The 214,325-nt window shown below is 42.7% G+C and carries 177 protein-coding genes and 1 other RNA gene; 114 read left to right on the top strand and 64 right to left on the bottom strand.

Annotated features, from left to right (window positions below; all coding sequences use genetic code 11):
• Positions 1–182: 182 nt before the first annotated feature.
• The gene (gene ansA, locus DZ860_RS09490; RefSeq protein ID WP_120030689.1) at positions 183–1,199 is read right to left on the bottom strand and encodes an asparaginase; all 1,017 of its coding nucleotides are present in this window, start codon (positions 1,197–1,199) and stop codon (positions 183–185) included.
• 131 nt (positions 1,200–1,330) lie between these two features.
• On the bottom strand, positions 1,331–3,181 hold the full coding sequence (sppA, locus tag DZ860_RS09485) for a signal peptide peptidase SppA (protein WP_120030688.1): 1,851 nt from the start codon (positions 3,179–3,181) through the stop codon (positions 1,331–1,333).
• Between the two features lie 296 nt (positions 3,182–3,477).
• Here sppA and DZ860_RS09480 point away from each other — a divergent pair, with 296 nt between their 5' ends.
• Positions 3,478–5,490 carry an NADPH-dependent 2,4-dienoyl-CoA reductase gene (locus tag DZ860_RS09480; protein ID WP_120030687.1) on the top strand — a complete coding sequence of 671 codons (2,013 nt, stop codon included), beginning with the start codon at positions 3,478–3,480 and terminating at the stop codon, positions 5,488–5,490.
• A gap of 76 nt (positions 5,491–5,566) precedes the next feature.
• Here the strand turns inward: DZ860_RS09480 and purU are convergent, their stop codons facing one another.
• Positions 5,567–6,400, bottom strand: a complete 834-nt coding sequence (purU, locus tag DZ860_RS09475) for a formyltetrahydrofolate deformylase (RefSeq protein ID WP_120030686.1) — start codon at positions 6,398–6,400, stop codon at positions 5,567–5,569.
• Positions 6,401–6,723: 323 nt separating this feature from the next.
• On the opposite strand from purU, the gene yoaA reads away from it, so the two are divergent.
• From yoaA to rnd, 7 genes are all read left to right on the top strand, one after another.
• Positions 6,724–8,649 carry a DNA repair helicase YoaA gene (yoaA, locus tag DZ860_RS09470; protein ID WP_120030685.1) on the top strand — a complete coding sequence of 642 codons (1,926 nt, stop codon included), beginning with the start codon at positions 6,724–6,726 and terminating at the stop codon, positions 8,647–8,649.
• A 12-nt stretch (positions 8,650–8,661) separates the two neighbouring features.
• Positions 8,662–9,360: a tRNA (adenosine(37)-N6)-threonylcarbamoyltransferase complex dimerization subunit type 1 TsaB gene (gene tsaB, locus DZ860_RS09465; RefSeq protein ID WP_120030684.1), complete on the top strand. Its 699-nt coding sequence runs from the start codon at positions 8,662–8,664 to the stop codon at positions 9,358–9,360.
• A gap of 115 nt (positions 9,361–9,475) precedes the next feature.
• The gene (locus tag DZ860_RS09460) at positions 9,476–9,778 is read left to right on the top strand and encodes a chromosome partitioning protein ParA (RefSeq protein WP_120030683.1); all 303 of its coding nucleotides are present in this window, start codon (positions 9,476–9,478) and stop codon (positions 9,776–9,778) included.
• Positions 9,779–9,847: 69 nt separating this feature from the next.
• Positions 9,848–10,390 carry a Slp family lipoprotein gene (locus DZ860_RS09455; RefSeq protein WP_120030682.1) on the top strand — a complete coding sequence of 181 codons (543 nt, stop codon included), beginning with the start codon at positions 9,848–9,850 and terminating at the stop codon, positions 10,388–10,390.
• Positions 10,390–11,244, top strand: coding sequence for an alpha/beta hydrolase (locus DZ860_RS09450; protein ID WP_120030681.1), 855 nt, complete (start codon positions 10,390–10,392; stop codon positions 11,242–11,244). The genes DZ860_RS09455 and DZ860_RS09450 overlap by 1 nt, the downstream gene beginning before the upstream one ends.
• Before the next feature lie 136 nt (positions 11,245–11,380).
• Positions 11,381–13,075, top strand: coding sequence for a long-chain-fatty-acid--CoA ligase FadD (fadD, locus tag DZ860_RS09445; RefSeq protein WP_120030680.1), 1,695 nt, complete (start codon positions 11,381–11,383; stop codon positions 13,073–13,075).
• Positions 13,076–13,175: 100 nt separating this feature from the next.
• Positions 13,176–14,294 (top strand): ribonuclease D, encoded by a 1,119-nt coding sequence (gene rnd / locus DZ860_RS09440; RefSeq protein WP_120030679.1) that lies wholly within the window; start codon positions 13,176–13,178, stop codon positions 14,292–14,294.
• Positions 14,295–14,465: 171 nt separating this feature from the next.
• On the opposite strand, the gene DZ860_RS09435 is transcribed toward rnd, so the two are convergent.
• Positions 14,466–16,025 (bottom strand): SulP family inorganic anion transporter, encoded by a 1,560-nt coding sequence (locus DZ860_RS09435; RefSeq protein ID WP_120030678.1) that lies wholly within the window; start codon positions 16,023–16,025, stop codon positions 14,466–14,468.
• Positions 16,026–16,348: 323 nt separating this feature from the next.
• The gene (gene rne / locus DZ860_RS09430; protein ID WP_120030677.1) at positions 16,349–19,519 is read right to left on the bottom strand and encodes a ribonuclease E; all 3,171 of its coding nucleotides are present in this window, start codon (positions 19,517–19,519) and stop codon (positions 16,349–16,351) included.
• Between the two features lie 571 nt (positions 19,520–20,090).
• Here rne and rluC point away from each other — a divergent pair.
• Positions 20,091–21,038 carry a 23S rRNA pseudouridine(955/2504/2580) synthase RluC gene (gene rluC, locus DZ860_RS09425; protein ID WP_120030676.1) on the top strand — a complete coding sequence of 316 codons (948 nt, stop codon included), beginning with the start codon at positions 20,091–20,093 and terminating at the stop codon, positions 21,036–21,038.
• A 106-nt stretch (positions 21,039–21,144) separates the two neighbouring features.
• Here rluC and DZ860_RS09420 read toward each other — a convergent pair whose 3' ends face one another.
• A complete protein-coding gene (locus DZ860_RS09420; protein ID WP_120030702.1) occupies positions 21,145–21,726 on the bottom strand; it encodes a Maf family protein in 582 nt (193 codons plus the stop codon).
• A gap of 148 nt (positions 21,727–21,874) precedes the next feature.
• Between DZ860_RS09420 and yceD the strand changes: the two genes are divergently transcribed.
• The 17 genes from yceD to DZ860_RS09335 all read left to right on the top strand — a co-directional run bounded on the left by yceD (position 21,875) and on the right by DZ860_RS09335 (position 36,415).
• Entirely contained in the window at positions 21,875–22,396 is a 522-nt protein-coding gene (gene yceD, locus DZ860_RS09415; RefSeq protein WP_120030675.1) for a 23S rRNA accumulation protein YceD, read from the top strand.
• 33 nt (positions 22,397–22,429) lie between these two features.
• Complete coding sequence (gene rpmF, locus DZ860_RS09410) at positions 22,430–22,600, top strand: 50S ribosomal protein L32 (protein WP_004737376.1); 171 nt, start codon at positions 22,430–22,432, stop codon at positions 22,598–22,600.
• A gap of 9 nt (positions 22,601–22,609) precedes the next feature.
• Positions 22,610–23,635: a phosphate acyltransferase PlsX gene (plsX, locus tag DZ860_RS09405; RefSeq protein ID WP_120030674.1), complete on the top strand. Its 1,026-nt coding sequence runs from the start codon at positions 22,610–22,612 to the stop codon at positions 23,633–23,635.
• A 5-nt stretch (positions 23,636–23,640) separates the two neighbouring features.
• A complete protein-coding gene (locus DZ860_RS09400; protein WP_120030673.1) occupies positions 23,641–24,597 on the top strand; it encodes a beta-ketoacyl-ACP synthase III in 957 nt (318 codons plus the stop codon).
• Between the two features lie 79 nt (positions 24,598–24,676).
• Positions 24,677–25,600, top strand: coding sequence for an ACP S-malonyltransferase (fabD, locus tag DZ860_RS09395; RefSeq protein WP_120030672.1), 924 nt, complete (start codon positions 24,677–24,679; stop codon positions 25,598–25,600).
• Positions 25,601–25,621: 21 nt separating this feature from the next.
• Complete coding sequence (gene fabG / locus DZ860_RS09390; protein ID WP_165862881.1) at positions 25,622–26,356, top strand: 3-oxoacyl-ACP reductase FabG; 735 nt, start codon at positions 25,622–25,624, stop codon at positions 26,354–26,356.
• Between the two features lie 246 nt (positions 26,357–26,602).
• Positions 26,603–26,836, top strand: a complete 234-nt coding sequence (gene acpP / locus DZ860_RS09385; protein WP_004406112.1) for an acyl carrier protein — start codon at positions 26,603–26,605, stop codon at positions 26,834–26,836.
• A gap of 90 nt (positions 26,837–26,926) precedes the next feature.
• Positions 26,927–28,171, top strand: a complete 1,245-nt coding sequence (gene fabF, locus DZ860_RS09380) for a beta-ketoacyl-ACP synthase II (RefSeq protein WP_120030670.1) — start codon at positions 26,927–26,929, stop codon at positions 28,169–28,171.
• A gap of 78 nt (positions 28,172–28,249) precedes the next feature.
• Positions 28,250–29,053, top strand: coding sequence for an aminodeoxychorismate lyase (gene pabC, locus DZ860_RS09375; RefSeq protein ID WP_120030669.1), 804 nt, complete (start codon positions 28,250–28,252; stop codon positions 29,051–29,053).
• Positions 29,050–30,066, top strand: a complete 1,017-nt coding sequence (gene mltG / locus DZ860_RS09370) for an endolytic transglycosylase MltG (protein ID WP_120030668.1) — start codon at positions 29,050–29,052, stop codon at positions 30,064–30,066. The genes pabC and mltG overlap by 4 nt, the downstream gene beginning before the upstream one ends.
• A gap of 3 nt (positions 30,067–30,069) precedes the next feature.
• Positions 30,070–30,702: a dTMP kinase gene (gene tmk / locus DZ860_RS09365; protein WP_120030667.1), complete on the top strand. Its 633-nt coding sequence runs from the start codon at positions 30,070–30,072 to the stop codon at positions 30,700–30,702.
• Complete coding sequence (locus DZ860_RS09360) at positions 30,703–31,665, top strand: DNA polymerase III subunit delta' (RefSeq protein WP_120030666.1); 963 nt, start codon at positions 30,703–30,705, stop codon at positions 31,663–31,665.
• Positions 31,656–32,423, top strand: coding sequence for a TatD family hydrolase (locus tag DZ860_RS09355; RefSeq protein WP_120030665.1), 768 nt, complete (start codon positions 31,656–31,658; stop codon positions 32,421–32,423). The genes DZ860_RS09360 and DZ860_RS09355 overlap by 10 nt, the downstream gene beginning before the upstream one ends.
• Before the next feature lie 453 nt (positions 32,424–32,876).
• Positions 32,877–34,310 (top strand): PTS glucose transporter subunit IIBC, encoded by a 1,434-nt coding sequence (gene ptsG, locus DZ860_RS09350; RefSeq protein ID WP_120030664.1) that lies wholly within the window; start codon positions 32,877–32,879, stop codon positions 34,308–34,310.
• Between the two features lie 272 nt (positions 34,311–34,582).
• Positions 34,583–34,972, top strand: a complete 390-nt coding sequence (locus DZ860_RS09345) for a hypothetical protein (protein ID WP_341537392.1) — start codon at positions 34,583–34,585, stop codon at positions 34,970–34,972.
• A 177-nt stretch (positions 34,973–35,149) separates the two neighbouring features.
• Positions 35,150–35,239 (top strand): cytochrome bd-I oxidase subunit CydH, encoded by a 90-nt coding sequence (gene cydH / locus DZ860_RS24910; protein WP_120030662.1) that lies wholly within the window; start codon positions 35,150–35,152, stop codon positions 35,237–35,239.
• Positions 35,240–35,254: 15 nt separating this feature from the next.
• Complete coding sequence (locus DZ860_RS09335) at positions 35,255–36,415, top strand: patatin-like phospholipase family protein (protein ID WP_120030661.1); 1,161 nt, start codon at positions 35,255–35,257, stop codon at positions 36,413–36,415.
• Positions 36,416–36,484: 69 nt separating this feature from the next.
• Here DZ860_RS09335 and pyk read toward each other — a convergent pair whose 3' ends face one another.
• Positions 36,485–37,927, bottom strand: a complete 1,443-nt coding sequence (gene pyk, locus DZ860_RS09330) for a pyruvate kinase (protein ID WP_120030660.1) — start codon at positions 37,925–37,927, stop codon at positions 36,485–36,487.
• Positions 37,928–38,378: 451 nt separating this feature from the next.
• Here pyk and mlc point away from each other — a divergent pair, with 451 nt between their 5' ends.
• Both mlc and DZ860_RS09320 read left to right on the top strand, forming a co-directional pair.
• On the top strand, positions 38,379–39,596 hold the full coding sequence (mlc, locus tag DZ860_RS09325) for a sugar metabolism global transcriptional regulator Mlc (protein WP_120030701.1): 1,218 nt from the start codon (positions 38,379–38,381) through the stop codon (positions 39,594–39,596).
• Positions 39,597–40,051: 455 nt separating this feature from the next.
• A complete protein-coding gene (locus tag DZ860_RS09320) occupies positions 40,052–40,999 on the top strand; it encodes a chemotaxis protein CheV (RefSeq protein ID WP_120030659.1) in 948 nt (315 codons plus the stop codon).
• Between the two features lie 127 nt (positions 41,000–41,126).
• On the opposite strand, the gene DZ860_RS09315 is transcribed toward DZ860_RS09320, so the two are convergent.
• From DZ860_RS09315 to DZ860_RS09300, 4 genes are all read right to left on the bottom strand, one after another.
• Positions 41,127–44,198, bottom strand: a complete 3,072-nt coding sequence (locus DZ860_RS09315) for an error-prone DNA polymerase (RefSeq protein WP_120030658.1) — start codon at positions 44,196–44,198, stop codon at positions 41,127–41,129.
• An 82-nt stretch (positions 44,199–44,280) separates the two neighbouring features.
• A complete protein-coding gene (locus tag DZ860_RS09310; RefSeq protein ID WP_120030657.1) occupies positions 44,281–45,681 on the bottom strand; it encodes a Y-family DNA polymerase in 1,401 nt (466 codons plus the stop codon).
• A gap of 2 nt (positions 45,682–45,683) precedes the next feature.
• Positions 45,684–46,361, bottom strand: coding sequence for a translesion DNA synthesis-associated protein ImuA (gene imuA, locus DZ860_RS09305; RefSeq protein ID WP_120030656.1), 678 nt, complete (start codon positions 46,359–46,361; stop codon positions 45,684–45,686).
• Positions 46,362–46,493: 132 nt separating this feature from the next.
• On the bottom strand, positions 46,494–47,234 hold the full coding sequence (locus DZ860_RS09300; protein ID WP_120030655.1) for a YciK family oxidoreductase: 741 nt from the start codon (positions 47,232–47,234) through the stop codon (positions 46,494–46,496).
• Between the two features lie 252 nt (positions 47,235–47,486).
• On the opposite strand from DZ860_RS09300, the gene sohB reads away from it, so the two are divergent.
• Positions 47,487–48,548, top strand: coding sequence for a protease SohB (gene sohB, locus DZ860_RS09295; RefSeq protein ID WP_120030654.1), 1,062 nt, complete (start codon positions 47,487–47,489; stop codon positions 48,546–48,548).
• A 236-nt stretch (positions 48,549–48,784) separates the two neighbouring features.
• Here sohB and rrtA read toward each other — a convergent pair whose 3' ends face one another.
• Positions 48,785–49,327 (bottom strand): rhombosortase, encoded by a 543-nt coding sequence (rrtA, locus tag DZ860_RS09290; protein ID WP_120030653.1) that lies wholly within the window; start codon positions 49,325–49,327, stop codon positions 48,785–48,787.
• A gap of 3 nt (positions 49,328–49,330) precedes the next feature.
• Here rrtA and DZ860_RS09285 point away from each other — a divergent pair, with 3 nt between their 5' ends.
• Complete coding sequence (locus tag DZ860_RS09285) at positions 49,331–49,954, top strand: tRNA-uridine aminocarboxypropyltransferase (RefSeq protein WP_120030652.1); 624 nt, start codon at positions 49,331–49,333, stop codon at positions 49,952–49,954.
• Between the two features lie 94 nt (positions 49,955–50,048).
• On the opposite strand, the gene DZ860_RS09280 is transcribed toward DZ860_RS09285, so the two are convergent.
• The 4 genes from DZ860_RS09280 to DZ860_RS09265 all read right to left on the bottom strand — a co-directional run bounded on the left by DZ860_RS09280 (position 50,049) and on the right by DZ860_RS09265 (position 54,172).
• The gene (locus tag DZ860_RS09280) at positions 50,049–50,618 is read right to left on the bottom strand and encodes a C40 family peptidase (RefSeq protein WP_243641837.1); all 570 of its coding nucleotides are present in this window, start codon (positions 50,616–50,618) and stop codon (positions 50,049–50,051) included.
• Positions 50,619–50,889: 271 nt separating this feature from the next.
• On the bottom strand, positions 50,890–52,209 hold the full coding sequence (locus tag DZ860_RS09275; RefSeq protein ID WP_120030651.1) for an anti-phage deoxyguanosine triphosphatase: 1,320 nt from the start codon (positions 52,207–52,209) through the stop codon (positions 50,890–50,892).
• A 44-nt stretch (positions 52,210–52,253) separates the two neighbouring features.
• Positions 52,254–52,838, bottom strand: a complete 585-nt coding sequence (gene yfbR / locus DZ860_RS09270) for a 5'-deoxynucleotidase (protein WP_120030650.1) — start codon at positions 52,836–52,838, stop codon at positions 52,254–52,256.
• Positions 52,839–52,957: 119 nt separating this feature from the next.
• On the bottom strand, positions 52,958–54,172 hold the full coding sequence (locus tag DZ860_RS09265) for a pyridoxal phosphate-dependent aminotransferase (protein WP_120030649.1): 1,215 nt from the start codon (positions 54,170–54,172) through the stop codon (positions 52,958–52,960).
• Between the two features lie 218 nt (positions 54,173–54,390).
• On the opposite strand from DZ860_RS09265, the gene DZ860_RS09260 reads away from it, so the two are divergent.
• From DZ860_RS09260 to DZ860_RS24405, 7 genes are all read left to right on the top strand, one after another.
• A complete protein-coding gene (locus tag DZ860_RS09260; protein ID WP_120030648.1) occupies positions 54,391–55,698 on the top strand; it encodes an isochorismate synthase in 1,308 nt (435 codons plus the stop codon).
• A gap of 2 nt (positions 55,699–55,700) precedes the next feature.
• Positions 55,701–57,410 carry a 2-succinyl-5-enolpyruvyl-6-hydroxy-3-cyclohexene-1-carboxylic-acid synthase gene (gene menD / locus DZ860_RS09255; protein WP_120030647.1) on the top strand — a complete coding sequence of 570 codons (1,710 nt, stop codon included), beginning with the start codon at positions 55,701–55,703 and terminating at the stop codon, positions 57,408–57,410.
• Positions 57,400–58,194 carry a 2-succinyl-6-hydroxy-2,4-cyclohexadiene-1-carboxylate synthase gene (gene menH / locus DZ860_RS09250; RefSeq protein ID WP_120030646.1) on the top strand — a complete coding sequence of 265 codons (795 nt, stop codon included), beginning with the start codon at positions 57,400–57,402 and terminating at the stop codon, positions 58,192–58,194. Before menD ends, menH begins: the two co-directional genes overlap by 11 nt.
• 17 nt (positions 58,195–58,211) lie before the next feature.
• Complete coding sequence (gene menB / locus DZ860_RS09245; RefSeq protein WP_120030645.1) at positions 58,212–59,078, top strand: 1,4-dihydroxy-2-naphthoyl-CoA synthase; 867 nt, start codon at positions 58,212–58,214, stop codon at positions 59,076–59,078.
• A 139-nt stretch (positions 59,079–59,217) separates the two neighbouring features.
• The gene (menC, locus tag DZ860_RS09240; protein WP_120030644.1) at positions 59,218–60,204 is read left to right on the top strand and encodes an o-succinylbenzoate synthase; all 987 of its coding nucleotides are present in this window, start codon (positions 59,218–59,220) and stop codon (positions 60,202–60,204) included.
• On the top strand, positions 60,204–61,595 hold the full coding sequence (gene menE, locus DZ860_RS09235) for an o-succinylbenzoate--CoA ligase (RefSeq protein ID WP_120030643.1): 1,392 nt from the start codon (positions 60,204–60,206) through the stop codon (positions 61,593–61,595). Before menC ends, menE begins: the two co-directional genes overlap by 1 nt.
• A gap of 76 nt (positions 61,596–61,671) precedes the next feature.
• Positions 61,672–61,827: a hypothetical protein gene (locus DZ860_RS24405; protein WP_165862878.1), complete on the top strand. Its 156-nt coding sequence runs from the start codon at positions 61,672–61,674 to the stop codon at positions 61,825–61,827.
• A gap of 124 nt (positions 61,828–61,951) precedes the next feature.
• Here DZ860_RS24405 and DZ860_RS09230 read toward each other — a convergent pair whose 3' ends face one another.
• The 3 genes from DZ860_RS09230 to DZ860_RS09220 all read right to left on the bottom strand — a co-directional run bounded on the left by DZ860_RS09230 (position 61,952) and on the right by DZ860_RS09220 (position 65,470).
• The gene (locus tag DZ860_RS09230) at positions 61,952–62,875 is read right to left on the bottom strand and encodes a YeiH family protein (RefSeq protein WP_120030642.1); all 924 of its coding nucleotides are present in this window, start codon (positions 62,873–62,875) and stop codon (positions 61,952–61,954) included.
• A gap of 112 nt (positions 62,876–62,987) precedes the next feature.
• The gene (locus tag DZ860_RS09225; protein WP_120030641.1) at positions 62,988–64,862 is read right to left on the bottom strand and encodes an MFS transporter; all 1,875 of its coding nucleotides are present in this window, start codon (positions 64,860–64,862) and stop codon (positions 62,988–62,990) included.
• 17 nt (positions 64,863–64,879) lie between these two features.
• Positions 64,880–65,470: a TetR/AcrR family transcriptional regulator gene (locus tag DZ860_RS09220; protein ID WP_120030640.1), complete on the bottom strand. Its 591-nt coding sequence runs from the start codon at positions 65,468–65,470 to the stop codon at positions 64,880–64,882.
• A gap of 203 nt (positions 65,471–65,673) precedes the next feature.
• On the opposite strand from DZ860_RS09220, the gene DZ860_RS09215 reads away from it, so the two are divergent.
• Positions 65,674–66,555: a Tim44 domain-containing protein gene (locus tag DZ860_RS09215; RefSeq protein WP_120030639.1), complete on the top strand. Its 882-nt coding sequence runs from the start codon at positions 65,674–65,676 to the stop codon at positions 66,553–66,555.
• 149 nt (positions 66,556–66,704) lie between these two features.
• Complete coding sequence (locus DZ860_RS09210) at positions 66,705–67,025, top strand: DUF1244 domain-containing protein (protein ID WP_120030638.1); 321 nt, start codon at positions 66,705–66,707, stop codon at positions 67,023–67,025.
• A gap of 103 nt (positions 67,026–67,128) precedes the next feature.
• On the opposite strand, the gene DZ860_RS09205 is transcribed toward DZ860_RS09210, so the two are convergent.
• Positions 67,129–68,208 (bottom strand): PLP-dependent cysteine synthase family protein, encoded by a 1,080-nt coding sequence (locus DZ860_RS09205; RefSeq protein WP_120030637.1) that lies wholly within the window; start codon positions 68,206–68,208, stop codon positions 67,129–67,131.
• Between the two features lie 361 nt (positions 68,209–68,569).
• Complete coding sequence (gene tesB, locus DZ860_RS09200; protein ID WP_120030636.1) at positions 68,570–69,430, bottom strand: acyl-CoA thioesterase II; 861 nt, start codon at positions 69,428–69,430, stop codon at positions 68,570–68,572.
• A gap of 192 nt (positions 69,431–69,622) precedes the next feature.
• Between tesB and DZ860_RS09195 the strand changes: the two genes are divergently transcribed.
• A complete protein-coding gene (locus DZ860_RS09195; protein ID WP_120030635.1) occupies positions 69,623–70,054 on the top strand; it encodes a YbaY family lipoprotein in 432 nt (143 codons plus the stop codon).
• A gap of 21 nt (positions 70,055–70,075) precedes the next feature.
• Here the strand turns inward: DZ860_RS09195 and DZ860_RS09190 are convergent, their stop codons facing one another.
• Positions 70,076–70,378 (bottom strand): DNA base-flipping protein, encoded by a 303-nt coding sequence (locus tag DZ860_RS09190; RefSeq protein ID WP_120030634.1) that lies wholly within the window; start codon positions 70,376–70,378, stop codon positions 70,076–70,078.
• 46 nt (positions 70,379–70,424) lie between these two features.
• Here DZ860_RS09190 and DZ860_RS09185 point away from each other — a divergent pair, with 46 nt between their 5' ends.
• The 4 genes from DZ860_RS09185 (at position 70,425) to DZ860_RS09170 (ending at position 74,731) form a co-directional block, all read left to right on the top strand.
• A complete protein-coding gene (locus tag DZ860_RS09185; protein ID WP_120030633.1) occupies positions 70,425–71,165 on the top strand; it encodes a VP0952 family biofilm-associated protein in 741 nt (246 codons plus the stop codon).
• A 234-nt stretch (positions 71,166–71,399) separates the two neighbouring features.
• Entirely contained in the window at positions 71,400–73,427 is a 2,028-nt protein-coding gene (locus tag DZ860_RS09180) for a GGDEF domain-containing protein (protein WP_439333117.1), read from the top strand.
• 123 nt (positions 73,428–73,550) lie between these two features.
• Positions 73,551–73,647, top strand: an RNA gene (ffs, locus tag DZ860_RS09175) — signal recognition particle sRNA small type.
• Between the two features lie 871 nt (positions 73,648–74,518).
• Complete coding sequence (locus DZ860_RS09170; protein WP_120030632.1) at positions 74,519–74,731, top strand: hypothetical protein; 213 nt, start codon at positions 74,519–74,521, stop codon at positions 74,729–74,731.
• Positions 74,732–75,191: 460 nt separating this feature from the next.
• Here the strand turns inward: DZ860_RS09170 and DZ860_RS09165 are convergent, their stop codons facing one another.
• Positions 75,192–76,154 carry a transposase gene (locus DZ860_RS09165; RefSeq protein ID WP_207890613.1) on the bottom strand — a complete coding sequence of 321 codons (963 nt, stop codon included), beginning with the start codon at positions 76,152–76,154 and terminating at the stop codon, positions 75,192–75,194.
• A gap of 121 nt (positions 76,155–76,275) precedes the next feature.
• Here DZ860_RS09165 and DZ860_RS09160 point away from each other — a divergent pair, with 121 nt between their 5' ends.
• Complete coding sequence (locus tag DZ860_RS09160) at positions 76,276–76,416, top strand: N-acetyltransferase (RefSeq protein ID WP_243641836.1); 141 nt, start codon at positions 76,276–76,278, stop codon at positions 76,414–76,416.
• 69 nt (positions 76,417–76,485) lie between these two features.
• Positions 76,486–76,746, top strand: coding sequence for a DUF5062 family protein (locus DZ860_RS09155; RefSeq protein WP_120030631.1), 261 nt, complete (start codon positions 76,486–76,488; stop codon positions 76,744–76,746).
• Between the two features lie 170 nt (positions 76,747–76,916).
• On the opposite strand, the gene DZ860_RS09150 is transcribed toward DZ860_RS09155, so the two are convergent.
• Together DZ860_RS09150 and DZ860_RS09145 are read right to left on the bottom strand one after the other, a co-directional pair.
• The gene (locus DZ860_RS09150) at positions 76,917–77,255 is read right to left on the bottom strand and encodes a cytosolic protein (protein ID WP_120030630.1); all 339 of its coding nucleotides are present in this window, start codon (positions 77,253–77,255) and stop codon (positions 76,917–76,919) included.
• A gap of 336 nt (positions 77,256–77,591) precedes the next feature.
• Positions 77,592–79,403 carry a trans-sulfuration enzyme family protein gene (locus tag DZ860_RS09145; protein ID WP_120030629.1) on the bottom strand — a complete coding sequence of 604 codons (1,812 nt, stop codon included), beginning with the start codon at positions 79,401–79,403 and terminating at the stop codon, positions 77,592–77,594.
• A gap of 144 nt (positions 79,404–79,547) precedes the next feature.
• Here DZ860_RS09145 and DZ860_RS09140 point away from each other — a divergent pair, with 144 nt between their 5' ends.
• Positions 79,548–80,003, top strand: coding sequence for an Lrp/AsnC family transcriptional regulator (locus DZ860_RS09140; RefSeq protein WP_120030628.1), 456 nt, complete (start codon positions 79,548–79,550; stop codon positions 80,001–80,003).
• Positions 80,004–80,048: 45 nt separating this feature from the next.
• Here the strand turns inward: DZ860_RS09140 and DZ860_RS09135 are convergent, their stop codons facing one another.
• Together DZ860_RS09135 and DZ860_RS09130 are read right to left on the bottom strand one after the other, a co-directional pair.
• Positions 80,049–81,302 carry a sensor histidine kinase gene (locus DZ860_RS09135; protein WP_120030627.1) on the bottom strand — a complete coding sequence of 418 codons (1,254 nt, stop codon included), beginning with the start codon at positions 81,300–81,302 and terminating at the stop codon, positions 80,049–80,051.
• Positions 81,303–81,374: 72 nt separating this feature from the next.
• The gene (locus DZ860_RS09130; protein ID WP_120030626.1) at positions 81,375–82,073 is read right to left on the bottom strand and encodes a response regulator transcription factor; all 699 of its coding nucleotides are present in this window, start codon (positions 82,071–82,073) and stop codon (positions 81,375–81,377) included.
• A 285-nt stretch (positions 82,074–82,358) separates the two neighbouring features.
• On the opposite strand from DZ860_RS09130, the gene DZ860_RS09125 reads away from it, so the two are divergent.
• Entirely contained in the window at positions 82,359–83,156 is a 798-nt protein-coding gene (locus tag DZ860_RS09125; RefSeq protein ID WP_120030625.1) for an efflux RND transporter periplasmic adaptor subunit, read from the top strand.
• The gene (locus DZ860_RS09120; RefSeq protein WP_120030624.1) at positions 83,156–86,161 is read left to right on the top strand and encodes an efflux RND transporter permease subunit; all 3,006 of its coding nucleotides are present in this window, start codon (positions 83,156–83,158) and stop codon (positions 86,159–86,161) included. The genes DZ860_RS09125 and DZ860_RS09120 overlap by 1 nt, the downstream gene beginning before the upstream one ends.
• Before the next feature lie 213 nt (positions 86,162–86,374).
• On the opposite strand, the gene DZ860_RS09115 is transcribed toward DZ860_RS09120, so the two are convergent.
• Positions 86,375–87,217 carry a LysR family transcriptional regulator gene (locus tag DZ860_RS09115; RefSeq protein ID WP_120030697.1) on the bottom strand — a complete coding sequence of 281 codons (843 nt, stop codon included), beginning with the start codon at positions 87,215–87,217 and terminating at the stop codon, positions 86,375–86,377.
• A gap of 128 nt (positions 87,218–87,345) precedes the next feature.
• On the opposite strand from DZ860_RS09115, the gene DZ860_RS09110 reads away from it, so the two are divergent.
• Entirely contained in the window at positions 87,346–87,993 is a 648-nt protein-coding gene (locus DZ860_RS09110) for a glutathione S-transferase family protein (RefSeq protein ID WP_120030623.1), read from the top strand.
• A gap of 323 nt (positions 87,994–88,316) precedes the next feature.
• Here DZ860_RS09110 and DZ860_RS24400 read toward each other — a convergent pair whose 3' ends face one another.
• A complete protein-coding gene (locus DZ860_RS24400) occupies positions 88,317–88,481 on the bottom strand; it encodes a hypothetical protein (RefSeq protein WP_165862877.1) in 165 nt (54 codons plus the stop codon).
• A 444-nt stretch (positions 88,482–88,925) separates the two neighbouring features.
• Here DZ860_RS24400 and DZ860_RS09105 point away from each other — a divergent pair, with 444 nt between their 5' ends.
• Positions 88,926–89,837: a class I SAM-dependent methyltransferase gene (locus tag DZ860_RS09105; protein WP_120030622.1), complete on the top strand. Its 912-nt coding sequence runs from the start codon at positions 88,926–88,928 to the stop codon at positions 89,835–89,837.
• An 18-nt stretch (positions 89,838–89,855) separates the two neighbouring features.
• Here DZ860_RS09105 and DZ860_RS09100 read toward each other — a convergent pair whose 3' ends face one another.
• Positions 89,856–90,641 (bottom strand): AraC family transcriptional regulator, encoded by a 786-nt coding sequence (locus DZ860_RS09100; RefSeq protein WP_120030621.1) that lies wholly within the window; start codon positions 90,639–90,641, stop codon positions 89,856–89,858.
• A gap of 99 nt (positions 90,642–90,740) precedes the next feature.
• Between DZ860_RS09100 and DZ860_RS09095 the strand changes: the two genes are divergently transcribed.
• Entirely contained in the window at positions 90,741–91,868 is a 1,128-nt protein-coding gene (locus DZ860_RS09095; RefSeq protein WP_120030620.1) for a multidrug effflux MFS transporter, read from the top strand.
• 42 nt (positions 91,869–91,910) lie between these two features.
• On the opposite strand, the gene DZ860_RS09090 is transcribed toward DZ860_RS09095, so the two are convergent.
• The 4 genes from DZ860_RS09090 to DZ860_RS09075 are packed head-to-tail and all read right to left on the bottom strand — an operon-like array spanning position 91,911 to position 95,855.
• Positions 91,911–93,005, bottom strand: a complete 1,095-nt coding sequence (locus DZ860_RS09090) for an ABC transporter substrate-binding protein (protein WP_207890612.1) — start codon at positions 93,003–93,005, stop codon at positions 91,911–91,913.
• The gene (locus DZ860_RS09085) at positions 93,005–93,910 is read right to left on the bottom strand and encodes an ABC transporter permease (RefSeq protein WP_341537391.1); all 906 of its coding nucleotides are present in this window, start codon (positions 93,908–93,910) and stop codon (positions 93,005–93,007) included. The genes DZ860_RS09090 and DZ860_RS09085 overlap by 1 nt, the downstream gene beginning before the upstream one ends.
• On the bottom strand, positions 93,910–94,779 hold the full coding sequence (locus DZ860_RS09080; RefSeq protein WP_120030619.1) for an ABC transporter permease: 870 nt from the start codon (positions 94,777–94,779) through the stop codon (positions 93,910–93,912). Before DZ860_RS09080 ends, DZ860_RS09085 begins: the two co-directional genes overlap by 1 nt.
• Entirely contained in the window at positions 94,779–95,855 is a 1,077-nt protein-coding gene (locus tag DZ860_RS09075) for an ABC transporter ATP-binding protein (RefSeq protein WP_120030618.1), read from the bottom strand. Before DZ860_RS09075 ends, DZ860_RS09080 begins: the two co-directional genes overlap by 1 nt.
• 188 nt (positions 95,856–96,043) lie before the next feature.
• On the opposite strand from DZ860_RS09075, the gene DZ860_RS09070 reads away from it, so the two are divergent.
• Together DZ860_RS09070 and DZ860_RS09065 are read left to right on the top strand one after the other, a co-directional pair.
• Positions 96,044–96,874: a glycerophosphodiester phosphodiesterase gene (locus tag DZ860_RS09070; protein ID WP_120030617.1), complete on the top strand. Its 831-nt coding sequence runs from the start codon at positions 96,044–96,046 to the stop codon at positions 96,872–96,874.
• Positions 96,874–97,932, top strand: coding sequence for an ROK family transcriptional regulator (locus DZ860_RS09065; protein WP_120030616.1), 1,059 nt, complete (start codon positions 96,874–96,876; stop codon positions 97,930–97,932). Before DZ860_RS09070 ends, DZ860_RS09065 begins: the two co-directional genes overlap by 1 nt.
• Before the next feature lie 188 nt (positions 97,933–98,120).
• Here the strand turns inward: DZ860_RS09065 and DZ860_RS09060 are convergent, their stop codons facing one another.
• Positions 98,121–99,734 (bottom strand): methyl-accepting chemotaxis protein, encoded by a 1,614-nt coding sequence (locus DZ860_RS09060; RefSeq protein ID WP_120030615.1) that lies wholly within the window; start codon positions 99,732–99,734, stop codon positions 98,121–98,123.
• A gap of 338 nt (positions 99,735–100,072) precedes the next feature.
• Between DZ860_RS09060 and DZ860_RS09055 the strand changes: the two genes are divergently transcribed.
• A complete protein-coding gene (locus DZ860_RS09055; protein WP_120030614.1) occupies positions 100,073–100,807 on the top strand; it encodes an RNA methyltransferase in 735 nt (244 codons plus the stop codon).
• A 112-nt stretch (positions 100,808–100,919) separates the two neighbouring features.
• Here the strand turns inward: DZ860_RS09055 and fdxA are convergent, their stop codons facing one another.
• Complete coding sequence (gene fdxA, locus DZ860_RS09050) at positions 100,920–101,243, bottom strand: ferredoxin FdxA (protein WP_120030613.1); 324 nt, start codon at positions 101,241–101,243, stop codon at positions 100,920–100,922.
• Positions 101,244–101,472: 229 nt separating this feature from the next.
• On the opposite strand from fdxA, the gene DZ860_RS09045 reads away from it, so the two are divergent.
• Both DZ860_RS09045 and DZ860_RS09040 read left to right on the top strand, forming a co-directional pair.
• The gene (locus tag DZ860_RS09045; RefSeq protein ID WP_120030612.1) at positions 101,473–103,089 is read left to right on the top strand and encodes an NAD(P)/FAD-dependent oxidoreductase; all 1,617 of its coding nucleotides are present in this window, start codon (positions 101,473–101,475) and stop codon (positions 103,087–103,089) included.
• Between the two features lie 335 nt (positions 103,090–103,424).
• On the top strand, positions 103,425–104,084 hold the full coding sequence (locus DZ860_RS09040) for an NAD(P)H-dependent oxidoreductase (protein WP_120030694.1): 660 nt from the start codon (positions 103,425–103,427) through the stop codon (positions 104,082–104,084).
• 59 nt (positions 104,085–104,143) lie between these two features.
• Here DZ860_RS09040 and DZ860_RS09035 read toward each other — a convergent pair whose 3' ends face one another.
• Positions 104,144–105,394 (bottom strand): putative glycoside hydrolase, encoded by a 1,251-nt coding sequence (locus tag DZ860_RS09035; protein WP_120030611.1) that lies wholly within the window; start codon positions 105,392–105,394, stop codon positions 104,144–104,146.
• Between the two features lie 396 nt (positions 105,395–105,790).
• Between DZ860_RS09035 and DZ860_RS09030 the strand changes: the two genes are divergently transcribed.
• The 11 genes from DZ860_RS09030 (at position 105,791) to DZ860_RS08980 (ending at position 121,047) form a co-directional block, all read left to right on the top strand.
• Positions 105,791–107,134, top strand: a complete 1,344-nt coding sequence (locus DZ860_RS09030) for a glucoamylase family protein (RefSeq protein WP_120030610.1) — start codon at positions 105,791–105,793, stop codon at positions 107,132–107,134.
• Positions 107,135–107,170: 36 nt separating this feature from the next.
• Positions 107,171–108,193, top strand: a complete 1,023-nt coding sequence (locus DZ860_RS09025) for a hypothetical protein (RefSeq protein WP_207890611.1) — start codon at positions 107,171–107,173, stop codon at positions 108,191–108,193.
• A gap of 76 nt (positions 108,194–108,269) precedes the next feature.
• Positions 108,270–109,640: a hypothetical protein gene (locus DZ860_RS09020; RefSeq protein WP_120030609.1), complete on the top strand. Its 1,371-nt coding sequence runs from the start codon at positions 108,270–108,272 to the stop codon at positions 109,638–109,640.
• A 119-nt stretch (positions 109,641–109,759) separates the two neighbouring features.
• On the top strand, positions 109,760–110,875 hold the full coding sequence (locus tag DZ860_RS09015; RefSeq protein ID WP_120030608.1) for an ABC transporter ATP-binding protein: 1,116 nt from the start codon (positions 109,760–109,762) through the stop codon (positions 110,873–110,875).
• 30 nt (positions 110,876–110,905) lie between these two features.
• Entirely contained in the window at positions 110,906–114,283 is a 3,378-nt protein-coding gene (locus tag DZ860_RS09010) for a GH36-type glycosyl hydrolase domain-containing protein (protein WP_120030607.1), read from the top strand.
• A gap of 148 nt (positions 114,284–114,431) precedes the next feature.
• Positions 114,432–115,418, top strand: coding sequence for a LacI family DNA-binding transcriptional regulator (locus DZ860_RS09005; protein ID WP_120030606.1), 987 nt, complete (start codon positions 114,432–114,434; stop codon positions 115,416–115,418).
• An 8-nt stretch (positions 115,419–115,426) separates the two neighbouring features.
• Positions 115,427–116,674, top strand: coding sequence for an extracellular solute-binding protein (locus tag DZ860_RS09000; protein ID WP_120030605.1), 1,248 nt, complete (start codon positions 115,427–115,429; stop codon positions 116,672–116,674).
• 151 nt (positions 116,675–116,825) lie between these two features.
• On the top strand, positions 116,826–117,575 hold the full coding sequence (locus tag DZ860_RS08995; RefSeq protein WP_243641835.1) for a carbohydrate ABC transporter permease: 750 nt from the start codon (positions 116,826–116,828) through the stop codon (positions 117,573–117,575).
• 2 nt (positions 117,576–117,577) lie between these two features.
• Entirely contained in the window at positions 117,578–118,399 is an 822-nt protein-coding gene (locus DZ860_RS08990; RefSeq protein ID WP_120030603.1) for a carbohydrate ABC transporter permease, read from the top strand.
• Positions 118,399–118,884, top strand: a complete 486-nt coding sequence (locus DZ860_RS08985; RefSeq protein ID WP_120030602.1) for a hypothetical protein — start codon at positions 118,399–118,401, stop codon at positions 118,882–118,884. Before DZ860_RS08990 ends, DZ860_RS08985 begins: the two co-directional genes overlap by 1 nt.
• A 6-nt stretch (positions 118,885–118,890) precedes the next feature.
• Positions 118,891–121,047, top strand: a complete 2,157-nt coding sequence (locus tag DZ860_RS08980) for a glycoside hydrolase family 3 N-terminal domain-containing protein (protein ID WP_120030601.1) — start codon at positions 118,891–118,893, stop codon at positions 121,045–121,047.
• 58 nt (positions 121,048–121,105) lie between these two features.
• Here DZ860_RS08980 and DZ860_RS08975 read toward each other — a convergent pair whose 3' ends face one another.
• Positions 121,106–121,531 (bottom strand): DUF3010 family protein, encoded by a 426-nt coding sequence (locus DZ860_RS08975; protein WP_120030600.1) that lies wholly within the window; start codon positions 121,529–121,531, stop codon positions 121,106–121,108.
• 277 nt (positions 121,532–121,808) lie between these two features.
• Here DZ860_RS08975 and DZ860_RS08970 point away from each other — a divergent pair, with 277 nt between their 5' ends.
• From DZ860_RS08970 to DZ860_RS08915, 12 genes are all read left to right on the top strand, one after another.
• Positions 121,809–123,176, top strand: coding sequence for an MFS transporter (locus DZ860_RS08970; protein ID WP_120030599.1), 1,368 nt, complete (start codon positions 121,809–121,811; stop codon positions 123,174–123,176).
• Positions 123,177–125,555 carry a beta-glucosidase family protein gene (locus DZ860_RS08965; protein ID WP_120030598.1) on the top strand — a complete coding sequence of 793 codons (2,379 nt, stop codon included), beginning with the start codon at positions 123,177–123,179 and terminating at the stop codon, positions 125,553–125,555.
• A gap of 64 nt (positions 125,556–125,619) precedes the next feature.
• Positions 125,620–126,627, top strand: coding sequence for a helix-turn-helix domain-containing protein (locus tag DZ860_RS08960; protein ID WP_165862876.1), 1,008 nt, complete (start codon positions 125,620–125,622; stop codon positions 126,625–126,627).
• A 333-nt stretch (positions 126,628–126,960) separates the two neighbouring features.
• Positions 126,961–128,193, top strand: coding sequence for an NRAMP family divalent metal transporter (locus DZ860_RS08955; protein ID WP_120030596.1), 1,233 nt, complete (start codon positions 126,961–126,963; stop codon positions 128,191–128,193).
• Between the two features lie 900 nt (positions 128,194–129,093).
• Positions 129,094–130,725, top strand: a complete 1,632-nt coding sequence (locus DZ860_RS08950; protein WP_120030692.1) for an ABC transporter substrate-binding protein — start codon at positions 129,094–129,096, stop codon at positions 130,723–130,725.
• A 251-nt stretch (positions 130,726–130,976) separates the two neighbouring features.
• Entirely contained in the window at positions 130,977–131,897 is a 921-nt protein-coding gene (oppB, locus tag DZ860_RS08945; RefSeq protein ID WP_120030595.1) for an oligopeptide ABC transporter permease OppB, read from the top strand.
• 15 nt (positions 131,898–131,912) lie between these two features.
• Complete coding sequence (gene oppC, locus DZ860_RS08940) at positions 131,913–132,815, top strand: oligopeptide ABC transporter permease OppC (protein WP_120030594.1); 903 nt, start codon at positions 131,913–131,915, stop codon at positions 132,813–132,815.
• A 45-nt stretch (positions 132,816–132,860) separates the two neighbouring features.
• Complete coding sequence (locus tag DZ860_RS08935; RefSeq protein WP_120030593.1) at positions 132,861–133,832, top strand: ABC transporter ATP-binding protein; 972 nt, start codon at positions 132,861–132,863, stop codon at positions 133,830–133,832.
• Positions 133,829–134,821 carry a murein tripeptide/oligopeptide ABC transporter ATP binding protein OppF gene (oppF, locus tag DZ860_RS08930; protein ID WP_165862875.1) on the top strand — a complete coding sequence of 331 codons (993 nt, stop codon included), beginning with the start codon at positions 133,829–133,831 and terminating at the stop codon, positions 134,819–134,821. Before DZ860_RS08935 ends, oppF begins: the two co-directional genes overlap by 4 nt.
• Before the next feature lie 231 nt (positions 134,822–135,052).
• The gene (locus tag DZ860_RS08925; RefSeq protein WP_120030591.1) at positions 135,053–136,081 is read left to right on the top strand and encodes an ABC transporter substrate-binding protein; all 1,029 of its coding nucleotides are present in this window, start codon (positions 135,053–135,055) and stop codon (positions 136,079–136,081) included.
• Positions 136,081–137,124: a histone deacetylase family protein gene (locus tag DZ860_RS08920; protein ID WP_120030590.1), complete on the top strand. Its 1,044-nt coding sequence runs from the start codon at positions 136,081–136,083 to the stop codon at positions 137,122–137,124. Before DZ860_RS08925 ends, DZ860_RS08920 begins: the two co-directional genes overlap by 1 nt.
• Before the next feature lie 262 nt (positions 137,125–137,386).
• The gene (locus tag DZ860_RS08915) at positions 137,387–138,337 is read left to right on the top strand and encodes a glutathione S-transferase family protein (protein WP_120030589.1); all 951 of its coding nucleotides are present in this window, start codon (positions 137,387–137,389) and stop codon (positions 138,335–138,337) included.
• 63 nt (positions 138,338–138,400) lie between these two features.
• Here the strand turns inward: DZ860_RS08915 and DZ860_RS08910 are convergent, their stop codons facing one another.
• A complete protein-coding gene (locus tag DZ860_RS08910) occupies positions 138,401–138,997 on the bottom strand; it encodes a TetR/AcrR family transcriptional regulator (RefSeq protein WP_120030588.1) in 597 nt (198 codons plus the stop codon).
• Positions 138,998–139,216: 219 nt separating this feature from the next.
• Between DZ860_RS08910 and DZ860_RS08905 the strand changes: the two genes are divergently transcribed.
• The gene (locus DZ860_RS08905) at positions 139,217–140,326 is read left to right on the top strand and encodes an efflux RND transporter periplasmic adaptor subunit (RefSeq protein ID WP_279386832.1); all 1,110 of its coding nucleotides are present in this window, start codon (positions 139,217–139,219) and stop codon (positions 140,324–140,326) included.
• Positions 140,327–143,371, top strand: coding sequence for an efflux RND transporter permease subunit (locus DZ860_RS08900; RefSeq protein WP_120030587.1), 3,045 nt, complete (start codon positions 140,327–140,329; stop codon positions 143,369–143,371).
• Positions 143,372–143,468: 97 nt separating this feature from the next.
• Here the strand turns inward: DZ860_RS08900 and DZ860_RS08895 are convergent, their stop codons facing one another.
• A complete protein-coding gene (locus DZ860_RS08895) occupies positions 143,469–144,035 on the bottom strand; it encodes a 4Fe-4S dicluster domain-containing protein (RefSeq protein WP_120030586.1) in 567 nt (188 codons plus the stop codon).
• A 14-nt stretch (positions 144,036–144,049) separates the two neighbouring features.
• Positions 144,050–144,631: a molecular chaperone TorD family protein gene (locus DZ860_RS08890; protein ID WP_120030585.1), complete on the bottom strand. Its 582-nt coding sequence runs from the start codon at positions 144,629–144,631 to the stop codon at positions 144,050–144,052.
• 310 nt (positions 144,632–144,941) lie between these two features.
• On the opposite strand from DZ860_RS08890, the gene DZ860_RS08885 reads away from it, so the two are divergent.
• The 8 genes from DZ860_RS08885 (at position 144,942) to cobA (ending at position 155,415) form a co-directional block, all read left to right on the top strand.
• Positions 144,942–147,389: a DmsA/YnfE/YnfF family dimethyl sulfoxide reductase gene (locus DZ860_RS08885; RefSeq protein ID WP_120030584.1), complete on the top strand. Its 2,448-nt coding sequence runs from the start codon at positions 144,942–144,944 to the stop codon at positions 147,387–147,389.
• 10 nt (positions 147,390–147,399) lie between these two features.
• Complete coding sequence (locus DZ860_RS08880) at positions 147,400–148,017, top strand: DMSO/selenate family reductase complex B subunit (protein WP_120030583.1); 618 nt, start codon at positions 147,400–147,402, stop codon at positions 148,015–148,017.
• Position 148,018: 1 nt separating this feature from the next.
• Positions 148,019–148,864 carry a DmsC/YnfH family molybdoenzyme membrane anchor subunit gene (locus DZ860_RS08875; RefSeq protein WP_120030582.1) on the top strand — a complete coding sequence of 282 codons (846 nt, stop codon included), beginning with the start codon at positions 148,019–148,021 and terminating at the stop codon, positions 148,862–148,864.
• A gap of 240 nt (positions 148,865–149,104) precedes the next feature.
• Positions 149,105–150,379, top strand: a complete 1,275-nt coding sequence (locus DZ860_RS08870; RefSeq protein WP_120030581.1) for an MgtC/SapB family protein — start codon at positions 149,105–149,107, stop codon at positions 150,377–150,379.
• Positions 150,380–150,641: 262 nt separating this feature from the next.
• Positions 150,642–153,200, top strand: coding sequence for a nitrite reductase large subunit NirB (gene nirB, locus DZ860_RS08865; RefSeq protein WP_120030580.1), 2,559 nt, complete (start codon positions 150,642–150,644; stop codon positions 153,198–153,200).
• A 2-nt stretch (positions 153,201–153,202) separates the two neighbouring features.
• Entirely contained in the window at positions 153,203–153,541 is a 339-nt protein-coding gene (gene nirD, locus DZ860_RS08860; protein ID WP_120030579.1) for a nitrite reductase small subunit NirD, read from the top strand.
• Positions 153,542–153,726: 185 nt separating this feature from the next.
• Positions 153,727–154,581 (top strand): formate/nitrite transporter family protein, encoded by an 855-nt coding sequence (locus DZ860_RS08855; protein ID WP_120030578.1) that lies wholly within the window; start codon positions 153,727–153,729, stop codon positions 154,579–154,581.
• 69 nt (positions 154,582–154,650) lie between these two features.
• A complete protein-coding gene (gene cobA, locus DZ860_RS08850) occupies positions 154,651–155,415 on the top strand; it encodes a uroporphyrinogen-III C-methyltransferase (protein ID WP_120030577.1) in 765 nt (254 codons plus the stop codon).
• Between the two features lie 284 nt (positions 155,416–155,699).
• Here cobA and pta read toward each other — a convergent pair whose 3' ends face one another.
• Together pta and DZ860_RS08840 are read right to left on the bottom strand one after the other, a co-directional pair.
• Entirely contained in the window at positions 155,700–157,859 is a 2,160-nt protein-coding gene (pta, locus tag DZ860_RS08845; protein WP_120030576.1) for a phosphate acetyltransferase, read from the bottom strand.
• Positions 157,860–157,994: 135 nt separating this feature from the next.
• The gene (locus DZ860_RS08840) at positions 157,995–159,191 is read right to left on the bottom strand and encodes an acetate kinase (RefSeq protein WP_005594698.1); all 1,197 of its coding nucleotides are present in this window, start codon (positions 159,189–159,191) and stop codon (positions 157,995–157,997) included.
• A 365-nt stretch (positions 159,192–159,556) separates the two neighbouring features.
• Here DZ860_RS08840 and yfbV point away from each other — a divergent pair, with 365 nt between their 5' ends.
• Positions 159,557–160,009, top strand: coding sequence for a terminus macrodomain insulation protein YfbV (yfbV, locus tag DZ860_RS08835; protein ID WP_120030575.1), 453 nt, complete (start codon positions 159,557–159,559; stop codon positions 160,007–160,009).
• 158 nt (positions 160,010–160,167) lie between these two features.
• On the opposite strand, the gene ald is transcribed toward yfbV, so the two are convergent.
• Positions 160,168–161,292 carry an alanine dehydrogenase gene (ald, locus tag DZ860_RS08830; protein ID WP_120030574.1) on the bottom strand — a complete coding sequence of 375 codons (1,125 nt, stop codon included), beginning with the start codon at positions 161,290–161,292 and terminating at the stop codon, positions 160,168–160,170.
• Between the two features lie 156 nt (positions 161,293–161,448).
• Between ald and lrp the strand changes: the two genes are divergently transcribed.
• Entirely contained in the window at positions 161,449–161,943 is a 495-nt protein-coding gene (gene lrp, locus DZ860_RS08825; protein ID WP_004414493.1) for a leucine-responsive transcriptional regulator Lrp, read from the top strand.
• 149 nt (positions 161,944–162,092) lie between these two features.
• Positions 162,093–165,278, top strand: a complete 3,186-nt coding sequence (locus DZ860_RS08820; protein ID WP_120030573.1) for a DNA translocase FtsK 4TM domain-containing protein — start codon at positions 162,093–162,095, stop codon at positions 165,276–165,278.
• 127 nt (positions 165,279–165,405) lie between these two features.
• On the opposite strand, the gene dsbB is transcribed toward DZ860_RS08820, so the two are convergent.
• Positions 165,406–165,939 carry a disulfide bond formation protein DsbB gene (gene dsbB / locus DZ860_RS08815; protein WP_120030572.1) on the bottom strand — a complete coding sequence of 178 codons (534 nt, stop codon included), beginning with the start codon at positions 165,937–165,939 and terminating at the stop codon, positions 165,406–165,408.
• An 82-nt stretch (positions 165,940–166,021) separates the two neighbouring features.
• Positions 166,022–167,608: a Na(+)/H(+) antiporter NhaB gene (gene nhaB, locus DZ860_RS08810; RefSeq protein ID WP_120030571.1), complete on the bottom strand. Its 1,587-nt coding sequence runs from the start codon at positions 167,606–167,608 to the stop codon at positions 166,022–166,024.
• A gap of 635 nt (positions 167,609–168,243) precedes the next feature.
• Between nhaB and fadR the strand changes: the two genes are divergently transcribed.
• Positions 168,244–169,083 (top strand): fatty acid metabolism transcriptional regulator FadR, encoded by an 840-nt coding sequence (gene fadR, locus DZ860_RS08805; protein ID WP_120030570.1) that lies wholly within the window; start codon positions 168,244–168,246, stop codon positions 169,081–169,083.
• 135 nt (positions 169,084–169,218) lie between these two features.
• On the opposite strand, the gene DZ860_RS08800 is transcribed toward fadR, so the two are convergent.
• Complete coding sequence (locus tag DZ860_RS08800) at positions 169,219–170,388, bottom strand: DUF1887 family protein (RefSeq protein ID WP_120030569.1); 1,170 nt, start codon at positions 170,386–170,388, stop codon at positions 169,219–169,221.
• A 332-nt stretch (positions 170,389–170,720) separates the two neighbouring features.
• Here DZ860_RS08800 and hinT point away from each other — a divergent pair, with 332 nt between their 5' ends.
• The 7 genes from hinT to DZ860_RS08765 all read left to right on the top strand — a co-directional run bounded on the left by hinT (position 170,721) and on the right by DZ860_RS08765 (position 176,815).
• A complete protein-coding gene (hinT, locus tag DZ860_RS08795; protein WP_120030568.1) occupies positions 170,721–171,071 on the top strand; it encodes a purine nucleoside phosphoramidase in 351 nt (116 codons plus the stop codon).
• Positions 171,072–171,107: 36 nt separating this feature from the next.
• Positions 171,108–172,541, top strand: a complete 1,434-nt coding sequence (locus DZ860_RS08790; RefSeq protein WP_439333114.1) for a COG3014 family protein — start codon at positions 171,108–171,110, stop codon at positions 172,539–172,541.
• Positions 172,541–172,930: a YcfL family putative periplasmic lipoprotein gene (locus DZ860_RS08785; RefSeq protein WP_120030566.1), complete on the top strand. Its 390-nt coding sequence runs from the start codon at positions 172,541–172,543 to the stop codon at positions 172,928–172,930. The genes DZ860_RS08790 and DZ860_RS08785 overlap by 1 nt, the downstream gene beginning before the upstream one ends.
• A gap of 78 nt (positions 172,931–173,008) precedes the next feature.
• Positions 173,009–173,599 carry a penicillin-binding protein activator LpoB gene (lpoB, locus tag DZ860_RS08780; protein WP_120030565.1) on the top strand — a complete coding sequence of 197 codons (591 nt, stop codon included), beginning with the start codon at positions 173,009–173,011 and terminating at the stop codon, positions 173,597–173,599.
• A gap of 31 nt (positions 173,600–173,630) precedes the next feature.
• On the top strand, positions 173,631–174,485 hold the full coding sequence (locus tag DZ860_RS08775) for a phosphotransferase (protein ID WP_120030564.1): 855 nt from the start codon (positions 173,631–173,633) through the stop codon (positions 174,483–174,485).
• A 101-nt stretch (positions 174,486–174,586) separates the two neighbouring features.
• Positions 174,587–175,129 carry an alpha/beta hydrolase YcfP gene (gene ycfP / locus DZ860_RS08770; protein ID WP_120030563.1) on the top strand — a complete coding sequence of 181 codons (543 nt, stop codon included), beginning with the start codon at positions 174,587–174,589 and terminating at the stop codon, positions 175,127–175,129.
• Positions 175,130–175,525: 396 nt separating this feature from the next.
• Positions 175,526–176,815 (top strand): NAD(P)/FAD-dependent oxidoreductase, encoded by a 1,290-nt coding sequence (locus DZ860_RS08765; protein WP_120030562.1) that lies wholly within the window; start codon positions 175,526–175,528, stop codon positions 176,813–176,815.
• Positions 176,816–176,959: 144 nt separating this feature from the next.
• On the opposite strand, the gene DZ860_RS08760 is transcribed toward DZ860_RS08765, so the two are convergent.
• The 4 genes from DZ860_RS08760 to DZ860_RS08745 form a co-directional block, all read right to left on the bottom strand.
• Positions 176,960–177,499 carry a GNAT family N-acetyltransferase gene (locus tag DZ860_RS08760; RefSeq protein ID WP_120030690.1) on the bottom strand — a complete coding sequence of 180 codons (540 nt, stop codon included), beginning with the start codon at positions 177,497–177,499 and terminating at the stop codon, positions 176,960–176,962.
• 44 nt (positions 177,500–177,543) lie between these two features.
• A complete protein-coding gene (locus tag DZ860_RS08755) occupies positions 177,544–178,314 on the bottom strand; it encodes a peptidoglycan binding protein CsiV (RefSeq protein ID WP_120030561.1) in 771 nt (256 codons plus the stop codon).
• Positions 178,315–178,456: 142 nt separating this feature from the next.
• Entirely contained in the window at positions 178,457–181,918 is a 3,462-nt protein-coding gene (gene mfd, locus DZ860_RS08750) for a transcription-repair coupling factor (protein WP_120030560.1), read from the bottom strand.
• A gap of 15 nt (positions 181,919–181,933) precedes the next feature.
• Complete coding sequence (locus DZ860_RS08745) at positions 181,934–182,500, bottom strand: PilZ domain-containing protein (RefSeq protein WP_120030559.1); 567 nt, start codon at positions 182,498–182,500, stop codon at positions 181,934–181,936.
• A gap of 165 nt (positions 182,501–182,665) precedes the next feature.
• Here DZ860_RS08745 and lolC point away from each other — a divergent pair, with 165 nt between their 5' ends.
• The 3 genes from lolC to lolE are packed head-to-tail and all read left to right on the top strand — an operon-like array spanning position 182,666 to position 185,798.
• Positions 182,666–183,874, top strand: a complete 1,209-nt coding sequence (gene lolC, locus DZ860_RS08740; RefSeq protein WP_165862874.1) for a lipoprotein-releasing ABC transporter permease subunit LolC — start codon at positions 182,666–182,668, stop codon at positions 183,872–183,874.
• Positions 183,867–184,553, top strand: coding sequence for a lipoprotein-releasing ABC transporter ATP-binding protein LolD (gene lolD, locus DZ860_RS08735; RefSeq protein WP_120030557.1), 687 nt, complete (start codon positions 183,867–183,869; stop codon positions 184,551–184,553). Before lolC ends, lolD begins: the two co-directional genes overlap by 8 nt.
• Positions 184,554–185,798: a lipoprotein-releasing ABC transporter permease subunit LolE gene (gene lolE, locus DZ860_RS08730; protein ID WP_120030556.1), complete on the top strand. Its 1,245-nt coding sequence runs from the start codon at positions 184,554–184,556 to the stop codon at positions 185,796–185,798.
• Between the two features lie 260 nt (positions 185,799–186,058).
• Here the strand turns inward: lolE and DZ860_RS08725 are convergent, their stop codons facing one another.
• Positions 186,059–186,568: a DUF2062 domain-containing protein gene (locus DZ860_RS08725; RefSeq protein ID WP_120030555.1), complete on the bottom strand. Its 510-nt coding sequence runs from the start codon at positions 186,566–186,568 to the stop codon at positions 186,059–186,061.
• A gap of 317 nt (positions 186,569–186,885) precedes the next feature.
• Here DZ860_RS08725 and DZ860_RS08720 point away from each other — a divergent pair, with 317 nt between their 5' ends.
• The 5 genes from DZ860_RS08720 to kdsB are packed head-to-tail and all read left to right on the top strand — an operon-like array spanning position 186,886 to position 192,533.
• Entirely contained in the window at positions 186,886–188,820 is a 1,935-nt protein-coding gene (locus tag DZ860_RS08720; protein WP_165862873.1) for a DNA internalization-related competence protein ComEC/Rec2, read from the top strand.
• 32 nt (positions 188,821–188,852) lie between these two features.
• Positions 188,853–190,604: a lipid A ABC transporter ATP-binding protein/permease MsbA gene (gene msbA / locus DZ860_RS08715; protein ID WP_120030553.1), complete on the top strand. Its 1,752-nt coding sequence runs from the start codon at positions 188,853–188,855 to the stop codon at positions 190,602–190,604.
• A 3-nt stretch (positions 190,605–190,607) separates the two neighbouring features.
• Positions 190,608–191,615, top strand: coding sequence for a tetraacyldisaccharide 4'-kinase (gene lpxK / locus DZ860_RS08710; protein WP_120030552.1), 1,008 nt, complete (start codon positions 190,608–190,610; stop codon positions 191,613–191,615).
• On the top strand, positions 191,596–191,775 hold the full coding sequence (locus DZ860_RS08705; protein WP_120030551.1) for a Trm112 family protein: 180 nt from the start codon (positions 191,596–191,598) through the stop codon (positions 191,773–191,775). Before lpxK ends, DZ860_RS08705 begins: the two co-directional genes overlap by 20 nt.
• Positions 191,775–192,533: a 3-deoxy-manno-octulosonate cytidylyltransferase gene (kdsB, locus tag DZ860_RS08700; protein ID WP_120030550.1), complete on the top strand. Its 759-nt coding sequence runs from the start codon at positions 191,775–191,777 to the stop codon at positions 192,531–192,533. The genes DZ860_RS08705 and kdsB overlap by 1 nt, the downstream gene beginning before the upstream one ends.
• Positions 192,534–192,623: 90 nt before the next feature.
• Here kdsB and DZ860_RS08695 read toward each other — a convergent pair whose 3' ends face one another.
• The 3 genes from DZ860_RS08695 to DZ860_RS08685 all read right to left on the bottom strand — a co-directional run bounded on the left by DZ860_RS08695 (position 192,624) and on the right by DZ860_RS08685 (position 197,461).
• Positions 192,624–194,159 (bottom strand): SpoVR family protein, encoded by a 1,536-nt coding sequence (locus DZ860_RS08695; protein ID WP_120030549.1) that lies wholly within the window; start codon positions 194,157–194,159, stop codon positions 192,624–192,626.
• Positions 194,160–194,168: 9 nt separating this feature from the next.
• Positions 194,169–195,440, bottom strand: a complete 1,272-nt coding sequence (locus DZ860_RS08690) for a YeaH/YhbH family protein (RefSeq protein WP_120030548.1) — start codon at positions 195,438–195,440, stop codon at positions 194,169–194,171.
• A gap of 86 nt (positions 195,441–195,526) precedes the next feature.
• Positions 195,527–197,461 (bottom strand): PrkA family serine protein kinase, encoded by a 1,935-nt coding sequence (locus DZ860_RS08685; protein WP_120030547.1) that lies wholly within the window; start codon positions 197,459–197,461, stop codon positions 195,527–195,529.
• A 500-nt stretch (positions 197,462–197,961) separates the two neighbouring features.
• Here DZ860_RS08685 and DZ860_RS08680 point away from each other — a divergent pair, with 500 nt between their 5' ends.
• Positions 197,962–198,294: a DMT family transporter gene (locus DZ860_RS08680; protein ID WP_207890614.1), complete on the top strand. Its 333-nt coding sequence runs from the start codon at positions 197,962–197,964 to the stop codon at positions 198,292–198,294.
• Between the two features lie 106 nt (positions 198,295–198,400).
• Here the strand turns inward: DZ860_RS08680 and DZ860_RS08675 are convergent, their stop codons facing one another.
• From DZ860_RS08675 to DZ860_RS08645, 7 genes are all read right to left on the bottom strand, one after another.
• Positions 198,401–199,828, bottom strand: a complete 1,428-nt coding sequence (locus DZ860_RS08675; protein ID WP_120030545.1) for an APC family permease — start codon at positions 199,826–199,828, stop codon at positions 198,401–198,403.
• A 287-nt stretch (positions 199,829–200,115) separates the two neighbouring features.
• Positions 200,116–200,616, bottom strand: a complete 501-nt coding sequence (locus DZ860_RS08670; protein ID WP_120030544.1) for a YfbU family protein — start codon at positions 200,614–200,616, stop codon at positions 200,116–200,118.
• Positions 200,617–200,734: 118 nt separating this feature from the next.
• The gene (locus DZ860_RS08665; protein ID WP_120030543.1) at positions 200,735–201,394 is read right to left on the bottom strand and encodes an energy-coupling factor ABC transporter permease; all 660 of its coding nucleotides are present in this window, start codon (positions 201,392–201,394) and stop codon (positions 200,735–200,737) included.
• 67 nt (positions 201,395–201,461) lie between these two features.
• Complete coding sequence (gene pflA / locus DZ860_RS08660) at positions 201,462–202,202, bottom strand: pyruvate formate lyase 1-activating protein (RefSeq protein WP_120030542.1); 741 nt, start codon at positions 202,200–202,202, stop codon at positions 201,462–201,464.
• A 187-nt stretch (positions 202,203–202,389) separates the two neighbouring features.
• Positions 202,390–203,370, bottom strand: coding sequence for a lipid A deacylase LpxR family protein (locus DZ860_RS08655; RefSeq protein ID WP_120030541.1), 981 nt, complete (start codon positions 203,368–203,370; stop codon positions 202,390–202,392).
• Between the two features lie 501 nt (positions 203,371–203,871).
• Positions 203,872–206,148, bottom strand: a complete 2,277-nt coding sequence (gene pflB, locus DZ860_RS08650; RefSeq protein ID WP_120030540.1) for a formate C-acetyltransferase — start codon at positions 206,146–206,148, stop codon at positions 203,872–203,874.
• Positions 206,149–206,458: 310 nt separating this feature from the next.
• Positions 206,459–208,006, bottom strand: coding sequence for a DUF3360 family protein (locus DZ860_RS08645; RefSeq protein WP_120030539.1), 1,548 nt, complete (start codon positions 208,004–208,006; stop codon positions 206,459–206,461).
• Positions 208,007–208,647: 641 nt separating this feature from the next.
• Here DZ860_RS08645 and DZ860_RS08640 point away from each other — a divergent pair.
• The 4 genes from DZ860_RS08640 to DZ860_RS08625 all read left to right on the top strand — a co-directional run bounded on the left by DZ860_RS08640 (position 208,648) and on the right by DZ860_RS08625 (position 211,809).
• Positions 208,648–209,418, top strand: a complete 771-nt coding sequence (locus DZ860_RS08640; RefSeq protein WP_120030538.1) for an ABC transporter ATP-binding protein — start codon at positions 208,648–208,650, stop codon at positions 209,416–209,418.
• A gap of 110 nt (positions 209,419–209,528) precedes the next feature.
• Positions 209,529–210,296: an ABC transporter substrate-binding protein gene (locus DZ860_RS08635; RefSeq protein ID WP_165862872.1), complete on the top strand. Its 768-nt coding sequence runs from the start codon at positions 209,529–209,531 to the stop codon at positions 210,294–210,296.
• A 91-nt stretch (positions 210,297–210,387) separates the two neighbouring features.
• Positions 210,388–211,128: an ABC transporter permease gene (locus DZ860_RS08630; RefSeq protein WP_120030536.1), complete on the top strand. Its 741-nt coding sequence runs from the start codon at positions 210,388–210,390 to the stop codon at positions 211,126–211,128.
• A gap of 3 nt (positions 211,129–211,131) precedes the next feature.
• Positions 211,132–211,809 carry an ABC transporter permease gene (locus DZ860_RS08625; RefSeq protein WP_120030535.1) on the top strand — a complete coding sequence of 226 codons (678 nt, stop codon included), beginning with the start codon at positions 211,132–211,134 and terminating at the stop codon, positions 211,807–211,809.
• An 86-nt stretch (positions 211,810–211,895) separates the two neighbouring features.
• On the opposite strand, the gene DZ860_RS08620 is transcribed toward DZ860_RS08625, so the two are convergent.
• Positions 211,896–213,578 (bottom strand): aspartate:alanine antiporter, encoded by a 1,683-nt coding sequence (locus DZ860_RS08620; protein ID WP_120030534.1) that lies wholly within the window; start codon positions 213,576–213,578, stop codon positions 211,896–211,898.
• 189 nt (positions 213,579–213,767) lie between these two features.
• Positions 213,768–214,031, bottom strand: coding sequence for a GrxA family glutaredoxin (locus DZ860_RS08615; RefSeq protein WP_120030533.1), 264 nt, complete (start codon positions 214,029–214,031; stop codon positions 213,768–213,770).
• Positions 214,032–214,325: the final 294 nt, after the last annotated feature.

The following is a 214,325-nucleotide window of genomic DNA, read 5'->3' as shown; positions in this document are numbered from 1 at the left end:
AAGAGTTGAGGGACAATGGCAAACGGCTAATACTTCCTAAAAAGAGAAAAAGAAAGCCTTACCCCAGAGCTGTGCTAAAAAAAGCGCAAAAATACCCCTCACGCTCTAGAGATAAAAATGCCACTCGCTCTTAAGCGAGTGGCATTAACGTAAACGTCGGCTTTTTAATGGAAATGAAGAGATTAAATACTCATTTCTCCACGTAATACTTGCTGCATTTTTACTTTTACTTGTTCATAAGTGAGCCCTTGGCTTAGTAAAAAATGCAGTTTTGCGAGAGCCGCTTCTGACGTCATATCATAACCACTAATTACACCGGATTCAGCTAGTGCACAGCCTGTAGCATATCCACCCATATTCACTTTACCAGCAAGACATTGTGTTAGGTTTACTACGAGTACACCACGCTGAGATGCTTCTTTTAAATGTGATAGCAATTCAGGGTTTTGAGGTGCATTACCAACACCAAAGGTGAGTAGTATCATTGCATTAACTGGTTGCATTAACGTATTTCGAATCACTTCGTGCGAAATGCCTGGATACATTGTAATCACACCAATTGGTTGAGGTGTAATGGTATGGACTTTAAACTCCCCAGCGGGCTTGGCATTGACTTCGATGTTGCTGCTAACCTGAATATTAATCCCCGCTTCTAAAAGAGGAGGAAGGTTAGGTGAAGTAAATGCATTAAAACCGTCAGCATGAGATTTGGTACTGCGATTGCCGCGCATTAGTTTATTGTTGAAAAACAAAGTGACTTCATTAATCGGATAGTTAGCCGCAATATGTAGAGCATTTAATAAGTTAGCCTGACCATCAGAACGAAGTTCTGCCAAAGGAATTTGGGAGCCTGTGACAATAACCGGTTTTCCAAGGTTTTCTAGCATGAACGACAACGCTGAAGCTGTATAAGCCATGGTGTCGGTACCATGTAAAATCACGAAACCATCATATTTATCGTAATTGTCGCGAATGTCATCGGCAATTTGTTGCCAATCTCTTGGGGTCATATCCGATGAATCGATCAGTGGTTCGTATTCATGAATAGTAAACTCGGGCATTTCTGGGCGATGAAATTCAGGCATTGCCGCTAGTTGCTTTTCCATAAAGCCAGCAACAGGAACGTAGCCGTGATCATGCGACTTCTGCATGCCGATTGTGCCACCGGTATATGCGATATAAATGTGTTTTCTTGGCATAGCTAGAAACCAATAATGTTGTAGGGAGGACAGGAGGCGGAATTATATACCCTGTGCAGGTATGGCGCTAGCTTAGTGGGAAAGGAACACGCCCGGTGTATCGGGCGTGTTTATATTAGGTGATAGAAAGTTTACTGAACTTGGCAGGGCAAACAGAAAGCGTATTGCCCTTTAGGATCGTTAAAACTATCAAGTAGGCTCGCATCTTGAACTAGTTGGCTTGCAACAGGTTGTAGTGCTGTTGGAATCCATGTTGTTGCATCTAAGCCAAGACTAATATGGACTTGATTCATAAACTCTTGAATGAATTGTTGCGCTGGTGGAAGCGGCTCTTCAACCCAATACAAATTGTAACTATCGAGTTGTGCTAGTTCAGCGGCGATGGCTATGGCATCATCAAAATCGCCCATTTTGTCAACTAAACCAAGTTTAAGAGCATCTTGTCCTGTCCATACTCGTCCTTCTGCTATTTGATCGATTTTATCCATCCCGATAGCTCGGCTTTGGCTGACCAAAGAAATAAAGCGCTGGTAGCCATGTTCTATGCCCATCTGGAATGCATCTGATGCACCTTGTGAAAGCCCAGTTGTAAGCCCAATTCCAGAGAATGGTGAGGTTCCAACTCCGTCACTGTATACACCGAGCTTATTGAGTCCTTTCTCAAAAGTTGTGATTACGCTGAAAATACCGATAGAACCAGTCAGTGTTGTTGGCTGGGCGACAATAACGTCCGCATCCATAGAGATCCAATAACCACCAGACGCGGCAAGGCTAGACATCGAAACAACGACAGGTTTTCCTGCTGCTTTTAATGCATCTAGTTCATTACGGATGACTTCCGATGCAAAAGCGCTACCTCCTGGACTGTCTACTCGTAGAACGACAGCTTTGACCTTGTCATCGTTGCGAGCTTGACGAAGTAACGATGCGGTAGAATCGCCCCCTACTTTTCCTGGAGATTGGATACCATCCATAATGGCACCGCTAGCGACAATAATCGCCACATCATCATTGTCGAGATTAAAATCTGGAATAATGGTCGTGCGATATTGATAGAAGTCGACATAGTTATAGCTATCTTCACCGTTGCTACCAAAAACATCGATAAGTTCAGCACGCACTTGTTGGCGCGTCGCAAGCTCATCTACTAACCCAGATTTTTGAGCCAGAGCAGCGAGGTCGCCACCGGTTGACTTCAATAACGTAAGGAACTCGTCCATCGTAGGGTTTAGCGTTTCAGCACTAATTTCGCGATTGCTGGCCACATCATCAACATAAGCGCCCCATAATTGGGTTAACCAACGAGAGGCCGATTCTTTTGCTTCATCAGACATATCATCACGAATGAATGGCTCTATGGCTGATTTATATGTACCGACACGAAATACATGAGTATTTACATCGATTTTTTCTAATAGTGTTTTGTAGTACATCGAGTAGGCGCTATAGCCTTTAATTAGCACGGCACCATCAGGAGCTAAATAGACTTTATCCGCATAACTGGCTAGATAATATTGGCTCTGGTTGTACATATCGCCCACGGCGTAGATCGGTTTACCGGAAGCTTTGAATTCATTAAGAGCTTTAGCGATGTAACGAAGCTTGGTTAAATTTGTTTCTGGCATATCACGTAGCGCTAAAACTATCCCTGTAATTTGTGAGTCAGTTTTTGCGTGTCGAATAGTTTCGACAATATTAAACAGCGTATTCTCTTTTGGTAGGTCGCGACCAAATAGTGAGCCAGTAAAAGAATCTATTGGATTGACATAAGTTGTCTGTTCGACGATTGGGCCAGAAATATTTAAAACTAATGCTGAGGGTTTACTGACTATAGGCAGTGGTGATTCAGCACTGGAATAGATGAAAAATATAATACTGACTGCAATTAGGAAAAATAGGTTCGCCAAGGCGAGACGAGTAAAGGTAATAAATTTCCAGATCCATTTAAAGATCATACCAATAAACTTGAATATTCGTTTCATTTTTTCTCCGCTGTGACAGCCACAGGTGATGCTCACACATTCGCGTTGGTTCCAAGAACCACACATCCTACTGAAACTCGAAAAATCACGCTAGCTCAAGTTGTCAGAATTCATGACAATATGGTTGCTTTTCATTGCAATAGCGCAGTTTCTACCTAAAGCATAGCTGTATATACATTGAATGACCCACATCAAATAAAAATGATGATCAATGTTATATAAATGTAAACGCATGTTTGATTTTTGTTTTGTGTCGTAATATTGTGGTCAGACCAGAAAGAGTGAGAGCTGAAGTTATGTCTGTCAAATATCCCCATTTACTCGCCCCATTAGATCTCGGTTTTACCAGTTTGCGTAACCGCATATTAATGGGTTCTATGCACACTGGCTTAGAGGAGCATAAAGCCGGCTTAGGCCAATTGGCAGCGTTTTATGAAGAGCGTGCAAAAGGTGGTGTCGGGCTTATTGTAACCGGTGGATTTTCGCCAAATTTACGCGGGCGATTGCATCCTTTCAGCGCTGAATTTAGTAAGCCTAAGCACGCTCAAGCACACAAAGTTGTTACGCAGGCCGTGCATAAGCATGGTGGAAAAATTGCGCTACAGATATTGCATGCGGGTCGCTATGCAATGCATCCATTCGCTCAAAGTGCTTCGGCCATTAAAGCGCCAATAGCGAAGTTTTCTCCGAATGAAATGAGCGAACGTCAAATCTATAAAACCATTGATGCCTTTGCAAACAGCGCCAAACTAGCGCAAGAAGCGGGCTATGATGGGGTTGAAATCATGGGTTCTGAGGGGTACTTGCTTAATCAATTCATCTGTAAGCGAACCAATATGCGCTACGATGAATGGGGCGGTAGCTACGAAAATCGTATTCGTTTTCCATTAGAAATTGTTAAAGCAGTGCGAAAAGTTGCTGGTGAGAAGTTTATCATCATATTCCGCTTGTCGATGCTGGATTTGGTGGAAGAGGGCAGTACGTTTGATGAAGTCGTCACCTTAGCGAAGCAATTGGAGCTGGCTGGTGTAACGATCATCAATACAGGAATCGGTTGGCATGAAGCGCGTATACCGACCATTGCAACTCAAGTCCCACGTGGTGCATTTACATGGGTCACTGAAAAAGTACGCCCACATGTCAATGTTCCTATCGTGACGTGCAATCGTATTAACACGCCTCACGATGCCGAAGAAATTCTAGCATCAGGACAGGCGGATATGGTTTCGATGGCTAGACCGTTCTTAGCGGACCCTTATTTTGTGCAAAAATCTGAGCAGGACCAAGCTAACCTGATTAATACTTGTATTGGTTGTAATCAAGCTTGCTTAGACAATGTCTTCAAAGGTAAGCGAGCCAGTTGTTTGGTGAACCCCTTTGCTTGTAGAGAAACTGAATTGCTCGCAGAGCCAACCGTAAAGTCAAAAAATATAGCAGTGGTTGGCGCGGGGCCTGCAGGGTTAGCTTGTGCCACAACGCTTGCAGAACGTGGACATCAAGTTGAGCTTTTTGAGCGCAGTGACCGAATTGGTGGGCAGTTCCGCTTAGCGATGCAAATTCCGGGTAAAGAAGAGTTTAGAGAGACGATTCGTTATTTTGCCAATCGAATTGAAGAAACGGGTGTTAAATTGCATCTTGATACAGAAGCGAATGCAGATTTACTGCGCGAATACGATGAAGTTGTTATCGCATCGGGCGTTGAACCGCGTAAAGTCGCTATTGATGGCATATCGCAGAGTAGTAAGGTGATCGATTATCAAACATTGATCAAAGAGAAAACGTTTGTCGGTAACAAAGTGGCGATTGTTGGTGCTGGTGGTATTGGTGTTGATATTGCAACCATGCTAACTGAACCGACGGATCATCACCTAGATGATTGGCTGTATGAATGGGGCATCGATAAAGAGATTAACTATCCAGGTGGCCTATACCCTTATCCTGACTCTTTTAGTGATAAAACTGTTTGGGTATTACAGCGTCGCCAAGGGCGCGTAGGAAAAGGACCTGGGAAAACGACAGGTTGGATCCATAAGCGTACATTAGAAAAACGAGGTGTCGGCTTAATGGGGGGCGTCAGTTATGAAAAAATTGATGATAGTGGTTTACACATCACTCAAAAAGGAGAGCCGAGACTTCTTGACGCAGATACGATAATCATCTGTGCTGGACAAGAATCAGTGCGTCCATTTGAGCAAAGCTGGGCTGAATTTGGTGAGAAACTACATGTTATCGGTGGTGCTGATTATGCTGGAGAATTGGATGCAGTGCGAGCGATTCGTCAAGGGGTCGAGTTAGCAGTCAAACTATAGGTTTAACTTCAAGAACGCATACTGAAAGTATCACTCGACATGAGTAAAAAGACCTCCAAATTGGAGGTCTTTTTAGTTAAAGAATGACGGTTTTATTCCCATAAACAAACACATGGTCATTAACCACTTTTGTAAGAGCTTTGCTCAGTACACTCTTCTCAACATCGCGCCCGGCTTGCGCCATATCAGCAGCGCTGAATGTATGGTCGACAGGAATAACATCTTGTTTAATGATTGGGCCTTCGTCGAGATCGTTGGTAACAAAGTGAGCCGTTGCACCAATGATTTTGACTCCACGATCGTAGGCTTGTTGATAAGGTTTTGCCCCAATAAATGCAGGAAGAAAACTGTGATGAATGTTGATGATTCTGTGCTGATATTTTTCTACAAATGTAGGGGTGAGCACACGCATATACTTAGCGAGAACAATGTAGTCAGCTTGGTAAGCATCAATAACTTCAAGCAGTTTCTCTTCGTGCTCTTCTCTGGTTAGATTATCGTGGCTGACACAGTGATATGGAATATCAAATTTTTCTGTCAGGTTTTGCAGTTTATCATAGTTACCAACGACGGCGGCAATGTCGACATCCAAACTACCATCATAGGTTTTCATCAGAATGTCACCTAAGCAGTGAGCCTCTTTTGTCACTAAGATGACGACTTTTTTGCGGCCTGAACCGACCAATGAACGTTTTGCTCGAGTGGGTAGCGCTTGATCAAGATCGGCGAGAAAAGTGGTGTCGTTAAAATACCCCTCCAACTCGGTACGCATGAAAAAGTGCCCACTAGCGTAATCAACGAACTCACTATTATGAACGATATTGAGTTGATGTTTATAACAAATGTTAGTTATTTTTGAGATGAGCCCAGGCGCATCGGAGCAATGAGTTAGTAGTATTTTCTTTTCCATTTACAATGTACTTCCATGATTATTGTTTTTGTAATGTGAAACTTTCAGAGCTTCTGAAAAGTGAATGGAATTCCACCCATAGGTTAACAATTAAACTAATATCACATTGGTTTCAACAATTAATCAGCGTAAAACCAATTTGCCGGCTTTTTAATTAAGTTTTCACTGTGTCCCTGCTATTTGAAGCGTGTTACGTAGAAGAACTGAACTTTTTCATAGAGAGATTGAGAATGTTCAGAACAATATCTACTGATGGCGCTTTTTCTGCTCATTAGAGACGGTGAATGATATGATGAGCGCATAATTCTTGACACAGCATAAGTATGATATCGAAAACTTTCTCTGCGGATGGCGCACTAGGTAAAGCGATTCCCGGATTTCAACCTAGACAAGCACAACTTGATATGGCTGAAGCTGTAGCAAAAGCGATTGAAACACAGAGTCAGCTTGTTATTGAGGCTGGAACAGGAACGGGAAAAACCTTTGCTTATTTAGTTCCGGCATTAATGAGTGGTAAGAAAACGATCATTAGTACAGGTTCAAAAAACCTCCAAGAGCAGCTTTTTCACCGCGATCTTCCTTTAATGGTCAGTGCACTCGGCTTTTATGGCCAGGTTGCTTTATTAAAAGGGCGATCGAATTATCTTTGCTTGGATCGTTTAAGCCGTCAAATTCTTGAAAGCCACAGCCATACAGCTGATCCGGCTTTATTGAGTCAGTTAGTTAAAGTTCGCAGTTGGGTTTCTACGACTAAAACAGGGGACTTAGGCGAGTGTGATGCGATTGCTGAAGATAGCCCTGTGATCCCATCTATTACTTCAACCAACGATAATTGCTTAGGTAAAGATTGCCCTAGTTATACTGACTGTTTTGTTCTGAAAGCGAGAAAGCGAGCACTGGATGCAGATGTTGTCGTCGTTAACCATCACTTATTTTTCGCAGATTTGGCAATTAAAGAGACAGGCTTTGGGGAGTTAATACCCGAAGCAGATGTATTTATTTTCGATGAAGCTCATCAGCTTCCCGATATCGCCAGTCAATATTTTGGTCAGTCAGTCTCTAGTCGCCAAATACAAGAGCTGGCAAAAGATATCGAAATTGGTTATCGCACCGAAGCAAAAGATATGCGTCAATTGCAGAAAGTGAGCGAAAAGCTAGTACAAACGGCTTCTGATATACGCATTATTCTTGGTGATACTAATTTTCGTGGCAATTGGCGTGAAGCGTTAAAATCACCGACGATCTCTAGAGAGATGGAACGTTTAATGGAAACCATCGATTTTACTATCGATGTGCTTAAACTCGCGCTAGGTCGTAGTCAAATTCTCGATAGTGCTTTTGAGCGGGCTAATACGGTTAAAAATCGCATAGTGAGAGCCTGCGATGTTTCCATTACCGGTTATTCTTATTGGTTCGATACAACGCCGCGTCATTTTACGTTGCATATTACCCCACTGACGGTGGCGGATAAATTTCATGAACAAATTGAACTGAAACAAGGTGCTTGGGTATTCACTTCAGCAACACTGGCTGTTAATGATGATTTTGGCCATTTTACTGCTCGTTTAGGGTTAAAGCCGCAAGCAGAATTTTCGTTGCCTAGTCCGTTTGATTACCAAACCCAAGCACAATTATGTGTGCCTCGTTATTTGCCTGAACCTAATAGCCCCGGCTTAGCAGATAAACTGGTTTCCATGTTAGGACCGGTAATTGAGCAAAACCAGGGACGTTGTTTCTTTTTATGTACGTCACATAATATGATGCGAGAATTGGGCGAACGCTTTCGTGAGCAATTGTCGATACCGGTTCTCATGCAAGGTGAAACCAGCAAACAAAAAACGTTGGCAGAGTTCATGGAGCTAGGTAACGCTTTATTGGTCGCGACGGGGGCTTTTTGGGAGGGCATTGATGTTAGAGGTGATACGCTGAGCTGTGTTATTATCGATAAGCTTCCTTTTACAGCTCCGGACGATCCATTGCTAAAGGCTCGCATTGAAGATTGTCGTTTAAAAGGTGGGGATCCGTTTGCACAGGTTCAATTACCCGATGCGGTGATCACTCTTAAGCAAGGTGTTGGGCGCTTGATCCGAGATAAAAAGGATAAAGGTGTGCTGATTATCTGCGATAATCGTATTGTCACTCGTGATTATGGTGGGGTGTTTTTAGCCAGTTTACCGCCGATTCCAAGAACGAGAGACCTTAGTAAAGTTCAAGACTTTCTAAAACAAATTTCACAAACAACAGACTAATTAGAGATATACATGAGCGCAAAAATTCTTGCCCTAGACACAGCAACTGAAAATTGTTCTGTTGCTTTACTCGTTGATGACAAAGTGTACGTACGCAGTGAAGTTGCACCACGTGATCACACGAAAAAAATTCTACCAATGGTTGATGAAGTTCTGAAAGAAGCGGGTATTACACTTGCTGAACTGGATGCTCTCGCTTTTGGTCGTGGTCCAGGAAGTTTTACCGGTGTACGTATAAGTATTGGTATTGCACAAGGTTTAGCATTTGGCGCTGATTTACCTTTGATTGGTGTATCAACCTTGGAAGCAATGGCGCAAGGTTGTTACCGTAAGCACGGTGCGACGCACGTTGCTACAGCTATTGATGCTCGTATGAGTGAAGTGTATTGGGGACGTTATGTGCGTCAGAACGATGGTTCTTGGTTGGCACAAGATGCCGAATGCGTTATCGCCCCATCTTTGCTTGTTAGTGATATGGTTGCTGATAGTGATACATGGTACACCGCTGGGACGGGTTGGGATGCATACGAGCAACTGAATACGTTGCCATTAACTTGTAAAGCGAGTGATGTACTTTTCCCTGACGCCGAAGATATGGTGCATATCGCAAAATTTGAATTGGAAAAAGGGAATACAGTATCAGCAGAAGAGGCAAGCCCTGTTTATTTGCGCGATACGGTGACATGGAAGAAATTACCTGGCAGAGAATAATATCTAAACCCAAGTAACCTCGAGATACTGGGTTTCGCGAGAATGGTTAGGTCCTTAGATAACGTTTTCTATGAACCTGATCAACTCGCCTTGGATATAACTAGGAGTGAATAGTATGGTATCAATTAGCGGGTTACCTCCTCAAATTTCGGGTCCAAAGAAAGCGAACCGAACCAATAAGAAGAGTGACATCAGACAGTTGGGTTTAAATGACTCTCCTAGTCAACCTTCTAAGGTAGCAAATGCCGTCGCCCATACTATTCGTCATGTAAGTGAATCACAGCTCCATCGTGCACAAGTTCATTATGATTTACCTGAGGGGCGAAGTAGAAAAGCACTCGAAGAATATATGCGAGTTCTAAATCAAGCGAAACGAGATGAACTAACTCAACTGCTTGGGGTCGATATTTATATTTGAATGCCATTCTTATTGCTTACCCGGCATATGCAGGAGAGTAAGGAATAATTTAATGTAGGAGAATGTATTATGAAAAAATCACTAATTTTACTATTAAGTCTCTTTTTCCTATCTGCCTGTAGCTCACTTCCTGAATCATTAAAATCCGACAATCCTGATATCGTGACTCGCTATAGCGAGTGGCAAGCAAATCCAGAGCAACTTAATCAGTTACGTCTTGGTGGCGTGATTGCGAAAGTGACTAATCTAGAAACTAAAACCCGAATAGAAGTCGTTAATCTCCCTATTAATGCGAGTGGCAAACCAGATATTAGCCAGGAGCCTAATGGTCGTTTTGTCGGTTATATTAATGGGTTCGTTGATCCTGTAACACTTCAAGACGGGCGTCTGATTACAGTGTTAGGTCAGTCTAATGGAACGGAAGATAGTAAAGTGGGGGAATATAGTTATACCTTTCCCGTTATGGATATTTCCCACTTTCATTTATGGCGTGTAGAAGAGCGAGTCGTGATGTATGACTGGGATAGTTACTATTACCCATGCTATAGCATACATTGCCGTGACATTCGTTCTATGTCTCGCGAGGGGCGAGTAATTCAAGAAGTGAAATAATGTTACGAGAAACGCAATACTCGCTCAAAAGTGGGCAGATCCATGCCTTGGAATATGGTAATGCAGAAATTTCCGATATTTCGATTATTTTCCTCCATGGTTGGCTCGATAATGCGGCGAGTTTTTTAACTATCTTATCCGAATTAGCTTCCAGTTCACCTAGCATTCATTTGTGCGCAATCGATTTACCTGGACATGGTCATTCTGAGCATAAAATAGGTGATCATTTTTATCCTTTTCATGACTATATAGACGATGTTTACCAAGTGTTGGCTAATTTATCACCAAACAAACGGGTGCTAGTAGGACATTCGCTTGGTGCTTTGATTGCAAGTTGCTATAGTGCCGCCTTTCCTGAGCAAGTCGCAGGATTAGTTCAAATAGAGGGTAATGGGCCATTGGCGGAATCACCACTTAATTCTGTAAAAAGATTAAGAGATGGTGTGATAAGTCGACAACGGATCCGTCGTAAGCCATTGCGAGCAATGACATCAATACAAGATGCCATTGAGAGACGCGCAAAAGTAAATAATATCCAGCCTGAACTCATAGCTCCTATTGTTAAACGCGGTCTTGAACAGCGTGAGGAGCGATGGTATTGGCGTCATGATACTTATTTGCAAAGTGATTCTCTGTATCGAATGTCTGTAGATAGTGCGGAACAATTTCGTCAACAGATTACTTGCCCACAACTTGTCATTCTTGGAGAAGAGGGATTTGCCCATCTTCAACAGAGTGAACCTCATACTCAATCTCATGCTGCAATCGAGGTGATCGCCGGTGGGCATCACTGCCATTTACAGCAGTCTTCTAGAGTATGTGATCTAATTCTTGGCTTGGTTAACAAAATTTAAACAAGTGTTTGAGTGTTTCGTGCTCGAACACTTTGCCTGTGTTGTAATATCAAAAATAGAAGAACGCATCATGTATTGATGATTGAAACGACGTTCCTATGATTTATAACGCCAGTCTTTTTCGAGGAGTAATATTGTGGATAAACCTTGGTTATCACGTTATCCAAGTGACGTGCCTGAACAGATTAACCCAGACCAATACCCGTCATTGGTAGAAATGTTCGAGCAGTCTGTTCAGAAATATGCCGATCAACCCGCTTTCATGAATATGGGCTCAGTAATGACCTTCCGTAAATTGGAAGAGCGTAGTCGTGCATTTGCAGCCTATCTACAAAATGATCTTAAGCTTCAGAAAGGCGATCGTGTAGCGTTGATGATGCCAAACTTACTGCAATATCCTGTTGCTCTGTTTGGTGTGTTACGTGCAGGCTTAATTGCTGTGAATGTCAACCCGCTATACACTCCTCGTGAGCTAGAGCATCAATTGAATGACTCTGGTGCAAAGGCGATTGTGATTGTCTCTAACTTCGCAAGCACACTTGAGCAAGTTGTTGAAAACACAACAGTGAAGCATGTTGTTTTGACCAGTCTTGGTCAGATGCTGCCACGTGCGAAAGGAACCATTGTCGACTTTGTGGTGAAATATGTTAAAGGCATGGTACCTAAGTACGATTTGCCTGGCGCAATTTCAATGCGAAAAGCGTTACACAAGGGTCGTAGACTGCAATATGTCAAGCCGTTCATGTCAGGTGATGATATTGCATTTTTGCAATACACTGGCGGTACAACGGGCGTCGCTAAGGGTGCTATTCTGACTCACCGCAACATGATTGCAAACGTGATTCAGGCGAAAGGGGCATACGGTCCAGTTCTTTCCGAAGGTCGTGAATTAGTGGTAACGGCATTGCCGCTGTACCATGTATTTGCTTTGACTGTAAACTGTCTGCTATTTATCGAGATTGGTGGTAATAACCTGCTTATTACTAACCCGCGCGATATCCCTGGCTTTATTAAAGAACTTCAAAAATACTCAATTACTGCGATTACAGGTGTGAATACACTATTTAATGCGTTGGTAAATAATGAAGATTTCCATGAGTTGAATTTCCGCAATCTAAAACTGTCAGTTGGTGGTGGTATGGCGGTTCAACGAGCAGTTGCAGAACAGTGGAAGAAAATTACAGGTATTCATTTACTTGAGGGTTATGGTCTTACTGAGTGTTCTCCGCTTGTAACAGGTAACCCATATGATCTAACGGATTATACTGGAGCTATCGGTCTTCCTGTACCATCAACAGAAGTTCGTATTGTTGATGATGAAGGCCAGGTATTACCAAATACTGAAGTGGGCGAGCTACAAGTTCGTGGCCCTCAAGTGATGCAGGGATATTGGCAGCGTCCAGAAGCAACAAAAGAAGTGCTCACTGAAGATGGTTGGTTATCGACTGGTGATATCGTTAAATTTGATGATGAAGGCTTACTGTATATTGTTGACCGTAAGAAAGACATGATCTTAGTCTCTGGCTTCAATGTCTACCCAAATGAAATCGAAGATGTAGTTGCGCTACATGGCAAAGTATTAGAAGTAGCAGCTATTGGTCAAGCTCACGAAGTTTCTGGTGAAATGGTGAAGATCTACGTTGTAAAACGCGATCCTAGTTTGACTAAAGAAGAAGTGATTGCTCATTGTCGTCAGCACTTAACAGGCTATAAAGTACCGAAATTGGTAGAGTTTAAAGAAGACTTACCGAAAACGAATGTCGGTAAAATCTTACGCCGTGAATTGCGCGAAGAGAATGATGCAAATATTGCTAAAGCTGCTCAAGCGTAACTGACAAAATTGCGCAATAATCAGCAATACTGAACAATTAATGGTAAAATGCCGACGATGATAACCGTCGGCATTTTTATTTGCTCACAGCGAGAAATTAGTGAACTATCAAATCATAACAACGCAACAACAATTAGAGCAGGTTTGTCAGCAAGCGCAGCAAGTTAGCACCGTTATGCTTGACACTGAGTTTGTTCGGACCCGCACCTATTACCCACAACTTGGCCTTATCCAGCTGTTTGATGGTGAGCACCTTTCTTTAATCGACCCTTTGGCGATTGAAGATATGAGTGCATTTGCTCAACTACTCAGCAATACGAACGTATTAAAAGTGTTGCATGCGTGTGGTGAGGATCTTGAGGTTTTTCACAATAGTTTTGGTTGTCTACCAACACCAATGGTTGATACACAAATCATGGCGGCATTTTTAGGTCATGGACTATCGACTGGCTTTGCCTCTTTGGTTGGAAACTATCTCTCGATTGAGTTAGATAAAAGTGAATCAAGAACCGACTGGTTAGCTCGTCCCCTTTCTGACAAACAGCTAGATTACGCATCAGCAGACGTATTCTACCTACTTCCACTGTATACAAAGTTACTGGAAGAGATTCAAGTCGCTGGATGGTGGGAAGCCGCTCAGCAAGAAAGTAAGCTAATTGCTGCGAAACGCGTTAAAAATGTCGATTTTGCTAATGCTTACCTTGATATTAAAGGTGCATGGCAGCTAAATCCTCGTGAACTTGCGACGCTAAAACCGCTAGCAACATGGCGAGTTAAAGAAGCTATTCGTCGTGACTTAGCGCTGAATTTTATATTTAAAGAAAACGATCTTTTAACCGTCGCTCGCTTAGGTATTCAAAATCGTCAGCGTATGGAGCAGGAGGGTATGGATCCTCGTTCTGTTCAGCGTCACAGTGCTCGTATTATTTCAATTGTGAAAGAAGCTCGTGATGTACCCGCAGATGCTTATCCTGCGAAAATTGAGCGTTTGATGGATCTTCCAGGCTATAAGCAGTTATTTAAAACGCTAAAAGATGAAGTCAAAGTCGCGTCACAGTCGAGTGGGCTAGCAACGGAATTTTTGGCATCAAAGAAACAATTGAACCAGATTATCAGTTGGGTATGGAAGCGTAATCGCGATGAATCTCGTTTGCCAGATTTGATGCAAGGTTGGCGTTTAGAAATACTGGGCCAAAAGCTTGATAAGCTAATTAAATAAATTGCAGAAACCGGGAAATAAAAAATCCCGGTTTTTTTTCGTCTGATTTTTGAGGATGTATTAATTGTTTAGGTCATGTGAGTATGACATACCAATTTCTGGGTAAGAAAAAAGCTTCCCTAGAGAAGCTTTTTAATTTATGCCTGATGAACGCGATCAATGTTTAATGATTTAGCCAGCGAGAACATCCGTTGCTACTTTGTAGCTTGGATCTTCTTTTACATTGATCTCAACAAGACTACCCGCTTTATGCAAAAGAGCACGGCAGTCTTGGCTTAGATGACGTAGGTGCAGTGTTTTACCTACTGCAGAGTAACGTTCAGCCAATGTTTCAATAGCTTCAATCGCAGAGTGATCTGTAACTCGTGAATGAGCAAAATCGACAATAACATCGCTAGGATCATCTTTTGGATTGAATAACTCTAGAAAGTTCGCCGCGCTACCAAAAAAGATAGGGCCGTGAATTTTGTATTCTTTTACTCCATCTTCATTCGTTTTACTTGATGCATAGATGTGCTTTGCGTGCTCCCAAGCAAACATCAATGCCGAAGCAATCACACCAACAGCTACCGCGGCCGCAAGGTCAGTCAATACAGTGACGACGGTAACTAAAACGATAACGAAAAAGTCTTGTTTTGGTACGCGACGCGCAAGTTTAAAGGTCGCCCATTCAAATGTACCAATAACCACCATAAACATAACACCAACAAGGGCTGCTAGTGGGATCATTTCAATTAGTGATGATGCAAACAAGATGAAAATAAGTAACATCACAGCCGCAACGATACCCGATAAACGACCACGACCGCCAGAGTTCACGTTGATCATCGATTGGCCAATCATGGCACAGCCACCCATAGCACCAAATACAGAACACGTTACGTTAGCAAGACCTTGACCAACACATTCACGGTTTGATTGGCCACGTGAGTTAGTCATTTCGTCTAATACAGTAAGTGTTAGTAATGATTCGATTAAACCAATAGCCGCAAGAATTACCGCGTAAGGTAAGATGATAATGAACGTTTCTAAGGTAAATGGAACTGTTGGAATCGAGAACGTCGGCAGTGTGCCTGCTAACGTCGCTGCTTCATCACCAGACATAGTGCGTAGGAAGTCGACAACCGTGCGAGTATCTAAATCAAAACCAACCACTAAAGCGGTGACAGTCACAATCGCGACTAGAGAAGAGGGTACAGCCGTGGTTAGCTTTGGCAAGAAGTGAATAATAGCCATGGTTAATGCAACTAAGCCAAGCATTAACATCATCTGATCAGTTGGTAGCCAAGTCAGAACTCCATTGATATCCGGTGCTTTAAATTGTCCAAGCTGGGCAAGAAAGATAACGATAGCAAGACCATTAACAAAGCCAATCATTACCGGGTGTGGAACCATGCGGATAAATTTACCGAGCTTTAGAATACCTGCAGTAATTTGAAGTATGCCCGCTAACATAACAGCGGCAAAAAGGTATTGCACACCATGAGAGGCAACAAGGGCAACCATAACAACAGCCATTGCGCCAGTAGCACCTGAAATCATTCCAGGACGACCACCGAAAATCGAGGTAATAAGACCAACAATAAAGGCGGCATAAAGGCCAACCATAGGGTCAACGCCAGCAACAAAGGCAAAGGCAACAGCTTCAGGTACCAACGCAAGTGCGACAGTCAGGCCTGATAACACATCGTTTTTTATAGAATGTTTTGAAAATTGTGGGAATTCGAACATGTTTGCTCAGTTTTGCTTGTAATAAGTGAATGTATTCTGAAATACGAAAAGTCGACTACTAAAGCAAGAAATAAAAGAGCAGAAGAAACAATGTCATATTCAGATTGAGTAGGTGAATGCTACCGAAAAGTGTGATTAAGTTCAATAAACAACCAGTGATTGTTTAATAATTGTGACAGACTCGTAAGACCAGAAGGGTCGTCATTTTGTCGTGATTATTTGATGATTAATCGATTTTGTTCGGAGATTAAGCAGATACCGATTCAGTGGACATAGAAAAGGCTGCTAGTGATAGCAGCCTTTTCTTATTTAAGCGAACAGTCTTAGAACTGTGGCTTAGTCATTGCAGCACCAGCTTGGCTACGTGCAACTTGGCTACCAGCGCCTAGTTGTGTATAGCGTTGCTCGCGCAGAGGCGCAGCATTAACAGTGATCTCTTTGAGTTCACTCATACCTGGTGCTTTTGCCATTGGAGCACAAGCGTGGCCTTTCGTTGTCGCAATTGCTTCAACGATGGTACTTGCTACTACCGCAGGGACAGTTTCAATCTCAACAGGAGCATCAACAACTTCTTGTGTTGTTTCTTCTGCGGTGATTGTAGAAACCATCTCTTCAGGGATGATGTTTGCTACAACAGCGTCTTTTACGGCTGTTTCAGTTACGATTTCTACGTCAGTTGTTTCTGTTGTTGCTACAGCAACTTCTTCAACTACGTTTTCCACAACAGCTTCAGTTGCTGGCATTTCTGCTGCGACTTCAACTACTGCTTCAGTTTGAATGTTCGTATCTACAGTCACAGAGTTTTCTTCATGACGAATAATCACTTTACCCATCGCCATTTCTGGACAAGCAAAGCCACCTAACGTTGTGTTTGTCTCTGTGTTTGCATCAGCCTTAACAACAGCTTGTTCAACCTGCGTGTTCTCTTCGAATTGTGCTTGAGGCTTAGACATTGGCTTCAAGTCAAAACGAGGCATCACTTTACCCATCGCCATTTCTGGTGATGCAACACCACCTTTGCGTAGACGGAATGGGTTAGGGCGACGATCACGACCACGGCGACGGCGTTGACCACTTGCACGTAGGTGACGAGGTGAACGACGGTTACGACGTTGTTTAGGTTGTTGCTCTGAGTCATCCTCGACAGCATCAACAATTTGCTCAACCTGTTCAGAGATCGCTTCAGCTTGTACTTGCTTAACGTCTTGCTCTTGTTCAGCTTGAGTTGTTACTTGGTCTTTTACGCGAATTTGCTTAGAAAGCTTACGACGTTGGCGACGCTCTTTCACTTTCGCTGTTTTTTCTTCAACGATAGCGACGTTTGCGGTTTCAATGTTGTCTGCTTTTTGCGCGTCAGCAGCAAGTTTTTGACCTTCTTCAGCTAGCTTGTTTGCTTTTGCATCATCACGTTTTGGACGACGTTCTTGCTTTGGCTTACGAGTTTGCTGCTTACGGTCGTTTGCTCTCGCGTCTGTAACGTTCTCATCACGGTCACGATTTGGCTTGTTACGGCGGTTATCGTTGCGATTATCACGGCTACCGTCACGATTGTTATCGCGATTACCATCTCGGTTGTTATCACGATTGTCTTCGCGGCTATCGTTACGATTGTCGTTGCGATTGTCGCGATTATCATCACGGCCACCACGACGGCGTTGATCATTGCGATTACGACGGTTGCGGTTGTTATTGCGTTTCTCACGCTCTTGAGGCTTGGTTTCTTCTTGTTTTTCAGTCTTAGCTTCTGAACTAAATAAGAAACCGCTTAATGCTTTGAAGAAACGAGAGATAATGCCAGGTTTAGCGTCATCAGTAGTTTCTTTCTGAGCAGGAGCTTTCGCCGCTGGAGCCGGTGCTGGAGCCGGTGCTGGAGCAACAGGCTGAGCAGAAGTAGCAAAACCTTTTAGGGCTGGCTCTTCAATTTTCTTAGGCTTAATTTCTACGTCTGGAATGTCACGACCTTCTGCTTCTTTGATAGCATCAAGCTTTTGTGGCAACAAGTAAGATAGTAGATCAAGCTCTTCGCCCTCACGTACGCGCACAACTTCAAAGTGAGGTGTTTCCATATCTGAATTAGGAACAACCGTTACTTTTACTTCTTGATTGCGTTCGATGTGATTCACTGAACGACGTTTTTCATTCAATAAGTAAGAAGCAATAGGTACAGGAACAATCGCAAGTACTTGCGTTGTATTGTCTTTTAGAGCTTCTTCTTCAATTAAACGAAGAACAGATAGAGCAAGAGACTCATTATCACGAACCACGCCAGTACCCGTACAACGAGGACAAATATGGTGGCTTGCTTCGGCAAGAGACGGGCTCAAGCGTTGACGAGACATCTCAAGTAGACCAAATCGAGAAATTCGACCAATTTGCACGCGAGCGCGATCCATACGGACAGCATCACGTAAACGGTTTTCTACTTCACGTTGGTGACGAACTGGCGTCATATCGATAAAGTCGATAACAACAAGGCCACCTAAGTCGCGTAGACGTAATTGACGTGCAATTTCATCGGCTGCTTCTAAGTTGGTGTTTAGTGCTGTTTCTTCGATGTCGCCGCCTTTTGTAGCACGAGCTGAGTTAATATCGATAGAAGTTAAAGCTTCTGTTGGGTCAATAACGATTGAACCACCAGAAGGTAAACGAACTTCACGTTGGAACGCTGATTCGATTTGGCTTTCAATTTGGTAATGACTAAATAGCGGAACTTCACCATCGTATTTCTTCACACGGCTAACAAAATCAGGGCGAACGCGCTGAATGTGCTGCTGAGCTAATTCGAAAATGGTATTGCTATCAATCAGAATTTCGCCGATATCACGACGTAGATAGTCACGAATTGCACGAACAATAACGTTACTTTCTTGATAAATTAAGAATGGTGCTGTCTTAGATTCTGATGCAACTTTGATGTCACCCCAGTGATTAAGAAGATAGTTTAAGTCCCATTCAAGTTCTTCAGCTGACTTCCCAACACCTGCAGTACGAACGATTAAGCCCATACCTTGTGGTAGTTCTAAAGTGCTTAGTGCTGCTTTTAGTTGTGTACGCTCATCACCTTCAATTCGACGTGAAATACCGCCAGCTCGAGGGTTATTAGGCATTAGAACTAAGTAGCTACCTGCTAAAGAAATAAACGTGGTTAAAGCTGCACCTTTACTGCCTCGCTCTTCTTTCTCAACTTGAACAATTACTTCTTGGCCTTCAGTTAGCACTTCTTTAATGCTAGGACGACCTTGGTAAGTGTAACCTTCTGGGAAATATTCGCGGGCAATTTCTTTAAGTGGAAGGAAGCCGTGTCTTTCTGCACCGTAGTCGACGAAAGCCGCTTCTAGACTTGGTTCGATGCGAGTGATACGTCCTTTGTAGATATTTGCTTTTTTAGATTCATGACCTGGGCTTTCAATGTCCAAATCATATAGTCGTTGACCATCTACTAAAGCAACACGCAACTCTTCTTTTTGAGTTGCGTTGATTAGCATTCTTTTCATTTATATATCTCGTTGTCATTCTTTCGTTTTTGGCGCTTGTTGCTTCGGTTCGTTTTCACGGTGCCTGATCCCATGGTTTCATCGGTGCAGCCTCCCGGCTGGAGGGATGCTCGTGGGCACTCCAGTCTTCACAAACGGTTTCGCTTGTGAGCCGCTATCTCAGCGGAATATACTCAACATGAAAGTCGATGAGTAGAGCAACAAGATTACTAATTCCAAAAGTGTCTTACGCCGTATGCAGCATTTTTGACCAATTAGCTAACTACTCATTATCTTGCTCTAAAATGAATCGGTTCGTGTAAAATGCAATCGAATCACTTATAGCAGGTGTGAACTATAGCAGCACCCAGTAAAGTCAGCAATCTGCTTTATAATAAAACAGAGAAACTTTCATTTTTTTGAAAAATAACTATTTGTTTAAAAAGAAAATATCGGACTATTTGAAGGGTTCTTAATTGGGTCGGTGAAAATTTGTCCGCAACCAAGCAGAAACCTAAGCAACTTAAGTAAACGTCAAAGATGTTATGTAGAAAATGTGATATTACGCAATATTGAATGATAGAATGGCGCAATGAACGAAATTAGAACTAAAGTCCAGTTCATCGATATAGATGAAGACATGGCTGGTCAGCGTATTGATAACTTCTTGCGCAACCAATTAAAGAGCATCCCTAAAAGTATGGTTTATCGAATTTTGCGAAAAGGCGAAGTTCGAGTAAATAAAAAACGCATTAAAGCGGAGTATAAACTTGCGGCTGGCGACGTTGTTCGCATTCCTCCTGTAACAATAGAGGAAAAAGTTGAAGACGCAGCACCAAGCACCAAACTTAATAAAGTGGCAGAGTTGGAACATATGATCATTTATGAAGATGAGCATATGCTGATTTTAAACAAACCATCAGGCACAGCGGTCCATGGTGGTAGTGGTTTAAAATTTGGGGCGATAGAAGCACTTAGAGCTTTGCGTCCACAAGCTCGCTTCTTAGAATTAGTTCACCGTATTGACCGTGATACCTCAGGTATTTTACTGGTTGCAAAAAAACGCTCTGCGTTGCGTCATCTCCAAGCTCAGTTTCGCGAAAAAACAGTGCAAAAATACTATTTTGCTTTGGTGATGGGAGAGTGGAAAACGAGCTGTAAAGTCGTTAATGCGCCGTTACTAAAAAATGAAGTAAACAGTATTGTTCGAGTAAACCCAAACGGTAAGGCATCAGAAACGCGTTTCAAAATATTGGAAAAGTTTGCCAATGCAACGCTAGTTCAAGCCAGTCCAATTACTGGTCGAACACACCAAATTCGCGTTCATAGCCAATATGTCGGCCATCCTATCGCATGGGATGACCGTTATGGTGACCGTCGCTTTGATGCATACACAGCAGACGTTGGTTTGAATCGATTGTTTCTTCATGCTGCAAATATCAAGTTTACTCACCCAGGCAGTGAGCAAGCCATGGATATCAGCGCTCCGATGGAAAAACAGTTAGAAAGAGTGCTGACTGGTCTACGTCAAAAATCGTAATGTTTAGATCGCACTAGAGCCTAATGAATAAAGCCGCATTGTTGATGCGGCTTTTTCTATTGGTGTCATGTCCGTCGGTAAGACATCTGATCTTGATAGCATCTTGTTATAAAACGGCGAACCCTTGTTGCTCTAATAAATCAATCAGATCAATCAAAGGCAAACCCACGAGAGTGTTTGGGTCTTTTCCCTCAAGGCGTTCAAATAGTGCAATGCCAAGCCCCTCACTTTTGAAACTACCTGCACAGTAATAAGGCTGCTCTTTTTCGACATAACGAGCAATCTGCTGCTCACTTAAATGACGAAAGTGCACAGTGAAAGTATCAAGACAAACTTGTGTTTGTTTGGTCTTGGTATTATGTAAGGCAAGGCCAGTATAAAATTGAATAGCTTTACCGCTTTGGCGGGTTAATTGTTCAATTGCGTTCTGATGTGAAAGTGGTTTGCCGACTATTTCACCATCAATGACGCAAACCTGGTCGCTGCCAATAATAAGGCAGTCTCCATCTGTTTGGCATGATTCCGCTTTTTGTTTCGCCAATCGCTGCACCAATTCAATCGGAGTTTCATTGACAAATGGTGTTTCATCGCAGTTTGGTTCAACGGTAGAGAATGGAACTGCTAATTTATTGAGCAACTGTTGGCGAAATGGTGATGTTGACGCTAATAGTAGTTGGTAATTCTGCATTTTCATTTACAATCATTACTGGGTTTTAGGAAAGGATAAGCTATCTTTTCCACTGAACCATAGAACTCTCGCTAGAAAGGAAAAAAAGTCTAACTTTTTGTCCTTTTTCTTTGACTAAAAATGATTTGGAAGATAGAATTCGCGCCCTATGCAAAAGGTAAAAATACCGCGAACGGTTGATCCCGCTAAATCTGCTCAAAAACGTCTTGATGTGAATGGTATCATTCAAATCAGTCTTTTAAAGCGTTTAGGTGAATCAACTGAAGGCGTAAAACGTGACGCGCAAGTCTCATTGTCATTTGGGCTTGATGAACAGCGACTCGTCGTTATCTCTGGTAAAGCTAACGTCGAAGTTGATTTAGAGTGTCAACGTTGTAACCAGGTTTTCGCACATGAATGCGAAGTTCAGTTCACTTATACTCCTTATAGTGAGAAAAGTGAGGCTGAAGCACCCGAAGCGTACGATTTGGTAGATCTGAACGAGTACGGTGAATTAGACCTGATTCAACTTGTTGAAGACGAGTTCATCCTTGGATTGCCTCAGATAGCAATGCATGACGAAGCGGACTGTAACGTTAACTCAAATAATATGGTGTTTGGTGAGATTCCTGAAGAAATTGAGGAAACAAAACCGAATCCGTTTGATGTTTTAAAAAGTTTAAAACGATAAATCGTTTCAAGCTAAGACAAAGGAGTAGGGTCAATGGCCGTACAAAAGAGCAAGAAGTCACGTTCAATGCGTGGTATGCGTCGTTCACACGATGCGCTAACTACAGCTGCACTTTCTGTAGACGCAACTTCAGGTGAAACTCACCTACGTCACAACGTGACTGCTGAAGGTTTCTACCGTGGCAAAAAGGTTATCAACAAGTAAGGTTGACCTTTGCAAAATATAACCGTTGCGCTTGATGCAATGGGCGGGGATTTCGGTCCTCGTGTTACAGTGCCTGCCGCCGTGCAGGCACTGTCGTATTTCCCAGAGCTAAAAGTCATTCTAATAGGTGATCGGACTTCGATCACAACTCAATTATCCTCTCTTGGTTATAGGCCAGATACTCGCTTGAGTATTGAACACAGTGACCGAGTGATTTCCAATTCAGAAAAACCTTCTCTTGCGTTAAGAAACAGCAATGGCACTTCGATGGGAATGGCAATAGATTCAGTTGCAAATGGGCAAGCTGATGCGTGTGTCAGTGGCGGAAATACCGGCGCTTTGATGGCGCTCTCCCGTTTTCGACTCAAACTATTACCTGGCATCGAACGTCCAGCTTTGGTTTCGGCGCTGCCAACGGCTTCAGGCAATCGAACTTGGATGCTTGATCTTGGCGCTAATGTTTCCAGCGATGCTGATTCTTTGTTTCAATTTGCCGTTATGGGCAGTGCATTAGTTGAACAATATTTAGGCCGCCCCCCACGAGTTGCGATATTAAATATTGGTGCAGAAGAGATAAAAGGTAATGATCTTGTAAAGCGTTGTGCGGAAATGTTGTCACAAACCAAGTCTGTAAATTTTATCGGCTATATTGAAGGTAACCAGTTACTTCATGATGCTGCAGATGTGGTAGTGTGTGACGGTTTCGTCGGCAATGTTTGCTTAAAAGCGTGCGAAGGCACGGCCCAGCTCTTCATAGAGAAGTTGAAAGCCAGGATGATGGCCTCATCTATAAAGGGTTGGATTGCAAGAAAACTATTTTCTGGGTTATTTAATGAACTAAAAACATTGAACCCCGACCAGTATAACGGCGCAAGTTTGTTAGGATTGCGCGGCATTGTCATAAAAAGCCACGGAAGTGCTGATGTAGCAGCTATCGCGAATGCAATTGGCGAAGCGTTACATGAGGTCAAACGACAAGTACCCAGCCGTATTAGCGATCGTTTGGAAGCGGTTTTACTCGAGAGGCATTATTAGTCTTCATGTTTAGCAAAATTTTAGGTACTGGCAGCTACTTGCCATCTCAAGTGCGTACTAACGCTGACTTAGAGAAAATGGTAGAGACTTCTGACGAGTGGATTGTTGCTCGTACAGGTATTAAAGAACGTCGCATTGCTGCTGAAAATGAGACCGTTGCTGACATGGGTTACCATGCTGCAAAAAACGCTATTGAAATGGCGGGCATTGATAAAAACGATATTGATCTCATTATCGTGGCAACAACCAGCAGCAGCCACACATTCCCATCATCAGCTTGTCAGGTACAAGCGATGCTAGGTATCAAAGGCTGCCCTGCGTTTGATTTAGCTGCAGCATGTTCAGGCTTCATTTATGCATTGTCTGTTGCTGACCAGCACATCAAAACAGGTATGTGCAAAAACGTGTTGGTGATTGGCGCTGATGCGTTATCTAAAACATGTGAGCCAACGGATCGTTCTACGATCATTTTGTTTGGTGATGCAGCGGGTGCCGTTGTTGTTGGTGCAAGCGAAGAGCCAGGTATTCTATCAACGCATATTAATGCGGATGGTGCGTTTGGCGATCTACTTAGCTTGCCAGTTCCTGGTCGCGGTCCGGATCAAGATGCAGACAAATGGTTGTACATGGCAGGCAATGAAGTCTTTAAAGTGGCGGTAACTCAGTTATCTAAACTCGTAAAAGATACGCTAGAAGCCAACAACATGGATAAATCTGAGTTGGATTGGTTGGTGCCTCACCAAGCAAACTACCGCATCATCTCAGCGACAGCGAAAAAATTGACAATGTCTTTAGACCAAGTGGTTATTACGCTTGATCGTCACGGTAACACTTCTGCAGCGACGGTTCCTACTGCGCTAGACGAAGCGGTTCGTGATGGGCGTATTAAACGCGGCCAAACCTTGCTACTTGAAGCATTTGGTGGCGGTTTTACTTGGGGTTCTGCGCTAGTCAAATTCTAATCTAGCCTCGACAAGATCCAAATTTAAGGTGCCTTTTTGGCATCTTATTACTTTCTTACTTTGCTTTAAGGAAAATAACATGAGCAAGTTTGCTATCGTATTTCCAGGTCAAGGTTCTCAAGCTCTCGGTATGCTTGCTGAACTTGGTGAACAGTTTGATGTTGTTAAAAACACATTTGCACAAGCATCTGATGTTCTAGGTTACGACCTATGGGCATTAGTGCAAAATGGCCCTGTTGAAGATTTGAATCAAACATTCCGTACTCAACCGGCACTACTCGCTGCGTCTGTAGCGATTTGGCGTGTATGGCAAGAGCTTGGTTTAGAGCAACCAGCGAATCTGGCTGGCCATAGTCTTGGTGAATATTCTGCTCTTGTTTGTGCTGGTGTTATCGATTTCCAACAAGCGATCAAATTAGTTGAACTTCGTGGTCAACTGATGCAAGAAGCGGTTCCTGCTGGTACTGGTGCTATGTATGCGATCATCGGTTTAGATGATGCTGCAATTGCAAAAGCATGTGAAGAAGCAGCGCAAGGTGAAGTGGTTTCTCCAGTAAACTTTAACTCACCAGGCCAAGTTGTTATTGCTGGTAGCAAAGCAGCTGTAGAGCGTGCTGGCGTATTATGTAAAGAAGCGGGTGCTAAACGTGCGTTACCTCTTCCAGTTTCAGTGCCATCTCATTGCGCTCTAATGAAACCTGCTGCTGATAAGCTTGCTATTGCGCTAGAAGAAATTGAATTTAACACTCCTCAATTCCCAGTAATCAACAACGTTGACGTGATTGCGGAAGTTGAGCCAGAGAAAATTAAATCAGCACTTGTTCGTCAGCTATACAGCCCAGTACGTTGGACTGAATGTGTTCAACTGATGAGTGAACAAGGTGTTGAGAAACTGCTTGAAGTTGGTCCTGGTAAGGTACTGACTGGTCTTACTAAACGTATTGTTAAGACGCTAGATGCAGCAGCTGTGAACGACATTGCGTCGCTTGAAGCTGCTAAATAATCGAAAGGAACATAGATAATGATGAATCTAGAAGGCAAAATTGCTCTAGTGACTGGTGCAAGTCGTGGTATCGGCCGTGCAATCGCTGAACTTCTTGTTGAGCGTGGCGCAACAGTTATCGGTACGGCAACGTCTGAAAGTGGCGCGGCAGCAATCAGTGAGTACCTAGGTACTAACGGAAAAGGTCTAGCGCTGAACGTTACTGACGTTGAGTCTATCGCAGCAACGCTAAAAACTATCAATGATGAGTTTGGCGTAATCGATATCCTAGTAAATAACGCCGGTATCACTCGCGATAATCTACTAATGCGTATGAAAGATGATGAGTGGAATGACATTATTGATACCAACCTAACGCCTATCTTCCGCATGTCTAAAGCAGTTTTGCGTGGCATGATGAAAAAACGTTCAGGTCGTATCATCAACGTAGGTTCTGTTGTTGGTACTATGGGCAACGCAGGTCAAACTAACTATGCAGCAGCGAAAGCTGGCGTAATTGGTTTTACTAAATCTATGGCACGTGAAGTAGCATCTCGTGGTGTTACGGTTAATACTGTTGCACCAGGTTTTATCGAAACTGACATGACAAAAGCACTGAATGATGACCAGCGTGCTGCGACGTTAGCAAACGTTCCAGCAGGTCGTTTAGGTGACCCTCGTGAGATCGCTTCGGCAGTTGCATTCCTTGCATCACCAGAAGCTGCTTACATCACAGGTGAAACTTTGCATGTAAATGGTGGCATGTATATGGTTTAATATGTCTGTTCGCTGCCATATTTATATTTATTCGGTAAGAGTGAATATTTTGTTTGCAGTAACTGACATTATACCGTCATAGTTATGCACAAGATTTGTGCATGACTTATGTCAAAAATGCATTGAATTTCGGTTAAAATCGCTAAAATTGTGGTTTGACCAGCAAGGTCCCACTTGCAACTTTCAATAGTTCGAATAAACTACGGAATCATCGCATTGAGCGAAATCTGTAAAGGAAAAGAAAAAATGAGCAACATCGAAGAACGCGTAAAGAAAATCATTGTTGAACAGCTAGGTGTAGACGAAGCAGAAGTTAAAAACGAAGCTTCATTTGTTGATGATCTAGGTGCTGATTCTCTAGACACTGTTGAACTAGTAATGGCTCTAGAAGAAGAATTCGACACTGAGATTCCAGATGAAGAAGCTGAGAAGATCACTACTGTTCAAGCTGCAATCGACTACGTGAACAGCGCTCAGTAATATATCCCCCCAGGCGGCCATCAGGCCGCCTGCGTTTTTTAATTCTTCTATACCTCTCATAGAACCCTTTCATTTCCGGAGAATAAAATCGTGTCCAAGCGTCGTGTTGTTGTCACTGGCATGGGTATGTTGTCACCGGTAGGCAACACTGTTGAATCATCATGGAAAGCCCTGCTAGCAGGTCAAAGTGGTATCGTTAATATCGAGCACTTTGATACTACGAATTTTTCCACTCGTTTTGCAGGCCTTATAAAAGATTTTGACTGCACAGAGTACATGTCTAAGAAAGATGCTCGTAAAATGGATCTATTCATCCAATACGGTATCGCTGCTGGTATTCAAGCATTAGATGACTCTGGCTTAGAAATTAACGAAGAAAATGCCCCACGTATTGGCGTGGCGATCGGCTCTGGCATCGGCGGTCTAGACCTTATTGAAACAGGTCACTCAGCATTGATTGAGAAAGGCCCACGTAAAGTAAGTCCATTCTTCGTTCCTTCAACTATCGTTAACATGGTTGCAGGTAACTTATCTATTATGCGCGGCTTACGCGGCCCTAACCTTGCTATCTCTACAGCGTGTACCACAGGCCTACATAATATCGGCCATGCTGCACGAATGATCGCTTACGGCGATGCAGAAGCTATGGTTGCTGGTGGCGCAGAGAAAGCATCCACACCACTAGGTATGGCTGGTTTTGGTGCAGCTAAAGCACTATCAACGCGTAATGATGAACCACAAAAAGCTTCTCGTCCTTGGGATAAAGACCGTGACGGTTTTGTTCTAGGTGACGGTGCAGGTGTCATTGTTCTTGAAGAATATGAACATGCAAAAGCACGTGGCGCAAAAATGTATGCTGAAATCGTCGGTTTCGGTATGTCAGGTGATGCTTATCACATGACATCACCAAGCAGCGACGGTTCAGGCGGTGCACTAGCAATGGAAGCGGCGATGCGTGATGCTGGCGTAACTGGAACACAGATCGGTTATGTTAATGCTCATGGTACTTCGACTCCTGCTGGTGATCTCGCTGAGATCAAAGGCATTAAGCGCGCATTAGGTGAAGAAGGTTCTAAGCAAGTTTTGGTTTCTTCAACCAAATCAATGACTGGTCACCTTTTAGGTGCAGCAGGTTCTGCTGAAGCTATCATCACTATTTTGTCGCTTGTTGATCAAATCGTTCCACCGACAATCAACTTAGATAACCCGGAAGAAGGCTTAGACATCGATCTAGTGCCTAATGTTGCACGTAAAGTAGATGGTATGGAATATGCCTTGTGTAACTCTTTTGGATTCGGCGGTACAAATGGTTCTCTAATCTTTAAAAAGATTTAAATAGAGAAACGATCATTGATCTGATAAAACGGCTTAATGCTTTTGGCATTAAGCCGTTTTTTATTTTAGGGACTAACTGTGTTTTGGCTCAACGGACAACCAGCGGATTCAATTTCTCTCCTCGATCGCTCTTTTCAGTATGGTGATGGTTGTTTCACAACGCTGATGACAGCTCATGGCAAGCTCTGCCAGTGGAATTACCACAAACAACGAATGCAATCATGTCTCAATGCTTTGTTGATTCCCGAGCCTGATTGGGAACAGGTTGAAAGATGGCTTACGGTTGCGACAAAACCCGATTCATTAGCGGGGCTCAAGCTTCATATCAGCCGAGGAGAGGGGGGGCGAGGTTATAGCTCTACTCAAGTAACCACTCCTAATGTTACTATTAGCGACTTTGCCTATCCAATGCATTATTTGCAGTGGCGAGAACATGGCGTTGAACTTGGTGTGAGTCAGGTAAAATTGGGTTTGAACCCGCATTTAGCTGGACATAAGCACAACAACCGACTTGAACAAATTATGGTGAAAGCTGATTTGGACAGAGTGGGGGTTTTAGACGGTGTGGTATTGGATCTCAATGAGAATGTCATTGAGACCAGTATGGCAAACTTATTTTGGCGACAAGGTGATGTGTTGTTTACTCCTGATCTTTCGATGTCAGGGGTTGCAGGTGTTGCAAGAAAGCGAGTGCTGGAATATGCGCAACAAGCTGGTATTGTCGTAAAAATAGGGCAATTTGATTTAACCCAAGTATTGCGTGCTGACGAAGTGTTTATAACCAACTCTTTGTTAGGTGCAGCCCCTATTCGGGCAATTGAAAAACAAACGTTCCCTATTGGAACGTTGACAGGACGTATTCAGGAGAAGTTATTCCCGTGATTAAAAAGATCACTTTTTTGATTGTTTTGCTCGCTGCAATTGTTGCCGGCGCATTTTTTTATGTGACCAAGCAAGTCGAGCAATTTGTTCAGCAGCCCTTAAAGTTGTCTCAAGAACAAATTTTTACCATTAAGACGGGAGCAAGTTTTGCTCGTGTATTGAATCAGCTTGTTTCAGAGAATTTAATTGAAACAACGGATGTTATGCCACTGGTTCGTCGTTTTCACCCCGAATTGACTCAGATAAAAGCGGGCACATATCTTATTACGCCTAAGATGAACCTGACTCAGGCTTTAACTTTATTTAAAACCGGTAAAGAGCATCAATTTTCTCTCACCTTTGTTGAGGGATCTCGCTTTAGTGAGTGGCGAACAATTTTAGAAAATGCGCCTTATCTTGAGCATAAAACCAAGGGCATGTCTGAAGCCGAAATAGCGAAACAACTTGGGCTAGAGCATGACAAGTTAGAGGGGTTGTTTCTTGCGGAAACGTTTAATTACACCAACGGTACCTCTGATCTCGATATTCTCGAACGTTCATCAGATAAGCTAAAGTCAGTTCTGGATAAAGCGTGGCAAGAGCGTCAGGAAAAGCTACCACTTAAGACGCCTTATGAAGCTTTAATCTTAGCTTCAATCATTGAAAAAGAAACGGCAGTAGAGTCGGAGCGTGAGCGTGTTGCCTCGGTATTTGTTAATCGCCTAAACAAGCGCATGCGTTTACAGACAGACCCTACCGTGATTTATGGCATGGGAGATAAGTACGACGGTAATATCCGTAAGAAAGACTTACGTACCCCAACCCCATATAATACGTATACGATTTCAGGTCTACCACCAACGCCCATCGCGATGGCCGGTGAAGCGTCAATTTTGGCGGCCTTAAACCCAGAAAATAGTAAATACTACTATTTCGTTGCCAGCGGCAAAGGTGGACACGTATTTTCTAAAACGTTGGCCGAACACAATCGAGCTGTTCGTGCTTACTTAAAACAATTAAGAAGTAATAAATAACTCATGAGCCAAGCTAAATTTATTGTCATTGAAGGCCTTGAAGGGGCAGGAAAAAGCACCGCAATCCAAGCGGTTCTCGATACTCTGCAATCTGCTGGGATTGATTCGATTCAACATACCCGCGAACCTGGAGGTACTCAGTTAGCTGAGAAACTACGTGAGTTGGTTAAACAAGAGCATGAGGGTGAAACCTTACAGGATATGACTGAGCTTTTGTTAATGTACGCAGCGCGAGTTCAACTGGTTGAAAATGTAATTAAACCTGCATTGAATTCCGGTACATGGGTTGTTGGTGATCGCCATGATATGTCTTCTCAAGCTTATCAAGGTGGTGGTCGACAACTTTCTCGTGAAACGATGCAAGCTTTACGTGATACGACTCTAGGTGAGTTTAAACCCGACTTTACTCTTTATTTAGATATTGATCCTCGTATCGGTTTAGAAAGAGCACGTGGGCGCGGTGAACTGGATCGTATTGAAAAAATGGATATGAGTTTTTTTGATCGAACCAGAGCCCGTTATTTAGAGATCGCAAACAGCGATCAATCGGTAATAACGATTGATGCGAATCAGCCGATTGAGAAAGTGGCATTCGATATAAAAACAGCCTTACAGCAATGGTTGGAAGTGCAATAAATGAATAAACTCTATCCATGGCTTGGGCCACTATGGCAGCAGTGGCAGCTATCTTTGGAAGCGGATCGCTTTTCAAATGCGACCTTGTTGCTTGCGAAAGAAGGGATGGGGGCAGACCAGTTGGTTGAAAAGTTCAGCCGAGCGGTTATGTGTAGTAATTATGCGTCTGATGCCTGTGGTTTTTGTCATAGCTGTCAGTTGATGCAATCACACAATCACCCTGACTTTCATATCGTAAAGCCAGAGAAAGAAGGCAAAAATATTACGGTTGACCAAATTCGACAGTGTACCCGGTTGGCACAAGAGTCTTCTCAGTTGTCGGGTTATCGGATCATCATAATTGAGCCTGCTGAGGCAATGAATGAATCTGCTGCGAATGCGCTGCTAAAAACCCTAGAGACACCTGCAGAGAAGTGTCTATTTCTTCTTATTGCTACCGGTATGAGTTCGTTATTACCGACTATCACTAGTCGTTGTCAGCAGTGGCATCTAACAGCTCCGGAAGATACCCAATTGGTGAACTGGTTGGCAGAACAAACGTCAAAACCAGTGCCTGCTTATGCAGCACATATTAATGGTTACGCGCCATTAACCACTCTCGCTTTTATTGAGCAAGGTGATGCTGATCGTTTTCAGATGATAACGGATCAGTTTGTTGCTTCACTCAAGCTGCAAGGGGATATGGTTAAGTTAGCGAAAGATCTCGCAAGTGATTCTGGTCAGCAACTTGAATGGTTGTGGTATAGCTTGACTGATGCGCAAAAATATCATTTTGGTATGCGCCTTCCTGATGCAACCCCTTGTGCATCGGTATTAGCCAACGTGCTTGATTACTCGTTGCTCTATACTCAAACTCAAGCTCTAACGGGGTTGATTGAACAACTGAATCAACATTCTGGATTGAACAAAGAATTATTGATTCTTGATTGGTTATTTAAATTTGACGGTGAAACATGTTTGTAGATTCACATTGCCATCTCGATAAGCTGGATTATCAAGATTTACACCAAGGGATTGCTGATGTCGTGGCGAAAGCGAAAGCGGCCAATGTTACTGAGCTATTATCGGTAGGTGTTACCTTAGATGCTTTTCCTAATATGATGGAAATGATTGAGCCTTTTAGCAATGTTTATGCGTCTTGTGGTGTACATCCTCTTGACGTGGAAAGTGATTTTTCTCTAGAAAGATTACATCAGTATGCAGCGCATCCTCGTGTTGTTGCGATTGGTGAAACGGGCTTAGACTACCATTACCAAGCAGAAACGAAAGATCTCCAACAGACTCGTTTTAAGCAGCAAGTAGAATTGGCGGTTGGACTGAATAAGCCGTTGATTATTCATACCCGTAATGCGAGAGAAGATACCTTACGTATTCTCCGTGATGGGGGGGCTGAGAAGTGTGGCGGCGTCATTCATTGCTTTACTGAGGATCTTGCTTTTGCTGAAGCTGCGATAGAATTGGGTTTCTATATTTCGATTTCTGGGATTGTTACTTTTAGACAAGCAACGGAATTAAAAGAAGTCGTGAAAGCTTTACCGATTGAGAAATTACTTATCGAAACGGATTCGCCTTATCTCGCACCCGTTCCGCATCGTGGTAAGGAAAACCAGCCTGCTTATGTTGTTGAGGTTGCCGCTTATATTGCACAACTTAAACGTTTATCGTTATCAGAAGTTGGACAAAAAACCAGCGAAAACTTCAAAGATCTTTTTTTGAGATAGAAAAAGAGTTTTTTCTTTCAGTGTTTAAAAAAGGAGCAGTGGCTCCTTTTTTTTGTGCTTCTGATCGTCAACAAACGTTTGCTATTGCTTGTTTACCGATATTGTTTATTTTTTGATGGAAATTCACTCAAAATGTAAGTTTGTTATGAAAAATAACAATGCACCTGATTTTATTTACGCCCTGAAATTAATGAAGCGGCGTAATTATACCTATAAAATCAATGTTTTATGGTGATATTTTGGGTGTTTTTTCCTTAACTGTCGTGTGATCCACATAATAGTTTGAAACTAAATGACATAACGCACTAGAAACTGCGATACACCTCAAGATATATTTAGGGGTAGAAAATATAACGTTACAAGTGGTTACATTTTCACTGGGTGCTAACATTTAGGCTACGGGGGTGTGCCGTTAGAACCCACAAATTCTTATAAATATTCAGGAGCATAAACATGTTTAAGAACCTTTTTGCAAGCCTGCAAAAAGTAGGTAAGTCACTGATGCTACCAGTATCTGTGCTACCTGTTGCGGGTATCCTTCTTGGTGTTGGTGCAGCCGACCTAAGCTTCATTCCAGATATCGTTTCAAACCTAATGGAACAAGCCGGTGGCTCAGTATTCGGTCAGATGGCTCTGCTATTTGCTGTGGGTGTAGCTCTTGGCTTCACTAATAACGATGGTGTTGCAGGTCTTGCTGCTATCGTTGGTTACGGCATCATGACTGCAACACTAGGCGTTATGGCTGGTGTTATGGGCGTTGACAAAATCGACACAGGTGTACTTGGTGGTATCCTTGTTGGTGCTGTAGCGGCATGGGCATTTAATCGTTTCTTCAAAATTCAACTTCCAGAATACCTAGGCTTCTTTGCTGGTAAGCGTGCTGTGCCAATTATTACTGGTTTCGCTGCTATCGGTCTTGCTGTAGTTCTTTCTATCGTATGGCCTCCTGTTGGCGGTGCAATCTCTGCATTCTCTGATTGGGCTGCACACCAGAACCCACAACTAGCATTCGGTATTTACGGTGTTGTTGAACGTACACTAATTCCATTTGGTCTTCACCACGTATGGAACGTACCATTCTTCTTCGAAGCTGGTACTTGTGTGAACGCTGCAGGCGAAACGCAAAACGGTGTTCTTACTTGTTACCTAGTTGCAGACGAAGCTTCTCGTGCTGCAGGCAACGGCTTCGGTCAGCTTGCTGGTGGTTACATGTTCAAGATGTTTGGTCTACCAGCAGCAGCAATTGCAATTGCTCATTGTGCTAAACCAGAAAACCGTGCAAAAGTAATGGGTATCATGGCATCTGCTGCTTTGACTTCATTCCTAACAGGTATCACTGAGCCAATCGAATTCTCATTCCTATTCGTAGCTCCAATCCTATACGCTATTCACGCTCTACTAGCAGGTTCTGCATACGTACTAGCGAATACTCTAGGTTTTGTACACGGTACTTCATTCTCACACGGTTTGATCGACTTCCTAGTACTATCAGGTCACGCTCAAAAAATGGGTCTGATGGTTGCTTGTGGTCTAGCTTATGCTGCGATTTACTACATCGTGTTCCGTACTGTAATCACAGCGCTTGATCTTAAGACTCCTGGTCGTGAAGATGACGCTGATGATGCTGCTACTGCTGTAACTGGTTCAGAACTTGCTGGTGAGCTTGTTGCTGCATTCGGTGGTAAAGCGAACATTACTGGTCTAGATGCATGTATCACTCGTCTACGTGTAGCGGTAGCTGATACTGCTGCTGTTGACCAAGACAAACTGAAAAAACTAGGTGCTGCAGGCGTTGTAGTAGTAGCTGGTGGTGTTCAGGCTATCTTCGGTACTAAGTCTGACAACCTAAAAACTGAAATGGACGAGTGGATCCGTAACAACGGTTAATCTCTCTATTTAAGAATATTAAGGAGCCTTACGGCTCCTTTTTTTATAACTATACCAAGCTATTTGAGCTTGCTTGGGCATATAATTAATATCATCAAGCGGCTTGTTTTTAATGGTTATGAAAAGATGACGACTAGCTAACCTCTGATTGACATCCTGTTGATCGAGCTGAGTATAAAATAATCAGATCAGGCGCAAGCCATCTATTTCAGTAGGAGACAGTCACAGTGAAAACGTTTTTATTGCCCCTTTTGTGTTTGCCTTTCATTACCATTAGCAGTTGTGCTAATGCTCAACAAAATACATCACAACAAAATAATCACGCTAAGGATCTTGCTGTTGGTATGGCGGTTGATCAACAGCTAAGTGTTGTTGTAGAGCTGGATAGTCAGTATCGCTTTATTCTTGGTAATCAGGGCGCGGCTTTTGATTACATTTTCAAACGCGGTGACTTTAACGGTGAAGTACCTTTGAATTGGTATGTCGGACTGGGTGGTTGGGCTGAATGGGACGATGATTTTGGCGTTCGCTTGCCATTGGGCGTTGATTTTCAGCTCAGCCAAGGTTGGCAGCTCTATGGCCAAGTTCACCCTCAATTAAACCTCTATAAAGGCCCTGAACTTGAAGTTGGTGGCGCCTTGGGGATTAAGTATCAATTCTAAATAGAACCGCATTGAAGCGAGCACCTCGAGTCCATTTAGGTATAACGGCCAATCAAGAGGTAATCGGCTGTGAAGTCCAACTGTGATGTTTACATCAGAAATCGACATAAAACGCTTAATCAATTTGAACATACTTCGTGCGGCTGTTACCTTTTTGTTATCACTGAGGAGGTATCTATGGAACAAGATCTCAAATATGCGTTATCAATAGTAACAATTATATTTGTTATATTGATCAGTTACGGTGTCATAGCCATTTCGGCTTAAAATAGGGTAGCGATATTGTTTCCCAACAGCGGTGCTATCACTAACACTGAGTCGTTGGTGGATATTAACCACCTCGCAAAATATACCGGCGGTAAAAATACGTTAGTTGCCCAAGGTGGCGGACAACGAGGCATTTTTACCTCTGGTGTATTAGACGCGTTCCTACTTTCCAATTTCGATCCTTTCGATGAGTTTTACGGCACTTCAGCTGGCGCTTTAAACATCGGCGCATTTCTTTGTCGCCAACAAGGTATTGGCCGCTCTTTCATTCTAGAATTAACCACAAAACCCGAATTTTTTCATCTATTCCGTTATATTCGAAGGAAGCAGTATCTCGGTTTAGATTGGGCGCTAGATAAAATTTGTGAATTTCCCTACCGGCTAGATGTTGATATGGGACGGCAAGTTCTTGGGCAGCGTAAAGCTTTTGCTGCGGTGACAGAAACGACGCACTTAATCGATCACTATTTGCCAATGTTGGATCACGACTGGAAGAAAGTTTTAATCGCCACTTGTGCCATTCCCCGATTGTATGAAAAAGAAGTTAAATTTGATCATGGGACTTATGTGGATGGTGGTGTATCCGCATCAATCCCGGTTCAGCAAGCATGGCGACAGGGTGCGCGTTGCATTGTCGTCATTCGAACTGAAGGTGAGGATATCGGTCAAGATGAACTAATTTTACCGGATAGCGAAGATTCGGAATGGTTTCGTCATTCGTTTAATACAATGCAAGAACGTTTCCAGGATCGGTTGATTCAATGGAAAACCGAATGGAACGGATTTTTCGACGAACAGATATTTAAATCACGTCAGGAAAAAAAAGATCAAAAACACCTTGAGCTATTAAATGGTGGGCGATGGTTATTTGGTGCAGATGATATCTATCGTTTAAGTCACTTGTTAGGCGATAAATTTGATTCTGGACTCGCTGACATGTTGATGGTTCATTATCAAACCTACGCGTTAACTCAAGGATTTATTCAGCGTCCACCTGATGACTGTTTTATTATTCAAATTAAGCCCGCTACGCCGTTGTTATCCAGTTCTCTAATGAGTAGTGAGGAAGATTTATTGCACGACTATCAACTAGGGTTGGATGCAGGATTTCGTTTTGTCGAGACATTCTGTCGAGGCAGTGAAAGTCTCTCTATGCCTTTGTATCCATATTCATGATGAAGTTAATGCAATTACTCAAGAAAAGAAGCTTCCCCCTCTCCTTGAGCTTCTGAGGAGCGATTTTAGCTATGCTGTAAGGATACGCATGCAGTTGGTCGAACCAACGACGTCCATAATATCACCTTGAGTGATAATCACCGTATCTCCGCTATCGAGCATACCTTGTTGTTTCAGAGATTCGATGGCCGCTTTTGCTGTGCTCAGGCCAGTATCTCCTTTGGAATCAAAAAACGCAGGAAATACACCGCGATACAGTGCGGTTTGGTTTAAGGTGGTTTCGTTTCTTGAGAGCGCAAAAATAGGCAGCCCTGAGCTGATACGAGACATCATCAGTGCCGTGCGCCCGGATTCGGTTAACGTGATAATTCCTTTAATACCACGCATATGGTTGGCCGCAAACATGGTCGACATTGCGATAGTTTCTTCACCAGATTCAAAGATAGATTCTAGGCGGTAGCTAGAACGATTTGCCGCTGACATACGCTCTGCACCTAAGCAGACTTCAGCCATGGAACGAACTGTTTCTAATGGGTATTTACCAGCGGCGGTTTCGCCAGACAGCATCACTGCATCAGTACCATCGAGCACCGCATTAGCGACATCCATCACTTCCGCCCGTGTCGGCATTGGGCTATCCATCATCGATTCCATCATCTGTGTGGCGGTAATCACCGCACGATTAAGCGCTCTAGCGCGACGAATCAATTGTTTTTGTACGCCAACAAGTTCAGGATCGCCGATCTCGACACCCAGATCCCCGCGAGCAACCATTACTGCATCTGATGCGAGAATGATATCGTCCATATTCGCTTCTGATTCAACCGTCTCGGCGCGTTCGACTTTTGCCACGAGTTTGGTGTCTAAACCAGCCTCTTTAGCGAGTTGGCGGGCATAGTGCATATCAGCACTATTACGAGGGAAAGAGACTGCGAGGTAATCAACTTCAATTTGTGCAGCTAGTAAGATGTCTCGTTTATCTTTTTCAGTTAATGCATCGGCGGATAGGCCACCACCTTTCTTATTGATGCCTTTATTATTGGATAACACACCACCAATAGTCACTTGAGTGTGAACCTGATTACCGCTAACACTCATCACTTGCAGTTGAACTCGGCCATCATCGAGCAATAGTACATCACCCTCAGATACATCTTTCGGCAGATCTTTGTAGTCTATTCCTACCGCGGTTTGATTTCCTTGCCCCGGCAATAGATCTCCATCAAGAGTAAAACTGTCTCCGACATTTAAAGTGACGCGGTCATTTTCGAATGTTGAGACGCGTATCTTTGGACCCTGTAAGTCACCAAGAATAGCGATATGAGTTTGGTATTTTTTGGCCAGTTCCCGCACATGATTTGATCTGCGAATATGATCTTCAGCAGTACCATGAGAGAAATTCATTCGAACTACATTTACGCCAGCTGTGATAATCGCTTCGAGAATGCCCTCTTGATCAGTTGAGGGGCCAAGCGTGGTGACAATTTTTGTTCTTCTTTGTACAGCGGTCATGAGCAATCTCCTTGTAAGTCTCTGGAATAAGTATATCTAAGCAACATCAATATGCTTGTTATACCCGTTTTATATTGAAGCTATAACTCCAAGTTGTTTGGATATACACCTGATTTTCTAGTTGCTTATTTTAGTGTCAGGTCACCTTGAAGAAGCATGGCTAGGATGTTCAACCTTGTTGTTAGACAGCAGGTAGAGTGAGCCAGTCTATTGAGACCGCCTTATATAATCACATCTGTGAAAAATTTTAGGGGACTTGCAGCACATTTTTTATGCATTTTTGTTAGCGCAAAAAAACCGCGCAAGAAAGCGATTAATCGTTTGTCAATTTGACTTACTACACAAACAATCAGCTTTATACGTGATGCTTGTCACGGCAATCTACCAAGTGGCTTCACAATTCCTTCGCAAAGTAAAAAAATTAAGAGGTAACTGTTTGTTGGAGCATTCTATGTACATGGCGCATCCTGGCCATATTGATCATATCAAGCAGGTCAATGCTGGTCGTGTATATAAACTCATTGACCAAAAAGGTCCTATTTCCCGTATTGATTTGTCGAAAGAAAGCGAACTTGCACCGGCAAGTATCACTAAGATTACGCGCGAATTAATCGAAGCACACCTGATCCACGAAACCACGGTTCAAGAATCTTTGAGTCGAGGCCGTCCTGCGGTTGGTCTACAAGTCAACAATGAGGGCTGGCAGTTCTTATCGATGCGATTAGGGCGAGGCTATCTGACGATCGCATTGCATGAGCTTGGTGGCGATGTATTGATCGATACTAAAATTGATATTCATGAAATTGATCAAGAAGATGTATTGGCACGTCTGCTGTACGAGATTGAAGAGTTTTTTCAGACTTATGCTGATCAACTTGATCGTGTTACCAGCATCGCGATTACACTTCCGGGCTTAGTTAACTCGGAGAAAGGTATTGTGCTGCAAATGCCACACTATAATGTGGAAAATTTGGCGCTTGGACCTGAAATCTATAAAGCGACAGGGTTACCGGTATTTGTAGCGAACGATACGCGAGCTTGGGCGTTGGCTGAGAAGCTATTTGGCCATTCGCAAGATAACGAAAATTCAGTGTTGATATCTATCCACCATGGGCTTGGTGCTGGCGTTATTTTAGATGGGCGTGTACTTCAAGGGCGTCACGGAAATATTGGCGAATTGGGGCATATTCAGATTGACCCACAAGGTAAGCGTTGTCACTGTGGAAATATCGGTTGTTTAGAAACCGTTGCCAGTTCTCAAGCGATCCGAACTGAAGTCACAGAGCGCTTAGCTAATGGTGAGCAATCCGTGTTAGCCGAATTTGAAGATGTGTCAGTTGAAGATATTTGTGAAGCGGCTGCTAATGGCGATCCACTTGCGATTGATGTAATTGAGAAGTTGGGACGTTATTTGGGAGCGGCGATCTCCATCGTCATCAATTTATTTAACCCAGAAAAAATCTTGATTGGTGGGGCAATAAACCAAGCAAAAGAAGTGCTTTATCCAGCGATTCAAACTTGTATCGAACAGCAGAGTTTGCCGGTATATCATCAAAACTTAGAGTTGGTGGAATCTCGTTTTTACAAACAAGCGACCATGCCTGGTGCGGCATTGATTAAACAGGCACTCTTTGATGGGTTACTGTTAATGAAAGTGATTGAAGGTTAATTTAATCAATTATCACACCTATACCAAAATAACTTGATGTTGTTGGTCGGTGATAAATGAATGGGGGGAGGTAGGTATTATCGAACCTCAATTTAGAATAACTTGATTTTTAAATCGGATCTTGTCTACAACCCCAGCCATTCTCGCTGAAACTAGCATCTCAGGTTACTAGGGTATAGCACGGGTATTATTTCTTTTTCTCTTTATGCCACGTTTTTTATTTTCCTAAATATCGTAAAATGTTTTATTTCTTCCTATACCTAAGTTGCTTGGGTATAGAATCAAACAGATTGCGATTTTTGTTGTTTTTATCGCTTATCGAGCCGCATAATTCACTATGAATTGTGGAGCTGCTCTATAGAATGTATTACTTGTAAACATTAGGCTAGGTGCTTTTCTAGTTTTATGTTACATCGGTTGGTTTAATAGTATTAAAAGGTTAATTGGGAGTTTATATGACGGGTGTTTTAAATACGGTCGATCAGCGTACTAACCTTGTAGGTGAAAACCGTCTGGAATTGCTGTTATTTAGTCTCAATAGCCGCCAACTTTTTGCGATTAACGTATTTAAAGTGCGAGAAGTGATTAAAGTACCGCCGTTGACAAAATTGCCAGGATCGCATTATCACATTACTGGTGTTGCTTCGTTACGTGGTAATTCAGTTCCTGTGATTGATTTACGTGGTGCGATTGGTTTCCCTCCTTCTCGTTTAGAGAAGCAAGAAGATAACCTGATCATTACCGAATATAACCGTACCGTACAGGGCTTTTTAGTTGGACAGGTGCGTAATATTGTCAATACCACTTGGACTGAGATTCAGCCACCGCCAAAGACGACTGGACGTTCTAATTACCTCACTGCAATTACCCAGATTAAAGATGGTGATACGACACAGATCGTCGAGATTATTGACGTTGAAAAAGTGTTGGCTGAAATTATTGATTACGACGTCTCGATTTCTGAAGGGGTGTTGGATGAAATGCTCAGTGCCCATATGATTGGCCGTAATGTACTGATTGTTGATGACTCTTCAACGGCTCGCGCGCAAGTTAAAGGAACCTTATCTCAACTGGGACTGAATATCATTGAGTGCAGTGATGGTCTTGAGGCGCTGAATTTATTGAAGTCTTGGAGTGCTGAGGGTAAGGATGTGACTGAAGAATTACTGTTGGTCATTACCGATGCCGAAATGCCGGAAATGGATGGCTATAAACTGACTCATGAAATTCGAATGGATCCAAAACTGAAAGATCTGCATGTGGTACTGAATACTTCATTGAGCGGAAGTTTTAATGAAGCAATGGTTAAAAAAGTGGGTTGTGATCGCTTTATCTCTAAATTCCAGCCAGATTTGCTCGTTGAAGTAACTCAAAATCAATTGAGAAGCGTCTTAAACGGATAGTCTGTCGAACAACCACGACCTTTCGTCATGATAAACAAATAGGAGCCAAGGCTCCTATTTGTTTATCATGCATCTTGCTTATCGCGCATCTTGTTTATCATATATGGGCTAGAACCATTCATTAGAATTAATGGAAATCCCGTGAATGGGTTTGGAGCCCAGTGAGCTTATCGGTTATATCTTCCAATCGTCCCGCTATGACATGTGTGACCTCTCCTTCTTTCTCAAGAATACCACTCACTTTCAATATTTTTGCGGTAAGGTAGGCCTGTTTTTGGGCTCTAGCTGTGGCTTGCCAAACTACGACGTTGATATTCCCAGTATCATCTTCTAAGGTAAAAAACGTGACACCAGCGGCTGTTCCCGGTGATTGTCGACCAGTGACGACGCCAGCGACGGTCACTAAGGATTGATGTTGTTTAGTTGCTAAATCACGCATACGGGTAAATCGTCCCAGCTGCCCCGCTTGTTCAAGTAATGATATTGGGTGATGAGAGAGAGAGAGCCCTGTTGCTGCGTAATCTTCAAGCAATGTCTGTGCTGAATTTGGTATCGCTATAGGTTCATTTACTTGCTCTTCTATGTGTTGAAATAGAGGTAAATCAGAGAGTGAGTCCATCATTGACCAGCGAGTTTGATAGCGATTGTTGGCAATAGCGTGCATGGCGTTTGCTGAGGCGAGTAGCTCAATGTCTCGACGATTTAAGCCGATATGCTTAATTTGACTTGGGTGAGTAAAGCCGGTTTCGCCTCGAGCTTTAATCAGTTGTCGGCACCCATCAGCGCTTAAGCCTTTTACTTGCTTAAACCCAAGTTGAATCATTAGTTTGCCCTGATTTGGTATAACTTGGTGTTCATACAAAGATTGATTTACACAGACAGGTAATATTGTAACGCCGTGTCTTTGAGCATCTTGTACCAGTTGTGAGGCGCTGTAGAATCCCATAGGGAGACTATTGAGAAGCGAAGTATAAAAAGCTTCAGGGTAATAATATTTCAACCAAGCAGAGCAATAAGCGAGCACGGCAAAAGAAGCTGAATGACTTTCTGGAAAACCATATTCTCCAAATCCTAATATTTGGTCGAAAATGCGTTCCGCAAAGCTGATATCGTAGCCACGATCTAACATCCCCTGGGTTAGTTTTGACTTAAATTTAATTAAATCGCCATTCTTTTTCCAAGCCGCCATTGCACGGCGAAGTTGATCGGCTTCTCCTCCTGAAAATCCGGCTGCGACCATCGCAAGCTTAATTACTTGTTCTTGAAAAATAGGGACACCCATAGTGCGAGAAAGGACCTGTTTCACTTCCTCCGAAGGATAATCAATCGGTTCTTCACCATTACGACGCTTCAAAAATGGGTGCACCATATCGCCTTGGATTGGGCCCGGTCGAACAATCGCAATTTGAATCACAAGGTCATAATAGCTACGAGGCTTTAATCTTGGCAGCATACTCATTTGGGCGCGAGATTCGATTTGGAAGACGCCGACGGTGTCTGCTTTTTGAATCATACGATAGACATTGCTATCGTCCTGACGACGAGTAATGTCAGCGATTGTCAGAGTATGACCATGGTGTTTTTTGATTAAATTAAAGCATTTTCGAATAGCGGTTAGCATTCCTAAGGCCAGAACATCAACCTTAAGTAGTGCAAGGCTTTCCAAGTCGTCTTTATCCCATTGGATCACGGTACGATCCGGCATGGAGGCGTTTTCAATCGGCACCAATTCGTACAAAGGGCCGGATGAGATAATAAACCCTCCAACATGTTGTGAGAGGTGGCGAGGAAAACCCATAATATCGTTCACCAAGGCGATGAATTGTTCACCTTTGAGTGAATCGGGTTGTAAGCCGAGCTGAACAATTTGGGCTTGCCACCCAAGGGCTCTATCACGACGATTAACGTTTTTAATGAAGTAATCCAATTGCACTTCATCAATACTCAATGCCTTACCAACATCCCGCACCGCACTTTTGAAGCGATAGGAAATCACGGTTGCCGCTAAGGCGGCCCGTTCACGACCATACTTTTGATAGATATATTGAATCACTTCTTCGCGGCGTTCATGCTCAAAATCGACATCAATATCAGGTGGCTCGTCACGTTCTTTACTGATAAATCGTTCGAATAAAACTGAGATTTGCCTTGGATCAACTGAGGTGATTTCTAAGCAGTAACACACTACAGAGTTAGCGGCAGAGCCACGGCCTTGGTACAAAATTTTTTGCTGTTTAGCAAACATCACAATGTCGTGAATGGTCAAAAAATAAAAAGGGTAGTGGAGCTCTTCGATTAACTGGAGCTCTTTATTAATAATCTCATTGATGCTTTCAGGTACCCCCTCAGGAAACCGAGTTTTTTTACCTTGAGAGACTAATTGGCGTAAGTACCCCATTGGTGTTTCACCATTGGGGATCAGTTCACTCGGGTATTCATATTTTAATTCACCTAGGCTAAAAGCACATTGCTGAGCGATATCTACACTTGCTTGTAACCATTGAGGTTTAAATAACGCGCGAAGTTTCTCTGTACTGCGTAGCGTACGTTCGGTATTTGTCAGTAAGTGAGCCCCGATTTTATCAATGCTCTTGCCATACTTAATGGCGGTTAAAGTATGTTGTAACGGTAAACGAGTCGCAGTGTGCATTAGAACGCCACCACAGGCAGTGATAGGCATTTGTAATTCATGTGATAACGCTTCGCAGTGCTCTACGTAGTTTCTATCGTTAGTGCCTAAATGACGCTGTAGACCAATCCATAAACGCTGCGCATGATGCTGGTGGAGCCAATGCCCCCATTTTTGGTCACTCTCTTGGTGGCAGGGTAGCCAAAGCAGCAAGCAGTGCTGTAAAGACATTAAATCCCATTCAGAAAGTTGATAGTGTCCTTTCTCTGAACGTCGACGTGCATTGCTGATGATTCGACACAGCTCAGCATAAGCTTGTCGATTGGGGCAAAGGAGAACCACTTGGCATTGTGAATTAAGCCAAAACATACTGCCGATGATTAGCTTGACACCGAGTTGATGGTTTTTAATGGCCGTATACGCCCGAACCACTCCTGCGACAGAGCACTCATCGGTGATCGCCAAAGAGTGATAGCGTAAAAAATCGGCCTGCAAAATCAGTTCTTCAGCGTGTGAAGCCCCAGTCAAAAAAGAGAAATTGGTTTGGCAAAATAATTCGGCGTATTTCATAGGGTCTGTTTCACAAGCTTCATCTTATAAGGTGCATGTCATAGAGTGCAGTTTGTCTCATGGAGTATGTGTTATCAGAGACTTAACTAAATTGGCCATGTAGGAACCAGCGTTTTTCTTGATCGCGAAATATCCACAACCAACGACCTGTATGGCTACGTGCAATAAAATAATCGCGCACGATGTCACCGCCATCCCACCATCCGGTCACAAAGCGTTCTGGTCCTTGTACGATAGATACCGTTTCATGCAGGGGTTGCGGTGTCGGCAGAATAAATGCTGGGCGTGTTCTATGGGGATTGGGCTTAGTCGCAATAATTTGGCTCGGGTCGCAGAGCTGTGTTGCGCGTTCAGGACGAGGGTCGTCTGAAAGGGCGACTTTATGCACCTTGTCTTTGCCAATTTTTGCTTGCAGTAAACTAATTAACTCAAGTTCACTTTGCTGCCCTTGAGGACCGTTAAAAATATCATTGCTGGTGGACTCTAAGTCCCCACTACGAATAATGTTTAGGGTTAAACCTTGAACTGGAGCCTCCAGTTTGATGGATTCAAGCGTAAGTTGACATAACCGCCACCACTGGCTGGCTTTGTAATCTCCACAGGCAGAAGTGAAATTGATTTTCCCATCCGTATGATCTCTTTGATGCAAGGTTAGTTCTAATTCATAAGCGACCTGATTACGTAAGGTTAGAAATAGCTCTAACTTATTGAGCTGTATCATCAACGGCTTTTCTAGCCATTGGATGTTTTCAATTTCAAAGAGTAATTCTAAGTAATGTTTGAATTTTTCAGGAGGGTGATAAAAGGTCACCGGATGCTTAAATTGCCCCATTAGTCGCCCGACATAATTAACCAAATCAATATCAAAACGACGAGCGATATCTTGCATTGGTAAACTTAATAACTCATGGATGTTTTGAACGCCAACTCTTGCTAGAGCTTCAACCTGTTTTTGTTCTAACTCTGTTGCTGGTAGCGGGTATGGGTAAAGAGCGGTGATAATTTGTTCTTTATCTTGTGACAGTAAATTCGCCGCTGATTTTGCTAGCAACATCGCTGAATAAGGTGAGAACCCACTAGAGTAGCCGTAATGAATATTCAATGTATTAAGGTGTGTTTGCAGCGTTTTCCAGTATGCATCTAGTCCACCATATAAGCTGAGCATATTAGTGACTTTAAGTAAAAGACCATGGGGCGGAAAAAGTGCAATATCAGAGGTGATCAAATAAAGCCATTGAGCAATGTCAGTGAGGATGAACTGTTCCTGCTTTGCGTCATAAGGATGGACTTGTAGCGAATGACATAGTGCGCTCGCACAGCCAAGGCCCATACCAATTTGTATGCCTTGTTGTTCTGCTTCGGCATTGCATTGTATTACCTGAAAATGCTTGCTATCAATGATCACGGTTGCTTGTGTTTTTTGTTCAGCAAATAGCGCATCCAACTGCAAAGCAGGGAAGTGTAAGTAGATCCACAATGTCATATTTAGCCTTGTTTTCGCAGAGGGAAAGGGATCACTACCGGATCAGGTTTTTGAATCGATAGGTGTGGCCAGCGCTGACTCATATCGAGCACAAAACTACCTCGAGACCAACCGCCTTTACGTTTAGTAATCGTGACTTCAAGTCCTTGCGGGTGAGGGGTTAGCGTCATGCTTAAATTGACAGGCAAAGAGAATAAGCTTTGCTGCGGTTGCTTAAATAAAAAATGTAGGCAGCTTCCGGTTTCACTGGCGACTTGTAAACGTCTTGCTTGGTGAACTTCCAGCTCTGTTTGCCACAGCATTACATTACTGCAAGCGCCACTTTTTAGGCATTGTTCAGCAGCCCATAGAGCATGTTGGGCGCTATCAGGATAAATAAGCAGTACTTGGTTGTGATCTAACTTTTCAGTGGCGAGCATTTCGGCACAAAGATAGCCCGGAGGTCGAATGAACACACAAAGTCTGCCGTCATTATTCTGGGTTAAATGTGGTAACAATAAACGTAACTCACCAATCCCCGATGTTGTTTGGAGTTCAATAACACCATGCTTAGGAAAACCGCCATCGAGTTTTTGATCGAGTAGGGCAAAGCCTGTGGAATAGTGATGTTGAGGCTCGTGAGGCATTTTACCTTGCCAGAGCCATTGTTTCTGTTTTAGCTGTTCAATCAATTCATACATGAGCAATTCATACACAATTATACTGTATATTTAAACAGTGTAATTTATTGAGCGAATAGTGCAATAGAAACCAATAAAAAACGCCTTGCGAAATAGCAAGGCGTTGATAGCAAAAAGAATTAAAAATAAGCCTTAACGAGGCTGGGCATCAATACATTGACCGTGTACCTGTTTACCCTCTTCCGCCATCAAATAGACGTAAAGCGGGATGATATCGAGTGGTGTTTTTAACAGGTCAACATCTTCCGCAGGGAAAGCACTTGCACGCATCGCTGTACGAGTCCCGCCTGGATTAATCGCATTGACTCGAACAGTCGTGTCGCTCAGTTCGTCAGCCAGTACTTGCATCATGCCTTCTGTTGCAAATTTTGATATTGAGTACGTGCCCCAAAAAGCACGGCCCTCATGACCCACTGTTGAGGAAGTAAAGACAAGACGAGCGTCTGGCGATTTTTTCAGCAAAGGTAATGCGGCTTGTGACAGTAGAAATTGTGCTTTTACATTAACTTGCATGACATCGTCGTAGCTGTCTTCACCGATTTGCTCAAATGGGCTAATCACGCCAAGCAGTCCTGCATTATGTAAAACACCATCTAAGCGACCAAATTGAGCTTCGATCGTTTCAACCATATCAATGTAATTTTGTTTACTCGCCCCTTTCATATCTAAAGGGATGATAGCTGCTTCAGGATAGCCAGCTGCTTCAATTTCATCATAAGTGGCTTCCAGTTTCTTAACCGTTCGGCCGAGTAAAATAACTGTAGCGCCATGCTGAGCGTAAGAGAGAGCCGCTTGTTTACCGATACCTGCGCCAGCACCAGTAACTAAAATAACTTTACCTTGTAAGGTATTGTTAGAGACAGAGTAATTCACCTATGCTTCCTTATTTTTTTGCAATCTATACATCTTGAGCTGTTATACCCAAGTAACCTGCTCCACTGCAACGTTAAACAATGCGGAAATTGATGATTGTCGCATTGCTTTGTTTTCTTTGAATTAAAGTCTGTAGTCAGACTCTGAATCCTGCATATTGGAGTCATTTGGGTATATCAGTATGTAATTTACTTTAAGTCTTCATGACAAGGTGGTTACAATACAACAATTAGGACATTAGGGGATATCACATTGGAATTTTTGTTAGATTATGGCCTGTTTTTGGCCAAGATTGTGACCGTAGTGATCGCATTGGTTGCGGTTTTAGTAATTGTGAAAAGTGTTGGCGGGAAAAGTGGCGCAGCGAAAGGCGAATTAGAAGTCACGAACTTAACTGAGCAGCACAAAGAGACTGTCGAGCAACTTGAGCACTACTTACATGATGACGCTTTTTTAAAGGCTCGTGACAAAGCTGAGAAAAAGAGTGCAAAAGAGAAAAATAAAGCGCGCGATAAAGAAATTAAAAAAGCGGCAAAAGAGGGTGAACTCGATACTCAACGTGAAGCTCACTTATTCGTTTTAGATTTTAAAGGCAGTATTGATGCGAAAGAAGTCGCGTCATTACGAGAGGAAGTCACGGCAATTCTTGCGGTTGCGCGTGAGGGTGATGAAGTACTGCTGCGCTTAGAGTCTGGTGGCGGTATGGTTCATGGTTACGGTTTGGCCTCTTCACAACTGGATCGCATAAAATCAGCAGGTCTACCTTTAACGATTGCCGTGGATAAAGTTGCCGCAAGTGGTGGTTACATGATGGCATGTATTGCCGATAAAATTGTATCAGCACCGTTTGCTATCGTCGGCTCTATTGGTGTCATTGCTCAGCTACCTAACTTCAGCAAAGTGCTGAAGAAATACGATATTGAATATGAGCAATTAACGGCGGGTGAATACAAGCGTACTCTGACCATGTTTGGTGAAAATACCGATAAAGCGCGTGATAAATTTAAGCAAGAGCTTGAAGAAACGCATGGTTTATTTAAAGACTTCATTCGTGAACGTCGCCCAGCATTGGATCTTGAGAGCGTAGCAACAGGTGAACATTGGTTTGGTACTCAAGCGCACAAATTGGGCTTAGTGGATGAAATCAAAACGTCAGATGATCTTGTTGTCGAAGCGTGTAAAGAGAAAACCGTACTGGCTATTCACTATGTAGAGAAGAAAAAGTTAACGTCTAAACTGGCTGGTCTAGCGGGTGAAGCTGCGGATAATGTACTGATGAAATTGATTGATCGCGGTCAGCGCCCAATCGTTTAATCTTTTATTAATACCAATCAGGATAAGTAAGTGGTCAGAAAATTGCGCAAGGAAAACCGCTTAGAACTAGGCGCAGATTGCCGCTAACTAGTTATTCTAATTACAAAATCTGCAACAACGTTATCAGCGATTTTAATCAGCAAGAATGATCAAAGACTTATGCTGATTGGTATAAGTACTTCATTGAAGCAATGCAGAGAGCCTAATCCAATAGGCTCTTTTTTTATGTTTAAAGTTTAGAACTTGGTTTTCAGTTTACTAAGGATAGCCAATCCAACTCCCCCTAATGCACCAAAGAGATGAGCTTCTATTGCGACATGAGCTTGAATAAGAGCTTGAGTTGATGCAGCAGGGCCGACAGTCCATTCCCAAACAAGCTTTACTATTAGCCCGAGTACGAGCCACCAACTGCTTCTTCGGCCATTTAACGCTTCGTTTAAAGCGTAGTAGGCAAATATGCCATGAAGTACACCAGAGAGGCCCACATAGCTTGTCATATGTGTTGTGAAATTGGCGAAACCAATTGCGAGACTGGTTACAAATATGACCAAAGCCAGTGAACGGGCACTAGGCCTAAAGATAAACGCCATGATCCATAAACCGGCAAGATTCATAGCAAGATGAGGATAGTTGGTGTGAGTAAAGTTTCCTGTTACGATGCGCCACCATTGTCCATCTGAAATCAGCCCTCGGTGCCAATTTGCCCAAGACGCGAATGGTTCTATTTGTAAGCCGAAGCAGGCTACACTGATTATCAGTAGAAAAAGAATTAATTGCACACTATGTCTCGTTATTGTTCTTGTTGTGAAAAATCGCTCAAAGCGTGTATTTGTAAGTGGATTGAATGCTTACCCTCAGAGGTCGAGCTGATCATTTTACAGCATCCGAGTGAAAGTAAGCGACCAAAGGGTACCGCACCTATCTTGACGTTATCACTGCCCTCAAGCCGGTGCTTTGTGGGGGAGGACTTTTCACAACATCATGAACTGAATTTGCTACTCAGCCAAGACGGTTATAGCCATTATTTATTGTATCCGGGAGAACTATCTCAGCCCGTCGATGCTCTATTGGCAAAACAATCGCAGTCATCGTCGGATGAGCAGATTAAAATGCGAGTGATTCTATTAGATGGCACTTGGAAAAAAGCGTACAAAATGTGGCAGCTTTCTAGCAACTTACATCAATTACCTCAAATAAAGTTACCAGAAAACTTACAAGGTAATTACCGTATCAGAAAAGCACCTAGTGATAATAGCTTGTCGACCGTCGAGGCGGGTTATCACATTTTATCTTTATTACAGCCAGAGCAAAATTATCAGCCTTTGCTAACGGCTTTTGAAGAGATGATTCAGTTTCAGATTGATCAAATGCCTCAAGGTGTATTTCAAAAAAATTATTTGGATTGAAAATACGCTTGAACAGTTTCATGACAAGGCTTGCCATCAATAGGCAGGCCTTTTTAGTATTTGGTTTTCTAGTTTCTAGTTGTATCAACTGGAACTACATGCGCACAACAGTCAGGAAGCGTTTCGGATAGCCGCTTTTGTAGTAGTCGGTTTCACTGACGCCAAAGTGCTTCTTGGAAGAAGAGCTGTGAATAAATGAGAGCTTGCCGTCACCCACTTTCGTGATGATTCCAGCGTGTCCGGGTTTGCGAATCTTAGGATTCGTTCCGGTAAATATAATCAGATCGCCCACTTGAGCATCATTAATTGACACTTTGTTGCCATACAGACTTGGGTAGTGTGCCGTAGTGCGTGGGATCTTGATATTGAACTTATGGTAAACGTATTGAATGTAACCAGAACAATCAAAACCTTGTCTCGGAGTTGTTCCTCCCCAAACATAATCGGTGCCTAAGTATTGGCGAGCAAAGTTGATCATCTTTTCGGTTTTTTCGTCATCTTCTTTTGATGAAGAAACATCGGCGGCGTTGGCTTTTGGTGCGGTTTGGGTTTTCGCCGGCTTATTGGTATTCAACGTCACAGTGGTTTCCTGCTGAACAGGAATTGAAGAGCAAGCGGCCGACAGTAACGCGATAGGAATAAAAAATAGTGGCGATGATTTCATAAAACTCATTTGTTTCTGTATTTAAAATGGGAGCTAATGGTATAAATTAGCGTCATAAACTAACACGATTGTGCGCGAAAATAACTTAATTAGCGGCTATTTTGAACAATCATCGGCATTGATGTTGTTAGTAAACTTTACAGAAAACAACGTTTCATTCCTGATACTTTAAGCTAAGTTGATGAAAAAAAGCGCCTTAAGGCGCTTTTAAAGTTCAGATTGATATGAGCTGAAAGCGAAATGAATTTAGAGCGAGAGGAGCAATAATCCATTAACCGTGTGCAGAGAAAAGCTGCTGGTGGAGTCGTTTCGCATGGCCATCCGTCATTGAAGATATGTAATCGGCGATCACTCTCATACCTTGCTGATTTGGTTCTTGCTCTGCCCACAGCTGTCTTGTCGGCAAAGGAAGTAAGCGTTCAGGATCAGCACTCAGCGCTTCGAAGATGTCCATAATAACTTGCTGTCCTTTGTATTCGGTGACTTGAACTTCTGGCGCTTGAATCACGTACTGACTAACGAATTGCTTTAGAATATTGAGCGCATTGTTCATGCTAGGTTCGAGATAGGCATTAAATGCCAATAGCTCACTACGAAAAGGAGCATCAACTGGTTTGAGAGAGATACTGGTTAATAACGCATTCACAATGCCACCAATGGCATCTTTGCGCTGGTGGTGTGTCCCCGAAAATAACATGTCGCTGATGGAGGCAATATGTTGTTCAAACCAAGCATCACCACATTCTGCAAGTTGACTAGCAGCGGCTTCAAGCCACTGGTTACGATTGACAAGACCGAGCACAATCGCATCTTCTAAATCATGAACGCCATAAGCGATATCATCAGCGAGTTCCATGATAGAGCAATCAATCGATTTAAAGCGAGTTTTTCGATGTTGTGTGGCTTCGACTTGCTCATCGCGCATCTGACTAAAAAGACGTCGGTCTTCGCTATAAAGAGGATCGAGAACCCAGTCAAAAAGCGCTTGATCACAATCGTAGATCCCTTTTGCTGGAGTCCAGTCTTTGGCGCGTAATTTTCGTTGATGAGTCACCGCTTGGGGTTGCTCTTGTGAACGAGTTTGACTAATCAATGCAGGATACTTGATTAAGCCTAGCAAAGTGCGACGCACCAAGTTCATACCAAAATGTTCAGTATAAGGCTCAAGCTTAGTCACGATACGAAACGTTTGGGCGTTACCCTCGTAGCCACCGTGTTCACGCATCATATAGTTTAGAGCCGCTTCACCACCGTGGCCGTATGGCGGGTGGCCAATATCATGGGCGAGGCATAAGGCATCAATAAGACTTTCACTTGGCAGTAAGTCGCGAAATTCAGGTTGTTTTTTCTTTATTTGCGCCACAATTCCCGTGCCAAGCTGAGCTGCTTCCAGAGAATGGGTTAACCGAGTTCGGTGAAAGTCGTCAATACTGGTGTCGTGGATTTGAGTTTTGGCTTGAAGTCGACGAAAAGCCGCAGAATGTAGGATTCTGGCGCGATCACGTTGAAAAGGGCTGCGATGATCATCGCGGCGTAATTTGTGTTCATCATCGTGGCGCTCTTGCCACTGTGGGCTGATATCAAATGGCACAAACTCATTCCTATTTTAGAATTACGCTCTTAAGTTACAGCGCGTTAGCTCATTTCGTCTAGTGATAATTCGAAACTTGGCGCGAAAGTCGTTAGGAAATACTCCATTTCATCGGTATGTCTTTCTTTGAGAGTGATATCCAAACGCTTTTTAGCCAATGCATATTCGTGATTACCAGCACTGAGTTCTTCAAGGCATTTTAGATAAGCACAGATTGTATCCGCTTGCTTTACGATTGCTTCATCTTCTTGGTGTGCCGAGTGAGACAGTAAGTAAGGGGCAAAATCTTCCTGAAACTCTTCCGGTAACATAGCCAGCAATTTACGCTCAGCTGCTGCTTCAATTTTCTTATATTCTTTGGCAATTTCTGGACTGTAATATTTTACGGGAGTCGGAAGATCCCCCGTCAATACCTCACTGGTATCATGATACATACCGAGTAACGCGATACGTTCAGGATTGAGTTTTCCGCCAAATTTCTTATTTTTAATTAGCGCAAGTGCGTGGGCGACAAAAGCGACCTGCAAGCTATGCTCTGAAATATTTTCAGTTGAAATAGAACGCATTAATGGCCAACGTTGAATGAGCTTCATGCGGGCAAGGTGAGCAAAAAAATGACTTTCTTCCATGGTCTGTTCCTAAAGCGAGACAAATCTTACCGTAAGCTTATCGTAAGATGGATGTCTAAAAACGAAAAAGGGCACTCGACTGAGTACCCTTTAAGCATATGGAAGTTCTTGGCGAATTACTACTGACGGTAAGTCGATAAGAAACGTTCAAATCGACCGATGGCCGTTTCAAGATCTTCAATGTGCGGTAAAGTCACAATACGGAAGTGATCGGGTTTTGGCCAGTTAAAACCTGAACCTTGAACCAAAAGCACTTTTTCTTGTACTAGGAAATCAAGGACCATTTTTTGGTCATCCTTGATGTTGTACATCTTAGTGTCAATTTTTGGGAACAAGTACATAGCGCCTTTTGGCTTCACGCATGAAACACCAGGAACTTGGTTGATCAATTCCCATGCACGGTTACGTTGCTCCAACAAACGTCCACCAGGTAGCAGCAGTTCATTAATGCTTTGGTAACCGCCTAGAGCGGTTTGAATCGCATGTTGCATCGGTACGTTGGCACATAAGCGCATTGATGAGAGTAACTCAAGGCCATTGATGTAACCTTGTGCTTGCGCTTTAGGTCCAGTTAGGAACATCCAACCACCGCGGAAGCCACATACACGGTATGCTTTTGATAGACCATTAAAGGTCATCACCAAAACATCATCCGTTAGTGTCGCAATAGATGTGTGTGTCGCACCGTCATACAATACTTTGTCGTAGATTTCATCGGCAAAAATGATCAGTTTATGCTTACGCGCAATCTCAATCACTTCTAACAAGAAATCACGGCTATATACCGCGCCTGTTGGGTTGTTTGGGTTGATTAAGACAATACCACGAGTTTTCGGCGTGATTTTACTTTTAATGTCATCAAGGTCAGGATACCAATCTGATTCTTCATCACAGATATAGTGAACCGCTTTACCACCAGAAAGGGCAACAGATGCAGTCCAAAGTGGGTAATCTGGTGCCGGGATCAGCATTTCATCGCCATTATTTAGCAATGCTTGCATCGACATTACGATAAGCTCAGAAGCGCCATTACCGATATAGACATCTTCAACATCTAAAGAGCGAATGCCTTTCTTCTGATAATACTGAACGACGGCTTTACGCGCAGAGTAAATACCTTTGGAATCACAATAACCTTGCGATGTTGGCAAATTTCGGATGACATCGACTAAAATTTCGTCAGGGGCATCGAAACCAAATGGGGCTGGGTTGCCGATATTCAGTTTTAGAATTTTATGCCCTTCTTCTTCCATGCGTTTAGCATGTTTGAGTACAGGACCCCTAATGTCGTAGCAGACATTATCGAGTTTTGATGACATCCCGATATTTTGCATTGTGTAAGACCTAAAAATAATTTAATTTCTTTATTAAACTACACCAAAATAGGGTTTGTTAGAATAAAAAACTATCATTGTGCGTTTTTTTTCGAATAGATGGCGAGGTCGCTATCACAGGATTTTGTAAAACATTGAGTGTGGCCTTGATTTGCACCATGTCTATAAATAGAGTACTCACATTATTTGAGTAATGATCTCAAGCATACGAGGTTGATTTGTCACATTTTCATCAAGCTATTACTGAACTTATTGAACGCGTAAAGGATGCAAAAGATGGGGTGACTCGTCTAGTTCAAGTTCTTGAGGAAAAGCCTGACTTTAGTTTTATTGATTGGTTGGATTGTCAGCCAATATTTCCTAAGTTCTACTGGCAGTCCCGAGACACTCGAGAAGAGGTTGTCGCGTTGGGCCAATTGCACACCTTTACTGACCCTGCCCCCGCTTATGCCATTTTAGCGGACGATCAGAGAATTTGGGGTGGGCGCTCTTTCGATGGTCACACGGATAAAAATCGTCGCTGCATGGCTTCTTTTTTCTTCTTACCGCAAATTGAATTGATTCGATTCGATGCGAGTTGGACTCTTGCGGTCAATTTAACGACCGACAAGCAGCGAACGTTGGCTAGCCTGAAGAATATTCAGAAAGAGATTTCGCCTTTAATGCCAGTGTCAGCACACATGGATTCAGTCACCCATATACCGCAAAAAGCGCAATGGAATGAATTGGTCGAAAAAGTGCTGGATGGTATTGAGCAGGACAAGTTTAAAAAAGTGGTATTGGCTCGCCAAACGACGGTTGATCTAGATCGTACCATTCATGCAGCTCAATTATTGAAATCGAGTTATCTGCATAATCACCACAGTTTTCATTTCTTGCTGGCTCTCGATGAAACAAGAGCGTTTATGGGGTCAACACCAGAACGCCTTTACTTACGTCAACAGCAAGAGCTATATACCGAGGCATTGGCGGGAACGATTGGCCGAGGTAATAACGCTGCTCAAGATTTAGAGTTAGCGAATTGGTTGGCACAAGACAGTAAAAACTTGAATGAAAACCAATATGTAGTTGATGACATTATTGAACGCCTGACGCCTTATTCTGACACTGTACGAGTAGAATCAGAAGCTAGACTGATTCGTTTGCGTAAAGTCCAGCATTTAAAGCGCAATATCCATGCTCATTTAGATTCGGGCATTAATGGTGTGCAGTTATTGAGTGCGCTTCAACCAACCGCTGCAGTCGCCGGTTTACCGCGCGAAGCCTCAATGGCCTTTATTCAGCAACATGAACCATTTGCTCGCGGATGGTATGCCGGTTCTATGGGTTTTATTAGCCACCAACGCGCGGAGTTTTGTGTTGCGATTCGCAGCGCTCAAGTGACGGGGCGGCGTGTTCAATTCTTTGCTGGCGCTGGAATCGTTCCGGGCTCTGTCGCTGAGCATGAATGGCAAGAATTAGATAAAAAGATGTCGACACTATTATCATTGATTTCAGATCATCCACCTTTAGGAGTCGCGTCGTAGTGATGAATCATGTTGCGGTGAATCATGCAGTCGTGAATCGAATCTGGAGCCAAGTCATATTAGAAGAGCTGACCCGTTTTGGTGTGAGTGATATCTGTATTGCTCCGGGGTCTCGTTCTACGCCTTTGACTTTAGAAGCCGATGCCAATATCAATTTGACCATGCATACCCACTTTGATGAGCGAGGATTAGGTTTCTTAGCATTGGGGTTGGCGAAAGCGAGTCAAAAACCGGTGGCGATTGTCGTTACATCGGGAACGGCGGTTGCAAACCTGTTACCTGCCATTGCTGAAGCTAAATTAACTGGCGAGCGGTTGGTTGTATTGACTGCGGATCGTCCTGTTGAGTTACTCAGTTGTGGCGCGAACCAAGCTATTTTACAACAAGGTATTTTTTCGCATCATGTGACCGCGAACTTAGACCTACCGAGTCCATCACTGGATGTACCGTTAAAGTGGTTACTCACTTCTATCGATCATGTGATGCATCAACAGCGGGTTAATGGTTGTGCTATTCATATTAATTGCCCATTTCCCGAGCCGCTGTATAGCGGTGAAAGTAAAGTCATTTATCAATCGTATATTGATGCGGTAAATCCATGGTGGCAACAAGATAAAATTTATAGTCGCCAAACAATGCCAACATTGGCGATTGATCTTAGCGATGTAGATTGTTCGAAGCGCGGTGCGATTCTTTTAGGTAGTGTCACTCTTGAAGACGCTCGATTAGCGTTGCAACTAGCTACGCAGCTAGGTTGGCCAATATTGTGCGATCCGCAATCGGGAGTGAGCAGTGATTGGGCGTATTATGACGTATGGCTGCAAAATGAATCGTACCGTCAGCAATTTGACCAGTGTGAGTTGGTTATTCAATTGGGCTCTCGGATCGTCTCTAAGCGTCTAAATCAATGGATTCAATCTCAAGTAGAGAAAGGCGACGTGGATTATCATTACGTTGCGCCAAGTCGAGACCGTAATAACCAAGATCATCTACCTCAGAATCACCATGTTGCTGTGATTTCAGAATGGGTAGCGCAAGGTCTTGGTTTGAACTTAACTTCTGCTATGACTGGCTGGGCTGAACCATTGCAGAAACAACTAGCACCAATGCGAACATTGATTCATCAGCAGAGTCAGCATTCACTGAGTGAAATTGCATTAGCGACACTAACCGATACACTGCCAAGCGATGTTCAGGTGTTTGTTGGAAACAGCTTATTCGTCCGTTTATTGGATATGTTTGGTACTTGGGATGGACGTGAAGTGTATAGCAATCGGGGTGCTTCAGGCATTGATGGTTTGATTGCGACCGCAAGCGGTGTTATTCAAGCGAAACAACAAGCGACGGCGATTTATATTGGTGATACATCACTTTTATATGATGTGAACTCACTAGCGTTGCTCACTCATATCAAAACTCCAGTGGTGGTGATTGTGACCAACAATGATGGCGGCGCAATATTTGATTTATTACCGGTCCCAGCAGAGCAAAAGCAAGCCTTATATCAAATGCCGCATGGGTTTGATTTTGAGCATGCTGCTAAGCAATTCCAATTGAGTTATACCAAACCACTGTCTATCTCTGACTATGTTGATTGCATTGAACAACATTTTACATCGGGCAGTGGTGCGTTGGTGATAGAAGTTCAAACCCCACCAGAACAAGCTTCTCAACAGTTAAAAGCTTTGGTACAAAAACTCCATGCTCTATAGTCGTTCTTACCACGCTCAGTCAACTCAGTATCAACCTGTAGTGGTGTTTTTACACGGTTTGTTGGGCAGTGGTGAGGATTGGCTCGGTTGTATCCAAAACTTAAAGGGTACGCCATGTATTACCATTGATTTGCCAGGGCACGGTCAGAGTCGACAGATAGATTGCAGCGATTTTTTATCGTGTTGTAAGCGCATCGAAGAGACATTACTACAACATATTAATTCAGATACGCCTATCCTGTTAGTGGGTTATTCAATGGGGGGGCGTATTGCGATGTCAGGTATTGCACTTAATTATTTCCCCTCATTAAACATTCAATACTTAATCGTGGAGGGTGGGAACTTTGGATTGTCGAGCGAATTGGACAGAAAAAAGCGCTATCAAAATGATCAAGCGTGGGCAAAGCGATTCACTTCAGAGCCAATTGAGCACGTCTTAAGCGATTGGTATCAGCAATCTGTTTTTTCTTCACTAAACCATGAGCAAAGACAAACCTTAACTACCAAGCGTAGTGCTAATCTAGGCGCCTCAGTTGGGCGAATGCTACTTGCGACATCGCTAGCCAAGCAAGAATATTTGTTAGAAGCGATGCTCGAGAAAGGGAGCAAAACGCATTATGTTTTTGGCGCACAAGACGAAAAATTTCGCCAGATGGCAAAGCGAAGTGGTTTGTCTTATAGCCAAGTAGCCAATGCAGGGCACAATGTTCATCATGAACAACCGCTCGCATTTGCTAACATTATAAAAAATCAATTTCAGACTCACTTTGGTGAGCAATCATAGAACCAACAGGAATCACCATGGCAAAGACAGTCGGTATTTCAGAACAAGAACTTTACGCACCCGCTACTTGGATTGATTGTAGTGCTGATTATGAAGATATTCAGTACCACAAATCGGAAGAAGGTATTGCAAAAATCACTATTGCGCGCCCTCAAGTGCACAATGCATTTCGTCCACAAACTGTGAAAGAAATGATCAATGCGTTAGCAGATGCTCGTTATGATGAAGGTGTTGGCGTTATTATTCTTACTGGTCTAGGTGAGAAAGCGTTCTGTTCTGGTGGTGACCAGAAGATTCGTGGCGACTACGGCGGCTATCAAGATGATTCAGGTACTCACCACTTGAACGTATTAGATTTCCAACGTCAAATTCGTACTTGTCCAAAACCAGTGATTGCAGCTGTTGCAGGCTGGGCTGTGGGCGGTGGTCATGTATTACATATGATGTGTGACTTAACTATTGCAGCAGAAAATGCTCAATTCGGTCAAACTGGACCAAAAGTGGGTTCATTTGATGGTGGTTGGGGTGCGTCCTACATGGCTCGTATCGTAGGCCAGAAAAAAGCACGTGAAATCTGGTTCCTTTGCCGCTTCTACGATGCTCAAGAAGCTCTAGATATGGGGCTAGTGAATACTGTTGTACCTCTTGAAGACTTAGAAAAAGAAACCGTTCGCTGGTGTCGTGAAACACTACAACACAGCCCAATGGCATTGCGTTGTTTGAAAGCAGCACTGAACGCTGACTGTGATGGTCAAGCGGGCCTACAAGAACTTGCTGGTAATGCAACAATGATGTTCTACATGACGGAAGAGGGTCAGGAAGGCCGTAATGCCTTTAATGAAAAACGTCGTCCAGACTTTAACAAATTTCCACGTAACCCATAGAACTTGCGCTGATTAACGAACGTATGAATGATCATCACTGGTGCTGCACGTTAAGTAAAACGGGTGTCAGTGATGTTTTTCGTATTCAGCAAGTGAACAACAATAATCACAATAAAACAATTGGCGTAGGGAACTCTTTATGAAATCAGTCAAGCTTTATCGTTATTCGCTACCGATGGATAGTGGCGTGATATTGCGTGATGAGCGCTTGAAAGAACGTGAAGGCTTTATCATTGAATTGAGTGAGAATGGTCAAATCGGACGTGGTGAAGTTGCACCATTGCCCGGCTTTAGCCTGGAAAGTGGGGAAGAAGCTTTCTCTCAATTAGTGGAGCAACTCGCCCTTTGGCAATGTGGTGCCACACTTAATTATGATGAGTTATACCCATCAGTGGCATTTGGCTTGTCGATGGCGAATTTAGAGTTACAGCAAGGCTTACCACAAGAGGGTATTTACCAAGCTGCACCACTTTGCTCTGGTGATCCAGATGAACTTATTCCTAAACTGGATAAGATGCAGGGGTTAAAGATTGCCAAGGTCAAAGTGGGTCTGTATGAACCTATTCGTGACGGTATGTTGGTGAACCTCTTTTTAGAGTCCATCCCAGATCTTCACTTACGTTTAGATGCAAACCGAGCTTGGACGCCAGAAAAAGCACGTAAGTTTGCACAATACGTTGCCCCATCACGTCGTCATCGCATTTGTTTTATTGAAGAGCCATGCCAAGCACCCGGCGATAGTTTTTCTTTTGCTATCGATACCGGTATTGCAATTGCTTGGGATGAAACACTACAACATGCCATTCGTAAACCAGACTTTAAGTTGGACGATTTTAATGGTGTTAAAGCGATTATTATTAAGCCGACGCTCATTGGGTCTGTTGAGCGTTGCTGCGCTTTGATTGATAAAGCCAAAGCATTAGGAATTAAAGCAATTTTCAGCTCAAGTCTTGAATCAAGCTTAGGTTTAACGCAATTGGCTCGACTTGCGCATTGGCAACTTCCCGACGAAGTACCAGGGCTGGATACTATCGGGCTGTTTACTCAGCAGCTAGAAGTGCCTTGGCCGGGGTGTGAGCTACCGATTGCAAAATTGTCTGATCAGGCGTTGATTTGGCAAGCCTAATGAATCGGTCTAAATCACCATTGAATCAATGGGCGCATTTGCGCCCATTTGCTATTGCGCTGCGAACTCCTGAACGTAATTTTACTTGGGAAGAGTTACGTGACTCAGTCAATCAAGTTGCTTTAGGGTTACTACAGCAAGGTGTTGTTTCTGGCAATATCATCACGTGTGTGGGAAAAAATAGCCCTGAGTTAGTGCTGATGTATTTAGCATGCTTAGAAATAGGCGTGACTTGCGCTTTGACGATGCCTCAACCTAAACAGCAACTGTTGGATAAGCTTGAAACGCTATACCGCTCAGATGAAAAGACGTTTGTTTGGTTGGTATCTGAAGAGCAAAATCTATCAGATTTGGCAAATTTGCACTTTGACCGTACTGAGTATCAAGCATCGAATCTTGTCTCGCATTATCATGCTCAACAATTAGCATCCGTTATTTTTACCTCAGGTTCGACAGGAACGCCAAAAGCTGTGGCACATACCTCTCAACAGCATTTTGCTTCCGCCGATGGCTTATTGCAGCAGTTTGTTTATCAAGCAGATGATTGTTGGCTCCTAAGTTTGCCTATGTATCATGTTTCTGGTTTAGCGATTATCTATCGCTGGCTATGGAGTGGGGCTGCTTTAAAAGTTGGGACTGGGGAGCTAAGTCAAGATGTCCACAATGTCACACATGCTTCGTTAGTCGCGACACAGCTGTCACGTTTACTTGAAACCAAGCAAGCGTTAGATCTTAAACGCGTATTACTTGGTGGAAGCCATATTCCACTTTCACTGGCACAAGCCGCGACGGATCGGGGCATTGAAACTTGGCTTGGATATGGAATGACAGAAGCGGCTTCAACCGTCACGGCCAAACGGATTAATAGTCTTGAAAGTGCTGGGCGACTATTGGCCAATCGCGAGATTAAACTCGTCGATCAACGTATCTATATTGCAGGTGAAACGTTAGCGAAAGGCTACCTTTACCAAGGTCAAATTACACCATTGTGTGATCAATCAGGTTGGTTTGATAGTAAAGATCTTGGGCAGTGGATTGAGGGTGAGTTGCAGATCATTGGGCGAGCAGACAATCAGTTCATTTCTGGCGGTGAGAATATACATTGTGAAGAGATTGAACGGGCATTGAATCAACATACCGCGGTGATACAGAGTTTGGTGATCCCAATAGCAGATGAACGTTATGGTGCGCGTCCCCTCGCTTTAGTGCAATCGACTTCAGATTTAGAAGATCTTGCATTAGCCCAATGGCTTTCAAACCGCCTAGTTCGCTTTAAAGTTCCAGACGTGTTCATCGCTATGCCTAGTACTCTATTAGGTAGTGGTATTAAACTTTCTCGACACGCTGCAAAAGAGTGGCTCAAACAGTCAACCAACTATCAGGTTATTTGATAGATCAAAATAGTCTTTTTCACCATATAACGCCAATGCATAATGACTATGTATTTGGCGTTATATGGATATAAAAATGAAAATAGCACTGATTGCTGCGATAGTCGTCCAAATCATTATCGCAATTCTCAATGATGGGCTTTGGCGCTCTGTCGCTGAGTTTACCGCCTTTGTTTTGTTGATCGTGTTGGTTTTACTCTATCGACAAGAGCGCGGTCTTCAAAAAACGTAAACCGCAAAAATCGGAACGCTAAAAAACCACTTTCAAGAGCTAAGTCTTAGCGATAGATATCATCACTTTTCCGACTTTCTACGTAATACGCAATATTAGCTACGCAATCTAACGCAATTCATAATTAACTGAGTAGTAACCACGCAAGTGATGTGGTTGAAATCAATACCCACAAAGTCACGCCAAAGAGTAACGGCTTTGCTCCTGCTGCCTTGAGTTTTTCCACTGAAATAGCACAGCCGATCAAGAAAAGACAAATCACCAATGCGCGTTTTGAAGCCGCAAAAATCATCTGATATATGTCATCAAATTGTGGCAACCAGTCACTCACCAAAATTGCTGCGCAGTAGAAGAAAATAAAATATGGAATGGTAATTTTCTTTGAATCATTACGGAAAATAAATGCGCTGATTAACGCGACGGGAATGATCCACAATGCGCGAGCTAATTTGAGTGTGGTTGCAGTCGTTAATGCTTCTTCACCATAAGCAGACGCAGCGCCAACAACCGATGAGGTGTCATGAATTGCAATCGCAGCCCAAGTACCAAACGTGTGTTGATCAAGGTTTAATGCATGACCAATAACAGGAAAGATAAATAGAGCAATTGAATTAAGCACAAATACCGTGGCTAAAGATAATGCAATTTGCTCATCATCTGCTTTGATTGCTGGCGCCACAGCAGCGATCGCACTTCCGCCGCAGATGGCGGTACCTGAGGCAATTAAATACCCCGTTTGTTGATTCAGGCCAATTGCTCGCGCAAAGAACCAGCCAATAACGAGTGTGCCCACAATAGTCGCAATAATTAAATCAATACCACTGCCAGTAACGGCGAGAGCTTGCTCAAAGTGGATACCAAAGCCAAGGCCAACAATGGAATAGGCGAGCAGTTTTTTTGTGATTTTTGCTAAATTGTAATTGCTAGGAATTAGCCCAAATGAAGCGAGAAAAAAACCAATGATGAGAGCAGTTGGTGACGTTATAAATGGGAACAAACAAATGAAAAGCGCCAACCAAAACGGTAAATATTTTTTAGCAATGTTCATGCGAGAACTTTCAAAATTTAAAAGAGGGCCATTTTATACTAGCAACCTTGAGTATGCAGTCAGATTGTGTTGAACAGCTGTTCAGAAAATCTGAACAGCTTTAGCAAAAGGTTTACTTCCAGTTGCCTCTGAGTTCAGTTACTTTCTCTTGCATGATCAACGTTGTAGCCTGTTTGGAGTCGACTGGATCACCAGCTTCAATTTCGATTTTTGACCAATATCGGCTTGGTAGGCCTTTACAGGCTTGCCCCTTATAGCGGCTAAAGTAGCTGCCCCACAATCCTTTCAATGCCATTGGAATCACAGGAACAGGGCTACGGCGTAAAATAATATCCATGCCGCGCATAAACTCACTTATCTCGCCGTCAGGAGTTAATGTCCCCTCTGGAAAGATACACACGATATGCCCCTCGTTGAGCGCCTTTTCTACATCGTTAAAGGCTTGTCTAATAGAACCTCGACGGGTTGCAGAAATAGGAATCACGCCAGCTCGTCGAAGAAAACGCCTTAAAATTGGAATGTTGGCGTACTCTTCGTGCATAACAAAACGAATTAAACGTGGGCAAACGGCACTCAGCAAAAGCGCATCCATATAGCTGACATGGTTGCAAACAATCAGTGCGCCGCCTCGTTCTGGTAAATGATGCAGGTTTTTATGTTTTACGCGATACATGGTGTGAGTTAACACCCAAACAAGAAAGCGCACGACAAACACGGGAACTTGCATGAAAAGATAAGCGGTCACTAAGAAGTTGAGCAGAGCGAGCAACATAAAGAAGTGCGGAATGCTTAGTCCCAATAGCGATAAGCAGACAATACCAAGAACCGCACTTCCCACCATAAAAAGTGAATTGTAGATATTAAGAGCCGCGATAACTTGCGCACGCTCGTTGACTTTCGCACGTTGTTGCATTAGTGCGTAAAGCGGAACGATAAAAACGCCCCCAGAGGCTCCTAGCAGCAGCAAATAAACAAAGACAGGCCAAAGACTACGATCAGCAATAAACTCGCTAAAAGAAGCGAAAGCGGGCAGTGTATCTGGAACAGAGCTTGCCATTAAGCCACCAAAAACTGTGATGCCAAAACTGCCTAATGGAACGATCCCGATTTCAATTCGATGATTGGATAACTTGTCGCAAGTTAATGAGCCTATCGCGATACCCACAGAGAACAAAGCTAACAAAAATGAAACGGCACTTTCATTACCGTTGAGATAGATTTTCGTGAAGTTTGGGAATTGCGTTAAGTAGGCGGCACCAAGAAACCAAAACCAGCTTATTGCCATAATAGATTGGAAAATAACGCGGTCCGATTTGGCGATAGCGATGGTTTTTCGGGTATGCGTTATTGGCTGCCAGCGAAATTTGATATCACTAGCGTGGGCGGGCGCTTCAGGAATGTATCGGCTGGATAAATACCCAAGTACTGCAAACACGAGAACGCTAATCGCAGCAATGTATTTGGCATTTTCTGTCGATGCAATAAAACCAGCACCAATGGTACCAAGTAGAATCGCGAGAAATGTGCCCGTTTCCACTAATGCGTTGCCTGAAACTAACTCTTTAGTTTTGAGTTGTTGTGGGAGTAGGGCGTATTTAACTGGGCCGAAAAAAGCAGATTGCATTCCCATTAAAAACAATAAGAAGAGTAGGATTAAGTAACTTTCGGTGATGAAACCTATTGCACCCAGGAGCATGATGCCAATCTCGGCGAGCTTAACTTTGCGAATAAACCATGCTTTTTCATACTTATCGGCAAGAACGCCAGCAGATGCTGAGAAAAGGAAAAAAGGCAGAATGAATAAACCTGCTGCCAAATTGATGAACAGATTACTTGAAATCGGAAGCATGCCAACGCCGGCAAAAGCGACAAATAACAACAGCACATTTTTAAAAATGTTGTCATTAAAAGCCCCAAAAAACTGAGTAACAAAATAAGGTAAAAATCGGCGCTGCTTTAACAGCGACGACGTTTTGTTATTTGGCATTGCATGTCCTTTATGCGTTACCAATTAGTAAGATAATTGGTCAATAGATTTTCAATGAGTTCTTTACCATCGATCGGTTCATCAGTGAAGAATTTGTCATCGACGCTGAGTAGAGTAATACCGTGCACACCAGCCCATAATACGCGACTTGCTTTCAATACTTCAGCCTGAGAATGATGAGGGGCGAGTTGAATCAATAAGCTCTCTAACATTCCTGTCATGCCATCAATTCGAGCAGCTTGCCATTCAGGTAGCGTTTCACCATTCATGTTGTGAGCAAAAATAAGTTGCCAACGATGGGGGTAACGTTTTGCAAAATCATGATAGCAATAGGCGAGTTCATATAACGCGGTTTTTGGATCTTGGCTATCGTTGACGACTGCTTTGGCATCGTGGGCAAGTTCATCAAGAGTTTGGGCAACGGTATGAAGTAGCAGTAGATTATAGTTGCCAAAAACATTAACCAGAGTGCTCGGTACATAACCGATCATGTTAGCGACCTTGCGTAAACTCAGTTCGTGATGAGAATTTTTACTCAGGAACTCTTTTACCGTGTTAAGGGTAAGTGCCACCAATTCTTCCCGTGTGTGATCGTTTCTACGTGCCATGAGGGTAAATTATAAAAGCCATGAATGGATTAAAATGAACAATGTTCAATATATTAATGAGGCTGCCATATCAACGTCAACTAACTTGAATGTTAATTTGCAATATTCTGATACATGTATTCCGTTGTAGAAGGTTTCATTCTATAGTTGCTACCGCTAATATGTCAGTAATAACTCTATAAGAATGAATTCTAAGGAACAATATGAAACGACTGTTTTCCCTTGTTGCCTTGTTGATGGTATCGGTAGCGATCACTCCGATAGCTGAAGCAAAGAAATTTGGTGGCGGTAAATCTTTTGGCAAGAGCTTTAAGACTGCACCTGCACCGAAACAGCAACAACAGAACACCAATACGATTGGTAAAGATCAAGCAACGAATAAAGCAAGTAGCTCTAAAAAAGGCCTAATGGGCGGTATTTTAGGTGGCTTGCTAGCAGGTGGTTTACTTGCTGCATTCTTCGGTGGTGCATTTGATGGTATCCAGTTTATGGATATCCTAATCATCGGCCTAGTGGCGTTTGTACTCTTTAAATTAATCAGAGGGGTGCTCGCGTCGAAGCAAAGCAGTATGAATCAGAATCGCCAGCAGCCGGCTTTTGGTGGTTCTGCGCCTAAGTTTGAAAAACCAAATGTTCAAAACTTTGAAACGCAAGCATCAAGTGGTTCAAATAACATGCAGGGTGGCTTTGGTGCCCAAACGGATATTCCACACAATTATCCACCGGGCTTTGACCAAGCGGCATTCTTGAACGGTTCACGTGAACACTACCGTGTACTACAAGGAGCTTGGAACCACAACCAGCTAGAAACGATTGAAGAATACGTTTCACCAAGCTTGTTTGAAGACTTGAAAGCTGAACGTGCGAAGCTAGATGGCGATCAACATACAGACGTAATGTACGTTGATGCTGAGATTGTTCGTGCTGATCACGATGCAAGCAAAGCACAATTGAGCCTACAATTTAGTGGCCGTTACCGTGATTCTGCGGAAGGTGTTGAAGAAAACATTGAAGATATTTGGCACCTAGAGCGTGACCTCACAGTACCAAATGCACCTTGGCTAATCGTTGGTATCCAAGGTTAAACCAACACGGTTTGCATAATTAAATAAAAAACGCCTAAGCGAAAGCTTGGGCGTTTTTGTATTGAGATTTCATGATGTTGGTGCATACTGAATTTGTCTTTCTTCGCTCTCAGTGATTTTGGAAAACGAAATAATAAAAGGAAAGTAAAGTGGCTGAATTTAAATATAAGAACCTACCTCAAGAACAACAAGACAAACTTGATGCGGCGGTATTTCGTCGTTTATTGGCTCATCTTGATGAAAACAAAGATGTTCAAAACATTGATTTAATGATTCAAGCAGGCTTTTGCCGCAACTGTTTTAGCAAATGGTATAAAGCAGAGGCAGAAAACCAAGGCCTAGCATTGGAAATTGATGATGCACGTGAACGTGTTTATGGTATGACTTATGATGAGTGGAAGCAAAACCATCAGCCTGAAGCAACACCTGAGCAATTGGCTGCGTTTGAAGCTCGTAAAAATAGCAAATAACTATCTCCGTAATTAATTAGCTTGTTGTTAATTACGAATACATAAGAAGCCACATCCGTGGCTTCTTTTTGTTGTTTCGATTAGATTCAGAGATAGATGGGCACTAGCTCAGATTTGTGGTCAGAACACCCGTGGTATGAAAGGTTTCTAACTGGCTTAAAAATGGTTGTAAATCGCCAATATTCGTATTCACCCACTCTGGGTTGTAGTAAGTGTCTAGGTAGCGATCGCCATTGTCACACAGTAATGTCACAATCGAGCCAACTTCACCACGTTGTTTCATTTCACTTGCTAATTGCAATGCACCAAATAGGTTTGTACCAGTAGACGCTCCCACTTTACGACCAAGAATACTTTCTAGCCAATGGGCCGTTGCGACTGAAGCCGCATCATCAATGGTACGCATTTCATCAATCACCCCGGGAATGAAACTTGGCTCAACGCGAGGTCGACCAATCCCTTCTATTCGGCTACCTGCATCACGAGTTAACTGGGTATTGCCACTTTTGAAATAATCATGGAATACCGAGCATTCTGGATCCACGACGCACAGTTTTGTTGAGTGCTTTTGATAGCGAATAAAACGACCAATGGTTGCAGAGGTTCCGCCAGTACCAGCACTCATCACCACCCAAGTTGGAATCGGATGATTTTCATGGGTCATTTGGCTAAAAATAGAGTTGGCGATATTGTTATTGCCGCGCCAGTCTGTTGCACGTTCAGCGTAAGTAAACTGATCCATATAGTGGCCGTTGAGTTCAGTCGCTAAGCGGCGAGATTCAGCATAAATTTGGTCAGTACGCTCAACAAGGTGTGGTTTGCCACCATAGAATTCAATCATCTTTATTTTTTTCTGCGCTGTAGATTTTGGCATAACGGCGATAAACGGTAAGCCAAGTAAGCGAGCGAAATAAGCTTCCGATACTGCGGTGCTGCCGGAGGAAGATTCAATGATAGTCGTTTCAGGTCCAACCCAACCATTACAGATGGCGTATAAGAAAAGGGAGCGAGCAAGGCGATGCTTTAATGATCCGGTTGGATGGGTGCTTTCATCTTTTAAGTAGATATCAATCCCATCAATACAAAGAAGATCTAACTTGATCAAGTGGGTATCGGCAGATCGTTGATAATCGGCTTCAATTTTTCGAATTGCGTTATTAATCCAATCGTGGTCAGTACTCATAGCGCCTCTCCATCATTAGTTTTTGAGCTTCGTGTTTAACTAATAATTTACCGATAAATAGGGAGAAATCCTTTGCTAAATTATCTCTAAATTGCCATTAAAGGAGAAAAGTTTTCCATGTGAAGTTGAATTTGTAGAATTAATTTAGATTAATCGACAGGTGGAGATGGTTTTTGTATTAGATAAGTCTGTGTGATTTCTTTTAGAATAAGTAGAGGTTGCCATCATGCAACCTCTATGGATTATTGGCGATATAACTCCCTAACTGTACTGATAGGCAGTCAGTCGGTTAGATAGATGCGCGGTTATATCGCGACTCAAGTTAGCTTTAGCATTTCTTATTGGTAATGTCTCAGTTAACTTACTGAGTAAAACGCATTACCCCTTCTTGTACTGCCGTTGCGACCAAATCACCTTGGCGGTTATAGATTTGCCCACGGACTAAACCGCGAGTGTTACTTGCCGTTGGGCTTTCAATCACATACAGCAGCCATTCATCCATTTTAAATGGGCGGTGGAACCAAATCGAATGGTCAATCGTGGCGACTTGAAGTTTCGGTGTCATTAAAGAAATACCATGCGGATGTAATGCAGTGACTAAAAAGCCCCAATCAGACGCATAAGCAAGTAGGTATTGATGAATGAGTTGATCGTCAGGCACATCGCCATTCGCTTTCATCCATAAATATTGCTTTGGTTCAACTTTACTCGGTTTGAGAGGATTAACCACGGTCACTGGTCGCATTTCAATCGGTTTTTCACCGCAGAAGATACGTTTTAATTTTTCTGGTAAATGATCAGCAATACTGGCTGCTAGCTCTGACTCCGATGCGAAGTTTTCAGGGCCAGGAATATCGGGCATAGTATTTTGATGTTCAAAACCTGGCTCATCACCATGATAGGAAGCCGTCAGGTAGAAAATAGGGCGACCATTTTGAATTGCTTTTACGCGACGAGTACTAAAACTTCGACCATCACGTAGATTCTCTACATCGTAAATGATCGGTTTTTCAGGATCGCCAGGGTAAAGAAAGTAGCTATGGAATGAATGTACCGTTCTATCGGGTTCTACCGTATAACGGGCTGCAGAAAGGGCTTGGCCAATGACTTGTCCACCATACACTTGTGGTAGACCGAGGTTTTCACTTTGGCCGCGAAATAATCCCTGTTCGAGTTTTTCTAGTTTCAGCAGGCTTAATAGTTCGTCTAACGGTTTACTCATCGTGGATTCCATTGTTCTTGTATTATTTTATTTTACGCTGTTCCTCAAGAAACTCGAGGTCACTTAGGTATATCATTTAATAGTATACCTTGAATTGACACAGTTAAATCTTTGTCAACACAATCGTTTTGTTGTGACAACATGCAATTCGGTTACTATAATCAGCGATAACTTTTATCAGTGAGAGACTTTATGAAACGTGCACTAATGCTAGCAGCGTCTATGCTGTTTGGAATGACATTAATGGGCTGCCAATCAACAGTGAGTGATATGCAAACAACCGCACCGACAATGAAAACTATTGAGGGTACGTTAGCGTATCGTGAGCGTATTGCTCTTCCATCAAACGCCGTTATTACAGTGACACTACAGGATGTATCACTCGCTGATGCACCAGCTAAAGTGCTTGCTAAGCAACAGTTTGAAAGCGATGGCGCTCAGGTTCCATTTGATTTCTCACTTTCTTACAATAGCGCAGAAATTCAAGCAAACCACAGATATAGCGTAAGTGCTCGTATCGAAGTTGACGGTAAATTACGTTTTGTGACAGACACAATGAACGCAGTAATTACTGACCCAATGCAAACGAGTTCATTGAACTTGATGATGGTGGGTGTACGTTAAGTCGTACTCAGTGTGGCAACCTTATGGTTGCCACAAATAAAGCTTTAAACGAACTTTCCCTATCTCAGACACTTCCACTCCCTCATTAAGTAAATGCTGACGCTGCCTTTCTAAATTACGCCCTTTGAGCGATATTTTTCCTTGGCTATTAATGACGCGAAACCATGGTAATTTACTACCCTCCGGTAAGTTTCCTAATGCTTTCCCCACATGACGTGCATACCCTGGAAAACCTGCAAGTTGAGCTATTTGTCCATAAGTTGCGACTTTCCCAACTGGAATTTGGTGAATTACCGCAAAGATTTGCATTAAAAACTGGTCCATAATAAAGCTGTCTCGATTTTTTCCACGGAAGGGATAAGGAGAGGTTATGCTATTTTCAACTTTTCAGTTCTTTGTGACAACACTATTAGCGGCAGTTTGTGCTCGCGTCATCAGTGTCAGTGAGGGAGATCTCCCTATACTGGCTTTAATTATTCCTGTTTTGTGGCTTATTCCTAACTGGGGCGTATCAGCATTAATGCTGCTGGGTTCAGTGACGGTTTACGGCTTAACCTTACCTCATCAACCCATATCACTATCCGTCGGATTGTGGATTCTATTCCCATTGTTAATGGTGGTATTTTCTCGTCGCAGTAGTATCGGGGTAATAGCAACCACCACACTTATTGTGATCACTTTGCTGGTGGGAATCATGGTGACCCAATCGGGAGAGAAACTTGGTGGAACCGGATTTACAACATTGATTCAGGCACTATCGATCATTATGGGGTGGTGGGCACTAAGGCAATGGAAGCCTACAAAGAAACATGGTTGGTGGGCGTTAGTATTGCTATTACCATTTTGGATTGCTGGTTTGATTCATGCAGCACTGTTTTCCTTGTGCGTTATCGGTATCATGGCGACGATGGAAAATCTCGTAAAATTGAAAACGTTCCGCTGGGGGAAACTCTTATGCTGGACAATACCAACAGTCGGATTTACGGCTTTGGTATTAGCCCCAAACGCTGAATTGCCTAAGCCGGTTTTTGTCGTCTGGTTGTGTTTACTTGGAACCGCGTGGATGACTGATTACATTTTGAGAAGTGTAGAAAATAATGAAGAAATTTAGCTAATTTGTTGCTTAAGATGAATTCGTATCATTGGATTCATTGTTTAGCTATGTCAAAATCGCACAATGCTTGTACAACATAACGCATATACACTGTCAATGTTGTAAGCGCTGATACATTTAATCAGAGATATATTAATAAATAATATTGATTAAAAAGAGATAGTTCGAGTTACATTCATTTTTTAGAGGAGTCTTGTTCGTTCATATGTATGGAAACACATTAAAGTAGTTATGGATAAGTTGAGTTTTATTCGGTTCTTTTGGGGCTGTCTATTTTCAGTGCTATTGGTTCCATCGGCATTTTCAAGTATGACTTTCAGGGTTGCTATGGAAGCGGATGACGTTGTCACGCGCGTTTTATTTGACGCAGCGGCAGAGCATCTGCAATTTAACGTTGATTATGTTTATCATCCAAGTTTTGATTCGATTCTCACCTCAGTGAAAAACATGGAAAGTGACTTTGCCGCTAATGTCACTTATACCGATGAGCGAGCAGCGTATTTCGATTTTTCTAGCCCAACCAATATTGAATACACCTACCTTTATAGCCGAACCAATGCGACCCTTGAGTCAATTTCACGTGTAGGTATCCCAAAAGGCACGATATATGGTGAATTGATTCGGGTGAATTACCCAGAGATAGTTCAAGTTGAATACCTCGGGCATGAACATGCCAAATCGCTACTAGAAAATGGGGAAGTGGATGGTGTGGTTGATGCTATAAATCAACTAAAGCCAATGCTATTAGCTGGATTCGATGCTCAACTACTTAACCACCAGGTTTCTATTAAACCCGTTTCTATTGTGGCACCTAAAGGAAAGCATCGGCTGATATTAAAACAGATAGAAAAGTACGTACATTCAGCCGAAGTACAGAAGTTACTGCGTGAATCAATTAATCAGTATCAATTTGATATTCGCCAGCAAGCACTTCGCCAGCAATCTATGCAGATCGGTGCCAACCTTTATGCTCCCTTACGAGTTAAAATAGAGAACGTAAGCCAATATGCTATGTATAACGCAGATGGAACCGTTGCTGGTATCGCTGCCGATGTTCTCTTTCAAGCTTGCGATATTTTACTGCTCAAATGTGTTCTAGTCAGTGACGCCGATGAGACATGGGAGCACATGTATTCCTCTTTCTTCAAAGGCGAAATTGATATTATTGCGCCCCTTACGATTTCTGAACATCGAAAAGCCATCGCTTACTTTAGTGATCCGTATTATTTTCCTGCTGGCATTATGGTTAAACGCGAGGGGTACAAAAATAATGTTTACAGCAATGTATCTGAATTGATTGTCGAACGTATTGGCGTGGTGGAAGATGACTTTTATGAAGAGCTTTTAGGAAGCTTACTTCCGCAAAAAACCTTACATTCCTACGATAATATACAGCAACAAATCGATGCATTATTAAATAATGAAATTGACTATGTAGCTATCAACCGTCCTAGTTACAACAAGCTACTTAGAGATGCAAATCAGTTGTTACCGTTAGAGCAAGATACGCTTATCGGCACCTTTTATACCTCTGAAATTGCGATTGGTTTTACTAAAAATGAGTTAGGTAAACAACTTGCCCCTCTATTTAGTCGCGCACTGAAAATGTTAGATACAGAGAAAATCATTAATACCTATGATTTTCAACCGAATTGGAAAGCGACGTTGCAAACAGAGCAACGATCAGCCAAGTTGATCCAGGGTGCTTTTGCTTTTGTATTGTTGTTTTTAATCGTTATCAGCCTTTATTTGAATAAGCAATCAAACACCGACAATCTTACTAAGTTGAGTAACCGACGAGCATTGCATCGTCGTTTCCGTTCAGGTGTGAGCCCAAACCTGACTTTTGTGTATTTAGATGTGAATGATTTTAAACCGATCAATGATACCTATGGCCATGATGTGGGGGATCAGGTTCTGAAAAAAATCGCTAAGCAGAGTGCACGTTACTGGAAAGGGCAGACGTATCGCATCGGTGGGGATGAATTTATTCTTGTTGGTCAAGTCGACAATGTGGATTTGAGTTATACCCTGTTGAATTTGAATAAGTTCGAATACGTTTCAGAAGAACGTGATGTGCGACTTGGAGTATCACTGGCGATAGGTGTCTCTAGGCCACGAGATTCAATCATGACGCTTGAAGAAGTTTTACATGAAGCGGACCAGTCGATGTATAGCAATAAACGCAGCCGAGACAAAAGTTATGGCGAAGAGCGCCATGAAGCGCTTCAAAATGTTGTTCCGATTTCCCGAATTTGATTAATTGATAAACACTTAGAACGTTTTTATGGTTTTTATTGAGTTATGGTCTTGCATTGCTCATTGGGATGGCTGATAATCGCCTCACTCTCTGGGAACAACAACAGAGATGCTCTATGGAGGCCCTGGTCCTCCCGCAACAATAACTCGTGAACTCGGTCAGGTCCGGAAGGAAGCAGCCGCAGCGAGTGACTTGTGTGCCGGGATGTGGCTGGGGTCTCCACCCTTCTAGCGTTAGAAAATTATCTAGCTTCATTGTTCCAAAAAAATTCTAATTTATCCACTTATAGAACATTCGGCATAGGTTGTTTTTGTTACTTTGTTTTAGCAACAAGATATGACAGTTCACTATTAATGGAATGAATAAGAGAGGAACAAACGTTATAGCAAATTCCGGGACGAAAGCTATCAAATTGCCCAGTGAACAATGACAGCAGTTCTAAAATTAGTTTATAAGATTGAATGGAAAAAAATAGCAAAGTTAAGAATTAATATTTTATTTTCTTTACAAAACATAAATAGTAGGTATTATAGGTCTTGCTCTGTAAGTCAGAGTTATTAATGAACATCTAGTAAAGTCAAACCTCAGAATCTCTTCGTTATTGTCGTTATCCTCAGTTTTTCCTTAGCTTCATCGTCACATTGAATAATTCAAGATCCAAGCACATTGTACGCTAGCGACAAAATAAAAAATCGTGGCGTTAATATATTCATACACTTTCGCGCTATTACTTCTGATGAATTTAAGACGCGACAGTACTATAGTTCTAAGACCTTTCGAAAATGGTGGATTTTTCGACTTGTTTTAAAATAAGACTATCTCTAGTCTAAGTACCACTACAACCAACACCATTACTGCGATTAACAACCGCATTGTATTTGAATGATGTAAGTCATTTGAACGAATAAATGAATCGAAATATAAAAATCAAAGCCTATTAATGTACTCTTCGCTGGCTATGATTTTAGTTCTTTCATTAAATAATCATAAATAATGGCACAAATAAAATATTACAGTAAGTATCTTTAGCTTTCAGCTAACGTTTTATTGTCTTTCGTTGTGCTTATTACCCAGAATAAAAGAGAAAAATATGTCAGCATTTAATATTAAATACATTAATGAATCAAATAAAACTATAAAGGCGGAAACCGTATTCATGAAAGGACTAAGAGGAGCAAAAATATCCTCGTCTTCTATTGCACCATCGTATACTCATAGAATTGAACTAAGAGATATTGTAGGTCGTCTATTAGCGTATAAAGAAAATAATCGTTGGATTAATAGTGTTGAAACATGGGCATAATAGTTAACATAAGTGATTTACTGAGGAATTTATTATTTCTATAATTAAAAATAAGAATAAAAAGATGTTACCACAGAAAGAAGATGTGGTTTTAGCTAACGCTAGAAGAAAGATTGAAGACATTCATGAAAAAATGGCCTGGGAAAAACTTTGGGGAGCGGGCGAAAAATTGTCATAAAAATACAATTTAATACTCATTTATAACAGCAAATTAGACGCATACAATTAGACGGACACACATTCTAATAGACAAATTAGACGAGATAAAAGCAAGGACACTCGTTGTAAGGAAACAACCATGGCGAGACTTCGAAAGCTTTCAGCGTTCTAGTCAATCTGGTGAAAAAGTACGATAACAGCTAAATGTTGTGAGGTTGGAGTGAGGTTTAAACGAGCGAAGCTAAACGAATATCATCATTCGCTGGGTTGGCAATTATACGAAAGAACAAACTGCCGCGAGTTAACCATCTAAACGAAATAAATGTATCCGTTTTTTGTTTAAGCTACGTCTGGCTCGCTCTATTGTGCCGATGCAACCTACCGCTGTGCTGCGTTTTCTTTCCAGTTCGGTACAGGCTTTGAGCCAATTGCGTTGGTTTAGGTTGAGCCGTTGCAGTATCGGCGGATTAGTAGAATTTAAAGATGCTTTGTTCTCTCGAAACTGGCGCGCAGTCCAGTCTACCAGTTCGATATAATCCATTAACCGAAATGGAATGCCGTCTAGTCTTTCGTTGGTTGGATTACCGATAAATGGGTGAAGGCAAGGAGCGGTTTCTTGCTGGTTGTTTAATGCCGCCAATCTGGCTTGAATTGAAGTATATTCTGCGGTTTCTGGGGTGCTGGCAATACCTGCTCTTAACGGGTTTAAATCGACATACGCCATGGCGGCGGCTAGTGCTTGCTCATCCAGTAAAGCTTGGCTTTTAAAGCGGCTTTCCCAAAAATGCCCTTTGCATTCGTCTTCTCTATTGGCTTGGCAAGCTATATCAAAATTGAGCTCTTTCATAAACCAACTGAGGTTCCATAAGCGAGAGCGCCACGAGTCTATGATTAACAGACAAGCTTCGATTTCGGCATCACTGGTTAATAGCCCTGATAACCAGCGCGAGACTAGGCTGGGGAGATTATGCTCTTGTTGCCAGCGTTCAACAACATCATGATTAGAAAGGGTTTGCGCTTTGTCTCGATTGATATGCACCACCAGATGGTAGTGGTTGCTCATAATCGCATAAGCACAAATGTCTATACAGTAGACTTGTGAGAGCGCATATAGCTTTTGCTTTATCCACTCGCGGCGATGCTCAAAACTTTGCTCTGTGTATGGGTCAATCCCACATAAGAAACAGCGCCTCACGCAGCGAGAAACACAGTGGTAATACGGCGTGGCATCCACAGATATCTGTTGTTTTCTGGCTGTAGTCATAGTCAATCCCAAGTGGTGTTTAACCTCCTCAGAATAAAAGACTAAATAACAACTGCAATACTAAACATCCCAACCGCCAACGAGGCTATCACCAAACCATACTTTGGTTACATTGGGATGTGTGTCCCTGCTAGTTCTTGACCCTGAAAATCCTGCGGCGCTGCGTCTATATCAATCACTTGGCTTTAGTAAAATTGCGGAAGAAGCAGATTACTTTGGACCTAACCAAACGCGCTGGGTGATGGAATATAGTCCAAACTGAGAGCTTACTAACACGCGGCTTGTGACAGTTAAGGTATTCTAAGTGCAAGTGAAGAAGAGGATTCTATTAATGTCAAAAAGCACCAAGCTTCATAACGAAGATAAACTGGTTAAAAAGGCACTTGAGATTGGCGGGAAGATGGCAAAAATGCAAGGTTTTGACCTTCCGCAATCACCACAACCGCTAAGAGTAAAAGCGATTTATCTATTTTTGGTTGATGCCAAACAGATCACGCCACTACCTGAAAGTAAGCTTGATGGCGCGAATATCAAGCACAGGCTAGCACTTTGGATTCATAGCGCGTTACCGGATAACGAGCCGTTGAAATAGAAATTTTGGTTAATTGACGCAAGGCGAATCGAATGGGTTCGCCTTTTTTGTTTTTGGTTGCAGCTAACTGAGTTGGTATATCCCGCTTATCACTCTGCTGATTTCTTCGCCCTTACTGTAAGCGGTCCTGCCACTCTTTGCCTTGCCAAAGAGTAACTACTGAATAATTTTTAGTCTATTCGGGTAATAAAGGTTTGATCGTCACCCACAAAAGCTACAAAGCCGCCGTGATAGATAAACACCCGGCCACGCCCTTCAACTAGGCAGGCAAGCTGTGGGTGAAAATCCTCTTCGTTATCTTTACTTTGAAAAGTGCCGGTATCGGTGATCACCCCGCTGAGTCTAGGCAAATATCCATATGTGCGCTTGGCTTGATCAATCAGGCTCAATTCGCTGGTGGCAGAGAAGCAACGGGGAATCGCACCGGCTTCTTCGATAAACATAGTTTTCAGTTCTTCAAAAGCTGTAATCACCAGCCAGTCGATGCCGTTCACATGATGGATAAACATTAATTATAAATACCTAGTTTCTCGGTAATTCTAGGGCGGGGATTTTATCACTATCAGGGAGCAACATAGTAGACATTTAGTTGCTAACGGCGCTAATTCTGTGCCATTTCCAGACATTTACTAGACCAACTTGAATGACGTTTTTGTTCAGAAACACCATCATTAACGCTTTTCTCAACCTGTGTGCTCTACGAAAAACGAAAAAAACGTCTGAAAAGAGAAGCATCCCATCGAATATTGAATCGGCGGGATGCCTTTTTTCTCACTAAGCCCAGTAGCTTAGTTAAGTAGCTTAGTTAAGTGGCTTAGTTCGGTGATTTTCCTTACTCAGTTCATTTACTGACTAAGCTGACTGAACTTCGGCAAACTTTTAACGAACCTCCCGTGTACATCCATATAAGTTTGCATATAGATTTCATCGATACTGTCATCACTAGGGAAGCTGGATGAGAAATCGACATGTTTACAGTCGATGGATAATTTGGCGGCCTCTACAATATGAGCAATGAACATGCGAGGATCTTCCAAGCCAATAGAGATACGCATAGTGGTCGGTTTGATACCGGCTTCATTTAGCGCGTCGTCGCTGAGTTCTGAGTGAGTTGTGAGTGCCGGACACAACGCAACTGTGTTGGTTTGCCCTAGACTCACTTGCATACCAATAGCAGGCTCAAGCATGTCAAAGAACTGTTTGAACCCATCACGATTGATTGGCGCACGATTGCCGTTGCCTTCCATATCTATGGTAAAAAGTGCCGCAGGTAACCCTAAATACATGTTGTTCTGGCAGTGTTCATAGTTATCACTGTCTGGCAGAGCAGGACACGATACATTGATATCAGGGTGAGCATCAAAGATCTTAGCGAGAGTCAGGGTGTTGATGGTTTTTTGCACCACACGCATCTCATAAGTTTTCATACCATTGAGCACCTCAAACGCTTTATCTGCGTCTAAGAATGCGCCTTTAATATAGTACACATTCCAAAATAGCGTTTCGTTCCATGGAATAGTGACCTCATTACCGTTGGGTTTAGTGAATGTGATCGTTTCTCCTTTTGGAATAAACATGGTCTCGTTGCGACCGATGACGACCCCGGCCGTTGTGGTGCCTGAACCCGCCAGCTCTTTAGTGTAGGAATGAATGACATAATCGGGTCTTTCCATCACATCATCGCGTTTTAGTACTGGATGCAGCAACGGGGTACCGACTGTCGAGTCAACAATCACGTCCCAGCCTCGATGGTGAGCAGCTTTACTGATGCTGGCAACATCTAAGACATAGCCATGCGGGTTACACGGGGACTCTAGGTAAACGTAGATTTTCTTACCGGCAGCGAGGCGATCAGCGTATTTCTCAGCAACCTCATCAAGGCGAGCCGCGAACTCATCACCAGAATAGCCATCGACCCATTCTACTGCGACATTCAGGTTAGAGGGCTTGCCAAACCAATCTTCCAACAGCTGGTAGGAACCGCCGTAAATGTTGCGTGAGGCTAAGACAATGTCTTCATGTCCAAGTAAATGGCTTAACAACCCATCGATAGCTGCCATACCGGAGTTAAAGTTCCATGCGAGGTACTCGTTGGCTCTAGAGCCAGCCTCAAGGTCAACCATATGGTTAGCCAGTGAAATCGATGTTGGGTTCAGAAGTCGAGAATAAATATCGTGCAATGGCTCTTTACCGTTGAACGCGTCTTCAATCCATTCTGTACATGCAAACAAATAGGTCGCGGTGCGTGTAATGACCGGGCTAGCTGAGAATATAGCTGCAACATTATCGAAAATAGGATACGCACCTTTAGAGGCAAAATTGCCATTATTGGTGGCAATGGATTGGTAAGTAGCGCGCATCGGGTTTTGCAGGTTGTCGAGGATCTTAGCGATCTGGAATGACAAAAAACGCTTGGCGTTAAACCAGGCGATTCGATCGCTTTTATCGAGCTCAGAAAGTCCATCAACGGTTAAAGCCCAAAGGTCGTGTGTTTTAGTATTGGCTTTGTACAGTGTCGTCGCTAATTCAATCAGTGTGGTGCCGTAGTCGCTGTTTGGGTCGATACCAAAGTGTTTTGCCTGCTCGATGGCAAGGGCTTCTGCTTTTTCGTGTTTGGTCGTTTTACGCAGCGGGCTAAGTTGAGTTGAGGTATTCATAGTTCCATCCAAAGTTGCGTCCGTTATTGTACCTCCTTTAATTTTAGTGTTATAAAAACGTTAAAGATTGCGATTTGAGAAGTTAATTGTCTACTGTGAGCAATAATATTGCTCAGAATATTCTTATGTTGATGGAAAATGCTAATGGATGAGATCGACAAAAAAATACTAGCGGAGCTACAAAGCAACGCGCGGCTGACTAATCAAGAGTTAGCAGATCGAGTGGCGTTGTCGCCATCGCCATGTTTACGCCGAGTTCGGTCATTAGAGAAACAAGGGGTGATTCGTGGCTATCATGCCAGTGTTGACCAAGAAGCGTGTGGACTGCCTATCAATGTTTTTGTGTTGGTGAAACTCGAAAAGCCGACAGAAGAAAATATGCGAGATTTTGAGCATCACATTGAAATGATTGATGAAGTATTGGAATGCTTTTTGATGACGGGCAATCATGACTACCTATTGCATGTGGTGAGTGAATCGCTCAAAAGCTACGAGCAGTTTATTCGTAAGCAATTAACTCGTCTGCCCAATATTGCTTCTATTGAATCAAGCTTCGCTTTCGGCCAGGTAAAAGCAAAGACGAAGTTGCCAGTGAGGTAAATGCTTACCACCTCACTGTTAATAAATTATCTGATGGGCTGTTATCTAAGCGGTGGGATTCTCTCGCACAAACAGCGCAACACAGCCAGATTGTACATGCTTAGCGGTTTGATCTGTTCGATTGTTGAGTGTCGAAGTCCAACCATAGCTTTTTCCAATTCGCTCAACGATGATAAGCCCGAGACCGTGCTCCGTTTTACTTTTACTTGTGATGCCGCAACCCGTGTCAGATACAGAGATAGTATCGGAACTGATTGTTACTGCAATTTCTCCTGATGGTGTAAAGCGAATTGCGTTTTCGATGTAGTTTTTCAGTACCATTTCGACTAACGTCAGTGGCATATTCACTTGTGTATTAGGGGCAACGTCTAAACTGAGTGTTACACCATCGGCAAGCATGGCTTGGTATTTTTCAAGATCAATAGAAGAAGCATCGATGGGCGTGAATGATCTCTCTGTTGAGGCATTTTCTTGTTTAACGATATTGAGCAGTGCTTCAACGGTATTTCTCATCCCTTTGACTGCAATTAAAATACGCTCACGTTGCTTTGCCTGAAAATCACTGTCTTGAGGTTTCATCGCTTGTAACTCTGCTGCACTCAGGATAATTGCGATAGGTGTTTTTAGTTCATGACTGGCGTACTTTGCAAACATTAACTCTTGTTTGGCTAAACGGTCTTTCATCGTTGAGTAGCTATTGAGATGGGCTGTAAGTTGAGCTAATTCATCGACGGAGTGTGGCGGAATATAAAATTGTTCTGATTGATGATTGCGTAGTTGGCTACTCAATTCTGTAATTGGTGACATGATTTGGTCGACCACGCGTTTAAGAGTGAAGCGCAATACCACAATTAAAAATATCATTAGCAACGTTGAGATCAACATCAACCCATCCCAACTGTCATCCCATAAATCCATATTGAATGAACTGATGGTGATGTAGGTTTGAATCAATTTCCCCTGATACTCAAAAGCAAAATGGTAGGCAACAATACCCGCATGAAGAAATTGATCATCACTGATACGAAATTCGTAGCGTAAGCGGTTAACGCTATCGACAGGAATGGGAGTTATTCTCTGTAGTTGGTCAGTAAAATCAGCCTCACCATAATAGACGGTGACGTGTTCTGATAGAGCTAGACTGGATTTTGGCGAAAGTTTGTAGAACTGTTCCGCAACCCCTTTGAATGATTTTAAGTGTTCTTCCATTTGTGCTTCTTCTTGCCAAACAAGTCGAATCGAGAACGCAAAAAAGACGAAAAATGAAGAAACCAATGCGACCAATGCAAAAGTGCGCATTGCACGGATTCTAACATCTTCAATGGAGTTTCCTAGCTTAGAGAAAAATATCATAATTGGAGTGACTCACGTCTAGGTTGATTGTTTATTGGGTAAAACCAATTGAAAACCATACTTAGGTACCGTTTTCAGCATCGAAAATTCAAAAGGTTTATCCAGTATATTTCGGAGCAGATAGATATGACTGCGTAAAACGTCTTTGTCAGGGATTTCATCGCCCCAAAGTAAATAAATCATGCTATCTCGCGAGACGATTTCACCTTGTGCTTTGACTAGCGCTTGGAGAATCTGAAACAAAATCGGAGAGAGATTGAGTGCTTCTCCATCTCTTGTCGCGGTGTGGGCTTTCTCATCAATGACAATGTGGCCATACTGGAGCGTTTTTTTTGCGACTAACCCTTTGTTTCTTTTAACTAAAGCATTCAAACGAGCTTCTAGTTCCAGAAATTGAAAAGGTTTAGTGACGAAATCATCTGCGCCAGAGTCAAAACTGTTGAGTAAGTCTTGCTGACCATTTAGAGCAGTTAACATCAAAATCGGTGTAGAAATACCATTTTGACGAAGCTTTTCTGCCACTTGAATGCCATCTAGTTTGGGTAGCATGACATCTAGGATGATGACATCGAATTCGTGTTGGCTAGCGAGTTTAAACCCTTGCTCTCCATCGATTGCAAAGTCGGCAATCGCTTCTTTTATTTCAAGAAAATCAGCAATCGTACCTTGCAACTCAATGTTGTCTTCTACCACTAAAATTCGGCTTTGTTTCAGCATTTTTGGCTCCAAATGCCCCCATGTTTATTGAAGTTGTCTTACTCCAAGCGCGGTTTACGCCAAGTAGCTTTTTACTCCAAGTGATAAGGATGCCGTTACATCGATACAGAGGCATCTGACTAAAGTGTAATGATATTTTTGTCGAATTTTCGTCGAAATGCACGGTGTATTCTATTTGTTCTAATTAAGCTGAGGGAAGTCGACCATCTGATTTGTGGTAGGGCTTCGACTTTAATTCGACAAATCGTTCTCCACAATATAGTCATCTAAATGTGGAGTACAACAATGAATAAGACAATTATCGCGCTTGCTGGCCTGTTAACTGTCACTACAGCTCAAGCAACAGACCTTATCGGGCATGTGCAAGGATTGAATAGGCACAGTGTCGTCGCTCAAGTAAATGGCGTTATCGAAATTGCCAACTTAGAGGTGGGTGATCGAGTGCAACAAGCTCAGACCCTTGCACAGATTAAGTCTAACGACTTTCAGTTTAGTGTTGATAAAGCCAAAGCCAATGTGGCGCTGGCAGAGGCGGACCTAACACTACGTAAAGCGACTTATCAGCGCTATCTTGCATTAAGTCAAAAGAACAGTTTGTCGGTGGGGGAGCTCGATAGTGCAAGAGCTGCCTTTTTAAGTGCTAAAGCATCAGTCGATATTGCGAAAATTGAATATCAGCAGTGTTTACAAGATTTGGCTGATACGCAAGTGTTAGCGCAACTATCAGGCTACATCACCAATAAGCCGACACAAATTGGTGCTTGGGTCAATGAAGGCGAACTGCTTTACGAAATCACTAATATCGACAAGGTAACCTTGTCTTTTATGGCGAGTGAGTACGATCTCGATGATTTTTCAGTGCAGCAACCAGTAGTTGTGTGGTCAGAAAGCAACCCTGATTTAAAGCTGGCCGCTCAAGTTCAACGTATTGGTGTTGAGATGCACAGTCAAACTCAGACCTATCCAATATTGGTGGAAATTGAAAATCATGGCGCTTTGTTTAAACCGGGGATGTCAGTTTATGTATCGACAGATACCTCGTTGCTTAAATCAGACAAACTGAAGATGAGTGAGGCTAAATAATGCGTTTTTTAGCTTACTTTGCTAACCGTCAGTTCCTCGCGCGAGTGATCACTGTCATGGTACTATTTACTGGTGCCATGTCGTTAACACAGCTTAAGTTGCAAGAGTATCCTGAAGTCACGATGGATACTGCCACCATCGAAACTTCATATCCTGGAGCGACCGCGCAAGATATCGAACTGAACATTACTAACCCGTTAGAAAAAGAATTACGTTCAGTTGATGGTATTGCTTATTTTGCTTCGCAATCTTCTGAAGGTCGTTCATTGATTGAAGTGGAATATTTGCCGGGTGAAGACGCAACAGTTGTACTTCGTGATATCCAACAAGCTGTCGACCGTGTAGGGAATTTGCCGAAAGACATTGATGCGCCACCAGTGGTGACTCAAGAAAAAACCTCGCTGCTTGATGTTTACCGTTTTGGCGTCAGTTTATCAGACAGCAATTTTGATGAGTCTTCATTGCAGAATTATGCTTATCAGTTGGAAAAGAAAATCAATAGCTTGGGTGGCGTAGGAACCATTACTTTAGCTGGTTTTAATGAACGTGAGTTTTGGGTAAAGGTAGATCCGCAAAAAGCACGTCGTTATCAAGTCACGTTTGCCGATGTGAGCAAAGCGATAGAGCAACATAATTTGTCTCAATCGGGCGGTGTTGTAGAGTCTTGGAGCCAAGAGCAAAAAATTGTCACGATGACCAAAGTAACGTCAAGCGAGGATATTGCCAGTATTGTAATTAAGGCACTTGACTCTGGTCAGGTCATACGTGTTTCTGATGTGGCTGAAGTGGTTGACACGTTCGCTCGCGCGACGGAAATGCCAGTCATAAATGGTAAACCAGCAATTACGTTCTCAATTTCAAGCAGTGCTGATGTCGTAGCGACTATCGCCAATATTCAAGCGTTACTCGACCAAGAAGCGGCACGAGTGGGTGATCAGTTTGTTTTTGCGACTGGGCTCGATCTTGGTCAAGATATGAGTGACAAGTTCTCAATTGTGGCAACAAATGGTGCCATTGGTCTGGTGCTGGTATTGCTAGTATTAAGCTTGATATTGCAACGTAGAGTGGCTTTTTGGGTATCTGTCTCCATTCCATTTTGCGTGTTCGGCGTGATGATCATTTTGCCCATTTTTGGCTTAAATCTCGACAGTATTACGTTAGCGGCTTTATTGCTGGTCATTGGTATTATTGTTGATGACTCAGTAATCATCGCAGAGAGTATATTTCAAGAGAAAGAAGCTGGAAAAAAAGGCGTTGAAGCTGCAGTTTCAGGGACGCTAAAAGTGATTAAACCACTGATTGCCAGTTTGGTGACGACAGCACTTGTCTTTATCCCAATGTTATTTATTCCGGGCACGATGGGGAAAGTGGTGGCGGTTATTCCGGTGACGGTCATCGCGGCACTGCTGTTCTCATTTATTGAATGTACGCTAACGCTGCCTGCCCACCTCTCTACCGCAAAAGAATTAGAGCAGAAAAAAGAGCAAGAAGATAAGTTTCAATGGTTATCTAAGCGCTATGCTTTACTGCTTGAGCGTTGTTTAAGATATAGAAAGACGGTGATTTCTATCGCGATAGCGGTGTGTGTTGGGTCTGGTCTATTTGTTTATCAGTTGAAGTTGGATATTTTTCCAACCGAAGCAGGCAAATACATTGATGTGTATACCGAAGTTAAAGCGGGTACACCACTAAATAAGGTGCGTGAAGCTCACCGTAAGATAGAACAAGCAATCGCATCATTGCCGGAGTCAGAACTGGTCAGTTATCAGATGGAGTATGGCTCTCCCGTTTCTGGTGGGATTTTGACCTTAACAAATTACGATCAGCGCGAACGTTCTGCGGAGCAAATCATCGCATCACTGAACCAGAACATAGGTGAATGGTCAGAAGATATTTTCATCAAGTTTTCTATTGATGCTGGTGGTCCACCTCCCGGAGAACCGGTTGAAATTAGAGTACTCGGTGGTACTGAAGCTGAGCGCAACCACGCGGTTGAATCAGTAATATCGTGGCTAGATGATTATCCAGGAGTGATTAACGTTAATCACAGTGAATCTCTGAAAGATCCGCAGTTGAATGTTGTTCCGCAATATCATTGGTTAGCAAAATACAATCTTACCGTTGCTGATTTATCCGATGCCTTGCGCACCAGTTTTGATGGTACCAGCGTGACATCAACGTGGTTGGGCGATCAAGAAGTTGATATTCGTGTGGTTTTAGACGAGCAGTATCGTGATATCGATAGACTCAGCAGTACCAAAATATACACAGCTGATGGTCAACAGGTACCATTAAGCCGAGTTGCGACAATCGAACAGATAGAGATTCCACGTCTGATTAAGCACTACAATGGCGAACGAGAGGTGACCGTTTCGGCTTCTCTATCTGATGACAGCATCAGCCCTGTCGCGCTTTCTAATGAGTTGCTTCGCGATTTAGCTGGACACTATTCCTCTTCTGTCACTATTGATGTGGGTGGTGAAGCAGAAAGCACTAATGAGACGATGAGCGGTTTTATGGTGGTGTTTCCAGCAGCGATGATTGCCATCTATTTTGTCTTAGCGGTGATGTTCAACTCGCTAGTGCAGCCGCTACTGGTGATGGTGGTGATTCCGTTTGCTGTTATGGCTTCATTGATGGCTTTAGTGATTCACATGCAGCCTTTGTCTTTATTTGGTTTGATCGGTGTCCTTGGAATGACAGGAGTGGTCGTCAACAACTCGTTAGTGTTAATTAATCGAATTAACGAGCTGAGAAGCATGGGCGTGCATATTTATGCTGCGATAACCGAAGCGGCTGTGAGTCGACTACGTCCAATTGTGATGACATCAATCACCACCGTAGTGGGTTTATTACCTTTGGCTTATGGTTTAGGAGGAACTGATGTATTTATGGGACCAATGTCATTAACACTTGGCTATGGTTTACTGTTCTCATTGCCTGTAGTGTCATTGGTTGTTCCAGCGCTCTATGCGTTATGTTTTTCCAGAACAAATGTTGATTGATATGTTGATTAGCCCGCCAACTTGGCGGGCTTCTTAATATTGTAAACAGCGTTATATTTACTGACGGATCTCTTGCTGAAATTATTTACAGAAATACAATGTAAGCTTACTGCTATTAAGCCGATGTCGAGATTTAAATGATTTAGGATTTAAAAGGACAGACACAATAAAGTAAGTATGAATTACAGCGATGGGTGAGTTGATGATTGTAAATCAAATACTCTGAACTGGCATTCCATCAAGTAACTGCGCTAAACATTCCTTATCTAGTACTGGATGAGACTTAATGCTGTTAATCAGGACGATATCTACAGCGGGTAGTGAGGGCATGTTATCTAGAATCTTAAGATCGTCACTCACACTCAATCTGCCCATTGCACCAATGGCCATCCCAGAACGAACAATGGCGCGTTGCGCGGATGCGGTATTACAACATGCCAGTAATTGATAAGAGGTTCCTCGCTTAGTCAAACCATCAATGGCGGCTGCGTGGTATTTACAGTCGGCTTGAAACAAAGCGATAGGTAAAGGTTGGTACTCATCTACTTTAAAATCTGGATGGCTGATCCATACACCTTTGTCATTGGCAAGCCAATAACCCTCTTCACTGTCAGGGGCGCGAGTAACGATGGCAACATCGAGCGTTCCATCATCAATTTTTTCCCGCAAGCTAATGCTGGGTTCACTAAATATCTGGATGGAGCATGTTGGCTCGGCTTGCTGTAATACCCGAATGACGTTAGGTAAGATATTGTCGTTGTAATCTTCTGGGCAACCCAAACGCAAAGGGCGTTTATCTTCGTATCTTTTGACTTGTTTGAGAGCGTGGTTATGTAAGCTGATGAGCTGTTCGGCATGAGAACGCAGTGCCAATCCTGCTTCACTCAATATCAGGTTACGGCCATCTTTTTCAAATAAGTTGACGCTAAGTTCATCTTCTAATTTGCGCATTTGTGCGCTAAACGCGGATTGGGTTCGGTTGATCTGCTTAGCGGCACGAGTAAAGCTGCCTGTTTCTACAAAGGCGAGAAAGCTGCGTAGTGCGTCGATATCCATATCGAAAGTCCATCCATCGTTTTTGTTGAAGTATCCCATCAAAACTATCCGTTATTCCGGAAGAACACAATCAGATATGGTGCTTTTAAACCTTAGGCAATCAAAGCACTAACTGCATGGAGGCTTCAATGCAACTATTTATCGGCAATCAAAACTACTCAAGCTGGTCACTTCGCGCGTGGCTGATTTTCTCTCAATACAACTTGGATGTTGAGGTGGTTAAGCTAAAGCTATTTACTGAAGACTTCTATCAAACTTTAGAGGGGATAACGCCAACAGCTAAAGTTCCAATCTTGGTCGATGATGGCATCACAGTCTGGGATTCGTTTGCTATTTTGGAATACGTGAACGAACGATACCTACAAGGGAATGCGTGGCCAAGTGATGTTTTGGACAGAGCGAAAGCTCGTGCTATCTCTGCTGAAATGCACTCTGGTTTCTTTGAGCTAAGAAATGAGTTACCAATGAATATTCGTGCTCGCAGAAACGTTGATTTAGGTGACGGTGCTTTGAAGGATATTGCACGAATCGATGCTATTTGGGCGGAGCAAGCAGAGTTGTATCCAGATGGTTGGCTGTTTGGTGAATGGTCAATTGCTGATGCGATGTACGCACCTGTCGCGCTGCGTTTTCTAACTTATGGGATTGAATTGTCTGAGGGGGCTAAAGCGTATCAAAAAAAGGTATTGGCGAGTGACTCACTGCAGCAATGGTTGAAAGATGCGAGTTTTGAAAAGGATATTGTTGAAGAAGACGAGGCGGGCGAAGCCGTTTAAAGATTTGGTTTTAAACGTTCATTTAAACTAAAGATTTAAAAGGACAGGCACAATAAGGGCTTGAGGATGATTTAAAAGGACAGGCATAATAAAGGCTTTACATGCAGCAACCACTAGCTCTCTTGGGGTGAATTTAATATTCATACTGATTTTGTTTTCTTGGAGTATCTGACGAGAGTTCGTAGGTAACTAAATCTAGATGGGGTGGTTGATATAAAGCTGTAGCAAAGAAGAGTTGTGTTTAGATAATTTAATTAGGTTTAGGCGATACTCTGCAAATAATATGCAGTGAGTATCGCTTTTTCAATTCCGTGAAAGGCTGGTTACAGAACCCAAGAAAAGGCTAGTAACAAAGCTACTGCTGAAGTTGATACAAACAACACTGCAATCGTTGCAAGTTCAGCAAATGTAGAGGTTTCTGCTGGTGCAGAGTTGTCTACTTTAGTAGTTTCTTCAGTGTCCAATATTAATAGTAGTGCTGAGTTCATAATCTCGACCTTATTGTAATAATGCTTCAGAAGTTGGGGGGATTTTACTAAATGTGTGAGATACGTCAAATGAATTTGGTAATTTAATTACAATATTTTTTAATGAGGTGTCATTAGTATTTCTAATTAATAAATAGGTCGTGAATATAAAGCGATATTGATAGTGATGAGTAATTTATAAATTAAATTCAAATTGAAAGTATTTTGTATAATTGTCGGAATTAGATATCTTGTGATATTAATTTTTTAGATGGCTTGAATAGTCATTTAAATAAAAGTGCAGATTTAGCTGTATTCTCAAAGAACGGAGTCCCTCTGAATACCTAGTGCTCGATGGTTCAAAAAATGGGTTCAAGATAAAATGTGTTATGGTCACTCAGCGACTATGTCAGCTTATATGTTTTAAGCTGTAAATCGGCATTAATCAGTAAAATAAGGATAGTGATGAGCCATTTAATTTTTCGTAAGGACGGAACAGCACAAGGTGTTGCCAAACAACGTTTGATAGAAACGTTAGCGACACCAGATAAACGCATTATCAATGATCCTTATGCAGAACGGTTTGTGGCGGGTGCTGGTTTGATAAAAATCCTGGGGCATAGGTCTAGCGTTTGGATCACAAAAAAATTTGCTCCTGGTTTTCATGAGCATCTTATTTCGCGTACTCGTTTTATTGATGACTTGATCGAAGAAAGTGCGGCAAATAATACAGAACAATACGTTATTCTTGGGGCTGGGTATGACTTGCGCGCTCATCGATTAAGTCTTCCGCTTTCGATGAAAATCTTCGAAGTTGATCAACCAGAGGTTCAAGCCAGAAAACGCTCTAAGCTTCCACCAGAAATACCTAATTTAGGCAACGTGACGTACGTTGGTATGGACTTCAATCATCAGTCATTGACAGAACAATTGCTAAAAGCTGGTTTTGATCGAAATAAGTCGACGGTATTTACGCTTGAAGGGGTATCGCAATACATCACAAAAGAGGCACTATCGGCAACGATTCAAGAATTGGCGACATTGACGACAGAAACAAGCGCAACTTTTTTTATTTCTTATGTCGATCAATTATTAGTCGATGCGCCAGAAGCCTGTTTTGGTCTGGGGTATCCAAATCCAGTAAAAATGGCCAAAACAATAACCCGCCTCTCCGCTAAAGTTGGAGAACCGTGGATATCATTCTATACAGCTAAAGAAATTGATGTTCTTTTGTCTGAGAATGGTTTTTCGCTAACGGAAAATACATCGCTGGCGGAACTGAATTCGGTTTATTTCTCTCCAGTGGGGCGAACGCTTCCTGAAGAGCAAATATTTAAACTCGAACATTTTGTGGTGGCTAAATCATCGTTAACATAGCGTTTTTGATGGGTAAGCTTACTTAAATGGCTCATTGTTGGTTTTTATAAAACTTAAAGGTGTTTGCCCAGTGTGCTTTTTAAAGAAAGCAATAAAGGCACTGTCGGAAGAAAATGCCAGCCAATGACCGACATCACTCACTGGCATTGCTCTCGACAACAATTCAATCGCTTTCAATAATCTCCATTGCTGTCGCCATTCTTGATAAGACATACCGGTTTCAGCTTTGAATAATCGAGTCACCGTTTTGGTACTCGCTCCAATGGTATTGGCGATCGTGGTGATAGGTGGCACTAAGTAAGAGGTTTGCATAACTTGGTGACAAAATTTATTTAAGCGACGGTCGGTCGGTAGAGGAAGTTGAAATGAGTGACGCTTAGCCGCATAAAATTCCTCCCAAAAAAGCGCAGTTGTATTTGTCATTTCCTTTTCAGGTTTATCCCATGGCCATCGCGCCATTTTATCAATGAGTGCTTTGAGTAGCGCATCGACTTCAATCATCATGATGTTACTCGGGCATTCGAAAAGATCACAATCAAAATAAAGTGAGCGATAGGCGACGACGTTGGTCATCATCGCCCGATGAGGAGTGTGAGGAGGAATCCAAACTGCTTTCGTTGGTGGCAAAATACAGATGGCATTATTTAAGGTAAAACTCATGCACCCTTGAGGTGCATAAAGTAATTGGCCTTTCTTATGTTGGTGTGTTCCAGAATCGTGTTTACCGACATCCGCAGCGATCCCGACCACGCTGGTTGTTAGCGTGTCTGCATCGAATTGGGTTTCTTCGTTAATAATAGCCATTTGTCCGAATATTGATGTTTTTGGTTTTTATGTTGTTAATGGGTAAAGAGTAGGCCCATTTATACTGCACGCCAAGTTAATTCATTATGAGGACACAATATGAGTACGAAACCATCTTTATGGCTGATGGTTGTTATGCTGATGTTTCCACAAATAGTGGAAACCATCTACAGCCCGGCGTTAGGTTCTATTGCACATTCATTCGCCGTTACTTACACGCAAGCTGCTCAAACGCTGTCGGTTTACTTTTTTTCCTTTGCTATTGGCGTCGTGGTTTGGGGGGTATTAGCCGATAAGTGGGGTAGGCGATCAACCATGATGGTGGGGTTGTTTATTTATGGCTGTGCTGCGCTATTGGCAATGCAGACAGAAAGTTTCACTACGCTTATGGTTGCTCGTGCATTGAGCGCCTTTGGTATCGCCGTCGGTTCGGTTGTTACTCAGACGATGCTTCGTGATGTATTTAGCGGCGATGAGTTAGGGCAAGTTTTTAGCTTGATGGGAACTGGTATCGCTATTAGTCCGGTGATAGGAATGTGGTTGGGCGGTCAATTGACACAAGCTGGTGGATATCATTATGTTTTCGTCGCTTTGTTTGTAATGGCCGCGATTTTATTGATGTTAAACCTGTTTAAGCTCCCTGAAACTCAGAAAGAAAAACAGCCGTTACAGTTAGGTTGTTTAATGTCTCGGATGGTGAGAGATACACAGATTTGGCAATCAGCACTGTTGGTCGCGCTGTATAACATTGCACTGTTTGCTTACTACCAACTTGGTGCGTTTATTTTTGTCGAGCAGGGCTTTAGTGCTGAGCAATTTGGTTACAGCGGCATTGCGTTAGGTTTTGGTACATTACTGGGTAGCTACGCCAATAAGATTCTGCTTTCAAAAGGTATGACACAAGATTATCTACTTTGGATTGCCGCTACGTTATTAACACTCGGGGCTGGCGGTGTGTATATGATGCAGGCTTCTATCTGGTTTGTTGTACCTGTGATGTTTGTTGTCATGTCTTTTGGCATTGCGATCCCAAATGTGCTTAGTACTGCCTTGGCCGACTACAAACATTACGTGGGTAGTGCTGGCGCATTATTTGGTTTGATGTATTACTCATTGATTGCTGGGGGATTAGCATTGGCTGGTGCTGTTCAACATTTAGGCATGGCTCTGATTGCGTGCAGTTTGGCGGCGCTTTTGGTGACGGCTATTCGAACTTCTCAACGGTGATGCAAAGAGGCTTATTACTGCTAATAAGCCTCGTTTTTATGATTAACCGCCAAGTACAACTTTGTTGATGAATTGCTTTTTCAATTCTGTTGCGAGGTCTTTGTTAAAGTGAGGAACCTCAGTGGCTGTTGTCGCAGAATTATCTTTCACCATAATTACTGAGCCGAACTTATCATGCATACGTTGTTGAGTCTCAGGAGCAATTAGCCAGTTGGTAAATAGAATTGCCGCAGCTGGTTTTTGCGTGTTGGCTGCGATGGCAACAACGTTTCCGCCACTTGGCATACCAAATTCAGGAACATAAAATTTCACGTTTTTAGTAATAGCACCTGAACTTTGAAGTCCAAGTAAATGGTCTTCCCAAGCCGGAGCCAGTGCAATTTCACCATCGTTTAGTCGGTTGATACTGTCTGCACCAGAGGCGGATATAACCATATTTTCTTTATTCGAGTTAAACCAGTCCCACGCTTTTGACCATTGAGTTTTTACATTTTCGGTTGGTGCTGCTTTCGGATCGAATGGGTCTGAATTGATCGTAACCATACGCTCGATAAAGCCTGCTCCCGCGCCACCAGTGTTTGGGTCATTGTAGCCAAAACGTTTTGGATTGTTGTTAATGAAATCTTGTAATTGCTCAAATGTTTGAGGTATAGCTTTGTCATCAAGTATTAGAGAGTTATACGCTAGACCTGTTTTATTGCCCCAAAATCCAATGGCATAGCCGTCTAAGTCGATATTGCTTACTCGATGAACACTGGTTGCGTAGTTATCAATTTTATCGACTTTAGCGATGGCTTCTTGTCTCACAGCAAGACTTACTTGAGTCGGGCTTAAGGCAATCACGTCCATACGCCCTTTTCCACGCTTTTGCTCAGCTAACAGTTTATTAAACGTACCATCGAGAGATCCCTCTGGAATGCGCACTTTTACATCATATTTTTGTTCAAACTCTCTAACGAACTCGCGCCATTTTGGTTGGAGGTACCACACTGAGAAAATAACAGAACCTTCCTCTTGGGCTTGTTTGATCAATGCGTCATTGATACCACCTTGGTGTAGTTGTTCGTAAGATTGAGCGTTCACGACCATTGATGCTGACATTACAGCCAGGGTTAATAAGCTTTTTACTAGTTTCATTATGCTTTTCCATTCGATTGAGAGGCGTAATTACCTTTAAGAAGTTTTTCAATAATGATCATCAAAATTACGTTTGGTATGACTAGAATCATTGAGACTACGGCGGCATCTGGACGTACAAATGAATACCCTAAGAAAGAATATAAAATTGTAGGAACCGTGATGAAATCAGGAGAACCAAGTACAAATGAAATACTGAATTCTTCTAAGCTTTTTACTAAACAAAAAATAGTGGCGGCCAGTAAACTTGGTTTTAAGAACGGTAGAAAGGCATTACAAAATACTGTCCAGTAGTTACCACCTAGGTTACGTGTCGCATCAATCATGTCCTGTGGAACTGATTTAAAACCCGCTGCCATTATTCGGATTGAATAAGGTAATGTTAATACCGTATGGCCAATAACAATCCCCATGAACTGGTTTTCAATCCCTAGGTTCATAAGAGTTGCGCTGAAGAAAATTGCGATGACCATGCCTGGTATAACTAAAGGAATTAACGAAATCATTTCGCAAATCTTCTTTCCTTTAAACTCTAATCTACCTAGCGCGTAAGCGGTTGGAATTGAGAGTAAGATACTGGTAATAGCCACAACAGGAGCGATGCGGTAACTGTTCCAGATAGACTCTGCTAGGGAAGTATTCTCCCACATGTAAGACCATCGCCCAAAGGAGAGTACTTCTGGAAATAACTGTGGGTATGCCCATGGGTGATCAGGATCTACCAAAGACCACAAAACCGCCATAATGATGGGTATGCCAATCCAAATGAAATTCGCTACAAAGAAAAAGATTAGCGATATTTTGGTCACTTTCTTGCCGTTTGTTGTTTCCATTTTTGGCGCTTGTTCTTTATTGGTCTTAAAGAAGCGCTTAAAGGAATCTTTACGGGGCGCAAGAGTATTCATTACTTCACCTCTCCTTTTTTCTGTGTGAATGGTTTAATTGCTAGCGTAATAACAGTTGCTGCAATACCTGAGGTAAGCATGATGATTGCCGCGATAACACCTGAACTATTCCATTCCGCGTATTCCATGGCGGTGACTTGCATTAGTCGAGCAAGGGCATATGTGTTTCGTGGACCGGCAATTGAGTAGAATGCGAAATCACCGAGTGCGCCAATAAAGATTAGGATCATGGCCACTTGAACTGCGGGTAGCGTTAGCGGGACGATCACAGAGAAAAACTTGCGTACTTTGGATGCACCCAAATTACTTGCGGCATCTAACACATCCCCACGAATACCATTCATAGCTCCGGAAATTAGAATTAAAGCAAAAGGGATGTTTTTCCACATTTGAAGAATAATAACCCCCCAACCAAAGGAGTCATTTTGTAAGCGTAATGGTTGATCAATAACGCCGATAAACATTAGGAACTGATTAAACACGCCATGATACGAAATAATGTTTACATATAAGAAAGCTGCGACAAGGCCTGTTACAAACATTGGAATACGCATTACGGAAATGATCAGCTCTTTTCCTTGGATCTCATTACGTAACCATAAGCAAATAGGGTAAGCGACAATAATTGACAATATGGCGCCAAGAGTCGCGACCTTTACGGAGTAAAATAAAGCACTTTGCATTTGAGGGCTTTGTAGGTTTTCAGCCCAATATTGCAATGTAAAACCACTTTCTCCTGTCATGTTGTAGTAGCCAAATGACTGCATGATGATGGTGTAGACGGTTGATCCCATCAATAATAGAATCGTTCCAACCCCGCTGAGCATTAATAGCCATGCTAGGCCATTCTCTTTTAATAGTTTCGGCATTAGATTAATTCCAACGGCTTGATATGCTCTGGACGAACAAAGAAAGAGTATGTTTGACCCTCTTGCACATCTAGGTTTTTAGAGAGTTGTAGGCGTAATTCTTTATCGCAGCCAGCAGTCATGCCATATGCTTCTACTAGGTTGCCAATAAATGAAATTTTAGTGATTGAAATATCGAGAGTGTTAGCGGTTACTCCATCAGTATTCAATTTAATATCTTCAGGTCGGAAGCAGAAATAACGGTATTCAGATGGTTCTGCTTGGACAGGATATTCAGATGAGTAGTGGAACTCACCAACATCAGAACGAATAACGCCAGATTGGCCGTCGACAGTTTGTATCGTGCCTTTAAGTATATTTGCTGCACCAATGAAATCCGCGACGAATGAATTTGCTGGGTTATTATAAATTTCTTTTGGTGGCCCCATTTGTTCTACGTTGCCTTTATTTAGCACAACTATTTTATCGGATAGCGATAAAGCTTCTGCTTGATCATGTGTGACGTAGATAGAAGTCAGTTTGTATTTACGTTGTAGCTCTTTTAGCTCCATACGAACACTATCTCGTAATTTTGCGTCGAGATTTGACAGTGGTTCATCAAATAAGATTACGTCTGGAAGAGTGATAACTGCACGTGCAAGAGCGACTCGCTGTTGCTGCCCCCCTGATAATTGAGCAGGCATTTTAAGCTTATGCTCCTCAAGCCCCACCTGTTTTAGTGCTTCGCTTAGTTTTGAAATTTGTTGATCAAGTGGCACTTTCTTTTGCACTAGGCCAAAGCAAATATTATGCGACACATTCATGTGTGGAAAGAGTGCATAAGATTGGAAACACATAGCGGTATTACGGTGCTCGGGCGGCATGTCATTGACGACCTGACCATTAATCAGTACATCACCGCTATCTTGATTGTGAAATCCCGCAATGATTTTTAAAAGGGTCGTTTTGCCGCAGCCTGATGGACCTAAAAGTGTGACGAATTCGCCTTCTTTTACATTAAGAGAGATTTCATTGGCGGCACAATAGCCGTTATCAAAGTACTTCGAAATCTTGTTAAGGGTCAATCTATCAGTCATTTCGCTTATCCGTATTTATGTGATGTCCTATTAGATTATCAATAAACACTTAATTCATTTGTGATAATTGTCATATTTTTAACTACTCATTATTTATCAATATCTTATGTAAATATCGCTAATAATCTTGATTGATTAAGTTTTTTGTAATAATTTAATGGCAATGGTATTAACGAGACGATAGATAAATGAAATTTGAATTCCATAACGCAAAAAACGGGATTGTTTTAGCTAACACACACCGGGGTTATTGCGAGATTTACCCAGAAAATACGATGCCAGCTTTTGAGGGTGCACTACGAGCGAATACACATTGTATTGAGATTGATATCCAGCTTACCCATGACAATCAGTTGGTGGTCGTTCACGACCATGTGGTAGACCGAGTCTCAACGGGAACAGGTTTTGTTGACCGATTAACGTATGAAGAGTTGTTGGAGCTTGATTTTGGTATAAAATTTGGCGAAGAGTTTAAAGGGACTAAAATCCCACTTTTTTCAGATGTCTTAACTTGGGCAATTGCCAATGGCGTTGGCTTGATTGTTGAGGCAAAACAGCGAATCCGCCAAGAGGCGTTTATCGATTGTTTTGTTGATATTTTACGCACGATCCCTCATGCGGTTGATTTTATTCAATTGCTCTCTTTTGACCATGTGTTAATCAACCGAGTGAAAAAAATCATTCCAGAGTTGGCATTACAAGTGGTGACATTAGAGCGTTACAATAATCAGCTAGAATGTGTTTTAGGTTCGAATGCATCCTGTGTTTGTTTTGAGTATGAATTTGCGCATATTGATGATTTGCGTGCCTACAAGAAGCATGGTTTAGGTACTCGTATGTATTTACATGCGCATAGCAACAATAAAACGCCAACAGAAAATTATTACGATAAATTTGGAGTGGACGCAGAAGAAGAAATATTAAGCTGGATTCGTGAAGGTCTGATAGACATTATTAGCCATGATGATGCATCATATATGATTAGTCTAATCAACAAAGCCAATATGACAGCATACTAATGGATAACCAAAGCTACCTAACTAATGACCTAACGGCCAATCAAAGAAAAATTATTTCAGCGGTCTCAAAATATCGTGTCATTAGTAGGGCGCGAATTAGTGAATTAACTGGCTTAACACCGAGTGCCGTCACTCAGCTATCTAAATCGCTTATTAACCTTGGTTTATTACGAGAAGGTTCAAGACAAAAATGTGGAAGAGGTCAACCACCGATTCCTCTTGAAATTAACCCTGAGGGTGCATTTTCTTTGGGGGTAAGTATTGAGCCTAATTTCATTGCGATATCGATATCTAATTTATCGGGATTGATTGTCCACCATGAGAGTACACCGGTAGACAATCATCAAAGTCTTGATGAGATGATTGAACTGATTCAGACATTGGTGAGCACTGGAATTGTAAAAGCTAAGATCCCGAAAGCAAAAGTTCTGGGTATCGGCTTTTCATTGGCTGGCTATCGAGGTGCAAAACAGAATTGGGTTTGTGTACCCTCATTACAATGCCTAAATGATGTCGATTTAGTAAGCATATTAAATGACGCTTTTGACTATCCTGTTTATATCGAGAACAACGTAAACGCTTCAGTGATTGGTGAGTATTATTCGCATATTAAAAAGGATTTTTCGACCATCGTTTTTATCGATATTGGTTTTGGAATCGGTGCGGGTATTATTTATGATGGTGTTCTTTTCAAAGGTGGTTTTAATAATGCGGGTCAGGTTGGATTATCCTTTCCGTATGGCAAGGAACGTCCATCATACCTTGATTTTGTGAGCCGTAAGGAGTTATCACTTGAGCAATGGATTACTCGTAGTGCTGTGCAAATTGAACAGATATTGTCGAGCTGTATTCAGTGGATTGACCCTCAACTTATTATTTTAGGTGGCTCTCTTCCGAAAGACGTTGCTGATAAATTGATAGATATTCTATCACTTCGAATCGGTTCTCTAGTGCCAGTAGATGCTAATTCACCTAAATTGATATTGTCACCCAATGGTGAGCGTAGTTCGACTCTGGGGGCATCTATTATTCCTTTCTACAATGAGTTTTACTTGTAGTATTACAGTGGCATTGTACGTCTTTCTTTGAAAGAAAACTTGATAACAAAAAAGCAGGCTACCATTACGGATAAGCCTGCTTTTTTTGTTTCTACCATATCGATATTGTGCCGAGCTCTTTATTGCCCTGATCAACGAAATGCGATTGCGATTCGTTAATCAGCACAATGTATCCATCGTTTTTTCCGTTAGACTCGGAATCCAGCGACGATATTAGCCAGTTCAACGGCTTTATTATCAAGCTTGTAACAGGTTTGGTTCGTCACATTAATTTGCGCACTGTTCTCTTGGGCTGCAATGGCCAGTCCCTCAACTAATTGGCTGATGGACTCAGTTGCGGCATGTTGTTCATCGCTCGATGCTGCAATTTGCTCTGTGTGCATATTAATGGTACTCAGGGCAGAAAAAATCGAGTTGACTGAACTTAACGTCGTGGCGCTATTTTTATGTACGCCCTTGATGTTGTCAGTATTACTTTGAATCATGCTGACCGATAATAAGATTTCTTCTTGTAATTTCGATACCACGTTATCGATTTCAATTGTGCTCTTTTGAGTGCGGTAAGCCAGCGCACGAACTTCGTCGGCAACGACAGCAAAACCACGTCCCACCTCACCAGCGCGAGCTGCTTCTATTGCTGCGTTCAAGGCAAGTAAGTTTGTTTGATCGGAGATTGCTCGGATTTCTTCAACGATGGTAGAGATATCTTTCGCTTGGTGCTGAACGTGATTGAGCTGAAGCGTATTTTCAGCCAAGTTGGTTGCAAGTTTACCCATCTGTTGCTCGACTTCCGTCATCGTGGTCACGCATTGCTGGGTGTTGTCTTCCGCATATCGAGTCTGCTCTGAGGTAACCGTTGCTTTCGCTGCAACTTCGACAACAGTTGATAGAACCTGGGAAATGGCAACTGAAGCTTGATTAAGCTTTTCTGATTGGCTTGATGTATTACCAGAAATAACATCGGAAGACGTGGTCATTTGATTACACGACTGATTCAATTCTGTGGTCAGTCTTTGAATCTCATTCACCATATTTTTCAGCGCGCCACCCATTTCTAGTACGCCTTTATAGATACCCGTTTCGCCGCCTTTAAGATTAAAGTCGTCGGTTAGGTTACCGTGAGAGATGTTGTCTAGTTTAGATAAGATAACAGGTAGATCTTCACCCAGAGTATAGCGGTAGCGCTTGATAGCAATCACCATAATGACGCCAACAAACGCACAGCCAAGCAGAACAAAGGCCATGTTTTTAAACAAGATAGCGTAGAACTCTTGGTTGGTGACTCGGTCTTGCACACCACTACCTAAATACCAATGCCAGCCGTTACTTTCAACTGCAATGGACTGAATATCCGTGGTGATATCGCCATTGGTGCTTGACCAAGTGTAGTGTACGACTTGCCCTTGTTTACCATTGAGGCTTGATTTGATTGCGTCTGACGCTTGCTGACCAACAACGTCAGCGAAAGGTTGCCCGATGATCTGTGGATCAAGTGGTGCTGCAACAAAAATCATTTGGCCATTTGCGGCCCAAATGTACTCATCTTTTGCATATTTATATTCTTGCAGTACACGCATTGCATGCTGTTGAGCAACTTCACGACTCATTTCGCCTAAGCGCTCTTGATCTTCAAAATAATGAACAGTGGCGAGGGCGTTGGTAAGCAAATTTTGCAAACGACCCACATTGTTGTCTTGCATCGTATGTTTGACGCTGAGAGCCCCATAATAGGCAGCGCCACACATTACGGTGAGGAAGATCAAATAGACCTTAAGGCATCGAATAACGAGAGTTGATTTCATTCTTACTCCAGAACAAAAAAGCACAATAACGTGGAGATGTTGACGCCAGTCAATTGATCATCCTCCATAATATATACGTTCACATTTAAAACAGAGTCTATATACCCGATTACGGCTATATGAAACAAGTTATTCTAACGATATACGGTAAATTTGTGGATTTATTTTGATGAGCCCTAACCTTTTTGTTGTTCGTTTCTAACTTGATGAGAAATTCCGTTGGATTAGATTTTTAACTGATTGAATCTGGCTGATTGTTAGTATGAGAGGAGAGGGGAACCTAGCACCTTGAGGTCACTTGAGTATATAATCCCCCCGTTTTCATCTGGGACAAAAAAATGATTTCGAAAAACCAAATAAAATTGCTGCGTGCTTTGGGCCAAAAGAAACAGCGTAAAGCGCTCGGATTATTCCTCGTTCAGGGTGAAAAGAACGTATTAGAACTTGCAAGTAGTACACTGACGGTAAAACACGTTTTTGCTACAGCTGAATTTATTGAGCAAAACCAGCAAGCACTTAAAGACTTTGAGTGTATTGAAGCTTCCCTTGAGGATCTGACTAAAGCGAGTACGTTAGTGAGCAACAATGCCGCGATCGCTGTGGTTGAGATCCCTACATTTGAAGTGCCGAGTGCTCAAGGCATGATGATTGCGTTAGATGGCGTACAAGATCCCGGTAATCTTGGCACCATTATTCGCGTTGCAGATTGGTATGGCATTAAGCATATCGTTGCGAGTAGCGATTGTGCCGATCCATATAATCCAAAGACAATCAGTGCAACGATGGGTAGTTTTGGCCGCGTGCAAGTGCATCAATTGGACTTAGCTCATTACCTCGAGACATCAAACTTACCAGTTTATGGCGCATTTTTAGAGGGCGAGAGTGTGCATAAGACGGAATTTGCCGCGCAAGGTATTTTATTGATGGGGAGTGAGTCTCACGGTATCCGTCCTGAAGCTGCAAAATTTGTGACTGACAAAATTACGATTCCAGCTTTTGGTGGTGCAGAGTCTCTCAACGTTGCCATGGCAACGGGGATTATCTTAGATAATATGCGTCGCCAGCATAGTTAAGTTTTTGACATAGATACAAAAAAAGCGTAACGACTAATTCAGTCTTTACGCTTTTTTTATATCGAGCCGTTTATTTATCAGATCAAGCTTAGCGAGTCTAAAGTCGAACAGATTAACGCTCAAGCATATCTAATTTATCAGGCACACCATTCCATTTTTCTGCTTCATCCATGGCTGGCTTTACTTCCGTCTGGACAGGCCAAATTTCAGCAAGCTCTGCGTTTAATTCAATAAACACTTGTTGGTCGTCAGATAATTCATCTTCTTGGAAAATAGCTTGTGCTGCACATTCATCAACACATAAGCCACAATCGATACACTCGATTGGATTGATGACCATAAAGTTAGGACCTTCATGGAAGGCATCAGCAGGGCATACCGCGACACAGTCAGTGTATTTACATTGGATACAGTTATCCGTTACGACAAACGCCATGACAATCAACTCTTAAATTAGTCAAAAATGAAGAATGGGGATAATACTCATCCCAAGGCAAAATTCAACTCTCAGCAAGGTAATTACTCCGCCAAGCCTTGATTTAGTATGACAGACAAATCAATTTCTCGTAAAATACGCGCCATTGTGAGCGAGCGGCAGAGCCTAAACAAGGGGTTTACCGTTTGCTAAGACACCTAATGCAACATCAAAGTAACGAGACATCAATATGATACGTTTAACCGAAATTAAACTGCCTCTTAATCATGAGGAAGGCGCAATTCTAGACGCCATTGCTAAAAAACTTGGAATCGCTAAAGACCAAGTTCTTTCTTTTGATCTGTTTAAACGTGGCTACGATGCTCGTAAGAAAGCGAACATTCAACTGATTTACACTTTAGATGTTGAAGTTGCTAACCAAGCAGAAATGTTAGAAGCGTTTATTAGCGATCCACACGTTAAAGAAACGCCTGATATGGAATACAAGTTTGTTGCCAATGCGCCAGCAAACCAAACTGAACGTCCAGTTGTGATTGGTTTTGGTCCTTGTGGTCTTTTTGCTGGTCTTCTACTTGCTCAGATGGGTTTTAACCCAATCATTGTTGAGCGTGGTAAAGAGGTACGTGAGCGTACCAAAGATACATTTGGTTTCTGGCGTAAGCGTACACTAAACCCTGAATCAAACGTGCAGTTTGGTGAGGGTGGTGCGGGTACGTTCTCTGACGGTAAACTTTACAGCCAAATTAAAGATCCAAACTTCTACGGTCGCAAAGTGACCACTGAGTTTGTTGCAGCGGGCGCTCCAGAAGAAATCATGTACGTAAGTAAGCCGCATATTGGTACGTTTAAACTTGTTACCATGATTGAAAAAATGCGCGCGAAAATTATTGAGCTAGGCGGTGAGATTCGCTTTAGCACTCGCGTTGATGATATCCACATGGAAGATGGTCAAATCACTGGTGTGACGCTTTCAAATGGTGAAGAAATCAAGTCTCGCTTTGTGGTGCTTTCAGTCGGTCACTCAGCTCGTGATACTTTTGAAATGCTAAACGAGCGCGGTGTTTACATGGAAGCAAAACCATTCTCAGTGGGTTTCCGTATTGAACATAAGCAATCAATGATTGATGAAGCGCGTTTTGGTAAAAATGCAGGTCACCCAATCCTTGGCGCAGCTGACTACAAACTTGTTCATCACTGTAAAAATGGCCGCACAGTTTACAGCTTCTGTATGTGTCCTGGTGGTACTGTGGTTGCTGCAACTTCTGAAGAAGGTCGCGTAGTAACGAACGGCATGAGCCAATACTCTCGTGCAGAGCGTAATGCCAACAGTGCGATTGTAGTAGGTATTGACCCTGAGCGTGATTACCCAGGTGATGCACTCGCAGGTATCCGTTTGCAACGTGAACTGGAGTCTGGTGCTTACGTACTAGGTGGTGAGAACTATGACGCACCAGCACAAAAAATTGGCGACTTCCTAAAAGGTCGCGATCCAAGTGCTATCGGCGAAGTCGAGCCATCGTTTACTCCGGGTATCAAGCTAACAGATATTTCTAAAGCATTACCTGATTTTGCAATTGAAGCTATCCGTGAAGCGATCCCAGCATTTGATAAAAAGATCAAAGGCTTTGCTTCTGAAGATGGTCTGTTAACGGGCGTAGAAACTCGTACATCATCTCCAGTTTGTATCAAACGTGGTAAAGATTACCAAAGCGTTAACTTGAAAGGCTTCTACCCTGCGGGTGAGGGCGCTGGTTATGCTGGTGGTATCCTTTCTGCAGGTATTGATGGTATTAAAGTCGCAGAAGCGGTTGCGCTCGCGATGGTTGCTGACGCACAAAACGCTTAATAACTCGATAGTTGTATTCTCAAAGCCAGTTCATCGTGACTGGCTTTTTTATTATCTGTGATTCAAATTACTTCATAAGCGTGGCAGGGGTGAATCGCAATTATTAAAAAAAAATTGAAACTGATTTAGAAAATAGGTTGTTTTTCTTCTGTGAAAAATCGCTAATATAGCGCCATCAGTTGGTAGCCGAGTCTTAAGCTACCAGAGTAAATGGGAGTTTACATCGTATTCACGAGTACACTCCTTTATTGAAAAATTATTGAAGGTTAAAGTCTATAAGCAACCCGTTGACTTTATCCGGTGATAAATTGGAGAAAATCATGTCTCAACAAGTAATGTCCCATCAAATTATTCTTGATTTAAATAATCGCTACACAGCAAAAAAATACGATGCGAGTAAACGCATCTCTGCCCAAGATATGGATGTGATTAAAGAGGCACTACGTCTATCGGCGTCTTCAATTAACTCACAACCTTGGAAGTTCATCGTTATCGAAAGTGACCAAGCAAAACAACGCTTCCATGATACTTTCGCTAATAAGCATCAATTTAACCAACCTCATGCGAAAGAAGCATCGCATACCATTTTGTTCGCGTATAACCCAAATTATACCAAAGAGAACTATAAGCGAGTTGTTGATGCTGAAGTAACATCAGGCCATCTACCTGCAGATATGTATGACACCATGCTTAATGGCGCGTACGGTTTTGCGGAAGCAAACACTGATGAAACAGGCAACAACGCTAAGTGGACAAAAGCACAAACTTACCTAGCTCTAGGTAACACTTTACATGTTCTTGCTCGCTTAGGTATTGATTCAACCACAATGGAAGGGGTTGATCCTGAGTTGATTGGTGAAATCTTTAAAGATGAACTTGATGGTTATGTATGTGATGTGGCGCTTGCGATGGGTTACCACAAAGATGGTGGCGATTATAACCACGGTCTACCAAAAGCACGTTTAGCATTGGATGATGTGATTTCAGTGTTGTAATAAACGTTAGTGTTATTAATAAAAATGGGCCTTAGTCATATGACTAAGGCCCATTTTTTTTATGGGACTACAATTTGGACGTTGCTGATAGAGAAGTCCATGTTTTGTAATGTATCGGTTACTCCCACCCATTCTGGCAATATGGATAGTGGCTTATCAATATTTTTTAGCGCATTGATGTCAATGCTGCCATCTGCACGAGTGAACAGATCTCGAAGTGGCACTTGAATTTGTACCCAGCTATTATCTGCTGTTCCAACTTCTAAGAAGTAAGGTTGCGAGTTGCCAAACTCTGAGGATTCCATTTGAATCTGAAAGCGCTTTGTCGGATGTTCAGCGTAGTTAGATACGTTGAACATAAACTGTAAGACACCAGCATTAGCATAATCTGATAAATCTCTCGGGGTTCCATCGCTTATTGCTAACACAAGACCACCATTTTCGCCGGCAGGAGCATTAGTATATTCGATACGAATATTATCATGCCCCCAATGTAGCAATGAATTACCGACCGTCATCCAGTTTGTAATAGCAGTTGCCCAACCTGTTGTTGGCGTTCCCACTTTGAATAAGCTTGAGGCTCTAAACTCATCGCTAGGATCATCAGGCTCTAGGAGCAGGCTTGATGAATGGCACTCTAAGACATCCAATTGTTCTATTGAATTCTCAACAATACGGATATTGCCCATGTCGAAACTTAAGTTGTCAGAGGATTCAAGAGCAAATGGCGTAATTGTATTACTAAAGTCCATTCCAGCCTCACTAAAGCACGAAAGCGGGACTTTTATGCTTTGAGGGGCACTGTTGTAGTAGGCGAGAAATGAACTAGTTAGTGAGACCTTACCTATATCAGTGCCAGATTCTTTTTGCGTTGTTAGAAATACATCTTGAGTGGTCAGCGCTTTGCTAATTGCCCGACTGTCAAATTGAAGCGTAGTGGTCGTGGGATCTATATTTAGGTTGATATGAGACGCATCGCTACTCATTAACGCAATGCGAGCCTTTTGATTGCCTGTAATTTTGACGTTCAACGTGCCATTTCTTTGCCCAGATACGTTTTGTGTTTGGATATTGCCTAATATCGAATTGCCGGATTCATCTACAGGACTTTCAATATTACCACTATCAGACATCATTAAATTGAAAGTACCATCACTATCCGGCCCATAGATTACAGTAGTTTCAGTCGGTAATGGTGGCTCGATCGGCGGTGTTACAGGCTCGTTATAAGGGTCATCTAAACAACCAGTAAGCATCACTGAAAATAGTGCAGAAGCAACGATAGTCTTTCTAAAAACAGGTTTATTCATTTCTGAGTTCTCAATCTACTGCAATTTATAAAAGAGGGTTAATTTGTTTGTTTAAACGTTTAATTGCAATAAGCATGCGATTAACCCTAACTCTAAGCAAGTAAAACGTTTCAATGATTTGTCGATTTGTGATTTCGGGCAAAATATTAACCATATTTCCGCAATATCACGAGAATGATAAACAAGTTGCTCAGCTGTTAATATGGGTTGTAATATTTTAAGTCTTTGATATTTATTGGTTTAATTTATTTTTAATAAAATTTTAATTAAACCGTGCGATAGAATTATATCTGGATCACGTTTATAAGCTACGGGCTATTGACGATTGCATCGTTTTGTCACAGATTAATAGAAACGTTTAAATTGAATCCCAAATGACATAAAACGGAATTGAAAATGATTATGAGAAAGCACGCTATTGCAGCGGCCTTGATGATGAGTTTTGGAGTGAGTGCGACAGCGAGTGAAGTCGTACTAGATCAATTGTCAGTAAGAGACCACCTATACCCTGCTAATTTCCAAGCAGAGTTGCAAAATAACTTGAACTTCTTTAGGGACGGAGTCGGGGTTGATGCTCAAGCGAAAGTTCCTTTTGATACTGTCTCAATTGTAGAGGGGAAAGTGAAACCTCATTACTACGTGAATACAACGGAGATTGGCTTATATCTAAATATTTTGGTTGAAGTTGAAAAAGCGGGTAACTCAAAAGCGTTAACAAGAATTTTAGAAGTACTTGATGTGTTAGAAGAAACGCCGACGTGGGAAGGGCTTTACTTCTGGCCTTACGATATTGTAGATGGCAAGTTACAACCGACGAAAGATGGCATTGTGCCAGCCGTAGATAATGCGAATTTAGCATTGGCTCTAGCAGGCGTTGCGGGTGCATATCTCGAGTCTGAGCAAGTAGAAAAACAACAAGTAGTGGCCCGAATTAATGCGTTGCTTGATGGACAAAAGAAAGGTTGGATTAAGATTTATGACGAAGGCCGCGATCTAATGCATGCGGGGTGGAGCACGAAAGATGACGCTGCACTGCCTTATTTCATAGATAGAAAAGCGAATGAAAGCCGTCTAGCTCCGTTATGGGCAGCCTTGATTACTCAGGATCAAGGTGAAGATGCTATTCCGACAAGTGCATTCGATAACATGGAGTTGTATACGCATAAGTACACCTTTAATGGAAAAGAATACAACCCAATGTTGACGTGGGATGGTGCTTATTTCCAAGCCATGTTGCCAGCAATTTGGCTGGATGAAAAATCACTGATGCCGAACTACCGCATGGTTGAAGATATGACGTTCATCCAAATGGCGTATGCAGCAAAACATAATATTCCGATGGTTTCATCCTCAGCAACTGTTGATGATGCTTACGCTGCTTTTGGTGTACCACATCTCTCTGAGAGTAAAGTGAAATTCAACAATGAAATTCATGCTGGAACCACAGGTACACCACACGCGGTGGCACTTTCTTACATGGTGAACCCTGAAACAGCGGTAAGCGCACTGAAAGCACTTAAAGCTTACTATCCAAATATTGAGTCTGAGTTTGGTTGGTATGACGCAGTGGATGGGGCCGGCAATATGTCCACTAAGATCTTATCTCTTGATCAAGGTATGTTTGTTGGCGCGTTTTTATCCGACGAAATTAATGCTGATGTTGCTCGTTACTTAGAGGCTCGTGGCTACATGGATGAAATAAAAGACATGTACCAAAGCTACGTACCGAACAACGGCTAACAAATATTGGTTAAGCATGTTTTCATGAGGCTTGAAATGAAAAAAAGTACAACAACATTACTCGCGATGGGTATTCTGGCAAGTTGCTCTGTGGCAGCAACAGAGACGAAAAGTAACATGTGGGATGGTATTCAGCTTGATGGCTATGACAGTATTGAAGCTAAACCAAACATGTGGGACGGCATTGAGATGCCAGGATATGGCTTAGTTTCTACAGATAGTTTTGATTCGCTTCGTGATGTCGGTGGGTTTGGTGATGTCATGATGGCATCACCAGAGTCTGTGTCTTCAATGAAGCGTTCAAGAGTGCTTACTGGCTTTGAGTACGAAGAATATGTCTACGTCAATGCGCCAAGCCAACTCTTCCAATCGTTTATTTTTGCTGATGGTTCAACCAAAATCAGTGATAACTTCCGTTTAGCGTATGTTTTGAAAGAAACGCATAAGTACCGCGGTAGCAATAAAGTGTCTGAAGGTAATGCTTTACTGACTACGGAACTTATGCCTCGCTATGAGAAATGGGTGAATGAGAATTTCAACTTCGCGGTTGAATTTGGTTACGAAAAAGTCACGGGTTTTGAAGAGAGTACACGCTATCAAATTACCCCTGAACTCAATTTCTCATTGGGTAAACACTTCTTACATCTGAACTTAGAGTCGGGTTACTGGGACGAAGAAAAAGCGATGTTTTATGAGACTGAACCGCTTTATGTCTATCGCTTGAATGACTGGATCAATATCGGTAGTAAGTTCCTTTACCACGAGGACAAAAATGATTTCGCGTGGACAGAGATGGCCATTAAGCCGTTGGTTCAATTTCGTTTCGACAATAACCTCTATTTAGAGCTGCGCTATGAATTAGGTGAAACCGAAATCTTTGATGGCACGGGTTACGATTACAGTAATTATGCGCTCTACACTGAAATTCCAGTGAACGATACCATTAGCCTATTGGCCGATTTAGCCTATCGCGACCATAAGCAGCGTAACGGTAATCAATACACATGGGGCGACAAAGAAGGAGTGTTCGCCAAAGTGGGTATCATCTGGACGTTCTAAATTTTTTCACAATAGATCAAAGCCCTACGGGGCTTTTTTTGTACCAAAATTCGCTTTCTGAGGTTTAACTAAAATCATGCGCAAATCAATAATTGCACTTAACTTATTGTTTTTATTCGGCTGTAATGGTGGTGGGGATAGCGCGACAGTGGCACCTGAAATACCAGTTGAAGATGTCATCCGTAGCATAAATATTGATGAAAAATACTACCCCGAGAGTTTCGCACAATCACTTCAAGACAATATGGACTACTTTCTTGATGGTGTTGGTGTATCTACGCGTTTAAAGCTTCCTTATGACCATGTGTTGGTGCAGGGAAGCTCTATCGCTCCCTCCAGTTATACCAATATTTCAACGGTCGCTCTCTATATCAACCTGTTAGTCGAGATGGTTGACGCAGGAGATGAAGCTGCGAGCAAGCGATTAGACGCGGTACTAACACAACTGGAGGTATCACCAAAGTGGAATGGTTTGTTTTACTGGCTGTACGACATGTCGGGTAGTGCTTTAGCTGTTTCCAATTCAGCGACCGTTTCGGCGGTTGATAATGGGATCATGTCCTTTTCTCTAGCAGGGCTCAATGGTGCTTTTGATAACCATTCAGATGAACGTTTAAATCGTTTAGCTCAGCGCGCTCAGTCACTCTTAGAGAAGCAGGTGATTGGGTGGCAAAGTTTGTACGATCCTAATCGTGGTTTATTGCATGCTGGTTGGAGTCGGACGAGCAATAGCTTACTTGGCTATCATATTGACCGAAAAGCAAATGAAAGCCGTCTAGCACCTTTATGGGCCGTAATGGTGAGCGAGGGTACTATTCCAGAAACCGCGTTTACAGATATGGAACTGCTTGTAGGCGAATACACTATGGACAGTCATGATCTCACGCCTATGTTGACCTGGGATGGTTCATACTTCCAAGCATTCCTACCGGCATTGTGGTTAGACGAACAGCGTTTAATACCGAATGATCAAATGATGGATGACTTTACAGAAGTTCATAAACAGTATGCTGATTTACATCGCATTCCGTTTGTTTCAGCGTCAGCAACCGTTGATGATGGATATGCGGCGTTCGGTGTTCAAGATGTATCAGAAAGCTATCGAAAATTTGGTAATGAAATTGAAACAGGGACAACCGGTTCGCCACACACGCTTGGCCTTTATTATATGCAAAACCCTAGTGATGCATTAGCGCGGTTGAATCAACTACGAAATCGCTCCCCCCAAATTCAAACTCAAGCAGGGTGGGCTGATGCGATTGATGCCAATGGGCATGTTTCAAGTAAGGTCATTGGCTTAGATCAAGGTATGTTCATCGGAGCCTTTTTCGCCGACTCTGTACGTGAGAATGTTGAACGTTATTTAACGAGAAAAGGCTATCAAACCAGCCTTACTTCAATGTATACCGACTTCATTCCTAATGAAACCGTCACTCACACCCCTTAACACTAGATAGAGATCACGAAACGAAAGTGAAATTACATTATTTCATTGATTTGAAATCGGCGTGTAGTTACTCTTTTGTTGAAACGTTTAAACAGGGTTCTGGATAGGAATTAAACGCCATGGCAAAGGTTACTCTCGAAGGCATAAACAAGGTTTACGATAATGGATTTCACGCTATTCATGATGTGAGTTTAAACATCAATGATGGCGAGTTTATGGTTCTTGTCGGCCCGTCTGGTTGTGCTAAATCGACAATGTTGAGAATGGTTGCGGGCTTGGAAAGCATCTCGAGCGGTCAACTTTCAATTGGTGACAAAGTATGTAACGACTTGCCACCAAAAGATCGTGGGATAGCAATGGTTTTCCAAAATTATGCACTGTATCCACACATGACAACGTATGAAAATATGGCGTTCGGGCTGGAAACGGCAAAGAAGTCCAAACAGGAAATTGCGCGACGAGTTTCTGAAGCAGCTGAACTGTTAGAGATTACGGAATTGCTTGATCGTAAACCAAAGGAAATGTCGGGAGGCCAACGCCAACGAGTTGCTCTAGGACGTGCCATGGTTAGGAAACCAGATGTTTTTTTGTTTGACGAACCGTTATCCAACCTTGATGCAAAACTGCGAGTCTCTATGCGTATGAGAATTACACGTTTGCATCAACAGCTTAAAGATACTGGGCATCCAGCCACGATGATCTATGTAACACACGATCAGGTGGAAGCAATGACCATGGGTGACCGAGTTTGTATTTTAAACAAAGGCAGTATCATGCAAGTCGATACGCCAATGAATGTTTACCACAATCCAAAAAACAAATTTGTCGCGGAATTTATTGGTTCTCCAGCGATGAATATGTTAACTGGCAAAGTGATGAAGCAAGACGAAGTGATTGGTGTAAGCCTTGGTGGTAAATGTTTATCGCTACCAACGGAACGCTATTCCAGAGCCGAAATGTGGGTGGATAAGGATGTACATTTAGGGATTCGCCCTGAGCATCTTGCTATACGCACTGAACCGAATGCAGCGACTTTAGCGGCAGAAGTTGAAGCCATTGAAGAGCTAGGTTCGGAAGTGTATGTCCATGCAAAAGTCTTGGGTTGTAATGTTGTGTGTAAACAATCTGACCAAGTACATATTCCTATAGTCGGCTCTCGCTGCTATATCGAGTTGAAGATGGATAAATGTCATTTATTCGATGATTCAACAGAAAAAAATATTTTTTATTCTTAATACTTTGGCGATGTCTGGAGATTTTTCGCAATGCATCAATTGATTAACGAGCCGACACTCAACGTCGGCAAAGAAGAACTAAATTTCACGTTCAGCCCTGCTGGTATTTTGTCAGCTATTCGTAGCAATAAACTGATGGTTTCTTTGTTTGAAACGCCTATGTCGGAAATGGCGATATCAAATATCTATCTTCGTACAATAGAGAACGATCAGTACTCAGCAACACCGTTGCTTTTTTTTAATGACAAAATTGAAACGTTTCAACTATCGAATGGCTCGTTAGGCTGGAAAACGTCGACGGAAAAATTTGAAGCAACAGTGATACTGCACACTGAACAAAACGCGTTTTTCTATGATATCTCGGTTCGTAATGTGACGGAGAAAAACCTCCGCTTTGAATTAATTTATGGACAAGATTTAGGTTTAGCTGATGAGGGTGCAGTTAAAACTAATGAAGCGTACTGTTCTCAATATCTTGATCATAGAATCATTCAAGACCCAACAACAGGCTACGTAGTTTGTAGCCGTCAAAACTTATCACAAAGTTGTGGTAACCCACGTATTCAGCTAGGTGCACTGTCACCAGTGGTTGGCTTTAGTACTGATGGGTATCAATTTTTTGGTAAAGAGTTCAAGTTAACAGGGCAACCAAAAGCGTTAGAGCAAGTAAGCTTAGCCAACGAGAATTATCAGTTTGAAATGGGTTACGTGGCACTACAAACTGAACAGCAAGTTATTGCACCTCAACAATGTTCGACGATCACTTACTATGGCGTTGTGCAAGCACATTGTGTTGATTCAAATATGCAAGATGCTATTGCTTTTGAAGAGGTTAAAGATCTCTATGCGAAAAAGGCGGATGTAAGTTTTGAACAGGGTCAATTGCTTGAAGTAAAACCGCAGGTTAAAGGTGCTTACATTGTTGGTGAGCCATTAACGGATATTGAGCTTACAGAGCTGTTTGGTACAGAGCGTCGATTTGTTGAAGAAACAGAGGGCGAATTACTCTCGTTTTTCTTTGGTGATAGTCAGTATGTTACTTTGCCAGCAAAAGAAAAGCGTCTTGAACGCTCTACAGGGCATGTTATTGCTTCAGGCAATAATCAAGATTATCGCAACCCAATCATGAGCGCGACTCACTATATCTATGGTGTTTTCAACTCTCAGTTAACATTGGGCAATACCTCGTTTAATAAGCTATTAGGCGTATGTCGTAACCCTCTTAACCAGTTTACTCATGGTGGACAGCGCATATGGGTGAAGCAGGGTGATGAATATCGTCCTCTTGGAATGCCATCTGCATACGAAGTTGGTACGAATTACTCACGTTGGATTTACAAGTATTTGAATGGCTATATTGAGGTGCGTTCATTTGCCAGCTCAGAAGAACCGATTATTCAGCTTGATATTACGACTCGAAACCTAGACCAAGTATTGGAAATTGCAGTTTCTCATCAATTGGTGTTTGGTAACAATGAGAATGACAGCATTGTTCGTGTCTTACCGGAAAATGAAGGCTTTACTATTTGCGGTTCTAATGAACTTATCGAAACGTATGCTGCTGATTTGAGCTTTAACTTAATGCCGAGTGCTGAGTTATGCGAATCGGATTTGATCACTAACCCAACAAATGGTTCAGTCGAATATCTTGTGGTTAAAGGCTTAGTACATGACACGGCGCGTATCACGATTGGTGGTGAACTGTCGAACGTTAACTCCAAAGGTAAAGTTCTAGAGTTTGATTTCGAAGTTGAGCGTTGTAACAAAAATCTTCGTGATTTAACCAAAGGTTTTAAACTGCATTTCAGCAATGATGAAGTCAATAGCCAACGCTTGAATGAATCTGTGCACTGGTTTACCCATAACGCCCTCGTTCATTACAGCACACCGCATGGCTTAGAGCAGTACTCTGGCGCAGCTTGGGGAACTCGTGATGTGTCACAAGGCCCATTTGAACTATTCATGACCATGCAAGAATTTGGTAAAGCGCGTGACTTACTAAAAGAAATATACAGTCATCAATACCAAGAAACGGGCACGTGGCCTCAGTGGTTTATGTTTGATCAATATACCACTATTCAACAGGAAGAATCTCATGGGGACATCGTAGTTTGGCCTTTGAAAGCTCTGGCTGACTATTTGACCATGACTCACGATTTCTCGGTCTTGTCTGAAATATTGCCGTACACATTGGCTGAACATGGTTTTGTAAAAACAGAACACGGTCACAGCCTGTTTGAACACGTAGAGCGCCAAGTTCAGCATATTATTGATAATTTGGTTCCAGGAACGTCTCTATCTTGTTATGGCGATGGTGATTGGGACGATACGTTACAACCTGCGAATCAGTCGTTACGTGAGAATATGGTCAGTGGCTGGACAATTCCTCTGACACTTCAATCTCTGAAAGGTTTGGGTGGTGTGTTGAATCACTGTGCGGATTTTGCTCATTACAGCGAAAAACTGTTCGACTTAGCAGAAAAAATGGAGATGGATTATCACCACTATCTCATTAAAGACAATACGATAGCTGGCTTTATTCACTTTGCTCGTGACGAGCAGGGTAACGTTGAAGACGTAGAATATTTGCTGCATCCATCGGATAGTAAGACCGGTATTAAGCATCGTTTGTTGCCAGCTAGCCGCTCTATTATCTCTGAAACTTTTACTCCAGAAATGGCGCATCAACACATGGCATCGATTAAACAACATCTAGTGCATCCAGATGGTGTTCGTTTGATGGATAAAATGGCGGAATATAAAGCGGGCCAGCAAACTTACTTTAAGCGTGCTGAACTTGCTGCGAATTTAGGCCGCGAAGTCGGCTTACAATATTGTCACGCTCATATTCGCTTCATTGAAGCATTGTGTAAGTTGGGTGATGCTGACGCTGTCTTTGATAACTTATACAAAATACTGCCAGTAGGCATTCAAGACATTGTTCCTAATGCTGAATTGCGCCAATCAAACGCGTACTTCTCTAGTTCTGATGCGAAATTTAACGATCGCTATAGTGCGTACGATAATTTCGCTCAAGTTCAAGCCGGTGAGGTGCCAGTTAAAGGTGGTTGGCGTATTTACTCTAGTGGTCCCGGAATCTATTTGAACCAGCTTATTAGCAACGTGTTTGGTTTACGTTTCAATAATCTTGATTTGATTCTTGACCCAGTGATCTCATCACGTCTTGGTGAAGTGAAGATTGCTTATGAAATTGGCGGGAAACCAGTTGATGTGGTTATTTCACCGCAGCAAGGTAAGCACACACCTAAAACGATTAAACTGAATGGCGAAGATGTTCCTTTTGAAATTCAACCAAACCGTTATCGTACTGGTGGTGCACTGATTTCATCTAAGTGGTTGAATGAAAATCTAAAAGATACAGAGAATACTCTAGCTGTTTCACTGTAGCTGGTAAGGTTAATCCGGTTTTACCGGATTAACCTCCCGAATTTAAACATCAAATTCGCAAAGATTGTTGCTCAAACGCCTTTCTTGGTAGAATCGTTTCAATAGTCGGCTAGGCTTAAAATGATTCTAAATAAGGACCAAGTAAAACATGACAGTTACGATTAAAGATGTGGCAAAAAAAGCGGGTGTGTCTATTGCAACCGTCTCTTATGCCATAAATGGAAGCCCAAGAATTAGCGAAGCGACGCGCAATCATGTATTAAGCATCGCGACTGAACTGAATTATGTTGCCAATAACAACGCAAGACAGCTCAAGCAAAAGAAAAGCAACGCTATCGGCTTGTTCTTTAACTCATGGTTTGGCCCCATCTATAGTGAATTAGTGAAAGGCATTGAACAGATTTGTCATCAGCATGGTTACGATCTAGTAGCGTGCAGTATGTACGGTAATGAGCATTCGACTGCTCATAAGTACATTCGTGACCGCATGGTTGATGGTGCCATTATTTTGACCAACTCGTTCGATGACGACTTTTTAAAATCGATAGCAAGAAAGGATTTTCCACTTGTTGTATTAGATCGTGAAGTGTCAGCGTCGCATATCTATAACATTTTAATTGATAACTTTGGTGGCGCATTCGCGGCAACTAAAGCGCTTATTTCATCAGGTTGCAAAGATATTTATTACTTTGGTGGGCCAGATGATTCCTATGATAACCAAAAACGATTAGATGGTTATATTGCTGCGCTTGGGTATTTCAATATTAGTGTTAATCATGATCTGTTGATTAAAAGTGACTTCACAGAAAAATCTGCATACAGCCAAATGTGTGAACTTTTGGAAAATGGAAAACGGCCGGAAGCTGTATTTTCAGCGAACGACGAAATGGCTATTGGTATTATTCGTGCAGCAAAAGAGCACGGTATCGACATTCCTACTGAAATGAAATTGGTTGGGTTTGACGATATACATATGGCAGAACTCATGATTCCAAGGCTTTCTACTATTTCTCATCAAAAAACGGGAATGGGCGAGTTAGCTGCGACAACACTGATCAAGGCTTTGAGCGGTGAAAACGACATGGAAGAGCTGAGAATTCTACCGACGAAATTAATCTTAAGGGAAACATTGTAGGGTAGATCATGAAAAAATGGTTAATTGGGTGCGTTGTTGCGCTTAGCTGCCACTCCTTTGCTGTTGCTAATACCAGAATCGAGGTGATGACACCATCTGGTAATTATATGAACTTTGTTCGCCAAGAGGTGGTTCCCGTATTTAAGGAGCGCTTCCCTGATGTCGAGGTTGTTGTTTCTAATGACGAAAACCTTGAAACACGAATGGCGGCGGGCGATTTACCTAACTTATACGCTGGCGTATTTGGCTATCAGCCAGCCAAATACGCCAAAATGGGTAAGTTGGCATATTTTGAACAGTTTGAAGGTTATCAGCAAATGGTGGACCGCATAAATCCCGTGTTTATGCGTAAAAACTTTGGTCGTACTTATTATATTCCCTGGAATGTAACCACCCAATTAATGATTTATAACAAGGAGTTGTTTAGAGAAGCGGGGCTGGATCCTGAAAAGCCACCTAAAACATGGGATGAGTTCCTTTATGTGGCAGAGAAGATAAACCAATTACCACCAAGAGCAGATGGCAGTCCAGTATATGGAACCGTATTATGGAATGATGTTCTATCTACAGGGAGTTGGTATTGGGGAATGCTGGCGCAACTTTATTATAGTTTTAATCAGGGAGAATTCCCTTTATTAAACCGTTTTGGTACCCATCCTATTTTTGACAAAGAACAAGCTAAGATGGCGGAGTTCTTCGCTACGATGCAAAAGGTACAAGAATTTGCGCCATTAACGATGGAAAAAAGCTTCTTTTCTCGCACGATCGGTATGTGGCCACAATTTGGATTTGGTTGGAAAGCAAACTTAGCCGAAGCATCTGAACGTCCGATGGTAATAGGCGAAGACGTGGGGTTAGCCCCAATTCCAACACTGGATGATTCAGCGCGTTCTTATTCAACTCTTGATGGTCGAGCTTTAATGATTTTCAAAGATGAAAAGCGCGAAGAAGAGTTGAGCTGGGCTTTTGTTCAATTATTGATGGATGATGAGCTCAATCACAAAGCGAACATGACGCTAGGTCAGCTGCCTGCTTTGAAATCTTTAAAAAACAGAGCGTATTATCAGAGTAATGAAGCAAAACCTTTTGTTGAACAGTTACCTTATACCATTATGAGCGAACCATTCTCTCAATCTTCTGATGTCGCAAATATAATATTACAGCAATATTCAAAAGTAGTATTAAAGAAAGAAATAACAGCTGAACAGGCTGTAGAGGCTGCTAGTCAACAAGCGAAAGATATATTTAAAAAATAATATATAATTTTGAAGTGGTATTTATATGAAAAGAAATAATCTCTTAATGGGGTATGTTTTCCTTGCGCCGTGGATAATATATTTCGTTGTGTTCTTAATGTATCCATTTTTCCTTTCATTTGAGAGTAGTTTCTTGAGTGTGAATATATTGATGCCGGAGAATACATCGTTTGTTGGTTTTGCAAACTGGCTAGGTGTTATATTTGATGTTTTGTTTTGGAAATCACTTTTCAATGTTCTTTTTAATCAGGTGATTTTTGTATTTTTAAGTTTCGGTATTGGTTTAGGGTTAGCATTGCTCCTGAATGAAGTTAAATTCATGGCTAGCTTTTTCCGAACTGTCATGTTTATACCTGTGATCACATCGATTACGGTTGCTATGGTTATTTTTGACTTTATTGCCGGCCCAGCAGGCCCAATTCAGAGTTCATTAGTAAACTCTCATGTTTTAGCTGAGCCTGTATTCTGGAAGTTTGAGCAATGGTTACCAATGCCAATCATTGCAGTATTTAGTGCATGGAAGTGGTTTGGTGTTCAAATGATCATTTTCCTTGGAGGGATCGCGAGTATCGACCGTTCGCTTTTTGAAGCTGCGGATATTGATGGCGCGTCTTGGTGGCGAAAAACTAAAAAAATTACACTTCCTATGATCATGCCGCAGATTATTTTTGTTATGACCATGAATATCATCAATGGATTACAGATGTTTATCGAAGTGTTTATGAATTTTGACTTAAGTGGTGGCCCTTATCAGTCAGCGCTGACACCAGTGTTATACCTTTACCAAACAGGTTTTGAACAAATGAAGATGGGTGAAGCTTCGACAATAGGTTTGATGCTCGCCGCTGTGATCTATTTGCTTACGATGATGCAGTTAAAAATCACGAGTAAGGAAGATTAGTTATGGATATGAAAAAACATAAACTTGTACTGATATATGGAACTTTGATTGTTGCTGCACTGCTCGTTATGTACCCATTTTTCTATATGGTGATTAACTCATTCAAAACTGGGCCTGAGATAATGCACTCTCCAAACAGTTTACCAACGAGTTGGTCGTTGAATGGGTATATAGAGATTTTCAACTCGGTAAATTTAATTAGAGTTTTTGCTAATACAATATTCATTTCTGTTTCAGTGACTTTTTTAAATACATTATTTTCATCAATGGTAGCGTATGCCATTGTAAAAACAAATTTACCTGGTCGTGAATTTTGGTTGAAAGTTATTTTGGGTTCAATGATGATCCCCGCAGTATTATTTACGATTCCCACATATATGATGATGTATGAATGGAACTGGATTAACACCTACCGGGTTCTCATCATTCCAGGTGCGATCAGTGCTTACAATATCTTTTTACTCGTCCAATTTATGAAACAAATTGATAATGCCTATTTAGAGGCAGCTCGAATTGATGGTGCTAGTGAGATACGTATTTTCAGGAAAATAGTGCTACCAATGTTACGTCCTGCGTTAGCAACCGTCGGTATTTTAACGTTTATGGGTGCATGGAATGATTTTATGGGGCCGCTCTTATATGTACGAGATGAGTCGTTAATGACCTTGCAGTTGGCATTGTATAACTTCCAGACTGAGGTTCCGGGAACGAATCTAGAACAATTGTGGGCAATGACGACCATGATAGCGGTACCTGTCGTTATTGTTTTCTTCTGTTTACAGAAAAACTTCATCAAAGCGTTCACAGGGGTAGGGGTGAAATAATGGCGAAGGGAATAAAGTGGTTAGTTTTTGCTGGGTTAGTTTTGGTTGCTTACGCTTCAGCGTGGTTGAAAGCTTATCAACTATCTGAAAGTTATTATCAATTTGCACAGCAGCAATTCCAGATGGGTAACTACACCACATCTTTAAAAGGAATGAATAAGCTGGAACTACGCAAGGGCGATACGTATTTAGGCGGTTATCAGCAAGTTATCGAAACATGGGAAGGTACGTTAATTGGGCCAAAACCCGATTTTTACTATCGCTCGCAGATGATGCCAGCGAAAGTCATGGCCAATTTGAATGCTAAGGAACTTGAAGAGTTTATTCAAATTTATGTCGAGCTTGATACTCGTTACGTACCAGAAGTTGCAGACCAAGTCCGTCTCTTGGCTAGTCAAAATGGTCAAAATGATCTGTTTAAGGAAATGACTGAATTTTTAGTTGAAGCATTTCCGTATTACCAACGACAAGATAATTTGGAGTGATGTCCTTTGGCTAATTATAGAAATACCTCATTGACGATAACTGAACGAGTTAGTGATTTGCTGGGACGTATGACTTTGCTAGAGAAAATTGGCCAGTTATGCCAGTCTCCCATGAGTGATTATGATCAAAATAAAGCAGCGTACCTAGACAAAATTCGTCAAGGAGGTTGGGGCTCTCGAATCTTAGCCGATACGGCTTGGGCGGGAAATGCTCCTGGTGAAACTGTGGATCCGGTTCAGCTTAATGAAATTCAAAGAGTGGCAGTAGAAGAAAGCCGTCTAGGTATTCCTATTATTTTCGCTCGCGATGTCATTTACGGTCAAAAAACAGTGTTACCTATCCCATTGGCACAGGCATGCTCTTGGAATCCTGAATTAGTTGAACGAGCGTATACTGCGATTGCAGCAGAAGCAGCTTCACTGGGGATTCATTGGACTTTCGCCCCAATGCTCGACATTGTGCGAGATCCTCGTTGGGGGCGAGTTATTGAAAGTTCAGGAGAGGACCCTTTTTTGACTAGCCAAATGGCTCGCGCAGTTGTTCGCGGTTTTCAAGGTGATGATCCTGCGAAATCGGATAGGCTGATTGCTTGTGCGAAACATTTTGTCGGTTATGGTGCTTCAGAAGGCGGTCGTGATTACGATACCACTGAAATTAGCGAAAACAGCCTACATAATATCTACTTACCCCCTTTTTCGGCGGCAATTGATGCTGGTGTCGCCACGATCATGTCTGGTTTTAATGACCTTGGAGGAACTCCCGTTTCCGGGTCTCGTGCGCTCCTCCGAGATTGGCTTAAAAACCAGCAAGCTTTTTCCGGCATGGTTGTTAGTGACTGGGGTTCGATCTCTGATCTTGAGTATTTTGGCGTCGCGAGTGACGCTAAATCGGCGGCAGCGTTGGCGTTGCGAGCCGGAGTGGATATGGCCATGACTCATGAAGCTTACGATGATCACCTTGAAGTGCTTGTTTCAACTGATCCTGAATTGCTTGCTTTCATTGATGATGCGGTTAGTCGCGTATTGGCTACGAAATTTAAAGCGGGGTTGTTTGAGCGACCATACGTTGACCCTGAGCAACATAAAGAAGTTTTAGGTAAGCCAGAGCATAGTGAGTTAGCCTTGTCTTTAGCTGAGCAAAGTTTGGTGTTATTAAAAAATCAATCACAATGCTTGCCATTGAGAGACAGTGGATTGACCGTTGCGGTGATTGGCCCCCACGCTAGTTCGCAGCGTCAGCATTTAGGTTCTTGGTGTCTTGATGGTGATGAAAACGATGTGGTTTCCATTATTGATGGACTACGTTGTGCGTCAAAACAAAATAAAATCATTACTGATAATGCGGCGTTTACTGATGAGATGGTTGAATGTGCACATCGCGCGGATGTAGTTGTTTTGTGTGTAGGAGAAAGCCATCGTCGTACGGGAGAAGCGCGCAATATTGCTGAATTAGCCTTACCTGCGGGTCAAGAAGCGATGATTGAAGCGATTGGCCGTGTTGGTAAACCTTTAGTCGTGGTTCAGTGTACTGGGCGTCCTGTACCATCACCAGCTATTGAGCAGTATGCGGATGCGTTAATCTATGCTTGGCAAAGTGGTACACAGACCGGAAATGCGGTGGCTCGTGTGATCTACGGTTTGACAAATCCATCAGGGAAACTGGCGATGACAGTTCCTCGTAGTACTGGACAGATTCCAATGTACTATGCACGAAAAATATTGGGAAAAATGCGCGCATACCAAGAATATCAACCGTATAAAGATTGCTTCGAAAGCCCTTTATACCCATTTGGTTTTGGTTTGAGCTACAGCCAGTTTAGTTACGGTGCTTTGCAATGTGAGACGAATATTCGTCTTGGCGAAAACTTAACGTTTTCTGTAGAAGTGACAAATTACAGCCAAAATGAAGGTCAAGAGACGGTGCAATGCTATTTGGCGCAAACGGGGACATCGACAACTCGTCCGAGAAGAGAACTTAAAGCGTTCCAAAAAGTGAGTCTGTTAGCGGGTGAAACTCAGCGAGTAGAATTCGTTATTTCCCCTCAAGATATGTCTTACTACGGAATTGAATCCTGCTTTACTCAAGAGATGGGAAAACTATTTGTGTATGTTGGAGGTGATTCAGAAGCGGAGCTTTATCAGACCGTGACGGTATCATCGTAACGTATAATAGAGAATAAGATCAGGCCTGCCCATTAATGATGAGCAGGCCTTTTTACTATTAACGCATATGCAGACAAGCGTAAGCTGTATTAAAAGCTTCTTCTTGGTATTGCTTAAGACCCGTTTCTTTGAACTTAATCATTAGCGGGTTACGTTTTAGACTTTCTTTTAGATCGGCTGGTGGCACAACAGTGACATCTAGGCCATCAATCAATTGGATTGCTGCTTCTAGCTTAAAGCCAAAACCACCACCTGCAAATTTGCCTTTCGTTTGGCGTTGACGAATTACTACTTTATCAATTTGGTAGTCAGCCATCAGCTTAGCGAAAGAAAATTGAAAATCTCTCATGCTCTGAGTGTCATTTCCGTTCGTTACTGACAGTTTTGATACGCGACAGTCAGAGATATGAAATACACTTTCAGACAGAGAAAGCAGACAGATGACTGCGTCATTACCTTTTAGCTCAACACCACAAATTTTCATGTTCTTACCTTTTCATTTTTTACCCGAGCATTATAGCGGCTTTATACACTACGCCTAGTCTAAAGGCATCCTTTTCTCTCAATTAACCTCATACTGAGTACTTTTACTTGTGAAGCGAAAACGATTTTTGTCATGGTTTTGAACCATAAGGCGACTTTGCGCTTGTTCACGTTTTACAACGAAAGCAAATAGTAGTAATAATCCAGTCAATTAGTGCCAAGCGTGAAATTAGCTGATTCATATAATGGGCAGAGTTAGTTAATTGAAGGAATAAACAATGTCTACTCCGCAGGCTGACAGCTATGTTGTTGTCGGAAGAAAAGAGAAGTTCGCTTATGGACTTGGCGATTTGGCGTCCAATTTATCGTTTGGGTTTGTGTCGTTATTTTTATTGTATTTTTATACTGATATTTATGGGTTAACAGCGGCTCAAGCGAGTTTGATCTTTGTTATCGCACGGGTTGTTGATGCGATATTTAATCTATTGGTCGGTTATTTTATTGATAAGACACAGACTAAACATGGCAAGCTGAGACCGTATTTACTCTATGGTTCTATTCCTCTTGGTGTGTTAACAGTCATCTGTTTTACCGCAATTGATACCGATTACAAATTTGCGTACGCGTTGATTTCCTACACTTTATATTGCATTGCTTATACCGCGGTTAATACACCATATTCAGCGATGACTAATATGTTGACTCAGCATGAGGGTTCTCGTGCCTCTCTATCGGTATATCGATTTACTCTCGCGATTCTTGGTTATTTATTAGTATCAACTCAAGCTGAAGTGTTCGTTGGCATGTTTGTTGAGCCGAGTGACGGCTACGTGTTTGCTGCGAGTATATTTGCTTTGTTAGCGACGTTTTTATTTTTGGCCTGTTTTGGTTACACCAAAGAACGTATTGAAGTGGTGGAAGTGGCTCAAACACCATCTCTTTCTTCATTGATTTCATCAGTGAAGTTGAACATGCCACTGCACTTTTTGTCGGCTTACACAACCTTTGTCTACATTACGTATACCTTATGGATGGCGGTCGCGATTTATTACATCAACTACGTGTTGAACGACAGCGGGTTTATTGGCAGCTTCTTTTTTGTACAAACTGCCGCTTATGCAGCTGGTACGGTGATAGCAGGTCGCTTAGTTGATTGGATCGGAAAGAAACGTTTGGCTCTGTTTACTCTTCCACTTGGCGCTGGGGCGCTTGCAATTCAATATACGATTGACCCATCTAATCTTATGCTCATTATGGCTTGCGTGTGTGTATACAGCGTAGCGTTAGCGATTAATTTTGTCGTGATGTGGTCAATGGTGGCAGATACTGTTGAGTACTCAGAGTGGAAGACACAGGTTCGCGCTGAAGGGGCTATTTACGGTTACTTTAACTTTATTACTAAGATTGCAATGGCGATTGGCGGCGGTTTAGCGGGTTGGTTACTGCAATATTACGGTTATTCATCAGAGACTATTTCAGCGGAAGCCGTAAACGGGATTAATTTGATGATGACAGTGATCCCGGCGGTCTTATTTATTGTCAGTATTGTTTTTATTCGCTTCTATCAAATCGATGAACATCAGTATCGTGACATGATTCAACAGATCCAATTGAAAAAACTCCAGTTAAATAGTGAGACTGCGTAAATGTCAGGACAACATTCAGATTTACTTAAAACAATGACGATCGAACAGAAAGTTGATTTGATTCATGGTCAAGGATTATGGCGCACGACGGGGTTTGAACAACTCGGAATAAAAGATATCGCGATGACAGATGGGACTTATGGTGTCCGCTATAACCGAGCTCAAGTAGAGCAGGGGGCAGACTGGTGCATCAGTGATTTTCTTAATGTAGTTAGCCAGCAAGCAGATGGTCTCAATGGAACGGAATCTTATTTTGGGCTGTCTGAGCCGGCGACTTGTTTTCCAAATGGCTCGAGTGTGGCATGCAGTTGGGATGTCGAATTAATGTATCAAATGGGTCAGGCTTTAGCTAGTGAGTGTCGACATTATGGCATTGACCTGTTGTTAGGGCCGGGGATTAATATTCGTCGAACGCCCCTATCTGGCCGTGGTTATGAGTACTATTCGGAAGATCCTGTGGTAAGTGGTGAACTGGCTGCAGGCTTGATTAACGGCATGCAAGACAATGGTGTTGGAGCCAGTTTAAAACACTTTGCCGCGAACAACTCTGAATTTAAGCGAACCGAAATGGATTCGTTGATTGAAGAGCGAGCCCTACAAGAAATCTATCTATCGGGTTTTAAGCGAGCTATTGAGAAATCAAACCCTTGGACTGTGATGTCTTCATATAATCGTCTTAACGGTGTTCAAACCTCGCAGCATCAATGGTTATTGAGTAGCGTACTGAGAGATTCATGGGGTTACGATGGTTTGGTTATTTCAGATTGGTATGGTGTCAAAGATAGACCTGCTTCTTTGTTAGCGGGGAACGATCTTGCTATGCCAGAAAGTCGCCGTGATAAGCGCGCTTTATATCAGGCAATTTCTGAACAAATCGTTACCGAAGCCGATTTAGACAACGCGTGTGAGCGAGTTCTTACTCTGGTTGAAAAAGCTGTCACTGGTAGAGAAAAAACGCACAATGTCGATTTCGCTTCTCATCATGCTCTTGCACAACATATTGCGTCAGAATCGATTGTGTTATTAAAAAATGACCAGTCGTTATTACCACTTAGGGTGGAAAAACATAAACGCATCCTAGTGATGGGTGAAGCGGCTCAAACTCCAGTTATTCAGGGGTCAGGTTGTGCTACGACTCGTCCTTATTATCTTGATGTTCCATTGGATGAAATAGTTGAACTCGCTGGCGATGATTTTGAAGTAAGTTACATCAGTGGCTCAGATTCAGCTGAGAGTTTCGCTAAGGCGGTAGAGGCGGCTAAAACAGCGGATATAGTGCTGTTGTTTGCAAGTACTGAAGTAGGTAAAGATGGCGAAAATGGCGACCGTTCCCATTTAGATATTATTGAACAGCATCAAGCTCTTATTGAAGCTGTAGCAAAGGTTCAGCCTGAATTGGTGGTGGTGTTATCCAACAGTGATTCGGTGGTGATGCCTTGGTTGGCTAATGTCAAAGCGGTTGTTGAAACCTTTTTCTCAGGGCAGGGAATGGGGCGAGCTGTAGCGAATGTACTCTTTGGATACACCAATCCAAGTGGCAAGTTGACCGTGACGGTTCCACATTGTTTGGAGGAAACGCCAGCGTATTTGAGTTACCCTGGAGAAAATGGTCAACACGTTTATAGTGAGGGATTATTTGTTGGTTACCGTTACTATCAAAAACGCAATATGACACCTCTATTTCCGTTCGGTTTTGGTTTGAGCTATACCCACTTTGAAATGAGCAAGGTGACAGTGACCTCCTTAGGCGACTCAAAACAGAACTCATTACCGCTAGATTCCACGCAGCATAGTAGAGCTCAGCAAAATCAACTACAGCAAGATGAGTCGTTGACTGTCTCAGTAGACGTAAAAAATACTGGTGCGTGTTTTGGCAAGGAAGTGGTACAGCTCTATTTAAGTTTCCCTGAAAGTGAATACGCTCGTGAACGTAAGTCCCTTAAAGCATTTGCGAAAGTCGCTTTGGAGCCGGGGGAAACAAAAACAGTAACGTTAACATTGAACTGGGCTGATTTTTGTTACTTTAATCCGCAAGCCAAACAATGGTTAGCGACGCCGGGAGAGCACACAATTTTTGTCGGCTCATCGAGTGAAGATACACCACTTTTCTGCGTTGTGGATGTTGTGCCAGTTCCATATTATCCGCAGCTCAGAGTAGACTCTACGCTAGTTGATTTACTGAAAAATCCAATCGCGACAGAGCGTGTCGTGGCCATGATTAGTGAGGCTAGTCGTTTATCTTCAACTGAAGCTCAATCAAAATTGGAACAGATTGCTGAGGACATGTTCTGTGGTATGGCAATTGCGTTCAATGAGATGTTAGGGCTCGATATATCTGAGTCAGAGCTACAACAGGTATTGGAAAACAGTTCGCACTAAAGCGTACTCAATCCATTAGATAACGCCATGGTTAAGATCTGTGTTTTATTGACGGATGTTGGCTATGGCGTTAACACAAGAGGTAAGTATGTTCCCCTTTTCTTTCAGTCAGCGTAGCCATATTACCAACAATAAAAGTGGTAATGTGAATGGGCATACAAATGGTCATGTTAATGGAATGGCGTCGTCCCAAACGGGTTATGAAGTTGTTACATTTGCGAAAGATCCGATCAATATATTTGCCGCGGAAGTACGTCAATGTGAGCCCCATTGGCACCTTGCACCTGAATTCATTTGTGTGTTGAAAGGAGCCTTTTCGATGATGTCCAATGGCTCTTCAGAGACGTTTAAACAAGGTGGGATGCTCCTTTTATCCGGGAATGAAATTCATGGCTTACATGCGCTAGAGCCAAATAGTCAACTGTTGACCATTCAATTTTCACCAGCACTTTTTGAGGCCTGCCATCACTCTTTGGCTTTGAGCTATCGTGTGGTGGGAAAGGAGTATTATCGCCAATTAGATACAGAGCTTTGGAATACGGTAAAAGCACTTGCTTGTGAATATAGTTATGATGAAAATCGTGTCTCATTTAAGCGTATGGCATTGATTTATCTGATGTTAGCAAAGCTTGATGAACTGGGGGAAGAGTGTGAGTTAAACATAGCTAGGAAACATGAAGAAGAGGTTGTAAGGGCTTGTCTAGAACGAATTGATCGCGAATACATGTCGTCGCTTACATTGTCTGATTTATGTTTAGATGCCGGGCTAAGTTACCATCATTTTTCTCGTTTATTTAAACGGGTCTGTGGCTTCAATTTCAAAGACTATTTAACGTTTATTCGTTTAAGTAAAAGCATTCCTTTGTTGTGTAATACTGCTATTCCTATCACTGACATTGCATTGCAATGTGGATTTTCTGAGCATAAATACCTGATTGCTGCGTTTAGAAAGTTCCACGATATGACGCCGACAGAGTTTAGAAAGTATCACCATGGGGGGAGCGAGAATAAAATGGTAACACCAGGGGTGACTGTCCTCTCTATCAAACAAGTGTTCACTTGTTGTGATTAATCATATTCGCAAGAAAAACTCTGGGTGAGGTTGAGTCGGCTTAATTGTCATTGGCTTGGTTCAAGAACGAAATTACGCCCCATTAAACCTCTGCAATGGTATTTTCAGCCCACATAATTACAATATTTGCTATTGCGAAAATTATTAGTTGACAGCATGCGGATAACTCATTAATATCCGCGCCCAGTAAGCAGGTGTAGACGGCACTGTGTTTATTTAGATGTTGTTTTTAAAAGAATTTTTCAACCGTCTTCTCGCATAAGTTCAGCTGATCTTGGTCAGTTGTCTTTCTATTTTTCTAATAATAGAGAGACAACAAAATTGGGATTCGGCATGACCACACAAACTTCTACCGTAGCAACTCCTGCAGCGGCGCAGCCAACAACTTGGCAAACGAAAGCAATCTTAAGCGTAGCGTTCTTAATGGCAACCACTTCGGTTGGCCCAGGCTTTCTTACTCAAACAGCCGTATTTACCAATATCTACAAAATTGACATGGCGTTCCCTGTTTTCGCATCGATGTTTATTACTTTCGGTATTGTAATGAACCTTTGGCGCATCGTTGGTGTGTCTGGCCTACGTATTCAAGACATTGCTAACAAAGTCGCACCAGGCATGGGTTACGCTGTTGGTATTCTTTTAGCTTTGGGTGCCGTGGCATTTAATTTCGGTAACGTAAGCGGTGCAGCCTTAGGTATTAATGTACTTACTGGTGTTGACACAACGTGGGGCGCACTGTTCACTGGTGTAGTGGGGTGTTTACTGTTTGTTGTGCACAACGCATCGAAGCGTATGGACCAAATGGCTCGTTACCTTGGTTTGTTCATGATTATCTTGATTGCATACGTAGCCATGACAAGTTTACCGCCAATGGGTGAAACGTTAACTGCGGCCGTAATCCCAAATGATATCGGTAACTTATTGCTACCGACTCTGACTATCGTTGGTGGCGCTGTGGGTGGTTACTATACGGGTGCACAACGTCTAGTTGATATTGGCTTACAAGGTAAGGAAAACGTTGGTGCAATTAAAACCGCTGCATGGGCAGGTATTTCAATCGCGGTTGTGATTCGTATTCTACTGTTCATGGCTGTGTTTGGTGTGATTGCAACCGGTGCTGTTCTTGATAATTCAAACCCTGCGGCAGATGCATTCCGTCAAGGCGCTGGTGATATCGGTTACTTCATATTTGGTTTAGTGCTGTTCGTTGCTTCGATTACTTCAGTCGTTGGTAACTCGTACATGGCGATTTCACTAATCAAAACACTATTCCCAGTGGTTGCTCGTAACGAAAAAGCATGGTGTGTTGGCTTTATTATCATCACGAGCCTTGGCACTGTAACTATGAATATGCCAATTTTACTACTGATGCTGGCAGGTTTGGTGAATAGTATTATCCTACCAATCGTTTTAGGTATCGTACTTGCTGCCACACGTCGTAAAGACATTGTTGGTGACTATAAGCACCCTGTGTACTTAACTGTAGTCGGTGCTCTTATTGTGATGGTTATGGCGGCGGCAAGCGCAAGCAATATTAGCAACTTTGTTAGCAAGTTTATTGGCTAATGACACCAGTCTTTAATCGCAAACGGTCCTTATTTAAGGGCCGTTTTTGTATTGGTCTACCCACTCGGTAACGCTACTTGTCAATGAGAGAGAAATTTAGCCCTCATGTAGCTAGCTCCTCATTTATTCCTCTTACGATTTACCTCGTTCAACATGATGCTAAATGGCATTACTTCTGATTATTTTACCTCTAACTATTCTGTATAGCGTCGTGCCAAGTATTCTCCCTATTTATCTCATCCACTCACATGACATTGCCATCTTTTTAATGTGTAAGTTTGGTCGTGCTTTGTGATTTTTTGAATTTAGCCTGCAAATTTATGGTTGGTTTTTCATCAAAACAATGCATTTGTTCGATTATTAATATGCCATCCGGAATAATCGACTGGCTAGAATTTCTGCGAAATGGGTAAATAAATGTCAATTGGATAAAATGTCGCCATTTTTTGCATATTTAGATGTTTATAAACCAACAACTAGGAGGTGATATGTTTCACAAAATCACAAAGCATGACAATCAATTCTGTTAAATGTTAGTGAATCGGCGTGTTTGTCGTTAAATTTATTGCACAATACGCAAGATAAGATGCTGCAAAAATGTATCTTATTAGATAAATTGGCACTTTACACTACAACAAATCATGAGGTTATTCATTAATTCTGCCTTTTTACATTAATGAAGCATTTATTACCGTAATGTTGATGTAATCAGGGAATTATATGATTTTTTGCTACATTTTTATGGCAAATTACTTCAATGATTGATAATGTGTGCCGCAATCTTTGTAAGGTTTTAGATTATTATGCTTAATTTTTGAGCTAAGAATGTCTAAATCACTTCCGTTCGAGTGGGCCTTCAAAGAAGTCATGGATGCAAATGAAAAACTTGGAGTTTTACACATGTATAAGAATAAAATCACTCAAGCCCTTCTTCTAGGTGCTGGTCTAGCAGTGGCCGCAACTTCTACCGCAACACTTGCTGCAGAGGTTCCAGCAGGAACTCAATTAGCAGAAGTACAAGAACTTGTTCGTGGTAACGGTACTGAAGTAGCAACAATCGACCCTCATAAATCTCAAGGTGTTCCTGAATCGCACGTTATCGCTGACCTACTTGAAGGTTTAGTGAGCCAAGATGCTGACGGTAACATCATTCCAGCAGTTGCTGAGAGTTGGGAAACGACAGACAACAGAACCTACACTTTCCACTTGCGTAAAGACGCAAAATGGTCAAACGGCGACCCTGTAACGGCAGCTGACTTTGTGTTCAGTTTCCAACGTTCAGTTGATCCTGCGACAGCGTCTCCATACTCTTGGTACATGGAATACACCAAGATGAAGAACGCTAAAGCGATCATTGCTGGTGAAGCAGATAAGAGCACACTAGGCGTTAAAGCGCTTGATGATCATACTCTTGTTGTTGAACTGGATGCAGCTGTTCCTTACTTCGTAATGATGATGGGCCACACCACAACAAAACCTGTTCATAAAGCAACGGTTGAGAAGTTTGGTGACCAATGGACTAAGCCAGAAAACTTTGTGGGTAACGGTGCATTCGTTGTCGACAAATGGGTTGTGAATGAGCGTCTTGTTCTTAAACGTAACGAGCAATATTGGGACAATGACAAAACTGTCCTAAATAAAGTGACTTTCCTTCCGATTGAAAACCAAGTTGCGGAAATGAACCGTTTCCTATCTGGTGAAATCGATTTTACGAACGAATTGCCAGTTGAGCACTTCAAACGTCTGAAGAAAGAACACCCAGAATCATTGTCAGTAGTGGGCAACCTATGTACTTACTACTACATCTTTAACACCAAACAAAAGCCGTTTGATGATGTTCGTGTGCGCCAAGCTGTTTCTTACGCTATCGACCGTAACATCGTGACTGACGCTATCTTAGCGCAAGGTCAAAAACCAGCTTACTTCCTAACACCTGAGATCACGGCTGGTTTTGAACCAGAAATGCCAATGTATGGCCAAATGACTCAGAAAGAGCGTAATGCAGAAGCAGAACGTCTGTTAGCAGAAGCGGGTTACGGTAAAGACAACCCACTGAAGTTTAGCCTTCTATACAACACATCAGAAAACCATAAGAAAATTGCGGTTGCACTGGGTTCAATGTGGAAGAAGACCTTGGGTCTAGATGTAACACTAGAAAACCAAGAGTGGAAGACTTACCTATCAACTAAAGATTCAGGTAACTTTGAAGTGGCACGTGCCGGTTGGTGTGGTGACTACAACGAAGCATCTTCATTCCTAACGCTAATGAAGAGTGGCAACACAACGGGTGGTATCCACTACGATAGCCAAGCCTATGATGCGCTAATGGAAAAAGCGATCAACTCAACATCTGAAGAAGAGCGTACTGCGCTGTATCGTGATGCTGAGAAGCTAATGGCGAAAGATATGCCTATCGCGCCTATCTATCAGTACGTGAAGTCGCGTCTACTATCTCCTCAAGTTGGTGGTTTCCCAGCAAACAACCCAGAAGAGAAAATCTACTCGAAAGATCTATACATCAAAGCTCAATAAATTGAGTTTATAGAACTATAAAAATAGGGGCTCTACAGACAATGAATGTGTGTAGCGCCTCCTCACTCTGGATTGATCGTGGTGTATTCCACGGAGTGAAAAAATGGCTTATCTCATGGATGAAGTTGCCGTAGCTAGTTTCTCTAATTACCTCGTATTTCTCCATTTTAAGATCATTAAACTCACCGTATAACGGTGTCATTCAGAGTGCTTTTTTCATTTTAATTGTCACAGACTGAAAGAGTGAGTTTATGCTTAAATTCATCGCGAAAAGGATCTTTGAAGCAATTCCAACTATGTTGGTATTGATCACTGTATCTTTCTTTCTCATGCGCTTCGCACCGGGTAACCCGTTTTCAAGCGAGCGTCCATTACCACCAGAAGTAATGGCAAATATCGAAGCTAAATATGGCTTAGATAAGCCAGTATTTGAACAATACACCACTTATTTATTTAATGTAATTCAAGGGGACTTTGGCCCATCATTCAAATACTTAGACTATACAGTAAATGAACTGATTTCGGTGGCTTTACCTGTTTCTGCAAAAGTTGGTTTTATTGCTTTCATCTTTACCGTCATTTTGGGGGTAGCGGTCGGAACCATTGCGGCATTGAAACAAAATACTTGGGTGGACTACACCATTATGTCCACGGCAATGCTCGGAGTAGTAATGCCATCGTTCGTATTGGCACCGGCACTTATCTATTTGTTCTCCTTGCATTGGAATATTTTCCCCGCAGGTGGTTGGCATGATGGTTCATTCTCATACATCGTATTGCCGGTTATCGCCATGTCATTGCTCTACGTCGCGACTTTCGCGCGTATTACACGTGGTTCGATGATTGAAACGTTGAACAGTAACTTTATCCGCACCGCTCGTGCAAAAGGGCTAAGTTACCGTTACATCGTACTTAAGCATGCATTAAAACCTGCACTGCTTCCTGTTGTCTCTTATATGGGCCCAGCTTTTGTCGGCATCATCACCGGTTCGGTTGTGGTGGAAACAATCTTTGGTTTGCCGGGGATAGGTAAGTTGTTCGTGAACGCTGCCTTTAACCGTGACTATTCGCTAGTAATGGGGGTGACCATCCTAATTGGTTTCCTATTCATTCTATTCAACGCCATCGTTGATATTTTACTAGCAATGATTGACCCGAAAATTCGCTACTAGCAGGGACGTATGGTTATGTTGACGAAAAAAGAAAATCTAGAAGCGATCGAAAAGTTCTCTGAGAACTTAGAAATTGAAGGTCGCAGCCTTTGGCAAGATGCTCGTATCCGTTTTATGCGTAATAAAGCTGCGATGGTGAGCTTATTTATTTTGGTGTTGATGACGCTGGCCGTCATTATTTTGCCAATGCTTGCTCCTTATACATTTGATGATACCGATTGGTATGCAATGCACGTTGGTCCAAGTGCAGAACATTGGTTTGGTACTGATAGCTTAGGACGTGACCTTTACGTTCGTACCTTAGTTGGTGGACGAATCTCGCTGATGGTCGGCGTCATGGGGGCATTTGTTGCGGTATTGATTGGTACGCTTTACGGCGCCGCTTCAGGCTTTATTGGCGGTAAAGTAGACCGTATTATGATGCGTATTTTGGAAATCTTATACGCAGTACCATTTATGTTCCTTGTGATTGTATTGGTGACATTTTTTGGTCGTAATATCATTTTGATCTTTGTCGCGATTGGTGCAATAGCGTGGTTGGATATGGCGCGTATTGTTCGTGGTCAGACACTCAGTCTTCGCAGCAAAGAGTTCATTGAAGCGGCACATGTGAGTGGCGTGAGTAACTGGAAAATCATTACTCGCCATATCGTGCCTAACGTATTGGGTATTGTTGCGGTTTATTCAACGCTGCTTATCCCAAGCATGATTCTGACAGAATCGTTCTTATCATTCCTTGGTCTTGGTGTTCAAGAACCAATGACAAGTTGGGGTGCGCTACTACAAGAAGGTGCACAAACAATGGAATTGGCTATTTGGCAGTTGGCATTCCCTGCTGCATTTATGGTCATCACTCTATTTTGTTTCAACTATGTCGGCGATGGCCTGCGCGATGCGCTGGATCCTAAAGACAGATAGTCAATCGCTATTAAATATAAGAATCAAAAGATTAAGGAAGCAACGATGAGTCTATTAGATGTCAAAGATCTGCGCGTTGAATTTACCACTCAAGACGGTATCGTAACGGCAGTAAATGACTTGAACTTCTCACTAAACCAAGGTGAAACCTTAGGTATCGTAGGTGAGTCTGGTTCGGGTAAATCACAAACGGTTTTCGCTATCATGGGTTTGTTAGCGAAAAACGGTATTATTTCTGGCAGTGCAAAATTTGAGGGTAATGAAATCCTTAATTTGCCAGAAAAAGCACTGAACAAAGTTCGTGCAGAGCAAATTGCGATGATCTTCCAAGACCCAATGACCTCACTGAACCCATATATGAAAGTGAGCGATCAGTTAATGGAAGTACTGATGCTGCATAAGGGCATGGGTAAAGCAGAAGCCTTTGAAGAATCGGTTCGCATGCTTGAAGCGGTGAAGATTCCTGAAGCGCGTAAACGTATCACTATGTACCCGCACGAGTTTTCTGGCGGTATGCGTCAACGTGTCATGATTGCGATGGCTCTATTGTGTCGTCCTAAATTGCTGATTGCCGATGAGCCAACTACGGCTCTTGATGTAACCGTTCAAGCGCAAATCATGGAGCTGCTTAACGAGCTAAAAAGTGAATTCAACACAGCGATCATTATGATCACTCACGATCTAGGTGTTGTCGCTGGTTCATGTGACAAAGTACTTGTGATGTACGCTGGTCGTACTATGGAGTACGGCACTGTGGATGAGATTTTCTATAATCCGACTCATCCTTATGCGGAAGGATTGCTTCGAGCTATTCCACGTTTAGATACGGAAGGTGAAGTTCTACCAACCATTCCTGGTAACCCACCAAACTTACTTCGTTTGCCTCCTGGCTGCCCTTATCAAGAGCGTTGCCATCGTGGTATTGCACGTTGTAAGAGTGAAGCACCGATCCTATTGCCATTTGGCGATGGCCGTCAGCGTGCATGTTTTTCTGATTGGGAGGCTTGGGAAAGATGAGTTCGAATAAATCACTATTGCTCGATGTTAAAAATTTAAAAGTCCATTTTAGTATTGCTTCTAAGTCGGCTTGGCCATGGAGCCAGCCATCAAACTTAAAAGCCGTTGATGGGGTTAATGTTCGTTTATATGAAGGCGAGACATTAGGCGTTGTTGGCGAATCTGGTTGCGGAAAATCAACATTTGCTCGCGCTATCATCGGTCTTGTAGAAGCTACTGAGGGTGAAGTTGTGTGGCTTGGTCAAGATTTAACCAAGATGCGCAGTGTTCAACGTCGAGAAACACGCAAAGAAATTCAAATGATTTTCCAAGATCCTTTGGCTTCTTTGAACCCGCGTATGGCCGTGGGAGCGATCATCGCAGAACCTTTAGAAACGTTCTATCCAGAGCTTTCTAAAGATGAAGTGAAAGAGCGTGTTAAAGAGATGATGACGAAAGTTGGCTTGCTGCCTAACGTGATCAACCGTTACCCGCATGAGTTTTCTGGTGGTCAGTGTCAGCGTATTGGTATCGCACGTGCTTTGATTTTAAAACCTAAGATGATCATCTGTGATGAACCAGTGTCAGCTTTGGATGTATCCATTCAAGCTCAGGTTGTAAACCTATTGAAAGAGCTTCAAAAAGAGCTGGGTCTTTCTTTAGTCTTTATCGCACACGACTTATCAGTGGTTAAGCACATTTCTGACCGAGTACTGGTTATGTACTTAGGTAATGCGGTAGAGCTAGGTGAGTCAGATGCACTCTTTGCAGATCCTAAACATCCATATACACGTGCGTTGATGTCAGCAGTACCGATTCCCGATCCTAAATTGGAACGTGAAAAAGTCATTCAAATGCTGGAGGGGGATTTGCCATCGCCAATCAACCCGCCATCTGGTTGTGTATTTCGTACTCGTTGTCCTCAAGCTACGGACATTTGTGCGCAAACCAAACCGACCATTCAAGGCACAGATGTTCATGCTGTATCTTGCTTGAATGTGAGCGTATAAACTATTCAGCCTGTGACAGGCTTAAGCGTGATCCTTTCGTGGGGTCACGCTTTTTTTGTTATCATTTGGTGAGAAATAAAGAATATTTTCATAGGAAATAGGGTGGTTTTAAATAAAAACATGCGCTGGGTCACTAAATTGAACGGCGTACGCTTGCTTTGAGTATTCGACTACTATTTAATTTGCGCGCGCAATATCGCGTCCTAACACATTGATAGTATGTTAACGTAAATGAATAAAACACTTGTTGCTTCAGCCTTAATCGGCCTCCTGTCATCTTCCCCTGTCTGGGCTTCTACTACTCTAAATATTTATAACTGGTCTGAATATCTTCCGCAGTCATTGATTGAAGAGTTCACTAAAGAAACCGGAATTAAAGTCAACTACGCTACGTTCGAAAGTAACGAAACCATGTACGCTAAGATGAAGCTTATCGATGGTGAAGGTTATGATATCGTTGTCCCATCAACGTACTATGTGGCAAAACTTGCTAGTGATGGTCTATTACATCCACTTGATAAGTCAAAAATTGACTCTTTTGCACAGCTAGACACCTCGATTTTAAATCAAAGCTTTGACCCAAATAATACATATTCTCTTCCGTATATGTGGGGCAGTACTGCAATTGGTTATAACTCTGAGGTGATTGATGGCAGCAAGCTAACTGGTTGGGCTGATCTGTGGAACAGCGAGTATGCGGGCCAGTTGCTACTGACTGATGACGTACGTGATGTGATGGGTATGGCTCTGATCCTTGGTGGTCACAGTGTTAATACTCAAGATCCGGCTGAACTGAAACAAGCGTATGAACGATTAACATTGCTAAAACCAAATGTAACTGTCTTCAATTCTGATGCGCCTCATGTGCCGCTTATTACCGGTGAAGTGAATGTTGGCATGCAGTGGAATGGTACAGCTTACCGAGCACAACAAGAAAACCCAGCTATTCGCTTTGTTTACCCGCAAGAGGGGGCGATTTTCTGGATGGATAATATCGTTATTCCAGAAAAAGCGCAGAATAAAGAGGCGGCATACGCGTTCATTAACTTCTTGTTGGAACCTGAAAATCAGGCAACAGTGGTAAAAGAAATTGGTTATGCAGTGCCTAACTTACAAGCACTCGATCACCTGCCATCTGAGATCCGCAACAGTGAAATTATTTTCCCGTCAGCGGAAGTGAAGCAAAAAGGTCAGTTCTTAGGTAGCGTTGGTGGTGCAGTTGGCCTATATGAGCGTTACTGGATGGAGCTGAAAAAATAATGAAAGTTATTTACAGTGAAAAACAGCGTTTGCACCGTGTGAAATATGAATTTCTTTCTGGTGAACCAACGCCTTGTTTTGAAAAGCCGGAACGTGCGGATATGGTATTAAATGCCATTCATCAACACGGTGGCTTTACCGTAAATGAACCGAAAAGTTACGGCACTGATCCTATGCGTTGGGTTCATACTCCTGATTACGTAGAGTTTCTTCAATCGGCTTGGTCTGAATGGGAAGCGCGTTTCGGTAGTGAGCATGATGCATCACCGTATTGCTTTATTAGCCCTCGTCATCTTCGCCATCGTATCCCTAAAGATATTGAAGGTAAGCTAGGTTATTACAGCTTTGATATGACTGCCGCCATTACGAAAACCAGTTGGGAAGCGATTCAATCTGCGACTGATTGTGCGCTAACGGGTGCTGAGTTACTAATCAATGGTGAGCAAGCCGCATTTGCTCTGTGTCGTCCACCAGGTCATCACGCCGCACCGGATTTGATGGGTGGTTATTGTTATATTAATAACGCCGCAATCGCAGCAGAATCTCTTCGCCGTCAAGGAAAAGAGAAAGTGGCCATTTTGGATCTTGATTATCACCATGGTAATGGTACTCAAAGTATTTTTTACCAGCGTGATGACGTTCTATTTGTCTCTATTCACGGTGACCCGGATTACGACTACCCACACTACATCGGTTTTGCTGATGAATTGGGTGAGGGAAAAGGAGAGGGGTTCAACCTTAACCTACCTTTGCCTCAGGGAACGACTGATTGGTCTTTATATGGACCTGCGCTTGAGACAGCTCTAGCTAAAATTAAAGAGTTTGGTGCGGATGCGTTAGTGATTTCGTTGGGTATGGATACTTACGAGCATGACCCAATCAGCTACTTTAAATTGAACCGTCAGGATTACTCTGAAATCGGGCGTCAATTGGGTGGTTTGAATCTACCGACACTGTTTGTATTCGAAGGCGGTTATGCTGTTGATGATCTTGGCTACAATACCGTTGCGGTACTTGATGGCTATATGAATCCGAATACGTAATTTTCAACACCCATTAAATGACAAAGACTTCTGTTCATACATATGGATGGAAGTCTTTTTGTTAAACAAACTCCTCGCGTTCCACTCTCTATTACAATTCAGGTTTAGTCCTTAGTAAATTTTCTTTCGAAAATTCAGACTACTTAGTTATCCGGATTGGTATTATTTGAATATTTCGAACATCTTGAGCAACTTCTTTGCCTTAACTGAATGAGCTAAGCACTTATACTGAATAGACTTCGGAATAAGTTGTGAGGCAGTCATGGGGCAGTTAGTTAAAGGTGTTTGGCACGATGTATGGTACGAAACGAAGTCGACAGGCGGACAATTCGTTCGTGAAGATTCGGGGTTTCGTGATTGGATTAGCCGTGATTCTGACGCAAAATTTCAGCCAGAATCCGGGCGTTATCATCTGTATGTTTCCCTTGCTTGCCCTTGGGCGCATCGCACACTGATTTTCCGCTCTCTCAAAGGTTTAGAACCACATATTGACGTGACAGTCGTTTGCCCGGATATGATGAGTGAGGGGTGGCAAATGGGGCTTCCAGAGCCTTTATTTGGTCATGTTCGTCTGTATCAAATTTACACTCAAGCTAAACCTGACTATACAGGCCGTGTCACCGTTCCTGTTCTATGGGATAAGAAAACTCAGACCATTGTTAGTAATGAGTCAGCAGAAATTATTCGTATGTTTAACTCTGAGTTCAATCAGTTAACCGGTAATAATGAGGATTACTATCCTAGTGCTTATCGTAATGCGATTGATGAATGGAATGCGTTTATCTATCCCAATGTAAATAATGGGGTTTACCGCTGCGGTTTTGCGACCACCCAAGAGGCATACGACCAAGCATATGACCATTTATTCTCAGCGTTAGATAAGATTGATGATTACCTTGCAACACATCGCTATTTAGCAGGGCACCGTATTACCGAGGCTGATTGGCGTTTGTTTACGACATTGATTCGCTTTGATGCTGTCTATGTCGGTCATTTCAAATGCAATAAAAAACGTATTGCGGATTACCCACATATTCAAGGGTATATGAAAGAGCTTTATCAAGTCGATGGCATTAAAGAGACCACAGATTTTTATCATATCAAACGTCATTACTACTATAGCCATACTGGTATCAACCCGACTCAAATTGTGCCGAAAGGACCGCAACTTGACCTCGACTCCCCTCATTATCGTGATAATGTTGGCGTTTAATTATGAACGAAATGTTCGGCCGCAAAGAACATTTTGCCCATCTTGGAAAATAGTTCGGTGGGATTAATCAGGTGCATAAGCCGTTAAAACAGTGGATACAATAGTGTCCACTTTTTGTGCTAAAAGATCTTGTTGAGGGAACTCGGCGATATCCAGAACTTGTGGCCAAAAAAGTAGCCCTTGAAATAGACTGATGTAAACATTAGTGACCGTCTGTACATCGGCCTTCTTCAATGCTCCATTTATGATGGCTTGTTCAAACCAGTGGCTAACTGCTCGTGTTTGGTATAGTCGTTGCGATAAGGATTTTGCCATTTCTGGTTGGCGGAAAAACTCCATCACTATGGTGCGAGAAAAAGAAATACCATAGATGTCATAGATAATATGAACTTCTTTTAAGGTGATATCTGTTAACTGCTGATGGAGTGATATCGCTGGATCAAATGGATAATGAATCTTGCGTTCAATCTCTTGTTGAACGATAGCCAATACCTCTTCAAATAGCTTCTCTTTGCTTTCAAAGTGGCGATATAGCGTACGTTTAGATACTTCTGCGGTGGTACTGACGTTGGTCATATTCGCCGCAGAAAATCCGTGTTGAATGAATTCTTGTTTTGCTGCTTCAATGATAGCGAGACGTTTTTGTTCTGATCGTGTCATGGGGGCTCCTTTTCCATATATTCCCGAGAAACGATATTCACAAATGTTGAACCACAGTCACTTGGGTTACTGATGGTAACAATTTATATCCTTATAGTAAACTTGTGAGTTTACTTCGTCTGATTGTTCCAATAGAATGCGAAAATAAACTCGCGAGTTTACTTTTTTAAAGGAGCTCATTGGGCGAGAGTGTGAATTACGGTCACGTCGGAGAAACTCGTGAATACAAAACAAATTCAAACAGCAAAAGTCCCTTTCAAAACTCACTTTCTTGCATTGGGTTTGGCCGTATCCGCAGCGCTGATAAGCGGCTGTGGTACAGAAGCGAAACCTGCGCAAGCTATTCCTGTTGTTAAACCAGCATTGACGGAAGTGATTACTGGTAGCTCAGCAGATCAACTAAGTTTTAATGGTGTGGTTCGCGCTGCAGAACGCGCAGATCTGTCATTTCATATTGGTGGTCGCTTAACCGAAATCTTCGTCAATGAAGGTGATCGCGTCGCACGCGGGCAGACGTTAGCGACGTTAGATAGCCGTGATGCAGAAATCAGCTTAGCGTCTGCTCAGTTAGAGCTTGATAATACCGAAGTGGAATATCAACGAGCTAAATCTATTTATGAAAAGAGTAAGGCGATTTCGAAGAGTGATTTAGACGATCTGACAACCCGTTATAACTTAGCGAAAAATCGCCGAGATGAGGCGCAGCGTCAACTCGACTACACCAAAATCATCGCACCTTTTGATGGTATTGTTGGGCGAAAATTGGTGGACAATCATGTCCAGATTCAAGCTAATGCCCCAGTGTTCACCTTGCATGATTTACAAGACCTAGAGGTTGTAATTCACATTCCAGATAGTGTGATGTTATCGAGCTTACGTAGTACATCTGCTTTTGCTGAAATTAGTGCGATTCCAAATCAAATGTTTGATTTAACTTTACGCACTTATGCTACTCAGGCTGATCCTGTCACGCAAACTTATGCGGTGGTATTAGGCTTTGACCATCTTAATGGCTATCGCGTCCTGCCGGGAATGACCGCAAAAGTGATTCCGAGCAAGCTTCAAAATGATTCATCATCGACACAGCGTATTGCTGTCCCTCTGACAGCGGTTGTACCTGATAACCAGGGACAACAATTTGTTTGGGTCGTTAATGGAGAAAACAGAGTCGAAAAACGTTTTGTTGATGTCGGCGCATTAAGTCGCGACCGCGTTGTCATTAAAGATCACTTAACTATTGGTGACCGCATTGTCATTGCGGGGGTGTCGAGTTTAAAAGAGGGAATGGAAATTCGCCCGATTGTTGATGGCACGAACGAGGAACGATAGATGAATATTGCTCGTTATACGATTGCTAAACGCACCAGTGTTTGGGTGTTGATTGCCCTTACATTGATCGGTGGTTATATCAGCTACCTCAAATTGGGCCGTTTTGAAGACCCTGAATTTGTCATCCGCCAAGCGGTCATTAACACCCCATATTCTGGTGCGACTGCGCAAGAAGTGTCAGATGAAGTGACGGATGTTATTGAGGGAGCAGTGCAAACGCTGCAAGAACTCAAAGAAGTAAAGTCCGTTTCAAAACAGGGTATGTCGGAAGTGACTGTCGAGATTGATCTCGAATTCGCCGGAAGTGCAGCAGAATTGCAGCAAGTGTGGGACAAGCTGAGACGAAAAATCAGTGATGTTCAACGCCAATTACCACCCGGTGCTGGTACATCCATTGTCAATGATGATTTCTCGGACGTGTACGCATTGTTTTTCGCCGTAACGGGCGAGGGGTTTACGGATAAACAGCTACAAGATTATGTTGATGGTCTGCGTCGTGACTTAGTTTTGGTTCCCGGCGTAGCAAAAACCATGACATTGGCTGAGCGCCAAGAAACGATTTTTGTTGAAATATCGAGTGAACGCCTCGCTAAATTTGGCGTATCAATGGAGCAAGTGTTCCAAGTATTACAAAAGCAAAATATTGTCACTGTCGCGGGCGCTGTTGAAACGGATGCGATGCGTATTCCAGTTATTCCTAGTTCAAATATTCGCTCTTTTGATGACCTGAAAAATTTGCAGGTCGGAGTGGGACAAGATAATACCGTGATGCGATTGGGTGACATTGCCAATGTCATTCGTGGTTATCAAGAACCTGCATCGATGCTGATGCGTTATAACGGTCAACGCGCGGTTGGTTTCGGTATCTCAAATGTTACTGGTGGTAACGTTGTGGATATGGGCGATGCAGTGAAAGCGCGTCTTGCTGAGCTTGAAGGGCAGCGGCCTTTAGGTATGGAGCTGCATACAATTTCGATGCAGTCCGACTCAGTGCGAGCATCAGTGACTAACTTTATTGATAATTTGATTGCTGCCGTAGCGATCGTGTTTATCGTCTTGTTGCTGTTTATGGGCGTACGCTCCGGCATCATTATCGGCTTCGTTTTACTGCTCACGGTGGCGGGTACGCTATGTATCATGCTCATCGAAGATATTGCGATGCAACGGATATCTCTTGGTGCGTTGATTATTGCACTCGGGATGCTGGTGGATAACGCCATCGTAGTGACTGATGGAATTCTAGTTCGTCTACAAACGACGCCCAATGATGACAAAGAAACCATTGTTTCTGATGTGGTTAACGCGACAAAATGGCCACTATTAGGCGGTACAGTTGTTGGTATTTGTGCGTTCAGTGCGATTGGTTTATCACCGTCAGACATGGGGGAATATGCAGGGTCATTATTTTGGGTGATCTTGTACTCGATGTTTTTAAGCTGGGTATTTGCGGTAACTGTGACTCCAATGCTCTGTTTTGATTTTCTGAAAGTCAAAGCGCAGCAAGGAGAAGTAAAACCGGGCCGTGTGATGACCATGTATAAAGGCATTCTTGCTTGGGTGTTAACTCATCGAATGGCGAGTCTTGCGATGCTGTTTGCTTTGCTAGCGGTTGCTGTTTATGGCTTGCGCTATGTGCCGCCTGGTTTTATGCCTGATTCTCAAAGGCCGCAGTTTGTTGTGGATGTGTACTTACCTCAAGGGTCGGACATTTCGCGTACTGAACGTATGGTTGCAAGCATTGAGCAAGATGTGAGCGCAAAAGAGGGCGTAACAAATATTGCCAGTTTTATTGGTGGTGGCGGTTTACGCTTTATGCTGACTTATTCCCCTGAAGCGCGCAATACCAGTTATGGCCAGTTGCTTATTGATGTGGATGATTATAAAAAAATTGCCCCGTTATTGGTTCAACTACAAGACGAGTTAGCGACTAAGTACCCAGATGCATCGATTAAAGTGTGGAAATTTATGCTGGGTCGTGGGGGTGGTAAAAAGATTGAGGCAGGTTTCAAAGGGCCAGACAGCCAAGTACTTCGCCAACTGGCCGAGCAAGCCAAAGCGATTATGTTGTCAGACCCTAATTTAATTGCGGTACAAGATGATTGGCGTCAGCAAGTACCCGTGCTACAACCTATTTATTCGGCAGAGAAAGCACAGCGTTTTGGCTTAACGACTTATGAAATTAACCAAGCGATTGCTCAGACGTTGTCTGGACGAAATGTTGGTGTTTATCGTGAGGGGGATGATTTGATCCCAATTGTGGTTCGTTCGCCAAAAAATGAGCGAGACCACCAACGTGCGGTTGAAAACACCGAAGTATATAGTGCTAAAGTGGGTGGTTTTATTCCGGTGAGTCAGTTGGTCGATTCCGTTGATGTGGTGTGGCAAGATGCTATTTTGCGTCGTATCGACCGTATGCCAACTATCTTGGTGCAAGCGGATCCTGCTCCGGGTGTAATGACATCCGACGCGTTCAATGATGTTCGCAGCAAAATTGATGCGATTGAGTTGCCTCCTGGTTATCAGTTGACTTGGTATGGTGAATACAAAGCCTCAAAAGATGCGAACGAGGGGCTCGTTATCTCTGCACCTTATGGCTTTGCTGCAATGATTTTGTCAGTTATTTTTATGTTTAACGCCATGCGCCAGCCATTGGTTATTTGGCTGACAGCGCCTTTGGCCGTAATCGGCGTCACTGTAGGTTTGATTATTTTCCAAACACCATTCGAGTTCATGGCGATCCTCGGCTTTTTAAGCCTAATTGGCATGATGGTTAAAAATGCCATTGTATTGGTGGATCAAGCGGATGTGGAAGTTGCGAATGGTAAGACCGCCTACAATGCCATTATTGATGCAGCAACGAGTCGTGCACGACCTGTGCTATTAGGTGCATTGACGACGATTCTTGGTGTGGCTCCTTTGTTGGTGGACCCATTCTTCAAGAGTATGGCCGTAACGATTATGTTTGGCTTGCTGTTTGCCACCATTTTGACTTTGGTGATTATTCCTCTGTTTTACGCGTTGTTTTTCCGGGTAAAAGTGAACTAATCGTCGCTTCATTGAGTTCAAATTAAATAAAAACCACCGTTCAGTTCTAGGCTGATAAGTACGGTGGTTTTTTTATGTCGCTAAATAAACTCGTTTGCTAATTGGCTTGGCGCATAACGATAGCGCCGCCATAACAACTTGATACACATTCACCACACCCATTGCAGTGTGGTGATAGTTTAGGAAGCTGTTTAGAAGCAATAGTAATCGCTTGCTGTGGGCAATCGTCGGCACACTCATCACAGTTGCCTGAGGAGCGGGCATTGCAGTTGTTTAAAAACTGAGGACGCCAGCCGGTATCTGTTTGAGAAAGGGAGGTTAGTGCCTGATGTTGGCAGTGGTTGATGCACTCAAGGCAAAAAGTGCAATGGTTAAAGGATAGATCCATTTCAGGGCCAGTAGGGGTCATAAATAGTATCTGTTGAGGACAAGACGTGACACAGTCACCGCACTGATTACATAGACGTTGAAAGACGCTTTCTTCAACCGCGCCTAAAGGGCGAATCGCATTTGGAGTCGTGATGTCATCAACCTCAATCGCGCCTTTAACCCCGCGACCTAATGCACGAAATAACCCACGTCGTTGGGTGTCGACATTGAAGTCACTATGGGCGCTTTCATGGTGAGGTGAGGGATGGCGGAGCGAGTCATGCTTCAGGCTCATTTTTTCACACTTTCCTAGTCAACTTTCCAGTAACAACGGCGAGCTTCCGCGTAAATACCAGCTTCTTCACAATACAAATTGAGCCAACCGAGAGTCAGAATCGAAAGTGCTTTATAAAAATCAGTGTCGGCACGCTTTTCCATAATCTCCAACATGAACGTCGCAAAGGGCATGAGATGTCTAGAGACCAATAGATTGGCATTGATGCGATCTTGTTTTTCGAGTAATACCGCCAGCATCATCAACATCAGTCCTATATGATCTTCCGGTTCTCGCATACCGGTATCGCAAGCAATGCCGAGTTCAGTAAGAAATGCGCGGTACTCAATGGTGGATGAACCAAATAGTGCATTTTCATGGTCGAGATACGCAGAGCCCCAAGGTGGACAAGGCATATCACCATTTCCTTGCAGTAACTGAAAGAAATCATTTTCAAGTTGTGATGACTCAGTTTCTAGCCCAAGCTGCGCAAGTTGAATCAGCAATTCGTCATTTTGTTGTGACAAACGGTTAAGAAGTTGAATTACGTTATGTGATGTAGGGGCATGGTAAAGCAGAGCGCCTAATAGGCGAAAAGCGGTGCTATCGTTTTGCATTATGAGAGTAGGCTCTTTTTTGGTGCAGCATAACGCTAGTATGCCAGTAAAGTTTTGAGTTTTATCAATAAAGTATTTTAATTATAAATTTATCATCATGCTAAATAATCCTACGGAATAGTTGTTCGTTTTCCGAATGTCTCGAAATTATTGACTAATATCTCAAATTATTAAAAGTTATGAATAAATTATATTCAATTGCGTCATTTGTTGACCTGTCTCAATGTTGGTGCTACCCCTAAAGGGGTAAAAAGCCGCGTGAGCGAGTTTTATAAAGACTCGTGAAAACAAGCAATTGAGTAATCATAATATGAATAATAAATTGAAAACGTTATTGACTGGCGGTCTGACGAGAAGAGATTTTATGAAATCTTCCGGTGCCGTTGGTGGGCTTGCAGCAACAGCGGGCACAATGTCTTTACCTTTTAAGTCCAACCCAGTCGCTGCGGCTACAACTGCCACTGTTGAAGAAAAATTGGTTTGGAGCTCATGCCCCGTTAACTGTGGCAGCCGTTGTCCACTGAAAATGCGTGTGGTTGATGGTGAGATTAAATCACTAGAAACGGATACTTATGGTGAAGACGTCTATGGTGATCACCAAGTGCGTGCTTGCCTTCGTGGACGCTCAATGCGTCGACGCGTCTATAACCCAGATCGCTTGAAATACCCAATGAAGCGCATCGGTAAGCGTGGTGAGGGTAAATTTAAGCGAATTTCATGGGAAGAAGCCTATGATGAAATCGCGGCAAACTTGACTCGAATCCTTAAAGATTACGGTAACGAAGCGGTTTACATTAACTATGGTACGGGTGTTTTAGGAGGGACAGTCACTAAATCATGGCCTCCTGGTGCATCACCAATTGCACGAATGATGAATTTACTCGGTGGTTACCTTAACCATTATGGTACTTACTCTTCGACTCAATACACCCATGGTCTTGATTATACCTACGGTGGCGGTTGGGCTTACGGTAACTCGTTCTCGGATATGAAGAACAGTAAACTGATTGTTCAATTTGGTCATAACCCAGCGGAAACCAACATGTCTGGTGGTGGTATCATTCACTACTACATGGAGGGAAAAGAGCAGTCGAAAGCACGTACTATTATTGTCGACCCTCGTTATACCGACACAGCTGGTGGTCGCGAAGATCTATGGATCCCACTACGTCCAGGTACCGACGCTGCATTTGTTGCGGGTATGGCGCATGTGATGATCAGTGAGGGGATTGTTGATCAACCATTCCTAGACAAATATTGCGTTGGCTATGATGAGAAAACGCTACCTGCTTCCGCACCAGCGAAAAGTGATTACAAGTCGTACATTCTAGGTGTCGGTCCTGACGGGATCGAGAAAACACCTGAATGGGCATCAAAAATCACAGGTATTCCGGTTGATATCATTGTTCAAACGGCGCGTGAAATTGCGTTAACTAAGCCTTGTGCGATTCACCAAGGTTTGGGCATTCAACGCCATGCTAATGGTGAAATTGCGGCGCGTTCAGTTGCTATGCTATCAATCCTAACTGGTAACGTTGGTGTCGCGGGTGGCGGTACTGGTGGTATGCCAGGTTCGTACTACTTCAACTTTGCGTCATTCCCAACATTTTCTAACCCAGTAGAAACTTCGATTCCGGTTTTTGGTTGGTCAGAAGCGATTTATCGCGCGACAGATATGACAGCGTTGAAAGATGGTATTCGTGGTCGTGATAAGTTGGAAGTCCCGATTAAGTTTATCTGGAACTATGCCGGTAACTGTTTAGTAAACCAACACTCTGATATCAACCGTACACACGATATTCTGCAAAAAGAAGACGATTGCGAAATGATTGTGGTGATTGAAAACCACATGACCGCATCGGCTAAATACGCGGATATTTTATTGCCGGACTTAACCACATCTGAACAGTCTGATTTCTTAATGTCATCTGAAGCGGACTTCATGCCATTTATGATTTTTGCTAGCCAGGCAATCAAGCCACAGTTTGAATGCCGTGGCGTTTATGAGATGTGTGCAGATATTTCAAAACGCATGGGTGTTGGTCAAGAGTTTACCGAAGGCCGCGATCAAGAAGGTTGGTTGAAGCACTTATATGCCGAAAGCTTGAAGATGAATCCATCATTACCAAGTTATGACGAAATGCGTGAAATGGGCATTTTCCGACAAAAAGCGCCGAAAGATACCTTTGTTGCTTACGATACTTTCCGTCAAAACCCAGAAGAGAGTCCTCTAGGTACGCCATCTGGCAAGATTGAAATTTATTCAGAGCGACTGGCGGAATTGGCGGCTACATGGGAATTGCCTGAGGGAGACGTCATACATCCTCTTCCAATTCAAGCCTCTGAGTTTGAGGGATGGGACTCACCAGTGCGTGAGAAATTCCCATTGCAATTGACCGGTTTCCACTACAAAGCGCGTACACACTCGACTTATGGCAGTGTGGCAGTATTGAAAGAAGCGGCACCACAAGAAATGTGGATTAACCCAGTGGATGCGAACGAGCGAGGAATCAATAACGGCGACTTGATTCGTATCTTCAATGACCGTGGTGAAGTGCATATTCCAGCCAAAGTAACACCACGCATCATTCCTGGTGTGGTTGCTTTAGGTGAAGGCGCTTGGTACGCACCTGACAAAAATAAAGTCGACAAAGGTGGCTGTATCAACGTTTTGACATCACAGCGTCCAAGTCCATTGGCAAAAGGCAACCCACAGCACACCAACTTAGTTGATGTGCAACTTGTGAAGAAGGCATAAAGGTTAACCCATGAAACAATACGGTTTTTATATTGATTCTAGTAAGTGCACCGGTTGTAAAACGTGCCAACTTTCTTGTAAAGATGAAAAAGATCTGGATGTCGGCTCTAACTATCGCCGTGTTTATGAATACGCCGGTGGCAACTGGGTAAACGATGGTGACACGTGGCGCCAGGATGTTTTCTCATACTATGTATCGATGGCTTGTAACCACTGTACTTCTCCTGCTTGTACCAAAGTGTGTCCAAGTGGTGCGATGCATAAGCGTGAAGAAGATGGCTTTGTTGTGGTTGATACCGATAAGTGTATCGGTTGTCAGTACTGCTCGATGGCTTGCCCTTACGGTGCGCCACAATACAATGCAGAAAAAGGTCATATGACCAAGTGTGATGGTTGTTTTGAGCGAGTTGCTGAGGGTAAACAACCCGTTTGTGTTGAATCTTGTCCACTGCGAGCATTGGAATTTGGCCCTATTGATGAACTGCGTGCGAAGTATGGTGATGTCGCGGAAGTTGCGCCGTTACCGCCTGCTTCTCTAACGCAACCAAATATTGTAATCAAACCTAACCGCCATGCACGTCCTTGTGGAGACACCACAGGTCATTTGGCAAACCCTAAGGAGGTTTAATATGGCATGGCATGAATGGCCGCTGATTGTTTTTACAGTCTTGGCTCAGACTTCAGTGGGTGCGTTTTTGGTGCTCAGTGTGCTGTTGTTGGCAAAGCAATTCCCATCAAGAACAGAACAGCGTTTGCATAAAGCAATGTTTGGTTTGTGGGTCGTAATGGGCGTTGGTTTTCTATCGTCAGTGATGCACTTAGGCAGCCCATTTCGAGCTATGAATGCTCTTAATATGGTAGGAAGTTCATGGCTATCGAATGAAATTGCTGGTGGTTCAATGTTCTTTGCCCTCGGTGGTTTGTTCTGGTTATTGTCTATCGTCCGTAAAGGTGCGGAAGGTGTCCGTAAGAGTTTGATGCTTGGTGCGATGGCAGCAGGCTCATTCTTTATGTATTCCATGATTATGGTGTACATGATTGATACGGTACCGACTTGGTATACCGGCCTAACGCCAGCCGCTTTCCTGCTAACTATGGTGGTGAGTGGGGTGGCGTTGGCTCACTTACTACTGACTATCGCTCAGCACGAAGTGACGCCAGTGAATACAGTTCTTCCGCTATTAGGTTTATTTGCTGCGTTTGGTGTTGCGATCTCTACTAGTATGCTATCGGTTCATTTAGGTGGTATTCAAACGAGCGTGACATCAGCTTTGGCGATAGTACCAGATTTGGCTACGCTTCAATTTACCCGTTTAGCGATTCTTTCGTTAGGCGTCGTGATTTGGTTAGTTCCTGTGTTTGTGAAGAAAGCGCCGACGGTAGCTCCAATGGCTATCGCATTTGTTCTGATTCTAGCGTCAGAATTAATTGGACGTGGTGTATTTTTCGGAATGCATTTGAGCGCCGGTATGTAATACCAAAGAAACAGATGTGAATCTAAGCCCTGATTATATCGGGGCTTTTTTTATGCAAACGAACGATAATTGCGGACTTATCGTCGGAATGTATTAACTGTTTCACAGTTCCTTTTTGCTATTGGCATACACTGTTATTGAAGCAATTTGCTTATCGCGGAATGTACCTCTAGATGACCTAAAAATAGGCACTAGAGTAGACAAATTAGAGGGTTGATATGCTGCGGATGTGAGGTGTATATGGAGCTCAATACATTCATTGTTGAACAACACACTATTTGGAATCTTTTGGTCGCTTTGTTACTCGGTGCGATCGTTGGAACACAGCGCGGCTGGGTAATGCGTCACAACGCTGACGGCAGTCGGGTGGCTGGTATCCGCACCTTTTCTTTAGTTGGCCTACTGGGTGGTTTAGTCGGTGTTCTTGCTAAACACTATTCTCCGTTACTGATTGGATTTGCTTTAATTGCACTGGTCGTTTTGGCGTGCATTGCATTTGTTATTCAACAAAAACAAAGTGAAGATATCAGCATTACTGGTGTGGTCAGTTTAATCGTCACTTATGTGCTGGGATGTCTTGCTGTTACTGGTGAGGCTGTGCTTGCCGCATCTGCTGCTGTCATTACAGCCCTTGTTTTGGATAACAAAAAAGAACTTCACCACGCATTACAAAAATTGCAAGAGTATGAACTCGATGCAGCATTGCGGCTTTTGCTTATTTCCATTGTTTTATTACCATTATTACCCAATCAAGCTTATGGACCTTGGCAAGCATTAAATCCATATGAAATCTGGTGGATGGTAGTTCTGATCGCCAGCATTTCATTTGTGGGTTATTTTGCTATCAAGATTGGTGGCGCTAAGCGGGGGATTTTATTCACCTCTGTTTTTGCTGGCCTGAGCTCTTCGACCGCTTTAACGCTCCAGTTTTCTCATCTTTCCCGCGAGCACCCGAGCATGAGTCCTTTACTCGCTAGTGGGATACTCCTTAGCTGTGGGACTATGTTCCCTAGGTTGCTGATTGTGTTGTCAGTATTGAATTCAAACTTAGTGCTTCTCTTGTGGCCCATCGTTTTGATCATGATGTTGGTGCTCTACATTCCTGCTTGGTGGATTTGGCGGCAGAGCCATGTTGAATTTGTCGATAAACCGAATAAACAAAATAACCCATTGGCACTTAAGTCCGCATTATTTTTTGGCGGCATCTTGGCGTTAATTATGTTGGCATCTCATGCTTTATCTGATTGGTTTGGTAGTACAGGAATACTGCTCTTGTCTGCCTTATCTGGTATTACCGACGTGGATGCAATTTCATTAGCGTTAGGACGACAAAGCACTCAAGGGCTTAGTGTTACTACGGCGGCACTAGGTATTTTTATCGCCGCTTCTATGAACACGATAGTTAAAATGGGAATGGTTTTAAGTATCGGGGACAAACAACTTAGTTATAAAGTTGGGCCAGTAATGCTGGGCTGTGTTGCTGCTGGCGGGATTTTATTTATAGTTCTTTATTAATCTTTCATTCTGCGCAATAGAGCATTTAATCTGCTAATTTTTTGAATTCTGATATGAAAGGTTATTAATAAATATTAACTTGAAACTGGTTTGAAATGCCTATTTTGTGTGTAAATTACACGCTGCTCCTTGTTTATAGTTAACTAACTCACCGTCTACCACTTTAGGGTAGTATTATTTCGTAATTGATTTACATCATCTTTTAATTTTATTTCATAAATGACAATGCTCATAGAAGAGAACCTAACCCTTAGGAAGTACTATGAGCAAGTTGAAGCTGGTCGTTATCGGCAATGGCATGGTGGGGCATCGTTATCTCGAAGATCTTGTCGAGAAGAGTGATGTATCAACCATGGAGATCACGGTTTTTTGTGAAGAACCACGCGTCGCATACGACCGTGTTCATCTGTCCTCTTACTTTTCCCATCATACGGCAGAAGAGCTTTCATTAGTTAAAGAAGGCTTTTATGAGAAACATGGTATTAATGTTCTGATTGGTGAACGTGCTATTAGTATCAATCGCGAAAAGCAGAATGTTTACTCAAGTACAGGCCGTGAAATTCATTACGATAAACTCGTTCTTGCTACAGGTTCATTTCCTTTTGTTCCACCGATTAAAGGTAATGAAAGCAAAGATTGCTTTGTATACCGCACCATTGAAGATTTAAAAGCCATTGAAGCTACAGCAAAGAACAGCAAAAGTGGTGTGGTGATCGGTGGCGGATTACTTGGTTTAGAAGCGGCAGGTGCATTGAAAGCACTTGGCGTACAAACCCATGTTGTTGAGTTCGCACCAAAGTTGATGGCTGAACAACTTGACCAAGCGGGTGGTGATCAACTTCGCCAGAAGATTGAGCGTATGGGCGTTCAAGTACATACCAGTAAAAATACGCTTGAGATCGTGCCTGAGGGTAAAGATGCTCGTAATGTGATGCGTTTTGCTGATGGTACTGAGCTAGAAACTGACTTCATTGTTTTCTCTGCAGGTATTCGTCCGCAAGACAAGCTTGCGCGTCAAATGGGGTTAGGTATCGCCCCACGTGGTGGTATTGAAATCAACAACCACTGCCAGACGACTGACGAGAATGTATACGCTATTGGTGAGTGTGCTTCTTGGAATCGTACTTTTTATGGGCTTGTAGCACCAGGTTACAAAATGGCGACGGTAGCTGTCGATCATTTACTGGGCAATGAAAGCCAATTCGAAGGCGCTGATATGAGTGCCAAGTTGAAACTGCTTGGGGTAAAAGTAGGCTCAATTGGTGACGCAAATGGTCGCACTCCTGGGTGCAAAAGTTACGTATACCAAAATGAAGAACAAGAAGTATACAAACGTATCATCGTATCTGAAGACGGAAAGACCTTGTTAGGTGCGGTTATGGTCGGAGATACGTCAGACTACGGTGACTTATTGCAACTGAAACTCAATGCGATTGAGTTACCAAAACATCCAGACACCCTAATATTACCGGCTCACGCGGGAGCAGAGAAACCAACATTGGGTGCGGATTCATTGCCAGAGAGCGCAGTGATTTGTTCATGTTTTGATGTGACCAAAGGCAAGATCGCTGCAGCGGTCGCAGAGGGGCATCATACTCTCGCTGACATTAAAGCGGTCACTGGCGCTGGTACAGGTTGTGGTGGTTGTATCCCTCTTGTTACTTCGGTTTTAAATGCWGAACTTGCGAAATCAGGTATTGAAGTAAAAAGCGATGTTTGTGAGCACTTTGCCTACTCTCGCCAAGAGCTGTTCCACCTAATTCGCATCGAAGAAATTAAAACATTTGATGCACTATTAGATAAATATGGGCAAGGATATGGCTGTGAAGTGTGTAAGCCATTAATTGGTTCAATCCTCGCGTCCTGCTGGGGTGAGCACATCCTTAAACCGCAATTGGTTAAGTTACATGACACCAACGACAACTTCCTAGGTAATATCCAAAAAGATGGTACTTACTCGGTGATTCCACGTATGGCGGGTGGTGAAGTCACACCCAAAGCACTTGGCGTACTGGCAGAGGTTGCTGCGGAATATAACCTATACACCAAAATTACCGGCGCTCAGCGTATTGGTTTGTTTGGTGCGCAAAAAGATGACCTTCCGGCGATTTGGAAAAAGTTGATTGCCGCTGGGTATGAAACTGGACAAGCCTACGCGAAAGCACTTCGTATGGCGAAGACTTGCGTGGGTTCCACTTGGTGTCGTTACGGCGTTCAAGATTCTGTTGGCTTAGGTGTGTTAATTGAAAACCGTTACAAGGGCATTCGTACTCCTCATAAGATGAAGTTCGGTGTGTCGGGTTGTACACGTGAGTGTGCTGAAGCGCAGGGTAAAGACTTGGGTATTATCGCAACTGATGCAGGCTGGAACATGTACGTGTGCGGTAATGGCGGGATGAAGCCTCGTCACGCCGATCTATTGGCGACGGATTTGGACCAAGAAACTCTCATCAAGTACATCGACCGCTTCATGATGTTCTACATTCGCACCGCAGCACCACTGCAACGTACATCAATATGGATGGATAACCTTGAGGGTGGTGTTGATTACCTACGTGAAGTCATTGTTGAAGATAAGTTAGGTATTAACCAGCAATTAGAGGCCGATATTGATTCTTTAGTGGGTAACTTCAGTTGTGAATGGAGCAATACCATTAACGATGAGGCTCAGTTAAAGCGTTTTGCTCACTTTGTTAACTCAGATCTTCGTGATGACAACGTTGTATTTGCTCCAGCGCGTGAACAGCACCGTCCTGCCACTTACACCGAAAAACACCCGACTGCGAAAGGCGACATTGTTCATGTCGTATTGGAGAAATAAACATGGCTAATGGAAAAACTACATTTCAACCTGTGTGTGACATCGCCGATATCATCCCTGGAACTGGCGTCTGCGCACTATTTAATGGTGAGCAAGTTGCTCTGTTTCGACCTACAGAAGCCGAAGAAGTTTTCGCGATCAGTAACCACGATCCGTTTGCCCGTTCAAACGTCCTATCTCGTGGCTTGATTTGCCAACATCAAGGCGAACTTTGGGTGGCAAGCCCGCTGAAAAAACAGCGTTTTAATCTCCAAACAGGTCAGTGCATGGAAGATGAGCGTTTTAGCGTAAAAGCCTATCCGGTGCGAGTTAAAAATAGCCAAGTAGAGTTAGCAAATTAATAGTTTAACAAACTATTGACCTTACTACTGCTATGCCTCTCCTCTTTGAGGGGAGGGGCATAGCTAGATTGAATAGGTAAAGATTTCTTGTTCACCAACCCAGCAAGATTCATTGATGATGGGGCGTCTGGATTTGGAAGTCTTTCGCTATTCAATTTCTATTTTTAACTTTTCGGAGAGACATGATGTCTTACTTAAAACCGGCTGAATTTGTTCAGACTATGATTGACACTGGCGAAGCAAAAGTACGAACGTCGACTCGTGATTTGATATTGCGTGGCACTATGGCGGGCATTATTTTATCGTTAGCGGTTGTTGTTGCGATTACCACCATCACCCAAACGGGTATTGGTATCGTTGGGGCGCTTGTGTTCCCAGTGGGCTTTTGTATTTTAAGCCTGATGGGTTATGACCTTGTGACTGGCGTATTTGGTTTAGCACCACTCGCTAAGTTTGAACAGCGTAAAGGAATCACATGGGGACGCGTGCTGCGTTGTTGGGGTTATGTTGGTTTAGGTAACTTGATTGGTTCTTTATTAGTAGCATTTCTAATCGCCCTTACGTTTACCATGAATTTTAGCGTTGAAGCGGGTGCTGTTGGTCAAAAATTCATTGCCGTGGCGACTTCTCGTACAGTTGGTTATGCAGAACATGGTATGAACGGCTGGATAACGGTCTTTGTCAAAGGCATTTTATGTAATCTGATGGTGTGCTTAGGTGTTATCGGTAATATGACAGCACGCACTGTTGCTGGCAAAATTGCTGCAATGTGGCTGCCTATTTTTATCTTCTTTGCGTTGGTTTTTGAACACGCAGTTGTGAACATGTTCTTATTCCCATTAGGTATGATGCTGGGGGCGGATTTTGGAATCGCGACATGGTTGAACTACAACCTTATCCCGACCATTTTGGGCAACCTTGTTGGTGGATTGCTATTTACCTGTGTTCCTCTTTACTTAACTCACGCAAAAACAGCACCATCACTAAACGTAGATAACGATACGTTGACTAACGCTGAACCAGTACTGAGCTCGAACTAATTGCCATTTAAGCCCCACAGTTTCCGTGGGGCTTTATTCTATACCCCAATTTAATTGATAGGCATCGCGATGACGACTAATCATAAATGCATTCCAAACCAAGGCTTTGTTTCACTTGTTGGTGCAGGTCCAGGTGATCCTGATTTATTAACGGTAAAAGGTTACCGAGTCATCCAACAAGCAGAAGTGGTGGTTTACGATCGCTTAGTCTCTGAAGATATTCTGGCGTTAGCCAACCCAAATGCTGAGATGATTTATGTCGGTAAAAAGTTAGATTTTCACTGCGTCCCACAAGATCAAATCAATCAGATTTTGGTTGAGAAAGCATTAGAGGGTAAACGAGTTGTTCGCTTAAAAGGAGGGGATTCGTTTATTTTTGGTCGTGGGGGAGAAGAGTTGGAAACCTTAGCGGAAAGAAGTATTGCTTATGAGGTGGTACCAGGTATTACTGCTGCTGCGGGGGCAACGGCGTACGCTGGGATTCCACTTACGCATCGTGATTACGCGCAAAGTGTGCAGTTTATTACTGGCCACGTTCAAAAAGATGGTCGAGAGATAGAATGGTCGTCACTAGCCCAGTCCAACAACACTTTAGTTTTTTATATGGGATTGAAGCAAAGCTCCCATATTACACGTCAGCTTACCGCCCATGGTCTTGATGCTGATATTGCATGTGCAATTATTGAAAACGGAACCCGTAAAGAGCAGCGAGTCTTTCGCGGCAAGTTGAGCGAGTTACCGACCATGGCATTGCAAGCACAAAGCCCAGCTTTGATTGTGGTGGGGAATGTGACTCAACTACATGAAAAGCTGCATTGGTTTAAGCAAGATTAACCTTAAACAGGGATAACTTAACCCTCTTAGCACCATTGTTTTGAATCTAAGGATGGTGTCTAGCTGGACATCGAAAACTAGGGTGTTGAGTCTATTAGGTATTGAGTCTATGAGGTGTCTAACTTGTTGATCATCAAAGCCAAATCAGCATTCTCATCTCGAGATCAGGCAGATATACCTATCTAGATTTTACTGCGAGAGTACATTGAAAATGAAACATAAAAAAAGCCTCCAAATTTTTGGAGGCTTTTTATTTACTCAATTCAGTAATGAATCAGTAATAATTATTTCGCTTGGTCAGCTTGGTCAGCTTGGTCAGCTTGGATAGCCGTTAGTGCTACTGTGTACACGATATCGTCTACTAGAGCGCCACGAGACAAGTCATTTACTGGCTTGCGCATACCTTGAAGCATTGGACCGATAGAAACTAGGTCAGCTGAACGTTGTACTGCTTTGTAAGTCGTGTTACCAGTGTTTAGGTCTGGGAATACGAATACAGTCGCTTTACCTGCTACTGGAGAGTTTGGAGCTTTAGAAGCAGCAACGTTTTCCATGATAGCAGCATCGTACTGTAGAGGACCGTCGATGATAAGATCAGGACGTTTCTCTTGAGCTAGTTTAGTTGCTTCACGTACTTTATCAACGTCTGCACCCTTACCAGATTCACCAGTAGAGTAAGAGATCATTGCTACGCGTGGTTCGATACCGAATGCCGCTGCAGAGTCAGCAGATTGGATAGCGATTTCAGCAAGCTGTTCAGCAGTAGGATCTGGGTTGATCGCACAGTCACCGTAAACCAATACTTGGTCAGGCAGTAGCATGAAGAACACAGAAGATACGATAGACGCATTTGGTGCAGTCTTGATGATTTGGAACGGAGGAACGATAGTGTTTGCTGTGGTATGAACCGCACCAGAAACTAGACCATCAACTTCACCTGCTTCAAGCATCATAGTGCCTAGGAATACAGAATCTTGAAGTTTCTCACGAGCCACAACTTCAGTCATGCCTTTCGCGCCACGTAGCTCAACTAGACGAGCTACGTAGTTTTCACGTACTTCATCAGAGTTGATGATAGTTACGCCAGCACCTAGTTCAACACCTTGTTGAGCAGCAACGCGTTTGATTTCTTCTGGGTTACCTAGAAGTACACATTCAGCGATGCCGCGCTCAGCACAGATTGCTGCCGCTTTCACTGTACGTGGTTCGTCACCTTCTGGAAGCACGATACGCTTGCCTGCACGACGAGCAAACTCAGTTAACTGGTAACGGAATGCTGGTGGGCTTAGGCGGCGAGATTTTTCAGTGCCTTCAGTCATTGACTCAATCCAGTTGCCGTCGATGTGACCTGCAACGTGATCGTTAATGAATTCGATACGCTCTTTATCATCTGCTGGTACTTCGATGCTGAAGCTTTGTAGATTCAGCGAAGTCTGCCAAGTGTTACCTTGTGCTTTGAAGATTGGAAGACCAGTATCCAGAGCAGGCTTACATAGGTCAGCAATCTCAACTGGGATGTCATAACCGCCAGTCAACAGGATTGCACCGATTTCAACGCCATTCATTGCAGCTAGAGAAGCAGCAACGATTACGTCTGGACGATCTGCAGAAGTAACAAGTAGAGAACCTGGTTTGAAGTGCTCAATCATGTTTGGCAGAGAGCGTGCACAGAATGTGATGCTCTTAATGCGACGAGTCGCGATATCGCCAGCGTTGATGATGTCAGCGTTTAGGTGCGAAGCCATGTCGATCGCGCGAGTTGCGATTAGATCGATAGACCAAGGCACACAGCCAAGTACACGAATTGGAGAAGTGTTGAAGATTTCCATCACTTTCATTTCGTTAGTTTGTGCGCCATCAGCATCGTCAAACATTTCAGATAGATCTGGACGAGTACGGCCAGCTTCATCAACAGGAGCGTTTAGCTTGTTGATGATAACACCAGAGATGTTTTTGTTCTTAGTACCGCCGAAGTTAGAACATGCTACTTCGATACGCTCTTTAAGTTGAGCTGGATTATCAAGACCAGGAGTCGCAACCAATACGATTTCAGCGCCAAGTGTTGCTGCAATTTCAGCGTTCACTTGGTTAGCGAATGGGTGCTTACGAGTTGGTACTAGGCCTTCGATTAGCGTTACGTCTGCATCTTTGTTGATTTGGTTGTAACGTTCTACGATCGTTTCTAGCAGCTCGTCCATGTTGTCGTTACCGATTAGGCTTTCAGCAACAGACATTTGCATTGGAGTACCGATCTGCATATCGCTGTTAACACCAACGATAGTCGAAGTTAGATCAGGTTGATCGCCGCCACTACGTGGTTGTGCGATTGGTTTGTAGAAAGAAACTTTAACGCCCTTGCGCTCCATTGCGCGAAGAACACCCATACTTACGCTAGTAAGACCAACACCAGCGCTAGTAGGGATAAGCATAATAGTACGAGACATCGACTAATTACCTTACATTATTGGATTAAAAGCTCAATTACGTATTCCATGATTGTTCATGGAATAGGAGTTGAGCCCCTAAATTTCTATTTATAGAAAAAACTGGCCAGCCCGAAGGCTAGCCAGTTGAGTCAATTACAGACCTGCTAGACGTGCAGTGTCTTCAGCGATAACTAGCTCTTCGTTAGTAGAGATAACCATTGCTGGGATGCGGCTGTTTGCAGTAGTGATAGTACCTTCACCACCGAAACGTGCTTTAAGGTTTGCTTCGCTGTCTACTTCGATACCGAAGATAGCTAGACGGTTAAGAACCATTTCACGGATTGGGCCAGAGTTTTCGCCGATGCCGCCAGTGAAAGTGATTGCGTCTAGACGACCTTCTAGAGAAGCAGTGTAACCAGCTACGTACTTAGCTAGACGGTGACAGAACACGTCCATTGCACGAGTTGCTTCTTCTTTCTCACCGTAGTTGTCTTCAACGAAACGACAGTCAGAAGTCACTTCAGTTAGACCTTGTAGGCCAGACTCTTTAGTTAGCATGTTGTTGATTTGCTCAACAGAGTAACCTAGTGCGTCGTGTAGGTGGAAGATGATCGCAGGATCGATATCGCCACAACGAGTACCCATTACTAGACCTTCAAGAGGAGTAAGACCCATAGAAGTATCTACAGATTGACCGTTCTTGATTGCACATACAGATGCGCCGTTGCCTAGGTGACAGTTGATGATGTTAACTTCTTCAACTGGCTTGTTTAGTAGGCCAGCAACTTCACGAGTGATGAATAGGTGTGAAGTACCGTGCATGCCGTAACGACGGATGCCGTGCTCTTTGTATAGGTTGTATGGAAGAGCGTATAGGAACGACTCTTCAGGCATAGTTTGGTGGAACGCAGTGTCGAATACAGCAACGTTTTGTAGCTCAGGGAAGTTGTGTTTAGCAGCTTCGATACCGATTAGGTGAGCAGGGTTGTGAAGAGGTGCGAAAGTTGCAGCGTCTTGGATGCCCTTAAGAACTTGATCACAAATAAGTGCTGATTGAGTGAACTGCTCGCCACCGTGTACGATACGGTGACCGATCGCGCCTAGGTTAGCTTTAAGCTCTGGCTTAGAAGCAAGAATAGTTTCTACCATGAAAGATAGTGCTTCTTCGTGTGCAGCGCCTGCGCCTAGTTGAGCTTCGTGCTTACCATCAAGTTTCCACTTCATGCGAGCTTCTGGAAGACCTAGACATTCAGCAAGACCTGTTAGGTGCTCAGCACCAGTTTCTGCATCAACAATCGCAAACTTAAGAGAAGAACTACCGCAGTTTAAAACTAAAACTAGCTTAGACATGTATGACTACCTGTTAATCGTCTGATAAAAATCAGTTAGGATGAAAATTAACCACAACAAGAATGGCCGTATCGTTTGGATACTAGACCATCCTTATTAAAAACTTCAATTTCCGTATACGTAACACGTCGCTTTACCATAAAAACGACTTGTGCAATCCTTGCAGAGGTCTCACAAAGTTGCCTAAATTGTAAATAAGAGCAACAATGAGATTGAGGGTCTGCAAAGGATAGCGATAATGGACAAATATAACAAAAAAAATTTGAAAGAATATTAACTTTCGTCAATTTTTTATGCGTAAAGTTGAATGTTTCAACTATTTTTGTATAACCGATCTTACATAACGAGCTAAGTGAGTGAGTAGAATGAGCAATAAAGTAAGTTTAGCCCATAGCCTTAGAGACGGTCAGAAGTACATGAATACGTGGCCGATGCGCAAAGAGCTTAATCTGCTTTTTCCAGAACAGCGCATTATTAAGGCAACTCGATTTGGTATAAAAGCGATGCCTGCGATTGCAGCCATCAGTGTTCTAACCCAAATGACATTTAATAATTACCAAGCGTTGCCTCAATCTGTCGTGGTCGCGCTGTTTGCCATCAGTTTGCCGCTACAGGGAATGTGGTGGTTAGGTAACCGTGCCAATAAGCAACTACCACCGGGTCTTGCAGGTTGGTATCGTGAAATTCATCAAAAAATAACAGAAAGCGGATTTGCACTTGAGCCGTTAAAGTCTCGACCTCGTTACAAGGAATTGGCCGTGATTCTAAACCGAGCGTTTCGCCAATTAGATAAAACCTCTCTTGAACGTTGGTTTTAGAAGGTTAATTTGAAGATGTCATCCACCTAAAGCAAAGATGTGTCGCTAGAGTGGATGATGGATGAGTTATGGATAGATAAAAAAAGCGCTCAGAGAGCGCTTTTTAATAAGAGGTGGAAAATCGTAAAGAAACGTTGTCTTTACGTAGTTGTACCGCTTTAGTTAAACATTTCAATTGCTTTGATAGGGTCAACGTACTCTAGATTAAAAGACTCTGCGACTTCTTTACATGTCACTTTACCGTGGATGACGTTCAAGCCTTCCAAGAAACCTTTATCTTCAAGTAGTGCTTTACGGTAACCTTTGTTCGCTAATTTCACGATGTAAGGTAATGTCGCGTTATTGAGAGCAAATGTAGACGTTCGTGCTACTGCACCTGGCATGTTGGCAACACAATAGTGCACGACATTATCAACAACATAAGTTGGATCGGCATGCGTGGTTGCGTGAGAAGTTTCGAAACAACCGCCTTGATCAATGGCAACATCGACAACAGCGGCACCGGGTTTCATTTTGGATATATGCTCCCGCGTAACCAATTTAGGAGCTGCTGCACCTGGAATTAGAACAGCACCAATAACAAGATCTGCTTCAAGTACGTGTTTTTCAATGGCATCTTCAGTTGAATAGACCACTTTTGCTCGTCCTTGGAACTCCTCGTCTAATTTGCGAAGCGTATCAATATTTCTATCTAGAATCGTTACATCAGCACGCATGCCAACAGCCATGCGAGCAGCGTTGGCGCCAACCACACCGCCACCTACAACAACAACTTTCGCTGGTTCAACCCCCGGTACTCCACCAAGTAATAAACCACGGCCACCATGAGATTTTTCTAAAGTTTGTGCGCCAGCTTGGATCGACATGCGTCCAGCGACTTCAGACATTGGTGCAAGTAGTGGCAAGCGACCCATATTATCTGTTACAGTCTCATATGCTATACAGACAGCTTTGCTCTTGATTAGCTCATCAGTTTGTGGAAAATCTGGTGCTAGGTGCAAATAAGTAAATAATATTTGCCCTTCGGTGAGCATAGCGCGCTCAACAGCTTGAGGTTCTTTTACCTTTACGATCATTTCAGCTGTAGAGAAAACGTCTGTAGCAGTAGGAAGAATGGATGCACCTACAGCGATGTAATCATCGTCTGAAAAACCGATGCCAGCACCAGCGCTGGTTTCAACAAAAACTTGGTGACCTTGAGATACCAGCTCGCGAACGCTTGCTGGGATCATACCCACTCGATACTCGTGGTTCTTGATTTCTTTAGGTACTCCAATGATCATCCTGACTCCTTATCCAATTTTGGTTGTATTTGCTATTTATAGGGTGTTATTGTCGAATTAATCTCTATTATAGTGATAATTGTTTAAAATTTGATACTGAATATTAAAAAGTTGTAACATATATTTTTGCAAGGAAGTAATAAGGTGGAATAAAAAATGGCAGACAACAATAAGAAGCCGTCCAAGGATTTAGACCGTATTGACCGCAACATTCTTAATGAACTACAGAAAGATGGGCGTATCTCGAATGTAGAGCTATCAAAGCGTGTAGGTTTATCACCTACACCCTGTTTAGAGCGTGTGCGTCGCTTAGAGCGTCAAGGTTACATCACTGGCTATACCGCACTGTTAAACCCACAATACCTAGATGCGTCGTTATTGGTATTTGTTGAAATCACGTTGAATCGTGGTGCGCCAGATGTATTTGAACAGTTTAATACTGCTGTTCAGAAGCTAGATGACATCCAAGAGTGTCATTTAGTGTCAGGTGATTTTGACTATCTGTTAAAAACCCGTGTATCTGACATGAGTGCTTACCGTAAATTGTTGGGTGATACACTACTGCGTCTTCCTGGAGTAAATGACACTCGTACTTACGTAGTAATGGAAGAAGTGAAACAGACGAATCAGTTGGTGATTAAAACTCGCTAAGCAATATTTTGTAGCAACCTCTAAAGTCGGAATCTCTTTCGTTATTCTGACTTTAGGCAATTGGGTTTTTCACCACTATATGGTTAAATCAATAGTCCGAGCGACCGGTGTCGCTCGGACTATTTTTTCATAAGTTAGATAAGTTGGTTATGTTCAAAGAGAACCATAATAAAGTTGAAACAATAATCAAAACTGGAGAAGAATCTCAGTCTTCACGTTTGACCGGTCCCGCACGTCTTAAAGAATGCAGTTTCATTGTCATCGCATTGGCCTCTATCGTGTTGTCGATTGCTTTATTTACTTTCAGCCCAGCAGACCCATCTTGGTCGCAAACGGCTTGGGGAGGGGAGATCGATAATTCTATGGGGATTGTTGGCGCATGGATGGCCGATACGCTGTTCTTCTCATTTGGCTCCCTTGCCTACACAATTCCTTTTATTTTAACTGGCGTAGGTTGGGTGTTGTTGCGCAAGCGTAATGAAGACGATCCCATTGACCTTATGTTGTGGGGAACTCGCTTACTCGGTTTAACCGTTTTAATTCTCACCAGTTGTGGTCTAGCGGATACTAACTTCGATGACATCTGGTATTTCTCATCAGGTGGTGTCATTGGTGATGTGCTGACTAGTTTAGCGTTACCAACATTAAATATATTAGGCACGACATTGGTGTTGCTCTTTTTATGGGGTGCTGGATTTACTCTATTGACAGGTGTTTCGTGGCTAAATATCGTTGATAGCCTTGGCGATAGCGCAATTGCACTCGTCACAGCGATAGTGAATAAAATTCGCGGAGAGCGAGATGAAACATTATCAGCACGGTTAGATGATGGTGATCAGGTTGAAGAATTGGCAATGGAGCCACTTTTTGCTTCTAGCGAGATAGCATCTGTTGAGAATGAAACAGACCTAGAATCTATGGCTAAACAAATCCCTGACTCAACCAATCAGCGTCGCTATCATATTCACGTCCCAGCAGCCTCAGCAACGAATAGTTCTCAAAATAGTGCAGCCGCACCTTTTATTAGTGAGTCAACTCTTGAGGTGGGACAGACCACTTCTCATTTTGCTGCTGAATCTATTGTTCAAGCGACAGTTTCAGAACAATCTACAACACCGGATCTACAGCAAGAAACACAGCTTGTTACAGAGCTACCTGTTCAAACTCATTCTCCTGAGCGCGCACACCAGCTTGGTGCCACTATTGCTGAGCTTGAAGCTGCTGCGATGGACCAAGATGACTTAGCACAAGAATATCAAAGAGATGCCGATGCGTTTGCGCTTGAAGAATATGTGCAAACACAACAAGAAAGCTTAGTGGATGAAGCCTCATTACCTTGGAATCAAACCGTTGAAGATGGTCAAGAAATTGTTTTAACAGAGCAATATACTACAACGGAAACAGAACCACATGTAACTACTGAGCATCACGTGGCAGCCGATGCGTATTCTACTCACGATACTGTCGCGGTAGAACCTCATGTCGAACCTCAAGGATTAGCACAAATATCAGCGGATGTTATGGCGACGGATCAACGTCGAGAGCCGACAATATCGAGTTTTGATGTTGTGGATGATGATGCAGTAGTGCAAACAGAACAGAATGAGCAAACTGTGCAATTTGAGGAAGTGGCATCTTTTGAAGGTCACGGTGGAGAATTAGGTGCTCAGCCAATTATTGAACCATTGGCCCAAACGCTGCCTATCGAAGAAAACCAGCAAACCGTCGATCAAGATGTAGATGCATTCCAATCGTTGGTCGCAGATGCACAAGCGAAAGTGGTCGCTCAGCAAAATCCATTCCTTGTTCAGCATGATATTAACTTACCGAAGCCGACGGAGCCTCTACCAACCTTAGAGTTGCTCTATCATCCGGAAAAGCGTGAAAACTTTATTGATCGTGATGCGCTAGAAGCGATTGCACGTTTAGTTGAATCGAAATTGGCCGACTACAAAATCCAAGCTCAAGTGGTGGATATTTTCCCAGGGCCGGTAATTACACGTTTTGAACTCGATCTTGCTCCGGGTGTTAAGGTGAGTCGAATTTCTGGATTATCGATGGACTTGGCTCGCTCACTGTCGGCATTGGCAGTTCGCGTTGTTGAAGTTATACCAGGTAAACCATATGTTGGCCTTGAATTGCCGAATATGAGCCGTCAGACCGTGTATTTCTCTGATGTAGTCGGTAGCCAAACCTTTATTGATGCGAAATCACCGACAACAGTCGTTCTAGGGCAAGATATCGCGGGTGAAGCCGTGATTGCTGATATCGCGAAAATGCCTCATGTTCTTGTTGCGGGTACGACAGGTTCGGGTAAGTCAGTTGGTGTCAACGTGATGATTCTGAGTATGCTTTATAAAGCAGGCCCAGAAGATCTGCGCTTTATTATGATTGACCCAAAAATGTTGGAACTTTCCATCTACGAGGGGATCCCACATCTGCTGTCAGAAGTAGTGACTGATATGAAAGATGCTTCTAATGCTCTTCGCTGGTGTGTGGGTGAGATGGAGCGCCGATACAAACTGATGTCGGCTATCGGTGTGCGTAACTTAAAAGGGTATAACGAAAAGCTCAAGATGGCAGCGGATGCTGGTCACCCAATCCACGACCCGTTGTGGAAACCAGGTGATAGCATGGATCCTGAAGCGCCACTACTCGAGAAATTACCAGCGATTGTCGTTGTCGTGGATGAGTTTGCTGATTTGATGATGGTGGTAGGCAAGAAAGTTGAAGAGTTGATTGCTCGTTTGGCGCAAAAAGCCCGAGCAGCAGGTATTCACTTAATCTTGGCAACACAACGTCCATCAGTGGATGTAATCACCGGTCTTATTAAGGCTAATATTCCAACTCGTGTAGCGTTTACGGTTTCAACTAAAACCGATTCACGAACCATCCTAGATCAAGGTGGTGCAGAATCCTTGTTAGGTATGGGTGACATGCTTTACTTACCATCAGGTTCAAGTCATACCATTCGTGTACACGGTGCATTCGCTTCTGATGACGACGTTCATGCAGTTGTGAATAACTGGAAAGCTCGTGGCAAGCCGAATTATATTGAAGAGATCATCAGCGGTGACCAAGGACCTGAAAGTTTATTACCGGGTGAGTCTATGGAAGCCGATGAAGATACTGACCCATTGTTCGATCAAGTGGTAGAACATGTAGTGCAGTCTCGTCGAGGCTCTGTGTCAGGCGTGCAACGCCGCTTTAAGATAGGTTATAACCGTGCAGCGCGTATTGTTGAGCAACTCGAAGCTCAGGGCATTGTGAGCGCTCCTGGACATAACGGAAATCGGGAAGTCCTTGCACCAGCACCAAGTCGGGATATGAATTAAAAATTTAAGTTATCCGCTAGATATAATAAAAGGCTTGCCTATTGGGCAAGCCTTTTTAATGCGGAAAATATAACTATTATCGAATGGGTTTAATAAGTAATGAAACCGTTTAGCGATAATGATGAAATCAGCGATATGGATTCGTTGATATTTTTGCAAATTGAGCGATAACAATGATAGCAACAGCGATAAGGTTTGCAGCAAAAATAATCACTAGCCACTGTGGCATTGAAAGCGTTAAAAACTGCCATACGACTTTTGCACAATCACCGTAGGCATCGAACATCCATGGTACCCATTTATTGAGCGGAGCCCAGTCAGGAAACGTGACAAAAAGGTCGCAAGTCGCAAATGGTGACGGGTTAAATTGATAATCCACATGTTGTAACGCCAACATAAGGCCTTTATATGCACTTGCCGCCCAAGCGAGTAAGCCTACCCAGCGAATTACACCATTGCTTGGCGCAATAAGGCCAAATAGAGCTGCAGCACCAATGCCAAGCATTGCGACACGTTCATAAATACACATGACGCATGGAGCCAAATTCATGACATGTTGGAAGAAAAGTGCGCATGCTTCAAAAAATACAATAAAGATAAGAAGAAGCAACCAAGATAGTCTTCCTTGAGAAAACGACTTGAGTGTCGAAAGAAAATTCACGGGTATTGTCCTTTGCAGAAATAAAAAAGCTCTGAATACTCAGAGCTTTTTAACGTGGAACGGTTCCCTAATCAAGGGAAATTTAGTGACCGCCTGATACCGCTTGAGTTACAGCACTCGCATGTTGAGAGATCCAACCAGCGTCATAGAACCATGCAGTTGCAGGCTCTAGGAAGAATACGATGCCAGCAAGACCAACAAGTGCCAACACGATAGTATATGGCAATGCCATGATAACCATTCGACCATAAGATAGACGAATTAATGGTGCAAGTGCAGACGTCAATAGGAATAGGAACGCTGCTTGACCATTTGGTGTTGCTACTGATGGTAGGTTAGTACCTGTGTTGATTGCTACTGCAAGTAAGTCGAACTGATCGCGAGAAATTTGGCCGTCAATCAGTGCCGCTTTTACTTCATTGATGTATACAGTACCAACGAATACGTTGTCTGATACCATTGAAAGTAAACCATTTGCGACGTAGAACAATGCTAACTGAGCACCTTTATCTTCAACCGCAAGTACTGCATCGATTACAGGCTTAAATAGCTCTTGGTCGATAATTACCGCTACAATCGCGAAGAATACTGCTAGTAGTGCAGTAAAGGGTAGAGCTTCTTCAAACGCTTTACCCATAGAGTGCTCTTCAATAACACCGGTAAATGCTGTAGCCAAGATAATGACAGATAGACCGATCAGACCAACTGCTGCAACGTGCAGAGCAAGGCCAACAATCAACCATACCGCGATAGCACCTTGAATCCAAAGTTTCGCAACATCTTGATTTGTACGAGTCTTACGTTCTTCGTTATCGAAATCAACTAGGATTTGACGCACGCTATCAGGAAGTTCAGCACCGTAACCGAAGACTTTGAACTTCTCAACTAAAGCACAAGTTAGCATACCGCAGAAAAATACTGGGATAGTTACTGGCGCCATGCGGATTAAGAATTCAGCGAATAGCCAATCAGCTTGATCTGCAATGATGAGGTTTTGTGGTTCGCCAACCATGGTCATTACACCACCAAGAGCCGTACCTACACCCGCATGCATTAATAGAGAACGTAGGAACGCACGGTAGTTTTCAAGATCATCACGAGTTAGTTCTGTGATGGTTTCATCTTGTGTATGGTCGTGATCACCGATTAAGTTGCCAGAAGCGACTTTGTGGTAAATCGAGTAGAAACCGACTGCTACGCTGATAACTACAGCAATAACTGTCAGTGCATCGAGGAACGCAGAAAGGAAAGCCGCCGCAAAACAGAAAGCCATTGAAAGCAATACTTTTGAACGGATACCCAGTAATAGCTTAGTAAATATAAACAGCAGAAGCTGCTTCATGAAATAAATACCAGCAACCATGAATACCAATAATAGAAGAACTTCAATATTGGCAACGAGTTCATGTTTTACTTGTTCGGCACTTGTCATACCGATAGCAACAGCTTCGATTGCCAGTAAACCACCAGGTTGAAGAGGGTAGCATTTTAAGGCCATTGCTAAAGTGAAGATGAATTCAGCAACTAATAACCATCCAGCGACGAAAGGGTCGATGAAGAAAAATACAATTGGGTTAATAATGAGAAATGAGAAAATGGCAACTTTGTACCAATCAGGCGCTTTACCAAGAAAGTTCTTAATAAATGCGTTTCCGAGTGACATCGGCATGATATTAATACTCTTAATTGTTGTTGTGAATAGACACTGCGCGTACTTGTATCCATAAAACGGACGAACAAAAACTAGCCGTTCCGACAGTGACTTAGAAAAAACAACATCGATAACATAAATGTGGTCTTGCCAAGTCGTTCCTTGAGAAAGACAAGCTCTTCTTTACTTCGGTCGTCACTCTACTCTTCGAATCGTTTTAGTCAATATTTAAGTAACTATTGGCAATTTAGTCGGTGATTTTTTGTCTAAAAACGCGATCTGGGTAGAGTAAATAATTTATTCGAGTTTTAAAAAAAGCCTTGGAATAGCGTGTTCTAATGAAACATCTAAATTAGAATGATTTGTGAAGACATTGCAGTAAATATTAATAAGATGTTTGATGGTTTTGTGATGGTTTGTTTTTAGACGATATCAATGGAAATAGGCTCGGAGAGCAGAGTGAAACACTTTAAAATAGTAAAAAAACGTATTAGTCGTCCTGTTTTCCCCTTGTTAGTTTTTAAACAGAATTAGTGCAAATACTCTACAAGGGTTTTACCATAAGTTTACCGATGGCTTGTTTCCGATACGTATAAACTAGTGGTATGATGAGTTTATACGCCCGTATAACAACAATATTGGACACGAAATTAATGGTCATTAAGGCAAAGAGCCCAGCTGGTTTTGCAGAAAAATACATTATTGAAAGCATTTGGAAAGGACGTTTTCCTCCTGGTTCTATTCTTCCCGCAGAACGCGAATTGTCTGAATTAATTGGTGTCACACGTACGACGTTACGAGAAGTGCTTCAACGCTTAGCTCGTGATGGTTGGTTAACGATTCAACACGGCAAACCGACTAAAGTTAATCAGTTTATGGAAACATCTGGTTTGCATATTTTAGATACGTTGATGACACTAGATGCTGATAATGCGACCTCTATCGTAGAAGATTTGCTTGCAGCACGTACAAATATCAGCCCAATATTTATGCGTTATGCATTTAAAGCGAATAAAGAAAATGCAGAACGAACCATTACTAACGTTATTGAATCTTGTGAAGCGTTGTTAGCGGCCGAGTCTTGGAATGCGTTTATGGCATCGTCTCCATACGCAGACAAAATTAAGCAACATATTAAAGATGATGGTGAAAAAGATTTAGCCAAGCGTGAAGAAATTTTAATTGCTAAAACATTTAATTTTTATGATTACATGTTATTTCAACGCCTAGCATTTCATTCAGGGAATCAAATTTATGGTCTGATCTTTAATGGTTTGAAAAAACTTTATGATCGAGTAGGCAGTTACTACTTTTCAAATACCGAATCACGTCAGTTGGCACTGACATTTTATCGTGATTTGTTGAGAATATGTGAAACTGGTGATCGTGACCAAATTCTAATTGTGGTTCGAAATTACGGTTTGGCGAGTGGACAGATTTGGAATGAAATGAAAACCACGCTACCGACTAATTTCACTGAAGATGATCATTAATAAGATCTCACTTATTAACGTTAGCATAAGCAGTTAATTGAATATATGCTTGTGTTACAAAGTTAGTTGTACAAAAAGGCCTCGATAAAATCGAGGCCTTTTAAATTCAGTAACTATCTAAATGTTTGATTACGATTAGCAGTTGTCACAATCTTCTTGACCACCAGCTTCTTCAAACCATTCTGACAGATGTCGTTTCAGATCTTTTAGCTCGTCAGGGCCAATCAGTGCCAAGCCTAAATCTTCTGCCCTAGTAATATCGTTGTATCTTAAAGGACGGAAACTCACCAGCATTGCACGTGCTTGGAGACCACCCAGTAAATCGCGCAAAGATTCAAGTTTGTATAAAGTATCGTCGCCATCATCTCGCATACCTTTGGTTTTGCATTCAATGATATGGAGTTTGTTATTTACGACAGACGCGACATCTAACTCATTACGTACTTCGCGCTCACCTAGTTGGCGATAGACTTGAACATTGAGAGAACTATCTTGAATGGTATGCATGTCTTGCTGGATTTGGCGAACAGTGCTGTGGACGAGAGTTTCAAGCCATTCACCATTTGAAAAGCGGCGGGCATCTTCATTCATGAAAGTCAGAATGCCGTTTTCATAAGTCGCGATATTGGCTTCAACCAAATCCGTTAAGAGCATGTTGAGTTCGCGATAACCCTGCTGTTTTTCTGAAAGTTCAACATCAAGGCGTTGTTCTTTGCGACAAGTTGTTGCTAGGTAGTTAAGTGTGGCTAGGCCTGGGCCCAATTCTAATGCGTTACCAGCCCAACGTTCACCTAATTCGTATAGTTGTTTATCGAGCTGAGGAGGGAGGTCGTGCTCATTGAACTCACCTCGAGCACCGAAAATGGTGAGATAATCAGAAATGGTGATGCGGTCTTGTAATTGGGTGTCTTCTTTTCCATCTGGGTAGAGCCAGCATAATCGGTCAGTGTTTGGCTCTATAACGAAAATCGGCCAGCGAAATGTGCGAAATACTTCATAAACAGAGAGAAGGCGATGACGTAATCCACAGCTTGCATTGAGTTTTACTTCTTCCCCTCGCGCTTTTAAGTCAGCGGCTAGAACGTTCAATGCTTGTTTGATTTTGGAGGTATTTGCCACATTAGGAATTTCAAAAAACTCAGAAGTGATATCTCGCTGGGCTAGAACGCTGTTGAGCCGAGAGTACATCTCTTCCTGACTTTTAATCCCGATGAATACAATGTGATTGCTGATAGTGCGGTTGTCGAGCAGGGGCGTGACTAAGCGAATTGGGTCTTGGTCAATAATGCCAACATGAACTGCCATATTTTATCCTCATGTTTGGCTTGCTGAAATTGAAAGAATAAAAGCATGCAAGCCTAGATAACCATATGATGACAGGGTATATAAAAAACAAGGGCGAGTATAAAATAATCTTTCGCTTGGGAGATTATTGACATTGCTCTGTCATGGGGGTGACCTGAATCACAATCTATCTTGATTTGACAATGGGTTATCATTTAACTTCTCGCCATCGATGAGTTTACGTTTGAAGCAAGGGTAAAAGAGTAATGAACACTGTTTTTATTGAGCTTTTGTAAGGCTTATCGCATACTCATACACAAACAAAGCTTAACTGTCTTAAATGGAGTACTTCAATGGCTGAAGAAACAATATTCAGTAAAATTATTCGTAAAGAGATACCAGCGGATGTAGTTTATCAAGATGATCTTGTTACGGCGTTTCGTGATATTAACCCTCGCGCATCTAGCCATATATTGATCGTGCCAAATAAATTAATCCCAACGGTGAATGACATTGAAGCGGATGATGAATTGACAATGGGCCGTATGTTCACTGTTGCGAAGAAACTTGCTCAAGAAGATGGTATTGATGCAGATGGTTACCGTTTGATTGTGAACTGTAACGCGCATGGTGGTCAGGAAGTTTATCATGTGCATATGCACTTAGTCGGCGGTCGTCCTCTTGGTCCTATGCTTTTAGGTTAACTAGCCCCATATCATTCTAAATATCAATGATAAAGCATGGCAGCTAGGCCGTGCTTTCTTCAAAACAGGGAGTACGAATTGAGTATTAGTATTCGACTCATCTGCATATTATGCAGCGGTCTTTTATTGACCGGTTGCGCCAATCTGTCTGCAGGAAATCTCTTTAGTCACTACTCTGCGCAAAATGAATCAGTTTATCAATCCGTCAAGGTAGGCAATTATCAACAAGCGGTGGAAGAACTCCCAGAACAAATTGCTGGTGATATTCTCGATAATTTTGAACGTGGACGGGTCTTCTATTTAGACGAGCAGTATCCTCAAAGTAAATCGTCGTTCGAACTGAGTGATAAAGCCGTTCGCATTGAACAAGATAAAGCCATTATATCCCTCTCTAATACCGCGAGTAGTATCGGTTCATTGGCGACCAATGATAACTTAGATATTTACCAGCCATCTGATTACGAACTTGGTTTTCTCCATTTATACCTCGGGTTGAACTATCTTCAAAAAAACAGTATAGAGGGTGCATTAGTTGAAATGCGTCGTGCGAATCAGGTTCAAGAAAATGCGCGTAAAGTTCGAGAAAAAGAGCTTGAAGCAGCCCAAGAGCAAATGAAGTCACAGGGCTTGAGTCCAAACTTAGGCAGTATTTTGGCCAATTACCCTGATGCGGGTAAAACTCTCCAAGCGGTTCAAAATGGATATCTTCTTTATTTATCCGCGTTGCTCTATGAAGCGGATGGCAATCTTAATGACGCTTATGTTGACTACCGACGCGCTTTAGCTGTTGCTCCAGACAATATCGCCGTATTCGATGGTGCGCGACGGGTGGCGAGAAACCTCGGCATGAATCAAGACCTCGTTCAGCTAGAAAAGCGCTACGGGAAAGGGAAACCCATTCCTAAGGGACAAAGTCGCGTTATTTTTATAGAAGAGCAGGGGATTGTTCAGGCTCGTCAAGGTTGGAAACAAACTTTGCCAATATTTGACAGCCGTGGGGGAAGTGCTTGGTATTCTATTGCTCTACCATACTATCCCACGAATGTGACACCGTATCCGATGCCATTGCAAATAAATGGGGCTAAGGTTCAAAGTTCGTTATTAGCGGATGTGAACTTGATGGCAAAAAATGATCTGTCTGAGAAAATGCCATCATTAATTTTACGCCAAGCATTACGTGTTGTTGCTAAGGAACAATTGCGTCGCGAAGCAACTAATGGTGATGATGTTGGGAATTTGATTTTTAATGTATGGAATACATTAACTGAGCAACCCGATACGCGTAGTTGGCAGACGTTACCAGCCTCCATCTATAGTGCAAGCCAATTGGTAGCAGCGGGTAAACAACAGGTTGTTCTGGATGGACAGTCTTACACATTTAGTGTGAAAGAAGGGCAAACCGCATTGGTTTGGTTATCTCGCCAAGGTAGTCATGCGACGATTTGGCATAAACAGTTAGGGACATTGTAATGAAAAAATGGTTGATAGCGGCGACGATGGCGCTGTTACTGATGGGTTGTGCAAAGAATACCGCAGGCTTGCGCATTGATGGTGAGTCACAAACAGTATTGTTTGGCGATAACGTTTTGGGTAGCCGCCTTGAGATTGCGGATATTACAACAGTTCAAGTTGATGGACACACCCGTGGTGTTGTTCGTCTTAATAGCCAATATAGCGGTGACCAGAACATTTTATATCGTTTCTATTGGTATGATAACCAAGGTTTAGAGGTCAATACCAAGTTAGCACCTTGGCGACAATTGATTATACGTGGTAAAGAAAGCGTTGCCGTATCTGAAGTCTCGGTCAATCCGAATGGGACTCAGTTCCGCGTTCAAATACGTGAAAATGATCAATAATAAAGTGATCAAAAAACAGCGACGCAAATATAGATTTAGTTTTACGAATTGATACAACAACAAATTGAGGTACCAGTAATGAAAAAGAGTGTCATTGCTTTAATGGGGTTAGCGGTAATTTTGGGTGGCTGTTCAAACAAAGTTAGTTACGGTGACGCCCAAGCCGTCGAAACCACGACCATTGATTTTGGGTCGACAGACTTACAAAAAATTGCTGGAGAAATGGTTGATAGCATGATGATGTCAGGCTCAGTTGCTGCCATCACACGTAATTCTCGCCCAATTGTTTTTGTTGAGCGTATAAAAAATAAAACCAGTGAACACATTGATACTGAATCTATCACCGATACCATCAGCACTAAGATGCTGAATTCAGGAAAATTCCGTTTTGTTGATATGGACCGTGTTGAATCAGTGAGAAAACAGCTGAACTTCCAAAATAATGATGAACTCGTCAATCAATCAACAGCAATCCAGTTTGGTAAAATGGTCGGTGCTCAGTACATGTTGTATGGCAACCTTTCAAGTATTGCGAAAGCAGATGGTAGTGACCGAGATGTATACTACAAGATGACCATGCGTTTGATGGATTTAGAAACAGGCCTGATTGAGTGGGCTGACGAGACTGAAATCCGTAAACAAGAATCAAAGAGCCTATTTGGCTTGTAAATCTGGTTAGTAACCAAAGGAGAAGTGACTTATGGCAAGAATGGCATGGGTTGAAGCTTGTCAGTTAGATCGATCTCTATTGTCATTGGATCACTTCTTTACTATTCCCCCCGAATACGCACAAACGTTGACCGGGGGATTAACCAATCGTTGCTGGAAAATTGTTGAACATAATGGGGCAGCTTTTGTGTGGCGACCAACGACACAAATAACCAAGGCTTTTTCCATTTCACGCTTTCAAGAGTTTCAGATTTTATCGGCGATAGAAAAGAGCCGACTCGGCCCTAAACCGATTCATGTAAGTGAACATGGATTATTGGTGGAGTGGATCGAGGGGACATCATTAACCGACGGTTTGCCATTTGATCAGTTACTCGCATCACTAGTGCAAGTCCATGAGTTAGATAAGCAACGTATCCCTATCGCACCATTTAATTACACTGCACGCGTCGATCATTATTGGATGCTGCTTCAATCTCACTATAAAACAGAAGCGGCCTCAGAAATTTACCAACAGTGGCGCAAACCACCCATATTGGCTGATGTTGGAAGCGCACTTTGCCACTTCGATCTTGCGGGATACAACATGGTTGATACCGGCGAACAACATCGAATTATTGATTGGGAATATGCTGCTATTGCGGATCCACGACTCGATTTGATGCTGAGTATTTCGGTAGCAGAAGAGGTACCTGAACAAGCTGTATTTCGTTACTGTAAAATGCGGGGAATTGATGGTATCGATGACTGGGTGGAGGGGGTCTTGGCGTGGAAACCACGTGCTTCAATGATGGCAATGTTATGGTACCTTCTTGCTCACCAGTTATGGGGTGATGACTATTATCTTGAACAGGCTCAACAGATGCAGTGTGATTTTTGTCACTAAGATCACTGTTTTGCTTTTTGGTTAATAGATTGTTGTACATCGTCCTTTTAAACCCTAGCGTTCGTGGTAGATTTATATAATTAGCCTAGGGGGAAGTATTCATGATTATTTATTTACACGGCTTTGATTCCACGAGTCCGGGCAACCATGAGAAAGTGCTGCAGTTGCAGTTTATCGATGACGATGTTCGTTTCATTAACTACAGTACTTTGCATCCAAAGCATGATATGCAACATCTGCTTAAGGAAGTCCACAAAGTCATCGAGCAATCTGACGATGAAGACCCAATTATTTGTGGGGTTGGTTTGGGTGGTTTTTGGTCTGAGAGAATTGGTTTTCTTTGCGGGATAAAACAGGTTATTTTTAACCCGAACTTGCATCCAGAAGTGACCATGGCTGGTCGTATTGATCGCCCAGAGGAGTACGAAGACATTGCGACTAAATGTGTCGAGCAGTTTAGAGTGAAAAATAAAGATCGCTGTATGGTTGTTCTTTCTCGTAACGACGAAATTCATGATAACGAGGTAACGGAATCTGAATTGACAGGATACTATCCTATTGTTTGGGATGAAGATCAGACGCATAAATTTTCGAAGATATCTCATCACCTACAAGCGATCAAAGCATTCAAAAATACAAAATAAGAATACATAGCCAAGTGAACTTGTGATGCTTGGAGATAGATATAAGATATAAAAGCGCCATCCGTGATACGGGGGCGCTTTTTTTTCATCAAACGATCCTGGGAAGTGACGAAATAGCTATTTTTTAGTGACGCAGGTCAAAGAGTGGTTGCGTGGTGCGTTTTGGCCTATATAATAGCTAAATAATAAAAAAGTTGATAAATATCAATAAAAGTTGAGTAACGTGTGAAATTAGCCTGTTTTTACCAATCTGAAACTGTTTTGTTGATTCCCAATCAAGGTGTGAGTAGACGAACCCTCTGAAGCATGCCCGATTCTATGCTTGTTTAAGAATTTATCGAGACGACACAGTCGGCTTGAATTGTATTTTATTGATATTTTTAGAGGATAGTTGCGATGACGCGAATTGTCGTAGTAGGTGGTGGTGCTGGTGGTTTAGAGCTTGCAACCAAACTAGGTCGAACTCTTGGACGTAAAGGTCGAGCAAAAATAACATTGGTTGATCGCAAAGCAAGTCACCTATGGAAACCTTTGCTGCATGAGGTGGCAACAGGATCGTTAGATGAGGGTGTGGACGCATTAAGTTATCGAGCACATGCGAAAAACCACAACTTTGATTTTCAGATGGGTAGCCTTGAAGATATTGATCGTGAAAGAAAGGTCATTATTTTACATGAGTTAACTGATGAGCAGGGTGAACTGCTCATGCCAAGCCGCGAGATTGAATATGATATTCTTGTGATGGCGATTGGTTCAACATCGAACGACTTCAATACTCCGGGTGTAAGGGATAATTGTATTTTCCTTGATAGCCCTGAGCAGGCACATCGTTTCCGAATCAATATGAACAATGAGTTCTTAAAGCTACACGCGAAAAATGGTAACGGTACGGTAGATATTGCTATTGTCGGCGCCGGTGCAACGGGTGTTGAGCTTTCAGCTGAGCTGCACAATGCGGTTAAAGAGCTACGTACATACGGTTTTGGTGATCTGGACTCAAGCAAACTCAACGTGAATTTAGTTGAAGCTGGTGAACGTATATTGCCAGCATTACCGCCACGTATTTCAAGTGCCGCGCATCAAGAACTAACCAAGCTAGGCGTAAATGTGCGCACAGCAACAATGGTAACAAAGGCCGATAAAAACGGCCTAACGACTAAAGATGGCGAATTTATTCCGGCACAGATTATGGTGTGGGCTGCTGGTATTAAAGCTCCAGACTTTATTAAAGATATTGCTGGACTTGAAACTAACCGCATTAACCAGTTAGTAGTGAAAGATACGCTACAAACGACACGTGATGACAATATTTTCGTGATTGGCGATTTGGCACAATGCACTCAACCTGATGGTTCATTTGTACCGCCTCGTGCTCAAGCTGCACACCAAATGGCTAGCCGCGCATTTTCAAATATTGTTGCATTACTTAGTGGGCGTGAATTGAAAGCGTATTTGTACAAAGACCATGGTTCGCTAGTTTCATTGAGCCGTTTCTCAACTGTAGGTAGCTTGATGGGGAACTTAACTAAAGGTTCGATGATGGTCGAGGGACATATTGCTCGCGTCGTCTACATTTCACTTTACCGCATGCACCAAATGGCTTTGCATGGTGTGGTGAAAACCGGTTTAATTATTTTGATGGGGCGCATTAACCGCGTATTGCGTCCAAATTTGAAGCTGCATTAATAGCGGCGAACAAAATAAACTAATAAAAAAAAGAGCTCTTCTGAGCTCTTTTTTTTATCTCTAAATCTTGTTGCCACCCTGAATTCAGAGAATGTTATCTTTGATAATATGGTGAAAAAATTGGGGTAAAATACAGACTTAGCTTTATTCAGGAATAATGGAATAAACGGCCCCAACCTGAGGCTGACCATTGAAGATAAAGCGATTCTTCGCTAATGATTCAAATTCAGCCCCACATGCTGTGGCTAATTTTTGACTTGGCTTGTTATCCGGAGAGCAGATAACTTCAATTCTCGTCACTTTTAGCATCGCAAAGCAAAATTCAATTAAGGCATCGAGCGCTTCTTTAGCGAAGCCATGGTGTTGGAATTTATCCGCTATCCAGTAACCGACGCTAGCCATATTGAATGTATGGTAAAGTTCATTAATAGCGACCATACCCACTAATGTTTCGTTTGAGCGTAGGAATATACCAAACCCGTAGGATTCGGATTTAACCCAGTTTAATCGGGTCATAAGAACGAATCGTTCTGCCTCTTTAAGGGTAAACGCCGGCGAACACCAATCAATCCATTGGTGTAGAGTTGGGGAGTGACACACCCGTTGTTGTAGCTCAAAGCTCTCTTCGTGTGTAATGAGTCTAAGCACTAAGTGGCGAGTGATGATTTGATAGTCTGGAGTCATAAATTTTTGCATAAAAAAGCCCTCAATCGAGGGCATTTCAAATGTTATTCAACGCGACGAACTTGAATGATCATCCCCATTAATGGATGGTCTAGGAAGTGTGTCTCATTACTGCGCATGCGACGTTTTTGATCCATGCGATAGCTCTTCAAAAATTCCTCAGTATGAACCGTTGGTGAAATTTCCGTCATCATGCCAACTTGTACAGTATCATCAGTAGAAGTTGGTGCTAGCGCGGTTTCGTCTTCTACAATACGATCTTCAAGTACAACATCGCGAACACTTGGTTCTTTCAAATCTAAGGCGACATCAGCGTATAGATAGTGTTCTACGTAGACTTGGAATGTTCCATCCAGCTCATAGACAGGGCCTGGAATAGTTTGCTCCGTTACGCCATCAATTACTTGGCTCACATTTGAGCTACCTACAGGCATTCCATTGCTGTTGAATTGCGATGAAAAGTCTTTACCTGCTTGGATGTGGAAAATTGGGGCAGAAAGTCGACCACGATCACCTTGACGCCATGCAGTGTGCATTAATACTGAAAAACCAGCGTGGTTCCGCAATTGCTGAGCCTGATCATCCAAACGATATGCCGATCTTGGTAGCATCGAGACGCCTTTCTTAGAACGGTAATTGGCATCGCTCATATTGCCAGTGCCCTCTAAACTTACTTTAGGTAACACATTTGGCCAAGATTCGGTCGTTTGCTCTGCATCGACTGCGCGTTTAAAAATGATCACTTCTATATCAAATTGTCGTCCCCAACTAGGTAGGGCAACAAAAAAGAGTAGGAGTGGAATCAGCTTTTTCATTGTAGCTCCATATCCAGTGCATAGCACTTCGAAAGTAATATACCCATTGTATCTCAACTCACTTCAAGTTTTTCGTCTTGTTAACAATTACTTGAAAACATTTATTTTAATAAATGCTGAGAAACCTATCTCGGTTTAAATACTAGGCTTTTGGTAAACGGTTTTGCTGAAACTCATTCAATATGTCGTTAATAAATTGTAAACGTTGACGCCTATCCACTAATGGTACCGTAAACTTAAAGCGAGTTGGTCCATCCATAGCGAATTTTTGAGGCTGAGATTGCAATAGTTTAACTAAATACATTGGGTTAATGTCAGCGTCTGGATAGAACTCGATAAAGCCACCTTTATCGTGCGCCTCAATCTTCTTAATTTTAAGACGTGCTGACTCAATTTTCACCTCAGCGACCGATAATAAGTTTTTCGCTGCATCAGGCAGTAAACCAAATCGGTCGATTAACTCGATTTTAAGCTGAGTTAATTCGTCGTGGTCCGAAACACTAGCGATCTGTTTATACATAGATAAGCGAGTGTTTACATCCGGAATGTAATCGTCCGGTAGTAGCGCAGGTAAGCGCATTTCAACTTCGGTTTGCTCACGCAATAACTCATCAAGAGATGGTTCTTTGCCCTCTTTTAATGCTTCAACTGCTTGTTCAAGCATCTCCATATAGAGGTTAAAGCCAATTGAATGGATTTGACCACTTTGCTCGTCGCCTAATAGCTCACCAGCACCACGAATTTCTAAATCGTGGGTTGCTAAGGTAAAGCCAGCACCGAGGTCTTCCAAAGAGGCAATGGCATCAAGACGTTTGATTGCATCTTTCGTCATCGCTTTTGGGTGTGGCGTCAGCAAGTACGCATAGGCTTGATGGTGTGAACGACCAACACGACCACGTAATTGGTGTAACTGAGCTAAACCTAAGTTGTCAGCGCGATCCATGATGATGGTATTCGCGGTTGGCACGTCTATACCTGTTTCAATGATGGTCGTACAGACCAAAAGATTAAAGCGCTGGTGGTAAAAATCATTCATGACTCGCTCAAGTTCGCGTTCACGCATTTGTCCATGTGCGGTGGTGATTCGAGCTTCAGGGATCAGTTTTTCAAGATCAGCGGCGACTTTATCAATGGATTCAACCTGATTGTGCAAGAAATAAACTTGGCCACCACGCATGATTTCACGCAATACAGCCTCTCTGATGACGTTATCATCATGTTGACGAACAAAAGTTTTGATCGCCAAACGTCGAGCGGGTGGGGTTGCAATGATGGATAAATCACGCATGCCACTCATGGCCATATTGAGGGTTCTTGGGATTGGTGTTGCGGTTAACGTCAGAATATCAACGTCAGCGCGCATTGCTTTCATTTTCTCTTTCTGGCGCACACCAAATCGGTGTTCTTCATCAACGATCAGTAAGCCAAGATCTTTGAATTGAATATCACTTGAAAGCAATTTGTGTGTACCGACAATGAGGTCAACTTTGCCATCGGCGATATCTTGCATTATCACTTTTTGTTCTTTTGCGGTTTTAAAGCGCGACAACACTTCCACGCGAATTGGTAGGTTGGCAAATCGATCTCGGAAGTTTTCAAAATGCTGTTGAGCTAACAGGGTCGTCGGCACAAGAACCGCGACTTGTTTGCCATTATCGGTCGAAACGAACGCAGCGCGCATGGCCACTTCAGTTTTACCAAAGCCGACATCACCACAGACTAAACGATCCATCGCTTTAGCTTGGCACATATCAGAGAGTACGGCGTTAATGGCCATTGACTGATCATCGGTTTCTTCAAATGGGAATCCCGCTTTAAATGTTGCGTATTGGCCTCGGTCAAGGACAAATTTATACCCAGGTTTGAGTTCGCGTTTGGCATATACGTCGAGCAGTTCAGCGGCAACATCGCGAACTTTTTCCGCGGCCTTACGGCGAGCTTTCGTCCATGCTTCACCACCAAGTCGGTGTAAGGGGGCTGTTTCTTCAGCGCCGCCAGAATAACGACCAATTAAGTTGAGTGAAGCAACAGGCACATACAGCTTGGCCTCATTTTGATACTCAAGAGTTACGTATTCAGTGGTGATACCACCGGCTTCAAGGGTTTGTAGGCCAAGGTAGCGACCGATACCATGATCGATATGTACGACCGGTTGACCGATTTTTAGTTCGGCCAAATTGCGAATGACCGCATCGCTATTGGTTGTTTTACGATCCTTACGGCGGCGCTGAATAACGCGATCGCCAAGTAAATCACTTTCACAAATCAGCGCAAGGTGTTGCTCGCCAAACAGAAAACCGTGTTCAGCAGAACCGAGTATCAATGTGAATTTTTCTTTGCTGCTTAAAGCCTCGTGAAAACTTGCGACTTCAATTGGACGCAATTTAATGCGTTGAAGTAATTCAAGTAGCGCTTCACGACGCCCCTCTGATTCGACTGAAAAGACCACTTTACCTGAGTAGCTTTCGCTAAACTGACGTAATGCGGACATCGGCTCTTTATGCTGGTGTTGAACCGCAATATTAGGCAGGGCAGTAATAACGCAGTTGCTGCGTCCCGCTTTTTCTGGGATGGCATCAACGCTTAGATTGAGTTGACCAAATTGCTTGAAGTTTGCGTAAAGGTCATCTTTTTTTAGCCATAACTCATTAGGTGGAAGAAGCGGACGTAGTGGGTCCACTTTTCTCTGTTCGTAACGGTAATCGACGTCTGCAAGGAAAGTATCAATCGCAGCGTCGATATTACCAACGGTAATTAGTTGGCTTTGAGTGTCGATGTAATCGAAAAGCGTTTCGGTATGATCAAAAAACAGCGGTTGCCAATACTCGATACCTGCAGGCCAAGTGCCTTTAGATACTTGCATGTACACCGATTCTGGCTCTCGTCGCGCTTCAAAACGTTGACGCCAGCGAATACGAAAATCTTCAATCGCAACTTCACTGGTCGGGAATTCATGCGCCGGTAACAGGCGGATCTCTTGAATGTCACCGATTGAACGTTGGTTTTCTGGATCAAAAGTACGAATAGTATCAATCTCGTCATCGAAAAAATCGATGCGGAATGGGTCATTTGAACCCATAGGGAAGAGATCGAGAATAGAACCACGACTCGCATATTCACCAGGGCCAAATACTTGATCTACATGACGATAGCCAGACTTCTCAAGTTGCATTTTTAGCTTATCTAACGAATAGAGATCGCCCACCTTTACCATTAGCGTATGCTGAATGAGAAAATCACGGGGTGACTGTCGTTGTAATAGCGTACTGATTGGAACAATCGTAATGCCACTCGTTTGAGTCGGAAGTTGATATAGACGAGCAATACGATCTGAAATAATTTCTTGGTGTGGTGAGAAATTATCGTATGGCAAAGTTTCCCAATCAGGGAATAGCGCCACTTCTTGAGATGTAAACTGTTCGATTTCTTGCAGTAGCTTTAGCGCAGTTTGTGGATCAGGCGTCGCTAAAAGAGTATGTCCGTTATGTTGCTGTGCTAATTCTGCAATAGCAAGAGCAAGACTGGCACCATGTAGGTTACCAATGTATTTCTTGTCCCCAGCGCGGCTAGGGTTTGTTAAATTCAGTAAGTTTGATTTTGTCATAATGGAACTTTCGAATTATTTATCACGGTTAAGAGAACGCTGGCGAAGTAGCTTTTGTTGCTGCATTAATGCGGCTTTGATCAAGAGGTCTTGATCAACCTCACGCAGTCGCTCATATTTGACCGTGATTAGAAATTGGTTATCGTCAACTTGGCAGTTGGCCACTCGGCCGTAGCAATAAATAGCTGCTGCTGGTTGTTCTAAGAATAGCTTTGCTCGAACAAGATGCCCCTCGTTTAGGGAATTTGAACTACGAAAAGTGAATTGGCTAGCGCCAAAAGCGGTAGTTTGAAAACGGTGGCTTGCATCATCTTGTTGGGAAAGCATGAAAGTGAGTAGCAGATTTAATTTTGCATTTTGAGTATCAAGCAAGGTGACCAATTGCTTGAATTCCCCTTTCCTTAGTTCGGCGTGAGCACTGTCATTGAGTTGCTCCAGTTGGCTAAACTCGCTGGCAACAATAAAAGGAAGAGGGATCTCTGCTTCAAATTCTGGGTAAGAAGGAAGGGTAAAATCATCACTGAGAGGCTCAATATTTATGGCCATAGAGTGGTTGACGGTAAAAAATTCTTGGTCTGACATGAAACTATTCCTTCTTATGATGTTCTGATTATCGCCATACACATCAACTAATCAAGGCATGTCATTGTTTATCACACATTTTAACCATCATTTGGCAAATAAGGGCTATATCATGGGTCAATTAATCGTTACAGTATTCGCTCATCGTCAGTAATGGTTTCATTTATGTTTCATCCAGTATCCGCCTTTATCGGATTGCGTTATTTACGTGGTCGATCCGGCGACAGATTTAGTCGTTTTGTTTCTTACATGTCGACAGCAGGAATCACCATAGGCGTGATGTCCTTAGTGACGGTTCTCTCCGTTATGAATGGTTTTGAAGCGCAGCTTAAAGGCCGTATTCTTGGTGTTTTGCCTCAGGCTATTGTCTCTGAAAATGGTGGGAAAACACCGTTAACCGCCACGCCTCCTGAGTTTGCTATAGCGCTCTCTTCTGCTGGTCATCCTGAGCCAATCGTACAAAGTGAAGCGGTTATTCAAAGCGCCCAGCAATTAAGTGCTGGTATGCTTATTGGAATTAACCCGAATGAACATGACCCTATTGAAAAGCACTTGGTTGCAGGCCGATTGTCATCAATGAAATCGGGGCAATACAAGGTCTTCATTGGTTCTTCCTTAGCGCGTTCGATGGACGTTAACCTTGGTGATAAAGTGCGTTTGATGGTAACCAGCGCCAGTCAATTTACACCATTAGGGCGCATTCCTAGTCAGCGAATTTTCACGGTTGCCGGTATTTATAATACGGGTTCTGATGTGGATGCACAGCTGATGATTACCCATATTGATGACGCAGCACGCTTAATGCGAATGAAAGCAGACACAGTAACGGGCTGGCGTTTGTTTTTTAATGACCCATTTGTGGTTGGGGAACTGAGTAAGCAAGCTTTACCTGACGGTTGGGCGTGGCAAGATTGGCGCGACCAAAGAGGGGAGCTGTTTCAAGCGGTTCGCATGGAGAAAAATATGATGGGTTTAATGTTGGGTCTGATTGTTGGAGTCGCAGCCTTTAATATTATTTCTGCGTTGATTATGGTCGTGATGGAAAAGCAATCAGAAGTCGCCATCTTAAAAACACAAGGTATGAGCGATCGTGGTGTCTTGGCTATTTTCATGGTCCAAGGCGCAAGCAGTGGTATCATTGGGGCTGTTATTGGTGGCGTACTCGGCGTTTTATTAGCGAGTAATTTAAATACGTTACTAGACAGTGCGGGTATTGCATTGTTTTCTGTTGGCGGTGAGCTTCCAATTATGATTGACCCAGTTCAGATTGTTATTGTTGTCGTATTGGCGGTCGCACTTAGTTTGCTTGCCACTTTATTTCCATCTTACCGCGCGTCTTCCGTAAAACCAGCTGAGGCTTTGAGATATGAGTAACCTTTTACAGTGTCATAATGTAAGTAAAACCTATCAAGAAGGGGCTCTAGATACTCAAGTTTTAAAAGGTGTGAGTTTTGAACTCAAACGAGGCGAGTTGGTATCGATTATCGGTACCTCTGGTTCTGGTAAAAGTACTTTATTGCATATTTTAGGGGCGTTGGATGAAGCAAGTGAAGGACACGTTACTTTCCTTGACCAAAATTTGTCGGCATTAAGTTCGAATAAGCAAGCAAGCTTACGTAATAAACATCTGGGTTTTATCTATCAATTTCACCATCTGTTGTCGGATTTTAGTGCTGTCGAAAATGTAGCAATGCCACTTCTAATTGGTGGCATGAAAGTTAGTGAAGCCAAGTTAACTGCACAAGCGTTGTTGGAAAAGGTTGGCCTAAGCCATCGACTTGATCACCGTCCATCAGAGCTTTCTGGTGGTGAGAGACAACGAGTTGCGATTGCGCGAGCATTAGTGAATAACCCAGATTTGGTTTTAGCTGATGAACCAACAGGTAACTTGGACCATAAAACAGCGTTGGCCATTTATGATTTGATGCGAGAACTAAATCGTGAGTCAGGCACTGCATTTTTGGTGGTAACACACGATGGTGAGTTAGCCGCAAAAATGGATCGTCAGCTACACATGCAAGATGGTTTGTTGGTTGGCGTGGGGGACGCATAAGTGTTTTCTTCTTTAGCGTTATTTATCGGCGGTCGCTTTAGCCGAGCCAAACAACGTAACAAAATGGTTTCGTTTATTTCGCTCTCTTCGACTTTAGGTATTGCAGTCGGCGTCGCTGTTATCATCATTGGTTTATCCGCAATGAATGGTTTCGAACGTGAGCTAAAAAACCGTGTCTTATCGGTGGTAGCGCATGGTGAATTTGAGGGGGTTCACGAAGCGATTGTACCTTGGCAGCGAGTTGTAGAGCAGGCTGAGAAGCACCCTGACATTGTTGCAGCTGCGCCTTATGTTCGGTTTACCGCTTTAGCAGAGAAAGGCCAGCATTTAAAAGCGATTGAAGTTCGTGGCGTTGATCCGCTGCAAGAAACGCGTGTCTCAAGCCTTAGTCAGTATATCGATGCAAAAGCGTGGCAGGAGTTCCAACCTGGTAAGCAGCAAGTCATTATTGGTAAGGGCGTAGCGGATGTGCTTGGGGTTAAAGTTGGCGATTACATTACGCTAATGATACCGAGTGCCGGCAGTGCAACTAAAGTTCAGTCACCTAAGCGGGTACGAGTCAAAGTGGCTGGCCTGCTGACACTGAATGGTCAGATTGACCACAATCTAGCCTTGATCCCACTGGCTGATGCTCAGCAATATAAAAAGATGGGCAATTCAGTGACGGGTGTTTCGGTAAAAGTGAATGACGTATTGAATGCGCTACAAATTGTACGCGAAGCGGGTAATACGCTGAATGTTTACGTTTATATTCGTAGTTGGCAGCAGAAATATGGATTTTTGTATCGTGACATTCAATTAGTTCGCACCATTATGTATCTTGTGATGGTTTTGGTGATTGGTGTTGCAAGCTTTAATATTGTCTCGACCTTGATGATGGCGGTGAAAGATCGTGCACCAGAAATCGCTATTTTGCGAACTATGGGCGCCAAAGATTCGTTGATTAAACAGATTTTTGTTTGGCAAGGGGTGTTTTCTGGTGTGTTAGGGAGTGTTGTTGGTAGCGTTCTTGGCGTACTCGTCGCTTATAATTTGACGGGATTAATTCGAGGCTTGGAAACGCTCATCGGCCATCAGTTTTTGTCGGGCGATATCTACTTTGTCGATTTTCTTCCCTCGCAGGTTAATGTCGCGGATGTTGTGCTAGTGTCATCGACGGCCATTATTCTGAGTTTGTTAGCGACATGGTACCCCGCATCACGAGCAAGCCAACTTAACCCAGCTTCAGTGCTGAGTTCAAAGTAATGGATATAGCTTCCTACATGCTGTGCGTTTAACAAACAGGTTAATAAAAAACGGCTGCGATGATTCGTAGCCGTTTTTTTATCGTTTAAATACTATTTGGACAGGAAACTGAAAGTAGAAATCAATGGTCGAGTTCAAGGGTATTGAAGTTGGGGAGGGAGGTACTGAAATGTCATACCTGACTTGCATTGTCTTAAAGCAAGATCAATAAGGGGAGTGCAATAATGGACACTCCCCTTTGTAAAATTATCTTGAAATTTTTATCGTACTCGACGCTTTTGCCAACTGCGTACAACAGAGTAACGCCATAATCCTTTGATACCAAAATAACCAGCAATCGCTAAGGTAATACCACAGATCATACAACCAAGAAGAAATGGAGGTCCAATGGTCGACATTTGGTGTAGCAGAAATTCCCACGTCAATTCGAAGTGGAAAGGCTGTGGTGGTACGTGCATGACCCATGCGCCAATTTTGTACGCAAAGTAAAAAAGGACCGGCATGGTAATTGGGTTACTGATCCAAACTAAGGCAACGGAAAGCGGTAAATTAACTCCACAAGCAATGGCAAGGCCAGCAGCCATCAACATTTGACTTGGAAGTGGTACAAACGCCATGAATAATCCGACCGCAAATGCACCGGCGGCTGAACGTCGGTTCAAACACCATAGGTTCGGGTTATATAGCACGTTGCCAAAAATTTTTAGAGCCTTTTGACGCTTAATCATCTCGTGATCAGGCATAAAGCGTTTTATGAATTTTCTTGGCATAGGGAAATATGACTCTCTACTTAAGTTATTGGACGTTGGCTTCGTTCTCAATTCTTATTTTTACCGCACCTTTGTGGCCAGTTATGCCATCAGGGTATTGGACGGTTCCGTGCCTGTTATTCCTGGGTCTATCTTTACGACTTAAGAGGTTTAGATGGTTCAGCGGCATGCTGTTCGCTTGCTTTATTATAGTGCTAAACGGCAACGCACTGAGACATCAGTCAGAAACGCTCTTTCAAGCAGGTCAGAATATTACCATAATTGGAGAGGTAAACAGCCTTTTTAAGCAAATTAGCCATGGCTTTCAGGGCATAGTGGTGATCAGATCAATTGATGGGCAAACATTAAACAGCGTCAACTTGCCAAAAATACGCCTGACTGCGCCACTTCCATTGCAAATAGGTGATCAGATATCAGCAAAAATAACGTTGAAACCCAAAAGCGGACGGCTTAATCGAGTTGGCTATGACAGCGAAAAAAATGCGTTGGCTATGGGAGTTGTTGCGAAAGGGCGCGTCCAAACGAAACATAGTTTTTATGTTGTTAGCCACTACTCTTTGCGACAGCAGCTATATAACCAAGTTAAAACACAATTAGATAGTTTTACCAACCAAGGCTTGTTACTTGCGTTGGCGTTTGGCGATAGAGGTGGTATTCCAAAATTTCAGTGGAAGCAATTGCAATCGAGTGGATTAAGTCACTTGATTGCGATTTCAGGTTTACATGTCGGCATCGTTTTTCTTGTCGGCTGGGCGGTGGGTTTTGTCGTTTGTTATGTTTACCCCAAGGCCACTTTCTTTCCTGCAATTTTTGGCGGTCTATTTGCTTTCGGTTATGCCTACCTCGCCGGTTTTAGCGTCCCTACGCAACGAGCACTCATTATGGTGTGCTTGTTCATCTTGTTGTTTGTTGTTGGGCGGCGTTTTTCTTTAGCGTTTAAATGGCTAGTGACGGTGGCCCTACTGCTACTTTGGCAACCATTCGCTGCGGCTTCGATGAGTTTTTGGTTATCTATCATTGCGGTTGCGATTGTATTTATTGCGGTTTCAAGCCAAGTCACCACCTATACATTTTGGCGTTCTCTGGTTTTCTTACAGTTTTTTATGCTGCTATTGATGACGCCTATTACGGCATTAATGTTTCACGGTGTTAGCTTAAGTAGTAGTTTGTTTAACTTAGTTTTTATCCCCTGGTTTAGCCTCGTTATTGTCCCTTTGGTATTTCTATCTCTGATGGTTGAATGGGTACTTCCGGCTTCGTCATGGTGGCTTTGGTATGGGGCTGATGTCTGTTTGTCCTTAGTCATGTGGTTAATTCCCTATGCACAGTCGAGTTGGTTTGCTCTTTCAAAAATTGCTGAGCAGGTTTTAGTTCTGCTCTGTGTATGTTTGTTATTTGCCCCATTTTTGAATCGTTACGCTAAAGGTATTGGCTTATTGCTGTGTGTCTCGATGGTTTTGTTTCGAGAGATAAAACCACTGTGGTCAGTGTCTGTGATGGATGTGGGGCATGGGTTATCCGTGGTGGTCGCTCAAGACCAACAAGCATGGGTATATGACACGGGTAGTGCTTGGGGGAACTCTAGCATGGCAGAGGAGGTCATCATGCCTTGGCTTCGTTGGAAAGGTATCCATACATTGGATGCCTTAGTGCTAAGTCATACCGATAACGATCATGCCGGAGGTAGGCAGGCGCTAGCAACGCTTTGGCAGCCAAACCAAATCATCACCAGTCAATTAGATATTGGAGACTCGCCCTGTATCGCTGGGCAGCAATGGCAATGGAACGAGATAGACGTGCAGGCGCTTTGGCCTCCGAAACAAGTTCAGAGGGCTTACAATCCACACTCGTGTGTTTTACGTTTAACTCATCGCCAATCTGATGTTTCAGTATTTTTAAGCGGAGATATAGATAGTGTCGCTGAATGGATGTTACTAAGGAAACCCGAGTTATTAGACAGTGATTTTCTTTTGGTTCCCCATCATGGAAGCCGAACATCGTCGCTGCCTGAATTTATTGACGCTGTGTCGCCGAAGCTTGCGATTGCATCTACGGCTTACGCAGGGCGTTGGGCTTTACCTAACCCACAGGTTGTTGAACGTTATCAAGCGAAAGCGATTCAATGGCTAGAGACCGGGACTAGTGGTCAAATAAACCTCTCTTTTTATCCTAAACGGGTCGAAGTGGTGACAATGCGGCAGTTGAAAGGCGGCTCTTGGTATAGGCAGATGCTACGTAAGGAGTTAGAATAGTCCTTATATTTTAAGAAAAATTAAGCATTTCTATGTCTCTCAATCAAGATGAAACTACTTGGCAAACTTTCCAGCGATTATGGGCTTATATTCGCCTATACAAAACCGGTCTTGCGGTTGCTGTTGTTGCGTTGATTGTAAACGCGATTGCCGACACTTATATGGTCTCATTGCTTAAGCCACTTCTTGATGAAGGCTTTGGTAATACAGAATCTGACTTCTTAAGAATTCTTCCGCTTATTATTTTCGGAATGATGATCGTACGTGGTCTAAGTGGCTTTGTTTCGACTTACTGTTTAAGTTGGGTATCTGGCAACGTCGTCATGTTGATGCGTCGCGGTATTTTTAGCCAATTTATGAGCATGCCTGTTTCTTTCTTTGATAAAGAATCAACCGGTGGCTTGTTGTCTCGTATTACCTACGATTCTGAGCAAGTTGCAGGTGCAACCAGCCGAGCATTGGTGAGCATCGTGCGTGAGGGGGCAAGTATTATTGGCTTGCTAACCTTGATGTTCTGGAATAGCTGGCAGCTCTCTTTAGTTCTATTCGTTATTGCACCTTTAGTTGCTTGGGGTATTGGTGTTGTATCAAAACGCTTCCGCAAAATTTCAAAGAATATGCAAGAAGCAATGGGGCACGTTACCTCATCCGCTGAGCAGATGCTAAAAGGCCATAAAGTCGTATTAAGTTACGGTGGTCAGAAAGTTGAGAGTGATCGATTTGATGAGGTCAGCAACCAAATGCGTCGTCAATCAATGAAATTGGTTGGTGCTCAAGCAATTGCGAACCCTGTCATTCAGTTAATCGCATCTATTGCGTTGGTTACCGTTCTTTTCTTGGCCAGTGTTGATTCGATTCGTGAAACATTAACGCCGGGTACCTTTACTGTCGTTTTCTCTGCGATGTTTGGTTTGATGCGTCCTTTGAAAGCATTAACAAACGTGACGTCTGAATTCCAACGCGGTATGGCAGCAAGCCAAACTTTATTTGCTTTGATGGATTTGGATACTGAACAAGATAACGGCCGTTATGAAAATGACCATGTTAAAGGCGACGTAACAGTCAATAACGTGACGTTCAGCTACGATGGCAAAGAAAAACCAGCGCTATCGAACGTCAATTTCTCAATTCCGGCAGGAAAAACGGTCGCTCTAGTGGGACGTTCTGGTTCGGGTAAGAGTACTATCGCCAACTTATTTACGCGTTTTTATGATGTAAATGAGGGCTCAATTTTGTTAGATGAGCATGATATTCGTGATTACACTTTGAGTAATTTGCGTAGTCACTTTGCCTTGGTATCTCAGAACGTACATCTATTTAACGATAGTATTGCCAATAACATTGCTTACGCGGCGAAAGATAAATACAGCCGTGAACAAGTTGAGCACGCAGCGCGTCTAGCTCATGCTATGGACTTTATCGAGAAGATGCCTGAGGGATTAGATACGGTCATTGGTGAGAATGGTACTAGCTTGTCTGGCGGTCAGCGCCAACGTATTGCTATTGCTCGCGCGCTTTTACGTGACGCTCCTGTACTCATTTTAGACGAGGCAACTTCAGCATTAGATACTGAGTCTGAAAAAGCAATTCAAGCGGCACTAGATGAGTTGCAAAAAGATAAAACCGTCTTGGTGATTGCTCACCGCCTGTCGACTATTGAAAAAGCTGATGAAATTTTGGTTGTTGATGAGGGTGAGATTATCGAACGAGGCAGTCACGCAGAACTGATTACTAAGTCTGATGGTGCTTATGCTCAACTGCATCGAATTCAGTTTGGTAGTTAATCCGTGATTGAAAAATTATGGTTCGGTCAGCATCCGATGCGATTTTTGTTATGGCCACTGCTGTGGCCATTAAGTCGCTTGTTTGGTTTGATCAGTACTCGCCGCCGTCATGCATATCAACATGGTCAAAAAGCCACATATCGAGCACCCGTCCCTGTCGTTGTAGTCGGAAATATTACGGCTGGTGGCAACGGGAAAACACCGGTAGTGGTTTGGCTGGTGGAAAAACTCCAAGCATTGGGTTACAAGCCAGGGGTTGTGTCTCGTGGCTATGGCGCTAAAGCGCCCAGTTATCCTCTTGTTGTTGTTCAAGATACGCCTACCGCTCATTGTGGTGATGAACCAAAGTTGATTCATCAACGCACAGGCGCGGCTGTCGCTGTCGACCCCGTTCGTTCTCAAGCGGTGAAAGCTCTTCTTGAGCAAGGCGTTGATATCATTATCACTGATGATGGTTTACAGCACTATGCACTGGAACGAGACATCGAGATTGTAGTTGTGGATGGCCAGCGCCGTTTTGGCAATCAACAGTTAATTCCGCTTGGCCCTTTGCGAGAGCAAGTTGATCGCTTAAGCAGCGTTGACTTTATTATCACCAATGGTGGGCAGGCTCATGCGGGTGAAATAGGTATGAAATTAGAGCCGGATTTAGCGGTAAATCTGGTGACTGGCGAAAAAAAACCTGTGACTGCGTTATCAAATTTAGTCGCTATCGCTGGAATAGGGCATCCGCCACGCTTTTTTGCTACTCTTGAGCAACTTGCTGCTCAAGTGGTTTGTACGCAAGGTTTTGCGGATCACCAAGATTTTGAACCATCACAATTAGAAGCACTTGCACAGCAAGGGCATCATCTAATTATGACAGAAAAAGACGCGGTAAAATGCGCTCAATTTGCTCGTGATAATTGGTGGTATCTACCAGTATCAGCTTGTTTTAATAGTGAAGCTGAATCACGTGTACTTAATAGAATAAACGAGGTTAAGGAACAATATGGATCATCGTCTGCTTGAAATCGTCGCGTGCCCAGTATGTAAAGGTAAGCTGACTTACGATAAAGACAAACAAGAATTGATCTGTAAGCTAGATCGCTTGGCGTACCCAATTAAGGAAGGCATCCCTGTTTTATTAGAGCCTGAAGCTCGCCAAATGAGCATGGATGAGGGGCGATAATGTCTTATACGGTAGTCATTCCTGCTCGTTACCAATCGACTCGACTTCCAGGTAAACCTCTGGCTGATATCGGCGGCAAACCAATGATTCAGTGGGTTTATGAGCAAGCTCTTCAGTCGGGTGCTGAGAATGTGGTTATTGCCACTGATGATGCAAGAGTTGAAGCAGCAGTGAAAGCGTTTGGCGGTGTTGTTTGCATGACATCACCTGATCATGAATCAGGAACAGAGCGATTAGCTGAAGTGGTGAAATTACTAGGCATTGCTGATGATCATATTATCGTCAATGTTCAGGGTGATGAACCTCTGATTCCGCCAGCAATTATTTCTCAAGTTGCAGATAACCTGGCCGCTAGCCAAGCGCCGATGGCGACATTAGCGGTTGAGATCGATGAAGAAAGCGATGTATTTAATCCTAATGCGGTGAAAGTCGTTACGGATAAAGACGGCTATGCGATGTACTTTAGTCGCGCGAGTATCCCTTGGGATCGCGATAATTTCGCCGCAAATGGCAAAGTGATTGCGCAGCCACTATTAAGGCATATTGGTATTTATGCTTATCGAGCTGGCTTCATTAATACTTATATTAATTGGGAACCGACGGCTTTAGAGCATATTGAATGTTTGGAACAGCTTCGTGTGCTTTGGTATGGTGAAAAAATCCATGTTGAAGTAGCAAAAGAAGCGCCAGCAGCTGGCGTTGATACACCCGAAGATTTAGAAATTGTGCGAGCAATTGTAGCGAAATCTCAAGGTTAATCGAGTGATACTCAAAATAGAAAGGAGTGCGAATGCACTCCTTTTTTATCGACTTAATCTAGAGGTCTCTATATAACAGGAAATAGCAATTTAGATACTCGAGTTGTAGTCGTTACGTTTTGGACACGTTGTTAGAATTTCACGTCGTCCACTTTCTTGTCGCTCTTCAAGGATGACATCAAACCCCCACAGGCGATACATATGTTTCATTACCTCATCGTAACCATCATCAAGAGGGATGCGGTCGTGGGGTATATATTCAAGCGTCAACGAGCGATCGCCTCGGACATCAACATTGAAGACTTGAATGTTCGGTTCAAGATTACTCAAGTTGTACTGGGCTGCGAGTTTTTCTCTGATTGCTCGATAACCCATCTCGTCGTGAATAGCACTGATTTCTATATAGTTCTTTCTATCATCATCGACAATCGAAAATAGCTTAAAATCGCGTATGAGTTTTGGTGACAAATACTGACTAATGAAACTCTCATCTTTGAAGTTTTTCATCGCGAAATGAACTGCGTCGAGCCAGTCGCTACCAGCGAGTTCTGGGAACCACTCTTTATCTTCATCGGTAGGCTCTTCACAAATACGTCTAATATCGCGAAACATAGCAAAGCCTAAAGCATAAGGGTTAATACCGCTAAAGTAGGGGCTGTTGTATGAGGGTTGCGCAACCACACTGGTATGGCTGTGTAAGAACTCAAGAATAAATCGGTCTGATACAATCCCCTCATCATAAAGATGATTCAAAATAGTGTAGTGCCAGAATGTCGCCCAGCCTTCATTCATGACTTGTGTTTGTTTCTGTGGGTAAAAATATTGGCTTACTTTACGCACAATACGTACAGTTTCACGTTGCCATGGTTCTAAAAGTGGTGCATGTTTTTCAATAAAATAAAGAATATTTTCTTGTGGTTCACTTGGAAAACGTACTTTAACATCTTCTTCAACACTGTGAGATTTAGGGACAGTGCGCCATAAATCATTCACTTGGGATTGAAGATACGTTTCACGCTCCTCTTGACGAGATTTCTCTTCAGCAATTGAAATTTTTTCTGGTCGCTTATAACGATCAACACCGAAATTCATCAGAGCGTGGCAAGAATCGAGTAATTCTTCGACTTCTTTAACACCATACTTTTGTTCGCATTCAGTAATGTAATGCTTAGCAAATAATAGATAATCAATAATCGAACCCGCATCGGTCCATGTTTGAAAAAGATAGTTACCCTTGAAAAAGGAATTGTGACCATAACAAGCATGGGCCATAACAAGTGCTTGCATCGTGACGGTATTCTCTTCCATAAGGTAGGCGATACAAGGGTCAGAGTTAATCACAATCTCATAGGCAAGTCCCATCTGGCCATGCTTATAGCCTTGTTCCGTTTGAATAAACTTTTTACCAAAGGACCAGTGGTTGTAGTTTATTGGCATACCAATACTGGAATAAGCATCCATCATCTGTTCAGAAGTAATCACTTCAATCTGATTAGGATACGTATCTAAACGATAATGTTCAGCGACACGCTTTATTTCCACATGGTATTGCTCTAGCAGGTTGAACGTCCAATCAGGACCGTCAGATAATCTTTCTCGCGTCGCTTTTTTTGTTGTCGTTGTCATGCGGCCTCCCTAAGCGTGTTCCTTGCTAAATAACTCCCTAAATACTGGGAAAATATCCTCAACAGTGCGGATGTTTTTCATAGCAAAGTTACCGTTTTCATTCCCTAACTTTTCATACTCGTGCCAAAGGGTTTGATGTGAACGACGAGTAATCTCGATATAGGAATAATATTGGCAGCTTGGCAGCAGATTTTTAGCGAGCAGCTCTTTACATCGTGGTGAGTCATCAGCCCAGTTATCGCCATCGGAAGCTTGCGCAGCATAGATATTCCATTCGGCAATCGGATAGCGATCTGCGATGATATCTTTCATCAGTTTTAGTGCACTTGAAACAATCGTGCCCCCAGTTTCTTGGGAGTAGAAGAACTCATGCTCATCCACTTCTTTCGCTTGGGTATGGTGGCGAATAAATACCACTTCAACGTTCTCATAGGTTCGCGTTAAGAATAAGTACAACAACACGTAAAAACGCTTAGCGATATCTTTTGTTGCTTGATCCATTGACCCGGAAACATCCATTAAACAGAACATCACGGCTTGGCTTGATGGAATTGGACGTCTTTCGTAATTTTTGAATCGTAGATCAAAAGTGTCGATAAACGGTACTCGGTCTATTTTCTGACGCAAAGAAGCTATCTCGTCTTTGAGTCGATTTTCCTCAAGCAATAACGCGGGTTCTTGATTTTTAATTCGGGTTAATTCCTCTTCAAGTTCGCGCATCATGCGTCGCTTACCAGCCGTCATTGCGGTGCGGCGAGCAAGGGATTGTTGGAGAGATTTAACAATGGCAATGTTGGCCGGTACGCCTGCCGTTTGATAACCAGAACGATGGGTCTTCCACTCGGTTATTTTCTGTACTTGGTTTTTATCCAAGTTTGGTAAAGCGAGATCTTCGAATAAGATATCCAAATATTCGTCTTTTGAAATTTGGAATACAAAGTCATCTTGCCCCTCTCCATCAGGACTGGCTTGCCCCTCTCCTGAGCCACTTCCCGAGCCGCCACCTTTCGGACGTTCAATTTTGTCACCGGTGATAAATTGGTCGTTACCAGGGTGAACGCGTTCTTTTACGCCCCCTTTACCTTGATGGAAAATAGGTTCTTTGATGTCTTTATGTGGAATTGATACATCTTCACCTGATTCGGTATTCGTGATAGAACGACGATTAACGGCATCCGCTACCGAATCTTTAATTTGTTCTTTATGGCGACGAATAAAGCGCTGACGGTTAACCGCACTTTTATTCTTACCATTGAGTCGTCTATCGATAAATTGCGCCATGAATCACCCCTTAGTGCCAATCGCATCCAATCGTCCATCAGCTGCACTGCAGCTGATGGTCACCTCATGGGTGTAATAACTGCTACTTAAGAAGATTTACGTACGCGTAAATACCACTCAGATAACAATCTTACTTGTTTTTCGGTGTAGCCTTTTTCCATCATGCGAGCCACAAAGTCGTCGTGTTTCTTTTGATCCTCTGATGACGTTTTCGCATTGAAAGAAATGACTGGTAAAAGCTCTTCCGTATTTGAGAACATTTTCTTCTCAATGACGGTACGAAGTTTTTCGTAGCTAGTCCAAACCGGATTGTGTCCCTTATTGTTAGCTCGAGCACGAAGAACAAAATTAACGATTTCGTTACGGAAATCCTTAGGATTACTGATTCCCGCAGTTTTTTCGATTTTCTCTAACTCGTTATTGAGAGCAGAGCGGTCAAACAACTGACCTGTTTCTGGATCGCGATACTCTTGATCTTGAATCCAAAAATCAGCATAAGTGACATATCGGTCAAAGATATTTTGTCCATATTCAGAGTAAGACTCTAAATAAGCGGTTTGGATTTCTTTACCAATAAACTCAACATAACGAGGTACAAGGTAACCTTTCAAGAACTCCAAATATTTTTCAGCAGTTTCTTGTGGGAATTGTTCACGCTCAATCTGTTGTTCAATCACATAGAAGAGGTGAACGGGGTTAGCAGCAACCTCAGTTTGGTCGAAGTTGAAGACGCGCGATAAGATCTTGAATGAGAAACGTGTTGATAGCCCAGACATGCCCTCATCAACGCCAGCGAAATCACGGTATTCTTGATAACTTTTCGCTTTTGGATCGGTATCTTTTAGCGTTTCACCATCATAAACGCGCATTTTGGAGAAAATAGAGCTGTTTTCTGGCTCTTTTAGGCGAGACAAAATACTGAACTGAGCAAGCAGATCGAGCGTACTTGGCGAGCAAGGCGCTTTAGACAACTCAGAATGGTCGAGCAGTTTCTGGTAAATACGAACTTCTTCAGAAACGCGTAAACAATAAGGCACTTTAACGATGTAAACACGATCTAAAAATGCTTCGTTGTTTTTGTTATTGCGGAACGTTTGCCACTCTGATTCATTGGAGTGGGCAAGGATCATTCCATCGAATGGTAGGGCAGAGAGACCCTCTGTACCATTATAGTTACCCTCTTGAGTTGCAGTAAGCAGTGGATGCAGCACTTTAATCGGTGCTTTAAACATCTCTACAAACTCCATAACCCCTTGGTTTGCCTTACATAACGCACCAGAATAGCTGTAGGCATCTGGATCATCTTGCGAGAAGTGCTCTAGCATACGAATGTCCACTTTACCTACAAGAGATGAAATATCTTGGTTGTTTTCATCACCCGGTTCTGTTTTTGCTATCGCAATTTGATCAAGGATCGATGGACGAACTTTGACAACTTTAAACTTCGAAATATCACCACCAAAGTCATGCAGGCGTTTTGCTGCCCATGGAGACATGATTGATCTCAGGTAACGTTTTTCAATACCATACTCTTGCTTGAGTAGATCACCATCTTCACTTAAATCGAATAGGCAAAATGGGTGGTCGTTCACCGGGCTACGTTCACCATCAGCTGAAAGAACATAGATCGGAACGAGCTGCATTAGTGCTTTTAGTTTTTCCGCCAATGATGATTTACCACCACCTACAGGACCAAGCAAATACAGAATCTGTTTGCGTTCTTCCAACCCTTGAGCGGCGTGTTTAAGGTAAGAAACAATTTGCTCGATTGCATCTTCCATACCATAAAAATCTTTAAACGTGTCGTAGCGTGAAATAACACGATTAGAAAAAATTCGACTGAGATGTGGATCTTGAGCTGTATCGATCACCTCAGGTTCACCGATAGCCATCAATAGACGCTCTGCGGCATTTGCATAGGCACTTTTATCATCCCTACATAGTGATAAGAAATCTTGTAAAGATATCTCTTCGTCCTTGGCAGCTTCATAGCGTGCTTGGAAATGGTCGAAAATACTCATAATGAATTCCCCTCTGAACCTGTCACACTTGCATTCAACTCGCATTGAATTGCTATTCCCTTACACTTTAAGACTAGTGTGTATTTCTAATTGTGCTTAAAAAATATGTATTTATTTACAAAATTTGATATTTGACAATTGGCATTTTGCGTCACTTTTGAATGGATGCAGATCGTCTTTTCAGTTGTGGTTTATGATGTGAGATTGCTTTCTTATTGCTACTTAATGAGCAGCAGCTTGCGATAAATATGAGTTCAAATGAATTTCTTATTTCTATATTAGACCGGATTAATACCAAAAGATGTTCATCAAAGTAGGGCTAAAAGTGACATGGAAAGGAGGGCGTCTGGTTGAGTCGGCAACAGTATTATTTAATCATTCAGAGGTGTAAGAGTTAATTACAAAAACAACACTAGTCAAAAAAGAATAAACTTTTATACTGCACGGCCAAAGATTCGAAGATTGAATAGTTAAATTCTATGTTTAAGCTGATTACCTCAATGCCACCCCTTATGGCATTACCTATTGCTATCATTTGTGAAGTGATCGCGACGTCATTTATTCCCAAAACGGAGCAGTTTACTAAGCTGGCACCAAGTGCAATCGTTCTTGTCGGCTATGGCATTGCATTTTTCTTACTTTCTATCACAGTAAAAACGATGCCAGTGGGTGTTGTTTATGCGATATGGAGTGGGGCTGGAATCGTTTTGGTCGCTATGATTGGTTATGTCGCGTACGGACAAAAGTTGGATTTGCCAGCACTGGTCGGTATTGGGCTTATTGTTGCAGGTGTATTGACGGTTAATTTGTTGTCTAAATCTGTCGGGCACTAGTCTCTAAGTTGATTTAGAACGAATGACAAAAAACGCCATTTGCTTGTGAGTAGCAAATGGCGTTTTTTATTTGAAAGCTGTTTTATCAGGCTAAAGTTCTGCGCTATCAGTTAACGGTCGCTTCCGTTAACTCACAGTAGTTTTGTTTACTGCGATTGCGATAAGCAATCGCTCCTAAAGCTGGAAGGCTAAAGGCAATAAAGCCGAGAATTAGTCCTAATGCACCCGTTTCTGTGCTCATGCCTGATGGCACATCGAACGAGACGAAAATAGTCACAATACAGCTAATTAAACCCAGAGCAGCAACAAGAATCATACCAAATTTACCCCCTGGAACTCTGAATGGACGTTCAATATCGTGGTGCTTACGGCGCGATACCAAAAACGAAATGAAAATACAGACGTACATTACCATGTAAAGCTGAGTCATCAGGATGTTCAACAACCACATACCTTGGTTAACATTGGGAACCAAAATAAAGACTAAAGAAAGTACACTGACGATCGCGCCTTGGAGCAGCAATAGCGGAACAGGTGCTTGGTTTTTATTTTCTTTAGATAATGTGATTGGCATAAAGCGATCTTTAGCTGCTACATGAAGACTTTTCGTTGGCGCAATGATCCAGTTGTTTAAACTTGCTAAGCTACCAAATACGATGGCTAGCGCGATGACCGGCAACATATATGGCATGTTTAAATCATCAAAGAAGGTTTGGAATGCCAGAATTACACCTTCACTTAAGCTCGAACGATCGCTTGATACAACTGCAGAAATAGCTAAGGAACAAGCAGTTAACGAGACCAAAATCATCACTGTTGAAATAAGCAGTGCGCGAGGGTAAGCCTTTTGTGGGTTATCAACTTCACTTGCATATGCCGTGGTAATTTCCAAACCGGTCAGTGACAACACAACCGCAGTAAAGCTTGCGCCCATACCGCTTTGAGAAAAGTCTGGAAGCCAATCAGATACATGGCTAAGGGAGATTTGTGATTCGCCCGGATTGGTGTAAGCCCAGTAACCACCCAAACCAATGATCAACAGGATAGGAAAAATCAAACCTAACGTGCCAAAGACATTGGTAATGATTGATGACAAGCGCAGGCCGAAGATATTGATTAACGTTAATGCCCAGAATATGACATTAATCATAACCAACATGAAAAGGTTGTTTTGCGCAAGTTCAGGGAAGAATGGATAGGTTCCTGTTGCGACGATAAAGGAGATCAATGGTGGGTAATAGACAATGTTTTCGGCGTATTGATACCAAACAGTGGTAAAGCCAAAATTCGGCCCTAGCGTCTCTTTACCCCACAAATAAACGCCACCTTGTTGTGGATAGGTGGTGCTCATCTCAGCGCACACTAATGCGGTTGGTACAAAAAAACAAAGACCCGCTAGCAAGAAAAAAGAGATAGCATGACTACCAAACAAGGCCGCACCCGGTATGTTTCGTATGCTATCAACGGAAGTCACCGTGATCATAATGACGGAAAAGACGCTCAATTTTACTGCTGATTTAGCGATATTGCTCATTCGATACCTTTAATTAGGAATGCGTAAACCCTCGTTACTACGATATGGCGTGCTACAAATAGGAGAGGGCTATTTTAGGCTTCTGAATGACGTCGGTATATAGCGAAAAATGGTATGTATTTACTCAAAGATGAGAAGATAGCGCTGAACTTGTCAATATCAATTAACGTGATGAACAACTAAGTTTGGAATGAATATGACGTGAGGTGAAATAAAAAACCTCGCAACAGGGTGCGAGGTTTAAAAAAGACTAGGATCTGGATGTATTTTATTCAGTTCACAGTAAGTTATGCGTTAAAAATCTGTTTTAGTTCATTAGCACAGAGATGGTATTGGCGTGGACATTTACGCCATGTTGCTAGCATACGGCGGTATTTTTCCAACATAGGCATTTGAGCATCAAAGTGGTGATCGCCTTTGTCAAATTGAGGGTATAGGCCCTCAGAATCGACAAGGAAACGTACATAATGAACGTACTGACATTCTGCTCCGCAATCAAAACCAAGGAACTGTAAACGGCGCTGGTCGACATTTTTCTGTTCATGCTCTTCCAGCATTTTGTTCGACTCTTGCATCGCGTGATACATTTCCATGATGTCGATAATTTCGCGGCATTCTTGTTCTTCGATGCAACCGAAATCGCGGTTTAGTTCTCGCATTTGCAAAACATAACCACGTTCAACAATCTTTTGTAAACGTTTGTATTTCTCAGAGTTTTCAGGATCCATCTGAGACATCAAGTAGTACTGATTCGATAGGATCAAACGTTGAGCGTTTGTCATTTCCATGGTGACCTCACTATAAGAATATCTAATACATTTTTAATGTGCTTAGGTTATCGTTTCCCTGACATTTGAAATATGATCTGACCCCATATTAATTACGAAAATGAAAAGAAATTGACCGCTATTTTTTATGATAATGGTTATAAATGTAGTCTCGGTCTGAAAAGCTACGTAGCCATTCGGGTTTAAACACGCATAGCATTGCGACAGACATTCCATTGAGCAAACCCTCGGGAAAAGCGAGAAGTGGCGTAAAGACAAAATAGTTATCTACGATGGTTTTCCAGTCATATGCATCAGTCAACCAATAGTAACCACTATTGATGATTAGATGGAGGCAACCGGTAATAGCGCCATTGAAAAAACCAGCGACAAAGATATAAATAAATATGTTTCTAGGTAAGAAACGGTAGCTCGCGAGAAAGATCAATTGACTGATTAATATAGGAATGAGTCCTGAGAAGACGAGTTGTTGAGCTAATTGATCTAAGGCAAGCTGCTGGATAACAACAAGGCTAATGGAAACGAAGATCGCAAGTAAGAAAGCGACATGGGGGCCATGCATTAGAGTGACGGTTGTTAGAGCAAGAAAATGGATAGAAAGCCCAGTTTTTACTCCTGCATCAGTAGACCAAAGGATAAAGAGCGCAAATAATGTGGCGTAGATGAGATGCTGGAAGTTACGTTCTTGTTTGAATTTGGGCCAGAAAATCGATGAGACATCCTTATAACCGACGAATAGGCCAACTATAACGAGCAACCATAGAAACAGTGTATCCATTTATCTTGTACCAAAAAAAATACCAACGTGAGGTTGGTATTTTTTACGAAAATGCAACTAAATGATATTAGTATTTAACATTCGGGTGATATTGCTCAAGAATTGATACGATCTTATCCATTGTTTCTTTTGGTGGAGGGTTCACACCATCAAGTGGGTAAGTTAGACCCATCGCTTCCCATTTATGAGCACCAAGCTTATGGTAAGGCAGTAATTCGATCTTTTCGATGTTATCCATGTCTTTAATGAATTCACCCAGCATATGCGCTGCTTCTTCATCGTCGGTGTATCCAGGAACAATGACATAACGAATCCAAGTCTTCTTACCAATTTTATGTAAGTAACGAGCAAAATCCAAAACACGACGGTTAGAAACACCAATAAAATCTTGGTGGATTTCGTCTTTCATGTGTTTAAGGTCAAGCATAACCAAGTCAGAAGCTTCTAATACTTCATCAACCACATCTGTGTGCTTACGAATATAGCCGTTGGTATCAAGACAAGTGTGAATCCCCTCAGCTTGAGCCGCTCTAAATAAGTCACGAACAAATTCTGGTTGAAGCATTGCTTCGCCACCAGAACAGGTAATGCCGCCGCCCGAAGCTTTCATAAAATGACGGTAGCTTTTTGCTTCTTGAATGATTTCGTCAACAGTGACAGTTTTACCGTCATGAGTATCCCAAGTATCGCGGTTATGACAGTACATACAGCGCATTAAGCAACCCTGTAGAAATACGATAAAACGGATTCCAGGGCCATCGACAGTACCACATGATTCAAATGAATGAATACGACCAGTTGTTGACATGACTTCATCTCTAATTAGTTATTTGTCGTCATTTTATTACAAAAAGTAAGGATTATATAGGGCTTGAAGCGTAACAATGCCACTATTTCACAAGGGGCAGAGGGGGAAAAGTAAAGAGGTGGGAACGATTATCAATTGGAAGAAATTGGACGAGAGCATCGGCAATGGATGTTCTCGTCGTACGTACTTAGAAAAAAGCAAATAGAGATAATCCACCGGTTCCGTAGATGTCAGTTTGCGCTTCTTTATAATCCGGCGTTTTCATTGTGGTCGTTAAGCTAGCACCAAAAGATTGGTTATACCAAGCGACACCAAGAACAGCTGTTGCTTGCCAATTTTCTAACGTAACAGGGTAGTTTTCTGGCTGTTCGATGCCGGGTCTATCTCCTTCAATAGTGATATCATTGAATCGATAACGCCCTTCAAGACCACCAAAAACAAACCAACCTGAGTTTGATGCTCCAAGCATGCTCGGTCTAAAAGGGACCTCGTTGTCAATGTTAGCTGCGCCCATATTCCCTGCAAGATCAGTACCCCATCTGAACATCAGTCCCGTCGACAGATCACTACGAAAATTACCAGCGTTTACTTCAGAGACATTGGATATTTCGAAATCAGAGTTAGCGATAGAACGAACACGACTCAAATTGAAATGGCTGAGGTAACCGACGCTACCAACAACCTTGTTGCCAATTTGATAGTCCCAACCTTGTGGATCATCTGAACCAGTAATCCCATGCACTATGTCTTGTGCTTTGTCAGCTAGTGAGTTTTCACCTGTGGTACCAATGGTGAAATTGAAGCGCTGTGCTTGCTGAGGATTTAAACTGATGTAATTAAATTCTGAATGTAAGAAGCCAGCGTAAGGGCGGTCGTTAGTCAAAGGTTGATCGGCTTCGATGTCACTAGGAGTGTACATCTTATGTCCGAGAGTGATTTCGAACTTATCGAGAGATGATGCCCCCCAATAAGAAAGACTTAATGGTTTGGTTAACCAGTTAGGTTCTATAGCGCTTGATGCATAAGAGAGAAATAAACCGTTGGTATAATCTTGATCAACGCCAAATATTCCATCGTTATCGAGAGAGAAAGTGACAGTAGAGCGATCGGACGCAAAAGCGGTTGAAGAAACCAGCAAACAGAGCGAGTAGAGATACTTCGATTTCAATATGATTGCCTCAGCTGATGTTTTTGGTTTTATTTATAACTTTAGTGTAATAAACCAATAGGATGCGATGAATTAGTGAAATTTATCATATTGCACCAGTGACTAATAAGAAAGGGCTAATCAAGAAACTCTACGGGTAGAAATCTTATTTGGTGGGATGGAGCAAAGAAATGACAAACAACCAAGAATAGGAGGCGTTTAAACGGTCACGAGTATTGAAACTAAAGGGGAAACGTGGATGTGTTTTTTAGGATGCTATTATACCAATCAGCATAAGTCTTTGATCATTCTTGCTGATTAAAATCGCTGATAACGTTGTTGCAGATTTTGTAATTAGAATAACTAGTTAGCGGCAATCTGCGCCTAGTTCTAAGCGATTTTCCTTGCGCAATTTTCTGGCCACTTACTTATCCTGATTGGTATTACTTGTTTTTAGCCAAGACAGAAGCATAAAAAAAGCCCCGCTAAAAAGCGGGGCTTCATCAATCATTCAACCGAGAATTATAGAGACTCAGTGAAAGTACGTGCGATTACGTCAGCTTGTTGCTCTGCAGTTAGAGAGTTAAAGCGAACAGCGTAACCAGATACACGGATTGTTAGCTGAGGGTAGTTCTCAGGGTGCTTAACTGCGTCTTCTAGAGTTTCACGGTTAAGAACGTTCACGTTTAGGTGTTGACCACCTTCAATGCCAGCTTCGTGGTGGAAGTAACCATCCATTAGGCCTGCAAGGTTAGCACGTTGAGAGTTCTCTTCTTTACCTAGTGCGTTTGGCACGATAGAGAAAGTGTAAGAGATACCATCTTGAGCGTCAGCAAACGGTAGTTTACCTACAGAAGTTAGTGATGCTACAGCACCTTTCTCGTCACGACCGTGCATTGGGTTTGCACCAGGAGCGAAAGGAGCGCCAGCACGACGACCGTCTGGAGTGTTACCAGTTTTCTTACCGTACACAACGTTAGAAGTGATAGTAAGGATAGACTGAGTTGGGATTGCATCACGGTACATCTTAAGTTTACGGATTTTGCCCATAAACGTAGAAACAAGTTCACATGCGATGTCATCAACGCGAGCGTCGTTGTTACCGAATTTAGGGTAATCGCCTTCGATTTCGAAGTCGATTGCAATGCCATCTTCGTCACGAACTGGTTTAACAGTTGCGTATTTGATTGCAGATAGAGAGTCAGCTGCAACAGATAGACCTGCGATACCACATGCCATTGTACGACGAACGTCACGGTCATGAAGAGCCATTAGAGACGCTTCGTAGCTGTATTTGTCGTGCATGTAGTGGATGCTGTTTAGTGCAGTCACGTATTGCTTAGCTAGCCAATCCATGAAGTGATCTAGACGATCCATTACTTTATCGTAATCAAGAACAGCGTCAGTCATTGGTGCTTCTTTAGGACCAACTTGCATTTTTAGCTTCTCATCAACGCCGCCGTTGATTGCGTAAAGCATAGTTTTAGCAAGGTTAGCACGAGCGCCGAAGAACTGCATTTGCTTACCAACGATCATTGGAGATACACAACATGCGATTGCGTAGTCGTCAGATTGTAGGTCAGGACGCATTAGATCATCGTTTTCGTACTGGATAGAAGAAGTATCGATAGATACTTTAGCACAGAAACGTTTGAAGCCGTCAGGTAGCTGCTCAGACCAAAGTACAGTGATGTTTGGCTCTGGAGAAGGACCCATTGTGTATAGGCTGTTTAGGAAACGGAAGTTTGTACGTGTAACTAGTGTACGACCGTCGATGCCCATACCACCCATTGATTCTGTAGCCCAGATTGGGTCGCCAGAGAACAACTCATCGTACTCAGGAGTACGTAGGAAACGAACCATACGTAGCTTCATTACGAAGTGGTCGATCATTTCTTGAGCTTGTTCTTCAGTGATTTTACCAGCTTCTAGGTCACGTTGGATGAAGATGTCTAGGAAAGTCGAAGTACGACCTAGAGACATAGCTGCACCGTTTTGTGATTTAACAGCAGCTAGGTAGCCGAAGTAAGTCCACTGGATAGCTTCTTGAGCAGTTTGAGCTGGCTCAGAGATATCGAAACCGTATTTAGCTGCCATCACTTTGATTTGGCCTAGTGCGCGGTGTTGCTCAGCAATTTCTTCACGAAGTTGCATAGTCGCAGTTAGGTCTTCACCGTTTTCAAAACGCTCTTGAAGAGAAGTGAATTGAGCAAGCTTATCCTTCATTAGGAAGTTGATACCGTATAGTGCAACACGACGGTAGTCACCGATGATACGACCACGGCCGTATGCATCTGGAAGACCAGTCAGTACACCAGACTTACGACAAGCTAGGATATCAGGAGTGTAGATATCGAAAACGCCAGCGTTGTGAGTTTTACGGTATTCTGAGTAGATTTTTGAAATCATAGGGTCAAGAGTTTCACCGTATGCTTTGCAAGAACCTTCAACCATACGTACACCACCGTTAGGGATGATTGCACGTTTTAGCGGTTTTTCAGTTTGTAGACCAACGATTGTTTCAAGGTCTTTTTCGATGTAGCCTGCATCGTGAGCAGTAATGGTAGAAATAACGGCAGTATCGAAATCAAGAGGTGCTTTAGTTGCGTTCTCAATTTTGATACCTTCCATTACTTTAGCCCAAAGCGCGTTAGTCGCTTCAGTGCCTTCAGAAACTAGGAAAGATTCGTCGCCTTCATATGGGGCGTAGTTCTTCTGAATGAAATCACGAACGTTTACTTCGTTTTGCCAATCACCTGCAGCAAAACCTTCCCAAGCTTTAGCAAATTGCTCTGCCATGACATACCTACCTTTTTAGTAGAAAAAACACGTACTGGTTTCGCTGTAAGGCCAGCTATCCCGTTAATTGGGAACAGTACACTCTTAATGAATAACAATATGTATAGTGTCAACTCGCGGTGCTGACCATGATCTTACGTCATAAAACTATAAATATTGTCACTACCTTTTATATGGACTCTCTGATTTATGTTTTCAAGCATACACTAAAAAAAAATTGTAAACATTAAACTAAATCAATAAATGATAAAAAATTCTAATAAAAATTGGGTAGTGACAAGCACTACCCAATTTTTGAACTAATCGAGGCTTATAGCCAAGCTTTTAGACCGTATTGCTGTTCAAGCATACCAACCGCTAGCATTGCTACTAAACAGATGATGAACACACCCACAGGGATGATGATCTTGTCAGCAAAAGATAGACGAGAAGCACGTTCTTTGTCACCGATCAAACCGTTGTTGTCTAGGAACATTGTTAGTGCCCAAGCAAGAACTGGGTTGGTTACGATAGAAGCAAAGATACAGATACCAGCCGCTTGAGAATCTTTAGAATCACGTACCATTTGCATACCCGCTTCAAGTAGAGGTAGAGATACACCTACTAGAAGAGCAACACGCATTACTGGTGGCCATACAGCGATATCCATTGGGAAACCAAGGATTGCAATGATCATCACTAATAGGCCAAGCAAGATTGCGCCGCCAGGGATAGGGCGTTTAGCAATCGCTGCAGGGATCATGTAAGTACCCCACGATGAAGTGATGTTACCACCACCCACCGCAGTACCAACCATTTGACGGATAGAACACATAGTCATAGTGTCATCTACGTCCATTAGTACTTTTTCAGTCTTTTTAGGGTAGTTCAGTTCTTGGAAGATACGGTGACCAAGGAAATCTGGTGACCACATAGCAACAGCAAGAATTGCGAAAGGTAGAGATGCGATGAAGTGTTCTACGTTTGGTAGACCAAGCATCCAACCTTCTTCAGTGCTACCCCACCAGTAAACAGGGTTAAGGTTTGGTAGACCAGTCTCTGTTACAAATTTGATGTCAAAGCCTGCGCCAAGGATTAACGCTACAATTAAGCCAGTAAACGCACAAACTGGAATTGCTAACCAGCGCATGTTTACTTTTGCAAGGAATGCGTAGATACCGATAGTGATACCAAGCACGATCAAACCTACGTAACCCATGCTGCCTGCTTCAACCGTTGCTGATTGAAGGCCAACAGACCATTGTTGGATAGATTCGATTTGGCTCATCGTACCGGTTAAACCTAAGAAGATAAGCAAGCCACCGGCTGTGCCTTCCGAGGTGAGGTTCACCAGTTTCGATCCACCTTTTAGGAAACTCAGGATAAGACCGAAGATACCAATCAAAATTGCCAATGCAAGAGGGTGTGCACCGGCAAGAGCGATCGTACCGATAAGAGGGATCATTGGACCGTGGTTACCCGCAAGGTTCGCTTTTGGGTTAATAAAACCAGACGCAAGTACACAGAACAAAAACGCAGGGATAAGCATTTCTACACGAGCAACCTCGATGGCAAATTCTTTGCCAAGGTTTACGTGATCCCATGCAGCAGTTAGGCCTTCAGCCCATGACATCATTACCGCAGAGTACATTGCGATGATGCCGATTGTGCCTGCAAGTGCTGGAACTAAATCTTCTAACTCAAAACGGAAATCACGACCTGGAAGGTTTAGCTTAAAACGGCGTGGTTTCATGATTTGAAGTTCATGATCTAGGTAATCTGAACGACTTGCAAACTCAGAAGCTGGACGGTGCAGCTCTTGGTAGCTCTTGTTCTCGATATCCGAATCAGAGTGCGGCTTATTGACAGCGTCTGACATAGATTCCTCATATTATTAAAGTAAGTAGTTTGAAAAAGCCGTTATTAATTATTGTGTATCAACAGCTTGGTTAAATATGGCTGAGCATCCTGCTATTAGGTCCTTAGTGACCATCGCATTCTCGTCGAATGAGATACATCTTTTAGCCAGAATGTATAAAAAGTAGTGAGCCTTTTATCATTCGGGCGAGTTTAACGTGCTAACCCCAAAGAGTGATTGATTTAGATCACCTTATGAAAGATTGTGAAAGTAAACTACGCAGATTGGTTAAAATTTCGCTAACATAATTCTGCTCACTGTAAATAGCTTTCAAAATGTGACTGAGTTCGTGATTTGGTTACTATTTTACATTGCAAACACCGCATTTTGTCTTTTTTGGGACGCTATAGCATTTTTCGTGCGTTTGTTAACATTATCGTAATTTCCTGAATGTGAGTGAAAGTTGACTTATTCGATTAAATAAGATTTTTACGCTGTTTATTGAATTTTTAAGCATATAAACTGGTTACATACCCACAAAATGCAGGTTAATAATTTGTTGCATCTTAGTCGCTTGGGTGCTAGTTTGTTAGCAAATGTGGGAGGAACTCACATCGTCAGCCACTCTAGAGCTGGTTAAAAAATACAGGGAGTCGCAGCGCATGAATGATGTATCCGCGCTAAATATTAAAGATTTGCATAAGACCTTTGGACAAAATGAAGTTTTGAAAGGAATTTCGTTAGAAGCTCATAAAGGAGATGTTATTTCAATTATTGGCTCATCCGGTTCAGGAAAGAGCACTTTTCTACGATGTGTTAACCTTCTCGAAACCCCAACCGCGGGTGAAATTTGGGTCAATGGTGAATTGATCCAAATGAAAAACAACCGTGCTGGTGAGTCTGTACCGGCCAATGAAAAACAAGTCCAGCGCATTCGTTCGCGCCTCGCGATGGTATTTCAAGGATTTAACCTATGGTCTCACATGACAGTATTAGAAAATGTCATTGAAGCACCTATTCATGTTCTTGGGGTCCCGAAAACACAAGCCATTGAAAATGCCGAGTTGATCTTAAAAAAAGTCGGTCTCTATGAACGTAAAGATTACTATCCCGGTCATCTTTCCGGCGGTCAGCAACAACGTGCAGCAATCGCGCGTGCGCTTGCCGTTGATCCAGAAGTAATGCTGTTTGATGAACCGACTTCAGCCCTTGACCCAGAACTCGTTGGTGAAGTTTTAGGGGTTATGCGTGATCTTGCTGATGAGGGAAGAACCATGCTGGTAGTCACTCATGAAATGGCTTTCGCTCGTGACGTTTCAAATCATGTCATGTTTTTGCATCAAGGATTGGTGGAAGAACAAGGGAATCCAAACAAATTGTTTACGAGTCCAGATTCAGAACGTCTACAGCAGTTTATATCATCTATTTATTAAGCATCGATTTGTCTAAACATCTATGTGTTACGGTTTGATTTAGACAGTTTAGTTAAACGAAAACACAACAACATAAACAAATAAGAAAATACAATCACAGGAGTATGGAAATGAAAAAGTGGTTAGTCGTTGCAGCACTTGCTGCTACCGCAGCAACAGGTATGGCTCAAGCGAAAGAATGGAAGACGGTTCGCTTCGGTATTGAAGGCGCATATCCTCCTTTTAGTTGGACAGAGGCAGATGGTTCTCTAAAAGGGTTTGATGTTGATATGGCCAATGCACTTTGTGAAGAAATGCAAGTGAAGTGTAAAATTGTTGCTCAAGATTGGGATGGTATCATTCCATCTCTATTAGCGCGTAAATATGATGCAATCATCGCCGCCATGTCTATCACTGAAGATCGCAAGAAAAAAGTCGATTTCACTGGTAAATACGCACTGATTCCAAACAAATTCATCACTAAAAAAGACGCGAACTTAGACTTCACTAGCCTTGATGGTGTAAAAGTTGGCGTTCAGCGCGCAACAACTCACGATAAATACCTTTCTGATAATTACGATAAAGTAGAGATTGTCCGTTATGGTTCGTTTGACGAAGCGTATCTTGACCTTGCGAATGGTCGTATTGCTGCGGTTTTAGGTGACGCTTCTGCACTAGAAGAAGGCGTGTTAAATAAAGCCGGTGGTGAGGCCTATGAATTCGCTGGTCCATCGTTGACGGATGCACAATGGTTTGGTGATGGTTTTGGTATTGCCGTTCGTAAACAAGATAAAGACCTTACAGCAAAACTTGATGCAGCTATTTTGTCATTGCGTGAGAAAGGTATTTATCAAGATATCGCAGGTAAATACTTCAACTATGATGTATATGGCGAGTAATCGATAAAAGCCATTCGGCTATTGGTTTCGTTCCGAGATGTAGCCAATAGCCGAGCAAAACTCTTTGAGTCTAGGGATCAGGAACTCACCTATGCTGAATTTACATGGATATGAAGTCTCAATCTTAAAAGGGGCTTTGGTAACAATTGAAGTTGCTTTACTGTCACTCATTTTAGCGATGGTTTTAGGTATGCTTGGAGCGTTGGCTAAGTTGGCACCTTATCGTTGGGCAAGAGCTATCGCAACACTATACACCACAGTTATACGTGGCATTCCAGACTTAGTTTTGATGATGCTGATTTTTTTTGGCGGTCAAATTCTCCTCAATAATACACTCTATTCAGTGAATGAATTCATTAATGAGTGGTTCACCTCTAGCGACCCAAACCACGAGTGGACGGCTTATTTACCCGATTACATTGATGTTAGCCCTTTTATAGCAGGTGTACTGACGATTGGATTTATCTTTGGCGCTTATATGGCAGAAACATTCCGTGGCGCGATCATGGCTGTGGATAGTGGTGAATTAGAGGCTGCAAAGGCATATGGTATGAGCTCGATACTCGCATTTCGTCGTATCTTATTACCGCAAATGATTCGCCATGCGTTACCCGGTTTTGGTAATAACTGGTTAGTACTTCTGAAAACGACCGCTTTGGTTTCTATTATTGGTTTGGAAGATATGGTGCGTGTGAGCTCACTTGCGGCAGGATCGACAAAAATGCCATTCACATTTTATATGTCAGTCGCCATTATCTTCTTATTGTTTACCAGCGTATCAACAGGTCTATTGAAGCTAGTTGAACGCAAATTCAGTATACATGTGAGGTAGACAATGGATATTTCTTTGATTTTAGAAAGCCTTCCCGTCTACTTGGAAGGCTTATGGACAACGGTTTGGCTCGTCGGTTTGGCTTTGATATTGGGCCTTGCTATCGCGATACCATTAGCTATTGCTCGTAATAGTAAAAATTATTTTATTAATGGCCCTAGTTGGGCGTTTATCTACTTTTTCCGCGGTACGCCATTATTGATTCAGCTGTACCTCATTTATTACGGTATGGATCAGTTTTTTCCAGTAAAAGGGACGTTATGGGAAAATGCGTGGTTCTGTGCTTTAGTAGCCTTTGTTTTAAACACTTCCTCTTATACGGCAGAGATACTGCGTGGTGCGATCAACGGTTTACCGAAAGGTGAAATTGAAGCCGCCAAAGCGTATGGAATGAGTACTGCAAAAACCTATCGCCGGATCATTCTTCCAAGTGCATTGCGTAGAGCTTTACCAGCGTACAGTAACGAAGTCATTTTCATGCTGCACGGTAGTGCAGTTGCAGGGATTGTGACTATTATCGATTTGACCGGGGCGGCTCGTTTAGTTAACTCGCGTTACTACGCACCGTTTGAATCGTTTTTGACAGCAGGGCTGTTTTATATGGCGCTTACGTTCATCATATTGTGGTGCTTCAAGTTAGCGGAAAAACGTTTCTTAGCTTATTTGAAACCTTTGAGTTAACGCCTGGTTCAGGATGGGTGCATTCAAGAAAATCAAAAAAGGCTTCCAGTTGGAAGCCTTTTTGTTTTTATGGGAATATCGATTACTTAGGTAATTAAAATGATAAATGTACCTGCTAACGTCATCAAAATATTAGCAATAGCATACGTACCGGCATAACCTAATGCAGGAATCGTTGATTTAGCATAATCGTTGACAACATCCATCGCTGGAGCACAAGTTCGGGCTCCAACAATGGCGCCAAATAGCAATGCTCGGTTCATCTTCAATACGTAAGCACCAACTAAATAGGCGATAACAACCGGAACAACACTGACTAAGAAAGCAAGGCCAATTACCTTAGGGCCAACTTGGGTTAAGTGTTCGAACATTTTTCCGCCAGCGCTTAAACCAATGCCAACCATAAAGAACATCAGACCGAGATCTTTCACCATGTTGAGTGCTCCTTGCGGGACGTATCCAAACGTAGGGTGATTGGCTCGTAAGAAACCTAAAGTGATACCGGAAAGTAACAAGCCAACCGCATTACCTAAGCCAAAAGAAACTTGACCAAAGGTCATTGTAATCAGGCCAAATAACACGCCAAGAATAAAGAAACTACAGAACGCGAGTAGATCGGCTATCTGGCTGTTTACCGAGATAAAACCGATGGTTTCTGCTAAACCGTGAACTCGGCTTTTCTCACCACTGACTTGTAACACGTCACCCTTTGCGAGGACGATATCCAAATCCATAGGCATTTCAATTTGCGATCTCACTACGCGGTTAAGGAAACAGCCGTATTCAGATAAATTCAGGTCAGATAATCGCTTTCCTGAAATTACATCACTTTTAACAACAATCTCTTCTTCTACAATGCGTAAGTCGAGTAGATTTCGGTCAAATACTTCTTTTCCATTGCGAAAACTTGGGTCCAATCGTGCGTGACTATCTGGAAATCCAACCAAAGCAATTTCATCGCCTTCTTGTAAAATAGCATCACCATCAGGGTGGGCTAGAATCCCATTACGACGAATTCGCTCAATATAGCAACCAGTTTGGCGATAAATGCCAAGCTCACGCAGGTTTTTGCCATCGATCCAGTTGATCAGCTCTTGCCCAACGCGATACGCGCGAATGATAGGTAAGTAAACTTTACGTTGGCCTGTATTGCCAATGCCGCGTTCTTGGGCAATTTTCTGCGCAGAATCTGACAAATTCTCTTTCTGTAACTTTGGCAGTAATTTGGCAAACATAATCATGCTGATTAAGCCAATGAGATACGCCATCGCATAACCGACAGAAAGGTTCTCCATTACTTGAGCAATATCGAAATCTTGCGGAGCAGAGACAAGGCCCGAGTTTAATGCATCTTGAGCACCAACCAGCACTGGCGTTGAGGTTAACGCACCCGCCATCATCCCGGCAGACAGACCAAAATCAAGCCCTAGTAGCTTAGTACCAAAATGAGTAATTAATAACGCGGTACCTAATACGATCGCACTGAGAATAAAGTAGTGTTTGCCGTCTCTAAAGAAGATGCCAAAAAAGTTTGGCCCAGCTTCGATACCGACACAGTAAATAAACAGCATAAAGCCAATGGTCAGGGCTTCTGCGTTAAAAGCAAAACCTAAGTGTCCCATCACCAGAGCGGTGATAAGAACGCCAATCGAATTGCCAAGTTGCAGATTTCCAAAGCGAATTTTTCCAATGCCTAAGCCAATGGCGAGCACTACGAAAATGAGTAGGATAGGGTTTTGGTCTAGCAATAGTACAACGTCAATATTCACGAAAAAGTCTTGAGTACGGCTGATGGGGAGAATTTGTGTGCGGATTGTATCTGAATACAATAAAAAGGTAAGTGAATTTTTTTATTGCTGGCTATTAGTTTCTTCAAGAAGAACGGCGTTCTGTAGGTTTTGCGGCTAAATAGAAAAAGCCGCTAATTTAGCGGCTTTTAAGCATATTGGATATGCGATCTAGTCGAATAGACCTAGGTGCTCTTTCGCGTATGCTTCGAAGTCATCACAGCCACCAATGTGCTCTTGGTCGATGAAGATTTGTGGCACAGTTTCTACTGGTTTACCGACTGTTTTCTCAAGGTCAGCTTTTGAAATGCCTTCTGCGTGAATATCAACATAACGATAGTTAAAATCATCACGTTTTTGTTTTAGTGTCTCAGCGTATTCTTTTGCACGAACACAGTAAGGACATGCAGGACGACCGAAAATAACGACGAACATAAACTCTCTCCTTTATTTTATTATCTGCAACTATGCACGAATAAATTTGGAAAATAAAGCGAGATTTGCCTGTTAATCTGATAGGTAAAATCTATTGAACAAATTGTAAACATCACAACCTGAAATCCTCGCATTTATCCTCAATTAAGGACAGGCACTGAGGGATCCCCACAAACTTAAATCCTAAGCTCTTGAGCCAACTGTATTTTTTGGCAGAAGGTATTTATAGTTCTTCGCCAAGATGACATTGTTATAACTAGATATTTGTTTTTTAATACTCGTTTCCCAAGGGTG

This window comes from Vibrio sinensis (assembly GCF_003605645.1).
Lineage (GTDB): Bacteria > Pseudomonadota > Gammaproteobacteria > Enterobacterales > Vibrionaceae > Vibrio > Vibrio sinensis.
This window is presented reverse-complemented; position numbering and strand designations above follow the sequence as displayed.

Coding starts and splice junctions, on each gene's coding strand:
- ansA (WP_120030689.1), bottom strand. CDS start 1,199: ATGCCAAGAAAACACATTTATATCGCATATACCGGTGGCACAATCGGC.
- sppA (WP_120030688.1), bottom strand. CDS start 3,181: ATGAAACGAATATTCAAGTTTATTGGTATGATCTTTAAATGGATCTGG.
- DZ860_RS09480 (WP_120030687.1), top strand. CDS start 3,478: ATGTCTGTCAAATATCCCCATTTACTCGCCCCATTAGATCTCGGTTTT.
- purU (WP_120030686.1), bottom strand. CDS start 6,400: ATGGAAAAGAAAATACTACTAACTCATTGCTCCGATGCGCCTGGGCTC.
- yoaA (WP_120030685.1), top strand. CDS start 6,724: ATGATATCGAAAACTTTCTCTGCGGATGGCGCACTAGGTAAAGCGATT.
- tsaB (WP_120030684.1), top strand. CDS start 8,662: ATGAGCGCAAAAATTCTTGCCCTAGACACAGCAACTGAAAATTGTTCT.
- DZ860_RS09460 (WP_120030683.1), top strand. CDS start 9,476: ATGGTATCAATTAGCGGGTTACCTCCTCAAATTTCGGGTCCAAAGAAA.
- DZ860_RS09455 (WP_120030682.1), top strand. CDS start 9,848: ATGAAAAAATCACTAATTTTACTATTAAGTCTCTTTTTCCTATCTGCC.
- DZ860_RS09450 (WP_120030681.1), top strand. CDS start 10,390: ATGTTACGAGAAACGCAATACTCGCTCAAAAGTGGGCAGATCCATGCC.
- DZ860_RS09435 (WP_120030678.1), bottom strand. CDS start 16,025: ATGTTCGAATTCCCACAATTTTCAAAACATTCTATAAAAAACGATGTG.
- rne (WP_120030677.1), bottom strand. CDS start 19,519: ATGAAAAGAATGCTAATCAACGCAACTCAAAAAGAAGAGTTGCGTGTT.
- rluC (WP_120030676.1), top strand. CDS start 20,091: ATGAACGAAATTAGAACTAAAGTCCAGTTCATCGATATAGATGAAGAC.
- DZ860_RS09420 (WP_120030702.1), bottom strand. CDS start 21,726: ATGCAGAATTACCAACTACTATTAGCGTCAACATCACCATTTCGCCAA.
- yceD (WP_120030675.1), top strand. CDS start 21,875: ATGCAAAAGGTAAAAATACCGCGAACGGTTGATCCCGCTAAATCTGCT.
- rpmF (WP_004737376.1), top strand. CDS start 22,430: ATGGCCGTACAAAAGAGCAAGAAGTCACGTTCAATGCGTGGTATGCGT.
- DZ860_RS09400 (WP_120030673.1), top strand. CDS start 23,641: ATGTTTAGCAAAATTTTAGGTACTGGCAGCTACTTGCCATCTCAAGTG.
- fabD (WP_120030672.1), top strand. CDS start 24,677: ATGAGCAAGTTTGCTATCGTATTTCCAGGTCAAGGTTCTCAAGCTCTC.
- fabG (WP_165862881.1), top strand. CDS start 25,622: ATGAATCTAGAAGGCAAAATTGCTCTAGTGACTGGTGCAAGTCGTGGT.
- acpP (WP_004406112.1), top strand. CDS start 26,603: ATGAGCAACATCGAAGAACGCGTAAAGAAAATCATTGTTGAACAGCTA.
- tmk (WP_120030667.1), top strand. CDS start 30,070: ATGAGCCAAGCTAAATTTATTGTCATTGAAGGCCTTGAAGGGGCAGGA.
- DZ860_RS09360 (WP_120030666.1), top strand. CDS start 30,703: ATGAATAAACTCTATCCATGGCTTGGGCCACTATGGCAGCAGTGGCAG.
- DZ860_RS09355 (WP_120030665.1), top strand. CDS start 31,656: ATGTTTGTAGATTCACATTGCCATCTCGATAAGCTGGATTATCAAGAT.
- ptsG (WP_120030664.1), top strand. CDS start 32,877: ATGTTTAAGAACCTTTTTGCAAGCCTGCAAAAAGTAGGTAAGTCACTG.
- cydH (WP_120030662.1), top strand. CDS start 35,150: ATGGAACAAGATCTCAAATATGCGTTATCAATAGTAACAATTATATTT.
- pyk (WP_120030660.1), bottom strand. CDS start 37,927: ATGACCGCTGTACAAAGAAGAACAAAAATTGTCACCACGCTTGGCCCC.
- mlc (WP_120030701.1), top strand. CDS start 38,379: ATGTACATGGCGCATCCTGGCCATATTGATCATATCAAGCAGGTCAAT.
- DZ860_RS09320 (WP_120030659.1), top strand. CDS start 40,052: ATGACGGGTGTTTTAAATACGGTCGATCAGCGTACTAACCTTGTAGGT.
- DZ860_RS09315 (WP_120030658.1), bottom strand. CDS start 44,198: ATGAAATACGCCGAATTATTTTGCCAAACCAATTTCTCTTTTTTGACT.
- DZ860_RS09310 (WP_120030657.1), bottom strand. CDS start 45,681: ATGACATTGTGGATCTACTTACACTTCCCTGCTTTGCAGTTGGATGCG.
- imuA (WP_120030656.1), bottom strand. CDS start 46,361: ATGTATGAATTGATTGAACAGCTAAAACAGAAACAATGGCTCTGGCAA.
- DZ860_RS09285 (WP_120030652.1), top strand. CDS start 49,331: ATGTCTCGTTATTGTTCTTGTTGTGAAAAATCGCTCAAAGCGTGTATT.
- DZ860_RS09280 (WP_243641837.1), bottom strand. CDS start 50,618: ATGAAATCATCGCCACTATTTTTTATTCCTATCGCGTTACTGTCGGCC.
- yfbR (WP_120030650.1), bottom strand. CDS start 52,838: ATGGAAGAAAGTCATTTTTTTGCTCACCTTGCCCGCATGAAGCTCATT.
- DZ860_RS09265 (WP_120030649.1), bottom strand. CDS start 54,172: ATGCAAAATATCGGGATGTCATCAAAACTCGATAATGTCTGCTACGAC.
- menD (WP_120030647.1), top strand. CDS start 55,701: ATGAATCATGTTGCGGTGAATCATGCAGTCGTGAATCGAATCTGGAGC.
- menH (WP_120030646.1), top strand. CDS start 57,400: ATGCTCTATAGTCGTTCTTACCACGCTCAGTCAACTCAGTATCAACCT.
- menB (WP_120030645.1), top strand. CDS start 58,212: ATGGCAAAGACAGTCGGTATTTCAGAACAAGAACTTTACGCACCCGCT.
- menC (WP_120030644.1), top strand. CDS start 59,218: ATGAAATCAGTCAAGCTTTATCGTTATTCGCTACCGATGGATAGTGGC.
- menE (WP_120030643.1), top strand. CDS start 60,204: ATGAATCGGTCTAAATCACCATTGAATCAATGGGCGCATTTGCGCCCA.
- DZ860_RS24405 (WP_165862878.1), top strand. CDS start 61,672: ATGAAAATAGCACTGATTGCTGCGATAGTCGTCCAAATCATTATCGCA.
- DZ860_RS09230 (WP_120030642.1), bottom strand. CDS start 62,875: ATGAACATTGCTAAAAAATATTTACCGTTTTGGTTGGCGCTTTTCATT.
- DZ860_RS09225 (WP_120030641.1), bottom strand. CDS start 64,862: ATGCCAAATAACAAAACGTCGTCGCTGTTAAAGCAGCGCCGATTTTTA.
- DZ860_RS09220 (WP_120030640.1), bottom strand. CDS start 65,470: ATGGCACGTAGAAACGATCACACACGGGAAGAATTGGTGGCACTTACC.
- DZ860_RS09215 (WP_120030639.1), top strand. CDS start 65,674: ATGAAACGACTGTTTTCCCTTGTTGCCTTGTTGATGGTATCGGTAGCG.
- DZ860_RS09205 (WP_120030637.1), bottom strand. CDS start 68,208: ATGAGTACTGACCACGATTGGATTAATAACGCAATTCGAAAAATTGAA.
- tesB (WP_120030636.1), bottom strand. CDS start 69,430: ATGAGTAAACCGTTAGACGAACTATTAAGCCTGCTGAAACTAGAAAAA.
- DZ860_RS09195 (WP_120030635.1), top strand. CDS start 69,623: ATGAAACGTGCACTAATGCTAGCAGCGTCTATGCTGTTTGGAATGACA.
- DZ860_RS09190 (WP_120030634.1), bottom strand. CDS start 70,378: ATGGACCAGTTTTTAATGCAAATCTTTGCGGTAATTCACCAAATTCCA.
- DZ860_RS09185 (WP_120030633.1), top strand. CDS start 70,425: ATGCTATTTTCAACTTTTCAGTTCTTTGTGACAACACTATTAGCGGCA.
- DZ860_RS09180 (WP_439333117.1), top strand. CDS start 71,400: ATGGATAAGTTGAGTTTTATTCGGTTCTTTTGGGGCTGTCTATTTTCA.
- DZ860_RS09170 (WP_120030632.1), top strand. CDS start 74,519: ATGTCAGCATTTAATATTAAATACATTAATGAATCAAATAAAACTATA.
- DZ860_RS09165 (WP_207890613.1), bottom strand. CDS start 76,154: ATGACTACAGCCAGAAAACAACAGATATCTGTGGATGCCACGCCGTAT.
- DZ860_RS09155 (WP_120030631.1), top strand. CDS start 76,486: ATGTCAAAAAGCACCAAGCTTCATAACGAAGATAAACTGGTTAAAAAG.
- DZ860_RS09150 (WP_120030630.1), bottom strand. CDS start 77,255: ATGTTTATCCATCATGTGAACGGCATCGACTGGCTGGTGATTACAGCT.
- DZ860_RS09145 (WP_120030629.1), bottom strand. CDS start 79,403: ATGAATACCTCAACTCAACTTAGCCCGCTGCGTAAAACGACCAAACAC.
- DZ860_RS09140 (WP_120030628.1), top strand. CDS start 79,548: ATGGATGAGATCGACAAAAAAATACTAGCGGAGCTACAAAGCAACGCG.
- DZ860_RS09135 (WP_120030627.1), bottom strand. CDS start 81,302: ATGCGCACTTTTGCATTGGTCGCATTGGTTTCTTCATTTTTCGTCTTT.
- DZ860_RS09130 (WP_120030626.1), bottom strand. CDS start 82,073: ATGCTGAAACAAAGCCGAATTTTAGTGGTAGAAGACAACATTGAGTTG.
- DZ860_RS09125 (WP_120030625.1), top strand. CDS start 82,359: ATGAATAAGACAATTATCGCGCTTGCTGGCCTGTTAACTGTCACTACA.
- DZ860_RS09120 (WP_120030624.1), top strand. CDS start 83,156: ATGCGTTTTTTAGCTTACTTTGCTAACCGTCAGTTCCTCGCGCGAGTG.
- DZ860_RS09115 (WP_120030697.1), bottom strand. CDS start 87,217: ATGGATATCGACGCACTACGCAGCTTTCTCGCCTTTGTAGAAACAGGC.
- DZ860_RS09110 (WP_120030623.1), top strand. CDS start 87,346: ATGCAACTATTTATCGGCAATCAAAACTACTCAAGCTGGTCACTTCGC.
- DZ860_RS24400 (WP_165862877.1), bottom strand. CDS start 88,481: ATGAACTCAGCACTACTATTAATATTGGACACTGAAGAAACTACTAAA.
- DZ860_RS09105 (WP_120030622.1), top strand. CDS start 88,926: ATGAGCCATTTAATTTTTCGTAAGGACGGAACAGCACAAGGTGTTGCC.
- DZ860_RS09100 (WP_120030621.1), bottom strand. CDS start 90,641: ATGGCTATTATTAACGAAGAAACCCAATTCGATGCAGACACGCTAACA.
- DZ860_RS09095 (WP_120030620.1), top strand. CDS start 90,741: ATGAGTACGAAACCATCTTTATGGCTGATGGTTGTTATGCTGATGTTT.
- DZ860_RS09090 (WP_207890612.1), bottom strand. CDS start 93,005: ATGAAACTAGTAAAAAGCTTATTAACCCTGGCTGTAATGTCAGCATCA.
- DZ860_RS09085 (WP_341537391.1), bottom strand. CDS start 93,910: ATGAATACTCTTGCGCCCCGTAAAGATTCCTTTAAGCGCTTCTTTAAG.
- DZ860_RS09080 (WP_120030619.1), bottom strand. CDS start 94,779: ATGCCGAAACTATTAAAAGAGAATGGCCTAGCATGGCTATTAATGCTC.
- DZ860_RS09075 (WP_120030618.1), bottom strand. CDS start 95,855: ATGACTGATAGATTGACCCTTAACAAGATTTCGAAGTACTTTGATAAC.
- DZ860_RS09070 (WP_120030617.1), top strand. CDS start 96,044: ATGAAATTTGAATTCCATAACGCAAAAAACGGGATTGTTTTAGCTAAC.
- DZ860_RS09065 (WP_120030616.1), top strand. CDS start 96,874: ATGGATAACCAAAGCTACCTAACTAATGACCTAACGGCCAATCAAAGA.
- DZ860_RS09060 (WP_120030615.1), bottom strand. CDS start 99,734: ATGAAATCAACTCTCGTTATTCGATGCCTTAAGGTCTATTTGATCTTC.
- DZ860_RS09055 (WP_120030614.1), top strand. CDS start 100,073: ATGATTTCGAAAAACCAAATAAAATTGCTGCGTGCTTTGGGCCAAAAG.
- fdxA (WP_120030613.1), bottom strand. CDS start 101,243: ATGGCGTTTGTCGTAACGGATAACTGTATCCAATGTAAATACACTGAC.
- DZ860_RS09045 (WP_120030612.1), top strand. CDS start 101,473: ATGATACGTTTAACCGAAATTAAACTGCCTCTTAATCATGAGGAAGGC.
- DZ860_RS09040 (WP_120030694.1), top strand. CDS start 103,425: ATGTCCCATCAAATTATTCTTGATTTAAATAATCGCTACACAGCAAAA.
- DZ860_RS09035 (WP_120030611.1), bottom strand. CDS start 105,394: ATGAATAAACCTGTTTTTAGAAAGACTATCGTTGCTTCTGCACTATTT.
- DZ860_RS09030 (WP_120030610.1), top strand. CDS start 105,791: ATGATTATGAGAAAGCACGCTATTGCAGCGGCCTTGATGATGAGTTTT.
- DZ860_RS09025 (WP_207890611.1), top strand. CDS start 107,171: ATGAAAAAAAGTACAACAACATTACTCGCGATGGGTATTCTGGCAAGT.
- DZ860_RS09020 (WP_120030609.1), top strand. CDS start 108,270: ATGCGCAAATCAATAATTGCACTTAACTTATTGTTTTTATTCGGCTGT.
- DZ860_RS09015 (WP_120030608.1), top strand. CDS start 109,760: ATGGCAAAGGTTACTCTCGAAGGCATAAACAAGGTTTACGATAATGGA.
- DZ860_RS09010 (WP_120030607.1), top strand. CDS start 110,906: ATGCATCAATTGATTAACGAGCCGACACTCAACGTCGGCAAAGAAGAA.
- DZ860_RS09005 (WP_120030606.1), top strand. CDS start 114,432: ATGACAGTTACGATTAAAGATGTGGCAAAAAAAGCGGGTGTGTCTATT.
- DZ860_RS09000 (WP_120030605.1), top strand. CDS start 115,427: ATGAAAAAATGGTTAATTGGGTGCGTTGTTGCGCTTAGCTGCCACTCC.
- DZ860_RS08995 (WP_243641835.1), top strand. CDS start 116,826: ATGCCGGAGAATACATCGTTTGTTGGTTTTGCAAACTGGCTAGGTGTT.
- DZ860_RS08990 (WP_120030603.1), top strand. CDS start 117,578: ATGGATATGAAAAAACATAAACTTGTACTGATATATGGAACTTTGATT.
- DZ860_RS08985 (WP_120030602.1), top strand. CDS start 118,399: ATGGCGAAGGGAATAAAGTGGTTAGTTTTTGCTGGGTTAGTTTTGGTT.
- DZ860_RS08975 (WP_120030600.1), bottom strand. CDS start 121,531: ATGAAAATTTGTGGTGTTGAGCTAAAAGGTAATGACGCAGTCATCTGT.
- DZ860_RS08970 (WP_120030599.1), top strand. CDS start 121,809: ATGTCTACTCCGCAGGCTGACAGCTATGTTGTTGTCGGAAGAAAAGAG.
- DZ860_RS08965 (WP_120030598.1), top strand. CDS start 123,177: ATGTCAGGACAACATTCAGATTTACTTAAAACAATGACGATCGAACAG.
- DZ860_RS08960 (WP_165862876.1), top strand. CDS start 125,620: ATGGCGTTAACACAAGAGGTAAGTATGTTCCCCTTTTCTTTCAGTCAG.
- DZ860_RS08955 (WP_120030596.1), top strand. CDS start 126,961: ATGACCACACAAACTTCTACCGTAGCAACTCCTGCAGCGGCGCAGCCA.
- DZ860_RS08950 (WP_120030692.1), top strand. CDS start 129,094: ATGTATAAGAATAAAATCACTCAAGCCCTTCTTCTAGGTGCTGGTCTA.
- oppB (WP_120030595.1), top strand. CDS start 130,977: ATGCTTAAATTCATCGCGAAAAGGATCTTTGAAGCAATTCCAACTATG.
- oppC (WP_120030594.1), top strand. CDS start 131,913: ATGTTGACGAAAAAAGAAAATCTAGAAGCGATCGAAAAGTTCTCTGAG.
- DZ860_RS08935 (WP_120030593.1), top strand. CDS start 132,861: ATGAGTCTATTAGATGTCAAAGATCTGCGCGTTGAATTTACCACTCAA.
- oppF (WP_165862875.1), top strand. CDS start 133,829: ATGAGTTCGAATAAATCACTATTGCTCGATGTTAAAAATTTAAAAGTC.
- DZ860_RS08925 (WP_120030591.1), top strand. CDS start 135,053: ATGAATAAAACACTTGTTGCTTCAGCCTTAATCGGCCTCCTGTCATCT.
- DZ860_RS08920 (WP_120030590.1), top strand. CDS start 136,081: ATGAAAGTTATTTACAGTGAAAAACAGCGTTTGCACCGTGTGAAATAT.
- DZ860_RS08915 (WP_120030589.1), top strand. CDS start 137,387: ATGGGGCAGTTAGTTAAAGGTGTTTGGCACGATGTATGGTACGAAACG.
- DZ860_RS08910 (WP_120030588.1), bottom strand. CDS start 138,997: ATGACACGATCAGAACAAAAACGTCTCGCTATCATTGAAGCAGCAAAA.
- DZ860_RS08900 (WP_120030587.1), top strand. CDS start 140,327: ATGAATATTGCTCGTTATACGATTGCTAAACGCACCAGTGTTTGGGTG.
- DZ860_RS08895 (WP_120030586.1), bottom strand. CDS start 144,035: ATGAGCCTGAAGCATGACTCGCTCCGCCATCCCTCACCTCACCATGAA.
- DZ860_RS08890 (WP_120030585.1), bottom strand. CDS start 144,631: ATGCAAAACGATAGCACCGCTTTTCGCCTATTAGGCGCTCTGCTTTAC.
- DZ860_RS08885 (WP_120030584.1), top strand. CDS start 144,942: ATGAATAATAAATTGAAAACGTTATTGACTGGCGGTCTGACGAGAAGA.
- DZ860_RS08880 (WP_120030583.1), top strand. CDS start 147,400: ATGAAACAATACGGTTTTTATATTGATTCTAGTAAGTGCACCGGTTGT.
- DZ860_RS08875 (WP_120030582.1), top strand. CDS start 148,019: ATGGCATGGCATGAATGGCCGCTGATTGTTTTTACAGTCTTGGCTCAG.
- DZ860_RS08870 (WP_120030581.1), top strand. CDS start 149,105: ATGGAGCTCAATACATTCATTGTTGAACAACACACTATTTGGAATCTT.
- nirD (WP_120030579.1), top strand. CDS start 153,203: ATGGCTAATGGAAAAACTACATTTCAACCTGTGTGTGACATCGCCGAT.
- DZ860_RS08855 (WP_120030578.1), top strand. CDS start 153,727: ATGTCTTACTTAAAACCGGCTGAATTTGTTCAGACTATGATTGACACT.
- cobA (WP_120030577.1), top strand. CDS start 154,651: ATGACGACTAATCATAAATGCATTCCAAACCAAGGCTTTGTTTCACTT.
- pta (WP_120030576.1), bottom strand. CDS start 157,859: ATGTCTCGTACTATTATGCTTATCCCTACTAGCGCTGGTGTTGGTCTT.
- DZ860_RS08840 (WP_005594698.1), bottom strand. CDS start 159,191: ATGTCTAAGCTAGTTTTAGTTTTAAACTGCGGTAGTTCTTCTCTTAAG.
- yfbV (WP_120030575.1), top strand. CDS start 159,557: ATGAGCAATAAAGTAAGTTTAGCCCATAGCCTTAGAGACGGTCAGAAG.
- ald (WP_120030574.1), bottom strand. CDS start 161,292: ATGATCATTGGAGTACCTAAAGAAATCAAGAACCACGAGTATCGAGTG.
- lrp (WP_004414493.1), top strand. CDS start 161,449: ATGGCAGACAACAATAAGAAGCCGTCCAAGGATTTAGACCGTATTGAC.
- DZ860_RS08820 (WP_120030573.1), top strand. CDS start 162,093: ATGTTCAAAGAGAACCATAATAAAGTTGAAACAATAATCAAAACTGGA.
- nhaB (WP_120030571.1), bottom strand. CDS start 167,608: ATGCCGATGTCACTCGGAAACGCATTTATTAAGAACTTTCTTGGTAAA.
- fadR (WP_120030570.1), top strand. CDS start 168,244: ATGGTCATTAAGGCAAAGAGCCCAGCTGGTTTTGCAGAAAAATACATT.
- DZ860_RS08800 (WP_120030569.1), bottom strand. CDS start 170,388: ATGGCAGTTCATGTTGGCATTATTGACCAAGACCCAATTCGCTTAGTC.
- hinT (WP_120030568.1), top strand. CDS start 170,721: ATGGCTGAAGAAACAATATTCAGTAAAATTATTCGTAAAGAGATACCA.
- DZ860_RS08790 (WP_439333114.1), top strand. CDS start 171,108: ATGGCAGCTAGGCCGTGCTTTCTTCAAAACAGGGAGTACGAATTGAGT.
- DZ860_RS08785 (WP_120030566.1), top strand. CDS start 172,541: ATGAAAAAATGGTTGATAGCGGCGACGATGGCGCTGTTACTGATGGGT.
- lpoB (WP_120030565.1), top strand. CDS start 173,009: ATGAAAAAGAGTGTCATTGCTTTAATGGGGTTAGCGGTAATTTTGGGT.
- DZ860_RS08775 (WP_120030564.1), top strand. CDS start 173,631: ATGGCAAGAATGGCATGGGTTGAAGCTTGTCAGTTAGATCGATCTCTA.
- ycfP (WP_120030563.1), top strand. CDS start 174,587: ATGATTATTTATTTACACGGCTTTGATTCCACGAGTCCGGGCAACCAT.
- DZ860_RS08765 (WP_120030562.1), top strand. CDS start 175,526: ATGACGCGAATTGTCGTAGTAGGTGGTGGTGCTGGTGGTTTAGAGCTT.
- DZ860_RS08760 (WP_120030690.1), bottom strand. CDS start 177,499: ATGACTCCAGACTATCAAATCATCACTCGCCACTTAGTGCTTAGACTC.
- DZ860_RS08755 (WP_120030561.1), bottom strand. CDS start 178,314: ATGAAAAAGCTGATTCCACTCCTACTCTTTTTTGTTGCCCTACCTAGT.
- mfd (WP_120030560.1), bottom strand. CDS start 181,918: ATGACAAAATCAAACTTACTGAATTTAACAAACCCTAGCCGCGCTGGG.
- DZ860_RS08745 (WP_120030559.1), bottom strand. CDS start 182,500: ATGTCAGACCAAGAATTTTTTACCGTCAACCACTCTATGGCCATAAAT.
- lolC (WP_165862874.1), top strand. CDS start 182,666: ATGTTTCATCCAGTATCCGCCTTTATCGGATTGCGTTATTTACGTGGT.
- lolD (WP_120030557.1), top strand. CDS start 183,867: ATGAGTAACCTTTTACAGTGTCATAATGTAAGTAAAACCTATCAAGAA.
- DZ860_RS08725 (WP_120030555.1), bottom strand. CDS start 186,568: ATGCCAAGAAAATTCATAAAACGCTTTATGCCTGATCACGAGATGATT.
- msbA (WP_120030553.1), top strand. CDS start 188,853: ATGTCTCTCAATCAAGATGAAACTACTTGGCAAACTTTCCAGCGATTA.
- DZ860_RS08705 (WP_120030551.1), top strand. CDS start 191,596: ATGGATCATCGTCTGCTTGAAATCGTCGCGTGCCCAGTATGTAAAGGT.
- kdsB (WP_120030550.1), top strand. CDS start 191,775: ATGTCTTATACGGTAGTCATTCCTGCTCGTTACCAATCGACTCGACTT.
- DZ860_RS08695 (WP_120030549.1), bottom strand. CDS start 194,159: ATGACAACGACAACAAAAAAAGCGACGCGAGAAAGATTATCTGACGGT.
- DZ860_RS08690 (WP_120030548.1), bottom strand. CDS start 195,440: ATGGCGCAATTTATCGATAGACGACTCAATGGTAAGAATAAAAGTGCG.
- DZ860_RS08685 (WP_120030547.1), bottom strand. CDS start 197,461: ATGAGTATTTTCGACCATTTCCAAGCACGCTATGAAGCTGCCAAGGAC.
- DZ860_RS08680 (WP_207890614.1), top strand. CDS start 197,962: ATGCCACCCCTTATGGCATTACCTATTGCTATCATTTGTGAAGTGATC.
- DZ860_RS08675 (WP_120030545.1), bottom strand. CDS start 199,828: ATGAGCAATATCGCTAAATCAGCAGTAAAATTGAGCGTCTTTTCCGTC.
- DZ860_RS08670 (WP_120030544.1), bottom strand. CDS start 200,616: ATGGAAATGACAAACGCTCAACGTTTGATCCTATCGAATCAGTACTAC.
- DZ860_RS08665 (WP_120030543.1), bottom strand. CDS start 201,394: ATGGATACACTGTTTCTATGGTTGCTCGTTATAGTTGGCCTATTCGTC.
- pflA (WP_120030542.1), bottom strand. CDS start 202,202: ATGTCAACAACTGGTCGTATTCATTCATTTGAATCATGTGGTACTGTC.
- pflB (WP_120030540.1), bottom strand. CDS start 206,148: ATGGCAGAGCAATTTGCTAAAGCTTGGGAAGGTTTTGCTGCAGGTGAT.
- DZ860_RS08645 (WP_120030539.1), bottom strand. CDS start 208,006: ATGTCAGACGCTGTCAATAAGCCGCACTCTGATTCGGATATCGAGAAC.
- DZ860_RS08640 (WP_120030538.1), top strand. CDS start 208,648: ATGAATGATGTATCCGCGCTAAATATTAAAGATTTGCATAAGACCTTT.
- DZ860_RS08635 (WP_165862872.1), top strand. CDS start 209,529: ATGAAAAAGTGGTTAGTCGTTGCAGCACTTGCTGCTACCGCAGCAACA.
- DZ860_RS08630 (WP_120030536.1), top strand. CDS start 210,388: ATGCTGAATTTACATGGATATGAAGTCTCAATCTTAAAAGGGGCTTTG.
- DZ860_RS08625 (WP_120030535.1), top strand. CDS start 211,132: ATGGATATTTCTTTGATTTTAGAAAGCCTTCCCGTCTACTTGGAAGGC.
- DZ860_RS08615 (WP_120030533.1), bottom strand. CDS start 214,031: ATGTTCGTCGTTATTTTCGGTCGTCCTGCATGTCCTTACTGTGTTCGT.